206 protein-coding genes, 4 tRNA genes and 1 riboswitch (2 of these 211 running past the window's edge) are annotated in these 230,028 nt (G+C 60.5%); of the genes, 129 read left to right on the forward strand and 81 right to left on the reverse strand.

Annotation, left to right across the window (positions count from 1 at the left end; genetic code table 11):
• On the forward strand, positions 1-886 hold the 3' portion of the coding sequence (locus ACRDT3_RS02370; RefSeq protein WP_431491429.1) for a TIGR01906 family membrane protein. 614 nt of this gene lie to the left of the window's left edge; only the last 886 of its 1,500 coding nucleotides appear in the window; the start codon falls outside the window, past its left edge; its stop codon occupies positions 884-886.
• A 71-nt stretch (positions 887-957) separates the two neighbouring features.
• On the opposite strand, the gene ACRDT3_RS02375 is transcribed toward ACRDT3_RS02370, so the two are convergent.
• Together ACRDT3_RS02375 and ACRDT3_RS02380 are read right to left on the reverse strand one after the other, a co-directional pair.
• A complete protein-coding gene (locus tag ACRDT3_RS02375) occupies positions 958-2,799 on the reverse strand; it encodes an AMP-dependent synthetase/ligase (RefSeq protein WP_431491430.1) in 1,842 nt (613 codons plus the stop codon).
• A gap of 78 nt (positions 2,800-2,877) precedes the next feature.
• The gene (locus tag ACRDT3_RS02380; protein ID WP_431491431.1) at positions 2,878-4,488 is read right to left on the reverse strand and encodes a dolichyl-phosphate-mannose--protein mannosyltransferase; all 1,611 of its coding nucleotides are present in this window, start codon (positions 4,486-4,488) and stop codon (positions 2,878-2,880) included.
• Positions 4,489-4,556: 68 nt separating this feature from the next.
• Between ACRDT3_RS02380 and rsmI the strand changes: the two genes are divergently transcribed.
• Both rsmI and ACRDT3_RS02390 read left to right on the forward strand, forming a co-directional pair.
• Positions 4,557-5,417, forward strand: coding sequence for a 16S rRNA (cytidine(1402)-2'-O)-methyltransferase (gene rsmI / locus ACRDT3_RS02385; RefSeq protein WP_431491432.1), 861 nt, complete (start codon positions 4,557-4,559; stop codon positions 5,415-5,417).
• A 138-nt stretch (positions 5,418-5,555) separates the two neighbouring features.
• Positions 5,556-7,043 carry an NAD-dependent succinate-semialdehyde dehydrogenase gene (locus ACRDT3_RS02390; protein WP_431491433.1) on the forward strand — a complete coding sequence of 496 codons (1,488 nt, stop codon included), beginning with the start codon at positions 5,556-5,558 and terminating at the stop codon, positions 7,041-7,043.
• Between the two features lie 67 nt (positions 7,044-7,110).
• On the opposite strand, the gene ACRDT3_RS02395 is transcribed toward ACRDT3_RS02390, so the two are convergent.
• From ACRDT3_RS02395 to ACRDT3_RS02405, 3 genes are all read right to left on the reverse strand, one after another.
• Entirely contained in the window at positions 7,111-9,402 is a 2,292-nt protein-coding gene (locus ACRDT3_RS02395; RefSeq protein ID WP_431491434.1) for a transglutaminaseTgpA domain-containing protein, read from the reverse strand.
• 134 nt (positions 9,403-9,536) lie between these two features.
• Complete coding sequence (locus ACRDT3_RS02400; protein ID WP_431491435.1) at positions 9,537-10,853, reverse strand: DUF58 domain-containing protein; 1,317 nt, start codon at positions 10,851-10,853, stop codon at positions 9,537-9,539.
• Positions 10,854-10,862: 9 nt separating this feature from the next.
• Positions 10,863-11,825 carry an AAA family ATPase gene (locus ACRDT3_RS02405; RefSeq protein ID WP_431491436.1) on the reverse strand — a complete coding sequence of 321 codons (963 nt, stop codon included), beginning with the start codon at positions 11,823-11,825 and terminating at the stop codon, positions 10,863-10,865.
• Positions 11,826-12,088: 263 nt separating this feature from the next.
• On the opposite strand from ACRDT3_RS02405, the gene ACRDT3_RS02410 reads away from it, so the two are divergent.
• From ACRDT3_RS02410 to ACRDT3_RS02440, 7 genes are all read left to right on the forward strand, one after another.
• Positions 12,089-12,991, forward strand: coding sequence for a TatD family hydrolase (locus tag ACRDT3_RS02410; protein ID WP_431491662.1), 903 nt, complete (start codon positions 12,089-12,091; stop codon positions 12,989-12,991).
• A gap of 259 nt (positions 12,992-13,250) precedes the next feature.
• A complete protein-coding gene (locus ACRDT3_RS02415; RefSeq protein ID WP_431491437.1) occupies positions 13,251-14,417 on the forward strand; it encodes a transglycosylase family protein in 1,167 nt (388 codons plus the stop codon).
• A 99-nt stretch (positions 14,418-14,516) separates the two neighbouring features.
• Positions 14,517-15,401, forward strand: a complete 885-nt coding sequence (rsmA, locus tag ACRDT3_RS02420; protein WP_431491438.1) for a 16S rRNA (adenine(1518)-N(6)/adenine(1519)-N(6))-dimethyltransferase RsmA — start codon at positions 14,517-14,519, stop codon at positions 15,399-15,401.
• Positions 15,402-15,403: 2 nt separating this feature from the next.
• A complete protein-coding gene (locus ACRDT3_RS02425; protein WP_431491439.1) occupies positions 15,404-16,336 on the forward strand; it encodes a 4-(cytidine 5'-diphospho)-2-C-methyl-D-erythritol kinase in 933 nt (310 codons plus the stop codon).
• A 152-nt stretch (positions 16,337-16,488) separates the two neighbouring features.
• Entirely contained in the window at positions 16,489-17,859 is a 1,371-nt protein-coding gene (locus ACRDT3_RS02430) for an NAD(P)/FAD-dependent oxidoreductase (protein ID WP_431491440.1), read from the forward strand.
• Between the two features lie 76 nt (positions 17,860-17,935).
• Complete coding sequence (locus tag ACRDT3_RS02435) at positions 17,936-18,070, forward strand: hypothetical protein (RefSeq protein WP_431491441.1); 135 nt, start codon at positions 17,936-17,938, stop codon at positions 18,068-18,070.
• A 16-nt stretch (positions 18,071-18,086) separates the two neighbouring features.
• Positions 18,087-18,587: an N-acetyltransferase family protein gene (locus ACRDT3_RS02440; RefSeq protein ID WP_431491442.1), complete on the forward strand. Its 501-nt coding sequence runs from the start codon at positions 18,087-18,089 to the stop codon at positions 18,585-18,587.
• On the opposite strand, the gene ACRDT3_RS02445 is transcribed toward ACRDT3_RS02440, so the two are convergent.
• A complete protein-coding gene (locus tag ACRDT3_RS02445; protein WP_431491443.1) occupies positions 18,574-18,852 on the reverse strand; it encodes a putative quinol monooxygenase in 279 nt (92 codons plus the stop codon). The two genes, ACRDT3_RS02440 and ACRDT3_RS02445, sit on opposite strands and share 14 nt — an antisense overlap.
• 110 nt (positions 18,853-18,962) lie before the next feature.
• Positions 18,963-20,753, reverse strand: a complete 1,791-nt coding sequence (locus ACRDT3_RS02450) for an ABC-F family ATP-binding cassette domain-containing protein (protein WP_431491663.1) — start codon at positions 20,751-20,753, stop codon at positions 18,963-18,965.
• 197 nt (positions 20,754-20,950) lie between these two features.
• On the opposite strand from ACRDT3_RS02450, the gene ACRDT3_RS02455 reads away from it, so the two are divergent.
• From ACRDT3_RS02455 to ACRDT3_RS02465, 3 genes are all read left to right on the forward strand, one after another.
• Positions 20,951-21,025, forward strand: a tRNA-Gln gene (locus ACRDT3_RS02455).
• 132 nt (positions 21,026-21,157) lie between these two features.
• Complete coding sequence (glmU, locus tag ACRDT3_RS02460; protein ID WP_431491444.1) at positions 21,158-22,609, forward strand: bifunctional UDP-N-acetylglucosamine diphosphorylase/glucosamine-1-phosphate N-acetyltransferase GlmU; 1,452 nt, start codon at positions 21,158-21,160, stop codon at positions 22,607-22,609.
• Positions 22,610-22,681: 72 nt separating this feature from the next.
• Positions 22,682-23,662, forward strand: a complete 981-nt coding sequence (locus ACRDT3_RS02465; RefSeq protein ID WP_431491445.1) for a ribose-phosphate diphosphokinase — start codon at positions 22,682-22,684, stop codon at positions 23,660-23,662.
• A gap of 156 nt (positions 23,663-23,818) precedes the next feature.
• Here the strand turns inward: ACRDT3_RS02465 and ACRDT3_RS02470 are convergent, their stop codons facing one another.
• A complete protein-coding gene (locus ACRDT3_RS02470) occupies positions 23,819-24,817 on the reverse strand; it encodes a zinc-binding dehydrogenase (RefSeq protein ID WP_431491446.1) in 999 nt (332 codons plus the stop codon).
• Between the two features lie 234 nt (positions 24,818-25,051).
• Here ACRDT3_RS02470 and ACRDT3_RS02475 point away from each other — a divergent pair, with 234 nt between their 5' ends.
• The 4 genes from ACRDT3_RS02475 (at position 25,052) to sufU (ending at position 27,952) form a co-directional block, all read left to right on the forward strand.
• Positions 25,052-25,336, forward strand: a complete 285-nt coding sequence (locus tag ACRDT3_RS02475; protein ID WP_431491447.1) for a 50S ribosomal protein L25 — start codon at positions 25,052-25,054, stop codon at positions 25,334-25,336.
• A gap of 30 nt (positions 25,337-25,366) precedes the next feature.
• Entirely contained in the window at positions 25,367-25,948 is a 582-nt protein-coding gene (pth, locus tag ACRDT3_RS02480; RefSeq protein WP_431491448.1) for an aminoacyl-tRNA hydrolase, read from the forward strand.
• Positions 25,949-26,206: 258 nt separating this feature from the next.
• Entirely contained in the window at positions 26,207-27,499 is a 1,293-nt protein-coding gene (locus tag ACRDT3_RS02485) for a SufS family cysteine desulfurase (protein WP_431491664.1), read from the forward strand.
• Positions 27,500-27,952 carry a Fe-S cluster assembly sulfur transfer protein SufU gene (gene sufU, locus ACRDT3_RS02490; protein WP_431491449.1) on the forward strand — a complete coding sequence of 151 codons (453 nt, stop codon included), beginning with the start codon at positions 27,500-27,502 and terminating at the stop codon, positions 27,950-27,952. It abuts the gene before it with no gap.
• An 80-nt stretch (positions 27,953-28,032) separates the two neighbouring features.
• Here the strand turns inward: sufU and nhaA are convergent, their stop codons facing one another.
• Both nhaA and ACRDT3_RS02500 read right to left on the reverse strand, forming a co-directional pair.
• Positions 28,033-29,382, reverse strand: a complete 1,350-nt coding sequence (gene nhaA / locus ACRDT3_RS02495) for a Na+/H+ antiporter NhaA (RefSeq protein WP_431491450.1) — start codon at positions 29,380-29,382, stop codon at positions 28,033-28,035.
• 170 nt (positions 29,383-29,552) lie between these two features.
• On the reverse strand, positions 29,553-30,047 hold the full coding sequence (locus tag ACRDT3_RS02500) for a DUF2505 domain-containing protein (RefSeq protein ID WP_431491451.1): 495 nt from the start codon (positions 30,045-30,047) through the stop codon (positions 29,553-29,555).
• Between the two features lie 241 nt (positions 30,048-30,288).
• Between ACRDT3_RS02500 and mfd the strand changes: the two genes are divergently transcribed.
• Positions 30,289-33,903, forward strand: coding sequence for a transcription-repair coupling factor (gene mfd, locus ACRDT3_RS02505; protein WP_431491452.1), 3,615 nt, complete (start codon positions 30,289-30,291; stop codon positions 33,901-33,903).
• Positions 33,904-33,969: 66 nt separating this feature from the next.
• Here mfd and ACRDT3_RS02510 read toward each other — a convergent pair whose 3' ends face one another.
• From ACRDT3_RS02510 to ACRDT3_RS02530, 5 genes are all read right to left on the reverse strand, one after another.
• A complete protein-coding gene (locus tag ACRDT3_RS02510) occupies positions 33,970-34,464 on the reverse strand; it encodes a tetratricopeptide repeat protein (RefSeq protein ID WP_431491453.1) in 495 nt (164 codons plus the stop codon).
• 84 nt (positions 34,465-34,548) lie between these two features.
• Positions 34,549-34,806 (reverse strand): hypothetical protein, encoded by a 258-nt coding sequence (locus tag ACRDT3_RS02515; protein WP_431491454.1) that lies wholly within the window; start codon positions 34,804-34,806, stop codon positions 34,549-34,551.
• Positions 34,807-34,841: 35 nt separating this feature from the next.
• Positions 34,842-35,528 (reverse strand): deoxyribose-phosphate aldolase, encoded by a 687-nt coding sequence (gene deoC, locus ACRDT3_RS02520; RefSeq protein WP_073706649.1) that lies wholly within the window; start codon positions 35,526-35,528, stop codon positions 34,842-34,844.
• 59 nt (positions 35,529-35,587) lie between these two features.
• Positions 35,588-37,318: a phospho-sugar mutase gene (locus tag ACRDT3_RS02525; protein ID WP_431491455.1), complete on the reverse strand. Its 1,731-nt coding sequence runs from the start codon at positions 37,316-37,318 to the stop codon at positions 35,588-35,590.
• 52 nt (positions 37,319-37,370) lie between these two features.
• Entirely contained in the window at positions 37,371-38,171 is an 801-nt protein-coding gene (locus ACRDT3_RS02530) for a purine-nucleoside phosphorylase (RefSeq protein ID WP_431491665.1), read from the reverse strand.
• 126 nt (positions 38,172-38,297) lie between these two features.
• Between ACRDT3_RS02530 and ACRDT3_RS02535 the strand changes: the two genes are divergently transcribed.
• The 4 genes from ACRDT3_RS02535 (at position 38,298) to ACRDT3_RS02550 (ending at position 42,913) form a co-directional block, all read left to right on the forward strand.
• The gene (locus tag ACRDT3_RS02535) at positions 38,298-39,707 is read left to right on the forward strand and encodes an NAD(P)H-quinone dehydrogenase (RefSeq protein WP_181148819.1); all 1,410 of its coding nucleotides are present in this window, start codon (positions 38,298-38,300) and stop codon (positions 39,705-39,707) included.
• Between the two features lie 335 nt (positions 39,708-40,042).
• A complete protein-coding gene (locus ACRDT3_RS02540; RefSeq protein WP_431491456.1) occupies positions 40,043-41,431 on the forward strand; it encodes an MFS transporter in 1,389 nt (462 codons plus the stop codon).
• Positions 41,432-41,614: 183 nt separating this feature from the next.
• Entirely contained in the window at positions 41,615-42,355 is a 741-nt protein-coding gene (locus tag ACRDT3_RS02545) for an SDR family oxidoreductase (RefSeq protein ID WP_431491457.1), read from the forward strand.
• Between the two features lie 102 nt (positions 42,356-42,457).
• Entirely contained in the window at positions 42,458-42,913 is a 456-nt protein-coding gene (locus ACRDT3_RS02550; RefSeq protein ID WP_431491458.1) for a DUF6176 family protein, read from the forward strand.
• Between the two features lie 71 nt (positions 42,914-42,984).
• Here the strand turns inward: ACRDT3_RS02550 and ACRDT3_RS02555 are convergent, their stop codons facing one another.
• The gene (locus tag ACRDT3_RS02555; RefSeq protein WP_431491666.1) at positions 42,985-44,766 is read right to left on the reverse strand and encodes an acetyl/propionyl/methylcrotonyl-CoA carboxylase subunit alpha; all 1,782 of its coding nucleotides are present in this window, start codon (positions 44,764-44,766) and stop codon (positions 42,985-42,987) included.
• 281 nt (positions 44,767-45,047) lie between these two features.
• Between ACRDT3_RS02555 and ACRDT3_RS02560 the strand changes: the two genes are divergently transcribed.
• On the forward strand, positions 45,048-45,491 hold the full coding sequence (locus ACRDT3_RS02560) for a hypothetical protein (protein ID WP_431491459.1): 444 nt from the start codon (positions 45,048-45,050) through the stop codon (positions 45,489-45,491).
• Between the two features lie 54 nt (positions 45,492-45,545).
• Here the strand turns inward: ACRDT3_RS02560 and ACRDT3_RS02565 are convergent, their stop codons facing one another.
• The 7 genes from ACRDT3_RS02565 to ACRDT3_RS02595 all read right to left on the reverse strand — a co-directional run bounded on the left by ACRDT3_RS02565 (position 45,546) and on the right by ACRDT3_RS02595 (position 54,016).
• On the reverse strand, positions 45,546-46,112 hold the full coding sequence (locus ACRDT3_RS02565; protein ID WP_431491460.1) for a GNAT family N-acetyltransferase: 567 nt from the start codon (positions 46,110-46,112) through the stop codon (positions 45,546-45,548).
• Between the two features lie 82 nt (positions 46,113-46,194).
• Positions 46,195-46,713, reverse strand: coding sequence for a CGNR zinc finger domain-containing protein (locus tag ACRDT3_RS02570; protein ID WP_431491461.1), 519 nt, complete (start codon positions 46,711-46,713; stop codon positions 46,195-46,197).
• A 283-nt stretch (positions 46,714-46,996) separates the two neighbouring features.
• Positions 46,997-47,638: a Maf family protein gene (locus ACRDT3_RS02575; RefSeq protein WP_431491462.1), complete on the reverse strand. Its 642-nt coding sequence runs from the start codon at positions 47,636-47,638 to the stop codon at positions 46,997-46,999.
• On the reverse strand, positions 47,635-51,138 hold the full coding sequence (locus tag ACRDT3_RS02580; protein WP_431491463.1) for an MMPL family transporter: 3,504 nt from the start codon (positions 51,136-51,138) through the stop codon (positions 47,635-47,637). Before ACRDT3_RS02580 ends, ACRDT3_RS02575 begins: the two co-directional genes overlap by 4 nt.
• Before the next feature lie 4 nt (positions 51,139-51,142).
• Positions 51,143-51,925, reverse strand: coding sequence for a TetR family transcriptional regulator (locus ACRDT3_RS02585; RefSeq protein ID WP_431491464.1), 783 nt, complete (start codon positions 51,923-51,925; stop codon positions 51,143-51,145).
• Between the two features lie 3 nt (positions 51,926-51,928).
• Positions 51,929-53,305, reverse strand: coding sequence for a dicarboxylate/amino acid:cation symporter (locus ACRDT3_RS02590; RefSeq protein ID WP_431491465.1), 1,377 nt, complete (start codon positions 53,303-53,305; stop codon positions 51,929-51,931).
• A 246-nt stretch (positions 53,306-53,551) separates the two neighbouring features.
• Complete coding sequence (locus ACRDT3_RS02595; RefSeq protein WP_431491466.1) at positions 53,552-54,016, reverse strand: DUF2975 domain-containing protein; 465 nt, start codon at positions 54,014-54,016, stop codon at positions 53,552-53,554.
• Positions 54,017-54,206: 190 nt separating this feature from the next.
• Between ACRDT3_RS02595 and ACRDT3_RS02600 the strand changes: the two genes are divergently transcribed.
• Positions 54,207-54,596, forward strand: a complete 390-nt coding sequence (locus tag ACRDT3_RS02600) for a VOC family protein (protein WP_431491467.1) — start codon at positions 54,207-54,209, stop codon at positions 54,594-54,596.
• Positions 54,597-54,648: 52 nt separating this feature from the next.
• Here the strand turns inward: ACRDT3_RS02600 and ACRDT3_RS02605 are convergent, their stop codons facing one another.
• On the reverse strand, positions 54,649-56,316 hold the full coding sequence (locus ACRDT3_RS02605) for a DUF885 domain-containing protein (protein ID WP_431491468.1): 1,668 nt from the start codon (positions 56,314-56,316) through the stop codon (positions 54,649-54,651).
• 353 nt (positions 56,317-56,669) lie between these two features.
• Here ACRDT3_RS02605 and ACRDT3_RS02610 point away from each other — a divergent pair, with 353 nt between their 5' ends.
• The 9 genes from ACRDT3_RS02610 to ACRDT3_RS02650 are packed head-to-tail and all read left to right on the forward strand — an operon-like array spanning position 56,670 to position 73,833.
• Entirely contained in the window at positions 56,670-62,870 is a 6,201-nt protein-coding gene (locus tag ACRDT3_RS02610) for an Ig-like domain-containing protein (protein ID WP_431491469.1), read from the forward strand.
• Between the two features lie 52 nt (positions 62,871-62,922).
• Positions 62,923-63,933, forward strand: a complete 1,011-nt coding sequence (locus ACRDT3_RS02615) for an AAA family ATPase (protein WP_431491470.1) — start codon at positions 62,923-62,925, stop codon at positions 63,931-63,933.
• Positions 63,933-65,252, forward strand: coding sequence for a DUF58 domain-containing protein (locus tag ACRDT3_RS02620; RefSeq protein WP_431491471.1), 1,320 nt, complete (start codon positions 63,933-63,935; stop codon positions 65,250-65,252). Before ACRDT3_RS02615 ends, ACRDT3_RS02620 begins: the two co-directional genes overlap by 1 nt.
• Positions 65,249-67,603 carry a DUF4129 domain-containing transglutaminase family protein gene (locus tag ACRDT3_RS02625; protein WP_431491472.1) on the forward strand — a complete coding sequence of 785 codons (2,355 nt, stop codon included), beginning with the start codon at positions 65,249-65,251 and terminating at the stop codon, positions 67,601-67,603. Before ACRDT3_RS02620 ends, ACRDT3_RS02625 begins: the two co-directional genes overlap by 4 nt.
• Positions 67,594-68,691: an RDD family protein gene (locus ACRDT3_RS02630; protein WP_431491473.1), complete on the forward strand. Its 1,098-nt coding sequence runs from the start codon at positions 67,594-67,596 to the stop codon at positions 68,689-68,691. The genes ACRDT3_RS02625 and ACRDT3_RS02630 overlap by 10 nt, the downstream gene beginning before the upstream one ends.
• The gene (locus tag ACRDT3_RS02635) at positions 68,688-69,512 is read left to right on the forward strand and encodes a PP2C family protein-serine/threonine phosphatase (protein ID WP_431491474.1); all 825 of its coding nucleotides are present in this window, start codon (positions 68,688-68,690) and stop codon (positions 69,510-69,512) included. The genes ACRDT3_RS02630 and ACRDT3_RS02635 overlap by 4 nt, the downstream gene beginning before the upstream one ends.
• On the forward strand, positions 69,509-71,566 hold the full coding sequence (locus ACRDT3_RS02640) for an FHA domain-containing protein (protein ID WP_431491475.1): 2,058 nt from the start codon (positions 69,509-69,511) through the stop codon (positions 71,564-71,566). Before ACRDT3_RS02635 ends, ACRDT3_RS02640 begins: the two co-directional genes overlap by 4 nt.
• A complete protein-coding gene (locus tag ACRDT3_RS02645; RefSeq protein WP_431491476.1) occupies positions 71,563-73,122 on the forward strand; it encodes a serine/threonine-protein kinase in 1,560 nt (519 codons plus the stop codon). The genes ACRDT3_RS02640 and ACRDT3_RS02645 overlap by 4 nt, the downstream gene beginning before the upstream one ends.
• 9 nt (positions 73,123-73,131) lie before the next feature.
• A complete protein-coding gene (locus tag ACRDT3_RS02650; protein ID WP_431491477.1) occupies positions 73,132-73,833 on the forward strand; it encodes a hypothetical protein in 702 nt (233 codons plus the stop codon).
• Between the two features lie 79 nt (positions 73,834-73,912).
• Here the strand turns inward: ACRDT3_RS02650 and ACRDT3_RS02655 are convergent, their stop codons facing one another.
• Together ACRDT3_RS02655 and ACRDT3_RS02660 are read right to left on the reverse strand one after the other, a co-directional pair.
• Positions 73,913-74,131, reverse strand: a complete 219-nt coding sequence (locus ACRDT3_RS02655; RefSeq protein WP_431491478.1) for an acyl-CoA carboxylase subunit epsilon — start codon at positions 74,129-74,131, stop codon at positions 73,913-73,915.
• 52 nt (positions 74,132-74,183) lie between these two features.
• Positions 74,184-75,794 (reverse strand): acyl-CoA carboxylase subunit beta, encoded by a 1,611-nt coding sequence (locus tag ACRDT3_RS02660; RefSeq protein ID WP_431491479.1) that lies wholly within the window; start codon positions 75,792-75,794, stop codon positions 74,184-74,186.
• Positions 75,795-75,989: 195 nt separating this feature from the next.
• Here ACRDT3_RS02660 and ACRDT3_RS02665 point away from each other — a divergent pair, with 195 nt between their 5' ends.
• The 7 genes from ACRDT3_RS02665 to ACRDT3_RS02695 all read left to right on the forward strand — a co-directional run bounded on the left by ACRDT3_RS02665 (position 75,990) and on the right by ACRDT3_RS02695 (position 83,697).
• On the forward strand, positions 75,990-76,847 hold the full coding sequence (locus tag ACRDT3_RS02665) for an SDR family oxidoreductase (protein ID WP_431491480.1): 858 nt from the start codon (positions 75,990-75,992) through the stop codon (positions 76,845-76,847).
• 57 nt (positions 76,848-76,904) lie between these two features.
• On the forward strand, positions 76,905-77,771 hold the full coding sequence (locus tag ACRDT3_RS02670; RefSeq protein ID WP_431491481.1) for a biotin--[acetyl-CoA-carboxylase] ligase: 867 nt from the start codon (positions 76,905-76,907) through the stop codon (positions 77,769-77,771).
• 86 nt (positions 77,772-77,857) lie between these two features.
• Entirely contained in the window at positions 77,858-78,406 is a 549-nt protein-coding gene (locus ACRDT3_RS02675) for a hypothetical protein (RefSeq protein ID WP_431491482.1), read from the forward strand.
• A complete protein-coding gene (locus ACRDT3_RS02680; RefSeq protein WP_431491483.1) occupies positions 78,403-79,614 on the forward strand; it encodes an adenylate/guanylate cyclase domain-containing protein in 1,212 nt (403 codons plus the stop codon). Before ACRDT3_RS02675 ends, ACRDT3_RS02680 begins: the two co-directional genes overlap by 4 nt.
• Complete coding sequence (locus ACRDT3_RS02685) at positions 79,614-80,570, forward strand: PP2C family protein-serine/threonine phosphatase (protein WP_431491484.1); 957 nt, start codon at positions 79,614-79,616, stop codon at positions 80,568-80,570. The genes ACRDT3_RS02680 and ACRDT3_RS02685 overlap by 1 nt, the downstream gene beginning before the upstream one ends.
• Positions 80,571-80,617: 47 nt before the next feature.
• A complete protein-coding gene (gene ligA / locus ACRDT3_RS02690; RefSeq protein WP_431491485.1) occupies positions 80,618-82,894 on the forward strand; it encodes an NAD-dependent DNA ligase LigA in 2,277 nt (758 codons plus the stop codon).
• 2 nt (positions 82,895-82,896) lie between these two features.
• Positions 82,897-83,697 (forward strand): inositol monophosphatase family protein, encoded by an 801-nt coding sequence (locus ACRDT3_RS02695; RefSeq protein ID WP_431491486.1) that lies wholly within the window; start codon positions 82,897-82,899, stop codon positions 83,695-83,697.
• Here the strand turns inward: ACRDT3_RS02695 and ACRDT3_RS02700 are convergent.
• Positions 83,694-84,305, reverse strand: coding sequence for a hypothetical protein (locus tag ACRDT3_RS02700; RefSeq protein ID WP_431491487.1), 612 nt, complete (start codon positions 84,303-84,305; stop codon positions 83,694-83,696). The two genes, ACRDT3_RS02695 and ACRDT3_RS02700, sit on opposite strands and share 4 nt — an antisense overlap.
• 257 nt (positions 84,306-84,562) lie before the next feature.
• Positions 84,563-84,754, reverse strand: a complete 192-nt coding sequence (locus ACRDT3_RS02705; RefSeq protein WP_431491488.1) for a hypothetical protein — start codon at positions 84,752-84,754, stop codon at positions 84,563-84,565.
• Between the two features lie 72 nt (positions 84,755-84,826).
• On the opposite strand from ACRDT3_RS02705, the gene ACRDT3_RS02710 reads away from it, so the two are divergent.
• Positions 84,827-85,288, forward strand: coding sequence for a hypothetical protein (locus ACRDT3_RS02710; RefSeq protein WP_431491489.1), 462 nt, complete (start codon positions 84,827-84,829; stop codon positions 85,286-85,288).
• 9 nt (positions 85,289-85,297) lie between these two features.
• Here the strand turns inward: ACRDT3_RS02710 and ACRDT3_RS02715 are convergent, their stop codons facing one another.
• The 7 genes from ACRDT3_RS02715 to ACRDT3_RS02745 all read right to left on the reverse strand — a co-directional run bounded on the left by ACRDT3_RS02715 (position 85,298) and on the right by ACRDT3_RS02745 (position 92,473).
• The gene (locus ACRDT3_RS02715; RefSeq protein ID WP_431491490.1) at positions 85,298-85,747 is read right to left on the reverse strand and encodes an SRPBCC family protein; all 450 of its coding nucleotides are present in this window, start codon (positions 85,745-85,747) and stop codon (positions 85,298-85,300) included.
• A 28-nt stretch (positions 85,748-85,775) separates the two neighbouring features.
• Positions 85,776-86,582, reverse strand: a complete 807-nt coding sequence (gene nagB, locus ACRDT3_RS02720) for a glucosamine-6-phosphate deaminase (RefSeq protein ID WP_431491491.1) — start codon at positions 86,580-86,582, stop codon at positions 85,776-85,778.
• Positions 86,583-86,692: 110 nt separating this feature from the next.
• On the reverse strand, positions 86,693-88,117 hold the full coding sequence (locus ACRDT3_RS02725) for a glycoside hydrolase family 3 protein (protein ID WP_431491492.1): 1,425 nt from the start codon (positions 88,115-88,117) through the stop codon (positions 86,693-86,695).
• Between the two features lie 3 nt (positions 88,118-88,120).
• Positions 88,121-88,957: a carbohydrate ABC transporter permease gene (locus ACRDT3_RS02730; protein WP_431491493.1), complete on the reverse strand. Its 837-nt coding sequence runs from the start codon at positions 88,955-88,957 to the stop codon at positions 88,121-88,123.
• A complete protein-coding gene (locus tag ACRDT3_RS02735; protein WP_431491494.1) occupies positions 88,957-89,907 on the reverse strand; it encodes a carbohydrate ABC transporter permease in 951 nt (316 codons plus the stop codon). Before ACRDT3_RS02735 ends, ACRDT3_RS02730 begins: the two co-directional genes overlap by 1 nt.
• Before the next feature lie 94 nt (positions 89,908-90,001).
• The gene (locus tag ACRDT3_RS02740) at positions 90,002-91,363 is read right to left on the reverse strand and encodes an extracellular solute-binding protein (protein ID WP_431491495.1); all 1,362 of its coding nucleotides are present in this window, start codon (positions 91,361-91,363) and stop codon (positions 90,002-90,004) included.
• 75 nt (positions 91,364-91,438) lie between these two features.
• Positions 91,439-92,473, reverse strand: a complete 1,035-nt coding sequence (locus tag ACRDT3_RS02745) for an ROK family transcriptional regulator (RefSeq protein WP_431491496.1) — start codon at positions 92,471-92,473, stop codon at positions 91,439-91,441.
• A 365-nt stretch (positions 92,474-92,838) separates the two neighbouring features.
• Here ACRDT3_RS02745 and ACRDT3_RS02750 point away from each other — a divergent pair, with 365 nt between their 5' ends.
• Together ACRDT3_RS02750 and ACRDT3_RS02755 are read left to right on the forward strand one after the other, a co-directional pair.
• Complete coding sequence (locus tag ACRDT3_RS02750; RefSeq protein WP_431491497.1) at positions 92,839-93,378, forward strand: GNAT family N-acetyltransferase; 540 nt, start codon at positions 92,839-92,841, stop codon at positions 93,376-93,378.
• A gap of 83 nt (positions 93,379-93,461) precedes the next feature.
• On the forward strand, positions 93,462-95,375 hold the full coding sequence (locus tag ACRDT3_RS02755) for a penicillin-binding transpeptidase domain-containing protein (protein ID WP_431491498.1): 1,914 nt from the start codon (positions 93,462-93,464) through the stop codon (positions 95,373-95,375).
• A gap of 16 nt (positions 95,376-95,391) precedes the next feature.
• Here ACRDT3_RS02755 and ACRDT3_RS02760 read toward each other — a convergent pair whose 3' ends face one another.
• Entirely contained in the window at positions 95,392-95,991 is a 600-nt protein-coding gene (locus ACRDT3_RS02760) for a GNAT family N-acetyltransferase (protein ID WP_431491499.1), read from the reverse strand.
• A gap of 79 nt (positions 95,992-96,070) precedes the next feature.
• On the opposite strand from ACRDT3_RS02760, the gene ACRDT3_RS02765 reads away from it, so the two are divergent.
• From ACRDT3_RS02765 to ACRDT3_RS02795, 7 genes are all read left to right on the forward strand, one after another.
• On the forward strand, positions 96,071-96,628 hold the full coding sequence (locus tag ACRDT3_RS02765) for a maltokinase N-terminal cap-like domain-containing protein (RefSeq protein ID WP_431491500.1): 558 nt from the start codon (positions 96,071-96,073) through the stop codon (positions 96,626-96,628).
• An 84-nt stretch (positions 96,629-96,712) separates the two neighbouring features.
• Positions 96,713-97,009, forward strand: coding sequence for an Asp-tRNA(Asn)/Glu-tRNA(Gln) amidotransferase subunit GatC (gatC, locus tag ACRDT3_RS02770; RefSeq protein WP_038989805.1), 297 nt, complete (start codon positions 96,713-96,715; stop codon positions 97,007-97,009).
• Positions 97,010-97,014: 5 nt separating this feature from the next.
• Complete coding sequence (gene gatA / locus ACRDT3_RS02775) at positions 97,015-98,553, forward strand: Asp-tRNA(Asn)/Glu-tRNA(Gln) amidotransferase subunit GatA (protein ID WP_431491501.1); 1,539 nt, start codon at positions 97,015-97,017, stop codon at positions 98,551-98,553.
• Between the two features lie 5 nt (positions 98,554-98,558).
• A complete protein-coding gene (gene gatB / locus ACRDT3_RS02780) occupies positions 98,559-100,067 on the forward strand; it encodes an Asp-tRNA(Asn)/Glu-tRNA(Gln) amidotransferase subunit GatB (RefSeq protein ID WP_431491502.1) in 1,509 nt (502 codons plus the stop codon).
• 43 nt (positions 100,068-100,110) lie between these two features.
• Positions 100,111-100,353: a hypothetical protein gene (locus tag ACRDT3_RS02785; protein ID WP_431491503.1), complete on the forward strand. Its 243-nt coding sequence runs from the start codon at positions 100,111-100,113 to the stop codon at positions 100,351-100,353.
• Positions 100,354-100,405: 52 nt separating this feature from the next.
• The gene (locus ACRDT3_RS02790; RefSeq protein WP_431491504.1) at positions 100,406-101,143 is read left to right on the forward strand and encodes a hypothetical protein; all 738 of its coding nucleotides are present in this window, start codon (positions 100,406-100,408) and stop codon (positions 101,141-101,143) included.
• 64 nt (positions 101,144-101,207) lie between these two features.
• Positions 101,208-101,750 carry a GrpB family protein gene (locus tag ACRDT3_RS02795; protein ID WP_431491505.1) on the forward strand — a complete coding sequence of 181 codons (543 nt, stop codon included), beginning with the start codon at positions 101,208-101,210 and terminating at the stop codon, positions 101,748-101,750.
• Here the strand turns inward: ACRDT3_RS02795 and ACRDT3_RS02800 are convergent.
• Complete coding sequence (locus ACRDT3_RS02800; RefSeq protein ID WP_431491506.1) at positions 101,704-102,651, reverse strand: GlxA family transcriptional regulator; 948 nt, start codon at positions 102,649-102,651, stop codon at positions 101,704-101,706. The genes ACRDT3_RS02795 and ACRDT3_RS02800 overlap by 47 nt on opposite strands.
• Positions 102,652-102,721: 70 nt before the next feature.
• Between ACRDT3_RS02800 and ACRDT3_RS02805 the strand changes: the two genes are divergently transcribed.
• From ACRDT3_RS02805 to ACRDT3_RS02815, 3 genes are all read left to right on the forward strand, one after another.
• Complete coding sequence (locus ACRDT3_RS02805) at positions 102,722-103,297, forward strand: cysteine hydrolase family protein (protein ID WP_431491507.1); 576 nt, start codon at positions 102,722-102,724, stop codon at positions 103,295-103,297.
• A gap of 110 nt (positions 103,298-103,407) precedes the next feature.
• Complete coding sequence (locus tag ACRDT3_RS02810) at positions 103,408-103,926, forward strand: GNAT family N-acetyltransferase (RefSeq protein WP_431491667.1); 519 nt, start codon at positions 103,408-103,410, stop codon at positions 103,924-103,926.
• Between the two features lie 119 nt (positions 103,927-104,045).
• Positions 104,046-104,219 (forward strand): hypothetical protein, encoded by a 174-nt coding sequence (locus ACRDT3_RS02815; protein ID WP_431491508.1) that lies wholly within the window; start codon positions 104,046-104,048, stop codon positions 104,217-104,219.
• Positions 104,220-104,245: 26 nt separating this feature from the next.
• On the opposite strand, the gene ACRDT3_RS02820 is transcribed toward ACRDT3_RS02815, so the two are convergent.
• On the reverse strand, positions 104,246-104,719 hold the full coding sequence (locus ACRDT3_RS02820; RefSeq protein WP_431491509.1) for a DUF664 domain-containing protein: 474 nt from the start codon (positions 104,717-104,719) through the stop codon (positions 104,246-104,248).
• Positions 104,720-104,782: 63 nt separating this feature from the next.
• Between ACRDT3_RS02820 and ACRDT3_RS02825 the strand changes: the two genes are divergently transcribed.
• Positions 104,783-105,718: an aminoglycoside phosphotransferase family protein gene (locus tag ACRDT3_RS02825; protein ID WP_431491510.1), complete on the forward strand. Its 936-nt coding sequence runs from the start codon at positions 104,783-104,785 to the stop codon at positions 105,716-105,718.
• 1,359 nt (positions 105,719-107,077) lie between these two features.
• Here ACRDT3_RS02825 and ACRDT3_RS02830 read toward each other — a convergent pair.
• Positions 107,078-107,326 (reverse strand): hypothetical protein, encoded by a 249-nt coding sequence (locus tag ACRDT3_RS02830; protein ID WP_431491511.1) that lies wholly within the window; start codon positions 107,324-107,326, stop codon positions 107,078-107,080.
• 101 nt (positions 107,327-107,427) lie between these two features.
• Here ACRDT3_RS02830 and ACRDT3_RS02835 point away from each other — a divergent pair, with 101 nt between their 5' ends.
• The 7 genes from ACRDT3_RS02835 to ACRDT3_RS02865 all read left to right on the forward strand — a co-directional run bounded on the left by ACRDT3_RS02835 (position 107,428) and on the right by ACRDT3_RS02865 (position 115,478).
• Complete coding sequence (locus tag ACRDT3_RS02835; RefSeq protein ID WP_431491512.1) at positions 107,428-108,615, forward strand: ROK family protein; 1,188 nt, start codon at positions 107,428-107,430, stop codon at positions 108,613-108,615.
• Positions 108,616-108,735: 120 nt separating this feature from the next.
• Positions 108,736-110,337 (forward strand): peptide ABC transporter substrate-binding protein, encoded by a 1,602-nt coding sequence (locus ACRDT3_RS02840; RefSeq protein WP_431491513.1) that lies wholly within the window; start codon positions 108,736-108,738, stop codon positions 110,335-110,337.
• Positions 110,338-110,421: 84 nt separating this feature from the next.
• Complete coding sequence (locus ACRDT3_RS02845) at positions 110,422-111,345, forward strand: ABC transporter permease (protein ID WP_431491514.1); 924 nt, start codon at positions 110,422-110,424, stop codon at positions 111,343-111,345.
• An 8-nt stretch (positions 111,346-111,353) separates the two neighbouring features.
• Complete coding sequence (locus tag ACRDT3_RS02850) at positions 111,354-112,250, forward strand: ABC transporter permease (protein WP_431491515.1); 897 nt, start codon at positions 111,354-111,356, stop codon at positions 112,248-112,250.
• Positions 112,250-113,254 carry an ABC transporter ATP-binding protein gene (locus ACRDT3_RS02855; protein ID WP_431491516.1) on the forward strand — a complete coding sequence of 335 codons (1,005 nt, stop codon included), beginning with the start codon at positions 112,250-112,252 and terminating at the stop codon, positions 113,252-113,254. Before ACRDT3_RS02850 ends, ACRDT3_RS02855 begins: the two co-directional genes overlap by 1 nt.
• On the forward strand, positions 113,247-114,293 hold the full coding sequence (locus ACRDT3_RS02860; protein ID WP_431491517.1) for an ABC transporter ATP-binding protein: 1,047 nt from the start codon (positions 113,247-113,249) through the stop codon (positions 114,291-114,293). The genes ACRDT3_RS02855 and ACRDT3_RS02860 overlap by 8 nt, the downstream gene beginning before the upstream one ends.
• 3 nt (positions 114,294-114,296) lie before the next feature.
• Positions 114,297-115,478, forward strand: a complete 1,182-nt coding sequence (locus ACRDT3_RS02865; RefSeq protein ID WP_431491518.1) for a Gfo/Idh/MocA family protein — start codon at positions 114,297-114,299, stop codon at positions 115,476-115,478.
• Between the two features lie 108 nt (positions 115,479-115,586).
• Here ACRDT3_RS02865 and ACRDT3_RS02870 read toward each other — a convergent pair whose 3' ends face one another.
• From ACRDT3_RS02870 to ACRDT3_RS02880, 3 genes are read right to left on the reverse strand one after another with little or no spacing between them, the layout of a single operon-like run.
• Positions 115,587-115,814, reverse strand: a complete 228-nt coding sequence (locus tag ACRDT3_RS02870) for a hypothetical protein (protein ID WP_431491519.1) — start codon at positions 115,812-115,814, stop codon at positions 115,587-115,589.
• Positions 115,777-116,265: an HAD family hydrolase gene (locus ACRDT3_RS02875; protein WP_431491520.1), complete on the reverse strand. Its 489-nt coding sequence runs from the start codon at positions 116,263-116,265 to the stop codon at positions 115,777-115,779. Before ACRDT3_RS02875 ends, ACRDT3_RS02870 begins: the two co-directional genes overlap by 38 nt.
• Before the next feature lie 31 nt (positions 116,266-116,296).
• Positions 116,297-116,743: a MarR family winged helix-turn-helix transcriptional regulator gene (locus ACRDT3_RS02880; RefSeq protein ID WP_431491521.1), complete on the reverse strand. Its 447-nt coding sequence runs from the start codon at positions 116,741-116,743 to the stop codon at positions 116,297-116,299.
• Between the two features lie 114 nt (positions 116,744-116,857).
• Here ACRDT3_RS02880 and ACRDT3_RS02885 point away from each other — a divergent pair, with 114 nt between their 5' ends.
• Together ACRDT3_RS02885 and ACRDT3_RS02890 are read left to right on the forward strand one after the other, a co-directional pair.
• Positions 116,858-118,036, forward strand: coding sequence for an MFS transporter (locus tag ACRDT3_RS02885; protein ID WP_431491522.1), 1,179 nt, complete (start codon positions 116,858-116,860; stop codon positions 118,034-118,036).
• A 44-nt stretch (positions 118,037-118,080) separates the two neighbouring features.
• Complete coding sequence (locus tag ACRDT3_RS02890) at positions 118,081-118,911, forward strand: aldo/keto reductase (RefSeq protein ID WP_431491523.1); 831 nt, start codon at positions 118,081-118,083, stop codon at positions 118,909-118,911.
• 203 nt (positions 118,912-119,114) lie between these two features.
• Here the strand turns inward: ACRDT3_RS02890 and ACRDT3_RS02895 are convergent, their stop codons facing one another.
• Entirely contained in the window at positions 119,115-120,020 is a 906-nt protein-coding gene (locus tag ACRDT3_RS02895) for a LysR family transcriptional regulator (RefSeq protein WP_431491524.1), read from the reverse strand.
• A 135-nt stretch (positions 120,021-120,155) separates the two neighbouring features.
• On the opposite strand from ACRDT3_RS02895, the gene tdh reads away from it, so the two are divergent.
• The 7 genes from tdh (at position 120,156) to hutI (ending at position 128,494) form a co-directional block, all read left to right on the forward strand.
• Positions 120,156-121,208, forward strand: coding sequence for an L-threonine 3-dehydrogenase (gene tdh, locus ACRDT3_RS02900; RefSeq protein WP_431491525.1), 1,053 nt, complete (start codon positions 120,156-120,158; stop codon positions 121,206-121,208).
• 31 nt (positions 121,209-121,239) lie between these two features.
• Positions 121,240-122,439: a glycine C-acetyltransferase gene (locus ACRDT3_RS02905; RefSeq protein ID WP_431491526.1), complete on the forward strand. Its 1,200-nt coding sequence runs from the start codon at positions 121,240-121,242 to the stop codon at positions 122,437-122,439.
• Positions 122,440-122,509: 70 nt separating this feature from the next.
• Positions 122,510-123,526 (forward strand): LacI family DNA-binding transcriptional regulator, encoded by a 1,017-nt coding sequence (locus ACRDT3_RS02910; RefSeq protein ID WP_431491527.1) that lies wholly within the window; start codon positions 122,510-122,512, stop codon positions 123,524-123,526.
• A 134-nt stretch (positions 123,527-123,660) separates the two neighbouring features.
• Positions 123,661-125,019, forward strand: a complete 1,359-nt coding sequence (locus ACRDT3_RS02915; protein WP_431491528.1) for an ABC transporter substrate-binding protein — start codon at positions 123,661-123,663, stop codon at positions 125,017-125,019.
• Between the two features lie 68 nt (positions 125,020-125,087).
• Entirely contained in the window at positions 125,088-126,227 is a 1,140-nt protein-coding gene (locus ACRDT3_RS02920; protein WP_431491529.1) for a carbohydrate ABC transporter permease, read from the forward strand.
• A complete protein-coding gene (locus tag ACRDT3_RS02925; protein ID WP_431491530.1) occupies positions 126,224-127,171 on the forward strand; it encodes a carbohydrate ABC transporter permease in 948 nt (315 codons plus the stop codon). Before ACRDT3_RS02920 ends, ACRDT3_RS02925 begins: the two co-directional genes overlap by 4 nt.
• Positions 127,172-127,306: 135 nt before the next feature.
• Positions 127,307-128,494, forward strand: coding sequence for an imidazolonepropionase (gene hutI, locus ACRDT3_RS02930; protein WP_431491531.1), 1,188 nt, complete (start codon positions 127,307-127,309; stop codon positions 128,492-128,494).
• Between the two features lie 894 nt (positions 128,495-129,388).
• Here the strand turns inward: hutI and ACRDT3_RS02935 are convergent.
• Positions 129,389-129,982: a class I SAM-dependent methyltransferase gene (locus ACRDT3_RS02935; RefSeq protein WP_431491532.1), complete on the reverse strand. Its 594-nt coding sequence runs from the start codon at positions 129,980-129,982 to the stop codon at positions 129,389-129,391.
• A 131-nt stretch (positions 129,983-130,113) separates the two neighbouring features.
• On the opposite strand from ACRDT3_RS02935, the gene tpx reads away from it, so the two are divergent.
• The 10 genes from tpx to ACRDT3_RS02985 all read left to right on the forward strand — a co-directional run bounded on the left by tpx (position 130,114) and on the right by ACRDT3_RS02985 (position 139,613).
• The gene (gene tpx / locus ACRDT3_RS02940; protein ID WP_431491533.1) at positions 130,114-130,611 is read left to right on the forward strand and encodes a thiol peroxidase; all 498 of its coding nucleotides are present in this window, start codon (positions 130,114-130,116) and stop codon (positions 130,609-130,611) included.
• Between the two features lie 456 nt (positions 130,612-131,067).
• Positions 131,068-131,970, forward strand: coding sequence for an SIS domain-containing protein (locus ACRDT3_RS02945; protein ID WP_431491534.1), 903 nt, complete (start codon positions 131,068-131,070; stop codon positions 131,968-131,970).
• Positions 131,971-131,979: 9 nt separating this feature from the next.
• The gene (locus ACRDT3_RS02950; RefSeq protein ID WP_431491535.1) at positions 131,980-132,918 is read left to right on the forward strand and encodes an ROK family protein; all 939 of its coding nucleotides are present in this window, start codon (positions 131,980-131,982) and stop codon (positions 132,916-132,918) included.
• Complete coding sequence (locus tag ACRDT3_RS02955) at positions 132,915-133,847, forward strand: 1-phosphofructokinase family hexose kinase (protein WP_431491536.1); 933 nt, start codon at positions 132,915-132,917, stop codon at positions 133,845-133,847. Before ACRDT3_RS02950 ends, ACRDT3_RS02955 begins: the two co-directional genes overlap by 4 nt.
• An 11-nt stretch (positions 133,848-133,858) precedes the next feature.
• Positions 133,859-134,701 (forward strand): class II fructose-bisphosphate aldolase, encoded by an 843-nt coding sequence (locus ACRDT3_RS02960; RefSeq protein ID WP_431491537.1) that lies wholly within the window; start codon positions 133,859-133,861, stop codon positions 134,699-134,701.
• A gap of 207 nt (positions 134,702-134,908) precedes the next feature.
• The gene (locus ACRDT3_RS02965) at positions 134,909-136,162 is read left to right on the forward strand and encodes an extracellular solute-binding protein (RefSeq protein ID WP_431491538.1); all 1,254 of its coding nucleotides are present in this window, start codon (positions 134,909-134,911) and stop codon (positions 136,160-136,162) included.
• Positions 136,163-136,285: 123 nt separating this feature from the next.
• Positions 136,286-137,215: a carbohydrate ABC transporter permease gene (locus ACRDT3_RS02970; protein ID WP_431491539.1), complete on the forward strand. Its 930-nt coding sequence runs from the start codon at positions 136,286-136,288 to the stop codon at positions 137,213-137,215.
• 2 nt (positions 137,216-137,217) lie between these two features.
• Positions 137,218-138,075, forward strand: a complete 858-nt coding sequence (locus tag ACRDT3_RS02975; protein ID WP_388024032.1) for a carbohydrate ABC transporter permease — start codon at positions 137,218-137,220, stop codon at positions 138,073-138,075.
• Positions 138,076-138,077: 2 nt separating this feature from the next.
• Positions 138,078-138,788: a copper homeostasis protein CutC gene (locus tag ACRDT3_RS02980; RefSeq protein ID WP_431491540.1), complete on the forward strand. Its 711-nt coding sequence runs from the start codon at positions 138,078-138,080 to the stop codon at positions 138,786-138,788.
• A 12-nt stretch (positions 138,789-138,800) separates the two neighbouring features.
• Positions 138,801-139,613: a DeoR/GlpR family DNA-binding transcription regulator gene (locus ACRDT3_RS02985; protein ID WP_431491541.1), complete on the forward strand. Its 813-nt coding sequence runs from the start codon at positions 138,801-138,803 to the stop codon at positions 139,611-139,613.
• Positions 139,614-139,755: 142 nt separating this feature from the next.
• On the opposite strand, the gene ACRDT3_RS02990 is transcribed toward ACRDT3_RS02985, so the two are convergent.
• Positions 139,756-140,664: a hypothetical protein gene (locus ACRDT3_RS02990; protein ID WP_431491542.1), complete on the reverse strand. Its 909-nt coding sequence runs from the start codon at positions 140,662-140,664 to the stop codon at positions 139,756-139,758.
• A complete protein-coding gene (locus ACRDT3_RS02995) occupies positions 140,657-141,502 on the reverse strand; it encodes a phosphotransferase family protein (RefSeq protein WP_431491543.1) in 846 nt (281 codons plus the stop codon). Before ACRDT3_RS02995 ends, ACRDT3_RS02990 begins: the two co-directional genes overlap by 8 nt.
• A gap of 96 nt (positions 141,503-141,598) precedes the next feature.
• Here ACRDT3_RS02995 and ACRDT3_RS03000 point away from each other — a divergent pair, with 96 nt between their 5' ends.
• Both ACRDT3_RS03000 and ACRDT3_RS03005 read left to right on the forward strand, forming a co-directional pair.
• Positions 141,599-142,381: a CPBP family intramembrane glutamic endopeptidase gene (locus ACRDT3_RS03000; RefSeq protein WP_431491544.1), complete on the forward strand. Its 783-nt coding sequence runs from the start codon at positions 141,599-141,601 to the stop codon at positions 142,379-142,381.
• Between the two features lie 18 nt (positions 142,382-142,399).
• A complete protein-coding gene (locus ACRDT3_RS03005) occupies positions 142,400-142,816 on the forward strand; it encodes a GNAT family acetyltransferase (protein WP_431491545.1) in 417 nt (138 codons plus the stop codon).
• 61 nt (positions 142,817-142,877) lie between these two features.
• Here ACRDT3_RS03005 and ACRDT3_RS03010 read toward each other — a convergent pair whose 3' ends face one another.
• Positions 142,878-143,522: a VOC family protein gene (locus ACRDT3_RS03010; RefSeq protein WP_332498748.1), complete on the reverse strand. Its 645-nt coding sequence runs from the start codon at positions 143,520-143,522 to the stop codon at positions 142,878-142,880.
• A gap of 172 nt (positions 143,523-143,694) precedes the next feature.
• Positions 143,695-143,814, forward strand: a riboswitch (SAM riboswitch).
• Positions 143,815-143,906: 92 nt separating this feature from the next.
• On the opposite strand from ACRDT3_RS03010, the gene ACRDT3_RS03015 reads away from it, so the two are divergent.
• On the forward strand, positions 143,907-145,250 hold the full coding sequence (locus ACRDT3_RS03015; protein WP_431491546.1) for a bifunctional o-acetylhomoserine/o-acetylserine sulfhydrylase: 1,344 nt from the start codon (positions 143,907-143,909) through the stop codon (positions 145,248-145,250).
• 2 nt (positions 145,251-145,252) lie between these two features.
• Positions 145,253-146,398: a homoserine O-acetyltransferase MetX gene (metX, locus tag ACRDT3_RS03020; RefSeq protein WP_431491547.1), complete on the forward strand. Its 1,146-nt coding sequence runs from the start codon at positions 145,253-145,255 to the stop codon at positions 146,396-146,398.
• Between the two features lie 82 nt (positions 146,399-146,480).
• Here metX and ACRDT3_RS03025 read toward each other — a convergent pair whose 3' ends face one another.
• On the reverse strand, positions 146,481-147,338 hold the full coding sequence (locus tag ACRDT3_RS03025) for an SGNH/GDSL hydrolase family protein (RefSeq protein ID WP_431491548.1): 858 nt from the start codon (positions 147,336-147,338) through the stop codon (positions 146,481-146,483).
• 68 nt (positions 147,339-147,406) lie between these two features.
• Positions 147,407-147,805: an SHOCT domain-containing protein gene (locus ACRDT3_RS03030; RefSeq protein ID WP_431491549.1), complete on the reverse strand. Its 399-nt coding sequence runs from the start codon at positions 147,803-147,805 to the stop codon at positions 147,407-147,409.
• A gap of 329 nt (positions 147,806-148,134) precedes the next feature.
• On the opposite strand from ACRDT3_RS03030, the gene ACRDT3_RS03035 reads away from it, so the two are divergent.
• The gene (locus ACRDT3_RS03035; RefSeq protein ID WP_431491550.1) at positions 148,135-148,785 is read left to right on the forward strand and encodes an alpha/beta hydrolase; all 651 of its coding nucleotides are present in this window, start codon (positions 148,135-148,137) and stop codon (positions 148,783-148,785) included.
• Here ACRDT3_RS03035 and ACRDT3_RS03040 read toward each other — a convergent pair whose 3' ends face one another.
• Positions 148,786-149,016, reverse strand: a complete 231-nt coding sequence (locus tag ACRDT3_RS03040) for an RNA-binding S4 domain-containing protein (protein ID WP_431491551.1) — start codon at positions 149,014-149,016, stop codon at positions 148,786-148,788.
• A 180-nt stretch (positions 149,017-149,196) separates the two neighbouring features.
• Here ACRDT3_RS03040 and ACRDT3_RS03045 point away from each other — a divergent pair, with 180 nt between their 5' ends.
• From ACRDT3_RS03045 to chrA, 4 genes are all read left to right on the forward strand, one after another.
• A complete protein-coding gene (locus ACRDT3_RS03045) occupies positions 149,197-150,582 on the forward strand; it encodes a glycine--tRNA ligase (protein ID WP_431491552.1) in 1,386 nt (461 codons plus the stop codon).
• 6 nt (positions 150,583-150,588) lie between these two features.
• Entirely contained in the window at positions 150,589-151,518 is a 930-nt protein-coding gene (locus ACRDT3_RS03050) for a GNAT family N-acetyltransferase (RefSeq protein WP_431491553.1), read from the forward strand.
• Between the two features lie 79 nt (positions 151,519-151,597).
• Positions 151,598-152,611: a DMT family transporter gene (locus tag ACRDT3_RS03055; RefSeq protein ID WP_431491554.1), complete on the forward strand. Its 1,014-nt coding sequence runs from the start codon at positions 151,598-151,600 to the stop codon at positions 152,609-152,611.
• Between the two features lie 72 nt (positions 152,612-152,683).
• Positions 152,684-153,874 carry a chromate efflux transporter gene (gene chrA / locus ACRDT3_RS03060; protein WP_431491555.1) on the forward strand — a complete coding sequence of 397 codons (1,191 nt, stop codon included), beginning with the start codon at positions 152,684-152,686 and terminating at the stop codon, positions 153,872-153,874.
• A 77-nt stretch (positions 153,875-153,951) separates the two neighbouring features.
• On the opposite strand, the gene ACRDT3_RS03065 is transcribed toward chrA, so the two are convergent.
• The 6 genes from ACRDT3_RS03065 to ACRDT3_RS03090 all read right to left on the reverse strand — a co-directional run bounded on the left by ACRDT3_RS03065 (position 153,952) and on the right by ACRDT3_RS03090 (position 160,096).
• Positions 153,952-154,920 (reverse strand): ABC transporter substrate-binding protein, encoded by a 969-nt coding sequence (locus tag ACRDT3_RS03065; RefSeq protein ID WP_431491556.1) that lies wholly within the window; start codon positions 154,918-154,920, stop codon positions 153,952-153,954.
• Positions 154,921-154,933: 13 nt separating this feature from the next.
• Positions 154,934-155,734, reverse strand: a complete 801-nt coding sequence (locus tag ACRDT3_RS03070) for an ABC transporter ATP-binding protein (RefSeq protein WP_431491557.1) — start codon at positions 155,732-155,734, stop codon at positions 154,934-154,936.
• Positions 155,731-156,777, reverse strand: coding sequence for a FecCD family ABC transporter permease (locus tag ACRDT3_RS03075; protein WP_431491558.1), 1,047 nt, complete (start codon positions 156,775-156,777; stop codon positions 155,731-155,733). Before ACRDT3_RS03075 ends, ACRDT3_RS03070 begins: the two co-directional genes overlap by 4 nt.
• A complete protein-coding gene (locus ACRDT3_RS03080) occupies positions 156,774-157,850 on the reverse strand; it encodes a FecCD family ABC transporter permease (RefSeq protein WP_431491559.1) in 1,077 nt (358 codons plus the stop codon). Before ACRDT3_RS03080 ends, ACRDT3_RS03075 begins: the two co-directional genes overlap by 4 nt.
• A gap of 135 nt (positions 157,851-157,985) precedes the next feature.
• Entirely contained in the window at positions 157,986-159,632 is a 1,647-nt protein-coding gene (locus tag ACRDT3_RS03085; RefSeq protein WP_431491560.1) for a DUF5671 domain-containing protein, read from the reverse strand.
• The gene (locus tag ACRDT3_RS03090; RefSeq protein WP_431491561.1) at positions 159,632-160,096 is read right to left on the reverse strand and encodes a hypothetical protein; all 465 of its coding nucleotides are present in this window, start codon (positions 160,094-160,096) and stop codon (positions 159,632-159,634) included. The genes ACRDT3_RS03085 and ACRDT3_RS03090 overlap by 1 nt, the downstream gene beginning before the upstream one ends.
• Before the next feature lie 85 nt (positions 160,097-160,181).
• Between ACRDT3_RS03090 and dusB the strand changes: the two genes are divergently transcribed.
• From dusB to ACRDT3_RS03110, 4 genes are all read left to right on the forward strand, one after another.
• On the forward strand, positions 160,182-161,384 hold the full coding sequence (gene dusB / locus ACRDT3_RS03095) for a tRNA dihydrouridine synthase DusB (protein ID WP_431491562.1): 1,203 nt from the start codon (positions 160,182-160,184) through the stop codon (positions 161,382-161,384).
• Between the two features lie 77 nt (positions 161,385-161,461).
• Positions 161,462-162,745, forward strand: a complete 1,284-nt coding sequence (locus ACRDT3_RS03100) for a deoxyguanosinetriphosphate triphosphohydrolase (protein ID WP_431491563.1) — start codon at positions 161,462-161,464, stop codon at positions 162,743-162,745.
• A gap of 9 nt (positions 162,746-162,754) precedes the next feature.
• A complete protein-coding gene (gene dnaG / locus ACRDT3_RS03105) occupies positions 162,755-164,638 on the forward strand; it encodes a DNA primase (protein ID WP_431491564.1) in 1,884 nt (627 codons plus the stop codon).
• Positions 164,639-164,691: 53 nt separating this feature from the next.
• Positions 164,692-164,764, forward strand: a tRNA-Asn gene (locus ACRDT3_RS03110).
• Between the two features lie 161 nt (positions 164,765-164,925).
• Here the strand turns inward: ACRDT3_RS03110 and ACRDT3_RS03115 are convergent.
• The gene (locus ACRDT3_RS03115) at positions 164,926-165,753 is read right to left on the reverse strand and encodes a hypothetical protein (RefSeq protein WP_431491565.1); all 828 of its coding nucleotides are present in this window, start codon (positions 165,751-165,753) and stop codon (positions 164,926-164,928) included.
• A 336-nt stretch (positions 165,754-166,089) separates the two neighbouring features.
• On the opposite strand from ACRDT3_RS03115, the gene ACRDT3_RS03120 reads away from it, so the two are divergent.
• The 5 genes from ACRDT3_RS03120 (at position 166,090) to ACRDT3_RS03140 (ending at position 171,779) form a co-directional block, all read left to right on the forward strand.
• A complete protein-coding gene (locus ACRDT3_RS03120; protein WP_431491566.1) occupies positions 166,090-166,899 on the forward strand; it encodes a DUF4352 domain-containing protein in 810 nt (269 codons plus the stop codon).
• Between the two features lie 334 nt (positions 166,900-167,233).
• Complete coding sequence (locus ACRDT3_RS03125) at positions 167,234-167,425, forward strand: hypothetical protein (protein ID WP_431491567.1); 192 nt, start codon at positions 167,234-167,236, stop codon at positions 167,423-167,425.
• Positions 167,418-168,938 (forward strand): ATP-binding protein, encoded by a 1,521-nt coding sequence (locus ACRDT3_RS03130; RefSeq protein ID WP_431491568.1) that lies wholly within the window; start codon positions 167,418-167,420, stop codon positions 168,936-168,938. The genes ACRDT3_RS03125 and ACRDT3_RS03130 overlap by 8 nt, the downstream gene beginning before the upstream one ends.
• Complete coding sequence (locus ACRDT3_RS03135) at positions 168,935-170,494, forward strand: SLC13 family permease (protein ID WP_431491569.1); 1,560 nt, start codon at positions 168,935-168,937, stop codon at positions 170,492-170,494. The genes ACRDT3_RS03130 and ACRDT3_RS03135 overlap by 4 nt, the downstream gene beginning before the upstream one ends.
• 58 nt (positions 170,495-170,552) lie before the next feature.
• Positions 170,553-171,779 (forward strand): glycerate kinase family protein, encoded by a 1,227-nt coding sequence (locus tag ACRDT3_RS03140; protein ID WP_431491570.1) that lies wholly within the window; start codon positions 170,553-170,555, stop codon positions 171,777-171,779.
• 92 nt (positions 171,780-171,871) lie between these two features.
• Here ACRDT3_RS03140 and ACRDT3_RS03145 read toward each other — a convergent pair whose 3' ends face one another.
• From ACRDT3_RS03145 to ACRDT3_RS03155, 3 genes are all read right to left on the reverse strand, one after another.
• Positions 171,872-172,309, reverse strand: a complete 438-nt coding sequence (locus ACRDT3_RS03145) for a 6,7-dimethyl-8-ribityllumazine synthase (RefSeq protein WP_431491571.1) — start codon at positions 172,307-172,309, stop codon at positions 171,872-171,874.
• A gap of 110 nt (positions 172,310-172,419) precedes the next feature.
• Positions 172,420-173,442, reverse strand: a complete 1,023-nt coding sequence (locus tag ACRDT3_RS03150; protein ID WP_431491572.1) for an LLM class flavin-dependent oxidoreductase — start codon at positions 173,440-173,442, stop codon at positions 172,420-172,422.
• Between the two features lie 90 nt (positions 173,443-173,532).
• Positions 173,533-173,826: a helix-turn-helix domain-containing protein gene (locus tag ACRDT3_RS03155; protein WP_431491573.1), complete on the reverse strand. Its 294-nt coding sequence runs from the start codon at positions 173,824-173,826 to the stop codon at positions 173,533-173,535.
• Between the two features lie 46 nt (positions 173,827-173,872).
• Here ACRDT3_RS03155 and map point away from each other — a divergent pair, with 46 nt between their 5' ends.
• Positions 173,873-174,646, forward strand: a complete 774-nt coding sequence (map, locus tag ACRDT3_RS03160; protein WP_431491574.1) for a type I methionyl aminopeptidase — start codon at positions 173,873-173,875, stop codon at positions 174,644-174,646.
• Here map and bioD read toward each other — a convergent pair.
• The 9 genes from bioD to ACRDT3_RS03205 all read right to left on the reverse strand — a co-directional run bounded on the left by bioD (position 174,627) and on the right by ACRDT3_RS03205 (position 182,737).
• A complete protein-coding gene (bioD, locus tag ACRDT3_RS03165; RefSeq protein WP_431491575.1) occupies positions 174,627-175,358 on the reverse strand; it encodes a dethiobiotin synthase in 732 nt (243 codons plus the stop codon). The genes map and bioD overlap by 20 nt on opposite strands.
• Complete coding sequence (locus ACRDT3_RS03170; RefSeq protein ID WP_431491576.1) at positions 175,355-176,533, reverse strand: cytochrome P450; 1,179 nt, start codon at positions 176,531-176,533, stop codon at positions 175,355-175,357. Before ACRDT3_RS03170 ends, bioD begins: the two co-directional genes overlap by 4 nt.
• Positions 176,530-177,699, reverse strand: a complete 1,170-nt coding sequence (locus ACRDT3_RS03175; RefSeq protein ID WP_431491577.1) for an aminotransferase class I/II-fold pyridoxal phosphate-dependent enzyme — start codon at positions 177,697-177,699, stop codon at positions 176,530-176,532. The genes ACRDT3_RS03170 and ACRDT3_RS03175 overlap by 4 nt, the downstream gene beginning before the upstream one ends.
• On the reverse strand, positions 177,692-179,053 hold the full coding sequence (bioA, locus tag ACRDT3_RS03180; RefSeq protein WP_431491578.1) for an adenosylmethionine--8-amino-7-oxononanoate transaminase: 1,362 nt from the start codon (positions 179,051-179,053) through the stop codon (positions 177,692-177,694). Before bioA ends, ACRDT3_RS03175 begins: the two co-directional genes overlap by 8 nt.
• Complete coding sequence (gene bioB, locus ACRDT3_RS03185) at positions 179,050-180,282, reverse strand: biotin synthase BioB (RefSeq protein ID WP_431491579.1); 1,233 nt, start codon at positions 180,280-180,282, stop codon at positions 179,050-179,052. Before bioB ends, bioA begins: the two co-directional genes overlap by 4 nt.
• 179 nt (positions 180,283-180,461) lie before the next feature.
• Positions 180,462-181,229: an ABC transporter permease gene (locus tag ACRDT3_RS03190; RefSeq protein ID WP_431491580.1), complete on the reverse strand. Its 768-nt coding sequence runs from the start codon at positions 181,227-181,229 to the stop codon at positions 180,462-180,464.
• The gene (locus ACRDT3_RS03195; RefSeq protein ID WP_431491581.1) at positions 181,226-182,017 is read right to left on the reverse strand and encodes an ABC transporter ATP-binding protein; all 792 of its coding nucleotides are present in this window, start codon (positions 182,015-182,017) and stop codon (positions 181,226-181,228) included. Before ACRDT3_RS03195 ends, ACRDT3_RS03190 begins: the two co-directional genes overlap by 4 nt.
• 1 nt (position 182,018) lies before the next feature.
• The gene (locus ACRDT3_RS03200) at positions 182,019-182,390 is read right to left on the reverse strand and encodes a DUF1048 domain-containing protein (protein WP_431491582.1); all 372 of its coding nucleotides are present in this window, start codon (positions 182,388-182,390) and stop codon (positions 182,019-182,021) included.
• A 2-nt stretch (positions 182,391-182,392) separates the two neighbouring features.
• Positions 182,393-182,737: a PadR family transcriptional regulator gene (locus tag ACRDT3_RS03205; RefSeq protein WP_431491583.1), complete on the reverse strand. Its 345-nt coding sequence runs from the start codon at positions 182,735-182,737 to the stop codon at positions 182,393-182,395.
• 209 nt (positions 182,738-182,946) lie between these two features.
• On the opposite strand from ACRDT3_RS03205, the gene ACRDT3_RS03210 reads away from it, so the two are divergent.
• Positions 182,947-183,594, forward strand: a complete 648-nt coding sequence (locus ACRDT3_RS03210) for a maleylpyruvate isomerase family mycothiol-dependent enzyme (protein WP_431491584.1) — start codon at positions 182,947-182,949, stop codon at positions 183,592-183,594.
• A 54-nt stretch (positions 183,595-183,648) separates the two neighbouring features.
• Here ACRDT3_RS03210 and ACRDT3_RS03215 read toward each other — a convergent pair whose 3' ends face one another.
• The 3 genes from ACRDT3_RS03215 to ACRDT3_RS03225 are packed head-to-tail and all read right to left on the reverse strand — an operon-like array spanning position 183,649 to position 188,877.
• Entirely contained in the window at positions 183,649-185,997 is a 2,349-nt protein-coding gene (locus ACRDT3_RS03215) for a GNAT family N-acetyltransferase (protein ID WP_431491585.1), read from the reverse strand.
• A 10-nt stretch (positions 185,998-186,007) separates the two neighbouring features.
• Positions 186,008-187,354 carry a lysine N(6)-hydroxylase/L-ornithine N(5)-oxygenase family protein gene (locus tag ACRDT3_RS03220; RefSeq protein ID WP_431491586.1) on the reverse strand — a complete coding sequence of 449 codons (1,347 nt, stop codon included), beginning with the start codon at positions 187,352-187,354 and terminating at the stop codon, positions 186,008-186,010.
• The gene (locus ACRDT3_RS03225) at positions 187,351-188,877 is read right to left on the reverse strand and encodes a pyridoxal phosphate-dependent decarboxylase family protein (RefSeq protein ID WP_431491587.1); all 1,527 of its coding nucleotides are present in this window, start codon (positions 188,875-188,877) and stop codon (positions 187,351-187,353) included. Before ACRDT3_RS03225 ends, ACRDT3_RS03220 begins: the two co-directional genes overlap by 4 nt.
• A gap of 319 nt (positions 188,878-189,196) precedes the next feature.
• Here ACRDT3_RS03225 and ACRDT3_RS03230 point away from each other — a divergent pair, with 319 nt between their 5' ends.
• The 7 genes from ACRDT3_RS03230 to ACRDT3_RS03260 all read left to right on the forward strand — a co-directional run bounded on the left by ACRDT3_RS03230 (position 189,197) and on the right by ACRDT3_RS03260 (position 195,315).
• On the forward strand, positions 189,197-190,450 hold the full coding sequence (locus ACRDT3_RS03230) for an MFS transporter (protein WP_431491588.1): 1,254 nt from the start codon (positions 189,197-189,199) through the stop codon (positions 190,448-190,450).
• 42 nt (positions 190,451-190,492) lie between these two features.
• The gene (locus ACRDT3_RS03235) at positions 190,493-191,566 is read left to right on the forward strand and encodes a glycosyltransferase family 4 protein (RefSeq protein WP_431491589.1); all 1,074 of its coding nucleotides are present in this window, start codon (positions 190,493-190,495) and stop codon (positions 191,564-191,566) included.
• A 139-nt stretch (positions 191,567-191,705) separates the two neighbouring features.
• Positions 191,706-191,781: transfer RNA gene (locus tag ACRDT3_RS03240), tRNA-Asn, on the forward strand.
• 273 nt (positions 191,782-192,054) lie between these two features.
• The gene (locus tag ACRDT3_RS03245; RefSeq protein ID WP_431491590.1) at positions 192,055-192,900 is read left to right on the forward strand and encodes a phage holin family protein; all 846 of its coding nucleotides are present in this window, start codon (positions 192,055-192,057) and stop codon (positions 192,898-192,900) included.
• Between the two features lie 87 nt (positions 192,901-192,987).
• Positions 192,988-193,899 carry a DMT family transporter gene (locus ACRDT3_RS03250; RefSeq protein ID WP_431491591.1) on the forward strand — a complete coding sequence of 304 codons (912 nt, stop codon included), beginning with the start codon at positions 192,988-192,990 and terminating at the stop codon, positions 193,897-193,899.
• Between the two features lie 52 nt (positions 193,900-193,951).
• On the forward strand, positions 193,952-195,139 hold the full coding sequence (locus ACRDT3_RS03255) for a glycosyltransferase (RefSeq protein ID WP_431491592.1): 1,188 nt from the start codon (positions 193,952-193,954) through the stop codon (positions 195,137-195,139).
• A gap of 99 nt (positions 195,140-195,238) precedes the next feature.
• Positions 195,239-195,315, forward strand: a tRNA-Ile gene (locus tag ACRDT3_RS03260).
• A 324-nt stretch (positions 195,316-195,639) separates the two neighbouring features.
• Here ACRDT3_RS03260 and ACRDT3_RS03265 read toward each other — a convergent pair.
• On the reverse strand, positions 195,640-196,173 hold the full coding sequence (locus ACRDT3_RS03265) for a M23 family metallopeptidase (RefSeq protein ID WP_431491593.1): 534 nt from the start codon (positions 196,171-196,173) through the stop codon (positions 195,640-195,642).
• 396 nt (positions 196,174-196,569) lie between these two features.
• Here ACRDT3_RS03265 and rpsB point away from each other — a divergent pair, with 396 nt between their 5' ends.
• The 6 genes from rpsB to ACRDT3_RS03295 all read left to right on the forward strand — a co-directional run bounded on the left by rpsB (position 196,570) and on the right by ACRDT3_RS03295 (position 202,305).
• Positions 196,570-197,448, forward strand: a complete 879-nt coding sequence (gene rpsB, locus ACRDT3_RS03270) for a 30S ribosomal protein S2 (protein WP_431491594.1) — start codon at positions 196,570-196,572, stop codon at positions 197,446-197,448.
• Between the two features lie 145 nt (positions 197,449-197,593).
• Positions 197,594-198,430, forward strand: a complete 837-nt coding sequence (tsf, locus tag ACRDT3_RS03275; protein ID WP_431491595.1) for a translation elongation factor Ts — start codon at positions 197,594-197,596, stop codon at positions 198,428-198,430.
• A 204-nt stretch (positions 198,431-198,634) separates the two neighbouring features.
• A complete protein-coding gene (gene pyrH, locus ACRDT3_RS03280) occupies positions 198,635-199,357 on the forward strand; it encodes a UMP kinase (RefSeq protein ID WP_431491596.1) in 723 nt (240 codons plus the stop codon).
• A 78-nt stretch (positions 199,358-199,435) separates the two neighbouring features.
• On the forward strand, positions 199,436-199,993 hold the full coding sequence (gene frr / locus ACRDT3_RS03285; protein WP_431491597.1) for a ribosome recycling factor: 558 nt from the start codon (positions 199,436-199,438) through the stop codon (positions 199,991-199,993).
• A complete protein-coding gene (locus ACRDT3_RS03290) occupies positions 199,993-201,573 on the forward strand; it encodes a phosphatidate cytidylyltransferase (protein ID WP_431491598.1) in 1,581 nt (526 codons plus the stop codon). The genes frr and ACRDT3_RS03290 overlap by 1 nt, the downstream gene beginning before the upstream one ends.
• A gap of 159 nt (positions 201,574-201,732) precedes the next feature.
• On the forward strand, positions 201,733-202,305 hold the full coding sequence (locus tag ACRDT3_RS03295) for a DivIVA domain-containing protein (RefSeq protein WP_105657242.1): 573 nt from the start codon (positions 201,733-201,735) through the stop codon (positions 202,303-202,305).
• Between the two features lie 102 nt (positions 202,306-202,407).
• Here the strand turns inward: ACRDT3_RS03295 and ACRDT3_RS03300 are convergent, their stop codons facing one another.
• On the reverse strand, positions 202,408-202,911 hold the full coding sequence (locus ACRDT3_RS03300) for a MarR family winged helix-turn-helix transcriptional regulator (RefSeq protein ID WP_431491599.1): 504 nt from the start codon (positions 202,909-202,911) through the stop codon (positions 202,408-202,410).
• A 39-nt stretch (positions 202,912-202,950) separates the two neighbouring features.
• Between ACRDT3_RS03300 and ACRDT3_RS03305 the strand changes: the two genes are divergently transcribed.
• A complete protein-coding gene (locus tag ACRDT3_RS03305) occupies positions 202,951-203,901 on the forward strand; it encodes a DMT family transporter (protein ID WP_431491600.1) in 951 nt (316 codons plus the stop codon).
• Here ACRDT3_RS03305 and ACRDT3_RS03310 read toward each other — a convergent pair.
• From ACRDT3_RS03310 to ACRDT3_RS03325, 4 genes are read right to left on the reverse strand one after another with little or no spacing between them, the layout of a single operon-like run.
• Positions 203,898-205,373 carry a cation acetate symporter gene (locus tag ACRDT3_RS03310; RefSeq protein WP_431491601.1) on the reverse strand — a complete coding sequence of 492 codons (1,476 nt, stop codon included), beginning with the start codon at positions 205,371-205,373 and terminating at the stop codon, positions 203,898-203,900. The two genes, ACRDT3_RS03305 and ACRDT3_RS03310, sit on opposite strands and share 4 nt — an antisense overlap.
• A complete protein-coding gene (locus tag ACRDT3_RS03315) occupies positions 205,366-205,731 on the reverse strand; it encodes a hypothetical protein (protein WP_431491602.1) in 366 nt (121 codons plus the stop codon). The genes ACRDT3_RS03310 and ACRDT3_RS03315 overlap by 8 nt, the downstream gene beginning before the upstream one ends.
• A 59-nt stretch (positions 205,732-205,790) precedes the next feature.
• Positions 205,791-206,507, reverse strand: a complete 717-nt coding sequence (locus ACRDT3_RS03320) for a LytR/AlgR family response regulator transcription factor (RefSeq protein ID WP_431491603.1) — start codon at positions 206,505-206,507, stop codon at positions 205,791-205,793.
• Between the two features lie 29 nt (positions 206,508-206,536).
• Positions 206,537-207,718 (reverse strand): sensor histidine kinase, encoded by a 1,182-nt coding sequence (locus ACRDT3_RS03325; protein WP_431491604.1) that lies wholly within the window; start codon positions 207,716-207,718, stop codon positions 206,537-206,539.
• A 197-nt stretch (positions 207,719-207,915) separates the two neighbouring features.
• Between ACRDT3_RS03325 and ACRDT3_RS03330 the strand changes: the two genes are divergently transcribed.
• Both ACRDT3_RS03330 and ACRDT3_RS03335 read left to right on the forward strand, forming a co-directional pair.
• Positions 207,916-208,260 carry a DUF485 domain-containing protein gene (locus ACRDT3_RS03330; RefSeq protein WP_431491605.1) on the forward strand — a complete coding sequence of 115 codons (345 nt, stop codon included), beginning with the start codon at positions 207,916-207,918 and terminating at the stop codon, positions 208,258-208,260.
• A complete protein-coding gene (locus ACRDT3_RS03335) occupies positions 208,261-209,886 on the forward strand; it encodes a solute symporter family protein (RefSeq protein ID WP_431491606.1) in 1,626 nt (541 codons plus the stop codon).
• 85 nt (positions 209,887-209,971) lie between these two features.
• On the opposite strand, the gene ACRDT3_RS03340 is transcribed toward ACRDT3_RS03335, so the two are convergent.
• On the reverse strand, positions 209,972-210,445 hold the full coding sequence (locus ACRDT3_RS03340; RefSeq protein ID WP_431491607.1) for an Lrp/AsnC family transcriptional regulator: 474 nt from the start codon (positions 210,443-210,445) through the stop codon (positions 209,972-209,974).
• 150 nt (positions 210,446-210,595) lie between these two features.
• On the opposite strand from ACRDT3_RS03340, the gene pdhA reads away from it, so the two are divergent.
• The 11 genes from pdhA to ACRDT3_RS03395 all read left to right on the forward strand — a co-directional run bounded on the left by pdhA (position 210,596) and on the right by ACRDT3_RS03395 (position 226,392).
• Positions 210,596-211,711: a pyruvate dehydrogenase (acetyl-transferring) E1 component subunit alpha gene (pdhA, locus tag ACRDT3_RS03345; protein ID WP_431491608.1), complete on the forward strand. Its 1,116-nt coding sequence runs from the start codon at positions 210,596-210,598 to the stop codon at positions 211,709-211,711.
• 14 nt (positions 211,712-211,725) lie between these two features.
• Complete coding sequence (locus ACRDT3_RS03350) at positions 211,726-212,715, forward strand: alpha-ketoacid dehydrogenase subunit beta (protein ID WP_431491668.1); 990 nt, start codon at positions 211,726-211,728, stop codon at positions 212,713-212,715.
• Positions 212,715-214,064: a dihydrolipoamide acetyltransferase family protein gene (locus tag ACRDT3_RS03355; protein ID WP_431491609.1), complete on the forward strand. Its 1,350-nt coding sequence runs from the start codon at positions 212,715-212,717 to the stop codon at positions 214,062-214,064. The genes ACRDT3_RS03350 and ACRDT3_RS03355 overlap by 1 nt, the downstream gene beginning before the upstream one ends.
• Before the next feature lie 196 nt (positions 214,065-214,260).
• Positions 214,261-215,892, forward strand: a complete 1,632-nt coding sequence (locus tag ACRDT3_RS03360) for a peptide ABC transporter substrate-binding protein (RefSeq protein ID WP_431491610.1) — start codon at positions 214,261-214,263, stop codon at positions 215,890-215,892.
• Positions 215,893-216,082: 190 nt separating this feature from the next.
• A complete protein-coding gene (locus tag ACRDT3_RS03365) occupies positions 216,083-217,009 on the forward strand; it encodes an ABC transporter permease (RefSeq protein WP_431491611.1) in 927 nt (308 codons plus the stop codon).
• Positions 217,002-218,024: an ABC transporter permease gene (locus tag ACRDT3_RS03370; protein WP_431491612.1), complete on the forward strand. Its 1,023-nt coding sequence runs from the start codon at positions 217,002-217,004 to the stop codon at positions 218,022-218,024. The genes ACRDT3_RS03365 and ACRDT3_RS03370 overlap by 8 nt, the downstream gene beginning before the upstream one ends.
• Positions 218,025-218,027: 3 nt before the next feature.
• Positions 218,028-219,671 (forward strand): ABC transporter ATP-binding protein, encoded by a 1,644-nt coding sequence (locus ACRDT3_RS03375; protein WP_431491613.1) that lies wholly within the window; start codon positions 218,028-218,030, stop codon positions 219,669-219,671.
• Between the two features lie 437 nt (positions 219,672-220,108).
• On the forward strand, positions 220,109-221,917 hold the full coding sequence (locus tag ACRDT3_RS03380; protein ID WP_431491614.1) for an ABC transporter family substrate-binding protein: 1,809 nt from the start codon (positions 220,109-220,111) through the stop codon (positions 221,915-221,917).
• A 141-nt stretch (positions 221,918-222,058) separates the two neighbouring features.
• The gene (locus ACRDT3_RS03385; RefSeq protein WP_431491615.1) at positions 222,059-223,576 is read left to right on the forward strand and encodes an ABC transporter permease subunit; all 1,518 of its coding nucleotides are present in this window, start codon (positions 222,059-222,061) and stop codon (positions 223,574-223,576) included.
• 51 nt (positions 223,577-223,627) lie between these two features.
• Positions 223,628-224,698, forward strand: coding sequence for an ABC transporter permease (locus tag ACRDT3_RS03390; protein WP_431491616.1), 1,071 nt, complete (start codon positions 223,628-223,630; stop codon positions 224,696-224,698).
• The gene (locus ACRDT3_RS03395) at positions 224,695-226,392 is read left to right on the forward strand and encodes an ABC transporter ATP-binding protein (protein WP_431491617.1); all 1,698 of its coding nucleotides are present in this window, start codon (positions 224,695-224,697) and stop codon (positions 226,390-226,392) included. The genes ACRDT3_RS03390 and ACRDT3_RS03395 overlap by 4 nt, the downstream gene beginning before the upstream one ends.
• A gap of 231 nt (positions 226,393-226,623) precedes the next feature.
• On the opposite strand, the gene ACRDT3_RS03400 is transcribed toward ACRDT3_RS03395, so the two are convergent.
• Together ACRDT3_RS03400 and ACRDT3_RS03405 are read right to left on the reverse strand one after the other, a co-directional pair.
• The gene (locus tag ACRDT3_RS03400) at positions 226,624-227,085 is read right to left on the reverse strand and encodes a GNAT family N-acetyltransferase (RefSeq protein WP_431491618.1); all 462 of its coding nucleotides are present in this window, start codon (positions 227,083-227,085) and stop codon (positions 226,624-226,626) included.
• A 69-nt stretch (positions 227,086-227,154) separates the two neighbouring features.
• Complete coding sequence (locus tag ACRDT3_RS03405; protein ID WP_431491619.1) at positions 227,155-227,778, reverse strand: TetR/AcrR family transcriptional regulator; 624 nt, start codon at positions 227,776-227,778, stop codon at positions 227,155-227,157.
• Between the two features lie 234 nt (positions 227,779-228,012).
• Between ACRDT3_RS03405 and ACRDT3_RS03410 the strand changes: the two genes are divergently transcribed.
• Together ACRDT3_RS03410 and dxr are read left to right on the forward strand one after the other, a co-directional pair.
• Positions 228,013-229,167: an acyl-CoA dehydrogenase family protein gene (locus ACRDT3_RS03410; RefSeq protein ID WP_431491620.1), complete on the forward strand. Its 1,155-nt coding sequence runs from the start codon at positions 228,013-228,015 to the stop codon at positions 229,165-229,167.
• A gap of 76 nt (positions 229,168-229,243) precedes the next feature.
• Positions 229,244-230,028: the 5' portion of a 1-deoxy-D-xylulose-5-phosphate reductoisomerase gene (gene dxr / locus ACRDT3_RS03415; RefSeq protein WP_431491621.1), read on the forward strand. Its footprint extends 439 nt past the window's final position; only the first 785 of its 1,224 coding nucleotides appear in the window; it begins with the start codon at positions 229,244-229,246; its stop codon lies off the right edge, out of view.

Consider the following 230,028-nt stretch of genomic DNA (forward strand, 5'->3'; position numbering starts at 1 on the left):
CACCGCGCAAAGCGTGCCACCGGTGTCTGCCGCTCCGAAGACCGGATCCCTGCCAACTACCAAGGCTGCCGTCGCCCAGGCGCGCAACCGCGTCTTTGGCAGCTACGCGCCAGAACCGGAGCCTTCTGTAGCAGCCGTGAAGCGCCGGGTTGCGCGTGAACGGGCGCTGAACTCGAAGCCGGCCCTGGGCCGTACGGCCCAGGTGATCGTGGCTCTGGTCTTCCCGTTGCTGACCCTGATCGCTGCGATCCGTTTGGTCGCCACGCCAGCTTTCCTGGCCCTGTCCTACGGCCGCCCGGGATTCCCGAGCGATTCCTTCGGTTTCACCGATGCGGAACGACTGACCTACGGCAGCTACGGAGTGGATTACCTGAACAACTTTGCCGGCCCGGAATACCTGGCCGGCCTGAAGCTTTCCACCGGTTCAAGCATGTTTACCGAGGGGGAAGTCCAGCACATGGTGGACGTGAAGAACCTCATCGGGTTCGCCTATATCCTCGGAGCGGTTCTCGCGGTCATCCTGATCATCGGGGTTTGGTACCTCGCCAAGCGCTATGCAGGCGGCGTACGGCGTGCATTATTCTCCGGGGCAATCTTGGCCTTGGCAGGCATTGCTGCGCTGGCCATCACAGCGATTATGGGATGGGATAACTTCTTCACCCAGTTCCACGCACTGTTCTTCTCCGATGGCACCTGGACCTTCAACGCCAGCGATACGCTGATCCGCCTGTACCCAGAGCAGTACTGGCTGGATAGTGCGATTGGCATTGCCGTGCTGGTGCTGGCCACCATTGTCGCAGTGATGATCAGTTGCTGGCCTACCGGCCGCCGCCGTGAGGCAGCACGGCTGCGCCAAGAGGCCCGCGCGTTCGGCATTGGCAACTAGCTAGCACAGGGTTTAAAGCATGGGGGAGCAGTTCACGATGAACTGCTCCCTATTGCTTTATTCAGCGAGAGTTACTTGCGGTAGAGAGCTTCCAACCGGCCCTCGAATTCCTCAAGAACGCTCTGGCGCTTGAGCTTCAACGAGTTGGTCAGGTGCCCGGAAGCTTCCGTGAATTCCTCTTCCAGGACCACGAACTTGCGAATGGACTCAGCCTTGGAAACGGTCAAGTTGGCGGTATCCACGTAGATCTGGACCTCGGCGATCACTGCTGGGTTGATCGCCGCCTCAGCCAGGGTCATTGCTCCAAGTCCCTTGGCCTTGGCCCACAACACCAGTTCTTCGGGATCGAGGGTCATCATGGCGGTAATAAATGGACGCTGTTCGCCCGCCAGCACGCACTGGGCCACAATGCGTCCGGCGCGGACCATCTCCTCCAAGGGGCCGGGCGAGACGTTCTTCCCACCGGCGGTCACGATCAGTTCCTTTTTGCGGCCAGTCACCTGCAGGAATCCATCATCATCCAAGACACCGGTATCACCGGTCTTGAAATAGCCATCTTCATCGAAGACTTCAGCCGTGGCGGCAGGGTTATTGTGATAGCTCGCAAAAACCCCAATTCCCTTGACCAGGATTTCACCGTCACCAGCGATCTTGATGGAGGTGCCGGGAAGCGGACGACCCACGGTGCCCACGCGGTTTCGCGATGCTTGATTCACGGTGGCCGGCGCGGTGGTTTCGGTCAGGCCATAGCCCTCCAGCAGCTGAATGCCAGCGCCGCGGAAAAAATGCGCCAAGTCCTGGTTCAACGCGCTGGCTCCGGAGATCGCGTAACCGCATTGGCCGCCAAAGACGGCCTGCAGCTTCGGGTAGAGCACCTTGCTGAACAAGGCATGGCGGGCACGCAGGCCCAGGGGCATACGAGCCTTGAGACCACGCGAACGCGCGTCACGGATCTTGGAAACCTCGATGGCTGCCTGTTCGGCCTTGAGGAAGAGCTCGGCCTTGCCGCCACGTTCGGCCGTGGCCAAAGCGGTGGTGCGAATTTTCTCGAAGACTCGCGGCACGGCCAGCAGGAAGCCAGGCTTGACCGCGGACATATCCTCGACCAGATTGGCCATGGAACTGGAATGCGCGATCACCGACCCGCCGTGGATGCAGGTCTGCTGGACGGCACGAGCCAATACGTGGGCCAGCGGCAGGAACATCAGCGTTCGGCGCTCTTCTCCGAGCACTTCGAGCATATGCCCGGCCAGGTTGTCTGCCACCATGGCGAAGTTCGAGTGGGTCATATTGCAGCCCTTGGGACGTCCGGTGGTACCCGAGGTGTAAACCATCGTGGCCACATCCTCAAGGGCCATGGAAGCACGGCGGGATTCGACCAGCTGCTCATCGATCTGCGTGGCAGGAACCATCAACTGGTGCAGGCCGGCGGAGGGGATGAGCGTCTTGTCCGCTGCATCGGAGCCTTCAAAGATGTGGGTGCGCACCGATTCGCCGAGCTGAGCCGCCGCCTGGCGGACGTTAGCGCGTAGCTCGTGGTTTTCCGCGAAAACCACGCGCGCACCGGAGTCGCGGAGGATCCATTCGATCTGGAAGGCGCTGGAGGTTTCGTAGATAGGCACCGTCACGCCTCCGGCGAACCAAACCGCTTCCTCTGCCAGGGCCCACTCATAGCGGGTGCGGGAAATAATGGCGACCTTGTCACCGGGCTGCAGCCCATCATTGATCAGCGTCATTGCCAGGCGCTTGACGTCAATGAGGAAATCACTGGCACTGAGATCATGCCAGGTGCCGTCGCGCTGCACGCTGAACAGTGGGCGTTGCGCACCACGCGCTACGCGGTCAAGGAGTAGGCTCGTCGTGTTTACCTCTGGTGCTAGATCAGTGAGTAGCTCGACGGTTACTTCTTGCATTGAAGGATTGTCCTTTGAAAATCGTTGGTCGTCTTAGTGGCCTATTTCATGGAAATAGGTGGCCAAGCCACAGGTAGCCTAGCCCCAGCTAGGGAGCCACACATGCAAGCGCCAGTAGTCATCCGCGATCATTTCTCCACTCCATATCGGCCAGAAAAAGGCTGATGTGACTAGGAGCAACGCCATGAATATGGTGAGTGCGATGACGCGTGAGCGGTGCGCGACACTGGAATTAGGGTCGCGTGGAATGAACCTGCCAATCATATACGTCAACGCGAGCACCATGAACGGGACCAGCGGCAGGGTGTAGAAGAAGAACATGGTGCGTTCCGGGTACATCAGCCACGGCAGGAACCCGGCGGCCACCGATGAGAGGATCGCGCCGGCGCGCCAGTCTCGTGCGCCAATCCACCAAAGTATCAGCAAGAACATGCTGATGGTGCAGGCCCACCACATCAAGGGGTTAGGCAGGTCGGTGATGACCTCGGTGCAACGCTCCAGCTCGCAGCCGTTGACCCCCTTGTCGTAGCCTTCGAAGTAGAACAGCACTGGACGCCCGGCGAAGGGCCACGTCCACGGTGAGGATTGCCAGCCATGCTCGGAGTCAAGCCCGGTGTGGAATTCGTAGCCGGCCTGGTGATAGTGCCATAAGGAACGCAGCGGCGAGGGTAGCCAGCTGATGCCTTCACCGGGATTCTCCTCGGCCCAGTGGCGGTATCGGCCGCCCTGGGTGACCAGCCATCCGGTCCATGTGGACAAATAGGTCAGCAGCACCAGCGGCATCATGGTGAAGAAGGAATGCATTCCGTCGCGGATAAATGCCGCCGATTGCCACTTGTGAATGCCTGCGGTGCGCCGAGCACCAAAGTCCCAAAGCACCGCCATGAGGCAGAAGACAGCCACGAAGGAAAGTGCCGACCACTTAATGCCAACTGCGCCGCCGAGCATGACCGCCGCGATCAGCCGCCATGGACGCCACCAGAGCATGGGGCCATGAACGAGCAAGAAGTCGTCCGGGCGGTTGCCCTCGGGCACTGAAAGTTTCCGGGCAAGCACGGTTCTGCCATGTATCCGGTCTTTGAGCAGGGCATAGAAGGCGGCAAGTACAAAGAACATCAAGAAGATGTCCAGCAACGCGGTGCGCGACATGACAATGGAATGGCCATCGATGGCCATGAGCAAACCGGCGATGCCGGCAAGGATGTGGGAACCGAACAGCAAGCGGGCGCACAGGGTGACCAGCAGGACTGAGAGGGTGCCGACGAGCGCCGTGGAAAATCGCCAGCCGAAGCCGTTGAACTCTCCGAAGAGGAGCATGCCCGCGCCGATCATCCACTTGCCCAGCGGCGGATGGACGACAAAGGAGGATTCATCTTCCAGCTGCGGGTGACCTGCGATGAACTTTTCATCGCTGTCGTCAGCCCATTCGCGCTCATATCCGCTTTGCAGCATCGCGAATGCGTCTTTGACGTAATAGGTTTCGTCAAAGATCAGCAAGTGCGGGTGCGCTAGATTGACGAGGCGCAATAGGCCGGCAATGAGTGTCACGACCAGCGGTATGATCCACATCAGCGGGCCGCTAGGAGCGACCACTGGCAGGAGCCGTTGTTTCAGGCTCTCGAAAGTGAAGGCCTGTCGCGCCGAGCGTACGTGGCCGGTGTCCGGAGTGTCTAAAACGGAGGTGCCCATCACCAATTCATGCTACCGGTGGAAAGTCCAGAAAGTGGGCTTTTCCCGCGTCGCGTAGGCTTAAGGATGTGCAGAACTCAGATAATGAGGGCGTAATCGTCCTGGGCGCCACCCCGATTGGCAATTTGTCCGACGCTTCCCCGCGTCTGCGCGAGATGATGGCCAGTGCCGATATCATCGCCGCGGAGGACACCAGAAACTTCCACCACCTCGCCCATGCCTTGGGCATCAAGATCACCGCGAAGGTGATGAGCCTGCACGAGCACAACGAGGCTCACAAGCTGTCCGAGGTGATCGACCTGGCCGCCGAGGGCGCCACCGTGCTGGTGGTTTCCGATGCAGGCATGCCAGCGGTTTCGGATCCTGGCTACCCATTGGTGGCTGCTGCCTTGAGCGCTGGCATCCGTGTCACCGCGGTACCAGGTCCTTCTGCGGTGCTCACCGCGCTGGCTTTGTCCGGGTTGCCAACTGGCCGTTTCACCTTTGAAGGCTTCCTGCCGCGCAAGGCGGGGGAACGCCGTAAGCGCCTGGATTCCTTGCTCACCGAAGATCGCACCATGGTGTTCTTCGAGGCCCCTCACCGGCTGAGCGATTTCCTAGATGCTGCTATCGAAGCCTTTGGCCAAGACCGACAGGCGGCCGTAGCCCGCGAGCTGACCAAGAAGTTTGAAGAGGTCCGTCGAGATTCACTGGCAGCACTGCGCGCCTGGGCAGAGGATGGCGTACGCGGAGAAATTGTAGTGGTTGTCCACGGCGCCCCAGAAGCCGAGGCTGCTTCCATCGAGGATTTGCTGCCCAAGGTTGCAACCTTGGTGGACGAAGGCATGCGCATGAAGCAAGCCGTGGCTGAAGTGGCAGAAAAATTCGGCGTGAAGAAACGCGAGCTCTACGAAGCTGTTCTGGCAGCACGTCACGAAGCGGAAAAATAGCCGAAGTCGCATAGGCTAAATGCACAATGAATGCTCGCGTTTATCGTGCAGACGGCAATTTACAGCCGCCACCTGCCAGGAATAGCGTAGACATCAAAGACGATTAGTTTTCATTATTTTCTATCAGGAGATGCTCGTATGTCGATTACTGCCCAGCGCGAAGCAGAGCTGCTTGCCAAGGTGCCAACCGGCCTATTGATTAATGGCGAATGGAGAGATGCCTCCGACGGCGGCACCTTCGATGTGCTTGACCCAGCTACCGGCGAGAAGCTGCTGACACTGGCCAGTGCTACGAGCGAAGACGCAATGGCTGCACTGGATGCAGCTGACGCAGTCCAGGCCGAATGGGCGCTGACCGCACCACGCGAACGCGCTGAGATCCTGCGCCGTGCTTTTGACCTGGTCACCGAGCGCAAGGATGACTTTGCGCTGCTGATGAGCCTGGAAATGGGCAAACCGCTGGCTGAGGCCTATGGCGAAGTGACCTACGGCGCCGAATTCTTGCGCTGGTTCTCCGAAGAGGCCGTACGCCACTACGGCCGCTACCTCACCACCCCTGAGGGCAAGAACAAGGTTCTGGTCCAGCACAAGCCGGTTGGCCCTTGCCTGCTGATCACCCCTTGGAACTTCCCACTGGCCATGGCTACCCGCAAGGTCGGCCCAGCAGTAGCGGCAGGCTGCACCATGGTGCTCAAGCCAGCCAAGTTGACCCCGCTGACATCCCAACTTTTCGCAGCCACGATGATGGAAGCAGGCCTTCCAGCTGGTGTGCTGAACGTGGTTTCGGGCGCTTCGGCCTCGAAGATCTCCGGCCCGCTGATGCAAGATGACCGTCTGCGCAAAGTTTCCTTCACCGGCTCGACCCCTGTGGGCAAGCAGCTGATGAAGGACGCAGCAGACAAGGTTCTGCGCACCTCGATGGAGTTGGGTGGCAACGCGCCATTCATCGTCTTCGAAGATGCCGATCTGGACGCTGCTGTCGAGGGCGCCATGGCCGCCAAGATGCGCAACATGGGCGAAGCTTGCACCGCAGCTAACCGCTTCTTGGTCCACGAGGACGTTGCCGAGGAATTCACCGCCAAGTTCGCTGCAGCGATGAAGGCCCTGAAGCCAGGACGCGGCACCGAAGCTGACACCACCGTAGGCCCGCTAGTCGAAGAAAAGGCCCGCGACGAGGTTCACTCGCTGGTTCAGGCCGCTGTCGCCGCCGGCGCGACTGCCATCACCGGCGGTGCGCCAGTTGACGGTCCGGGCTACTTCTACCAGCCAACCGTGCTGGCTAATGTTGCCAACGACGCCAAGATCCTTAGCCAGGAAATCTTCGGCCCCGTGGCACCAGTGACCACCTTCAAGGATGAAGCTCAGGCAATCAAGCTGGCTAACTCCACCGAATACGGTTTGGCTTCCTACATTTACTCGCAGGACTTCAACCGAATGTTCCGTGTTTCAGAGCAGATCGAATTCGGCCTGGTTGGTTTCAACGCGGGCGTTATCTCCAACGCTGCGGCACCATTCGGCGGCGTGAAGCAGTCGGGCCTGGGCCGTGAAGGCGGCGCCGAGGGCCTGGAGGAATACACCACCGTGCAGTACATCGGCATTGCCGATCCCTACGCAGCCAAGAAGTAAATTCTTCAACTCGTGCCAAGGCCCAACAGGAATCTTCCTGTTGGGCCTTGGCCGGTTAACCCGATTGCTACATATCGATTCGCGTGTACTTTCCCGAGCGGGAATGACGCGGGTGCACCGAGGCCGGGAACAAGAACGCCATGATTCGCTGGATCAAGGTCAGCTCGCCGCGCAAATTGCCCTGGATCGCATGCAAGGCGTCAAGCAGCGTGGCAGCGTCATCAGCGCTCAGATGCCTGTTGGCGTAGAAGCTTTCTTGGATGACAGTTTTCAATGACTGCAATTCCCTGGTGATCTGCGGATGGTCTTCGCCCAGACGGGTGGTGTAGTCACCGGCCGACTCATGGCTGCCGGCTGCTTCCCGGTAATCGGCGCCAATAGCCTGCAGCTCGGCAAGCAGCGCTGGTGCGGCGTCATCGCCGCCAGAACGCACGCGCCCTAGCCGTTCCTCACGTAGGCGATGACGGCGCCACGGGGCGATACCCAGCGCCAGGAAAACCAACAACAAGACAGCCGGCAACAGCCACATTGCCGTTGCACCCGGGGTCCCGGAATCTCCGGGCTGTGCCTGAGCAGAGGGGGAGGCGCTGGCCGGGAGGCTCGGGTTGCCGCGCTCGGTGGGGACTTGCGGTGCTGTGCTTTCTTGCGGGTTCGGAGCACGAGTCGGTTCCGGCGCGTAACTTGGCGAGTAACCGCGTCCCGGTGTGGGCTCAAATGGAATCCAACCCAGCCCGTTCAGATACAGTTCTGGCCACGCGTGGGACTGCTTTCCACTGACGGTATAGCCGGTGAGTTCGGTACCGTCTGCCAAGCGCCGTTCCAGCATGCTCTGCGCAGTACCCTCGGTCATTTCGATATTTTCTCCGCTGGCTTCACCCGGGGCATAACCCACGGCAATGCGCGAAGGGATTCCGGCTTCACGAGCCAGCAGGGCCATGGCCGAGGCGAAGTGGACGCAATACCCCTGGCGCCGGGACAGGAATGCTTCAACGACTCGACGATTTGCCCCGTCGTAGCCTTCGCGCAGGGGGGTGCGTTCGGAGTACACGAAATTTCCGGAACGGAAGAAATGCTGCAAAGCCACGGCGGTATCAATGTCGTTGGCAGGCTTCCCCCTCTTGCCGAAGGCTTCATCCAGGGTTTGCTGCAACAATGGTTCCAAGCCGTTGTCTGGATCTTGCGGAAGACGCAAGTATTCTTCGGGCAGCTGGTCACTGGTATCGATTCCCATATGCCCGACATTGCGGACCATTTGCGTGCTGATGGCCAAATCCGCGTAGGCCACCGAAATGTCGTTGGTGGATGCCATGGCGTCGCCAGTGAGCCTGGCCACCGAGGTCTCGTAGGTCCAGTTCCAATCGCCGACGATGCCCTGCACAAAATAGGATTGGTTGGGCAACGGTAGTACGGGACTGCTGATGCCATCAGGCCAAGTCATTCGCAATACTTCGTTGGTGCTGTTGAACGTGCTGAAATTCCTTGAAACGGCGGAAGTGCCATCAAGGGTGTGCTGCATAGCGTTTTCGCTGGGCTCCCAGCGGTCTGCGGAAAGATCCTTGATCACCTGAGTGCGCAGGTAGGGTGCTTCTTCAGCGGTTGTGTAGTAGTCCAAGATGGGTACCCCGCTGTTCGAGCGGAGGTCTCTTCCGAGGTTGATCAGGGGATCGACATTGCTGGCCAACAGATCACCGGAAGGGCGTTGCCCCTCGGGGAACATGCCGCTGCGGAAACCGGGCATCCACAAGCTGGCCGCCAAGAGGACACCGACACAGGCCATCACGCTGATTCCTAGGATTCCCAGCGTCCTGGGCGTAGGAAGCTTTACTTGGGAATGCTTGGAAGGTGCAGGGGCAAAGAGGTACGGGATCAGTGCTATATAGCCGAGAACTGCCAACAATAGCAGCGCAAGATAACCGATCCCGGCGCCTTCCTGCTTGAACAGCGACGCGATGATGGGTGCCAGGGACAGTGGAATGATGATCAGCATGGCCATGCGCCGCGAGCTAGCCAGCATTTCTACGATCAGGCTGATCGCCAAGGTGAAGCACAATACGCTGAAGGCCACGTATAGGGAATTGGCTACCGGTGGAACCTGGGTAGCGAGTTGCATGCCCGCTTCAGTAAGCGCAGCCCAGATCCATTGGGCGAAAGGCAAACCGTAGATGTTGATTTCCCTGGCATTGCTCAACGCAATGGATGCCGCAGCGACGACTACGGCAGCAGGAAAGGCAACCCAGCGCAAGCGGCGGACTGCGCGTAGCAGACCAGCGCACAGGTGCAAGGAGAAGACCGGGACGAGCAAGGCCGGGAACCAGCTGGCGCCTTCAATCACCCCGGACAGCGAGGCTGTGCCGGCCAATACGGCGACTGCAAGGCAGCAAGCTGCAGCAACCCGCACGAGCAAGAGCCGCATCGCGGGCGCAGGTCCAGTGCTCGGAGCCGGAATTTCAGTTGTCAGGGCTTGATTGAATGCCCCCGCAAGGCCAGCGCTCATCATCCCCACATCTCGTCTATCGGCATATTGCCGGGAAGGATATGGACCTTCCAGCTGGTCCGAGCTAATTCATGTTGTATCGGCAGATAGCGTTCGGGGTGGCTGACCAGCAGGAAAATCTCGACATGGCGCACGGTGCGCGAGAGGGTAGCCAGCCAAGCTGCCTGTGGCGGATCGAGCTCACCGAGGATCATGATGACCGGTTCTTCGCGGAACCCCAGAAGCTCCTTGCGCAAGGTACTGCCGAGAATCTCGGAACCGTTGGCTTCGAATGTGCCATTGACCAAGGCCATATCCGAGGTTGCGGCATGGAAATCTTCAAAACTGTTCAGTGCGCCGAGCTCGGAGATGCTTTGCGGGTCTTTTTGCGTCAAGGAGGCCCCGGTGAGGTCGCGGAAGGCGAGCTGATAGCCGCTATTGGCGTACCTCAGTCCGATGCTGCTGGCCAACGACAGCGCATTTTCGAAGCGGCGGCTACTGGTGAGTGCTTCTGCGTGGGCCTGCGGCAATGAGATCCTCAGATCCGATCCGCTGTGATTCCAATGCTCAAAGGAGGTATCCAGGACCAAGAGGGCTTGGGCGGTTGCCACGTGGTTTTCCTGGCGGACCATGAGTTTGCCGTGGCGGGCGCTGGCTTTCCAATGCACCTGGCGGATGGAGTCGCCTTGCTGGTAGTCGCGTGTCGCGACATCGTAGTAGTCGGTGGTGGTGCTCCTGGATAATTTCGCATCGCCAGTAAGCGTTCGTTCTCCGAGCGAGCCGAAACGATCCAGTTCGTGCAATTGTGAACGCACGGGAACCTGCAGGGTCGGGCCGGTGCGTACCATTCCCTGTATCAGTCCCAGAGGGTCACCGACTATTTGCTGGGCTGGGCCCATAAGGTGGATCCCGCGTGTGCGGAACACCAATTCGTATTCGATTGAACCGGGAGCCTGGAATCGTGGGCCGGGACCAAAATCTTCCGGCAATTGTTCTTGGATGATGGATCGTTCGGCACACGACAAACGGAACTTGCTTACCTCGCCAACGCTGGGAACCACCGAGCGCAGCTCGCGGTGAACATTCGTGCGACCGCGCAGGCGCAACGCCAAACCCCAGCTCGCCAAAGCCAACGCCAGCAGGGCCAGGCCCAAAGCCATCATTTCGTGCCGGCCCAGGAGATAGGCCACGAATACCAGCAGCCCGCCAGCGCCGGCAGTGCACCAACCGCGCACGGTGAACAGGTCGAGGTGCCAACGGCGCAAGGCCGTTGCCGAATTCTCGGTGCGCGTCCAGGAGAGGGCGTCGCGCGAATCGTAGCGGGGAATCTTGTCCATGACTACCCGTTAGCTCACGGGGGTGCTGGCGACAAGCTCTTGAATCACGGCACGGGCATCCAAGCCGTCCGCAACTGCTCTCCTGGTCAGGATCAACCGGTGGTTCAGCACCATCTGGGCCACGCTGCGAACGTCTTCTGGCAAAACATGGTCGCGACCATGAATCGCGGCATGGGCTTTGGCCGCGCGGACCCACTGAATCAGCGCACGCGGCGAGGCCCCCAGCGCCACCTGCGGATGCTCACGTGTGGCTCGACCCAGATCCACAACGTAGGCGCCCAGCCGTTCGGTGACTGTGACCGCTTTGACCTGCTCAATCATGTGTCCCAGATCAGTCAGCTGCACCACGGCTTGCAGCGCTTCCAATGGGTCGTATTGGTGTCGGCCGGTGAGCATGGTGATTTCGGCATCGCGTTGTGGGTAACCCAGCGAAAGCCGAGCCATGAATCGGTCACGCTGCGCCTCGGGCAAGGCGAAGGTGCCCTCGGACTCCACCGGGTTCTGCGTGGCCACAACCATGAATGGCTGCTCCAGCCGGTGGGTGATGGAATCGACGGTGACTTGTTTTTCTTCCATGCATTCCAGCAATGCCGACTGGGTCTTGGCGTTCGCACGGTTGATCTCATCGGCGATGACAATATTGGCGAAGACCGGTCCGGGATGGAAGGTGAATTCGTGAGTCTGCGGGGAGTACACCGAGACACCGGTGACATCACTGGGCAATAGGTCCGGGGTGAACTGGATGCGGTGAACCGAACCGTTGACGCTGCGCGCCAATGACTTGGCAAGCATGGTTTTACCGACTCCGGGAACGTCTTCCAATAACAGGTGGCCCTGTGCCAGCAGGACCGTCATCGCGCTGGTCACCGCCTCTGGCTTACCGGTGATGACGCTTTGGACAGCGTCGAAAATGCGCTGGCAATTGGACTGGAATGTCGAATCAAGCGACGGCACTGTTCGGTTCGCACTCATGCGCGGTTCCTCCTGAAGAATGAATCAGTGGCAAGATCGATCGCCTCTGACTGCATTCAATTGGGTCTTGCATCACATCATATGGGGTTCTTTTGTCCAGTAACAGAGTCTAACTACCGGGAGTTGAGGACCTGATTGTCGCCAATACACCTAGTGGTGCCACAATTAAACACAGATTTGATCTCAGTACTCACGCGCAAAGGATTACCGTGTCCAAGAAGAAGCACACTGATCTCACCTTGGTTCCCGAGGCTTACCGCCCGATGGAGCAAGCCACTGCACCAGAGCAAGGGGAGCGGGCGCGCGCTACTGATAATGAGAAAGGCGGAAGCCAGCGCAACCTGCATTACCCGGAAGCGCCCGAAGCGCTTCCAGTGCCCGTGGTTGATAACCATACGCACCTGGATTTCCTTGATGGAACTGTGAAGGTCACTGCTGCCGATGCCCTGGAAGCTGCAGCAGCTGTTGGTGTCAAAGGGCTGATCCAGGTTGGCTGCGACGTGGAATCATCGGAATATGCGGTTCAGGTCGCTAACGAATACTCGAATATCCTGGCAGCGGTAGCCATCCACCCCAACGATGCCGCGCGTCTGGCGCAACGCGGGGAGCTCGAAGGGGCGATCGCGCGGATCGAAGAACTTGCCTCGGATCCGCGGGTGCGTGCAATAGGTGAAACCGGGTTGGACTACTTCCGCACCGGCGAAGAAGGACGGGGAGCCCAGGAGCATTCCTTCCGGGAGCATCTGCGCATTGCGGTGGAGAAGGGCAAGGCCCTGCAGATCCATGACCGTGATGCCCATGAGGACGTGGTTCGGGTGCTCAATGATGCGCAATTGCCTGAGAAAGTGGTCTTCCATTGCTTTTCGGGAGACGCGGCCTTGGCCCGGATCTGCAACGACAACGGCTGGTACATGTCGTTCTCGGGAACCGTGACATTCAAGAATTCGCATGATCTTCGCGAGGCTTTGGCGCTGGCGGATCCCGAACTGCTTCTCGTGGAAACCGATGCACCGTTCTTGACGCCGCACCCCTTTCGGGGCCGGCCGAACGCCAGCTACATGATTCCGTACACGACTAGATTCATGGCGGAAAACAAGGGAATCGATCTGGCCGAATTCTGCACTCGGATTGATGCGAATACCCGCGAAGTGTACGGAGAATTCTAGACCCAGGGCATGTGTGACTCGTTACAGGACACTTGCCACAAATATAACAATTCGGTTACGGTGGATGAGATGTCCGGTACCGCCCCCGCCTAATTTCGGCAAGGCGTGTTCAGGACAGCCTGATCCTCACGCCTTGCAGCAAGTGGAAACACGGCGCAACTTTGATTGAAGGACAGGCAGTGAACACTGCCGGGCCCAACCGATGATTCTGGACAGAATTTCGGGAGCTGGGTCTACAAACGATGGGGATCTCATTACCGTGACTCACTTGCTCAAGAAGACCTGGGTGAAATACCTGGCTCAGGCGCTCGCCGTAGCCGTGGTTATCGCCGGCGCTGTTTTTTATATTTCTGGCCAGAAATCGGTCGTCATGTCAGTTGACGGCCAGCGCCAAGAAATCACCACCCGTGCTGCCACCGTTGGCGCACTGCTGGAACAGCAGGACGTCACCCTGGCTGAGCGCGACGAGATCTCCGCAGCGCTGGATTCTGATCTTGCCGATCAGCAGCTTGTTGATATCAAGCGCAACAAGTCGATTGAAGTAACCGTGGATGGCACCGAGCGCGTTGTGCACACCACCGGTATGACAGTTGCCGACGTTGTCGCACAGCTTGATCTGGAAAAGGGTTCTGAGGTTTCCCTCGATGAGGACATGCAGCTTGCGGCCTTGAGTGATGAATTGGAAGTCATCACGCCCAAGGAGATGACCCTGGTCGTCATGGACAAGAAGAAGAAGGTCGCAACGACCGCTTTGACTGTCAAGGAACTGCTTGCCGACGAGAAGATCAAGGTCGACGGCAACGACGAAATCAACGTCAAGATCAAGGATGAAACCGACAAGGATGTCAAGGACAGCGTCAAGCTGGCAGCTGGCATCACTGTCGAGGTGATCGACGTGACGGTCAAGACCTGGGACGAAACCCGCGACATCGACTTCGAGACCAAGAAGGTCAAGGACAGCTCGATGGATAAGGGCGACACCGAGGTCAAGACCGAAGGCAAGAAGGGCGAGCGTGCGCTGACCCTGCGCCAGGAATCCCGCAACGGCAAGAAGGGCGAGGAAGAAGTCCTCAAGTCCAAGGTCACCAAGAAGCCAGTTGCCGAAGAAATCCGTGTTGGCACCAAGGAAGAGAAGAAGGAAACCTCATCTTCCAAGAACACTCCAACCCCGAGCAGCATTTCCGCGACCTGGGCTGCACTGGCCAAGTGCGAATCCGGTGGTAACTGGTCGATCAACACCGGCAACGGCTACTACGGCGGACTGCAGTTCTCCGCTTCATCGTGGCGCAACGTAGGCGGCACCAAGTACGCACCGCTGCCACACCAGGCAACTCCGCAGGAGCAGATCGCCGCAGCTGAAGTGCTGCGTCGTTCCGGTGGCTGGGGCCACTGGCCATCGTGCTCGTCGAAGCTGGGCCTGCGCTAAAAGCAAAAGCTAAATAACAACGCGACGCGTCCACCATCACGGTGGATGCGTCGCGTTGTTATGTTTGGATCAATCTAGCTGAACTAGAATTGGATTGTGATGTCTAAGGAATCTTTGCCGCTGCTTGGGGCCACCGAAATCCGTCGTCTGGCCGAAGAGCTGGGAATCCGCCCTACCAAGACGCTGGGGCAGAACTTTGTGATCGATGGGAACACCATCCGTCGCATTGTCGCCGCCGCCAAAGTCGACCCATCCGAAACGGTGCTGGAAGTAGGCCCGGGCCTAGGTTCCCTGACCCTGGGCATTATGGATGCCGCCGCCAAGGTTGTGGCTGTGGAGATCGATCCACCGCTGGCAAAGCGCCTTCCGCAGACCATGGCCGAGTTCCGCCCGGGCCGTGAAGGCGATCTGACCGTGATCCTTTCCGATGCCATGAAGGTCACCGAACTTCCCGGCGAGCCAACCTCGCTGGTCGCCAACCTTCCATACAACGTTGCCGTCCCGGTAGTGCTGCACCTGCTGGAGCATTTCCCCTCCATCCGCAATGGCTTGGTCATGGTGCAGGACGAAGTTGCCGACCGGATGGCCGCCACTCCGGGCAATAAGATCTATGGCGTCCCGTCGGTGAAGGGCGCCTGGTACGGAACCATGCGCAAAGCCGGCGTGATCGGCATGAACGTCTTCTGGCCAGCTCCGAAGATCCACTCCGGCCTAGTGGGCTTCACCCGCGACAAGGACCGCAGCGATGCCCCGGATCGCAAGGAAGTCTTTGCCATCATCGATGCAGCTTTCGCCCAGCGTCGCAAGACTTTGCGCGCCGCCCTCTCCGGCTGGGCGGGCTCCGGTGCTCGTGCCGAACAGATCCTGGTTGCAGCGGGCATTGATCCGAAGGAACGCGGCGAGAAGCTGGATATTGACCAGTACATCGACATTGCTCGTGCCGCACAGAATGTTCCGGCCGAAGCTCCAGCTAGCGAGGCATAAGCATGCCAAAGCAGCGTGTCGTTGCGACCGCACCGGGCAAAGTCAACTGCTACTTCAAGGTCGGTCCTCCTCGCGAAGACGGATACCACGAAGTGGCGAGCCTCTACGTCGCGGTCTCCTTGACTGAGCAGATTGAAGCGACGCTGCGCACCGACGGGGAATTGCAGCTGAGCCTGGAACCGAATTCCCCCGTGGTCTCCGAGCCAGAGAGCTTCCCCCTGGGCGCAGGCAACCTGGTGCATCAAGCAGCTCAGCTGCTTCGCGAGCACACAGGCTGCAGCCTTGGAGCGAACCTGCACATCACCAAGCGCGTTCCGATCGCCGGTGGCATGGGTGGAGGCTCCGCAGACGCGGCAGCCACCCTGGTTGCCTGCAACGAGTTGTGGGGAACCGGGCTGGACCGAGAAGAACTCGGCCGTTTGGGCGCACGCCTGGGAGCTGACGTGCCGTTTGCACTGATGGGCGGGGCCGCCATCGGCCTGGGCATCGGCGACAAGCTTGCCCCGTTGCTGACCCGCGCCAAGACCCACTGGGTGCTGATCCCGGCCAGCTACGGCCTGTCGACTCCGCGGGTTTATGGCATGCTCGATCGCTTGCGTTCCGGCACACAGATTGAAGTCCCGCAGGAAATTGATCCAGCGGTCATCGAAGCACTGATGGCTTCGGACGCGCCCGCGTTATCCCGGGTGCTGGCCAATGACCTGACCCAGGCTTCCTTGGCGCTTGCCCCGGAACTAGGCACCATGCGCGATATGGCAGAAGGCGCCGGTGCACTGCGTGCCATGGTTTCCGGTTCGGGACCAACCTTGGCCCTGCTGGTCAAGGACGCCGAACATGCTGAAGAGGTCATGGCCCAGTTGGTCGATGAGGTGGGCGTCGCGACCATCCCGGTTACCGCTCCAGCGCCCGGAGCGCACATCACCGTTTCCGAATAATTTTCCGGAAGTCCCTGCCTGGCCTTGAGCCGGGCAGGGATTTCTTGCATCATTTTCCGCACCCCTCTTGTTGCGCCTATGGCCTGCCCCTAGGCTGATTCCCAAAGCAATTATTGAGAGCCATTCATTTTGAATCTGGGGCGGAACACAACATGCTCAACGGACGAGTCTCGCACTGGTGGGAAGAGATCGGCCTGCCAGAGCCACGCCAGCAACTACGCGGTCATGGCACCGCAGATATCGCCATAATCGGTGCCGGATTCACTGGGCTGTGGACCGCCTATTACTTGGCCAAGGCCAACCCGGACCTCAGCATCGCCGTCCTTGAAGCCCGGCATGCGGGCTACGGCGCGTCGGGGCGCAATGGGGGATGGCTCACCAACACCATCACGGCTGGCCGCGAACGCTACCTGAAATCCCACGGCAGGCAAGCGGTCAACGACTTCCAACTGGCCATGAACCGGACCGTCACCGAAGTCATCGAGGTTTGCGCCGCCGAGGGGATCGACGCAGATATCCGGCAAGGCGGAGAAGTTGAAGTTGCCTACACCCCTGCCCAGGAAAAGCGTCTGCGCGCCGATGCGATGGCCGACGCGAAATGGGAACACTCGCACACAGAACTGCTAGAAGCCGAGGCAATGCAGCGCAAGATCAACGTCGCCCATGCCCGGGTCGGATTGTGGCATCCGCATGCGGCTAGAATCCACCCTGCAAAACTGGTCCGCGGACTCGCCGAAGCGGTGGAGCGGCTCGGCGTAAGGATCTATGAGAACACCCGCGCCACCTCACTGCGCGCACGCCAAGTCGAATTCGACGGTGGCACGCTTAACGCCGAGTTCATCATCCGTGCCACCGAAGGATTTACTGCCGGGCTAGCGGGCCACAAGCGCTTGTGGCTCCCAATGAATTCGTCATTGATTGCTACCGAACCGCTGGCTCCATCCATTTGGGATGAACTGGCTTGGAATAACGGCGAGGTGCTGGGGGACTACGCCCACGTTTACATGTATGCCCAGCGCACCGCGGATAATCGCATTGCCATTGGAGGCCGGGGAGTGCCTTATAAATATGGTTCGCGCACCGATGCCGATGGCAAGACTCCGCAAAGCACTGTGGAGGGACTGCAGGAAATCTTGCACCGCTTGTTCCCGCAAACCCGGGGTTCGAGAATCGATCATGCATGGTCCGGGGTACTGGGAGTGCCGCGCGACTGGGTAGCTACCGTCGGACTGGACCCGGCGACCGGACTTGGCTGGGCCGGCGGCTATGTCGGCACCGGGGTCTGCGCAGCGAACCTGGCCGGACGAACCTTGCGCGACTTGATCCTCGGGGAAGGCACTGAATTGACCAATCTGCCGTGGGTCAACCATCAAGTGCGCAAATGGGAGCCGGAACCACTGCGCTGGCTGGCAACTAAGGGGCTCTATGCAGCCTATGGTGCCGCAGATCGAAGCGAGCTGAAGGGGCGAGGGAGCTCATCGCCACTAGCCGTACTGGCCGATAGAATCACCGGAAAGCCTTGAATGCTCGCCATCCAGGGCATACGCTGTGGCCATGAGACTGGATAAACGTGGAATCCATTTATTCGCATTAGCACTAGTGCTCATTATTTCTGGAGCCTTGATGATCACGCTGCTGCAAGCCGGAATTGTTGGCTGGTCGTTGCAAGCGGCCGGCATCATCGTCATGGGCATTTCGGTTGGTGCAGGGCGTGCGCCCAAGTCCCATGCCTGAGGTATGCGAGGACCCCATGTTCACCGGGAACTTGTCGGCACGCGGCCAGAACTACCTCCTGCGCGAAGCGCAAGCAGCGGATCTTGAACAGATCATTGCCTTGATGGCAGACGATGAAATACGTCGTGCAGAGTATGCGGGCGCTGGGGACGAGGGGGAACACTATCTGGAGGCTTTCAACGAGATTGATGCGGACCCAGCGCATACGCTGATCGTGGTGGAAGGCAATGACGGAACAATTGTCGGCACGATGCAGCTGACCACCTTGCCGGGTCTTGCACGCAGGGGAGCGAAGCGGATGCAGATCGAGGCAGTTCGCGTGGCCAGTGGGTTGCGTGGCGGGGGACTGGGAACGGAAATGATCCGATGGGCCATTGCCGAAGCAGAAAACAAGAAAATTTCGCTGATCCAGCTGACCAGCGACGCGCAGCGCCTGGACGCGCACCGCTTTTACGAGGGGCTAGGTTTCACCGCGTCGCATGTGGGCTTCAAAATGCGCATAGCTATAAGCCCTTGATCCTGTAAATTCGTTGCAAGCCGGAGGTAGCCTGGCCCCACTTGCTCTTCGCTGCCCGCTGCTGGTGGGCTTCAAAGGCGGCACTGCCGTCGAATTCCTCGTGCACCAGCCAAACCCAGGGATCCTCGGTCTGCGTGACAGAGAAAGAAATGCAGCCACGTTCTGCCTTGGTGAGGCGTATATGCTTCGGCAGCAATTTCTCCACTAATTCAGCCTCAGCCGCGTCCTTGCACAGCAGCCGGCCCTCCAGGATCACAATTCCCATGTTCGCCAGTCTGCCACGATCTTTGGCCGATGGGGCAAAAACTCATAGATAAGTGCAGGGCTCGGAAACTAAATTTCCCGAGCCCTGCACTTGCGCCAAAGGCAGAAGCGCTATCCGAGCAGCTCGGACAGTTCCAGCCAGCGTTCTTCCAACTCGTCAATCTGCGACTGGTACTCGTTGATCTCAGCGGTGAATTTGCCCAGGCCTTCATAGTCGCTCTGATCGTGATCGGCCATCTTGGCGTGGACCTGGGCGATCTTTTCCTCTAGCTGGCCGACCTTGCGTTCATTGGCATTCAGTTCCTTCTGCGCAGCACGCAGCTCAGCGCCCGAAGGGCCAGCAGGCTTAGCGGCAGCTTCTGAAGAAGCCTGCGAAGGATTCGAACCGCCAGTGGAGCCTTCGGCAGCTCTCAGCTTCAGGTACTCATCCACGCCGCCTGGCACGTGGCGGAAGTTGCCGTTCAGGATCGCGTACTGCTGGTCGGTGACGCGTTCGAGCAGGTAGCGGTCGTGGGAAACCACGATCAAGGTGCCAGGCCAGGAATCCAGCAGGTCTTCCAGAGCGGCCAGCATGTCGGTATCGACATCGTTGGTCGGCTCATCGAGGATCATCACGTTGGGCTCGTCCATCAGGATCATCAGCAGCTGCAGGCGGCGGCGCTGGCCGCCGGAGAGTTCAGCAACCTTGGTGGACAGGTGTGCCGAGGAGAAGCCCAAGCGCTCCAGCAGCTGGGCCGGGGTCAGGTCCTTGCCATCCACGTTGAAAGTGGTGCGGTAGCGGGCAAGGACTTCGCGGACCTTGTCCTGGCCGATCTGCTCCAGTTCGCGGAACTGCTGGTCCAGCACGGCCAGCTTCACGGTTTGGCCTCGCTTGATCTTGCCGCCGGTTGGCTCCACGGTCCCGGCGATCAGGCCCAGCAGGGTGGACTTGCCGGCGCCATTGGCGCCGAGCAGTCCGGTGCGTTCGCCCGGACCGATGCGCCAGGTAAATGGCTTGAGTACTTGCTTGGCGCCGAAGGAGACCTCGGTGTCCAGCAGGTCGATGACGTCCTTGCCCAGGCGGCTGGTGGCCATCTTCTGCAATTCCAGCGGGTTGCGTGCCGGCGGGACATCGGCGATCAGCTGGTTGGCTGCCTCAATGCGGAATTTCGGCTTGGAGGTACGGGCAGGGGCGCCGCGGCGCAGCCAGGCCAGTTCCTTCTTCATCATGTTCTGGCGCTTGTTTTCGGTGACCGCGGCGATTCGGTCGCGTTCCACACGCTGCAGCACGTAGGCGGCGTAGCCGCCTTCGAACGGCTCGACCAGGCGGTCGTGCACTTCCCAAGTGGTGGTGCAGACCGCGTCGAGGAACCAGCGGTCGTGGGTGACGACCATCAGGCCACCGGAGTTCTTGGACCAGCGGTTGTTGATGTGCTCGGCGAGCCAGGAGATTCCTTCAACGTCCAAGTGGTTGGTCGGTTCGTCCAGGACGATGACATCCCAATCCTGCACCAGCAGCGCGGCCAGGGCCACGCGGCGGCGCTGGCCGCCGGAGAGGGTGCCGATCTTCGCTTCCCAGTCCAGGTCTGCGACCAGCCCGGAGATGATGTCGCGGATGCGCGCTTCGCCGGCCCACTCGTGGTCGTCCATCTCGCCCACCACGCAGAAGTGCACGGTCGCTTCGGGATCCAGGGTGTCCGACTGGTCCAGCACGCCCACGCGCAGGCCATTGCGCTTGGTAACACGCCCGGAGTTGGGCTCAATCCTGTCAGAGAGCATGCCGAGCAGCGAGGACTTGCCTTCGCCGTTGCGACCCACCAAGCCGATGCGGTCACCATCGGAAATGCCGATGGTTACCGAGTCGAAAACGACATGGGTGGGATATTCCAGATGTAGGGCTTCGCCCCCGAGTAAATGAGCCACAATTCCCATTTTACGTTCCGGGGGCAAATCGAGGTCTTGGCGTGATCAGCTGCGCGTGTGCCGTACCAGGCGGCTTGGGCAGTTTAAAGCAGAGAACAAAAGTGAGTTTAGCTACGGTGTTTTGCGATTTCGCACATTGGGCTGATCATGGCAGAATAATTAGCGTGCTTGTTGGGCATGACCTGCGCAAGCCGTTTTCCGCCCTGGTGTAATGGCAACACGCCAGCCTTTGGAGCTGTGCATTCTAGGTTCGAATCCTAGGGGCGGAACCAATGATGAAGCGTCACGTAAGTGGCGCTTTTATTTTTTAACCAGTTCAGCACACCCCGGAGCTCGCGATAGACTTGCTTTGAGGTTTTACTTCTCTGCCCAAAACCTTGAATCCAATTTGCAGGAGAATGCACTTGAGTGATCAGGTCAACGCACCAGTAGCTGTCATCGTCCTAGCCGCCGGCGCTGGCACTCGCATGAAGTCGGCGAAGCCGAAAATCATGCATGAAATCGCAGGTCGGTCCATGATTGGCCACGCACTTCACGCGGCTTCCGCGTTGCAGCCGCAGAACCTGGTAGCGGTGGTCCGCCACCAGCGCGATCTGGTCGCAGAGCACATTCTGGGACAGTTCCCTTCCATCACCATTGCCGACCAGGATGAAATCCCGGGTACCGGCCGCGCCGTGCAGCAGGGCTTGGAAGTTGTGGACCCGTCGCTTGAAGGCACCGTGGTGGTGACCTATGGCGATGTGCCGTTGCTCACCAGCGAAGTTCTCCAGGAACTGGTTGCTACTCACGAGTCGAACCGCAACTCCGTAACCGTGCTGACCACCGAATTGGACGACCCTAACGGCTACGGCCGCATCCTGCGCGATGAACAGGGCGAGGTTGCAGGAATCCGCGAGCAGAAAGACGCTTCGGCAGAAGAACTGCTGATCAAGGAAATCAACTCAGGCATCTACGCTTTCGATGCCAAGATCCTGCGTTCGGCGCTGACCGAGGTCACCACCGAAAATGCGCAGGGCGAAATGTACCTGACCGATGTGCTGGCAATCGCCCGCGCACGCGGTGGCCGCGTCGCTTCCTCGCAGATCGCTGACCGCTGGCAGATCGAAGGCGCTAACGACCGCGTCCAGGTTTCCAACCTGGCTCGCATCTACAACGAGCGCAAGACCGAATTCTGGATGCGCCAGGGCGTGACCATCGTTGATCCGGCGACGACTTGGATCGACGCTGACGTCATGATCGGCCAGGACGCCACGCTCAAGCCAGGTACCCAGCTGCACGGCGAGACCATCATCGGCGCTCATGCCACCGTTGGCCCAGACAGCACCTTGACCAACGTGGTTGTCGGCCAGCGCGCTACCGTCAAGCGCACCGACGCCACCGACTCGCGCATCGCTGATGGCGCCTCGGTCGGCCCGTTCGCCTACCTGCGTCCCGGCACCGACCTCGGTGCGGATGGCAAGATCGGCGCCTTCTACGAAACCAAGAACGTCACGATTGGCCGTGGCTCCAAGCTCTCGCACCTCGGCTACGCCGGAGATGCTGAAATCGGTGAATTCACCAACATCGGCTGCGGCAACATCACCGCAAACTACGATGGCGAAAAGAAGCACCGCACCAAGATCGGTTCGCATGTGCGCACCAGCTCCAACACCGTATTCGTTGCCCCGGTTGAAATCGGGGACGGCGCATACACCGGAGCCGGAGCCATCGTCCGCAAGAACGTCCCGGCCGGTGCCTTGGCACTGTCTGTGGCACCGCAGCGCAACTCCGAGGGGTGGACGCTGGAAAAGCGCCCAGGCACCTCCTCGGCTGACGCAGCGTTCAAGTCCTCGCTGAACTCTTCGGCTTCCGAGTAATTCAGTTACAGACTTCATTTCCTCGACAACAACCTCATACGTGATAGCGAAGCGAGCGAGAAAGCAAACCCCATGAGTGAAATCAGCCATAACGTCGACAAGAAGCTGGTGCTGGCCACCGGTCGTGCGCACCCTGAGCTGGCCGCAGAAGTAGCCAAGGAACTCGACACCGAACTGCTGCCTTTGAACGCCTACGACTTCGCCAACGGCGAGATCTACGTGCGTTCGGACGAGTCGGTTCGCGGCAAGGACGTTTTCCTGCTGCAGTCCTACCCGGCACCGCTGAATAACTGGCTGATGGAACAGCTGATCATGATTGACTCGATGAAGCGTGCTTCGGCTCGCCGCATCACTGTCGTGGCGCCGTTCTACCCATATGCACGCCAGGACAAGAAGGGCCGTGGCCGCGAGCCTATCTCGGCCCGCCTGGTTGCCGACCTGTTCAAGACCGCCGGTGCTGACCGCGTGATCTCCTGCGATCTGCACACCGCGCAGATCCAGGGCTTCTTCGACGGCCCAGTGGACCACCTGTTCGGCTTCCCGCTGCTGGCTGACTACATCAAGTCCAAGGTCGATGTAAATGAAGTCACCGTGGTTTCCCCTGACACCGGCCGCGTTCGCGTTGCCGAGCAGTGGGCGGATCGCCTGGGCGGTACCCCGCTGGCCTTCGTCCATAAGTCCCGCGATCTGACCGTGCCTAACCAGGCCGAGTCCAAGACCGTGGTTGGCCAGGTCGAGGGCCGCACCGCGATCCTGATCGACGACATGATTGACACCGGTGGAACCATCGCAGGCGCCGTGCGCGTGCTGAAGGAAGCCGGAGCCAAGGACGTCATCATCGCGGCTACCCACGCAGTGTTCTCGGATCCAGCCGCACAGCGCCTGGCAGAGTGCGGCGCTCGCGAGGTTGTTGTCACCAACACCCTGCCAATCCCGGAAGAGAAGCGCTTCGAAAACCTGACCGTGCTCTCGATCGCCCCGACGATCGCCCGCGCGATCTCCGAGGTGTTCCACGACGGTTCGGTCACGAACCTGTTTGACGGCCGCGCCTAGCAGCCCTCGTTTCGCAGTGCCTCTGGCCGGTACCCGTTGGGTGCCGGCCAGAGGCCTTTTAATCTCCATAAGCCGGTGAACGCGGCGGCGTTGGGAAGGCCGGGTTGGCGCGCTCGGGCGCAGGCTGCATGGTTCGCTGCCAGCCCCGGACGCGAACTAGCCAGCGGCACCGCCGGCTTCGACGAGCGCGGAAGCGTCCATGACGATTTTGCCCTGGGTATGGCCCTCGCGGATTTCGACGATGGAACGCTCAAGGTCCTGGGGAGCGATGATCGCGCTCAAGCAGGGATCCAAAGTGCCCTCTGCAACCATGGCGAGCAGTTCACCGAGCATGATTGAAAGATCTCGCCGGTGCCGCGGAAGTCCGTTGCTGTAGGCGGCTCCGAGCGCAATCTCGTGGACCGACGGGGCAATCCCGAAGGCAGGCAGCGATTCCAGATCGGCTCGCCCAGCGATGCAGGCGATGCCGCCGCCATGAGCCAGCAAGGACAGGTTGGCGGTCGCATTCTCGGCGCTGACGGTATCGACGATGGCCGAGATGCCCTCTGGGGCCGCCTGCAGGATCTGCTCGCGGGCGTCTGGGTCATGGTAATCGACCACGCTCTGCGCGCCGAGGTCCCTGGCCCGCTGGTGATTGGCGGAGGCCAGCGCAATCACATGCGCCCCAGCACGGTGCGCCAGCTGGACGGCGAAGCCGCCTACACCGCCGTTGGCACCGGTGACCACCACATGCTGGCCGGGTTGGACATGCAGCCTCCGATGGATGGCCTGGTAGGCGGTCATTGCCGCACAGGGCAGCGCTGCCGCTTGCGCGGCGCTCACCGAGGCGGGTATTGCGGCTAGTGCCTCGGCATCGTAAATCGCATACTGGGCCGCTGCCCCGGAACCGCGCAGGTCTCCATGCCCGACCACCCGATCGCCCGGCGAGCATGAGCTGACGCCGGGGCCGAGCTTGTCGACGGTTCCGGCGGCGTCCAGCATGGGAACATGGGGCCAGGCCCACTGCTCGTTGCCGTGCTGCACCAGCCCTGCATCAACCGGGTTCAACCCGACCGCTTCAACCTTGATGCGAACCTGCCCCGGTCCAGGCTCGGGCAGATCGATTTCTGCGATGGATAGGGGACTGCCGGCGGATGATTGAACTAATGCACGCATGGATTCATCGTATTCCCATGTTCAGTAGCGCAATTGCGTTTCGGGGCCAGGCGATTTCGTGGCATTGCCGAAAACTGGTAGAATTGCTGACTGTGCCCAGGCGAGGGAAACACCAGAAATGGTGTGACCGTTATCGACAAGGCCGGAAAAGCTCTTTCATCTCCAAGATGTTGGTTGCTTCCCGAGTCCACGCAAGGGCCTAAACGAAGCAATTATTTCCTTAGGAGAATCATCATGGCATCTGTCAACCTTGACGCCGTTGTACGCACCGATTTCGGTAAGGGCGCTGCCCGCCAGGCTCGCCGCGCCGGCCAGATCCCAGCAGTAGTTTACGGTGCAGGCTCCGAGCCACAGCACGTTCTGATTCCAGCACGCGAAACCACCCTGGCCGTTCGCGACCGCGGTGTTGAGCTGGTTCTGAACATCGAAGGCAAGACCGTAAAGACCACCATCAAGGACATCCAGATCCACGCGCTGAACCGCACCGTTGATCACCTGGACCTGATCATCGCTGCCTAATTCCAGCGAACTAGGTTTTAGCTGAGCATCATGAGTGATGGCACTTGGCTCGTAGCCGGACTCGGGAACCCCGGGTCCGGCTACGCTGGCAATAGACACAATATCGGGCAGATGGTGCTCGATGAGTTGGCTAATCGAGTCGGCTCGAAATTCAAGACCCACTCCTCGCGTTCCCAGGTTGTTGAAGGGCGCATGGGGGTTGGCGGTCCACGCATCGTGCTGGCCAAGCCGATGGTTTTCATGAACCTTTCGGGCGGGCCGGTAGCTAACGCGGCGAAGTTCTTCGGCATCGATGTCGACCGCCTGATCGTCGTGCACGACGAGATCGATATTCCCTTCGATACCATCAAGCTCAAGCGCGGTGGCGGTGAAGGCGGGCATAACGGCCTGCGAGATATCTCAAAGGCCATGGGCTCCAAGGACTACCTGCGCGTGCGCGCAGGCGTTGGGCGTCCTCCGGGCCGCATGGATACTGCCAAATGGGTTTTGCAGGACTTCTCCAAAACCGAGAAGGCGGATCTTCCGTTTCTGATCGACAATTGCGCTGACGCAGTGGAATTGCTGATGAACTCGGGCTTGGAAGCGGCTCAGGCAAAATTCCATATCAGCTGATCGCTGCTGCCCCATCGGGGCGCGGTGAGGCCAAGCGGGGGCCGCTGGGAACTGGAACGGTTCGCAGCGGTCCTCGACTTTTAAAATTAGGAAAGCTATGGACCGAGGCGTTCCTTACTAAGGCCTAACTTAGATGTGCTTCGAGGCCTAGAGTGGAATAATTACCTAATGTACCCCTTGCCTAATAGGCCTGTGACTATTCGTTGCCACGGCCTGCCAGGCATCCATGACAATTATTCGGAGGACCACGTGCACACGATGACCGGTCAGCCAGAAGCCCTTGAGGCGTTGACTGCTGGAGAAGTTGAGCGCATCAAGGCCGACTTTGAAATTCTGGAGCACCAAGTCAACGGCGTTGACGTTGTGTACCTGGACTCCGGCGCCACCAGCCAGAAGCCGCGTTGCGTCTATGAAGCCGAGCAGCACTACTACGAGAACGCCAACGCCGCGGTACACCGCGGTGCGCATTCCTTGGCAGTTGAAGCTACCGAGATCTATGAGGAAGCACGCGAGAAGGTAGCCAAGTTCATCGGTGCACGCACCAACGAACTGGTCTGGACCGCGAATGCCACCGAAGCGCTGAACCTGATCAGCTACTCGATGTCCAATGCCTCTCTGGGCCGAGGGGGAGACGCCGCGGCTCGCTTCCGCCTGGGCCCGGGCGATGAAATCCTCACCACCGAACTGGAACACCACGCGAACCTCATCCCATGGCAGGAACTGGCTTTCCGCACCGGTGCTACGCTGCGTTACGTGCCAGTCACCGAAGACGGCGCACTGCGCTACGACCTGCTCGATGAACTGGTTACCGAGAACACCAAGCTCGTTGCCTTCACCCACGTCTCCAATGTGCTGGGAACCATCACCGATACCCAAAAGTTCGTTGACGCTGCCCGCAAGGTCGGCGCCCTGACTGTGTTGGACGGATGCCAGTCCGTGCCCCACCTGCCGGTCGACGTGAAAGCCCTGGACGTGGACTTCATGGCCTTCTCCGGCCACAAGATGCTCGGACCAACCGGCATTGGCGCACTCTACGGGCGCGAAGAACTGCTGAACGCAATGCCACCATTCCTCACGGGTGGATCGATGATCACCGTGGTGGATATGGAACACGCAGAGTACATGCCATCGCCGCAGCGCTTTGAGGCCGGTACCCAGCGCATTGCCCAGACGCACGGCCTGGCCACCGCAGTCGGTTACCTGGATGAAATCGGCATGGGCCGTATCGCGGCCTGGGAAGAGCACCTCGGAGCGATGCTCTATGAGGGCATCTCGAAAATCGAAGGCGTGCGCGTCTTCGGTCCGGCCGACGCCCGGCGTATCGGTACCGTCCCGTTTGAAGTGATCGGCGTGCACCCTCACGATGTCGGCCAGTACCTGGACTCGCGCGGCATTGCGGTGCGCGTTGGCCACCACTGCGCTCAGCCGCTGCACCGCGCCCTGGGCGTGAATTCCACGACCCGCGCCAGCACCTATCTGTACAACACGGAAGAAGACATCAAGGCCCTGCTTGAGGCCTTGAGCTCCGTGCGCGAATACTTTGGAGTCTAAATGAACGAATTAGATCAGCTATACCAACAGGTCATCTTGGACCACTCGAAGCGTCGCATCGGTTCGCCGCTGGTTGAGAACACCGAAGGGCTGCTGCACGGCGAATCCCACCAGCACAACCCGATCTGCGGCGACCAGATCCGTGTCCGTGTCGAGCTGGATGACCAGTACCATTTCACCTCGATGAGCTGGGAAGGCGATGGCTGCTCCATCTCCATGGCCTCTGCTTCGGTGCTGGCCGAGATGATGCCTGAACTGACCAAGGAAGAATTTCTTGGAAAGCGGGATTACTTCCGCGAAATGATGCGCTCCAAGGGAAATTTCGAGCCAGATGAAGAGGTGCTGGAAGACGCTGCGGCCTTTGTCGGTGTCTCCAAGTTCCCCGCACGCGTCAAGTGCGCAATGCTCGCTTGGGTGGCCGCCGAGGTCGCCATGCACGAAGCCCGCAAGTAGAAGCAAAACCAAATAGCTCGGGCGCCGGCCTTCACATGTGAAAGCCGGCGCCCGAGCTATATCTCCAGGATTCCAGAGGGCTAATTTGCCTCGTCGTCCTGCTGGTACACGTCAGGGATGCCATCCTTATCGGCATCGCGGGTCTCGCGCTCCTGGAGGACCTTGTACCGACGGTTGCGTGGAATCAGCCACAAGGCACCGAGGATCGCGGCAAGGAATGAGCCGGAGAGGATCGCTACCTTGGCGTGCTCATAGTGCGCGGACTCCAGTCCGAAGGACAATTCGGAAACCAGCAGGGACACGGTGAAACCGATACCTGCCAGCAACGTGACACCCAAGAGATCGCCCCAGCGCGCGTCCTTGTCCAGCGAGGCCTTGGTGAACCGGGTCAGCACCCAGGTCGAGCCCATGATGCCGATCGGCTTGCCAAGCACCAGACCCAGCACGATGCCCCAGAACACCGGATCGGTGAGCAGGCCGCCGCTGCCCTTGTCAGGGGAAATCACGGTCACGCCAGCGGCGAAGAATGCGAAGATGGGGATGCAGAAGCCTGAGGACAGCGGGCGGAAACGGTGCTCGAATTGTTCAGCCAGGCCGATGCCTTCACGGCCATCGGTGCGCTTGACGGGGACGCAGAAGCCCAAGACCACACCGGCGATGGTGGCGTGGATGCCGGAGCCGAAGACGAAGATCCAGGTGATGACACCCAATGGCAGCAAGATCACCCAAGCAGCCCAAGCGCGCTTGGCGAAGAACTTGCCAAGGGAACGGGCAAGCACCGTGAAGAGGATGATGGGGACCAGTGACAGGCCCAGGTAGGACAGCTTCAGATCATCGGTGAACACGACGGCGATAATGACAATAGCAATCAGGTCATCGACTACGGCCAAAGTCAGCAGGAAGATGCGCAGCGATGCGGGAAGCGCCGAACCAATCACCGCGAGGACAGCCACGGCGAACGCAATGTCTGTTGCGGTCGGGATGGCCCAACCACGCAGCAGCTCACCGCCTCCGGACATGGAAGCGATAGCGACAAAGATCAACGCCGGTACCAGCACGCCGCCAAAAGCGGCTGCGACCGGAACAGCTGCCGTTTTCGCATTGCGCAGATCGCCAATGACGAATTCTTTTTTCAGCTCCAAGCCGGTGAGGAAGAAGAACACCGCCAGCAGCGCATCGGCAGCCCAGTGGCCGATGGAAAGGTTAAGGTCCACGCCGAAAAGGATAGGTCCGAAGTGGAAGTCACGCAGTGCGAAGTAGGATTCGCGCAGCGGGGTGTTCGCCCAGATCAAGGCCAGCAAAGCGCCGGCGATGAGAACCATGCCACCGACGGTTTCCTTGCGCAGGATGTCGCCGATACGGACCGATTCTTTGTAGCTGGGGCGCGAAAACAGGTTCTTGCTGGAACCCGAAGACGGAGTTTGGGTCATACGTTTAACTCGCTTACTTCGTTAAATGAATATTTTTCGCCGACCAGACTTCCCGGCACACCTGTATTCAACCCTAACGCGAACAGTGCTTCAGAGCACAAATCCCCGGACGCTTTGCGAGAAATCGCACGTCCGGGGACTGAGAGGGAAACGTAACTATTCGGAATGACTTATTTCGAAAGCCAGGCATTGACCTGAGCTGCCTGCAAGTTCAGTGCCTTGCCCAGGTAAGGCTCCGCAGCCGAAGCCAGCTTGCCACCGATGAATGGAATCGATGAGGAAACCTTGGCATCAATGGAGAATTCGGAAGTTTCTCCCTGGGCCTTCAGCTGCTCGGCGCCGCTGACGGTCACGGGAACACCTGCAACGGAGATCTTTACGGTTGCCGAACGGTTGCCGGCAGCGTCTGGGGCGGTCCACTGATCCACCTGCGTGATCTCGATGGTCGCGCCAACGAACTTCCGGGCGATATCTGGAACGCGATCGGTGGGGACCGAACGAACGGTGGTCACAGTGAAGGCACCTGCGGTCTCACCGTTCACGGTGAAATCGGTCAAGGAACCGTTGGCTACCTTGGTCAGATGCTCGGCAAAGCCGCGATCGCTAAGGGTAGCGATGACCTGGTCTGCTGGGTGGGCGATCTGAGTGCTTGCGTTCAATGCCATGAAAGCTAATCCCAATCTGGAAATCTAAGTGGCCGGGCAACAAAATTGCAGGCCCGGCGACGGACAGTATTAACACTATCTGCAAAGCCGCATTGGGTAGGCTAGGACTGCACCCAAAACAACATATTGACGTTTCCGGCCGTGGAAAATCATTTACGGTCGGCGTTCGTGGTGTCGTTTCGACGTAATGACAGCACGAATGCACCCAGCCAAGCGTCTGCATGAGAGGACCCGAAACCCCATGAGCCTAAGCGGACTTCATGATTTCTTGCGCGAGGAACCTTCCTTCAGGCGTATTGGGCAAAGCGCGGCTCACGACTACCCGACGCGCAGTGAAGAACTGGAAATCGCGGCCCCACAGGGCATGCGACCTATCCTCTCGGCGCATATCAGCCAGGCACTGCGTGAAAGCAAGCATCCGGGGGTGACACTGATCGTGACCGCGACCGGGCGCGAAGCAGAGGAAGTCTCCAACTCACTGGGTGCCTACCTCCCGGCAGGCCAGATGGCCGAGTTCCCTTCTTGGGAAACCTTGCCCCATGAACGCTTGTCGCCACGAAGCGATACCGTAGGCCGCCGACTGGAAGTTCTGCGCCGCCTGCACGACCGGGATGAGAGCCTGGACATCATCATTGCGCCAATTCGTGCCGTGCTGCAGCCCTTGGTTGCCGGCCTTGGCGAATTGCGCCCGGTAATCCTGGAACTGGATGCCGAGCCGGGCTTCGATAAAGTCATCAAGGATCTGGCAGCGGCCGCCTATGCCCGAGTGGACATGGTGACGCACCGCGGTGAATTTGCGGTGCGCGGTGGCATCATTGATGTTTTCCCACCGACATTGGACCATCCAGTACGCATTGATTTCTTCGGGGACCAGATTGACTCGATGCGATTCTTCGCCATCGCCGATCAGCGTTCCACCGATGACCCCGGACCAACCAAGATCATTGCCACGCCCTGCCGTGAAATGCTCATCACTCCGCAGGTGATGAGCCGGGCCGCGAACCTGAAGAACCATTTCCCGGCTGCCCAGGAAATGCTCACCAAGATCGCCGGTGGCATCGCTGTTGAAGGCATGGAATCCCTGGCTCCGCTGCTGGTGGACAACATGGTTCCGCTGCTGTCATTGCTGCCGGAATCATCCATCGCGCTGGTGATGGAGCCAGAGCGCGTGCGTGCCCGCGCGCATGATCTGAACGCGACCAATGCCGAGTTCCTCGCCGCCGCGTGGGCCTCGGCCTCGGATGGGGCCAGCGCTCCGCTGGATCTGACTACCGCCGATTCCGAACGAAAGCTGGCTACCGGTGATTTTGCCTCGCTGGCAGAAACAGTAGAACATGCACAGGCCGCCAAGGTCTCCTGGTGGGCTATTACCTCCCTGGGTGCCGATGACGAACTTGACCTCGGCGCGGCCACCATCCGTGTTCCGGCCCGTGAACCGCATGGCTACCAAGGCGACATCGAGGCGATGATGGAATTCATCGCCGGTCGCGTCAAGGACCAATGGCGTTTTGTCGTGGCTACCGAGGGTCCCGGCCCGGCAGCCCGGCTCTCTGAGCTCTTTGCCGAGTTCAAGATCCCGGCACATCGGGTGGATGACATGTCCGCAGAACCAACCGCCGGACTGATCGAGATCACCCAGGCTACCGCCGGTCGCGGGTTTGTCTTTGAAGAACTCAAGCTGGGCCTGCTCACCGAAGCCGACCTGCTGGGCCGCTCCAGCGCGTACCCCAACCGCAAGGGCCGCAAGCTTACGGTCAAACGCAAGCGCAATGCGGTTGATCCGCTGAGCCTGCAGGCCGGGGACTTCATCGTCCACGAACAGCACGGCATCGGCAAATTCGTCGAGCTGGTGGCCCGCAAGGTCAATGGCTCGGTCAAGGATGCCAAGCGCGAGTACCTCGTGGCGGAGTACGCCTCTTCCAAACGCGGAGCGCCGGGGGACCGGCTCTTCGTCCCGATGGATCAGCTGCATATGGTCACCCGGTATGTTGGCGGCGAAGCGCCCACCTTGTCCAAGATGGGCGGTTCGGACTGGGCCAGCACCAAGTCCAAGGCTCGCAAGGCCGTCAAGGAAATTGCTGGCGACCTGATCAAGCTCTACTCGGCACGCATGGCCAGCCGTGGCCACGCCTTCGCATCGGACACCCCATGGCAGAACGAGCTGGAGGAAGCGTTCGCGTTCATCGAGACTCCGGACCAGCTCACCGCCATCAACGAGGTGAAGTCCGATATGGAGAAGGAAATCCCGATGGACCGGTTGATTTCCGGTGACGTCGGCTTTGGCAAGACCGAAATCGCCGTTCGCGCCGCCTTCAAAGCCGTCCAGGACTCCAAGCAGGTCGCGGTGCTGGTTCCCACCACCCTGCTGGCTTCCCAGCACCACCAGACCTTCACCGAACGCTATTCGGGCTTCCCGGTACGCGTGAAGACCCTCTCGCGCTTCCAGAGCGCCAAGGAATCGAAGGAAATCCTGGCCGGCCTCAAGGACGGCAGCGTGGACATTGTCATCGGCACCCACCGCCTGCTCTCCAAGAACGTGGAGTTCAAGAACCTGGGCCTGGTCATCATTGACGAGGAACAGCGCTTCGGTGTGGAACACAAGGAAGAGCTCAAGAAGATGCGCACCAACGTGGATGTGCTGGCGATGAGCGCCACCCCGATTCCGCGCACCTTGGAGATGTCGCTGACCGGAATCCGAGAGACCTCCACCCTGGCGACCCCGCCGGAAGAGCGGCATCCGGTGCTGACCTATGTGGGTCCGCGCAGCGACAAGCAGATTTCTGCCGCCATCAAGCGCGAGCTGATGCGCGATGGCCAGGTGTTCTTCGTGCACAACCGGGTCAGCTCCATTGAGCGGGTCGCGGCGGAATTGCGCGAGCTGGCCCCCGAAGCGCGCGTGGAGGTAGCCCATGGCAAGATGAGCGAATCCCGGCTGGAACGGATCATCCAGGACTTCTGGGAGAAGAAATTCGATGTGCTGGTCTCCACCACCATCATTGAAACCGGCCTGGATATTTCCAATGCGAACACGCTGATTGTGGATCGCGCGAACAACTACGGTTTGTCCCAGCTGCACCAGCTGCGCGGGCGCGTTGGACGTGGCCGTGAGCGTGCCTACGCCTACTTCCTGTGGGATGTAGAGAAACCGCTGGGAGAGGTCGCCCTGGAGCGCCTGAAAGCCGTTGCCGCGCACAACGAGCTTGGCTCCGGCTACCAGCTGGCCATGAAGGACTTGGAACTGCGTGGAGCCGGTAATCTGCTGGGCGGCGAGCAGTCCGGGCATATCGCCGGCGTGGGCTTCGACTTGTACCTGCGCCTGGTGGGCGAGGCCGTGGCCGATTACAAGGGCGAAGGCGAGGAAGAAGCCACCGAGATGAAGATCGACCTGCCGGTCAATGCCCACCTGCCGCACGACTACGTGCCTGGTGAACGGCTGCGTTTGGAAGCCTATCGCAACATCGCCCAGGCCGAGACCGACGAGGCGCTCGCCGAAGTCCGCGATGAGCTGGTGGATCGCTATGGCAAGCTTCCAACTCCGGTGGAGAACCTCATGCGAGTGGCAGCGCTGCGCATTCGTGCGCGTGCTGCGGGGCTGCATGATATCCAGCAGATCGGCAACCACATCAAGCTGGCCCCGGCAAGAATTGAGGACCTTCCAGCCTCGCGCCAAGTGCGTTTGGAACGCCTGTACCCAGGAGCGGCGAACAAGCCGGCGCTGAATTCGATCTTCATCCCGAAGCCAAAGACCTCGCCTGTTGGCGGACGGGATTTGGCCGATGGGGAGATCCTGGAGTGGGCGGAGAAGCTGCTCTACGCCATTTTCGAGCCGGCTCCGGCACCGGCAGCGAAGGCCTGAATAGGCTTGGGCTGAACTCGTGGGCCAGCTGCCCGCCGTTTGCGGCGGGCAGCTGGGCCGCGCTTGCTAACGCTGGTTGGAGGCAGCAGGCGAGGCCAGTTCTCCGGCGTAGTCATTGATGGCCCGGGCGTAGAGCGAGGCATGGCGAGCTAGTGCGCCGACCGCTAGCTGGACCGCTTCGGTGGATTGCCCGGCATCGTGCAGTGCCAGAACCAAGAAGGCCTGGGCATCGGTGTGGATCGGCGAATCGGAAGCGATCTGCTGCAGCAGCTCGATGGACTGGGCGTACTGCCCGAGATTGCGCAGGGTGCTGGCTAGTTGGAGCAGGGCTTCATCGTGCCTTGGTGCTTCCAGCCCGGCTTCCAACGCTGCCCGGTAGGGACCGACCGCTTGTTCTTCTTCCCCCAAGTAGTCGTGCAGGGACGCGATCTCAAAGAGCACCCGTGGGTCCTGCGGATCTTTGCCCTGCACCAGGCTGGCCAGCTCGGTGCGCAGCTGTTCCGGGCGTTTGCCGCTGGCCGAGTTCCAGAACTCTTCAATGCGCTGATCCCACGTTTTCATAGGACCAGTCTATGCGGGGCAGCCCAGCTTAAACGCAAGAGAGGGAAACCCGGATACGGGTTTCCCTCTCTTGGAAAGTTCTAGTTAATTCTGGTGAGCGTTCGCTGCGGCAACCAGATCCTCAGCCTTGTCCGCGCGACCCATCAGGTGCATCGGGATAGCGAAAGCCAAGAACATCAGAGCGAAGCCGACCAGGGTTGGCCACCAAGCAACCTCAAGGGTCCAGTAGCCCAAGGTGTAGACGCCAGCTGCGAACATCACGAAGAAGATCACGAGGTTGACGATGTTGCCGACAAGGCGGCCTTCACCGGAATGGGCAGTGTTCTTGCCGTTCGAGTACACTTTTTCTCCTTGGGGAAACAGATTGGTGCGATTTCCTAGTAGCTGGAACCGCTTTGCTCTCCTTCTAGGATAGCAACTCCTGAGCTAGAACCTAGCCGGGTTGCGCCGGCCGCAATCATGGCACGCGCGGTTTCAACACTGCGAACGCCGCCCGAGGCCTTGACGCCCATTTCCGGGCCGACGGTCTTGCGCATCAGTGCAACGTCTTCAACGGTTGCGCCACCGGTGGAGAAACCGGTGGAAGTCTTGACGAAATCAGCGCCGGCGGCCTTTGCGGCCTCGCAGGCCAGGACCTTGGCTTCCTCGGTGAGCAGGCAGGTTTCGATGATGACCTTCAAGATGGCTCCACCTTCATGCGCAGCTTGCGCAATGGCGAAGATCTCGTTGACCAAGGCATCCCGATCGCCACGCAGCGCGGCGGCAACATCGATCACCATGTCGATTTCGTTGGCGCCGTCAGCAACAGCGTGCTTGGTTTCGAATACCTTGGTGTCGGTGGCCGAGGCACCCAGCGGGAAACCGATGACTGAGCAGGTCAGTACGTCCGAGCCTTCCAGCTCACGCGAGACGGTGGAAACCCACAAAGGGTTGACGCAGACCGACTTGAATCCGTACTTCTTGGCTTCGTCGCAGATCTGCACGACTTGTTCGCGGGAAGCATTCTGAGCCAACAGGGTGTGATCGATGTAGCTTGCGATCTCGCGGGCGCTTAGTTCAGTCATCATTTCCTCTAACAATAAAGATTTCAATCATTTCAAATGAAGGTCTCGAAGGGGTAAGCCTAGTTGGCATTCAGGTAAGCTGCCAATTCATCCTTGATGGCCAAGACCTGTGCGGTAGCGCGTTTGCGGGCTTCAGGGACCTCGGCCAGATCATCGACCGGCTCAATAGTTTCCAGGTAGCACTTGAGTTTCGGTTCCGTTCCCGACGGTCGAACGATCACGCGGGCGCCGGAGAACGTATGCAAAACCATGGCATTGGTCGCAGGGAGCTTCTCGGTGCCCTGGGACAGGTCGGTGACCTCGGAAACCTCGGAGCCTCCCAGTGACGCCGGCGCGCTTTTGCGGATCTTTTCCATGAGTACCGGGATTTGCGCCAGGTCGGTGAAGCGCAGGGACAGCTGGTCGGTCACGTGCACCCCGTGCTTGGCGGCCAGCTCATCGAGACGGCCCGAGATGCTGCTGCCCGCTGCCTTCAACTGCGCCGCAAGATCAGCCAAGACGATCCCGGCGGAGATCCCGTCTTTGTCACGCACCAGTTCCGGGGCTACGCAGTAGCCCAAGGCTTCTTCGTAGCCGTACCCCAGGTCCTCAACGCGGGAGATCCACTTGAAGCCGGTCAAGGTTTCCTCGTGCTCGCGTCCGGCATCCTTGGCAATGGCTGCCAGCATGCGCGAGGACACGATGGAGTTGGCCAATTTCTTGCCCTCTGGCAAGGTCTTGGAAACCTGGTCCCCGAGCAGCCAACCGACCTCATCGCCGCGCAGCATCCTCCAGCTGCCCCCATCGAGGATGGCTGCGGCGCAACGGTCTGCATCAGGGTCATTGGCTATGACCAGATCAGCACCTACCTTGCGGGCCAGATCCAGGGACAGGTCGATTGCCCCTGGCTCTTCAGGGTTGGGGAACTTCACGGTAGGGAAGAGCGGATCCGGGTGTTCCTGCTCAGCGACCATGTGCACGTCATTGAAACCAGCGTTCAGCAGGGCCTGGCGCATGGTGTGGCCACCCACGCCGTGCATTGCCGACACCACAATCCGCAGATCCTTGCGCACCGAATCCCTAGGCTGGTCCGCTTCGATAATCGGGTGGATGGAAGCGAGGTACGCTGCTTCGATATCGCCTTCAGCCCCTGCTGCCGGGAGCACTTCCCAACCGGCCTGGGCCAGCGGGATCTGAGCCACTGGCTGCTCATGGTCAATCAGGGAGGCGATCTGCGCATCGATCGGGGAGACGATCTGCGCACCTCGGCCCGACGCATCGGTGATCCTGCCGCCAACGTATACCTTGTAGCCGTTGTCCCGTGGGGGGTTGTGGCTGGCCGTCACCATGACGCCGGCTTCTGCGCTGAATTCACGCACGGCCCAAGCCAAAACCGGGGTAGGCAGTGCCGATGGCATCAACAGCACCTCAAAACCGGCCGCCGCGAAGACGCCGGCTGAATCCTTGGCAAAGACATCCGAGTTGAAACGGGCATCAAATCCAATGACGACCTTCGGGGAATAATCGCCCTTGGCCTTCTCGCTCAGGAAACGAGCGATACCCGCAGCGGTGCGCATGACCACCACACGGTTCATGCGCATTGGGCCGGCGCCCAACTCGGCACGCAGGCCTGCGGTGCCGAATTCCAGGACGCCGCTGAAGCGGTCGGCGATGTCATCGAAGGCCAGCGCGTCGCCATCGCTGACGCGCTGGATCAGTAATTGCAGTTCTTCCTGCGTTTGCGGATCGGGATCCTGGGCTGCCCATTTGCCCGCCGCGTCAAGCAACTGGATTTTCTGCGTGTGATTCACTGATTTCCCTTCGAAGGACACTAACTGCTTCTTTGCGCCGATATCGCGAAGCTTAGAGCTTCGCGATGATCTGTGCCAACAACTTGGAGATGCGCGGACCAGCGGCCTGCCCGGCTTCGATAACTTCCCCGTGGCTCAGGGGAACCGGGCTGATTCCGGCGGCCAGGTTGGTCACCAGGGAGATGCCGAAGATCTCCATGCCTGCGTGGCGGGCGGCAATTGCTTCCAGCGCGGTGGACATGCCGACCAAATCGGCACCGATCACCTTGGCGTACTGGACTTCGGCCGGGGTTTCGTAGTGCGGGCCGGTGAACTGCGCGTACACGCCCTGATCCAGGGTCGGATCAACTGTGAGGGCAATTTCGCGCAGGCGCGAAGAGTACAGGTCTGTCAGGTCAACGAAGGTCGCGCCCTCCAAAGGGGAGGCGGCAGTCAAGTTGATGTGATCCGAGATCATGACCGGGGTGCCTGGGGTCCAGTCCGGATTCAGGCCGCCGCAACCGTTGGTGAGCACCAGCTGCTCGCAGCCGGCAGCTGCCGCGGTGCGAATAGGGTGGACTACCGCGCGCACGCCGCGCCCTTCGTAGTAGTGGGTGCGGGCACCCAGAACCAGGACTCGCTTGCCAGTGGAAGTCAGGATCGAGGAGATGCTGCCCTTATGGCCGGGTACGGCCGGGGCATGGAAGCCTGGAATGGCGGTGGCATCCAGGGTGTGGGTGGTTTCACCGATGAGTTCGGCGGCCTGGCCCCAACCGGAGCCCAGGACCAGCGCGATGTCGTGTTTTTCGACGCCGGTCTGTTCGGCGATTGCCTGGGCAGCCTGTGCTGCCAGGACCTGTGGGTCATTTTGCATATCAGTCACGGGAAATACGCTACCGGTAGCGGGGCGCTTTGTCAGGTGAAACTAGTGCTTCAGATTCAAAATCACGTTCCGGGATTGCGCTTCGATGTGCGCAATCACCCTGCATGGTGAACAATAGTGAATGTGAGCGCAGATCGTAGGAATGAAGCAACCCGTTTAGTTATTCTCGGCGGAGGACCTGGCGGTTACGAAGCTGCCATGGGTGCAGCCCAATTGGGTGCCAATGTCACCGTCGTAGAACGTGCAGGCATGGGCGGTTCGGCGGTGTTGACCGACGTCGTGCCTTCCAAGACCCTGATTGCTACGGCGGACGCAGTGCGCCGTGTGAAGCACGCCGAGACCTTTGGAGTCCACGTTGACGGCCTGGACTCGGCCGTCACTGACTTCTCGGTGGTGAACCACCGTCTGTTGGACCTTGCCAAGGAGCAGTCCTCGGACATCCGCACCACTCTAGAACGCGCTGGCGTGCGCATCGTGATCGGTGAGGGTCGTCTGCTTGACGACCACACGGTTGCCGTATCGCACCCGGATGGTTCCGAACAGGAAATCGAAGCGGACGCCATGCTGATTGCCGTGGGGGCCCACCCGCGCGAACTGCCTACCGCCAAGCCCGATGGCGAGCGAATCTTCAACTGGACCCAGATCTACAACATGAACGAGGTCCCTGAGCACCTGATCGTTGTTGGCTCCGGTGTTACCGGTGCCGAGTTCGCATCGGCTTACAACTTGCTCGGTGCCAAGGTCACCCTGGTTTCCTCGCGCGACCGGGTGCTGCCAGGCGAGGATGCTGACGCAGCGGGCGTGCTGGAAGACGCCTTCAAGGACAACGGCGTCAATGTTGTTTCCCAGGCACGCGCCGAGGGCGTGGAGCGCCAGGGCGACAGGGTGCTGGTCACCTTGGCCGATGGCCGTGTGCTCGAAGGCAGCCACTGCCTGGTTGCAGTTGGCGGCATCCCCAACACCGCCAACATGGGTCTAGAAGAAGCAGGCGTGCAGCTGACCGACTCCGGGCACATCAAGGTAGATGGCGTTTCGCGCACTACCGCGACCAACATCTACGCTACCGGTGACTGCACCGGCGTCTTCGCCCTGGCCTCGGTAGCAGCGATGCAGGGCCGCATAGCAGTGGCCCACCTGCTCGGTGACTCGGTGAAGCCATTGAACCTGGATCTAGTGGCATCCAACGTATTCACTTCCCCAGAAATCGCTACCGTGGGTGTTACCCAGCGTGCGGTTGCCGAGGGCAAATACCAGGCCAACATCATCAAGGTTGATCTGAACACCAACGCTCGCGCCAAGATGATGAACGTGGACCAGGGCTTCGTGAAGATCGTTTCCCGCAAGGGCTCGGGCACCGTTATCGGCGGTGTTGTGGTTGCTCCGCGCGCGAGTGAGCTGATCTTCTCGCTGGCACTGGCAGTCCAGAACAGCCTGCATGTTGATGACGTGGCTGAAACCTTCACCGTCTACCCGTCGCTGTCCGGTTCGCTGGCTGAAGCAGCACGTCGCCTGCACCGCCATCGCTAGGTTCTGAAGAACTTTTCCAGGGCGGCATTTCCCTTCCAACGAGGGTGATGCCGCCCTTGGCGCATTAACGGCGTAATACAAGAACTTGTGACACCATTCACTTTGGCCAGCGACTCTGATATAAGTGTAAAAACTGTTTTCTCAAGTCACGTCTCAATATGTGGAAACGCATATACCTGCTAGTAGGCCCGTGATTTGCCGTCCCCTGTTCAATTTCTTGCAACCTGCTGTCCAAATACTGGACATCAATATCCGAATACTGGTCACCGAGGTTTACGATTGTGACAACGTAAATGAACATCTGACTCGTACTTTCACTCTAAGGAGCAGCCTCCATGTCGCAGGCTAACCAGGCAGTGGCGCCGAAGGAAAACACCCGCGGTCGCGTGCTGTTTGCCAGCATGATTGGCACCACCGTCGAATTCTTCGACTTCTACGCCTACGCCACCGCGTCGGTTCTCGTTTTCCCGGCCTTGTTCTTCCCCAACGCCTCCACCATCAACGCGATCCTTTCCTCGTTCGCGATCTTCGGTGTGGCTTTCGTGGCTCGTCCACTGGGCTCGATCATCTTCGGCCACTACGGCGACAAGCTGGGCCGCAAGGGCACTCTGGTAGCTTCGCTGCTGCTGATGGGCATCGCTACCTTCCTGATCGGCTTCCTGCCACCGGCCGCAGGCAGCTGGACGATTCTGGCACCGACCGCGCTGGTGCTGCTGCGCTTCGCCCAGGGCCTGGCATTGGGTGGCGAATGGTCCGGTGCGGCGCTGCTGGCGACCGAGAATGCGCCGAAGAACAAGCGTGCCATCTACGGCACCTTCCCTCAGCTGGGCGCGCCAATCGGCTTCATCATCGCGAACCTGATGTTCGTGGGACTGCAGACCTTCAGCACCGCAGAGCAATTCATGGCATGGGGCTGGCGCGTTCCGTTCTACTTCTCCGCAGTCATGGTGATCATCGGCCTCTGGGTACGACTGAAGCTGGTTGAATCAGCATCCTTCAAGAAGGTCCTGGACCAGAAGAAGGTCGTGAAGTCGCCGTTCGCGGTGACCATGAAGAAGCACTGGCGCCCGACCTTGGCCGGTACTTTCATCATGCTGGCAACCTACGTGCTGTTCTACCTGATGACCTCCTTCACCCTGACCTACGGCACCCAGCCATCAAGCGTCGAGCAGGCGACTGCTGCCGCTGAAGCCAAGGGCAAGGCCTTCGACGCCGCAGGCTTCGTTCCGGGCTTGGGCATTGAACGCCCAACCTTCTTGACCATGCTGATCATCGGTGTTGTCTTCTTCGGCATCTTCACCGTGGTTTCAGGCCCATTGGCCGAGAAGTTCGGCCGCCGCAAGTTCCTGATCTGGGTTACCGCAGGCATCTTCGTCTTCGGACTGTCATGGACGCTGTTCTTCGGCCCAGGCCAAGGCGCTGCCATGGCCGGGCTGATCATCGGGTTCACCCTGATGGGTCTGACTTTCGGTCCAATGGCTGCCTACCTGCCCGAGCTGTTCCCCTCCAATGTCCGCTACACCGGCTCGGCTGTTGCCTACAACATGTCTTCGGTGATCGGCGCGGCTCCTGCATCCTTCGTGGCTGTGGCCCTGTGGAAGGCTGGTGCGGGCAACACCATGGGCGTTGGCCTGTACCTGGCGCTCGGTGCAGTGCTGACCCTGGTCGCGCTGTTCATGACCCGCGATACTTCGGACATGGACATGGAAGAGTGGGTCGAGTAGTTCGACAGCTTTGCTCAGCGAACGGCTCGGCGAATCATCAAGCAATGATGATTCGCCGGGCCGTTTCTCGTTTCCGCCTTGCATAGATGAATACGAGCTGAAAAGGGTTATCAGCCCCTTACAACTTGATGCCCGGCATGGAAGCATGGGATGCGAAATGTTCAATACCGAAGGGGAATGCACATGCGTATTGCAGTTGCGGGAGGAACCGGCGCTATCGGCAAGCTGGTGGTCGAAAACCTCAAGAACGCAGGCCACGAACCGGTGGTGCTAGCTCGGTCCATGGGATGCGACCTGACGAACCGCAACGCGGTAAAGCAGTGGCTGGTTGACTGCCAGTCGGTCATCGATGTCTCCGGAGTTGCCACCACCAGTTCTGCCGCCTCCATGCGGTATTTCACCCAATCGACGGCCAACCTCGTAAGCATCGGGCGCGAGTCCGGGGTGCATAACCACGTGGCGCTTTCGATCATTGGTGCGGCCAAGGCGGATTCCAGCTACTACGCGGGCAAAGCCGCGCAAGAGCGGATGCTGCAAATGCTTCCCGGCGGCTACACCCTGCTGCGCACGACCCAATTCCACGAATTCATTGGGCAGAATATCAACCGTCTGGGCGCGGGGCCGGTGCAGATGGCTCCGAAAATGCGGATGCAGCCCATCGCGGGCATCGAGGTGGCCGCAGCACTAGTAGATCTTGCTGAGGGGCCGGCGCAGGGCGTGGTGCAAGACCTTGCTGGGCCGCAAGAAGAATACGCCCCTGACCTGTTCGCCAAGTACCTGCAATCCCAGGGCAAGTCTCCTAAAATTGTGGAAATTCCGTTCCCCGGGGCCATGGGCAAAGTCATGCGCGATGGAGGGATCCTGCCAAGTGCTTCCGCGAGGCTGGGCCACGAAACCTTCGATGCGTGGCTGGCTCGGCAATAGTCCGGATCAGCCAAATGGTTCGATATCCATTGGCTGTCCTACGGGAATTTCCGTCATCGAATTAGCCGTGACAGGACTCGCGGATTCTGGAAGCATCAAGCTATGGATGATAAAGAACCATATGTTCCGTATAGCCCCACGCCTCGAGACTTTCCCGGCTTTGCGATGCCGGCTTCAGTGCCCCGGGGCATGCGGCTGGAGCTGAGCCGTTCAAGGATAAAGGATGGGCAGGACGAGAATTTTGGCGCCTGGATGGATACGCTCAATGAGCGCTACGAGGAATGCGAGGCATCCTTATCGGCGCAGCGGGCCGCACTGGAAGCAACTTTCAGGCATGTGGAAGCCGACGGTTCAATATGGATCTACCACCTGAGCCTGGTGGGTGAGGAAGGCAGCGGGCTCGATACGCAACAAGACATCGATGCGACCCACGAAGCAGCTAGCCGCCAAGTGAAAATGCCTGGTTGGGAAGAACTTGAACCGAAGTTCCTGCTCATGCCTGATCATCTCAGGACATCCATGGTGCACTGGGCAGATCATGGACAGGTGCCACAGTAGAAGATTCCGGCTATGGAACGCCGGAGGGCCTGGACATATTTGTCCAGGCCCTCCGGCGTTCCCAGCGAATGCTACTTGGCTTCTTCGATCGAAGCGATGACGGCGCCCGAGGACAGGGTCTCGCCCGGGGCAACCTCCAGTCCGCTGACCACACCATCACGGTGCGCGGTAATCGGCTGCTCCATCTTCATCGCTTCAAGCACGACAATCAGATCACCCTGGGCAACGGCTTCGCCATTCTCAACGGCAACCTTCACGATGGTGCCCTGCATCGGCGAACGCAGCTCTGCGCTGTTCGCGCCAGCGGCGCTGGCTGACTTGCGGCCCGGCTTGCGCTTCTTCTTGCCTGCGGCCTTCTCGGCACCGTTGGAGGAAACCGAGCCCAGCGACGAAGGAAGGGTGACTTCCAAGCGCTTGCCGCCAACCTCAACGGTCACGCTGGTGCGCTCGTCCTCGGCTGCGTCCTCGCCACCCATTGGCATCGGGTGAGGCTCGATGACGGTATCGAATTCGGTTTCGATCCAGCGGGTGTGGACCTTGAACGGTCCCTCGGCCGGAACGAACGATGGGTCGCTCATCACTGCACGGTGGAATGGCAGCACGGTAGCCATGCCCTCGATCTGGAATTCCTCCAGCGCGCGGCGAGCACGAGCCGCAGCCACTTCACGGGTGCTGCCGGTGACGATCAGCTTGGAGATCATCGAGTCGAAGTTGCCCGAAACGCTTTCGCCCTGCTCGATGCCCGAGTCAACGCGAACGCCTGGCCCCGATGGCAGGTTCATCTTGGAAATGGTGCCTGGGGTCGGCATGAAGTTGCGGCCGGCATCTTCGCCGTTGATGCGGAACTCGAAGGAGTGGCCACGGACCTCGGGGTCAGTGTAGCCCAGCTCTTCGCCGCGGGCGATCCGGAACTGCTCGCGAACCAAATCCAGGCCGGTGACCTCTTCAGAGACCGGGTGCTCAACCTGCAGGCGGGTGTTGACCTCGAGGAAGGAAATAACGCCGTCCTGGCCCACCAGGAATTCGCAAGTGCCTGCGCCGTTGTACTTTGCTTCGCGCAAGATGGCCTTGGAAGCTTCATACAGCCGGGTGGTCTGCTCTTCGCTCAAGAACGGGGCCGGCGCTTCTTCAACCAGCTTCTGGTTGCGGCGCTGCAGCGAGCAGTCGCGGGTGGAGACGACAACCACGTTGCCGTGGATATCGGCCAGGCACTGGGTCTCCACGTGGCGCGGTGCATCCAGGAAGCGCTCGATGAAGCATTCGCCGCGGCCAAAAGCTGCTACAGCTTCACGGACTGCCGAGTCGTACATCTCGCCGATTTCTTCGCGGTTGCGGACAACCTTGATACCGCGTCCGCCACCACCGTAAGCAGCCTTGATGGCCAGTGGAAGTCCGTGCTCGTCGGCGAAGTCGTACACCTCGTCGGCCGAAGCCACCGGATCCTTGGTGCCGGGAACCAGTGGAGCGCCCACCTTCTCGGCGATGTGGCGGGCCTTGACCTTGTCGCCGAGCTTGTCGATGGACTCTGGCGATGGGCCAATCCAGGTCAAGCCCGCGTCGATAACAGCCTGGGCGAACTCGGCGTTCTCCGAGAGGAAGCCGTAGCCCGGGTGGATCGCGTCGGCGCCGGAGCGCTCAGCTGCGTCCAGGATCTTCTCAATGCGAAGGTACGATTCAGCGGCGGTGGTACCGCCCAGTGCGTAGGCTTCATCGGCCAGACGCACATGCAGGGCATCGCGATCCGAGTCAGCATAGACCGCAACAGACTCGATTCCTTCATCGCGTGCGGCACGGATAATACGCACTGCAATCTCGCCACGGTTGGCGATAAGCACCTTCGTCAATGGATTCATCATGAACCTTGTCTTTAAAAAATAGGGTTTCTCAGCTACGAGCCTATCGTTTTTGTGGGAACTATATGTAGTTATCGCCTAAAACGAGGGTGTTAGGGTGAATTTTTTGGAGGAATCCTACAAATGATCTTCCTGCGGGCCTTCATGGAACCTGCCCGGCGAGACTACCGGCGTGCTGGCGCCTGCAGGGCCTGGAAGGGGCACCGCTCTCCGCTTGTGTGCCGGCAGTGCGGGCATTTGCCCTATTCTTCCAGCGCGGGGCGAACTAGGCTATCGCCAAGATGGAAAACCAGGAGGCCACCGTGCGATATCGAAACAAGGCGCTTTGTGCGCTGCTGGCTGTTGGGATGCTCGCCCTGGCCGGTTGCTCCAGCGGGACCGGCATTCCAGCATTGGACCGCGATCTGGCTGAAACCGACAAGTGGCCGGGGGATAAGAGCCAGTTGGAGGACCTTGACATGCAATCCGTGCGTTTCCTGGTCACGCACGACAATGCCGACTACTTCGCCGCCGCATCTGCAGATGAGCAAACGGCTTGCCTGTTCAAATTCGTCCAGGGCGAGGCCTCCGCGGCTGGAGGATGCGGCGGGGCAGGTGGCGCGGATGCCATCGTTGAGGTGCGCACCCCTGGAACGAAGATGATGCTGGTCCGGGCCGGATCTGAAACCTCGGACCTGGAAGATGCGGGCTGGGCCAGGATCCACGAGAACATTCTGGTGTTCTAGCTGGCCGGCAGCCAAGGGATTCCTGAAGGGCCGCTTGATGCCTGCAGGATTGCGCTATCTGAGGTCGGCGCCCATGGTGTACACCACTGGCCCCTCTGCTATCTCGGTGCGATGCAAAACGGCAAGGCCGTGCCGCTGGTAGAGGCGGACATTTCTCTCTGTGGAGGTTTCCAGGGACACGTACGGATAGTCCGACGCGGCAATATGGTTCAGGCACCGGCTGATCAGTGCCGAACCTAGGCCGCGCCCAGCGCTGGATCCAGCTACCCCAAGCGTGGCGAAATCCCAGGCGTTCTCAGGCCCCTGCGGCAGGTCGACTCCGTAGGCAATCTCCAGGCGCTCGCCCATCAGCTGCGAAATCTCTTCCTGCATGCTTGGACCAGGCTCTGGGCAACTCGGCGGCAGGAGCGCTGCGGCACCGTCGAGGTCCTCGCTGACCAGGACGACTCCATGCTCCAGCGCGTAGGAAAGGTAGAGGGCTTGAAGGTGTTCCAAGCGCTCCAGATAGCGATCGGCTGGAATGCTCCACCGTGTCCAGGGATAGGATGCGAACGCCTGGGCCAAAGTGGAGGAAACTCTGGGAATATCCGCGCGGTGCGCGGAACGGATAGCTGAAGTCACCTCCATATCCTAGCTAAGCCAACCCGGCCTCCCGCCGAGCGTGGGGGCGCCGCGATCTCGGTGTGGCGGGAATCAGCCTCGGCTACGCCTGCCGTTTGCGGTGGCGCCTCACGGCCGCGCGATTGGCGCAACGCACCGAGCAGTACCGCTGGCGCCCGTTGCGCGTCACGTCCACGACCACTTTGCTGCACGGCTCGGCCTCGCAGCGCCGCAGCCGGTGCATGCCCCGGGTGGTCAAGTGCAATGCCGTGCCCACGCTGAAGACCGAGCGCAGCACCTGGGGCATGCTCTGGCCGTCATCGCGATAGTGCAGGTGCCATCCCTCCCCATCGTGGTCCACCAGGCGCGGATACGCCGAAGCGCTGGCCGTCTGCAGATTGAGCAGCAGTGCCCGCTCGGGATCCGAAGGGGCGTCGACGATGTCCAGCCAGTCGTCCACCACCGAGCGGGTTTCGCCATGATCCGAGGCAAGCCGCGGAAAGGGCATGGTCATGCCGATCTCCCGGGTGCGTTGCTCGATGCCGTCGCGGTCTGCTGGCCAGTCATTGGCCAGGGATGCGGCGAGGAGCACCGCATATTCTCCGTAAGGGTTGAGTTGCATAATGACATTACATCATGCTGGAGCCATGACTACGACACAGCACAGCCAAGCCACTGATTCCCGACAGGAAACCGATGCCCATGAGCACTGCTGGGAGATCGGATCCAGCCATCGAACTTCCGCCGGGATTGTTGAATACTTCTATTGCCGCCGCTGCCGGCGCCACATTATGCGCCAGCGTGGGTTCGGGTATGAACAGATGCTGCTGAGCCGGGAACTGCAGGCATGAAAATGGTGCCTTCCGCAATGCAGCGGAAGGCACCATCTACCGGCAGGAACCGGTTTATTTCCAGAGATCCACGATGCTTATCCCGGCCTGGGCCAGCAAGCCGCGCAGCACGAAGACATCCAATCCCACGACGTTCTGGAAGTTGCCTTCGATGGACTCGATGAAAGCCGCCGCCAGCCCGTCAATGGTAAAGGCGCCGGCGCAGGGCAGTGGTTCCCCGCTGGCTACGTAGGCTTCGATCTCGGCGTCGCCCACGGTGGAGAAATGCACCACGGTGGAAGAAACCTGGCCGCGAGCCTGTTCCGGATTGGCCGGATCAATCAGCCAATGACCTGAGTGCAGGATTCCGGTGGCACCGCTCAGTTGCAGCCAGCGCTCGCGGGCTACCTCCTTGGTATGCGGCTTTCCGTAGGCCACGCCATCAAGTTCGAAGACCGAATCGCAGCCCAGCACCACGGTGCCTGCCAGATGCCCTGCTTGCGCCACGTTCTCGGCCTTGGCCCGAGCCAGCAGCAATGCGGTCTGCGCTGGACTCTGCTCGCCGTTCCGGGCCACTGCAGCTGCCAGCACCGCATCTTCATCCACCTCGGAAACCTGGGTAGTGAAGCTGATGCCAGCATCGGCCAGAACCTTCTTGCGTCCCCACGAAGCGGAAGCCAGCAGCAACCGGGTTTCTGTCTTCATCTGTTCGCTCATACTGCGGCGTTCTCCTTGGCCTGGTCCTGGTTGAAGCCGTCATTGGAGGTGTTTTCCCCGGAATCCAGCATATCGTTGAGTTTCGACCCTTCCACATCAACATCCGGCAGGATCTTGTCCAGCCATTTAGGCAGGTACCAGGCCTTGTCGCCCAGCAGGTGCATCACTGCCGGAATGAAGGTCATGCGGATGATGAACGCATCGAAGAGCACCCCGAAGGCCAGCGCGAAACCGAGCGGGCGGATCATTGCCAAGTGCGAGAACACGAAGCCGGCGAAGACCGAGATCATGATCAGCGCAGCGGCGGTGACTACCGGCGCGGCCATCGAGAAGCCGGAACGGACCGCTTCCTTGGCAGGCTCGCCGTGAGCGTAGCGTTCGCGCATCGCCGAGACCAGGAAGACCTGGTAGTCCATGGCCAGCCCGAACAGGATGCCGGTGAGCAGGATCGGCAAGAAGCTGAGCAGCGGACCGGGGACGTTGACATCGAAGAGGCCGGAGAACCACCCGAACTGGTAAACCATGACGCTGGCGCCGAAGGCGGCAGCCAGCGAGAGCAGGAAGCCACCGGTGGCCAGCAGCGGAACCACGACCGAGCGGAAGACCAGCAGCAGCAGGATCAGCGAGAGCCCAACCACAATGCTCAGGTACGGGACCAAGGCGGCGGTGACCTTCTCGGAGACGTCAATCTGCGCGGCGACCTGGCCGGTCACGGCAATCTCGACCCCCGTGGCCTCGGAGAACTTCGAGTAGTCCGCACGTAGCTGGTGCACCAGCGCTTCGGTGGCTTCCGAAGAAGGGCCATCGGTAGGGATTACCTGAATGGCTGCCAGGGACCGGTCTTCGGTCATGGTGACAGGAATTGCGGCCACCACGCCGTTGTATTCGCGCAGTTTTTCTGCCACGTCCAGGCTTTTTTCCTCAGCTTCGCGCTCGGTCAGCCCGGCAGGCAGATCAGCCAGGACCAGCAACGGACCGTTGTAGCCGGAGCCGAACTTGTCGCTGGTCTGTTCGTAGGCCTGGAAGGCCTGCGAATCAGCAGGTTCTGCACTGCCATCGGGCAAAGCGGTCCGCATCTGCGTGGCCGGCAGTGCGATAGCGCCCAGGACCACGACCACCAACAGGGTCACTGGAACAGCGATCTTGGTGACCAAGCGGACCCAGCGAATGGAGAACGATTCCTTGATCTTGGGATTCTCGGCATCTGCAGCTGCCTTCTTGCGGGCCCGCTTGGAAACCAGTTTGGTGCCAGCCAGGGACAGCAGTGCGGGCAGCAAAGTGATGTTCAGCAGCACCGAGCAGAACACGGTGAACGCGGCCGACAGTCCCAAGACGGTCAGGAATGGGAGTCCCGGAACGGCCAAGGCCGCCAGCGCGATGATCACGGTCAGGCCGGCGAAGACCACAGCATTGCCGCTGGTGCCCACGGCGCGTGCAATCGAGTCTCCGACTTCCATGCCGGAGAGCAGCTGCGAACGGTGGCGGTGAATAATGAACAGCGCGTAGTCGATGCCCACCGCAAGGCCCAGCATGAGAGCCAGGGCAGGGGTAATCGAGGCCATGTCAATCAGCGAGGAGAACGCCATCGTAGTGCCCACGCCAGCGCCCACACCGAGGATCGCCAGCAACAGCGGCAGGCCGGCGGCGACCAAGGTTCCGAGCATGGCAATCAGGACGATGGCAGCGATGACCACACCAATGATTTCCGAGGCTCCGAAGACCTGGGACATGTCCTGCATGATCTCCTTGGAGAACAGCACCTCCACGCCATTAGCCTGTGGACCTGCGGCGATAGCCTTGATCTGCTCGCGGTCATCGGGAGTCAGCGCATCGGTCTGGACCTTGAAAGTCACCTGCGAGACCGCGGTACTTCCGTCTTCGGAAACGAAACGCATATCGGAGCTTGCGCCCACCTGGCGGGAAGCGAATTCCAGTTCAGCTCGGCCGGATTCCAGATCCTTCAGGCCTTGCTCTATGTCCTTCTCTCCCTGCTCAAGCTCGGCGGTTTTTTCCTTGATGGTCTCTTCGCCGACTTCAAGCTCCTTCTTGGCTTCTAGCAGCTGGGCTTTGCCTGCAAGGAACTGCGCCTTCTTGGCATCGAATTCACGTTGCCCGGCCTCCAGCTTGGCCTTGCCGGCATCGAGCTCGGCCTGGCCCTCGCTCAGCTTCACCTTATTGCTAGCGATTTCATTTTTCGCCGCATCCAGCTGTGCCCTGGCTTCGTCCAGCTGGGTTTTGGCGGCGCCAAGCTGGCTGCGGTTGGCATCCAGTTCTTCGTGGCCTGCCTTGGCCTGGGCCTGGCCAGCGTCGAGTTCCTTGCGGGCGGCATCAAGTTGCTGCAAGCCGGCTTCGGCCCTGGCGATCTGCTCAAGTGCGGCGGTGGCCTGCTGCTTGCCGGCAGTTGCCTCGGCGATGCCAGATTCAGCCGAGGTTTTGCCGGCTTCGGCTTCGGCTAGACCGTCCTGCAGGGCATTCAACGCGGCGGTGTATTCGGAGATTTTCTCTTCGTCACCAGCTTCTTCAGCGGCATCAAGCTGCTGTTGCACGCCAGCAATCCGGATCATCAGATCATCGATAGCGGCTTCAGCCTCGGCCAGTCCCGCCTGTGCGGCAGACAGGCCCTTTTCAGCGGACTTCAGGCCCGTGGTGGCTTCTTCCTTGCCGGCAGACAGGGTTGCGTCGAATTCTTCACGGGAAGAGTCGCCTAGCAGCTGGTCCACGCCGGCCTGATATTCTTCTTCCCCGTCGGCGAGCTTGGCGTCAGCGGCATCGAGCTTCTGCTCTCCAGCTTCGAACTTTGCGCGGCCAGCGTCGTATTCGGACTTTCCGTCCTTGTACTCTGCTAATCCTGCGTTGTACTTCGCCTCGCCGGCTTCCAGCTGGGCACGACCCGAGGTCAGCTCACGCTGGCCGGCTTCCAGCTGTGCGCGGCTATCGGCGAGCTGTTTTTCGGCGGCGGCAATCTGCGGCTCGGCAGCCTGGATTTCCTTCTGGCCGTCAAAGTACTGTGCCCAGCCATCGGTGAGTTCGTCGCGGCCTTCCTTGAGCTGCACCTTGCCGTCGGCAATCTGCTGCTTGGCATCGTCAAGCTTTTCCTGGCCGTCAACAAGCTCCTGCTGCGCTTTCTCCAGCTCTGGCTGTGCCTTATCGAGCTGTTCCTGCAATTCGAAGGGGCTCATGGCTTCGACAACCTGGGTCTGCAGGGCCAGCTGTTCCAAGGACTCGGCGATGGCCTGCTTCTGGGTTTCGTTCAGCGGCCGGTCCGAGCTTTCACGGAACACAATGGAGCCAGAGCCGCCGGAGAGATCCGGGAGTTCTTCTTTCATGCGGTCCAGGGTGCGCTGAGTTTCAGTTCCAGGCAGAGTGAAGGTATTGGATAACTGGCCCATGAACAAGCTGGCGCACAGGCCGATGAAGATGAAGGCCGCCAGCCACATCGAAATGACGCGGTAGCGGTGCAGGTGTGCCCATCGCGCGAGGCGGTAGAGGAGGGAAGCCATGAGCTTAGATGTCCTTCAAGGTGCTAGTGCTGGTCAGCGGCAAGGCGGTAAAACCCTGGTCAAGGGTTTTCATGGCCTGGGTAATCAAAGTATGGAAGACGGAGATGAGTTCGGGGGAGATATCCAGACCGTGGGTTTCGGTAGCTGGAAGACGCTCGATCCACTCATCAAATGCTGCTTGGCCTGCGCCGAGCAGAGCATGGGTAAAGACTCTGATGGAGAAACTGTCGGCCTGCGGATAGCGGCGGGCGACTTTTTCGATAACTTCCGTGGTGGCTTTCCGCCATTCGTTCATCGTGGCGGGGAAGCCGCAGCTGGCTTCTTCCGTTCGCAAGAACGCACCAAACTGGGCCACTTGCCCGAGCATCCGTGACACGTCATCGGATTTGAGCGATTCAATGATCGCTTCGACCAGGGGCATGGAGTCGGTCAGGTCGCTGATGGAATCCACCATGGTACCCAGAACCTGGTGCAGGGGATAGGAGAAGACCGCATCTACTGACGGGAAGTAGTTGAAGAGCGTGCGGCGCGAAATGCCGGCCGCTTCAGCGATCTGGGTAGCGGTAAGCGCCGCGCCAGAGCCTTTGCGGAGCAGGTCCGCGACGGCTTCAACGATGGCCTGTTTCGTAGCTCGTTTGTTTGGTTCGCGGCGGGTGCCGGTACTCGGGGAAGTCACATAACTTACACTACGTGCAAAGTTGCACCCTGTGCAAAGAAAATCCGTGTGACCTTTAACTGGAAATCGGCGCACGAGCAATAGTGCCCGTGCGCCGATTTCCTTCAGCAATGCCTACTTGGCTGCAGCTGCCTCAGCATCTGCCGCTGAGATGCTTTCGTCAGCGAAAGGGTTGCCATTGCGTGGCGCGTTGTACATGTCAATGTCCAAGATGCCCTCGCGCTTGGCGACAATGGTGGGAACCAGCGCCTGGCCGGCAACGTTCACCGCGGTGCGGCCCATGTCGATGATCGGGTCAACGGCCATCAGGAGGCCAACGCCTGCCAGCGGGAGGCCCAGGGTGGATAGGGTCAGCGTCAGCATGACAATAGCACCGGTAGTACCTGCGGTTGCCGCCGAGCCCAATACGGAAACCAGCGCAATCAAGAAGTAATCGGTGAGGGACAGCTCAATACCGAAGAACTGGGCAACGAAGATTGCTGCGATGGCCGGATAGATGGCAGCGCAGCCGTCCATCTTGGTGGTGGCACCCAGCGGCACTGCGAATGAAGCGTAGCCCGAAGGTACGCCGAGGTTGCGTTCGGTCACGCGCTGGGTCAATGGCAGGGTGCCAATCGATGAGCGCGAAACGAAGGCCAACTGCACTGCTGGCCATACGCCCGAGAAGTACTGCTTGATTGACAGGCCATGTGCGCGGACCAGTACCGGGTACAGCGCGAATAGCACCAGTGCCAAGCCAACGTAGATCGCAACGGTGAACTTGCCTAGCGCGCCAATGGTGTCCCAGCCATAGGTGGCAACAGCGTTGCCGATCAGGCCAACCGTGCCGATCGGTGCGATGCGGATGATCCACCAAAGGACCTTCTGGATGATTGCCAGAATAGAGGCGGAGAACGCCAGGAATGGTTCGGCTGCCTTGCCGACCTTGAGGGCAGCGACGCCCACGGCGATAGCAATGACCAATATCTGCAGGACGTTGAAGCTGATCGAGGTAGAAGCAGTTGCGTCATCGACCAGCTTGGTGCTGGCGCCCAGACCCAGGAAGTTGGCTGGGACTAGGCCAGTGAGGAAGCCGAGCCAGTCACCGGTCTTGCCGGAATAGTCATCGGGCATGCCCTGGCCGGTGTTCGCTCCGGGGCGGAAAACGGTGCCAAGAACCATGCCGATGATTACCGAGATCAAGGCAGTGATGGCAAACCAGAGCAGGGTTTGCCACGCAAGGCGTGCTGCGTTGGTGACCTTGGCCAAGTTGGCAATCGAAGCGACAACCGCAAAGAAGATCAGTGGGATAACTGCAGTGCGTAGCAACGCTACGTAGCTGGAGCCAATGATCGACAGGGCCTCACCCAATCCGTTGGGTTCCTCGGCGGTGCTGCCGGTGTACTTGGCCACGAGACCCAATAGAAGACCGACTATCAGTGCCGCAATGATCTGCGGGCCGAAATTGGTCATCCAGCGGGGAAGCTTAGATGCAGTTGCGATATTAGACATGCGTACAAGATTAGGGCGAGATTCTCCGCCGGAGGCAGTTAATGTTACTGAACATGACAATATTTCATCGTTTGTGTTTTATTGCACTGAAATGCGGTGTCTAGGGTCACTGGACCGGCGAAATTACGCACGAATCGCAAGGAGCCCCAGGCGTGGCGACACGGATCTTCACATGGGAATATTTGGCTCGCTGCCATTGTTGCTGGATTAATCGCCGTGACTGTGCTTGGTGAAGCATTGGTCACTTCACGCAGTTAGCTTTCGTATCCTGGACGCGAGTATGCCGCGCATTGCGACCAGCAGGCAAGTGGCAGTTGCTCCGAGTGTCGCCGCGCCGGCAACGGCAAGGGCGACGCCGGGACCGCCAGCGCCGACTAACCCCAAGAGATGAATTCCCAGTCCCAGGACCAGCAGGGTTGCTGTAGCGGCTGCGCAAATGGCGATGCTGACCCAGCGCAGTGAGCTGATCTGGTAGAAGGTTCGGCGCCGAAGCTTCGATATGAGGATCCAAAAACAAATCAGGGCAATCTGCAGGCAAATAAGTCCGGCCGTCACTGCGCACCGGTACGGGGTGGCCAGATGGGCCACTTCGGGATGAATATAGGTGGCCTCTTCGATGAACATCGGCAAAATCAGCACTTGGCCAAGGATTGCACCGAGGAAAATTGCGATAAGTGCGGTTCGGGCGGATATAACTGCGAGGCTGGCCATCTAATGATTGTCAGCTATTATCTATCGTTAATCAATAGGGTGGCGTCATTCTTTCCCCGAAAGTTGAATCCAGGTTTTTCATTGTTGCTTCCATGATCTTGACCTGTCGGAGCCATATGGAAAGGTAGAAGCCAGCAAGGCGTGGGGAATCTGTGGTTGCTGTATTTGCCGAAACTGAAAGAAGGAAAAGATGCGGGTCTACATCACAAGTGTTTTCGTGGACGATCAGGTGAAAGCCAAAGCATTCTATACCGAGGTGCTGGGCTTCAAGGTCAAGCACGAAATTCCCATGGGGGAGTACAGCTGGCTGACCCTTGTCGCTGCCGACCAACAGCAGGGCCCTGAGGTTCTTCTGGAACCGTCAGACCATCCCGCCGTTGGGCCATATCGTTCGGCGCTGAAAGCTGATGGCATTCCTGCAACCTCCTTTGCTGTTGATGATGTCCAAGCGGAATTTGAGCGCCTGGGCGCGTTGGGCGTGAGCTTCACCCAGGAGCCGATGGATGCGGGACCTGTGGTGGTTGCGACCTTTGATGACACCTGCGGCAATTTGATTCAGATTTCCAGCTACAAGGGCTAAGGCAAAGGCGGCCCTGCCAAATTGCAGGACCGCCAAATTGCACTGTCGAAATCTACTTCACGAGTGCGCGCTTCAAGGTATCCAGGCCAACTGAACCGAGCTTCAAGGCCGCTGTGTGGAAGTCCTTGAGCGAGAAGTCCTGTCCCTCGGCTGCTGCGAGGTCATCGCGGATCTGCTCCCAGAGGCGCTGGCCAATCTTGTAGGATGGCGCCTGGCCTGGCCATCCGAGATAGCGGTTGTACTCGAAATCCAGCTGCCCCTTGGACATGTCCAGATTCTTCTCCAAGAACTCATAACCGTTTTCGGCATTCCAGGTGCCGGTGCCCCACTGCGCAGGAACTTCCAAGCCCAGGTGAACTCCTATATCAAAGACCACTCGCGCGGCTCGAATGCGCTGGGCATCGAGCATGCCCATGTAATCGCCCGGGTCATCGAGGTAGCCCAGCTGGTGCATGAGGCGCTCGGAGTACAGCGCCCAGCCTTCGCCCTGGCCGGAAACCCAGCACATCAATCGGCGCCAGCTGTTGAGCGTAGCGGCCTGCATTTGCGCTGTACCGATCTGCAGGTGATGGCCTGGAACACCTTCGTGATAGACGGTGGTGAGCTCGGCCCAAGTGGTGAATTCATCTTCTCCAGGCGGAACCGACCACCACATCCGGCCGGGACGGCTGAAGTCCTCTGACGGGCCCGTGTAGTACACGCCGCCATCCTGGGTCGGAGCGATCATGCATTCGATGCGGTCCATTGGCGCCGGGATGTCAAAGTGCTTGCCCGACAAGTCTGCCATGGCCTGATCTGCCTTGCCCTGCATCCAGTCCCGCAATGCGTCGGTGCCTGACAGCTTGCGCGCCGGATCCTCGTTGAGGATCTTCTTGGCTTCCTCGATCGTGGAGCCCGGCTTGATCTGCTGGGCTACACGCCGCTGCTCGGCGATGATGGCATCGAGTTCGCCGACGCCCCAGGCGTAGGTCTCTTCCAAATCCACTGTGGCGCCCAGGAAGCGGCGGGACATCAGTGAGTAGTACTCTCGGCCCACCGCGTCTTCGGCGGGTGCCTGTGCCAGGAGTTCGTCTTGCAAGTACGCGGTGAGTTTGCGGTAGGCCTTCTTCGCGGCTTCGGCTCCGGTCTCCAGCTGTGCTTGCAAAGCGGCCTCCGCCTTGGTGCCGGAGGCGGCCAACTGGTCGAAGAATCCGCCATCCTTGGCGTAATCGGTGGTTTGCGTGATCACTATGGACACTTGACGCTGCGCCGCAACCAAGTCATTTGATGCAGAATCGCGCAAGGAAGCGATGTAGCCGTCGATAGCCGCAGGAATGTTGGACATTCGCTGGGCGATGAAAGCATAGTCTTCGGAAGACTCCTGCGGCATTAAATCGATGATTGAGCGGATTTCCTGCGCCGCGCTGGCGATATTGTTCAGCTCGGTGCGCCCGGTGAACAAGATTTCCATCTCGAGGCTCAACCGCTCGGTCATCGCATCAAGCGAAACTTCATCAATTGCGTCGACCGGAGTGGCATTGGCCAATGCGCCCAGGGTCTCTCGCAGCAAACTGATCTGCTGGGTGGTGCCAGCGGGGGAGTAGTCGCCATAGGTCGTTTCGTAGCCTGGCATGCCAAGGGAAACTCCCCACTCCGGGGTCAGTTCAAGGGACTTGGCGAAGAAGGCTTCGGCGATCTGGTCGATCGCCGAAGGCTCGCGGTGCGGTGCAGGGGATGTCATGTAGCTAACAGTAGTTGATATGAAAGATTTGTTGAAGAGTTTGCCGCAGGTTCGTTCTGTACTACTTTTTCGCGGTCGTCCGGCCGGTGCTCCCGGGTGCTGGCTGCGTCGCTGGCCCTGTTGACAATGGATCAGTGGGCAATTGCGGTCGAATTAGCGGTTCTCTCCTATCCAAAAGAGGCGTGAGAACTGTATTGCGTTGATGAACCGCCTAGTCAATGCCTATGGGGAGAACTCTCCATGGCGGAGGTTTTGTCAGTTCGTTAGAATTGGAGGGCGTTGAATCTGACTATGGGGAATAGAGGCGGATTTTGACGCGCACTCGTACCAGCAAACCAAGGACTGACCTCTAAATGGCCAAAGCCGCTTCGACCGGATGGACCGGACTGCTCAAAAGCACCGGGTTCAAGGTGACTGCTATCCCAGTCGTGGCGGCGCTTGCCGTCACCGGCGCCATTATCTATCCGGGCTTCGAAACCGCTGACGTGGAACTGAATGACGGTGGCGTCTGGGTAGTCAATCAGTCCGAAGGCAAGATCGGGCATGTCAATTACCAGTCGCGCACCCTTGACGGTGGCGTTGCCACCCCGCTGGCCAACTATGACCTGGTACAGCATGAAGAAAGCGTGCTGGTACGCAACCTTGAACAAGCCTCGCTGACCACTATTGACCCCGCAATGGTGCAATTCGCTGGCGATAACAACCTGCCAGCGAACTCGTCCTTCTCCTTCGGTGCGTCCGTTGTGGCCGTCACCGACGCTGAACACGGAACCGTCCAGGCCAGCAACCTCGAACAGATCGCCGACTTCAAAGGTGAAGGCGCCGAACCGCTGATCGAATCCAAGGGCGAAGTCGCCGCCGTGGTTGGCGCCGACGACACCATCTGGGCCGCAGACCTCGGCGCAGGAACCCTTTCCAGCTTCACCCTGGACGACGAGGGCAAAGCAGAACTCGCCCAGGAATTCGAAATTCCCGAACTGGCCGAAATGAAGGAGCCGCAGCTCTCGGCCGTCGGCAAGGTCGGCGTGGTCTTCGACGAAGCCACCGGCGAACTGGTCACCTCGGAAGGCACCTCCGCTACTCTCGAGAATCCGGCCAATGCCCGGATCCAGTCTCCGGGCCCGGAAGCCGAGAACATTGCTGTGGCACTGGACCAGTCGCTGGCAACTGTGAGCCTGTCCGGCAAGGACACCAACTATGAGCAGCTGGAAACCGCTGGCACCCCAATCCAGCCGGTACGCGTAGGAACATGCACCTACGCGGCCTGGCAGACCAGTGGCGAGTACCTGCGCTTCTGCGATGACCCGGCAAATAACCAGAGCACCAGAATTCCAGAAATGTCAGAAGGGGCTGAACTGGCGTTCCGGGTCAACCGAGACGTGGTCGTGCTGAACGACGTGCATTCGGGGCAAGTCTGGTTGGCCAATGAAGGCATGGAAATCGTCAGCAACTGGAGCGATCTGGAACCGCCTGCTGGCAAGGGTGAAGCCAAGGAAGAAGAAACCAAGGAAATCACCGACGCCATCGAGCTGCCTAACCGCACCGAAGAAAACAAGAAGCCGATCGCCGAGGACGACAGCTATTCGGTACGCCCCGGCCGCACCACCTTGCTGCCGGTGCTCTATAACGACGTGGATCCAGATGGCGATTTGCTGACCGCGAACCTGGAAGGCGCTGCGCCCTCGGTAGGGGCCGTGCAGCCGGTCCACGACGGCACCGGATTCCAGATTGTGGTTCCCGAAGATGCCACGGGCGGCGCGAGTTTTTCCTACACCACCAAAGACGGCCGAGGGGGACAGGACACCGCGACCGTCAAGCTGAACGTGGTGGACGATGAAACCAACAAGGCTCCAGAACAAAAGCGCACCACCGTGCTGCGCGTGCAGCAAGGCGAGTCAGTCAGCCACAACGTGCTCGCTGACTGGACCGACGCGGAAGGCGATGACCTGCGTTTGCTCGGTGGCACCTCCGATGGCGATGACGTGATCCGCGTCCAACCCGATGGCACCTTGACCTTCCAGGATGACGGAAAGAAGCTGGGGCAAAAGGAATTGGCCATTCAGGTTTCCGACGGCCAGGAAGGCACCAAGGGCCGGGTCCTGATTGAGGTCTTGGCCGACGCCACCGTCAAACCGGTTACCGCAACCGATCATGTGGTTGCCAATATCAATGAATCCGCCAGTTTCTCCCCGCTGGAAAATGACACTGATCCCACCGGAGACGGACTGCGGCTGGCCGGGGTGGATGATGTTCCCGGGTTGGAAATCAAAACCAATGCACAGACCGGAACCGTGACCGCACGGGCCGAACGCGCCGGAACCTACTACGTTGAATACATGGCCACCAACGGCCCGGCCAGCGCCCCGGGGTTGGCTCGCATCGATATCAAGAAGCCCCAGGAAAATGCCGAGGACCCGATCGCGGTACGCGATGTGGCATTGCTGCCGGCTGGCCAGGATGTACTGGTCAACGTGCTGGGCAACGACACCGACCCGGCAGGTGGCGTACTGGTAGTAACCGGCGTGCAGACCGCCAGCGACAAGCCGTTCTCCACCTCCGTAGAACGCAATACCTTTGTTCGAATCACCGACGTGCGTGGCCTCACCGACCCCACCACCATCAGCTACACCGTCTCCAACGGCTCTCGCGAAGCAACCGGTTCCATCCGCGTGATTCCGATTCCGGCACCACCACGCATGGATCCGCCGCAGGCCAACCCGGACACCGTCACCGTCCGCGAAAACGACGTGGCCACCGTCAAGGTTCTGGAAAACGACATCCACCCGAACGGCGGAGAGCTGCTTTTGCGGCCAGAACTGGAAGAAGCTGATGATCTGGGAGAAGGCTCCCTGATCTCGGTTGCCGACGAAACGATACGTTTCCGCGCCGGCGACTTTGGCGGCAAGGCCAAGCAGGTTTCCGCGGTCTACACCGTGGCAGGACCTGATGGCCAGGAAACCAGCGCCAGCGTCACCTTCAACGTCCTGCCAGAGGCAGAAGCCAATGACCTGGAAAAGAACAGCCCACCGAACCCGGAACCAGTCACCGGGCGAGTATTCGCCGGCTCCAGCACCAACGTGCTGATCCCGATTGACGCCATTGACCCCGATGGCGACTCGGTTTCCCTCGTGCAATTCGGTGATTCACCGCGCATGGGCACCGCGAAGATCCGCGGGGCCTCCATCGACTACACGGCCAACCCCGATGCATCGGGCACCGATGAATTCAGCTACGTGGTGGAAGACCGTTTGGGTGCCCGCGCCACCGGCACGATCAAGATCGGCGTGGCGCCACTTGCCGAATCCAATAATTCCCCGGTTGCAGTCAACGACTTCTTGACCGTGCGACCAAACCGCCCGGTGGCGGTGGACGTGATGGACAATGACACCGACCCAGATGGCGACCCGATCGCCTTGATGAGCGAAGTCTCCACCGAATCCAGCACGGAGGTGGAAGTCATTGACGGCCGCGTCACCCTGACCTCGCCCCCGGAGGACGGCAACGTTTCGGTGCGCTACATGATTTCCGATGGCCGCGGTGGCACGGCGGCGGGCACGCTGAGCATCAAGTCTGACCCAGAGGCCCAGCTGCTGGCGCCCATTGCCCGTGATGACCGTGTTTCCCTGGAAGAAGTCATCGGCGATGAACAAGTGACCGTAGATATCCTGCGCAATGACGAAGACCCGGATGGCAGCTCCAGCGAATTGGAGATCAGCTTGCCGGATAACCCGCCCACCGCCCAGGTGACCGAAGATGGCCTGGCGGTCACCGCCACCGAGGACGCGCAGATCATTGCCTACACCCTGACCGACCCCGACGAACTGACATCTACGGCCTTCGTCCATGTGCCCGGCACCGCCGGAGCGCGGCCAATCCTGCGCAGCGGGCTGAACCTGCAGGTCGAGGCGGGACAGGTCCTGCCACTGAACCTGGATGACTTGGTGCTTGTCCGTGAAGGGCGCACCCCGCGCCTGACCACCGAAGAGTCGGTGACCTCGATGCCGCAAAACGACGGCGAACTGGTCAAGTCCGCCACCGAGCTTTCCTTCCGTGCACCAGTTGATTTCGACGGCTCGGCTACCGTCAGCTTTGAAGTCACCGATGGCACTGGCCCCGACGATGAAAAGGGCCTGAAGTCCAAGCTGACCCTGCCAATCAATGTCACCCCGGCTCCACGCCAGGAAGACCCCGACGAGCGCCAGAACCAGAACGAAGAAGGCCAGCCGGAGGAAGAAGAGCCTGAAGAAGAGGAAGAAGAGGAAGAAGAGCAGCCGGAGGAGGAGAACTTCGCTCCGACCCTGCAGGCCAATGCCTTGGCCGTAGGCCAGGGCGAGGAGCCAGCCTTCCTGGACCTGCGCATGGCCGCAAACGATGCCAATGAAGACGACGTTCCGAAGCTGAAGTTCGCCATCGCTTCGGTGGACATCCAAGGTGTCCAGGCCGAACTGGTTGAAGGGCACAACCTGAGGGTCAGTGCCGAAGCTTCCACCCCGAAGGGCACCACCGGTACCGTGACCGTCACGGTCAGCGACGGTGTGAACCCGCCGGTTCCGGCCGCCATGAACATCACCGTTACCGGCTCGGTCCGCGAGCTGCCGGTGGCTGTGGCCGATAACGTGGCCGAGGCGGCCCAGGGCAAGACCGAAGTGGTCGATGTGCTGGCCAACGACCACAACCCGTATGCGGATGAAGGCCCGCTGCGCCTGATCAACGCCCGTGCCCTGGAGGACACCGGCGAAGTGAAAAAGAGCGGCGACAAGGTAGCCATCACCCCGAACGATGACTTCGTGGGCACCATGCGGGTGGAATACACCATTGGCGATGTCACCGAAGACGTGGCACGCAACGTCATCGGTACCGTGACGCTGAACGTCAAGGGGGCCCCGGAAGCCCCGGGCCTGCCACGCGTCCAGTCCACCGGGGATGAGAAGGTTGTGCTGCAGTGGGATCCGCCGGCCAATAATGGCTCGCAAATCACCCACTACACCGTGACCGGCGGCGGGCACACCCAGCGGTGCGCCACCACCACCTGCACCATCACGCCGCTGGCCAACGACACCGTGTACAACTTCACGGTGACCGCCACCAACGAGATTGGCCAGTCCCCGGCCTCGGCGCCGTCAGCCGATGCCCGACCGGACGTGGAACCCGAACAGCCGGCCGCCCCAACCGGCACCGACGGCGACCAGCAAGCGGCCTTCAAATGGACCGCCCCGGTCAGCCGGGGTTCGGCCATCCAGAGCTACACCTTGGAGATCTCCCCGGCACCGGCCAACGGCGTCACCCAGGTCACCGGCATCACCGGCACTTCCTACACCTGGAAGGGCCTGAAAAATGGTACCGATTACCAGGTGCGCGTGCGCGCGGTGAACAAGGCATCCAAGCCATCGGCCTTCAGCGCCTACTCGGCAGCCGTGACCCCGGCTGGCAAGCCGTTCAAGCCGTCCGCTCCAACCGCAGCCCGCAAGGAATCTGCGGTGGATGGCGGCGTGGTCAACGTCGCTTGGAACGCACCGGGCACCAATGGCGCACCGATCACCGGCTACACCCTGCGTGTCTACAAGTCCGGCACCCTTGAGAAGACCATTGGCTCCATTGCGGCCAACCAGACCAGCCAGTCGGTCACCGGCCTGAGCACCTCGGGTTCGTACACCTTCACCATTGCGGCAACCAACCGCAAGGGCAGCTCGGAACAGAGCTCGAAGTCGGTTGCGGTGACCCCTTACGGGCGTCCGAAGGCCGTCTCCAGCGTGAGCGCCAAGGCCACCGGCGCCAACCGCATGGTGAAACTGAGCTTCCAGGCCCCTGCGGCCAACGGCTCGAAGATCACCGGATACCAGTACTCTGCCGATGGTGGAGGCTGGCAGTCCTTCGGCGGGCCCGGCTCGGTTATTGACACCGGTTCCAACGGCACCGCGCATACCTGGCGCGTGCGTGCATTGAATGCCGCCGGCGCGGGCGATGCCAGCCCGGCCAGCAACAAGACCAGCGCTTACGGTCCGCTGCGCGACAACGCGAAGATTTCCTCTTCGCATGGCGATAACTGGATTTCCTTCAGCTGGAATACGGCCGCCGGCGAATCCAACGGACGCAAGGTCACCCAGACGGTGAAGATCGGCGGAGAGAACACCAAGAACGATGGCTCGCAGAAGGTCACCGGCCTGGGCTACTCCACCAGCCGCACCATCAAGATCGTGTCCACGGATACCGAAGGCCAGAGCAAGTCCTGGTCCAAAACGGATCAGACCAACCCCAAGCCTGCGCGTTCCATCACCCTGAGCAAGGGCCCGAACTACAACGGGTACTCCAACTCGACCTGCGACCCGAACTGCTACAAGTACCACGTGGAGCTGTACAACTTCGCCCCGGGCAACTACACCTATCTGGCCAAGTGCTACCACTCGGGCGGCATGTTCTCGGATAACTATGTCAACTTCTCGATCAACGGCGACGGACGGGCTTCCAAGGACCTGCCATGCGTGATCGAGCCGGGATATGCCGAACCGTACTATGCGGTGATCGACGGAACGCAATCCAACAAGACCACCTTCTAGCCAGCCACACAGCCTTTTGCGCATCGCAACGCACAGAAAGAACAACAAAACCATGACCATGAGCACCGAGCAGGCCAACTGGTTCTGCGATACCTTCGCCAAATTGGTGTCCAATGTCGGCCTGTCCGTGCTGGGCAAGGACCAGACCATCAAGCTGGTGCTAACTGCCATGCTCACCGAAGGGCATGTGCTGCTCGAAGATGCACCGGGCACCGGCAAGACCATGCTGGCCCGTTCGCTGGCCGCCACGGTGCGGGGCAGCAACTCGCGCATCCAGTTCACCCCGGACCTGTTGCCTTCGGACGTCACCGGCATCACCATCTACGACCAGCGCAGCGGGCAGTTCGACTTCCACCATGGACCGATCTTCGCCAACCTCGTGCTGGCCGATGAAATCAACCGCGCTTCTCCAAAGACCCAGTCGGCGTTGCTGGAAGTCATGGAAGAAGGGCGGGTCACCGTCGATGGCACCACCTACCCGCAAGCTCGCCCGTTCATGGTGATCGCCACCCAGAACCCGATCGAGCAGGCCGGTACCTACCGTCTGCCTGAAGCGCAGCTGGACCGCTTCCTGATCAAGACCTCCATCGGCTATCCAGACCGCGAAGCCACCGTGGCGCTGCTCTCGGGCAGCACCCAGCGTGACCGCTCGGCCGCGCTGAACGCCATCATCACCACCGAGGCAGTGGTGGAAATGGCCGAGCTGGCAACCACTGTGCATGTGGACACCGCCGTGCTGGAGTACGTCGCAGCCCTGTGCGAAGCGACCCGCGAAGTCCCGGAAACACGTTTGGGCGTCTCGGTCCGTGGTGCCCTGGCGATGGTGCGCGCGGCCAAGGTATGGGCCGCCAGCCAGGGCCGGAACTACGTGCTGCCAGATGACATCAAGGAATTGGCGCCGTACATCTTCACCCATCGCTTGGTACTGGACCCGGAAGCGGAATTCACCGGCACCACCTCCACGCAGGTCATCACCTCGGTGCTGCGCAAGGTCCCAGCCCCAACCCGCCGTGGCAACGAAGACTCCGCCCCGGCCGCAGGCAAGGACCAGGACGAGCATTAATGAGCCGACGAGCTAAGCGTTCTGCGCGGAGCACCAAGTTGAATCGCAGGGCCGAAAAGTCGCTGACCATGGCCAGCGAAGCGATGCAGGTGCTGCGCGAATACCTGCGCCCTGCCACAGCGCGGGTCAAAGAATTCAGCGCCCGTTTCCTTGCCCCGATCACCTCGGTCATCTCCCCGCTGGGCTTCGTGCTGCTGGGTACGGCGATTCTCCTGTGGATTCTTGGCACCAATTTCGGCTGGCAGGAGGCCCTGTTGGGTGCCTTCATGGCCACCTTGCTGTTGCTGGCTTCCGTGGGATTCGTCTTGGGGCGCAATGATTTCAGTGTTGACCTCGATCTGCACCGCACCCGAGTGGCTGTGGGTGACCGCGCCGTTGGCGCCCTGCAGGTGACCAACAAGGCCTCGCGCAGCGCAGCGCCGGTGATGATGGAACTTCCGGTAGGCCATGGTGCCGCCCAGTTCCGGATCCCGCGCCTGGAGCCGCAAGGAACGCACGAAGACCTGTTCACCATCCCAACCCAGCGCCGCCAGGTGCTGGAGGTGGGGCCGGTCCGCTCGGTCCGCCAGGATCCCTTCGCAATTCTGCGCCGGCAGGTGAAATGGACCGACCGCTACGAGCTGTTCATCCATCCGCGCACCACCGCGCTAGATGGTTCCTCTGCTGGTTTCATCCGCGACCTCGAAGGCATGCCCACTTCCGACCTCTCGAACTCCGATGTGTCTTTCCACGCCCTGCGCGAATACCAGTCCGGAGACGACCGCCGCCATATCCACTGGAAGTCGACGGCGCGTACCGGTGAGCTGATGGTCCGCCAGTTCGAGGAGACCCGGCGTTCGCACCTGGCACTGAGCCTGAGCACCAATCTGGACGAGTACAGCGAGGCGCACGCCGAGGAAGATTTCGAACTCGCCATTTCGGTCGCTGCCTCCATCGGCCAGCAGGCCGTAGCTGAACAGCGCAAGCTGGCCATCTTGACCCAGCAGGGTCCGGTGCGCACCGACAGCGGCCGCATGATGATGGACGGGCTGACCCGCGTCGAAGCAGCCGCCGGCCAGCGCGAAAACCTGGTGGAGGTGGTTCGCCACACCGCCGATGCCGTGCCCGGCGCTTCGGTGATTTTCTTGCTCTCCGGCACCAAAACCAGCGCCAAGTCGCTGCGTGAAGCCTGGATGCATGTGCCTGCCGGCGTGCGCGCCATCGCTATCCGGTGCGAGACAGGCGTGGAACCGACGCGCTCGAACATTGGCGAGCTGACGGTACTGAGCCTGGGCAAGCTGGAAGAACTCGGCTTGATGCTGCGAAAGGCCGTGGCATGAAACGGACTTTGCCCCTATGGCGATTCGGCGTTGACGCGGCCTGCCTGGGATTGGCCCTGGTTCTTGGCGCACTGGGCCTTCTGGAAGCCTACGGCGCGAGCCTGAACTTCATCCTCGCTGCCGTTGGCGGAATTGTTGCCGGTCTTGCCTTGGCCTGGGCCAACGTGTACTTCAAGCTGGGCACCTGGCGAACCATGGGCCTGTTCGCATTGCTGTACCTCTTGCTTGGCACGCCGTTGGCGACTCCACGCGAGGCTGCCTTCGGAATCCTGCCCACCGGGCAATCCCTGCGTACCTTGCTGACCGGTTTGGTCTTCAGCTGGAAAGACATGCTCACCGTGGCGCCACCAGTAGGTTCCTACGGGGGCGTACTGATCGTGGCCTTCCTTTCCGCGCTGCTCACCGCACTGCTGGCCGGCTTGGCCGCCTGGCATTTGCGCTCGCCGTATTGGACCCTGCTGCCGCTGCTGGCGATGTTCGTGCTGGGTATTGTTTTTGGCACCCGCGACGTGCCGATGCCAATCGCCCGTGGCGTCGCCTTTATTGCGGTGTTGGTCGGTTGGCTTGCCTGGCGACGCTTTATCGATACGCGCATTTCCGGCGGATTCAGCTCGCTGAACCACGAGCAGCTTGATTCCCATGGCGGACAGCAGATGTTGCTGCGCCGCATCATCGCCGGAGCCCTGGTGCTGGCCGGTGCCGGCGTAGCGACCGCGGCGGCCACTCCGCTGCTGGCCCCGGAAACCCCGCGCCAGGTGTTGCGCGATGCGTTGGAACCGCCGGTGGATCTCTACGATTATCCAAGCCCGCTGACGCGTTTCCGCAAATATGTGAAAACGATGGCTGACGACACCCTGTTGACCGTCAAGGGCCTGCCCAAGGATGAGCGCATTCGCCTGGCCGCATTGGATTCATACAACGGCATGGTCATCAATGTGGATCCTTCCGCTGGTGGCAGTTTTGCTCCAGTGGGTGATGCCAGCGATATTCGTTCTGCCGAGACGATGGAAGGCCGCGAAGCGGCTGAACTTGAAATCTCAATCCAGGACTATGAAGGCGTGTGGGTTCCGTCCGGCGGCAAGCTCATGGGCTTGGACCTGACCGGTGGGCGTGAAGATGAACTGGCCCGTTCCCTGTTCTACAGCGACACCTCTGAAAGTGCCCTGAGCTCCATTGGCCTAGCGAAGGGCGATACCTACACGGCTAAGGTGCTCTTCCCCTCCAAGCCAAGCGATGACCAGCTCAATGAACTGGACTTGGCGCAGTTCCGCATGCCAGAGCTGGCCAACGTGCCAGCCACGGCGGGAGCCAAAGCCGCCGAATTCACCGGTTCGGCACGCGGCGACCTGCAGCGCGTGCGGAGCATTGAAGCCATGCTCTCCGGAACCGGGTTCTTCTCGAACGGCACCGAGGGCCAGGTTCCCTCGCTCTCCGGGCACGGAGCAGGGCGTATCACCAGCCTGCTCGATGCCGAACAGATGATTGGCGATGACGAGCAGTATGCTGTCGCGATGGCGCTGATGGCTCGCGAACAGGGGATTCCTGCGCGCGTAGTCATGGGTTTCTACCCCGAGGAATACGCCCCGGGGAAGGCCATTGAGATCAAGGGGTCCGATGTTCATGCCTGGGTGGAGATCGCTTTTGAAGAAGTAGGCTGGGTTGCTTTCAACCCGACCCCGAATGAAGACGAGCAGCCTACGCCTCCAGAACAGGAACCCAAGGCTGTGCCGCAGCCGCAGGTGCTGCAACCACCACCACCGGTGCAGGAAGAAGCGGACTTGCCTCCGCAAACTGCACCGGAGCCGCAGGAAGTTGAAGAGGAACCGAAAACCTTCTGGGAACGCTGGGGCCAGGTCATCATTGTCGTCGGTATTTCGCTGGGTTCGGTGCTGCTTCTGCTCTCGCCGCTGCTGCTGGTTGCCTTGCTGAAGCTGCGCCGTCGCGAGAAGCGTTCGAAGACCGGCAGCACCGGGGATCGCATGAGCGGTGGCTGGCAGGAATTGCTCAGCCATGCCACGGATCACCGAATCGCTACGGCCAACGGTGCGACCCGGCGAGAAAGTGCTACCGTGCTGGCTGACGGATTCCCAGCGCTGTCCAGCCCGGTGCAGTCCCTGGCGCAGCGTGCGGATGCGGCGAACTTCTCGCATGAAGAACCGACCGAAGAACAAGTGCGCAAGTACTGGGAGGATGTCATTGCGCATACCCAGAAGATGCAAGAACCGCTAGGCTTCTTCGGCAAGATGCGCGTGAAATACTCTCCACGCTCTCTGATACACGAGTTGGCAGCCAAGACAGTCAAGACGGCACGAACATTGCAACGGAAAAACAGGAGCAAGCCATGGCAGTAAAAATGGACCTGGTAGATGCCCGAACAACGCAGCGGCTGCTCTCGTGGTTCGTCGACTTCCTGCCAGTACTGGTCCTCTCGGTTATTTTCCTGCCGATGATCGCATCCAAGATGGTGAACTCGCTGAATGCTCCGCAGATCATGGGCGAGATCGCCGGAACGTACATCCTGTACAGCGTCCTCGCTCTGGCTTACACGGTTCTCTTGTGGTGGTGGGAAGCTACTGCAGGCAAGACCCTTGGCAATGTGCTCCTCGGGCTGCGCACCGCTTCCGTTTCAGGCCAGCGCCCGGGTTGGGGCAAAACCATTATTCGCCGCTTGCTGATAGCCGTCGCAGGTATCGTTCCGATCCTAGGATCGGTGCTGATGGTGATCTCCAATCAATTCGACGCGAATGGCAAGAAGCAGGGCTGGCACGACAAAGCGGCCGGGACGCTGGTACTCGATATCAAGGCTGGACGGGATCCGCTGACTACCGGTGGTACCGGGGGACCGCGGTCTTTCGCGCCTCAGCAGCAGTATGCTCCGGGCCGTCGCTTCGTGGGCGAGCCAGAAGAAGTACCCGGCAGGTCCTCGGGAGTCATTGATTCGGTGCCAGGTGCCGTGCGCTCCAATGCGCCTGAGGCGCAGAAAGCGGCTCGTCCCCGTCCTGCCGCGCAGCCAAAGCCGGAGGCGAAGATCGTTGAGCTTCCGTCGTCCAAGGCCGATGCGGATCCGGATGCAGATCTTGGGCATACGCAGATTCGTTCGCAATCTCCTGATGCCTTGCATCTGCTCTTTGACGACAGCCGGTGCCTTGACCTTGCCGGCAGCATCTTGATCGGACGCAACCCCTCCTACGCAGAAGGCGATGTAGGCGTTCACCTGGTTGCGGTGGATGATCCGGGACGCACGGTCTCCAAAACGCATCTGCTGATCCAGCCAGGGGTTGGCAGTGTCTGGGTTACGGACCGCGATTCGGGCAATGGCTCTTCCATTGTTGATGGAGACGGAAACGTGCGCGAACTTGTTCCGGGCAAGCCGGAGCAGGCAATGATTGGCCACACGGTGTACTTCGGTGACCGCTACTTCCAGGTGGAACGTCCATGACAGGCCTCAACCCCGGAGTCAGCCTCAGATTCAGCCACGGCCAGGCAACTGACCGTGGACTGCGCCGTGCCCTGAACGAGGACAGCTTGCTGGCCTCGGAACGGTTGCTGGCTATTGCCGATGGCATGGGCGGGCATGAGGCCGGTGAAATAGCTAGCGCCCTGTGCCTCAAGATCCTGGGTGAAGGATTCCAAGACGCCGGCGCCAATCTCGACCCGGAAACCCTGGACACGCTGTTGAATGAAGCTGATCGCAGCATCGTTGAGGCAGGCTCCGGTCGAGCCGGAACCACACTCACCGGGGCCGTGCTGATTGATGCAAGGACCTCCAGCGGGCAGGCAGAACAACCCCAACTGCTGGTGTTCAACGTGGGCGACTCGCGCACATACCTGTGGGCCCAGGGCTTGCTGCAACAGGTCAGCGTCGATCACTCCGAAGTGCAGGAACTGATGGACATCGGCCAGTTGGACGCCGCGCAAGCAGCCACCCATCCACGCCGACACGTCATCACCCGCGCATTGGGGATCAACGCCAATAGCCAACCCGATTACTGGCTGGTTCCGCTGGCAGGGTGCGAACGCATTCTGGTCTGTTCAGATGGGCTGAGCAGCGAAGTCGGCGATGCTGCAATCCAGGAGATCCTCACGCGTTTCCCGGATCCGCAGCAGGCTTCCGAGGAACTAGTCCAAGCGGCCCTGGACGCCGGGGGACGCGATAATATCAGCGTGATCGTCGCCGACGTGCAGTATGGACACCCCGATGATGCTGGCATCACAATCCCACGCATATCGACTACGAGCCACCAAGAGGAGAAATCATGAACAGCCTGCGTTACATTCCCGGAGACTGGTACGCCCTGGTAAATGACCAGCACATCGTCCTCCTTCCGGCAAGCGCCAGCGCCGAACAGGTCAACGGTTTGTGGGCCAACCTTGCTGGAAAGAAGACGGTGGAGGCGCTGCTCTCAGAGTTGTTGCCGCTTTACCAGATGAACATTGCCGAGCTGCCAAACTTCGCTTTGGTATCCCGTGACAGCGCACCACATCTGGTCTTGCGTGGCGCCCCAGAATTTACCGCCCGGACAGCGGCCGGTGACGAGTCGGTTAGCGGTGCCGGTATCGCGACCTGGGCCGAACGCAGACTTGGCGAGTCAAAGTCATGGACTTTGAGCACTGGTTCTGCGAATCCGGAAGCCGCGTTCGCGCTGCCAATTGGCGAAGGCATCGTTCGAGTATCCAGCCTGGAATGGAGCGCCGAAGGGGACACCGCTGCTGGTGCGCCTGCCGCTGCCGCAACCAAATCACCTGCCACGCCTGCTGCTCCTGCCAAAGAGGCTCCAAGCGTGGCGGCGCCTGCTGCTGCGGCAAAGGCCCCAGCAGCGAAAGATCCAGCAACAGCTGCCGCAAAACCTGCTACTGCACCGGCAAAGGTGCCAGCTGCGGCTAAGCCTGCTGCTGCGCCCGCTGTTGCCAAGCCGGAGGTTGCTCCGGCACAGGCTCCAGCGGCAGCGAAAGATCCAGCGCCAGCGGCGGCTAAGCCTGCTGCTGCGCCCGCTGTTGCCAAGCCGGCCGTTGCTCCGGCACAGGCTCCAGCGGCAGCGAAAGATCCTGCGCCAGCGAAAGATCCAGCGCCAGCGGCGGCTAAGCCTGCTGCTGCGCCCGCTGTTGCCAAGCCGGAGGTTGCTCCGGCACAGGCTCCAGCGGCAGCGAAAGATCCTGCGCCAGCGAAAGATCCAGCGCCAGCGAAAGATCCAGCGCCAGCGGCGGCTAAGCCTGCTGCTGCGCCCGCTGTTGCCAAGCCGGCCGTTGCTCCGGCACAGGTTCCAGCGGCAGCGAAAGATCCAGCGCCAGCGGTGGCTAAGCCTGTTGCTGCGCCCGCTGTTGCCAAGCCGGCAGTTGCTCCGGCACAGGCTCCAGCTTCCGCCAAGCCAGCATCTGCACCGGGCACCGCCGCGCCGGCCAAAGAAGCTGGCGATCCCAAGGGCCCCGCAGATGTGCTGGCACGGGCAGCCAAGGCAGCCGACGCGGCCAAGGCATCAGCACAGGATGCCGAGGTTGAGCTGTCCGATGACTCGGCAACGAGTTATGCCTTGCCTCGGACCGAAGCTTCAGAAGTAACTCAGGATCCAGCGCAATACGAGCAGGAAGCCTACTCGGAGGAACTATCGCTGGCCGGGCAGCTGCTCGGCGCCAGAGGTGCAGCAGAGACCGCCTACGATACCGGCCAGGGCGATGATCTGGACACGATTATCAAGCCGCGCCCGGGAGGTCCTGCCGCTTCGGCGCGGCCGGTTGAACCGGCTGACGACGAGCACACGATCATCCGCGGCTCCAGCGTGCCAAAATCCAGAGTCTCTTCAGGTTTGGATGCCAAGGACGGTACTGAAAATTCGGTGTCCCTGAATGAATTCATCTTGGCCCGCTCTTGCTCCAAGCGGCACCCCAACCCTCCAACTGCCTCGACTTGCCGGGAATGCGGCGAGCGCCTAAGCGGCCAAGCGCAGCAAGTTCGCAAACCGGCCATGGGCCGCATGATTGTCAGCGATCACGGCGGCGCCCGCGAATACGCCCATGAACTGAACCGTTCGGTGATCCTCGGGCGCCAGCCAAGCGCGGCAGCCATCAAATCCGATACCGAACCCCGCTTGCTGAAGGTGGAAAGCCCAAGCGGTGACATCTCCCGTTCGCACCTGCATGTGCGTGTGGAAGGATGGCATGTGCAGCTGGTTGACCTTGGCGCGACCAACGGCACAGTGCTCTTGCGCGAAGGGCAGCGGCCACGGCGCCTGTCCCGGCACCAGGAGATCATGCTGATCAACGGCGATGTCGCTGATCTAGGCGATGGCGTGAGCATACGCTTCGAGGATCTGCCGTGACCCTACGGCGCCCGCCGGCTCCGGCACCGCAGATCCCGGGATTCACCTACGTCAAGCCGCTGGGCACTGGCGGATTTTCCGATGTCTATCTGTACGAACAGCACCGGCCCAACCGCAAGGTGGCGGTCAAGGTGCTGCTGGCAGATGTCAGCGATGAGGAAGCTCGCCGGCGATTCGAGGCTGAAGCCAACTTGATGGCCCAGCTGTCCACCCATCCGTATATTGTCACGATCTACCAGGCGGAGATCACCGAAGACGGACGGTCCTATTTGGCCATGGAGTATTGTTCCCGGCCTTCCTTGGACGCCCGCTACCGTCGCGGCGTCCTGAGCATTGATGAAACGCTGTCCCTGGCAATCCAGTTGTGTTCAGCGGTGCATACCGCGCATCTTGCAGGCATTGTGCATCGCGATATCAAGCCGGGAAACGTGCTGACCACCGACTACAACAGGCCGGCGCTGACCGACTTCGGCATCTCCGGAACTATCGGTTCACACACCGCTGGGCTTTCGGTGCCATGGTCCGCACCGGAAGCCTTCGGCGACGGCATGCCTCCGGGTGTACGCATGGATGTGTACTCGCTCGGTGCCACGATCTATACGATCTTGGCCGGGCATTCGCCATTCGTCCGTCCTGGACAGGATAATTCGCAGGCAGTACTCATCGAGCGGATCTGCAATTCGCCGTTGAAGCCGTTGGAGCGGCTTGACGTTCCTGAATCACTGAGCCAGGCGCTGGCGGTAGCGATGGCGAAGAACCCGGCTTCGCGATTCGGCTCGGCTGCCGAACTGGCCCGCTCGATGCAACGAATCCAGATCGAGCTGGGCTTCTCGGTCACGCCCTTTGAAGTACTTGAAGAACCTGCAGAAGCGGTTGACGAAGAGAACGGCGAAAGCACTCGCGTTCGCAATGTTACTTCGATTAGCGACGCGCAGCGTCCGCTGCCTTCCACGCCGATGATTTCCTCTGTTCCCGGGCAGCGGCCGCGGCGGGCAGGACCGTCAGTTCCAATACCGCGGCTGGAAATGCCGAAGGATTCCATTTCGGCTCCGCGCCAGGAAAGTGGTGCTCGCGATGAATCAGGAGCGCCGGTGGACGCGCCGGCAGAACCGAAGCCGCGCCAAGGCCTGCCGAAGGTCTTCATCGCGGTGGGCATTGTGCTATTTCTCCTGGTTGGCGGCGCTGTCTTTGCCAACATGTTCTTGCCGGAGCAAGATACCGCGCAGCGTTCTGGCCCGCCTATTACGGCAACGGACGGTCCCAAGGATGCCTTGGTTGGCGGCAACGTGCCGAAGGTGGATAATTTTGCGTACTCCACGGTCGGAGAAACGGTAACTTTCCGTTGGTCCAACCCGGAACCGAATAAGTCAGACCATTACCGGTGGGCTCCAATTACCGCCACGGAAACGGGAGAATATAGGCAGACGACATCTGCAAGTGCCACAACCGAGATCGGGAAAGGCGGACAAACCTGTATCGAGGTCAAGCTCGTGCGCGATGATGGACGTATCTCAGATGGAGCACGGTTCTGCACCGCTTCGGGTTCAGGAAAGTAGGCAAGGACGATGAGTGAAGTAACTATCGAGTACTGCGGACAGTACTATCCTGTCCTAGACGCCAAGCCCTTCACCATCGGCCGAGAAGGCGACCTCGCCATCGACGACAATCCTTACTTGCACCGGCACTTCTTGACGGTTACCAAGCAAAGCGGGCTGTGGTGGCTTAATAACGTCGGTAGCCGGCTGACCGCGACGATTGCTGACCGAACTGGTGGCCTGCAAGCCTGGCTATCGCCAGAATCGAGCCTGCCCCTGGTGCTCAATCGGGTGGGCGTTGTTTTCACCGCCGGTCCCACCACCTACGAGCTATCGATTCTTGTTGCCCAGCCAGCATTCCGGCAGGCCTACATGGATTACGATGCTTCGGGCGAAACCACCATTGGCCCGGTGCTGCTGACCAGTGCCCAGCGGGCCTTGGTCGTTGTTTTGGCTGAACCGATGTTGCGCCGTGAAGGCACCGGCTTGAGTTCAATTCCCACGAGCGCCGCTGCCGCTGCCCGGTTGGGGTGGGGAATAACAAAGTTCAATCGCAAACTCGATAACGTCTGCGACAAGTTGGACAAGGCCGGCGTTGCTGGGCTGCGTGGGGGACCCGGAAAATTGGCCACGAACCGCAGGGCTCGGCTGGTGGAACATGCGGTGAGTTCGCATTTGGTGACTCGCGCAGACCTGACGATCTTGGACTTCGAAGTTCCCGACGAAGACTAGGCTGCCAGCCGCACGGCAAAGAGCAATGGCCCGGAAAGTCCCTCTAGGGAACTTTCCGGGCCATCGCTCTCAGGAAGCCTTAGCGCCGGCCAATAGTCCAGCCCAAACGCGGGGCCAGCGCTCGGCGTCGGCGGATCCGGGCCACACGTTTCGTGGGCTCTGCGGCCTCTGGCGCAGGAGCCGGAGTGTTACCCATGGCAGCGAGCAACGCGGTGACCACCGCCAATTCCTCGTCATTGGGGTTTCCCTTGGTGACGCGAATCTGCGGGGCAACAGTCGGCGCAGTGTTCTGTTCCATCGGAGTGCTCCTTTTTGGTTTTAGCTGGTACTAGGCGGGCAGGAACTGCTGCTTACAGCGGGATGTTGCCGTGCTTCTTTGGAGGCAGGGTGGCGTGCTTCTCGCGCAGTGCGCGCAGGCCGCGAACCAGCTGGAAGCGGGTCTCGCTCGGGGCGATGACCGCATCCACGTAGCCCAGCTCCGCCGCCTGGTAAGGGTTAAGCAGTTCGGCCTCGTAGTCGTCGATGATCTGCTTGCGGCGGGCCTCGACGTCTCCGCCTTCGGCTTCCACGGCGGCCAGGTCGCGGCGGTAGAGGATGTTCACAGCGCCCTGGGCACCCATCACGCCGATCTGCGCGGTAGGCCAAGCCAGGTTCAAGTCCGCGCCCAGCTTCTTCGAACCCATCACGATGTACGCTCCGCCGTAGGCCTTGCGGGTGATCACGGTCAGTTTCGGCACCGTGGCCTCGGCGTAGGCATAGAGCAGCTTCGCGCCGCGGCGGATGATGCCCTGGAATTCCTGGTCCTTGCCCGGCAGGAAGCCTGGCACGTCCACGAAGGTGAGGATCGGGATGTTGAAGGCGTCGCAATTGCGCACGAAGCGGGCAGCTTTTTCCGAGGCGGCGATATCCAAGGTGCCAGCGAACTGCATTGGCTGGTTGGCGACGATACCCACGGTGCGTCCTTCGATGCGGGCGTAGCCAATCATCACGTTCGGTGCGTACAGCGACTGCATTTCAAAGAAATGCTCGTCGTCGACAACCGACTCGATGACAGTGCGCATGTCATAAGGCTGGTTGGCAGAATCCGGGATGAGCGTATCGAGCTCCAGGTCCTCGGCGGTGACATCCAGCTCTTCATCGAATTCAGCAATCAGCGGATCCGAGAGATTGGAAGATGGGAGGAAATCGAGCAGTTCCTTGCAGAACTCCACGGCGTCTTCTTCATCGGAAGCAAGATAGGTGGCGGTACCGGTATTGGCGTTGTGCTGGCGGGCGCCGCCCAGGGTTTCCATGTCAATTTCCTCGCCGGTAACCGTCTTGATGACGTCCGGACCGGTGATGAACATGTGGCTGGTCTTGTCGACCATGATCACGTAGTCGGTCAGTGCAGGGGAGTACGCTGCACCACCGGCCGATGGGCCCATGATCAGCGAGATCTGCGGGACAACGCCCGAGGCATGGACATTGTTGCGGAAGATGTCAGCGAACATGGCCAGGGAAGCGACGCCTTCCTGGATGCGGGCACCGCCGCCATCCAGGATGCCGACAACTGGGCAGCCGTTGCGCAGCGCGAATTCCTGGACCTTGACGATTTTCTCGCCATTGACCTGGGACAGGGAGCCGCCATAGACGGTGAAGTCCTGGGAGTAGACGGCCACCAGGCGGCCATCGACGGTGCCGTAGCCGGAGACCAGGCCATCGCCCAATGGCTTCTTCTTCTCCATGCCGAAGGCGGTGGAGCGGTGGACTGCGAGGGCATCAAACTCAACGAAGGAGTCCTCGTCCATGAGCATTTCAATGCGTTCGCGGGCAGTGTGCTTGCCGCGGGAGTGCTGCTTTTCAATCGCGGCTTCGCCACTTGGCGCTTCAGCGAGCTTCTGGCGGCGGCGGAACTCAGCAAGCTTTCCGGCGGTGGTGGACAGGTCGATTGACTCGGCTGCCTCGGTTCTGCCCTGCGTCATGCCTTCGACTCCCTCGAGTTGTCTTCAATGTGTAGGAATGGCACAAGAAAAATGCCAACTAAGCCAGTCTAGCTGGGCAAACAGCTCATTTGTTTGTAGGAACCTTACAAAATGGCCCGATATCTGGTGCGTGGCACGCCAGAATAAGTTACTGAACAGTAGCTTAGTAGCGGATCATCGCGTAATCTATATCACATGACTAGTGAATCGCGCACTCTTATCGCACCTGTTCCCGGGAACCTGAAAAACCGCACCATCTTGATGAGCGGCGGTAGCCGCGGCATCGGCCTGGCCATCGCCTTGGCCGCAGCCAAGCAGGGGGCCAATGTCGTCCTGCTGTCCAAGACCGATACGCCGCATCCGACCCTGGAAGGGACCATCCACACCGCCGTTTCGCAGATCGATGAAGCAGGCGGCAAGGGCCTGGCCGTAGTTGGCGATGTCCGCGTGGACGCCGATGTGCAGCGCGCAGTGGAAGAAGCAGTTGCAAAGTTCGGCGGTATCGACATCGTGGTCAACAACGCCTCGGCCATCAACCTGGCCAAGACCGATCAGCTTGATATGAAGCGCTACGACCTGATGCAGGACATCAACGTCCGCGGCACCTTCCTGCTGTCCAAGTCCGCGCTCCCGTACCTGCGCGCATCCGAGCATGCCCATATACTCACCCTTTCCCCTCCGCTGAACCTGGATCCGAAGTGGGCTGGACAGCACTTGGCCTACACCATGGCCAAATACGGCATGTCGCTGACCACCCTTGGGCTAGCTGAAGAGCTGAAGGAAGATGGCGTCGGCGTGAACTCGCTCTGGCCGGAAACCTTGATCGATACCGCAGCCATCCGAAACCTGCCGGGCGGACAGAAAATGGTTCAGGGAGCGCGCGACGCTTCGGTGGTGGCAGATGCCGCCATGGCCATTCTTGCCAGCTCGCCAGCCGGAGTCAGCGGAAACTTCTTCACCGACGGCCAGGTGCTGACACTGGCTGGCGAGACGGACCTGGGGAAGTACACCTTGAACCCAGAGATCCCGCTGGTTGAAGACATCTTCCTCTAGGCGGACGAGGAGTTAAGACTAGGCGTAATAATCGGCCGGTGCCATAGGGTTGGACGTATGGAAAACCCGCATGGCACCGACCGCGCAGCTCTCGATTCCCGGATCTTCAACGAGCTCACCGCCCAGTTGGGATTGGGGCTGGTCAATCTCAAGCCAATCTCCGGTTCAACCAATACCGAGCTGGCGCAACTGGCTAGCAATGGCGAAGCCGGCCACCTCAGCGTGTACTTCACGGAGCACCAGCAGGCCGGCAAGGGGCGCTTGGGCCGTGAATGGGTAACCCCGGCAGGATCCTCCCTCACCGTCAGCGTCTTGGCGGTGCCCGGTCCAAGCTTCCCTGCCGAAGCCCTGTCCTGGTACACCATGCTTGCGGCCTTGGCCTGGAGCCGAGCAGCCGAGAAGATCGGCGGCGTTCCATTGGGTATCAAATGGCCCAACGATTTGCTGGCCGGCGAGCAGAAAGTCTGCGGCATACTGGCGCAAATGATTCCAACTGGCAACGGCTACGGGGTAGTGGTAGGAACCGGAATCAATGTGAACCAGAACCGGGACGAGCTTCCGGTGCCTACCGCGACTTCCCTGCGTTTGGCCGGCGCCCAGAACCTTAGCCGCACCGAATTGCTGGCTGAATACCTGAAGCAATTCGCAGCCTTGGATCAGAGTTTCCGCCAGGTCGGCGGCTTTGCCCAGATGCCGTTGCCGGGAAATAATGGAAAATCCTTGCGCCAGCTAGTCAGCGGCAAGCTGGCCACCCTGGGACATGAGGTGCGTGTGGAATTCCCCGACGGATCCACGTTAGTTGGCAACGCGGTCGAGTTGGGCGCAGATGGCTCATTGGTTCTGGAATATGGATCCGGGCAGCGCAAGCACGTGATGGCAGGCGACGTGCACCACGTACGGCGCGCCGACGGAAAGTATGCCTAACCAGACTTGGGTATTGGCCCGGGACTATTATTGGAAATGATGACCGAAGCACGGAGTCGAGAACAGGAGGGGCGAGGAACAACACGATGAAGTTGCCGCTGCATGAAAGGGAACGAGTGATTATCAAAACTCGTGAACATTCCCGAGTGCTGCGACAGCCCGTGGGAGCCTTCCTCGTATTGACTGCCCTGTGTACCTTCTCGTTGGGTTATCTTTCCCGGGACGATCTCTCGGACTGGCTAGCTGACAATGCGAATGTGTGGATGATCGTTTCGGTGGTCCTGTGGGCCGCATTGGTGCTCATCTGGAGCGTGATTCCATGGGCCCGGTGGTTACGCAGCCAAATCGTCTTGACCACCGAGCGGATCATGTTCCGACCCACATACAACGATGGCAAGCTGCAATCTGTAGGATTATTTACAGTTCGCGACCTAGTCGCGCACGGCAAGGCGAAAAACGCCATGACGCGTGCGGGAACCTTGGATATCGTGCTGAACCAGGGATACGTGAGACTCTCACATGTCCCCTCGGTACCGTATTTCCGTTCTCTGGCAATGGAGGCGATGGCGAACCTGCGCAGCAACCAGAATGTGGCGCACACCGAAACGACGAACAGTGAGGGCATGGGGGCATGAGCACCGAGCACACCAACACACCCCGAGCAGACTCTCCGCAGTCCGCCGCTGAGGCTGTCCGCGGCGCCCGCCAGCACCCTCCTGTGGCCACCCCTGCCGAGTCGGATCCAATTCTCGAACTTGCTGAGGCCATGGAAGGCCCCCTGCGCATTCCGGCCCACACCCCAGACGCTGTCCGCGACACCGTCGCCTCGCTGGAAAGGCGGCTAATCGGCGGCCAACGCGAATTCCGACGTCGAGAGGTCGCCTCCGAGGCTGGTGTTTCCCTGCACTCGGCGCGCAAGCTCTGGCGTGCCATCGGCTTCCCTGAACTCAGCGACGATGAAGTATTCTTCACCCAGGCCGACAAGGAAGCCCTGGGCACCATGGTGGGCATGGTCCGCGAAGGCAAGCTGACCGAAGAAACCGCCATTTCCCTGATGCGTTCGGTCGGCCAGATGACTGACCGCATGGTGGTTTGGCAGATCGAAGCCCTGGTTGAGGACATGATCGCCAACCAGAACTTGTCGGACCGCCAGGCCCGCCGCCAGCTTTTCAGCCTGCTGCCCGAAATCATTCCCGCCATTGAGGACTTGCTGCTCTACTCGTGGCGCCGCCAATTGAACTCCGCCGTGCACCGCATGGCATTGCGGGTGGAAACCGGTGTGGCTGCCTACAACCAAGACCGTGGCGACGCAGATGGCGGCACCCCGCTGCCACTGGCTCGTGCGGTGGGCTTTGCCGACCTGGTCTCCTACACTTCGCTTTCGCGCCGCATGAACGAGCGCACCCTGGCCCAGCTGGTGCAGCGCTTCGAAGCCAAATGCGCCGAAGTCATCTCCGTGGGCGGTGGCCGCCTGGTCAAGACCATCGGCGATGAAGTGCTCTACGTGGCCGAAACCCCGCAGGCCGGCGCCGAGATTGCGTTGTCCTTGTCGCGCGAGCTGGCCAAGGATGAGCTTTTCCCGCAAACCCGCGGTGCGGTGGTCTGGGGACGGTTGCTTTCGCGCCTGGGTGATATCTACGGTCCTACGGTGAACATGGCAGCTCGGCTGACCTCGCTGGCGGAACCAGGCACCGTGCTGACCGACGCGATTACCGCAAATACCCTGCGCAATGACGCCCGCTTCGTGCTCACCGCCCAGGAAATTACCGCGGTGCGTGGCTTTGGAGACATTCAACCCTATGAGCTCTCCGCAGGCGAGGGAGCAGGACTGGTGATTGACTAATGGCTAAAGAACCAGCACCGGTTCCGTTCATCCTTGCCGCGGCAGGGTTGACGGACGTGGGCCGGAAACGAACGCAAAACCAGGACCGCATCCTGATGCACGACATCGTGTACGCGGTAGCCGACGGCATGGGCGGTCACGAAGCTGGCGAGGTGGCCAGCCAGCTAGCGGTAGAAACCATGCAGGAAATCTGCACCTTCGCCAATAAGACTTCGGTTCGGAAACTGCCATCCGTGCCAGATGTCCAGCGCCAGGTGCAGCTGGCTGACGACCGCATTCGCGAAGCACTTGAATCGCGTGGCGGCACTACCTTGTGCGCATTAGTGCAGATCAAGACCCCGGGCAAAGGCCGGGACAACGTGACAGCTCCGCTTGCCGCCGTGCCACCGTGGACCTCAAGCTTCGCGATGACGCAGAACACTGACGTCATCTCCAAGATCACTCCGCAAATGCTGGAGAACCACCGCGCCAGTTTGGCTCCAGCTACCGAGCCGATCCCGTTGGTCACCGAAGAGATCCCGAGCCTATTGCTGGTCAATGTGGGAGACTCGCGCGGCTACCGGCTACGTGACGGCGCCCTGCAACAGCTGACCCGTGATCACTCGGCCGTGCAGGAAATGGTGGATGCCGGGCAGATCACCGAGCTGGAAGCCCGCAATCATCCGCACCGGAATCTGATTACCCGTGCTCTTGGCGCAGGCGCCGAAAGCCAGCCGGATCTCACCGTCTTGCAGCCACGCATCGGCGACCGCTACATGCTGTGCAGCGACGGGCTCTCGGGCGAACTGACCGAAGACATCTTGCAGACCTTGCTGGTGAACTACAAGGACCGCACCGAAGCGGCCAGAATTCTCACCGGGGCCGCGCTGGAAGCTGGCGGCCGGGACAACGTCGCGGTGATTGTCCTTGACGTGCTGGCAGCTGAGCCCGCGCAACCTGACGCACCTGGGAACTAGGGCTCCAAGCCAGCTAAACTGTCCGCCGGTGGGGCACAATTGAATACGTGAGTGAAAAAGACGTAACACCAGTTGAGGCCACCAACGTTCCGCCAGAAGCTGACAAGTCCCGCTATGAACAGCTGGTCGAGCAGATCCGTGCCCACCGCGAGGCGTATTACCAAAACGATGCTCCGTTGGTCTCCGACGTGGAATACGATGCGTTGTTCCATGAGCTTCAGCTGCTTGAGGCAACCTATCCCATCCTGGCTGGACAGGACTCGCCCACGCAGGAAGTCGGCGGCGAAGTTTCCGCCGCCTTCGCATCGGTCACCCACGCAAGCCGCATGTACTCGCTGGAAGACGTTTTCTCACTCGATGAGCTCGAAGCGTGGCTCGAACGTGCCCAGATCAATGCCGAACGCTTGCACCCGCAGACCCCGGTCAAGTGGTTGTGCGAAGTCAAAATCGATGGCCTGGCCCTGAACCTGACCTACCGTGAGGGCAAGCTGGTTCGCGCGGCTACCCGCGGCGACGGCACCACCGGTGAAGATGTTACCCACAATGCTCTGACCATCGGCGATATCCCGCAGGAGCTGTCCGGCTCCGGCTGGCCTGAAGAATTCGAAGTCCGTGGCGAAGTCTTCATTGCCACCGATGACTTCAACAAGTTCAACGAAGCATTGATTACGCAGGGCAAGGCGCCTCTGGCCAACCCGCGCAACGCGGCCGCCGGGTCCTTGCGCCAGAAGGACCCGGAACAGACTGCCAAGCGTCCGCTGCGCATGTTCGTGCACGGCCTTGGCCGCAGCCGCGATTTCAACCTGGCTGAACAGTCCCAGGCATATGAGCTGATGCGCAACTGGGGTCTTCCGGTTTCGCCCTACGGCCGCGTTGTCGGCAGCCGTCAGGAAGCCAAGGACTACATTGCCGAGCACGGCGAGAAGCGCCACGATTTGATCCATGACATCGATGGCATCGTAATCAAGGTCGATGACCTGGCCACCCAGGAACAGCTGGGCTACACCTCGCGTGTTCCACGCTGGGCCGTAGCCTACAAGTACCCGCCAGAAGAAGTGCACACCAAGCTGCTGGACATCCAGGTCCAGGTGGGGCGCACCGGCCGCGTGACGCCTTTCGGCGTGATGGAACCGGTCCTCGTCGCTGGCTCCACCGTTGCGCGCGCGACCCTGCATAACCAGGAAGTCGTCAAGGCTAAGAACGTCAAAATTGGCGACACCATCATCCTGCGCAAGGCTGGAGACGTCATCCCGGAAATCGTTGGCCCGGTGCTTCCATTGCGTGAAGGCAACGATGACCTGCGTGATTTCGTCATGCCTACCGAATGCCCTTCCTGCGGGCAGCCACTGGCGCCGGCCAAGGAAGGCGATGTGGACATTCGTTGCCTCAACGCTGAATCCTGCCCGGCCCAGCTCACCGAACGCGTGGCCTACCTCGGCGGACGCAGCGCACTGGATATTGAAGCACTTGGCTACGAAGCAGCAGCGGCCCTGACCAGCGGTCCGGGTGAGGATCCTGCAACCCAGGGCGGCATCATTTTGCCTGCTGGCCCCGGCCCGCTGAAAAATGAAGCTGAACTGTTCAATCTCAAGGACATGCTCGATGAGCTTGGCGAGGTCAAGGTATGGCGGGAAAAGCGTTCCAAGGGGGAAGGCACCGGCAAATTCGAGCTGGTCCCGTACTTCTACTCCAAGGCCACCGCCAAGAAGCCGTCGGTACCAACCAAAAGCACCATGAAGCTGCTGGATGAGCTGGAAAAGGCCAAGGGCAACCCACTGTGGCGCGTGCTGGTGGCATTGTCCATCCGTCACGTTGGCCCGAACGCTTCGCGGGCCATTGCCACCCGCTATGGTTCCATGGATGCCCTGCTTGGAGTACTGGACTCGGGCAACGCCGAGGCTGAACTGAGCGAAATCGATTCCGTCGGTTCGATCATTGCCGAAGCACTGGTGGACTGGTTCAAGGTGGATTGGCACCGCGAAATTGTCGCCTCCTGGCAGGCCGCCGGGGTGAAGATGGAAGACGAGCAAGATGCGAACATCACCAAGAACCTCGAAGGCTTGGCCATTGTTGTGACCGGTACCTTGGACAACTATTCTCGCGATACCGCCAAGGAATCGATCATTGTCCGCGGCGGCAAGGCGACCGGCAGCGTCTCGAAGAAGACGGACTTCCTGGTGGCCGGCGAAGCCGCAGGTTCAAAGCTGGACAAGGCCCAGTCCCTGGGTGTTCCGGTACTGGACGAAGCCGGATTCGGCGTCCTGCTTGAACAAGGCCCAGACGCAGCGCGCGAGGTAGCCCTCGCCGCACCAACGGAAGGTTAGAAATGGACCGTGCAGTAACTCATGATCCGCTGGTAATGGTGGCCCGCCGGGCTGCCGCCGCCGGCGCTGAAGTACTCAGCCGCCGCGATGAATCCCAGTTCAATCTCACCGACAAGTCGGCGGCCGGGGACTGGGTGACCGACTTCGACCGCGCCGCCGAGGAAGCGATTCGCGCGGCCATCCTGACTTCCCGGCCCAACGACGAGTTGACCGGCGAGGAATATCCTAGTGCCAAGCCTGCGAACCCTAGCGGCTTGCGCTGGAGCATTGATCCGCTGGATGGCACCACGAACTTCGTGCGCAACATTGCCTATTACTGCTCCTCGGTGGGCGTCTGCCAACGCAATGATGATGGCAGCGAGACCTGGGTAGCTGCGGCCATTGTCGCCCCTGCATTGCAGGTGGAATACTTCGCCGGCAAGTCATTGGGCGCCTGGAAGCTTGACCTGCGTTCCGGAAAGCTCACCGGGCTCACCGGGCCGGCAGAATCTGAGACCAAGATCCTGGCAACTGGCTTTGGTTATGATTCCCAGCGCCGCCAGTTCCAAGCCCAGGTACTTGGGCAAATGCTCCAAGACTACGTAAATGTGCGTCGCCTCGGCTCGGCCGCGCTGGACCTGTGCCTGGTGGCTGAGGGGTCTTTGGACGCCTACGCCGAATATGGCACCCAGGAATACGACTGGGCTGCCGGCGCGCTGATTGCCGAAGAAGCCGGATGCCAGGTAGGCCGGCCCAGCAGCAACCCGGGCTGGCAGTACGCTGGACTGGTAGATCCAGCCAAGCTCGCGGAGCCGAACGCTTAAAGAAGCAATGCTGCCATCCACTGATGCGCATAATGGATGGCGATGCCCACGGCTACACCGCCGCACACCTGTGTGGCGGTGTGCTGGTAGCTGCGGATGCGGGCCCAGGAAAGCACCGCTAGGAAGAACACCACTAGCGGCATCATTTCGATCTGCTGTCCCGCCACCTGCAAAACAACGTAGGTGCCCACAGCCAGGTGCACCGAGACCTTCCACCAAAAATTGATCACGGCAACAAACGCCAATCCCAGCAGGATACTGAGCACTTCGAGGAAGATCCCGGTAGTGGCATCCATGATCAGCAGCACGAGCAGGCCGCACAAGATCAATCCTGCGGTGTAGGCGTAAATCCCATGCCGCTGGTGCCGCACGGTCACGTGCATATCGGTGACCTTGCCCCGCAGTTTAGCTCCGGCCAGGATCAGCCACGGAATAATCGTGGTGAACAGGGCAGCAACAAGCGACTCGATCCAGCGCACCGAAGAATCCCGCAATGGCGTTGCCAGCAGCAGCACGGTCGCCAAGATGATGGGGGAGAGCAGGTGCGAAACCACTAAGGCGATTTTTCGCACCGCAATTGGGTAGCTGGCTGGCGAGGTCTGCTGCATCGGGGTCATTGGCCTTGATATGGGTAGCGGTTTACTGCCGTCTAAGCGACTAATCCACTGTACATGCAGTTCCGGCGCCAAGTGCCTCCGGCGGACGCCGATCAGTCCTCGGATCCAACTTCCAATCCAGCACCGCTCATGGTGCCGCGCGTGCCGGTAAGCGTTGCAAGCGCAGCTTCCCGTTCGGACATCGCGCAGGGAGCCTCGTCGGTGAATCCGCGAGGCCTGCGAATCCCGTTCAAGAATCCAATGTCCTGCTAGGTGACGCCCCATTTGATGGTGGATCGTCCAGTCTCCTCGAAATCGGGCTTGCCAATGAAGATTCCCCAAGGAGTCAGATGGGTCTGGAAACCAAGTTCTCCAACCAAGTGGTCAACGACTTCTTGGCGCTGGACTTCTGCATGGGCGTTGGCTGGCATCGGCAGCGGGTCCAGGGTGGCAACCGGCATCTTCCATTGCTGGCCAAGCAAATATAGGCTCAACTGGACGACCAGAATACAAGCCACGGGGATGGGGCCGGCATGCTCAGGATTTCGACGCTCATCATGAAAGTCAGCGTGATTTCAGCGGTGCTCATTGCCGTGGCCACTGCTGGAATCCTGTTCGCCGTAGCCAATCCGAATAGCGTGGCAGACAAATATTGCGAAGCTGAAGGTCCGCAGCTGATTTATGATGAGGGAGAACAGGAAACGACAGTCATTGTGGCGGCCTCCGCCCCTGCCTGCCACCTGGGCTTGCCGGCCGGAACCGAATACTCCGTAACCTTGGAGCGAGGCGAAGCCAAATCGGATCAAGGTCCGGATCTGAAGATCCCGGTTAATGCCGATGGTTCATTCAGCCACGAACTTCCGGTGGATGCCAGTGAATTACCCAGTCCGATGACCGCCATAGTCGAGGCGCAGCCGCAGACCGCAGAATGCGAAGAGGCCAATTCCTGCGCGGTGCGCCAATGGAGTGTGGTTATCGAGCCACGAGGCCGGTAGCAAGCAGGCTCAACCTTGCGCCTTGACCAGATAGTCGTTGCGGATCCGGATCAGCTTGGGCAGGTACCAGCCAAGCACGAGCCGTTCGGCTAGCCATCCCAAGGGACCGAACGGAGCACTGAAGCGGATCTTGTCGACCATCAACGTCCCGTGAGCCGACTCATGGAATTCATGGACATGGTGGAAGGACTTGAAAGGACCTCGCACCTGCTGGTCGGTGAAGGTGCGCGGGGCGTCCAACTCGGAAATCCTGGACGTCATCCGGAAGGGAATCCCGAAATGCTTGGCACGCCAGGTAACTTGCTCTCCCAGGCCGATAGTTCCGCTGGTAACTCCAGCCACTGCCTTTTCCTGCGAGTCGGCCATTGATCCGGTATGCGCGTCGATGCTCAACGACTTTTCGAAGAGCTCGGCACGGCTAACGCTGGCTTGCGTAACGCATTCAAAGTAGACGGCCATAGCTAAAGTATGCCACTGGCTGGGAGTTCTAGCGGACGGCTAGGTCTACAACGGTTAATTCTTCGGCCGCATCATCGTAGTAATCACGCAGCTTCAGCCCCTTGGCTGCCGCTTCATCAACTACTACCACGGCATCCTGATGCAGCTGCAGGACAGATGCCGGGCAGGAAGCTGACAGTGGCCCCTCTACGGCAGCCGCAATGGCTTCGGCCTTGCCCGCACCCACGGCCACCAGGACCAAGCGGCCGGCGTCAAGAATAGTGCCTAGGCCCTGGGTGACGCAGTGGGTAGGAACGTGCTCAATGCCGTCGAAGAAACGGGCATTGTCTTCACGGGTGTTCGCCGCGAGGCGCTTGATGCGAGTGCGGCTTCGCAGCGCGCTGCCTGGTTCGTTGAAGCCCAGATGCCCATTGGATCCGATGCCCAGAATCTGTACGTGGATGCCACCGGCCTGGGCGATGGAGGCATCGTACGCCCGGGCCGCCGCCTCGATGGCTTCCACGGATGCGGCCATGCCCTGCGGTACATGCAGGGAGTGCGCAGGCAAGCCGATGACATTGCAGACCTCGTTGATCAGCGTCTGGCGGTAGGACTGCTCGTGGGTGTCCGGGATCCCGATGTACTCATCCAGCGCGAACCCCTGGGCATCGGTGAAGTCAGCGCGTCCTTCTTGCACGGCCCGGGCCAGCTCGCGGTACAAGCCCAAGGGCGATGATCCGGTCGCCAGTCCCAGCATGGAAGGAGCTCCAGCACTGTGGTGGGCGAGGCCTGCCAGGACGTTGTCGGCCGCGATTTTGGCGACTTCTCCGGGGGACGAACCAATCAGAACGCGCATGAAACTACAGTCCAATCATTAGTAATTCAGGAGGCCGGCTTGCTCTGCACGGCTTGGATGCAGCAGCATCGCATGCCGGCACTGATCCATTTTTGCAGTTTATTGCCGTGCTAGCACTTTTGCGACTCAAAGACCTGCAACATCTCAAGCACGGTGCGTGCCAGCACCGGAGAAGCGCCGTAGGTGGTGATATCCGCTCCCGCGGCCGGCCAGCCGAAATTGACGATGAGTACCTGCGCTCCGGCCTCGCGCAGTGACTCGGCCACTTCATGCGCCTCATGGGACGGGGATAATCCCCGGGCTGCAAGAAGCACCTTGCTCCCACGGGCAACGGCGCTCGGCGGTACGGTGTGCGCAACGCTGGATAGCCCCCACGGAACGTGCCCCACCGCCATGTTGCTTTCGGAGTCCAGCTGTACCAGTTGGGCCGGAGCCGGGCTCATTTTCCATGAGGCTACTGCGCTGGAGAGTTCGAAGGCCTGTGCCCAATCACCTGTTGGCAGGTCGACCGGTGGCGCGGCGGCATCCCCGACCCGGTAGTGCCGGGCGAGCGTGGAAGTGCGTTCTGCCGCCTCGCGCAACCGAACCAGGCTCAGCGTCCCATCTTCGGCGGCCTGGATTATGGCGTCGATGACCTCTTCGTATGCTTTTTGGCTCATGTCGGTGCCCAGGCACAGCAGGTCGGCTCCGGCACGCAGGGACCGGACCGCTGCCACCGGGATGCCGGTCTGCGCGCTGGCGCCGGCCATGTCCAGCGCATCGGTGACCACTACGCCGTCGAAGCCCATCTTGCCGCGCAGCAGGTCTTGGAGAATGGCCTCGGAGAATGTGGCCGGGTTGTGCGCGTCCAGGGCCGGAACCATGATGTGGCTGGTCATGATCGCTGCTATGCCGATGGCGATGGCGGCGTTGAAGGGAGCGAGCTCGCGCTCGGCGAGCAGTTCGGGTCCTGCCATGACAACGGGCAAGGAGAGATGCGAATCGGTAGCGGTATCACCGTGGCCCGGGAAATGCTTGGCGCAGGCAGCTACCATCTCTCCTTGCAACCCCACGGTGAAGGCCGCGGCATGTGCCGCTACCTTGTGCGGGCTGCTGCCGAAGGAACGTACACCGATCACCGGGTTCTGCGCGTTGCTGTTCACATCGGCATCCGGTGCCAGGTTGAGGTTGAATCCGTAATCGCGCATTTCTCGGGCTATGGCCCGGGCACTGGCCCGGGTGAGGTGCAGATCGTTTATCCGGCCCAGCACCGCATTACCGGGATGGCTGGAACCTGTACGGTAGTGCAGCCTGGTGACGTCTCCGCCTTCTTCGTCCAGGGCAACAATGGCCTCGGGCGCAATCCGCCGGATATGCCCCATCAGGGAAGACAGCTGTTCCTTGCCTTGTATGTTCCCGCCGTAGATGCACAGCGAGCCCAAACCGGATGCCAATTCTTCGGCGACCCATGATGGCAGGGTGGTGCCCGAGAAGCCTGGCATGAGCACTGCCCGGGCCAGATCGCGCAAAGTCGGGTTTCCGTGGTAGTTTTCCATGCTTTATCCCTTGACAGCCCCGCCGACCAGGCCCGATGACATCCGGGACTGGACCAGCAGGAAGAAAATAATGACGGGCACCGCAACCAGGGTCGAGGCAGCCATGACCATGCCCCAATCGGTTTCCCTGGTTGCTGATGCCTGGATGAAAGACCGCAGCCACAAGGGCAGCGTCTTGGCCTGGTCCTCGGTCATGGCTACCAGCGCCACGGTGAATTCATTCCATGCCTGCAAGAAGGCGTAGACACCGGAAGCTACCAGGCCCGGGGCCAGCAGCGGGAAGGTGATCTTCAAGAAGGCCTTGGTGCGGGACAAGCCGTCGACCATGGCCGCTTCTTCCAGTTCCACGGGAACCCCCGCGACGAATCCACGCAGCATCCAGATGGTGAAAGGCACGACTGCCGCGGCGTAGAGGACCGTCAATCCTAGGACGGAATTGAGCATATTGACACTGGACATCATCTTGTATTGCGCAATGAACATGCCTTCTGCGGGAAGCATCTGGATCAGCAGCAGCGCAAGGATGAACGATTTGCGTCCGCGGAAGCGGAATCGGCTGATAGCCAGGGCACCGAGGAATGCCACAAACAGGCAGACCAGCACCGTGCAAAGAGTCACTGCCAGTGAAACGCCCAGGGCTTGTAGGAAGCCGCCATCGGAGAGCACCGCGGCGAAGTTGTCGAAGGAACCGCCCAAGGGCAGGAAGGCAGGGGTGCTGGATTGCAACGCGGTGTTGGAGAGCATCGAGGAGTTGAGCATCCAGTAAACCGGGAAGGCCCAGATGAAGGCCGCGATCAGGGCCAGCGCAGCGGCAAGGCCTCCTGCAAGCTTGGTGCGCATCAGTTTTCTTCCTTCATCAGCGAGCGGACGTAGTACCAGCTGATTCCGACGGTGATCAGCAGCATCAAGATGGAAACCGCACTGGCGACGCCGAAAGATCCCGAACCGACACCGGCCTGGTAGATGTAGGTACCCAGCAAATGCGTTTCGTTGGCGACACCGCCGGCATCCTGCAGCAGCTTGATCTGCGTGAACACCCGGAGGTCCCAGATCAGCTGGAGCAGCATGACGATGGAAAGCACCGGTGCGATGACCGGCATGATGATCAGCCTGGTCTGCTGCCATCCGGTGGCGCCATCCATGGCGGCAGCTTCGAGCATTTCCTCGGAAATCTGCGTCAACCCGGCATAAATGCTCAAAGCGACAAAAGGCACCGAGGACCAGATGACGATGACCAGCGCGGTGATGAAGAATGTCGTGGGCTCGGCCAGCCAGTTGTGCCCCTGGGCATCGGCACCGAGCTTGACCAGCACCCAGTTCAACAGCCCGTTTCTCCAATCGACAATCCAGACCCAAACTGTCATGGAAGCCACGATCGGCATGGCCCAGGCCAGCAGCAGTGCAACCTGCAAGATCAGGCGGAATGCCGTATGCAGTTGCTTCATCAGCAGGGCCAGCAAGAACCCCGTGGCAACCGTGAGGCCTGCGGCCAGGAAGCAGAACAGCAGGGAACGGCCGAGCACAATCCAGAAATTCGCGTCGCTGAGCAGCTGGATGTAGTTCTTCAATCCGACCATTTCTGGCGGTTGGCCGAACTGCTGCTTCAACCCGAATTCCTGGAAACTGGTCACCAGCTGCCAGCCCACCGGGTAGCCAAGGGCAAGAGCGAGCAGGATGATCGCGGGAAGTATCAGCAACCAGGCACGTGATCGCGGGGCCTTGTTGGCCGCCACTTGGGCGGCAGGGGGCCGGTCCGAGGCCGTATCGGGCACGGTGAGCTGGGAAGTCATGGGTAGAGATCCTCGATAGACGGTGGAGGGAGGGAAGGGATCTTCCGGTGCCGCTGGCGGCCGAGCGCCGCCAGCGGCGCCCGGCAACCTGCTGCTATTCGAGGTTCAGCATCGGGGTGATCTTGGCGTCGTATTCTTCAGCCAGGGACTTCAGATCCGTTGCCGTGGCGATCTTGCCGAAGAATTCCTCGAGTACCTGGTTGGTTTCCACGGCTGCCCAGCCCGGCGCCGCGGGGGTCAGCTTGGAGTTCTTCATGGCTTCCACCGCGGTGGTGGCGAAGGCATCATCGCCCAGTGAGGCGGAGTACTCGAGGTTTCCCGGGCCCAGACCATTTTCGCCCAGCATCGTCTGGTAGTCCTCGGAGAAGATGATGCGCAGCAATTCCTTGGAGAGTTCCGGGTTCTGGCTCTTGGCCGAGATGCCGATATTCGAGCCGCCGGCCAGAACCGGCGCCGGGTTGCCGTCGTTGCCAGGCAACGCGAAGATGCCGAACTTGTCCTCGTTCCATTTGCGGGCTTCCTTGCCATCGGCCTTGGCCAAATCTCCGATGGACCAGCGGGCCCAGTTAGGCGCCATGATGGTGGCCGCGTTCAGCTCGGTTTTTCCGGTGGGCTTGCCAGCTTCGTCCAGGATCTGGTCGGCATCATTGATGTACAGCCACGGGGATACGTCCTTGGCATCTGCTGGCGCGTGGGAAGCATCCTGGTAGATGGCCTGCAGCTGTTCCAAGCCCTTGAGCGTATTGGCATCGGCAAGGGTGGAGACCCATTTATCGCCGTCCTTCCGGGCCAGGTCCCCGCCATTGGCGAAGATCCAGGACACGGCATTGCGCCAATCCTGCCCGCCGAGGAAGAAGCCCGAGAAATTCTTGATGCCACGTGGATTCTGCGAGGCAATGGACTTGGCCGCGGCGTTGAATTCATCCAAGGTCGTTGGAGCCTTCACTCCGGCTTCCTCCCACAGGTCCTTGCGGTAGAACATGAATCGCGAACCCGCATAGTAGGGAAGCGTGTATTTGGTCCCGTCAACGCTGCCGGCTTCGACGAAGGACGGGATCAGGTTCGATCCGCCCAGGTCCTCGTACATCTCGCTGAGATCGAGGAACGCGCCGATCGAGGTGAACGTCGGTGATTGGGTGTTGCCCATCTCGACGACATCCGGAGTGTTATTGGCATCCGGAAGGGCGGTGGTCATTTTCGTGACCAGATCTCCCCAGCCCTGCTCCTCGATCTTCAGCGAAGCCCCGGTCCGTTCCTTGAAGGTGTCCTTCAGATAGGCGCGGAGGTCATCCGGGGTGTCTGCGCCGGCCAGCCACAGGGTGATGGACTTGTCGGCATTTGCCTCCTTGTCCATTTGAATCGCGGGCGCGGCGGTATCGCCGCCAGTTCCGCCGCAGGCGGTCAGCCCCATGACTGCGGCTAGGGCCGCGGCTAGGGACAGCATCGTCTTCTTCACGTCAATGGTTCCTCTCGATAAAAGTGTTGCGAGTGAATTCGGAAAATCAGGTTGGCATTGCACAGGTGCGATAGGCTAGGCCACCCCCAATTCGTTGAACAGCACGTTCGCTGCCGCGCCACGCAGGACGATATCGTCCGGATGGGTGGAGAGGTGGACCGAGAAGAGGCCGCGTTGCGCGGAGTTGGTGCGTGCCGCGATGGTTTCGCGAACTGCATCGAGCAGCTCGGAATCGACAAAGCGGGCAGGTCCGGCGAGCACCAGCTCCTGCAGATCCAGTACCGAGACAATCGGGGCGAGAACGATGCCAAGGCGCTCGCCCGCCTCGGCCAAGACGGCGCTTCGGTGGGCGCCTTCCGCTACATCTTCCGGGCGCTGGTCCAGCGCGCGGCGAATAGCCGGTATGGAAGCCCAGGTTTCGACGCAGCCGTGCTTGCCGCAGACGCATTCCGGTCCCTGGTCGGTACCGACCACGACGTGGCCGATTTCGCCCGATGCGGCATTCGCGCCGCGGACCCTGGAGCCGTTGGCAATGGTTCCGCAACCGACACCGCGCCCCAGCTTGACCAGCATCATGTGGGGGCTGTCGTTGCCGGCGGTGTGCTCACCCATGACGGCGCCGTCCGCGTCATTGAGTACATGGGTGGGAAGCCCGAAATGCCCGGAAAGGATTTCCTGTAAATCCAGATCGGTCCATCCGAAATTCGGTGCGGTGAGCACAAGTCCCCGGTCTGTGACGATTCCGGGGGTTCCGACGCCGATGCCAATGACATGCTCGGTGGCAGCGGCAACCGCGCGAGCGGTGAGCGCAACCACCTGTTGGGTGGCCGCGTCGCCCTTCTCGTCGTTGGTTTCCAGCTCAACCCGGGTCAGCACGTTTCCGTCCACGTCCATGACGGCCGCGCGCATGACAGCCGAATCCGCCAGATCGACAGCGATGATCTGCAGCCCTTGGCGATTGACATCCAGCAGAATGCCGGGCTTGCCTGGCCGGCTGCCGCTAGAGGTTCCCACCTCAACCACGTGGCCGCGGGAGAGGAGCTCGGAAACGAGATCCGAGATCGTGACCCGGGTAAGCCCGATGGCACGGGAAAGGTCTGCCCTGCTCATCGGACCCTGCGCGTGGAGGTGCTGGAGCAACAGCGCAAGATTGCGTTCCCGCCCGTGGGACGGGAGCGATGCGGTGCGCCGGGCCATGGTTCGTAGGCTGCCATCGGATGGATTCATAAGTGTTAGTTAACTTTACTAACAAACTTTTGACAAGAGATTTTTGAAATAAATTCACGGAGGCCCATCTCCGCCAATCCGTAGAGCTGCGGTGAACCTGCAAGCAACTGCGTCCCGCTTGCGATGAACGGAAGCTGTCAAAGTGCTGGCCTGCATCCCGGAAGGCCCGCACTGCGGGCAGGTTACCGGAGCCCGTGGAATGCGCAGCGGTTCAAGGACCAGGCGCAAGGTGGCACACTTTAATCACTATGACTTTGAATGAGGATTTTCGAGCAATCGACGGGGAGCTCACCGTCGAGCGCGCCACGCCTGCCGATTACCAGTGTGTGGGGGAGCTGACCGCCGAGTCCTACTTTGCCGCTGGGCATTTCAGCAGCCCGGAGGACGAGTACCTGAACTTTGTTCGCAAGGTGGCCCAGCGTGCAGCGCAGAGCGAAATCTATGTGGTGCGCCGAGCCGGTGTGATTATCGGTTCCATGACCTTGATCCGCGCGGGCAGCGACTATGCGGACATCGCCCGAGCAGACGAACTGGAAATCCGCATGCTCAGCGTTGATCCCGCCGCGCAGCGCAGCGGTGTTGGCCGGACCATGGTGGTGGCCGCCATCGAACGGGCACGGCTCCTTCCTGGAATCAACGCCGTCTCCCTGACTACCGGCAGCAGCTGGGTTTCTGCCCGGAGCCTGTATGAATCCCTCGGATTCGTCCACTATCCCGAACGCGACTGGGTTGTGCCGGACACCGATATCGAATTGGTTGTCTACGCCTACAGCCTGCGGCCAAGATAGATCAGCCAAGAACCAGGTGAACCGCCCATGACTTCGGCTGGCACACGTTGTGGTCTGTCTGAGCGCGTGAATAGAATGGCGCCATGAGTGCTATTCGCCGAAGTGTTGCCGCCCTGTCCGTTGCGTCTCTAGCCATGGGCGCACTAAGTGCCTGCAGCGCCGGCGCCCCAGACCCAGCGCCTTCGGCCGATGCGCTGGTATCCGCCATGAATAGCGGCGATTTCGGCGGCGTGCAATTCGCTGGATTCAGCCCAGAAGACGCCACTAAAGCCCAGGAAACGGCTTTTGGCACCATGGGCGAAATCAAGCACGAGAGCACCGTTCGTTCGGTGGCCGAAGACGAAGAAGAGCAAGATGGGGTCAAGACAGCTACCGCGAGTATCACCACGGTGTGGGATGTCGACAAGTCAGACAAGGATCTGAGCTATGACACCCGGGCTGTATGGGAATTCGACAAGGAATCCGATTCCTGGAAACTGCGCTTTGACCCGTCAATTCTCGCCCCTGAATTTGAAACCGGCGACTACCTCAAAGCGGCTTTCGACCCTGCAGCACGTGGCAACATCACGGATGCAGAAGGTGAAAGCATTGTCTCCAACCGGCCGGTGATCCGTGTCGGCATGGATAAGACCCATGCCGAAAAGGAGAACTGGGAAAGCTCAGCGAAGAAGCTGGCCAAGCTGGTGGATATCGACGAAGAAGCCTACGTGCAACGCGTGATGGCCGCTGGCGACAAAGCGTGGGTGGAAGCAATTGTCTTGCGCGATGACGCAACGCGGGAAGTTACCGACGAGGAAATCAAGGGCATCCCGGGTGCCAACTTCCACAACGACGAGCTGCCGTTGGCGCCCACCCGGTCCTTCGCCCGTCCACTGCTGGGCAGCGTTGGAAAGGCCACCGCCGAGAATATCGAGAAGTCCGAAGGCAAGGTCAAGGCCGGTGACCAGGTAGGCCAGTCGGGATTGCAGGCCGCCTACAATGACACTCTCTCGGGAACCGCCGGAGTTTCAGTGTCGCAGTACAACGCTGAACATGAAGCGGTAGCGGAACTGTTCACCACCGCCCCGGCAGCTGGCAAGGATCTGAAGACCACGTTGGACACCGGTATGCAGGAATCCGCGGATGAACTGCTGGCCGAGGCTGAATCGAACTCGGCCATTGTGGTCATTCGTCCCTCTGACGGCAGCGTCCTCGCTGCCTCCTCGGGTCCGGTTTCTTCCGGAATGAACACCTCCTTGCAAGCCTCGTATGCACCGGGTTCTTCCTTCAAGGTCGTTAGCGCCTTGGCAATGCTGCGTGAAGGAGCAACACCGGGCACCGAGGTCAAGTGCCCGGCAACCACGGTGGTGGATGGCAAGAGCTTCAAGAACTATGACGGCTACCCTGCTTCCGCGGTAGGCACCATCCCGCTTTCCGAGGCTATCGCCCAGTCCTGCAATACGGTCTTTGTGGATCAGGGAAAGGAAATTGGCGGCAAGAACCTGGCTGACGCCGCAGCGGCCCTCGGCTTGCTGGCAGAAGACGGGACCGGTGCCGGTGCAGTTTTCGGTTCGGTGCCCGAAGATTCCGAAGGCACCACCCAGGCCGCGAACATGATCGGCCAGGGCGTGGTGGAAGCATCGCCACTGGGCATGGCCACAGTGATGGCGTCGATCCAGGCGAAGTCCACCGTGCAACCCAAGCTGGTACTGGCGCCAGAACCCCAGGCCCCTGCCAAGCCGGCCTCCACGCTGAGCGAAGAGGAAGCCGAGCAGCTGTCCACCATGATGGCCGAGGTCGTGGACCATGGAACCTTGAAGGATCTGAAGGCAGTGGGCAGCGGCAAGATCATCGGCAAGAGCGGCACCGCCGAATACGACAGCGAAAAGAACGCCCACGCCTGGGCCATCGCCGCCCAAGGCGATCTGGCGGTTGCCGCGTTCGTCGAGGATGGAGATGGCGGAGCCCAGTCGGCCGGACCGCTGGTGAAGTCAATGCTGGAGGAAGCCGCGAAGTAGCGCCGCGAGGCGCTGGTCAGCCCCGCTGGGCGAAGTATTCGTGGGAGAGTAGGCTCAGCTGCACTTGGTCGTGGAATTCTCCGTTATGGAAGTACACCTCCCGTTGGCGTCCCTCCTGGGTATACCCGGCTTTTTCATATGCCCGAATGGCCCTCTGGTTGAAGGCCGCAACGCACAGGCTGATCCGGTGCAGCCCCAACTCGCGGAAACCGTAGCCGGACATCAACGCAGTGGCGCGGGTGCCGAAACCCTGGCCGACGAAGTCCGGGCCAAGCATCACCGCCAGCTGCGCGGCACGATGCGGCAACTGGCCGCCATGGAGCGTGATGTGCCCGATGAAGGTACCGGTGCCGCGCTCGAATATGCTGAAGCCGGCATCGCCGGAAGAGGGCTTGTTGTCGCTCCACTGGGCGAACATTTCCACGAGCGGAGTCCCGGGACGCGGTTTGATGGTTCGTTGCTGGAGCACCGCCCAGGTCGGGTCGTTCCACCACCCGGCCATGACCGAGAAGTCCTCGTGCTCAGACTCGCGCAGTTCAATGGCGGCATCTTGCAGCAGGCTCTGGCCGTACTGCTGCGCCTGCTCGACTTCATTCCACGGCTCATGTGTGTGCATGAAACCATCGTAGGAGCTATCAGCTGGCCAAAGAACCATTGCGCCAGCACTTGTGCCTAATCCAAGCAATTGACAGACTATGCTCATGGGAATCGTCTACAACACCACTATGTCTCCAACCAAGACCGAGTTGGTGGCAGCCTGGCTGGCCAAGCAGGAGTTCTACACCGGTCAGAGTGCTCCGAAACTTGAAAGTGTCGGCGGATTCCGCCTGGAAGACCCGCAGGGTGAAGTCGGTATCGAGTTGAGCTTCTACGCTGACCACTCCGATACCTCTGACGTGATTTACCACGTTCCGCTGACCTATCGGGACGCCCCGGTTGATGGCGCTGAACGGTACCTTGTGGGAACGAGCGAGCACGCGATTCTGGGCCCTCGCTATGTCTATGACGCCGCCGGCGACCCCATCTTCATCGCCCAGGCCCGGGAACTTTTGGCCGGGAAAGCCACTCCGCAGCACCGGTACGAGTCCTTTACCGAGGATCCGCGGATCCTCGTCTGCGGAGAGTCCCAGGGCAAAGACGCGGTGATCATCCGCAAACCGGCAGCCGGTGATCCAACCGAAGCCGGTGTTATCGGGATCTGGCAGAACGCCCTCGGGCAGGATCTGAGCGGTTTGGTATTGCGCACAGCATAACTAATGCCCCGCATATAGGCTTTGGGGCGGGCGCGTAAGGGATAGACTTGTCTATGAAACCCAACCGCCATTCTAGGGAGATATATGTCTGCCATCAGCCGTGAGGACGTTGTGCATCTGGCACACCTTGCCCACATCGAGATGAGCGACGCAGAGCTGGACAAAATGACCGGTGAACTCGACGCTATCGTCGGTGCCATCGCGTCCGTCAGCGAAGTCGCCGCCTCCGACGTCCCAGCCACCAGCCACCCGATCCCGCTGACCAACGTGTTGCGCGAAGATACGGTGGGGCAGACGCTGAGCATTGAAGAAGTTCTGCTCAACGCGCCGGATTCGGACTCGGACCGCTTCAAGGTCCCGGCTATCCTGGATGGTGAATAATCCAAGTGAATGAACTGATTAAGCTTTCCGCCACCGAGCTGGCCGCCAAGCTGCGCGCAGGCGAAGCGACCTCTGTCCAGGCTGTCCAGGCCCATCTGGACCGCATCGCCGAAGTCGATGGCACCCTGAATGCCTTCCTGCATGTGAACGCCGAAGAAGCGCTCGCCGTCGCCGCCGAGGTTGACGCGATCCGCGCCGCTGGCGGTGCCGAGGCGGAAGCGCTCCACCCGCTGGCCGGCGTGCCCATCGCCGTCAAGGACCTGATCGTCACCAAGGGGCAGCCGACCACCGCGGCCTCGAAGATGCTCGAAGGCTGGATGAGCCCCTACGACGCGACCGTGATCGAGAAGATCCGCGCTGCCAAGCTGCCAATGCTGGGCAAGACCAACCTGGATGAATTCGCCATGGGTTCCTCCACCGAGCACTCCGCCTACGGCGTGACCCGCAACCCGTGGGACCTGGACCGCATTCCTGGCGGCTCCGGTGGCGGCTCGGCCGCAGCCGTGGCCTCCTTCGAAGCTCCGCTGGCACTGGGCACCGACACCGGCGGCTCCATCCGCCAGCCAGGTGCTGTCACCGGTACCGTCGGCGTGAAGCCGACCTACGGTGCCGTGTCGCGCTACGGCGCAATCGCCATGGCTTCCTCGCTGGACCAGATCGGCCCGGTCTCCCGTACCGTGCTGGACTCGGCCTACCTGCAGGAACTGATCGGCGGGCACGATCCCAAGGATTCCACCTCGCTGCCGAACCCGCTTGAAGGTCTGGTTGCCGCCGCTGAATCCGGCGCCACCGGCGATGTCAAGGGCTTGCGCATTGGCGTCATCAAGGAGCTGACCGGCGAGGGCTACCAGGACGGCGTGCAGGCACGCTTCAACGAGTCCCTGGAACTGCTCAAGGCTGCCGGGGCGGAAATCGTCGAGGTTTCCTGCCCGAACTTCAAGTACGCACTGGGTGCCTACTACCTGATCATGCCTTCGGAAGTTTCCTCCAACCTGGCCAAGTTCGACGGGGTGCGCTACGGCCACCGCGTGCTGCCCGAAGACGGCCCGATGACCATCGAGCGCGTCATGGGCTCCACCCGTGCCGCAGGCTTCGGCGACGAAGTCAAGCGCCGTATCATCCTGGGCACCTACGCGCTGTCCGCGGGATACTACGACGCGTACTACGGCTCGGCCCAGAAGGTCCGCACGCTGATCCAGCGTGACTTCGAGGCCGCTTTCGAGCAGGCTGACGTACTGGTTTCGCCTACCGCGCCAACCGTGGCTTTCGAGCTGGGCGCGAATGACAACGACCCGCTGGCCATGTACCTCAATGACGTGGCCACCATCCCGGCCAACCTCGCCGGCGTTCCGGGCATCACCGTCCCGGGCGGCCTGTCCGAGAACCTGCCGGTGGGCATCCAGTTCCTGGCCCCGGCCTACGAGGACGCCCGCTTGTACCGTGCCGGCGCAGCACTGGAAACCCTGCTCGAGAAGCAGTGGGGCCACTCGCTGATCTCGCAGGCACCAGCTATTGACACCGCTTCGATCGCGCAGGAGGCCTAGGCACCATGAGCAACTACACCGATGAACTGGTTGACTTCGACGAGGCACTGGATCGCTACGACCCGGTACTGGGCTTCGAGGTCCACGTCGAGCTGAACACCAAGACCAAGATGTTCTCCGATGCGCCGAACGCCTTCGGCGACGACCCGAACACCAACGTCACCCCGGTAGACCTGGGCCTGCCCGGCGTGCTGCCGGTGGTCAACAAGACCGCCGTGGAGTACTCCATCCTGATCGGCCTGGCACTGAACTGCCAGATCGCCGAGAGGTGCGGCTTCGCCCGCAAGAACTACTTCTACCCGGACACCCCGAAGAACTTCCAGACCTCCCAGTACGATGATCCGATTGCCTTCGACGGCTACCTGGACATCGAGCTGGAAGACGGAGAAGTCTTCCGCGTCGAGATCGAACGCGCCCACATGGAAGAAGACGCTGGCAAGCTGACCCACATGGGTGGCGCTGCCGGGCGCATCCAGGGTGCGGACTACTCGCTGGTTGACTACAACCGCGCCGGCGTTCCGCTGGTGGAAATCGTGACCAAGCCAATTACGGGTGCCGGCAAGCGCGCTCCCGAGCTGGCCAAGGCCTACGTGGCCGCCGTGCGCGAAATCGTGAAGAACCTGGGCGTTTCGGATGCCAAGATGGAACGCGGCAACGTGCGTTGCGATGCCAACGTTTCGCTGATGCCCAAGGGCGCGGACAAGTTCGGTACCCGTACCGAAACCAAGAACGTGAATAGCTTGCGCGCCGTGGAGCACGCCGTGCACTTCGAGATCGAGCGCCACGCCGCGGTGCTGGACTCCGGTGCGAAGATCGTCCAGGAAACCCGCCACTGGCATGAGGACACCCGTTCGACCACCTCGGGCCGCCCGAAGTCGGATGCCGATGACTACCGCTACTTCCCGGAGCCGGATCTGGTGCCTATCGTCACCACCGCAGAATGGGTAGAGGAACTTCGCGGCCGTTTGCCAGAACCACCAGCCGAGCGTCGCAAGCGCTTGAAGGCCGAGTGGGGCTACGCGGACAAGGAATTCCGCGACGTGGTCAATGCCGGCGTGCTCGACGAGATCGAGCAGACCATTGCCGCTGGCGCGACGGCCGCCGTGGCCCGCAAGTGGTGGATGGGCGAGATCGCCCGCCTGGCCAAGGCCGCGGACAAGGACATCGCTGATCTGGGCGTAACTCCTGCGACCATCGTTGAGCTGAACTCGCTGATCGAAGCGAAGAAGATCAATGACAAGATCGCACGCCAGGTCCTGGAGTTCGCCATCGCTGGCGAAGGCACCCCAAGCGAGATCGTCGAGAAGCGCAGCTTGGCTGTTGTGAATGACGACGATGCATTGGGCAAGGCCGTGGATGATGCCATGGCTGCCATGCCTGATGTGGTCGAGAAGATCAAGGGCGGCAAGATGCAGGCCATCGGCGCGCTGATGGGCCCTGTCATGAAGGCTACCCGCGGACAGGCCGATGCCGGCCGCGTGCGCGAGATCGTGATGGAGAAGCTGGGACTGTAGTCCTCAGACTCCGGGCATTTACACCAGCCTCGGGTTTCCTATAATGGAACCCGAGGCTGGCGTTTTTAAAGCCGGTTACGAAGGAATCGTCTTGATGGCACAAGTTTTTATGAGTCGTTTTTATATTCAGTTATCATCTGAACATGATCAACGCATCTCGTGGAGTGAAAATTTTCAGCATGGTTGCCACGGTTGGGCTACTGCTTACTGGATGCAGCGAACCGAAGTCGGAGCTGAAATCCTCAACGCCAACGGTAGTTCCTTCGCCAAGCAAAGAAGAGCCTGAGATCGAATCCCTGCGAGATGCGGATCTTGGAAACGCAACCTGGATGGATCCCATGGCACTCGATGGCAAACCCTCGAAGATCCGTCTTGAGAATTCGAAAGCCAGCGATGAATTCAACAGCTATGAGTTGGGCAAAATCGTCTACGCGGATCTGGACGGCGACGGTGTAGACGATGCCGTCGCATCGTTCAGCAGCACTTCCGGCAATGCTTATTGGGAGCACTTTGTTGCCTGGATTGCGACGGAGGAGGGGCCAGTTCAGGTTCCTGGCGAGATCGCTTATTCGCATAATTGCGGATCCACCGTTGAGAGCGTGGTGCCAGCCAATCAGGGCGTCAAGGTCACTGAGTACCTCCGCAGCGACTTCCAGAATACTGCCTGCTCGGAAAATGGCCCGCTGAAACAGGTTCGAACGGTAGGCGTAGAACGGTACTCCGGCGATGACCAGTACTACCTCGTGCGCACGGACGGCCTTGGAGGCTACGGTGGATACTGCCACCCGGAGGCAAAGGGGGACACCATTTCCGTGTCGATACCCGTCTATTCTGCCCCGGACTCCAAGAGCAAGATGCCTTTGGAAGAACAAGAAATGATGGGCTACCTAGCCGGACCGGATGTCATTGGGGAAGTCACCGAAGACGGACAGTGGATGCTGGGCGCGGTGCTGATCAGGGATGGGCAAGCGGAGTCGGGCATGCAGACGCGTTGCGCATGGATGCCGACGATGAAAAACCCGCTGCATACCGACGGAGAAGCGGTGCTAGGTGAAAACGGTGAGCCGGTTGGATAGGGCAAATGGGGAACCTGCCCGGAATCGCACTTTCCGGCTTCTATCACCGATGCATACTGAGTAGATGAATAGCGAATGGTTCGATAGGCCAGGCGGTGAGCCTGTCCGTCTTGTTGAACATGATCCGTCGTGGGCCGTCCAAGCCGCTGATTGGATGCTGCGCATCAAGATAGCCATTGGTTCTGCTGCGGCATCTGCAGAGCATATCGGATCGACTGCAGTTCCGGGCCTCATCGCCAAACCAGTTCTCGACCTCCAAATAGCTGTTCCAGATATTTCAGAAGAGTCCGCGTACCGTAGCGGCCTCGAAGCCCTGGGGCTTGTGCTGCGGCAACGAGAGACCGACCATCTCTTCTTTCGTCCTCCCGCGGGAAAACCCCGAATAGTGCATGTTCACGTGTGCGAACTCGGTTCGGTCTGGGAACGAGAGCATGTGGTGTTCCGCGATCGACTGAGGGAAGACGCCAATGCGGCTACCGCATATGCCGATCTGAAACAGGACTTGGCCAAAAGAGTCGGGAACGACAGATTCGCCTATGCAAGAGGCAAAGCCCAATTCATCAAGGACGTTGTCGACGGAAAGCCGCTGCATGGCCGGTCGGCGTAATCCGCAATCGCGACGTGAAATGCTTTCGCAGCAGATCATCCGAAGCGAAGCCGACCTCGCGAGCCACGGAGCCGACCGGCATATCGGTTTGTTCCAGGAGACGCTGCGCTTCACGTACCCGTAGATCGTTGAGCCATGTCAGTGGCGTTGTTCCGAGATTGGCAGAGAACCAACGGTGAAAAGTGCGCGGTGACATCGCACAGGACGCTGCCAGTTCTTTGATGCTCCACTGCCGTTGAAGATCCTGGCTGACTGCCAAATGCAGTTGTTCAACGGATGGTGATGAATTCCTTGGAATACTGGTATCCGCATACTGGGATTGAGTTCCCGGTCTGAAAACAGGGGTGACCATAGCCTTTGCTACTGTTTCCGCGGCACTGGCTCCCCAGTCCAGACGGACTAAATGGAGTAAAAGATCAACTCCTGCGGTGACACCAGCCGAGGTCCATATTTTGTCCTTGCCACAATACAGATCCCTCGATTGGACGTTGATGTCTGGATAGCGCCGGGCCAGTTCATCGGCAAAGCGCCAGTGGGTCGTCGCGTTACGCCCATCGAGCAGCCCTCCAGCAGCTAGCGTGAATGCCCCGGTGCACAATGAGGCGACCAGGACTCCGGCAGATGCTGCTCGTGCGACAGCTGCAACTTCCCGGGAATGAGGTTCCGCGAGTGGGTCCTGGCTTCCCGGCACCACGAGGATGTCGAGCTCCGTCACCGTCTCCAGAGCATGGGTGCGCCGTATTGAGTGGAGCGGATCAAGATCCGTGATGGTCCTGGCTGCGAGGATTCGCACCGTTGGCCGGGGGAGCCCCCGATCCGAACGGTCGTCGTACACCTCGCGCGCAACCTCGATATCAAACGCACGGCGTCCCGGGCCTGCAAGAATTCCCACGATCGTCATGGCGTAATCTTATCGAACCATGTCATTCATGCCACTGGTTGCGTTCTTCTGTTCCTGATGAACTAGAGGCATGATGATAAATAGCAAGACGGCATTGATCTTGGTCGACATGCAGCAGGGCTTTTACGACACTTCGTGGGGGCCGACGGCCAATTACCCTGAATGCGAGAATAACGTTGATCGGCTCTTATCGGAATGGTCCGCAAGGGATATGCCGATAGTGGTCGTCAGGCACGATAGCCGGAATCCGAAGTCGCCATTGTTCGCGCAAGGACCCGGCAATCTTCTCCATGAATCGGTGCAAGCAGTCGCCCCTGATCTGTTGGTAACTAAAACAGTGAACTCGTCCTTTTATGGTTCGCCGGATTTGGGCCAGTGGCTAAGGGGCAGGCAGATCAATCAGATCGTGGTTTGCGGAATCCAAACCAACTTGTGTGTTGAAACGACCGCGCGCATGGGAGGCAATCTTGGGTTCGATGTCATTGTGCCTCTGGATGCCACACGAACCTTCGATCTGGCAGGTCCCGACGGCATCGTCATTCGGGCGGCCACCCTGATGCAGGTGACAGCGACAAATCTTCACGGAGATGGCTTTGCGCTGGTGGTTTCGACTCGAGACGTTCTGGATTCATTGAAAGAGGCCTGACATGGCAGCAGATATTTGACCGGGTGCTGTCGCCGCCGGATTCATGTCAACGCTGACTGGATCCGGCATGTCTTCTATAGGCTTGCCCCATGAATATCTCGTTCGCATCGATGGCACCGGAAGACAGCAGCGCCATCGTGGCGTTTCTATCAAGCAACACCTTCCCATTCCACGTCCGTCGGGACTGGGCAGAGCCGGAGCTACGAGGGCTAGTCGTTAGCGGAAGATATTGGAACAGCGAGAGCCAAGGATTCTGGATTACTGGCGACGAAGAATGTTTGGGAATGGCAGTACTCGAAGATCTGGAAGACGACATCCCAATGCTCGACCTTCGCTTGGCGGAAAAGCACCGGGGATCAGGCCTGGGGACCCTCATACTGAGGGAATTGACCGCCAAGGTATTCACTGATTACCCCGACACCCTGCGCTTCGAGGGCCAAACCAGGGAAGATAACATCGCGATGCGCAAGACTTTTCTCCGCGCCGGTTTCCTCAAGGAGGCGCATTACCGGATGGCGTGGCCCACCGGCGACGGGCGCCATCTTGCCTCGGTTGCCTACGCGATCCTGCGCCAGGATTGGGAATCCGGAACCACTACCCGTTTCGATTGGGAAGACCTGGACCTGTGAGCAGCGCGCGGTCCTGCGGCATTAAATTTTATGCCTCTAGTAAATACATGCTGATCTTGCTAGGGTTTTCACACCATTGAACTGCCGCCGAGCGGTAGAAGACTGCTAGGAGGGTAGCCATGGCTGCATGGCCCAGGATCGCGGCGCTGGCAATGCTGCTGGCCGCCATGGTGGCGCTGATGGCATTCCAGTGGCTTCCAGCGCTCATGTTCCTGCCGGTAGCGGCAGGCTTGCTCGTCTGGGACGACTCCGCGGGCGGAGAATCTTCAGGCCACGGGAAAGGCCATTGGTAGGCCAGCGGTGACCTGCCGGATGCCTTTCACGACGCATCCCGGGCCAAGCAATCCCGGGTGATTTCCAGATGCCCCAAGTGCTGGCAGAGCTCTTCGAGCACATGCAGCAGCACGCCCTGGCAGGTGGCCAGCCAGTATTCGCCATCCCTGCCTGGCGGGGCCGCAACGGGAGCGGCATGCATGGCAGTGAGCGCCAGATCGTTGGCGAACCCCTTCCTGGCATCGCGCGCCAGCTGCAGGGCAGCCTCCTTGTCCATCACCGTGGTGAACTCGGCGTCCCGATCGCGGGGGACTTCGATGCCGAGATTGACCGTGGAGGACCAACGGCGCATCATCCCGCAGCAATGCAGCACCAGCTGCACCGGCGAATTGCTGCCGCCCACGGGCAGGACGCTATTGGCCAGTTCCTGCGGAATACTCGCGAAGGCTTCGGTAAGCTGGTCGAATTTCTCTAGCAAGAGCGTGGCGAGGATCTGCTCGCTGGGTGCAGGTGAGTCCATGCACCGATTCTAGAATGGTTCGCCCGGAAAGCTGAGGAAATTCGGGTGCACTAGCATTGAGCAATGACCACTTCTCCCTCCACCAGCACGGGAATGCCACCTGCCGAAGTCGAAATTGACGCGGAGCTGGTCAAGCAGTTGCTGGCCAGCCAAGCGCCGCACTGGGCGAATCAGGAAATTGCCTATCTGGCCACCGGGTGGGATAACGAGGTGTACCGGCTGGGAGCTGAGCTGGTGGTGCGCTTGCCGCGCCGGGAACTAGGCGAGGCCATTGGGCACAAGGAACGGCGCTGGCTGCCGCAATTGGTCGCCGAGACCGGTCTGCCCATTGCCTTGCCGGTCTTCGTTGGCCAGCCCGTGCCGCAATACCCATTCACGTTCTCGATCTGCCCCTATGTCCCGGGCCGCAGCGCCGCGACGGTGGACCGCGCAATGCGCGATGGCTACGCCGCGGAATTCGCGCAGTTCCTGCACCGGCTGCACCAACCGGCCGGAGCGTCCGGACCGCACAGTGAATTCCGAGGGGTGCCGCTGGCCGCGCTCGACAAGAAAACCCGCACCCAGATTTCGGCGCTGGACCCCACATTGCACGAACCGGCCCTTGCACTCTGGGAAGACGCAGTGGCCGCGGCACCGCATGAAGGCGCACCACTTTGGTTGCATGGTGATCCGCATCCGCACAACACGATTGTCAACGACTCAGCCAACGACGATGCCACGGTTTCGTTGGTTGATTTCGGAGATCTCTGCATTGGTGATCCGGCCAGCGACCTTGGCATGTTCTGGATGCATTTCAGCCCTGAAACAATTTCGGAGGCATTCGACCAGTACGGGGCAGAACCCCGAAGCTCGTTATGGCGACGTATTCGAGGCTGGGGTCTGAGATATGCAATGTTGACCGCAGGCCTTGGCCCTGATGACCTTTTGGGCGTCATTGGCCGTGAAACATTGGGAATCCTGCTTACCGATTCCGATTCAGCGGCGATTGACGGTAGCTGAAACGATGGGCGGGTCCGTAGCATAATGCGCCATGGGAATGAGTTTCGGATACCTTTTAGGTGGTCAGCTCGGCCTTCAGCCTGTTTTCTCTACTTTAAGATTCCACCACTGTCGTCTAGATGATTTGCGGGTGAAGAGTTACGGAAGCGCGTCGAACTGAGAGATGTCGCCCAGGTCAATATTCATCTGAGGGTACGGTATCTGAAGGGTTGATGGGGTAAGCATCAAGAAGAGGATCCTGGAGGATCTTTTGCGCGGTCCCGTTGCTCACATCCGACTAAGAGACTTCTCGCGTAGATGTCCTGACCGACGAACCAGCGAAGACTCGAGGGCCACCAGTACATCGGCACACGCTCCGTTGACGTCGTGGACAAGAGGGAAGCTCTGCGCTGATCAGTCAATTTTCCGGAGTAGAGCAGCATTTCGCTTTGATACGGAGAAAACATCGTGGTTTGTTCATGAAATTCCATGGCATACCCGGCCCAGGAAGCGAAAGAGTGGGTGCTCGGATCTGGATCGAGGGTTTCGGTCAGTTGCCTTGCAAAACGGGCGGGTGGATTTCCCTGGCGGGTACCCGCCAGTAACCCTCCGGTTACTTGGCATCTTTTTCACTGCGAGCTCGGGCCACTGGATCTATGCCCGAGGCTGACTCCGTTCCTGCTCATGACATCCGTCCAGAGGATAGTTGAACCGTCTCGAAGTTCGATCGGATTGAGGACCCGCACATACGATTCGTAGCAAGAGGGAATCACTGAGGTCACAGTGTTTCCCGTTTCGTCCAGCAGCCTGGCGACAGCTTCTGCTGGACGCATATCGACTTCATAGCGCAAGGTTTGCATCGACGTAGACTACCCGGGCTCGATGGCCGAATCCAGTGAAGCCCGATTCGCTTGATATGGTTCCAGACGGGAGGAGTAAAGGCCAAATTGAACTTGGTTGAGCCTTCCCGCAACCATGCTTTGCAGCCACGCCGATTCAGCAAAGACGGACGTATTTCTTAGCTGGAAAAGTGTGCTTCAAGTTGCTCGGTTCGAGGGTTGATGAAGGCGACTTGCTGGCCTCTTACAGCCACGGCGATAGAAGAACGCTCTACGCGACAGCACCAGAAATGTCGAATGCGGGGGACTGAGCTCCTTGAACAGCAGCACCGTCCAGCAGGGCTATGGCCTGGCAGATGGTGTTGTGGATCGGCAGCAGGGTGATCCCATATCGCCGGGGCAAGCACACGGGGCACAACATTGCTTTTCAAGTTCCGAAGCGCGCTGTTTCCCACGGTCCGCCCTACTTTAGCCACCAGCTTCGTGGCTTCCCACACGGGATCTTCTGCCGCTGAAAGTGCGCGCGTTGGAAAGGGCACGATCAACCGGTTTCCCGTCCAAAGAAACCCGCTGCGCCGAACGAAGCGAAATGCGAGAGTCCTTGCACCACATGTTGTTGATGGCGTACTTGCGGCTTGACGGGGAATTTGCCGCAGCCAGCGAACGGGGCAGCGAAATGCGGTCCAAAAGGGTGCTGCGGCCCCAGAAAATGACGAACCAGCCAGAACGAACCGGTCCGCTTCGTTCCTGGTGTAATAGCTGGTTGGCCTGCGTAATTCTGCTTAATCATGGCCTCTGAATGCCACCTGTGTTCTCGAAGTCGACCCGCACAGTGACACAATAAGCCAAGTAGCCCCTTAAGGTTGCTGTCATGGAAAGGACCTTCTCCGCATGTCCCGCAAGTCCGACCCGGCCCGGGTGCGCAACTACTCGATGGTGCTCCAGGAGATTTTCTCTTCGCCCGGCGGCTCCCGCAAGGATGTCGCCGATGCCCTGGGCATCAGCGCCGCATCGGTTACCGGCATTGCGGCGAGCTTGCTGGAAAGCTCATTGATCAGCGAAGCCGAACCAATGGCTGTGGGGCAGGGGCGGCCCAGGGTCCCATTGCACGTTGATACCAAGTCCAATCTGGTGATGGGCATCCACTTGGGACCGCGAGTCACCGGCGTGGTGCTTACTGGGCTGGATGGGGTGGCCAAGGCCTCGGTTCTCGTGCCGCATGATGGCTTGGGTGCCCAAGAGTCCTTCAAGCTGGTCATTGACCAAGCGAAACAACTGGTGGACGAGCATGCCAAGGGGAGGCCAATCTTGGGGACCGGGGTAGCCACCGGCGGCATTGTCGACCGGATCAACGGGCGGATCGTGGAGAATCGCGGTGCACGATGGCAACAGGTTCCCGCTGTGCAAATGCTCGAAGAATTGCCCCAGCCGATGATTCTGGACAACAATGCGCGCGCAGCGGCGCAGTCCGAGCTGTTCTATGGGCATGGCGCCACGGAGCGCGATTTCCTGCTCATGGTGATCACCTCGGATTTGGGCGCGGTTTTAGTCAGTGACGGGCGGATCCGCGCCGGCTGGTCGCAGCATGCCGGGAACATTGCCCATCTGCAAGTCAGCGACCAGGGGTTCCCTTGCGATTGCGGACGCAGTGGCTGCCTGCAAGTCATGGCAACTGACGAAGCTACCGTGCGCCGGGCGCATGAGGCCGGTCGCTTTGATGTGATTCATTATGGCGATATTGATCGGCTTTATGACGCCGGTGATGAACAGATCCGTGCCCTGGTCGCTGATCGCGACACCTTTGTCGCCCGGGCCGCTGCGATGCTCTTCGATCTGCTGGACCCGGGGCTGCTGGTAATCGCCGGGACCCCGGCCGAACGCCCCGAAACCCAGAGCCTGGTCCAATCGGTGGTCGCGGAGAATTCCCTGCAGGGCGCCCAAGCTTCAAGCCGCGTAGTCTACTCCAGCGACCATTCGCTGTCGCTGTCGATCTTCGCAGCCAGCCTGATGGTGAATGAAGTGCTGGCCAATCCGCTGGCTTTCATTGACCGGCTGCATGCGGAGACAGAGGCAGAATAATCCCCGGAAAGTGTTGACAGTCACACCTTCTGCAATGTTTACTTTATTTCATAAAATAAATAAAGTGACAGCGGCCACGAGCCCGGCGCAGGTGCCGGTAGCCGCCCAGGGAGGAACAAGATGAAACGGCAGAAGAAAACTGCGCTCGTTGCCGGTGTCGTATCGCTGATGCTCGCCGCAACCGGCTGCTCGTCAGCCAGCAGCCAAGCGGAGCAAGGCGGTGATGGATCCGGCGAGGCGACCTTGTCATTCATGACCAGCGAGCCAAAGAGCATCATGCCGCAGAAGGATCCCGGAAGCCAGATCGGCATGGCGCTGTGCGCGAACCTGATGGAAGTGAATTCCGAAACCCAGAAGCTGGAGCCGCTGGCCGCCAAATCGGTGACCAGCGATGATGCCAAGGTCTGGGATATCGAGCTGCAGGACGGATGGACCTTCCACGATGGCACCCCGGTAACGGCACAATCCTTCGCCGATGCCTGGAACGCCACCGCCACCGGATCCAACGCCTGGCAGGGCAACGGCACCTTCGTCTCCTTCGAAGGCTATGACCAGATGAACCCGCTGGATGGAGGCAAGGCCAAGGCCAGCAAGCTCTCCGGAGTCAAGGTTGTGGACGACACCCACATGGAAGTTACTCTGAAGGCGCCGAACCGCGACTTCCCGGCAATCCTGAGCACCAACCCGACCTGCCCGATGCCGCAAAGCGCATTCGATGACGAGACCGCTTACGACCAGGCACCAGTTTCCAACGGACCATACAAGTTCGAATCCTGGGATCACAACCAGCAGGTAGTGATGGAGAAATGGGACGGTTTCAAGGGTGCCGACGGCTTCAGCGGCGGAGCCGAGAAACTGATTGGCAAGATCTACACTTCCGTGGATCCGGCCTACACCGACATGACCGCAGGCAACCTGGACATGATCCGCAACGTGCCGGCCACCATGGTGGACAAGGCTTCCAGCCAGCTGGGCGAAGAAGCGCTGTACAAAGTCGCAATCGGCTCCAAGCAGCAGACCCTGCAGATCCCTGCCTACGTCGATGAACTGACTTCCCCGGCCCTGCGCCAGGCGATCTCCATGTCCATTGACCGCGAAGCGATCGCCACCTCGCTGCTCAAGGGCCACGCCGAGCCATCTGACTCATTGGTCCCGCCATCGCTGGAATCCTACGTTCCCGGATCCTGCGAAGCATGCACCTTCGACCCCAAGGAAGCCAAGAAGATCCTGGCTGATGACGGCGGCTTTGAAGGCACGCTGATTATCGAAAGCAACTCCAACTCCGACCAGCAGCTGGTGCAGGCTATTGCCAAGCAGATCCAGGACAACCTGGGCATCAAGGTGCAGATGAAGCCGATGCTGGGCACCGAGCTGTCCGAGCGCCGCAACAACCAGAAGCTCGAAGGCGCAGCATTCGGCCTGTGGGGCTGGTCATACATGTCTCCTGACCAGTACCTGAGCCAGTATGAGACCGGCGGCGACGGCAACCTGGCCACCGGCTACTCCAATCCAGAAGTGGACAAGCTGCTGCGCGAGGCCCGCGCCGAGATGGATGATGGGAAGTCCACCGAGCTGTTCAAGCAGGCCGAGGCGAAGATCATCAAGGATCTGCCAGCCATCCCGCTGTTCATCCCGACCGACTACGGCCTGCAGTCCAAGTGCGCCGTGCTCAACGACGTGCACGGCGACCTGCAGTACTACCGCGCCGGCTACGGCTGCTAGCACCGCCAGTCTCCGGCGGGCGGACCATGAAGCGAGTCATGGGTCCGCCCGCCGGTACACACTATTCTTCTTAAGGGGTAACCAATGCTGGGTTATACCGTGCGGCGCATCTTGCAGATGATCCCGGTGCTACTGGGCGCCACCTTCATCATCTACGCGCTGACCTTTCTGATGCCGGGCGACCCGATCTCGGCGCTCACCGGCGAACGCCCGCTGCCCGAGGCCACCGTGACGCAGATCCGCCAGGCCTACCATTTGGATGACCCGTTTTTCGTCCAGTACGGCAATTACATCCTCGGGGTCTTCCGCGGGGACTTCGGCATCGACTTCTTCGGCCGCCCGGTACTGGATTTGATCCTCGAGCGCTTGCCGGTGACTTTCGCGCTGGCGCTGACTGCCTGGGTGCTCAAGCTGTTCATTGGCCTGGTTATCGGCGTCTACGGAGGGCTGCGCCGCGGACAGTCGGGGGACCACTTCGCACTGGTTTTCACGGTGCTGTTCATGGGCGTACCCGGCTTCGTGATCGCCCTGGGCGCACAGACCTACTTCGGCGTGCACTTGGGCTGGGTGGACCCGGCCGGCATCCGCGCCGGCTGGCCCATGGCCTTCATTCTGCCTGCCTTGGTCATGGCCTTCGAGGCCGCCGCCGGGCTGGCCCGGCTAACCCGCACCTCGCTGGTGGATGTGCTGCGCGCTGAATACCTGCGCACCGCCAAGGCCAAGGGCCTGTCCCCGCAGCGGATCATCTGGGGCCACGCACTGCGCAACGCCATGATCCCGGTGGTGACCTACCTGGGCCTGAGTCTAGCCGGCATGCTCGGCGGCGCGGTCATCATCGAGGCCATCTTCAACATCCCGGGCATTGGGGGACTGATGGTCAGCTCCATCAACAACAAGGAAGGCACAATCGTGGTTGGCATCGCCACCTTGCTGGTGCTGGTGTACTTGGTCTTCAACCTGCTGGTAGACCTGACCTACGGCCTGATCGATCCACGGGTGAGAATATGAGTTCGAGCATGACCACAGTCAATCCCGCCGACGGTGCCCAGGCGGTGGACCGCTCCCCGCAGAAGGCGCGCGGCGCGCACCGGCGCTGGTGGCTGAAACCGCGCTTCGCGATCTCCGGGTCCATTGTGCTGATGATGATCCTGATGGCCGCGTTCCCTCAGCTGTTTACCGGCTTTGGTCCCGGGCCCACGGAGAGCTGCGACATCCTCAAATCCAACCAGCCGCCTAGCGCCGCGCACCTGTTCGGCATCGATATCCAGGGCTGCGACTACTATACCAATGTCATATATGGGGCGCGCGCCTCGATCCTGGTGGGCATCGTGGTCTCGGCCATCGCCTTCGGCATCGCCGCGCTGGTCGGGGCCGTCGCCGGATATTTCGGCGGCTGGGTGGACGCAGTGATTTCCCGGGTGTGCGATATGGCCTTCGGCCTGCCATTCATCCTGGCCGCGATCGTGGTGCTGCAGCTGTTCAGCGAGCGCAACGTGTGGACCGTGATCTTCGCGCTGTCCCTGTTCGCATGGCCCGGGGGCGTCCGCTTCATGCGCTCTTCGGTGCTGGAAGTGCGCAACCGCGAGTATGTGCAGGCCTCCCGGCTGCTGGGCGCCAGCAATGGGCGGATCATCGCAAAGCACATCGTGCCCAATGCAATCACCCCGCTGCTCGTGCTGCAGACCCTGGGTGTGGGCGGGATGATCTCTGCCGAGGCCGGCCTGACCTTCATCGGCATCGGGCTCACCCCGCCGTCGGTGTCCTGGGGCCTGCAGCTGGCAGCGGCCCGCGACTATATTGATGCCGCCCCGCACCTGCTGCTGTTCCCAGCCGTATTCCTGACCATTACCGTGCTCGGCTTCGTCCTGTTCGGCGAAGCCATGCGCGACGAGTTCGACCCGAAGGGCAAGTGATGAGCACTGCGCACGAAGCAGCAAAGCCGCTGCTGGAGATCAAGGACCTGCGCGTTGAGTTCGCCACCCGGCAGGGAGTTGCCACCGCGATCAACGGCGTGGATCTCTCGCTGCAGCGCGGCCGTGCCTTGGGCATCCTGGGCGAATCGGGCTCAGGGAAGTCCGTGACCGCGCGAACCATCATGGGCCTGCTGGACACCCCGCCGGCGAAAGTCACCGGTGGGCAGATCCTGCTGGACGGAGAAGACCTACTCTCCGTGACCCCCAAGCGCCGCCGGGAGCTGAACTCGGCCAGCGTGGCCATGGTGTTCCAAGACGCGCTCAGCGCCTTGAACCCCGTGCACCCGGTGGGCCGCCAGATCGGCGAGCTGTACCGCGTGCACCGCGGCTACAGCCCGGCAGAGGCCAAGAAAGCGGCCATCCAGATGATGGATCGGGTGCGCATCCCAGTTGCAGCCAGCCGGGTGAACGACTACCCTCACCAGTTCTCCGGGGGCATGCGCCAGCGCATCGTGATCGCGATGGCCCTGGCCCTGGACCCGCAGCTGCTGATCGCCGACGAGCCGACCACCGCGCTGGATGTCACCGTCCAGGCCCAGATCCTGGAGCTGCTGACCGAGCAGCAGGTGGAGAACAACATGGGCTTGATCCTGATCACCCACGACATCTCGGTGGTCCGGGAGGTCACCGACCAGGTGGCTGTGATGTATGCCGGGCGGATCGTGGAGAACGGGCCCACCGCCCAGGTCCTCTCCGAACCGGCCCACCCCTACACCCGCGGCCTGGCCTCATCGGTGGCCAGCGAGGAGCTCAAGGGCCAGCTGCTTCCAGCAATCCCGGGCAGCCCGCCGGACCTGCTGAACCTGCCGGCTGGCTGCGCCTTCGCCGGGCGTTGCCCTCTGGCCAACCAGCAGTGCGCCACCGAAGTCCCGGAACTAGACGAAATCGCCGCGCAGCGCCACACGGCCTGCTTCAACTCCCAGGAGGTGCTGGCCCATGCTTAGCCCGCAGACCCTGCCAGAGACCGCGACACCGGATGCCGCCCCGCTGATGGAAATGCGCGGGGTTACCCGCCACTACCCGGTGGCCCGTCCGCTGCCCATCGGGCCGCGCAAAGTAGTCAAGGCCCTGGACGGGGTGGACCTGCAGGTGCAACAGGGAAAGACCCTGGGAATCATCGGGGAAAGCGGCTGCGGAAAGTCCACCATGGCCCGCGTGCTCAGCGGGCTGGAAAAGCCCACTGCTGGCCAGGTGCTGTTCGAGGGCCAGGACATCAATGCGCTGCGCGGAGCGGAGCGGGCGCAGATGCGCCGGAATATCCAGCTGATTTTCCAAGACCCCTACGCGTCGCTGAACCCGCGCATGACCATTGAGCAGATCCTCTCCGAGCCCTTCGAAATCCACCCGGACATCGCCAAGCGCGGCTCCCGCCGAGCTAATCTGGGCGAGATGATGGAATTGGTCGGGCTGAACCCCGATCATTTGGGACGCTATCCGCACAACTTCTCCGGAGGCCAGCAGCAGCGCATCGGCATCGCCCGCGGCATCGCGCTGAATCCGAAGGTGCTGATCTGCGACGAAGCGGTCTCGGCCCTGGACGTCTCGGTGCGCGCCCAAGTGGTGAACCTGCTCGATTCGCTGCAGCGCGAACTGGGTCTGAGCTACGTGTTCATCGCCCACGACTTGCAGATCGTGCGGCATATTTCCGACTCCGTGGCCACCATGTACCTGGGACGGGTGATCGAGACCGGCTCCTACGCCCAGGTCTATGACGCCAGCGCCCATCCCTATACCCAAGCATTGCTATCGGCAGCACCGGAACTGCGCCAGGATCCGGCGCATGCGCGCCAGTTGATCATGCTGCAAGGCGACCCGCCCTCGCCGATCGACCCGCCCTCCGGCTGCCGCTTCCACACCCGCTGCCCGGTCGCCCGGGCGGACTGTGCAACTAGCGAGCCGGAGCTGGATCCGGTGGCCGATGGCCACCGCGCCCGCTGCTTCTATCCGGGCCCCATCAGCACAGAACTATCCCAAGGAGACTGAAACATGGATTTGAAAGTTGGCATTATCGGCTTCGGGCTGCGCGCTTCCTTGCACCGCTACCTGCAGCGCCCAAACGAAGGCAGCGTCGTGTCCATTGTTTGCGACACCAGCGAACGCGGCCGTCAGGATGCCGCTGAGGCGCTTCCTGATGCGGTAGTCACCGGGGATTTGCAGGAATTGCTGGACTTCGAGCTGGACGCAGTGCTGGTGCTCACCCCCGACTACACGCACCGGGACGTGGTGGTGCGCACCTTGAAAGCCGGTATTCCGACCTTCGTGGAGAAGCCGCTGGATATCACTTTGGAAGCGGCCGACGAGATCCTGGATACCGCTCGGCGCACAGGCACCCGGCTGTATGTTGGACACAATATGCGCCATATGCCGGTGATCCGGCAGATGAAGCAGCTCATCGACTCCGGGACCATCGGCGAGGTCAAAGCCGTCTGGTGCCGCCACTTCGTAGGCAACGGCGGAGATTACTACTTCAAGGACTGGCATGCCCAGCAGCGCTACGCGAATACGCTGCTGCTGCAAAAGGGAGCCCATGACATTGACGTTATTCACTGGCTGGCCGGAGGCTACAGCACCCAGGTTTCAGGCGTTGGCGCGCTGGCCGTCTACGGGGACGTCACCGATCGGCGGGACAACTCGGATTTGCGCATGCGCGACTGGTTCTCGCTGTCGAACTGGCCCCCGGCCAAACAGACGCAGCTGAACCCTGAACTGGACGTGGAAGACCTGTCAATGGTGCAGATGAAGCTGGATAACGGGGTGCTGGCTTCCTACCAGCAGTGCCATTTCACCCCTGACTATTGGCGCAACTACACAGTGATCGGCAGCGCCGGGCGGTTGGAGAATTTCGGCGACGGTCCCGGGGACTTCATTCACGTGTGGAACACCCGCAGCACCCATGGATTCGCCGAACCGGATTTGAAGGTCGAAGTCAATGGCGATGATGAAGGCCATGGCGGCGCAGATCCGAATTTGATCGCAGAGTTCCTGCGTTTTGCCCGCGAAGGGGGAGCGACCGATACTTCCCCGGTTGCCGCTCGCGCGGCAGTGGCCGTGGGCGACTACGGCGCCCGCTCGATGCGCGCGGAGGGCGAGGCCCTGCAAATTCCAGCGCTCGATGGACAGCTCGCCGAGTATTTCGCTGCCAACCAGCAGGCGGCGGCCGTTAGCTGACCTCGATGGGGCTGGCATTTTTGGTGCAGCTGGGCGGTCGCTTCAACGTTCTGAGCAGGCAGAGCCTGCCAAGATTAGGCGAACCGGCCAGCTCCCCGGGGCTCTGGCCTATTGCTTGGATGCCAAAGCTGGCAGCTTATCCATGGAGGTGAACACCTGAGTTGCGCCAGCTGCGAGCAGCAACTCGGGCACGGTGCTGGTAGGGCCGCCGTTGGAATATCCGTACACCGTCGCACCTGCGGCGATCCCGGCGGCCACCCCGGTGGCGGTGTCCTCGACGACCAGTGTGCCACTTGCATCAATGCCCCAGTGACGCGGCCGCGGCCAGGTAGACATCCGGTGCCGGTTTGCTGCGCGGGCATTCCATGCCGCTGAAGACCCGGTCTCCGAAGTGCTCGGCGAAGCCGGCCAGGGCCAGCTGCATTTCGACCTTGGCCCGGTCTGCGCCGGTGGCGCAGGCAATGTTCCGGCCATAGATCGCTGAAATCTGCTTGACTGCGTCCAGCGCGGCGGGGATCGGCTGCAGCCGCGAGCGCAGCGCTTCGTCGCGGCGTGCGCGGAACTGGCCAATCCACTGGTCGTCGATGCGGAATCCGGTCTGGGCGTGGATTGGTTCCCACTGGTCCATGAGCGCCTTGCCGATGAAGATCTCGATGCATTGCTCGGGACTGATATCCCAGCCCAGCTCGATGAGCATCTGGCGAAGCACGGAATTGGTGATGGACTCGGAATCCACTAGGACGCCATCGCAATCGAAAAGCACGGCGGAGAATTTTGGATTCAGCAAGAACGGCCCCTTCGGCTAATTCGGATATCGGCTACGCGGCGGAGAACTGATGCAGGAGGCGGGCCAATGGCGCCAACTCGGGTTGTTCCTCGGCTTCTTTCAGCACTCGTTCCAGCGTTGCATCGTGGATGGGCTTGGCCTTCCGATAGAGCTCGTGGCCACTGGCGGTCAGCTCGGTGTAGATGCCGCGGCGATCATCGGCGCACAGCACACGCGAGAGCAGGTTGCGATCTTCGAGCCTGGTGACCAATCGCGTCGTGGCGCTGGGGCTCAGTGCGGTGGCGCGCGCCAGCTGCGCCATGCGCATATGCCAGCCGTCCTGCCGGTTCAAGGCATCGAGAAGTGTGTACTCGACCACAGAAAGCCCGACCTGGGCAGTCAGGTCTTTTTCAAGTGCGGCATCGATTATTCCGTGCAATGACGCCAATGTGCGCCATCCACGAGCACGGATTTCGACAGCGTCATCTGCGATTCCCATGGGTCCCTCCAAAAATACTTGCTTGCGCTGGTTAGTTGCGCGTGCAACGATAGTATCCATCGCGCAATAACAAGCGTGCGCAACTAATTTATCTAGTCTATCAGGAGTAACGCTATGCCGCTCGGTCTTATTGCGTTGGCCATCGGTGCTTTTGGCATCGGGCTCACCGAATTTGTCATCATGGGCCTGTTGCCAGACGTGGCAACCGACTTCGGCGTCAGCGAGGCAGCTGCGGGTTGGCTTATTTCCGGGTATGCGCTCAGCGTCGTGGTCGGCGCGCTCGGCCTCACCGCAGCCACCGTCCGCCTGCCACGCAAGCCAGTGCTCGTTGGTTTGCTGGTGCTCTTCATTCTCGGCAACTCGCTCACCGCCATGGCCTCGACTTACGAGGTGGCCATGATTGGCCGCGTTATTGCCGCCCTGTGCCACGGCGCCTTCTTCGGCATCGGCGCGGTCGTGGCAGCTGACTTGGTTCCAGCCAACAAGAAGGCCGGCGCCATCGCGATCATGTTCACTGGCCTGACCGCCGCCAACGTTCTGGGTGTTCCCTTTGGAACCCTGCTGGGTCAGCACTCCGGCTGGCGCTCGACCTTCTGGGCCATCTCCGGCATTGGCGTTCTCGCACTGATTGGCATCCTCGTGCTGGTTCCAGTCATCAAGCACGCAGCCGAAGGCATCTCGCTGCGCAAAGAACTGGGCGCCTTTACCTCCCTGCAGGTTTGGCTCTCCTTGGCGATTACCGTCCTCGGCTACGGCGGAATGTTCGGTGCCTTCACCTACATCGCCTACACCCTGACCGAGGTCACCGGATTCAACGAGACCAGCGTTCCATGGTTGCTGATGCTCTTCGGCGTGGGCCTGTTCGTAGGCAACTGGATCGGTGGGCGCATGGCTGACAAGAGCATCGACCGCACCTTGCTGTTCTTCATCGCCGCCTTGCTCGTGGTACTGATCGCCTTCGCTGCATTGGCAAGCAACCCGGTGGCCACCGTGGTGGCCCTGTTCCTGATGGGCGGCTTCGGCTTCGGCACCGTTCCAGGACTGCAAAGCCGCATCATGCAGTTCGCTGGATCTGCCCCAACATTGGCATCAGGTGCCAATATTGGCGCCTTCAACCTCGGCAACGCACTCGGCGCGTGGGCTGGTGGCTTGGGCATCGCCGCAGGGTTGGGCTACACCTCGCCAATCTGGATCGGTGCCGCCATTACCGTCGTGGCACTGCTCGTGGTTTTGGTTGCCATGTCATTGGCCAAGAAGACCGCCAAGGCACACGAACTGGTTCCCGCCAGCTAGGCTCAATGATTTTTCACACCGTCAACAATTTCAAGGAGTTAGATATGACTACCGCCATCCCAACCATCACCCTGAACAATGGCGTCGAAATGCCCCAGGTTGGCTTCGGAGTCTTCCAGGTGCCCAACGAGGAAACCACTGCAGCAGTGAGTGCAGCACTCAAGGCAGGGTACCGCAGCGTCGATACCGCCGCGATTTACGGCAACGAGGAAGGCGTGGGCAAGGCGCTCGCGCAGTCCGGCATTGCCCGCGAGGACCTGTTCATCACCTCCAAGGTATGGATCTCGGATATGGGTTTCGAGCAGACCTTGGAAGCTTTCGACGCGAGCCTTCAGCGTTTGGGCCTGGAGTACCTGGACCTGTTCCTGATCCACTGGCCGGCCCCGGAAAAGGGCCTCTACGTGGATACCTGGAAGGCCTTGGAGCAGCTGTACGCTGACAAGAAGATCCGGGCCATCGGCGTTTCGAACTTCCAGCCTGAGCACCTGCAGAAGCTGGTCGCCGAAGGGAGCATCGTTCCGGCCGTGAACCAAGTCGAGCTACACCCCGCTTTGCAGAACCGCGAAGTCGCTGCGGCCAATGCCGAGCACGGGATTGCCACCGAGGCTTGGAGCCCGCTGGCCCAGGGTGCGTTGTTGGCCGATGCGTCGATTCTGGCCATTGCCGAAGCGCATCGAGTGACCGCAGCACAGGTGATCCTGCGCTGGCACCTGCAGCAGGGCCGCGTGATCATCCCGAAGTCGGTCACCGAATCACGCATCATCGCCAACCTGGACCTGTTCGGATTCGAGCTGAGCAGCGACGAATTGGCCAGCATTGATGCACTTGACGGCGATGGCCGCACCGGGCCGGACCCGGACACCTTCAACGGCTAGAAGATGGACTAGCCAGCTGACCCACCTTCAATGAAGGTGGGTCAGCTGTTTAATCCGCAGGCTTTGCCCTGGGGCCAAACCGAAATTCCGAGCCTGAATGAAGCGCAATCAATGCCTTTGATGGGAGATTGCGTTCTCGTCAACGTGCTCGGCACCGCTGTTGCCAGCGAAGCGTTATTCTGCAAGCGGGTGCAGGGTCGCGATTAGCTGATGACCAGCCGCTGGACGGTACTGCGAATCGCCTTGATAACCTCGTTCACGGTACTCCGGTGAAGATGCTCGGCCCTGAGCAGGAGGTCGATTTGTCTCCCTGAATCCAGTCCCTTAATTGGTCGTAAAGTCACCGTTTCATCCAGAGTCTTTCGTGCAGTGAAGCGCGGAAGAATTCCCAGGCAGTCACTGGCTTCAACCAACGCGCCGGCGGTGGCATAATCATTGACCCGGTGCTCGATCCGCGGGGCTTTGCCTGCCAGGGCGGCGATGGTTTCCAAAACGTCGGCCGGTGAGTACCCGGAGCGGGAAACGACCCAGGGCTCGTCGATCACCTGCTCGGGGGAGAGCTCCTCGAATTTGGCCAGCGGATGGTCCCGGTGGACCGCTACGTCCAGCGGTTCGAAGGCCAGCGGAATAACGTTTATCCGGTCTTCGGGCCAAGGGGCCGTATGCGGCATCCGGTGCGCCAGCACCAGATCGTACGTCGAGGTCAGAGCGGGGAAATCCTGCTGCGAGACATCCTCGTCGGAAAAGCGCAGCGGGGGCAGTTGGCCTTCCGGGTAAGTTAGCAACGGGGCGAAGATGGTCTGCCCAATGGAGTGGAATCCGGCGATGCGAATGGCAGTGTCCCGCTCTTGCTCCTGGGTGCGGATCTTCGCTGATACCTCGGCCAGGGTCGAGGCGACTGACGCTGCGGCGGAGGCCAGCAGTTTTCCCTCGGTGGTCAGGACCAGCCTGCGTCCGTCCTTCTGGGTTAGCGGCGCAGGGAAGTTGCGTTGCAACTGCGCCAAATGCTGCGAGACCGCCGAGGGCGAGACGAAAAGGGCCTTGGCTACCGCATTCACGCTGCCCAAATCCGCGAGTTCACGCAGGATCCTCAACTGATGTAATTCCATGAAGTAAATACTAAATCGTTGGATCAGTAAATCAGTGATCTTCTAAGGTGTTGTCCCATGCTGTCGGGTGCGACACTTGAAGCGACCCCATGTCTGTCTTGCGCGCACCCAGGTGCCCAATCCTAAGGATCCAGCATGAAAGCACTGTACAAGTCCGGCCCGCACGCAGGACTGGAACTCGTTGATCGCCCAGAACCGGAGACCGGCGCCCACGAAGTGAAGATCCGCGTCATGACCGCCGGCATCTGCGGCACCGACCTGCACATCGAAGCCTACGACGATGCGGCCAAGTCCATGATCAACACCCCGCTGGTTCCCGGGCACGAATTCTATGGCGAAGTCGTTGAAGTGGGTGGATTCGTCCATGGCGTCAAGGTTGGCGACCGCGTTTCCGGCGAAGGGCATGTCGTGTGCGGCCTCTGCCGCAACTGCCGCGCGGGCCGCAAGCAGATGTGCATCAACGTCGACTCCGTAGGCGTGCAGCGCGACGGCGCATTTGCCGAATACGTGGTGATCCCCGAAAGCAACGTCTACATCCACCGCGATGAGCGCATCACCCCGCTGCTCGGTGCCATCTTCGACCCATTCGGCAATGCCGTGCACACGGCACTGCAGTTCCCGATGGTCGGCGAAGATGTGCTGATCACCGGCGCCGGACCCATCGGCCTGATGGCCGCGGCAGTGGCCCGCCACGTAGGTGCCCGCAACATCGCCATCACCGATGTCTCCGAGCAGCGCCTGGAACTGGCCCAGTCCATGGGCATCGACCTGGCCGTGAATGTCGCGACCACCCGCATCAAGGAAGCGCAGCAGAAACTGGGCATGGTCGAAGGCTTCGACTACGGCATGGAAATGTCCGGGCACAAGACTGCCCTGCCGGAAATGATCGAGAACATGAACCACGGCGGCAAGATCTGCATGCTCGGCTTGCCCAGCACCTCGATCGATATCAACTGGGGCAAGGTTGTCACCCACATGCTGACCCTGCGCGGCATCTACGGCCGCGAAATGTTCGAGACCTGGTACGCCATGAGCGCTATGCTCACCTCCTCGGAGGTGATGCGCGAGCGCATTGCCTCGGTGGTTACCGACTTCCTGCCGGCCACCGAATGGCAGCAGGGCTTCGAAGCTGCTCGCAGCGGGCACGGCGGCAAGGTCGTGCTCGACTGGACCGTTTTCTCAGGCTAAGAATTTCTCGCATCAACAAGGAGCATTTGCAATGTACACGGATCTCAAAGACCAGCTTGCCGCCGAACTGGACGAGCTGAAGTCCTCCGGCCTGTTCAAGGCAGAACGCCACATCGACTCGGCCCAGTCCGCCTCCATCATGGCCGGCTCGCTGGGAGACGATGCACTTAAGGTGCTGAATTTCTGCGCCAACAACTACCTGGGACTGGCCGATAACCAGCAGATCATCGACGCGGCCAAGACCGCCATGGATGAGCGCGGCTTCGGCATGGCCTCGGTCCGCTTCATCTGCGGCACCCAGGACCTGCACCTGGAACTGGAAGCCAAGCTCTCGAAGTTCCTGGGTACCGAGGACACGATCCTCTTCTCCAGTTGCTTCGATGCCAACGGCGGCGTGTTCGAATCGCTGTTCGGCAAGGAAGACGCGATCATCTCCGATGCGCTGAACCATGCCTCGATCATTGACGGCATCCGGCTGTCAAAGGCCGCGCGCTTCCGCTATGCCAACCAGGACATGGCTGACCTGGAAACCCAGCTGCAGGCTGCCGCGCAGCTCAACGGCGGCAAGGGAGCACGACGCACCATCATCGTCACCGACGGCGTCTTCTCCATGGACGGCTACCTGGCTCCCTTGGAAGCCATCTGCGATCTGGCTGACAAGTACAACGCGCTGGTCATGGTCGATGACTCCCACGCCGTGGGCTTCATGGGCTCCACCGGGGCGGGCACCCCGGAACATGCAGGAGTCTCGGACCGCGTGGACATCTACACCGGCACCTTCGGCAAGGCCCTGGGCGGAGCCTCGGGCGGCTACGTGTCCGGCCGCGGCGAGATTGTCGCGATGCTGCGCCAGAAGGCCCGCCCATACTTGTTCTCCAACTCGCTGGCCCCATCGATTGTCGCGGCGACCCTCAAGGCGCTGGACCTGGTGGCGGATTCCGGGGACCTGCGCGAGAAGCTCTTCGAGAACGCTGCGCACTTCCGCCGCCGCATGACCGAAGAGGGTTTCGAATTGCTCGACGGCGAGCACGCCATCATCCCGGTGATGTTCGGCGACGCAGTCAAGGCCGCAGAGGTCGCAGGCAAGATGCTGGAGCAAGGCGTCTTCGTGACGGCCTTCAGCTTCCCGGTAGTGCCAAAGGGTGCCGCGCGCATCCGCGTCCAGCTCTCTGCTGCGCATTCGGCTGAGGATATCGAGGCCTGCGTGCAGGCATTCGTCGCCAGCCGCTGACCAGTGGGGTTTGCCCGACGCCGTGTTTCAATAGGGATTACGAGTTGGAAGAACCAAAGGCGGAGGGCTCATGGCTACCAGGGATGACGTGGCGCGCTTGGCCGGCGTATCTCCTAGTACCGTGTCCTACGTGATCAGCGGCCGGCGCACCATTTCCGAGGCGACCAAGGCCAGGGTCCTGGCGGCGATGCGGGAGTTGAACTACACCCCGGATGCATTTGCCCAGGGCCTGGCCGGATCGCGCCGGGGGATCCTTGCCCTGCACTTTCCCACCAGCGTGGACGGCTATTCTTCCACCGAGTTCGAGTACGTCACCGCCGCCATGGAGCGGGCCCGCGCGCTGGGCTACCATATGCTGCTGTGGTCCAACCCGATGACCGACGTCATGGGTTTGGAAAGCCTGGTCGGGCAGAAGCTGGTGGCCGGGGTGCTGCTGATGGAAGTGTCGATCAATGACCCGCGCTTCGATGTCTTGCGGCGCGCAGGCATTGCCTTCGCTTCCATCGGCCGTCCCGATGACAGTGCTGACCTGTCTTATGTCGATAATGATTTCGCCGAGGCCGGGCGCATCGCGGTGGACTATCTGGCGGGCCTCGGCCATCAATCCATCATGTACATCAACGTTTCCGTTGAAGACCAGGAAGCCGGCAACGGACCGGCCATCCGCACGGCCCGGGCCATCTCGGATGCCGTGCGCGTCCGCGGCATGTCGATGCAGGAAGTGCCGGTGGAGAACAACGCGCGCGGCGGCCGTGCGGCGCTGGATGCCTACCTGGATCTGAACCCGCGCCCCACCGCAGTGCTGGCGCTCAAGGAATTCGCTACCGCCGGTTTTGTCAACGCCGCGGGCATGGCATCGTTGCGCATCCCCGAAGACCTCTCGGTGATTGCACTGGGTGTCGGCGATCGATCGGCCGAAATGGTTGCCCCGGCACTGACCACGGTCGCCCCGCCGGGGGAGGGCATCTCCCATGCAGCGGTGGACGCACTGGTGCAGAAAATCGAGGGCCGTTCCCAGGGTGCCGTGCAGCAGCTGATCGCGCCGCTGATGACGGTCCGTGACAGTACGGGCGCGGCACCGCGCTGACAGTTCCGCGCCAATTTCTCCACGGTGTTCACCCATAACTGTTGACGCGCGTCGATGACCTGCGTCACTATTGAGGGGATCACTCGTGCCAGGCCGCCTCATCCGGCAGGGCATTACCCAACGTGGAGGGCATCATGACTAAAGCAAAACGTGGGCTGAAGTTCGCGCCGGTTATCTCGGTGGCAGCAATCGGCCTGCTCCTGGCCGGTTGCTCGGGCGGAGCAGACCCCAATGACCCCAACGCCTCCGGCGGCGGCGAAGCCCAAGTGGGCCAAGTCGACGGAGTCGTCGATATCTACGGTCCGGTCACCGGCATTGAAGCCGAACTGCTGGAAGAATCCTGGGCCAAGTGGTCCGAGGAGAACGGCATCAAGATCCGCTACACCGGCGACAAGAACTTCGAATCCCAGATCGGAATCAAGGTCCAGGGCGGCGACACCCCGGACCTGGCCGTCTTCCCGCAGCCCGGCCTGCTGCAGGCCACCGTGGCCCAGGGCAAGGTGCAGCAACTTCCCGAAGCAGTGCAGGCCCAGCTGCAGAGCAACTGGTCTGAAGACTGGCAGAACTACGGCAAGGTCGATGGTGTGCAGTACGGCGTGCCGCTGATGGCCAGCGTCAAGGGCTACATCTGGTATTCGCCCAAGCAGTTCGAGCAGTGGGGCGTGAGCGTGCCGAAGACCTGGGATGAAATGACCACCCTGGGTACCGAAATCTCGAAGCAGACCAATGAGCCGGCCTGGTGTGCCGGATTCGCTTCGGGCGAGGCGTCGGGATGGCCGGGCACCGACTGGATTGAAGACGCGGTCCTGCGCCAGTCCGGAACCGAGGCCTACGACAAGTGGGTTTCCGGTGATCTGGAATTCACCTCGCCTGAAATTACCAGCGCCTTCGAGTCCGTTGGAAAAATCCTGCTCGACCCCGACCAGGTCAACGCCGGATATGGCGATGTGAAGTCGATCAACGCCACAGCCTTCGGCGATGTTGGAACGGCCGTGGCCAAGGGAACCTGCCCCCTGACCCACCAGGCGTCCTTCCTGGAAGGATATGTCCTCGATTCCAAGAACGCCGATGGCAAGAAGGCTACCGTGGCGCCTGACGGAGATGTCTGGGCCTTCGTCGCCCCTCCAGCCAAAGCCGATGACCCCGTATCCGTCGTAGGCGGCGGCGAATTCGTTGCCGCCTTCTCCAACGATGAAGAAACCGCCAAGGTCCAGGAATACTTGGCCAGCGCGGATTGGGCCAATAGCCGTGTTGGACTCGGCGGCGTGATCTCGGCCAACTCCGGGCTTGATCCAGAAAACGCCAGCAGCGACCTGTTGCGCTCCGCTGTTGAACTGCTGCAGGATCCAAGCACCACCTTCCGCTTTGACGGGTCTGATCTGATGCCCAAGAGCGTCGGCTCCGATTCCTTCTGGAAGGGCCTGGTGGACTGGATCGATGGCAAGCCGACCAAGGAAGTGCTCGAAAATATCCAATCCGGTTATGACTCCTAGTCACCACCTTGTAAGCCGCCAACGGCCGGGGTTCCCGGCCGTTGGCGAGATTGTAGGAGCCTGAGACCATGTCCGAATTCTTCCAGTGGCTTGCTGGCGTGCCGCCGCTCGTCCAAGTGCCGGTGGTGCTGATTGCCTTCGCGATCTTGATCGCAGCGATCCTCGCCTTTGTCGAGGTAGCGACCAAGGGCGGACGGGTATTTGCCGTGGTGCGTTTTGCTGCCGCGGTCATTGTCCCGGTAGCGATCCTGCTGGTCCTGGGCCTGTACAACTCGGTGATGTGGGTGGCCGCGCTGGCCGCGGTGCTCGGCGCGGTGCTGTTCTACGTGGACCGGCGCTCGCGATCCGGCGCCGGCTCGCTGCTGCAGCTTTCCGGTTTCCTGGCTCCTGCCATGCTGCTGCTCGCGATCGGCTTGATCTACCCCACGGCCCGCACCGCCATCAGCGCCTTCATGGCCAATGACGGATCAGGCTTCGTCGGCCTGGGGAATTTCCGCTGGGTGTTCACCAGCCCCGATGGGCTGACCGCCCTGCTCAATACCTTGGTCTGGGTCCTGGTGGCACCTGTGGTCTCCACCATTATCGGCTTGGCCTATGCGGTCTTCATCGACAAGAGCCGCGGCGAGAAGTTCTTCAAGCTGCTGGTGTTCATGCCCATGGCGATTTCCTTCGTGGGCGCATCAATCATCTTCAAGTTCTTCTACGACACCCGCCAAGGCGAGCAAATAGGCGTGCTCAACGCGATCATCACGGCATTTGGCGCCAAGCCGGTCGACTGGCTCGGGCTCGAACCGTGGAACACGTTATTCCTGGTGATCATCCTGATCTGGACACAGGCGGGATTCGCCATGGTCATCTTGTCCGCGGCTATCAAGGGCGTGCCCGCAGAGCAATTGGAAGCCGCGTCCCTCGACGGGGCCAGCCCATGGCAGCGCTTCGCCAATGTCACCCTGCCGGGGATTCGCTCCTCGGTGATCGTCGTATTGACCACCATTTCCATTGCCTCGCTCAAGGTCTTCGACATCGTCTCATCGATGACCGGCGGCCGCTCGGATACGACGGTCCTGGCGTTCGAAATGGTGCGCCAGTTCCAGCTCGGGGCACGCACGGGCTACAGCTCGGCCCTGGCGGTCATCCTGTTCATCCTGGTGCTGCCGATCATCATCTACAATGTCCGGCAGCACAAGAAGCAAGGGGGAATCCGATGAGCACCGTTAGCGATTCCACTCGGCGCCTCTTGGCAGCCACCGAGAAAACCAGCGGGAAACTGCGCAAAGCCACCACCTCCCGCGGTGCCACCATTGCGGCGTTCATCATTGCCGCAGTGTGGACCATCCCCACCTTCGGCCTCTTTGTCTCCTCCTTCAGGCAAGCTGACGACATCAAGACCACGGGCTGGTGGACGGCCCTGTCTAATCCTTCTTTCACGCTGGATAACTATGCGCAGGCCTTTGCCTCCGGCGATAGCCTTCCGCTATCCAAGGCATTCCTGAATTCGCTGGTCATCACCATTCCGGCGGCGATTGTGCCGATTATTATCGCCAGCATGGCTGCCTACGCCTTCGCCTGGATCAACTTCAAGGGGCGAAATACGCTGTTCGTGCTCGTCTTCGCCCTGCAGATTGTTCCGATCCAGATGGCGCTGGTTCCGTTGCTCCAGCTCTTCTCGGACGGCCTGAAAATTGGCGGGCTGTACATCCTGCCGGGCTTGGGAGTCAACGGATTGGATGGCGCCTACGCCAAGGTCTGGATTGCCCACACGATCTTCGCCTTGCCGTTGGCGATCTTCATGCTGCACAACTTCATTTCGGAGATCCCGGACGAGGTCATCGAGGCTGCTCGCGTTGACGGAGCCGGGCACGGGAAGATCTTCTCGAAAATCGTACTGCCCTTGTCGATGCCGGCTATTGCTTCCTTCGGAATCTTCCAGTTCCTCTGGGTGTGGAATGACCTGCTGGTGGCAACGGTCTTCACCTCGGGCGGAGGATTGCCGATTACGAAGGCGCTCCAGGACCTCTCGGGTACCTACGGGCAATCCTGGGAGCTGCTCACCGCAGGCGCTTTCATCTCGATGATCATTCCGCTGACGGTCTTCTTCGCCCTGCAACGGTTCTTCGTGCGCGGATTGCTGGCAGGTGCCACCAAGGGGTAATCCTGCCTTGCATGAGAGCAATAGGGTGCCAGTCTGAAATCTCAGACGGGCACCCTATTGTTCTGCTCCATAGGCAACAAGCCATAGGTAGGCTCTTGCCTAAAGGATCGGAAATACCACAAAGGCGGAGCGCTCATGGCAACCTTGTTGCTTACCAATATTGGACAGCTGACCACGGTTGACGCGAAGGGCCGCGTGCTGGAAGACGCGGCGGTGCTGATCGAGGATGGACTGGTTGCATGGATCGGCAACATGGCGCATGCACCAGCTGCAGCGCACGAGATCGATTTGGGTGGCCGTGCGGTGTTGCCCGGTTGGGTTGATTCCCACAGCCATCTGATTTTCGGCGGCGACCGTGCCGAAGAGTTCGTGGCCCGCATGGCAGGCCAGTCCTATGCCGCTGGCGGCATCGCGGTCACCACATCGGCCACCGGGCAGCTCTCGGACAAGGAGCTGGCCGACGTCGTGGCTGGTCGCCGCCGTGAAGCACTTGCCATGGGCACCACCTGGATGGAAACCAAGACCGGCTACGGCCTGACACTGGATGAAGAGACCCGGCATTCCGTGCTGGGCAAGCCTCTGGTCGATTCCCTGACCTTCCTTGGCGCGCACCTGGTTCCTGCGGGATGGGATACCGATGAATACACGGATTTGGTAGCCGGTCCAATGCTTGATGCCGTGGCAGATAACGTTGAATTCGTCGATGTCTTCTGTGAACGCGGAGCCTTTACCGAAGAACAATCACGCCGGGTCCTGGCAGCCGCAAGGGGCAAGGGACTGGCGACTAAGGTCCACGGAAACCAGCTGGGTCCAGGCCCAGGGGTGAAGCTGGCCGTAGAATTTGGCAGTCATTCCGTAGACCACGTGAATTACCTGGATGACCAAGACATCCAGGCGCTCGCCGGAAGCTGGGCTGATTGGGACGCGGCTACTCGCACCGGTGCTCCGGGTACCGTCGCCACCTGTTTGCCAGCGTGCGACTTGTCCACGCGGCAACCGCTGGCACCGGGCCGGAAATTGCTTGATGCAGGCGTGCGAATCGCACTGGCCAGCAACTGCAATCCGGGTACCAGCTACACGAGCAACATGAACTTCTGCGTGGCTACCGCAGTGCTCCAAATGAACCTGTCCCTGGCTGAAGCCATCGAGGCGGCAACCTACGGAGGGGCACTCGCGCTAGGGGTTGCCGACCAAGTGGGATCTATTGAGATCGGCAAGCGTGCGGATCTGCATGTTCTTGACGCTCCGGTTGCTGCACATCTGGCGTACCGTCCCGGGATGAACCTGACCCACAGCGTGTATCGGGCCGGCAAAGCGATCTAGAGCTTTGCAGGAGCCCATCGAAAATCTGCTTGGATCGCGAACCCTGCTCAGCCCAGTTGCTATGGCGAGGAAGGCAGCGAATGCAACGGCGAAATGGGCATGCGCACCGCGCAGCAGTCGGAGCGAATCGTTGCAATTTCCATCAGCTGGGCCTCGTGCCCAGGGAAGGCGATAGGGACGGCAGGAATCAGGCCGTAAGGATTCCTCGGCCCCGAGCCGTGCCGCGGTTTGAATCCGCCTATGCCGTGAGCAAAATTGAGACGCTGTATTCTGTCCGACTGCTCGATGGAACCGATGAGAAGCCTTCAATACCTGCCCCTGCCGGCCACGCAGGTTAGGCACCCCCATTTCCCAACGACTGGTGGCGGCTTTTGGCAAGATTGAGGCAAGCCCTCGTGCCTTCCCTGACCGATTTCCTATTATTGTTTCCACTAGGTCAAGGAATCGGTGAACGTGCCCGCAGACATTGGAATTCTGGAGCTTCGCGGTTTTAAGCGGAAACGTTGAGGATGAATAGTGGATCCCAGGTGCCTTCAGGAAAAATCGGTCCATGGAATTGAACAACGTTGACACCTACCGACTAAGGTCACTGGGCGCTCTCGTGACCCGGGCCGGTGGCTTCCTATCGCAGGGAAATCAGCGTCTCGTGCCCGGAGCCACGGGCAATTCTCCCCGCTTGGCTTATCACGGTTCTGCATGGGGATGCCGACCGTCCCAATTTCACTGGAGAACAAAAGAGGCTTGCCGGAGGCGCGAGGAAACCGATGAAACGGTAGCTTCCATTGCGAATTCAGTTGGCTACGAAACACCGGTCGCATTCAAGCAGCGATTCCAGGCCCCGAAAATCTTGACGCCTGTTCGATACCGGGCGTCGTTTCGCAAATAGCCACGAGGCTAGGAAGGCAGAATGAATATTCCGTCTGGGCTCTCGAACCCTGAACGCTGCCCGGTGCGCGCGTACACGCTCACAGACCATTGGGAGCCAGAACGGTAGGGAGCTAAATGCCAGTCGGCGAATCGCTGCACGAGCTGTAGCGAAGTCCCTTCGCGAAGTTCGCCCTGGTCTTCTGGCCCACCTTTGGCGTTGCTGGTGGTTCCGATGACGAGTACACCCGAAGCGCGAATCACCTGATCGGCTAAGTTGAATATGCGCCTCAGCTCATCGAGAGAAATGAATGCCGGCACATTACCGGTCAACAATATGGCATCGTATGTCCCTGGCAAGGCATGATCGTTGAATGAGCTCATGATCAACTGGTTGGCTGATAGCTGTCTAAACCAGCTTCCATCGAATAATTCTCCAGCTACATCCAGCACTTGGGGCGTGGGATCTATGCCGTAGGCATCGTGTCCTAAGCGACGCAACGCATTGACGGTGTTGCCAACCCCGCAACCGATATCGAGTATTCGTGAATTGCGGCGGCAGAGCATGTCGGTGAAACGGGCGACTACTTCCAAATCAGTGCCGTCAAGGGTCTGAGCACGCATCTTCGCTGCATATGAATCGTAGTCGGAGACCATGTCCACAGTTTTGCATAGGAACGGGAGATGAGCGACTTGTTTGCGCTAGTAGGCTGAAAATATAGCTCAGGATTAGGCATTCGTGATAGACAAGACCTATGGCTAATACTGCTTTCAAGGGAACCCCTGTACAGACTATTGGTGATCTGCCGGCCGTTGGCTCGCAGGCTCCAGCTTTCACTCTCACCGACACCGGCCTTGCAGATGTCACCAGCGATTCGCTGGCTGGCCGTCGCGTTGTCCTGAACATCTTCCCGTCGGTTGATACCGGCGTTTGCGCTGCCAGCGTGCGTCGCTTCAACGAATTGGCTGCCGGCCTGGATAACACCACCGTGGTGTGCGTTTCTGCTGACTTGCCATTCGCACTGGGTCGCTTCTGCGGTGCCGAAGGCATCGAGAACGTTACCGCTGCTTCCGTCTTCCGTTCCGACTTCGGCTCAGACTACGGCGTCACCCAGATCGATGGTCCGCTGGCAGGCCTGCTGGCCCGTTCGGTTGTTGTCTTGGACGAAAGCGGCAAGGTTGTTTACAACCAGGTCGTCCCTGAGATCACCACCGAGCCAGACTACGATGCAGCCATCGCGACCCTGAACTAAAGATCAAATGCAGCGGTGACGATGCTTGGCAGCCCGTCAGAACTTCAGAGTTCAGGCGGGCTTTTTCGTGTCCAAAACAACTATCTCATCCGTTGGCAAAGCAATGTTGTCCTTCGGTGCTCTGGCCAGTGGGAGAGTCATGGACTATGAAGGGGACTCTGACCAATGCGATTCATAAGCGGTGAATTGGCAATCGACCAGATAGAGGGATCACGTGTAGAGCGATTTGATACTACGTTGTCTGAGCAGAGAGCTCTCCGTATCAGTGAACTGCTGCGATGCATTTGCACAAGTTGTGTAACGAGCGGCCACCAAAGGATTTCTTGGCAGGCATTCTCAAGACTCGATTCAAGCCCTATACTAATTTTAGATTGTTTCTGATTTTTATGATCCTAAAGTGATCATAAAACATCATCAAGTGCTTATAGGGCACGATCAACCCAAGGGAGTGAAGGCATGAGTGAGCAAATAGTGTTGGGCGCACATATGGAAGAAGAACTGGTTTCGCAACCTGAAATGTGGCGTCGCGCAATTGCACAGCAACAGGGTGAAGATCTGTTGCCGGCCAAGGGTGCGAAGGTTGCCGTAGTTGGGTGTGGCACCTCGTGGTTCATGGCCGAAGCATATGCCGTTGCCAGAGAAGCAGCAGGCTACGGCGTTACCGATGCCTTCGCAGCATCCGAAGCGCGAATCGTTACCCGCGATTATGATGCGGTAGTTGCGATTACTCGTTCGGGCACCACATCGGAAGTGCTGCAGCTGTTGGAAGAGCTCGATGGAAATATCCGCACTGTGGGCATCATCGGAGATGTGGACTCGCCAATTGTGGGCAAGCTCGATGCCGTAGTTCAGCTGCCTTATGCCGATGAGCAGTCCGTGGTCCAGACGCGTTTCGCCACCACCGCATTGGCTTACTTGCTCTCCAGCGTAGGGGAGGACCTGGAACACGCAATCACCCAAGCTGAAACCCTGGTGAATGCAGCAACTCCCCAAGAGCTTGTAGATGCGGAACAATTCACTTTCCTTGGACGGGGATTCGCTGTGGGCCTTGCCCACGAAGCCGCCTTGAAAATGCGAGAAGCTGTCCAGGGGTGGACCGAAGCCTACCCCGCCATGGATTACCGCCACGGACCGATTTCTATTGCTGCGCCCAACCGCGTGACGTGGATGCTCGGCGAGCAGCCCGAAGAACTGGACACCCAAGTGCGTAGCGCCGGGGCCATCTATATCAATGAGGATCGCCACCCGCTGGCCGAACTTGCCTACATTCACCGTGTCACCTTGGACCGCGCCCGTGCCCGCAGGATGGATCCGGACCATCCTCGTAACCTAACGCGCTCGGTGATCCTGGAAGGCTAGTACCCACTCATGTCCCAGCGCTATCTGCTCTTCGATGTGGGCGGCACCGATATTAAAGCCGGGCTGGCCACAGAAGAAGGTGAAATTCTCCGGGTATTGCGCGAGCCAACGCGAAAGGCTGCTCCGCAGTTGGCGGCGCAAGCTGTCATTGAGCAGCTTCGCGGACTTGCCTCACGGCTCAACGAAGCCAATGACCCGCTACCAATAGCAGCGGGGCTAGTGGTCTGCGGGCTGGTGGACCCTGCAACAGGGAGGGCGCTGTACTCGGCGAACCTCGGCTGGCGCGGCGTTCCGATGGGGCGCCTGGCATCCGAAGCACTTGAGCTGCCTGTGGGGTTCGGGCACGATGTAGCAGCAGCCGCACGCGCAGAACTGGAACTGGGAATAGGCGCCCATGACGAAGCTTTGCGGCGCAATAGCGCCATCCTGATCATTGGAACGGGCATCGCCTCGGCCCTGGTTGTCGATGGCCATCTGCTCAGCGCTGGTGGGCATGCCGGGGAACTGGGGCATGCTCCGGTGCCCGGAGGACTTGCTTGTGCTTGCGGTGCCACCGGTTGCCTGGAAACTCTTGCTTCCGCCGGTGCCATCGCCCGCCACTATGAGCAGGCCACGGGAATATCGGCTGGAGCCAAAGAAGTCTTCGCGGCCCGCGCTGCCGGAAGTGAAACGGCAACGGCCATTATCGCCGAAGCTATCGAAGCCCTGAGCTTCGCGTTGGCTCAACTCTGCTCATCAATTGCTCCCGAAGGGATCATCCTTGGCGGGGGATTGGCCCAAGCTGGGGCACCCTTCCTTGCTGAACTGGAACAATCACTGGAAAGGCGACTGTCCTTCCAACGCCGGCCGCGGATAGTCCATGCACAGCTCGGAGCGGAAGCGGGGCTGCAAGGTGCCTTGCTGCTTGCACGTCAGGCAGCGTTGAGCGGGGTAGGAAAAGGCGCATGATCCTTAGCTTCACGCCGAATCCTGCCATGGATGAAACCTATCTGACTTCTCAACTGAAGTTGGACGCCAGCCACAGGGTCACGCTGCAGCACCGCCAAGCAGGAGGCAAAGGAATCAATGTCGCCAAAGTGCTGCATTCCCAGAGCATCGACGTCGAAGCCCTATGCCCACTTGGCGGCAGCCTTGGCGAAGAATTCGCTCAGGAGCTGAAACATCGGGGCATCGCCCTGACACCGATTCGCACTTCGGTTCCCACCCGCCGCTCTATGGCCTTCCATGATGCTCAGGAGAATATCACGAGTATTTTCAATGAAGCTGGCACCGCGTTGGAAGCTGAGGACTGGGCGGGTGTAGAAAAAGAATATGAAGCCTTGCTTCCGAAAGTTCGAGGGGTGGCCATCTGCGGTTCCTGGCCACCGGGAACTGCGAAAGAAACAATCAGCAGGCTGATCAAGGCCGCAACCGGCCGCGAAATATGGACAATCGTGGATACCAGTGGGCCGAACCTCTTGCTCGCTGCAGGCTGCGGAGCGGTGCTTAAGCCCAATGATCATGAGCTGCGCGAAGCCACAGGCTGCGCCAGCTTGAGCGAGGGAGCACGAGAGCTGCTGCGCCTGGGCGCCCCTGAAGTCTATGTCAGCGCCGGCGCCCAAGGGCTGTACCACTTCACTAGCAAAACACCCGAGGTAGCCCACGCCAAGCTCAACAGAACGCTTTCGGGGAACCCTACCGGGGCAGGTGATTCTGCGGTGGCCGCCATTGCCTCCAGAGTGGAGCATCAGCTGAACCGAGAAGCGGTGCTGCGCCGGGCTGTGGCTTGGTCTGCGGCCACGGTGCTCATGCCCAACGCAGGAGTGTTGTCGCCTCGGCATCTTGAGCTGCTCGGCAACACCTCCTACCGCATTATTCCAGCATCTCAACAACTCTAAGGAGAACGACTATGCCGTTGGTTCCCACCAGCCAAATCATGAATCAGGCAGTAGAACAACGCCGCGGACAAGGAGCTTTCAACGTTATCCACCTGGAGACCGCCCAAGCCATAATCGGTGGAGCTGAGCGGGTCGGTCTGCCCGTGATCTTGCAGATAAGCGAGAATTGCGTGAAGTACCACGGTGGGCTCCACGCGATTGCCGCTGCGACGCTGGCCCTGGCCGAAACTGCAGAAGTGCCGGTGGCTGTGCATCTAGATCACGCAGAGGAAGAATCACTGGTGTACCAGGCGATGGATTTGGGATTTGGGTCGGTCATGTTCGATGGCGCCAAACTCCCCTTCGAACAGAACGTTGCGGCCACCGTACGAGTAGTGGAGGCTGCCCATCGCCAAGGGGTCTACGTTGAGGCTGAACTCGGTGAAATTGGCGGAAAGAACGGAGCCCACGCTCCTGGGGTACGCACCGACCCTGTTGAAGCAGGACTTTTTCAATCTCTGACGGGGGTTGATGCCCTGGCCGTGGCCGTAGGTTCCTCGCACGCCATGCTTGAGCGATCTGCCAGCTTGGACTTGCCACTGATTGAGCAGCTTTCATCAACGCTGGCCGTACCCATGGTGCTCCACGGGTCATCCGGCGTACCCGACACGATGCTGGTCAAGGCGATTCACTCCGGCATGCGCAAGATTAATGTTTCCACGCACCTGAATGGATTCTTTACCCGCGCCGTGCGTGATTGGCTCGAATCCAATCCGGATGCTGTTGACTCACGCAAATATATCGGCACTGGGCGCGCGGCCTTGGCCTCGGAAGCGGCGCGCCTGCTCCGCCTCTTTGCCTTGCTTGAGCACTGAACTGGCAAAGAAGCATGCATTAATGATTATTTATGAGGTTTTTAGAGCAAGTTAAATCTATAAATATCAAAATTTCCCTTGACCTGTGATCTGCAGCACTTCATACTTTTAGTGAATCTGACTTTTCTTGATTGATATTGCCAAGAGAGGTCACGAATTATTCACACTTGCATCGATGCAAAAGCATCACAGCGATGAGGAGCAACCATGAAACGTACGACGCGAACCGGGGTTCTCGCCCTTTCAGCAGCGGCGGCATTGCTACTGACCAGTTGCGGATTTTCTGATAATGGCGACGGATCCGCGGATGCTTCAGGTGGCAATACGACCTTGAACATGCTCGTACCGACCTACTCGGATGGCACCAAGGGCCTCTGGGAGGGCGTCATCGCCGACTTCGAAGCCGAGCACGAGAACATCGACGTTAACCTCGAAGTCCAGTCCTGGGAAAATATCGAGGGCGTGCTGAAAACCAAGTTGCAGGGTGGACAAGCTCCCGATATCTACAACGGTGGAGCCTTCGCGGAGTTCGCTGCCGAGGGACTGCTTGCACCGGCAAGCGACATCGCCTCGCAGGAAACCATCGATGATTTCCAAACGACTTTTGCGGACGCGGAGAAATTTGAGGACATCCAATATGGCTTGCCACTGATCGCTTCGGCCCGCGCTCTGTTCTACAACAAGGCCCTGATGGACGAAGCCGGCGTTGACGCCGTTCCTACCACCTGGGAAGAACTCCATGACGCATCGAAGCTGATCAGCGAGAAAACCAAGGCCGATGGTTACGGGATGCCTCTGGGCAGTGAGGAAGCCCAGGGCGAATCGCTGATTTGGTTCGCCGGAAACGGTGGCAGCTTCGGAGATTCGCAAAAGATCTCGGTGAATACGCCGCAAAACCTTGAAGCGGCCGAGTTCATGAAGAAGATGATAGACGACGGGGTCACCCAGAATGATCCAGGTGCCACGCAGCGTACGCCGATGCTCAACACGTTCGTCCAAGGCAAGCTCGGCTTCGCCTATGCGCTGCCGCAGACAGTCGGGCAGATTGAGGACGAAAACCCGAAGCTGGACTACGGTGTGGCTGCCGTGCCGACTAAATCCGGTGACCCTGCAACGCTGGGCGTTGCCGATCGCTTGATGTCCTTCAAGAATGACGGCAGCAAGTCTGCAGCCGTCAAGGAATTCATGGACTACTTCTTCTCCGCTGATGTCTACACCGATTGGGTGAGCACCGAAGGATTCTTGCCAACGACGAAGTCCGGCTCCGAGAAGATGGCTGGAGACGAAACACTCAAGCCATTCCTCGACATGTTGCCTAACGCCGTTTTCTACCCGACGACGAACCCGGCATGGAACGCCACCGATGGTGCTTTCAAGTCACTGATGGGTGAATTGGGGACCGGCAAGTCTGCCCAAGAAGTACTCGAGAGCATCCAAGCCAAGGCCGACGCCGCAAGCTAGGAACTGCTACCGGAAGCATTCCACGGCAGGCCCGGCGTCACAGCGCCGGGCCTGCCGTGCCGGAAAACCGAGAATCTCCGGTCCTAGGGTTACCTGGCCGAACGCAACGAAAGCGAGCCGACTATGAGCTCCGTACTGCCAGCCACGAGCCGTGCCCGGCGCACCCGCCGACGGGGCACGGATTCCCAGACATTTCTGTCCTCCCTGCCATGGATCGGACCGGCGCTCTTGCTGATCTTGGCCATCGTGGTGTTCCCCGCCGGCTACATGATCTACAACTCGACCAGGAAGATCTCTTCGGTGGGTACCGATCTTGAATCGGCAGGCCTGGAGAACTTCGTGACCATCTTCCAAGACCCGGTCTTGCCTCGTGTTTTGCTCAACACCGTTCTCTGGGTGGTGTCGGTGGTGGTCGTTACCGTGCTGCTGTCACTGGCACTGGCCCAGTTCTTGAACAAACCCTTCCCTGGGCGCACCATCGTCCGCATGGCGGTTATCGTCCCATGGGCCGCCTCAGTGGTCATGACCACCACAGTTTTCTACTACGGGCTGGATCCTAACTACGGCATCTTCAACCACTTCTTTGTTCAACTCGGCTTGATGGATGAAGGCTACGGATGGACCAAGAACGCCGTTCCCGCCATTGCCGTTTCGGTAGTCGTGGCCATCTTCGTCTCCATCCCTTTTACGACCTACACCCTGCTGGCCGGGTTGCAAGCAATCCCGCAAGAAACTCTGGAAGCAGCCCGCGTAGATGGAGCCGGCAAATGGAAAACCTACCTGCTGGTGATCATTCCCCAGCTGCGATCCGCGCTGGCCGTCTCGGTGCTGATCAACATCATCAACGTCTTCAATAACCTGCCGATTTTGAAAGTGATGACCGGATCCATCCCGGGCAACAGCGCAGACACGCTGATGACCTACATCTTCAAGGTGCTGCAATTCGACCGCCGGCTGGATTTGTCCTCGGCACTTTCGGTTGTGAACTTCGCAATCGTGCTGGTGATTGTGGCGATCTACGTGAAAACCGTCAAACCCATGCAGGAGATTTAGCCGTGGCATTTTTGGTAACCGAAGATCGAGCCGCGAAGAAGACTGTCATCGGCCGGATGGTTGTCGGCTTCGCGGTAGTCATTATCTTCCTCATTCCCTACGGCACGATGCTGATCGGGTCGCTGAAAACCCAATCCGAAATCCTGGCCATCCCGCCCAAATACCTGCCGCAGGATGGTGCACAGTTTTCCAACTACATCACCATGTGGGACACCCCGGAAACTCCGGTGCCCTACAACTTGATCTCCACCATAGTGATCGCGGTTTTCGCCACCTTGCTGGTGCTGCTGGTCGCGACCCCGGCCGCCTACTACACCGCCCGATTCAAGTTCCCGGGCAAGATGGTGTTCATGTTTTTGGTGATTGTCACGCAGATGCTGCAGCCTGCCGTGCTCACCGCAGGTTTGTTCAAGCAGATGCTGGCTTGGAATCTCAACGACACTTGGTTGGCAATGATCCTGATCAACGCCGCCTTCAACCTCGCTTTCGCGGTGTGGATTATGCACTCTTTCTTCGCAGGGGTGCCGCGCAGCATCGATGAAGCCGCGCAGATTGACGGGGCCGGAAAGCTGCGGGTGCTGTTCACCATCAACCTTCCACTGGTTTGGCCGGGTATCGTCACGGCGGTGATCTTCACCTTTGTTTCCTGCTGGAATGAATTCGCTGCCTCGCTGGTGATCCTCTCCACCGCTGAGAACCAGCCGTTGAGCGTCGCGTTGACCAAGTTCGTTGGCCAGTACTCCACTGCGTGGCAATACGTTTTCGGCGTATCCATTGTGGCCATCGTTCCGGTGATCGTGCTCTTCGCATTGATCGAGAAGCGACTGATCGGCGGCCTGGCTGCCGGTGCGGTGAAATAGCTGTGGGCACGGCGTTGCCGGCGCTGGAAATCGTGGCCACGTCGGGTGCATGCGCCCAACGAGCAACACGGGCCGGAGCCGATCGGCTCGAGGCCTGCCAAGCGCTGGAACTGGGCGGACTCACACCGAGCCCGGAAGCGCTCGAGCAGATCCTTGAACATCGGCCTCGACGAGGTGTGCACGCACTGCTGCGTAGCCGTCCGGGAAACTTCCACTACACCACCGAGGAAGCTGCGGTCATGGAAAGGCAAGCTGCACGCCTTGCCGCGGCGGGAGCCGACGGGATAGTGCTCGGGGCGCTGGATCCACGCGGGGTACTGGACTTGGCTATGATGCGGCACTGGGCCGACGCCGCCCTGGCAGAGAACCAGAGGCTGGAAATCACGGTGCACCGGGCCATCGATGCCAGCCAAGACCCAATCGGGGAACTTGCCAGGCTTCTGGATTTCCCGGCGCACCGAGTGCTCAGCAGCGGCGGGAAACGAACAGTCGGCCAGGGCATGGCCACGATCGAGGCCATGGTTCAAGCCGCCGGTGGCCAGATCGAGATCATGTGCGGTGGCGGGCTGCAGGCAACAGATATTGAAACCGTGCACAGCCTGGGGGCGTCAGCCGTTCATTTTTCTGCCAAGACCCGCTATGCCGATACTATCGAAGTATCTGAGCAACAGGTGCGCCAACTGCGCTGCACCCTTGATGAGCTGGACAATTAAGGAGCGCGCACGATGAAACGCGAGGAACGGCAGAACCAGATCCTCGATCTGCTGGCCAGCCGTGGCCAGATCGATGTAGATGAGGTCGTCAAGCAACTGGGTACCAGCCCGGCCACGGCACGCCGAGACCTGGATGCCTTGGCCGCCGCGTCACTGCTCACCCGCACTCACGGAGGCGCGGTCTCCAACTCGGTGGCTTACGACCTGCCTTCCCGCTACCAGCGCGATAGCAACGACCGCGCGAAGGCGCAGATCGCCAAGCTGGCCGCCGACATGGTCTCGCAGAATATGGTCATAGGCCTATCCGGCGGAACTACCACCAAGGCGATCGCCAGCGAGTTGAGCCTGCGCCAGGACCTGGTAGGTGAACCCGGCCGGGTCACGTTGACCGTGGTCACCAACGCCGTGAACATTGCCTCGATGCTGGCCGTCCGCCCGCATATCCGCGTAATGGTTACTGGCGGCGTGCTCAACGACCGATCCTACGAGCTGGTTGGTCCAATGGCGCAGTCCTCACTGGCAAAGATCACCATTGACTTGGCTTTTGTCGGAATCAACGGGTTAGACCCCGAAGTCGGTCCGATGGTCAGCGATGAAATGGAAGCGGCAGTCAATGAGCAAATGATCAGGCAGTCGAGCAGCAGCTACCTGGTGGCCGATTCATCGAAGATCGGCAGGCGCTCATTTGTCATCTTGGATCGTGAGAACTTGACCGGCATCATCACGGACAGCGAGGCCACAAGCGAGCAACTGGGAGCCTTGGCCAAGGCCGGCATGCGTGCAGCCATGGATGTGGCGACATACCAGCCCGAGGAAAAATCCTAGCTGCATTGAGACCGCCCACCGAGCCGCTGGTCTGGTCGGCGTTTCTGCTTACGGAACCAGCGGATGCCAAGCGCTATCGTCTCCGATGATCTGCGGAGGTCGCTTCTTAGCAGCGCGCGCGACGAACCGGGCCAGCCACAGGTCAAAGCGAGGATCCCAGGCTTTCAAGCAATGCTCGGCTTCGGGCGAGGAAGTGCTGTTCAAGGTTTCTATTGGGAGCCACCGAGTTGAATACCCCGGCGAGCATCACCGCGGCATCTAATCTCAGCACAGTCCACGCTGCCGAGGTGTCGTCGAATCTGCCGCCATTTCCGGTGTATGCAGTACGCAGCCGCTCATTGTCCAATCCGTTTTCGGCAATGGCAGCGTATTCCTCAATACGTGCCAGCTCCATCTCCGGGGCAGCGCAGAGGGCGTTACTCCAATCGAATATGGCCAGAGGCATTCCAGCCCGTACACGAACGTTTTGCCTACGGATATCCAGATGCAACAGGCTGCGCCGGTGCAAGGATCTTTCTAGAAGAGCGCGCAGCACGCAGGCCGATGGCAAGGCTGGCATCGAATGCTGGTGGGCAAGCCTTGCGTAGCGGTCAGCGATGCGCTGGGCAACCGTCGCATAGATTGTGCCGGCCTGGCTGTCTTTCTCGTCGAAAGCGAGCGGCGGAAGTTCGTGCAAAGAAGCCAGCCAGGAGCCCAATGCGTGAGCGTCCACGGGCGAGCCGTCATCTTCGATGACTTCGGTGATCAATACCGGGTACCCATCTTGATTTACGAGATCAATTGCCCGTGCGCTGGGCAACCCATGTTTTTGAGCCCAGACGCTGCAATTCAATTCCTTGAGCTGAAGGCTGCTGGCCGAAATCTGCGGATTGTTGCTGGTGTTGTAGACCGGCATTCGAGGGATGCGGTAGCCCTCGCTTTGGGTCCCGCGCAGCGAGCTGTAAAAAAGGAATTCGGTGCCTTCACCGGTTAGCGCTAGCTCGCTTGCGCCGCGGCGGGCGGCCAGCCTGGCAGCGACCTGATGGGGCTGGACAATTTGCTTCCTAGCCATTGATTGATTGCGCAGCGGTGAGGATGCGCGGACCAATCTTGCGCATGAGCTTGCCCATCTTCGGGTTGTCGGTGCGTGAGAGCGTATCCGATAGCCGTTCAAGACTCATTAGGCCCAACCAGATTTTGGCTCGGTGTGCTTCCTCAGCGCTTGGAGCGATCAAATCCACCATCTCCAAACCGTGCCACAGGCTCAGGTAAGCGGTGTTCAAAGCCGGGTCCCACGCAGCGGCGAGGTCCCAATCCAAGATGCCAACCAGTTTCTCGCCGATCCAGTGCATGTTGTGGCCGGCCAAGTCGCCATGAACCAAGCCCGCAGGAACCTGCGCCAGGATATCGAGCTGGGCCCAGAGCTGAGTAGCAGGCCCTCGCAGTTCCTCGGGCAGCGCATCGAAGCAATGCCGCTGCCGGGCTTGGGTCCATTCGCCACGGAATGAAAACGGCTTGGCCAGATGATTGCTGATCGGTTCCAGCGGAACTTCGGCCAAATCCTTGACGAGCTGTCCTAGCACCTTCGGATCCCCGTAATGCGGTTCATGCGCGCTGCCAGGGATAAAAGACATGGCCACGGAGCTGAGCCCGTCGACATGCAGGATCTCGGAAGCCGCCACCGGGATCCGGTAGTTGAGCCGACCTTCCAGCAAAGACAGCAGCTTGACGGAACGCGGCATCTGTTCCGTGGCCGCTGGCGTGCGCGCCATGCGAATCACCGCCTGCGGATTGCCAATCACCACCTTGTGGAATTGGCCGCCTTCGTTCACCGCCGCGTCTTCCCACGAAAGATCGGGACAGAGCCGACGGGCAATCTGCAGTTCTCCAATGGTGGCAGGACGGCTCACTCGCACTCTTCTCGTTCAGCTCGCTGGTGGTCTCAACCTCAGGCTATCGCAGGTTCGCCACGTGGCTGCTCAGTACGCGCACAGCCAGATCAGCCTATGATCGGAAACGTGAACGCTGAACAAATTGAGCAGTCGGCAACCCGCAAGACCCTCAGGCTCGAGATCGTCTTGGTTCTTGCCCTGTCTTTGGGGCAAAGCGCGGTCTACTCGCTGCTGAGCTTTGCCGATAAAGTCACCCGGGCACCGCTGCGCGAGCAGACTACATCGCTGAATAACCCGCTGAGCACCCGCGAATTCTTTGATTTCTCCTACCAGCTGCTGGACATCTTCTTTGCCTTGGTGCCCGTCGTGCTGGCGCTCTATCTGATGAAGCGCACGACCGGACGAACCATCCGGGACATCGGCTTCGACATGCGCAATCCGGGCAAGGACGCATTGCTCGGGGCGGGGATGTTCCTGGCCATGGGCCTGGGGACGCTGGGCGTCTATGCCGCCGGACGGGCACTGGGTGTCACCACAGCACTGTCAGCAGCGAATCTGGGCGATTATTGGTGGAGCGTCCCCGTGCTGCTGCTGTCGGCTGTGCGCCATGCAGTGCTCGAAGAAGTGCTGATGCTTGGATTCCTGTTCACCTATGCCAGGAAACTGCAGTTGGGCCTGTGGAGCACCATTATTGGTTCCGCCATGATCCGAGGCAGCTACCACCTCTACCAGGGCGTGGGGCCGATGATCGGCAATATGCTCATGGGCATCGTCTTCGGCTGGGTGTACCAGAAATACGGGCGGGTGATGCCGCTGGTCATCGCGCACTTCCTGCTCGACGCCATCGGCTTCGTCGGATACGCCCTGGTCGGGCCCGCCATCGGAATCGGCCAGTAACGCCGATAGGCTGAGCCAATGCAGATTACCGTGCTGAGCGAGAAGTACCTCCGCCAAGCAGTTGAATTGTGGGAAGCCACTGGGCTGACCCGTCCGTGGAACGATGCGCTCGCCGACGCCCGTCGGGCTTTGGCCGAGCCTACTTCTACGGTGCTGGCCATCGTTGAGAACGATCGGCTCGTGGCTACTGCGATGGCTGGCCATGACGGGCACCGGGGCTGGCTCTACTATGTTGCGGTGGATCCATGCAGGCAGGGCAGCGGTCTGGGAAGGGCCCTGGTGGAGGCTGCGGTCATGTGGCTGCGGGATCGTGGCGTGCCCAAGGTGCAGCTCATGGTCCGCGGGGAAAACTCTGCCGTCATCGACTTCTATGAACGCCTGGGTTTCGAAGACCAGCAGGTCGTGGTCCTGGGAAAACGCTTGGACCGGTCTTAACGAAAAGAAAGTAGGTGGGGACGCCATTGTCCCCGCCTACTTGCATTCGCTCCAGAACGTCCTACAGCACCACGGTGCCGGACTCGGTTTCAAAGGTTACCGACATGATGCCCGGAGTGCCATTCGGCGCTTCATATTGCATGGTGACAGCGCCCAAATTGACGTTCTGCGGTTGGCCCAGCCAATCCAGCACCCGTTCACGCGAGCCGGCGATGGCGATCTGGCTGATGGCGCCGGCAGGTTCCAGCGCCTTGGAAGGATGCAGCTCCTCGGATCCTTCATCCCAGGAAATCAGGTACGGGCACTGTGGATCGGCGATCAGGCCCTTGATGCCAATTTGCTGCCAGGTCAGTTCGCGGCCATCAGGGAACTTTCGGTTGCCCGGCACTGACTTGCGGCCCAAGCGATCTTCGGCACTGGACAGATCCTCCACCGAGACGCACCAGCCCATCCAGCCGCCACCGAGCTCCGAACGGGCGCGAACTGCCTGCCCGAAGGGCGCCTTGTCGCTGGCCGGGTGGTTCAGGACTTCAACCACCTCAAGGTACTGGCCGTGCTTGAGCGGGAAGATGACATTGCGTGTTCCGAATCGTGGATGCACGCCTCCCTTGACGAATTCCAGTCCCAAGGACTCGGAGATTCTTTCAGCGGTTGGCAACAGCCCGTCCGGGCCGCATGCATAACTTACGTGATCTAGCCTCATCATGTGCCCATCATGGCAACATGTGATGCGAGTCTCTACTTAGGGTTGCCTAAGTGGACGGATGCTATCGAATACTCTGCGATGAACCTGCAGTATTCGCGAAATATGACCGATTGAGTCCACTGTCCGGCCCTGGCGTTGCAAAGATCTTCGGTTTTCGGGCAAACTGGTAGCAGGTCATGAGTCCCAGTAACAAGCCCCGGCTTACTGGGCGGCAACCCTCCAACCGCGGTGGGGTGCCCCGGGTGAAGACCTGGCCCTTGAATGCACAAGGCATCAAGGACAAGCGCGGGTTACCCCCTGGAAGTCGTCACGATACGGTGCTTCCTGTCGGTGTCTTTTCAGCGGCGTACCCCCATAGTCATGAAACGCTATTTGGAGGAAACCATGAGCAACAACTGGTCATTTGAAACCCGTCAGATCCACTCCGGCCAGACCCCGGATCCGACTACCGGAGCACGTGCTCTCCCGATTTTCCAAACCACTTCCTTCGTCTTCCCAAGCGCCCAGAGCGCTGCTGCACGTTTCGCGCTGCAGGAACTGGAACCGATCTACACCCGTATCGGCAACCCCACCACCGACGCGGTGGAAACCCGCATCGCTGACCTGGAAGGCGGCGTAGGCGCACTGCTGCTCTCTTCGGGACAGGCTGCCACCACCCTGGCCATCCTGAACTTGGCGGAAGCCGGCGACCACCTGGTTGCCAGCCCGAGCCTGTATGGCGGAACCCAGAACCTGCTCAAGCACACGCTGAAGCGCCTGGGCATTGAGGTCAGCTTCGTCTCCGACCCGGATAACCTGGACGATTGGCGTGCCGCGGTTCGCCCGAACACCAAGGCCTTCTTCGGCGAAAGCATCTCCAACCCGCGACAGGATGTCCTGAATATCGAGGGCATTTCGGAGATCGCCCACGAAGCCGGTGTGCCGCTGCTGGTGGACAACACCCTGGCCACGCCGTACCTGATCCGCCCAATCGAGTGGGGCGCGGATATCGTGATCCACTCGGCCACCAAGTTCCTTGGCGGCCACGGCAATGCCATTGCCGGTGTCATCGTGGACTCGGGCAACTTCGACTTCGCCCAGGACGCCGCACGCTTCCCGGGCTTCAACACCCCGGACGAGTCCTACAACGGCCTGGTCTTCGCCCGCGACCTGGGTGTCAACGGCATCCTAGGCGCCAATCTTGCCTACATCCTCAAGGCCCGCGTGCAGTTGCTGCGCGATTTGGGTTCCTCGGTTGCGCCATTCAACGCGTTCTTGATCGCGCAGGGTCTGGAAACCTTGTCGCTGCGCATTGAGCGCCACGGTCAGAATGCCGTTGAAGTTGCCAACTGGCTCGAAGCCCGCGAGGAAGTGCAGAAGGTCGCTTACGCAGGCCTGAAGTCTTCGCCTTGGCATGAGCGTGCGCAGAAGTACAGCGATCAGGGCGCTGGCTCGATCATCGCCTTCGAACTGGCCGGCGGCTCGGAAGCCGGCCAGGCCTTCGTGGACGCACTGGTATTGCACTCCAATGTCGCGAACATTGGCGACGTGCGCTCGCTGGTCATCCACCCGGCCTCCACCACCCACGCCCAGCTCTCCGAAGCGGAGCAGGTTGCGGCCGGCGTGAGCCCGGGACTGGTGCGGCTGAGCGTCGGACTGGAGAACATCAAGGACATTCTGGCCGATCTGGAACTGGGCTTCCAAGCTGTTGGTGCCCTTGGGAACAAGGAACTGCAGGAAACCCTCTAGGCATGGCATCCATTGTGACTACCGAAGATACTCTGCGCGCCGAAGAGCTCGCCGGCGGGCAAGACGGCATTTTGCGTCGTAGTTCCGTGGGGGAGCACCGCTTTGAATTTGGCGGATTCCTTCCAGACGTGGTGCTGGCCTATGAAACATGGGGGACGCTGGCAGCTGATGGCTCCAACGCGGTGCTGGTGATGCATGCGCTCACCGGTGACGCCCACGTTGCGCAAGGCGATTCGCAAAGCGCCGGCTGGTGGGAAGAATTTGTTGGCCCCGGCGCCACGGTTGACACCAATGAGTACTTTGTCGTGTCCATCAACATGGTGGGTGGTTGCAATGGATCCACCGGCCCCTCGTCCTTGGACGACCAGGGCCTGCCCTATGGTTCGAGCTTCCCTTTTGTCACCATCAAGGACTCGGTGCGCCTTGAAGCGCGACTGGCCAAGAAATTGGGAATTGATTCTTGGCATGCGGTCATTGGCGGTTCGATGGGCGGCGCTCGCGCGCTGGAATACGCCGTCGAGTTCCCCGACCAGGTCAAGAACCTTGTAGTGATGGCTTCGAGCGCGCAGGCGACTGCCGAGCAAATCGCCTTTGCACAGGTGCAGACCCAATCCATCCGCTTGGATCCGCACTTCTGCAATGGCGATTACTACGCTAACGATGCGCGCCCGGACGCCGGTCTCGGCTTGGCTCGCCGCCTGGCCCACATCACCTATCGTTCCGAAGCCGAGCTTGAGACCCGTTTCTCGCGCAATCCGCAGGATGGCGAGAACCCAACGCGTCAGCTCGACGGGCCGCGCGGGCGGTACCAGGTGGAAAGCTATCTGGATCATCAGGCCAGCAAGTTGGTGAATCGCTTTGATGCCAACAGCTACCTGGTGCTCACCGAGGCGCTGATGAGCCACGACGTGGCTCGCGGCCATGAATCCCTGGAAGCCGCCTTGGCGCGCCTGGCGAAGGTCAACGTGGTGGTTGCCGCGGTAACCACTGACCGCTTGTACTTCCCTGAGCAGTCGGTGAAGCTGGCCTCGTCGCTGGCCAAGCCAAAACCGGTGCACTACATTGATTCGCCGATTGGCCACGATGGATTCCTGACCGACGCCAAGCAGCTCGATGGCGTGCTTCGGACCTTGGTGTTCGGGGACTGAGCCCCGGAACAGGGTTGGCAAGGATTTAAAGCCTGAAGCAGTTCCGCCAGTAATCGGTGGAACTGCTTCAGGCTTTTCTTGCTTACTTGGCGCTGTCGCCGGCGCCGAGCGAGTCGTTTGGCTTGGTATCCGCAAACGGCGTAGCCGAAGGGCGTTTCGGAGTGATGCCGTCGCCGGAGGACTGGTGGCGCAAGCGGCGCAATACCCAGGGTGCAAGATGCTCGCGCGCCCACTGCAGATCCTCCTTGCGGGCTTCTCGCCAGCTGCGTTCATCCACGACCGGAACGATTTCGGTATCCAGCGGATGCGGAACGTTCAGCGAGTCCAGTGCCATGGCGGCAATGCGCTGGTGGCCGACGGGGGAGAAGTGCAGGCGGTCCGGTGCCCACATCTGGGATTGGTGGAGCTCCTGCAAGGCCCACATGTCCGCAACGATGGCGTCATGGCGGGCGGCTACGGTGCGTACGTTTTCGTTGTAGATCGCCACCTTGCCTCGGATGCTTCCCAAAACCGGGGTATCGCGGATATCGGGCCCGGTGAAGAGCAGGAGCGTGGCTCCGGTAGCGGTGAGCTTAGCTACCGCATTGTCGAGGATATCTGCAATCTTGTCTGGATCGCCGCCCGGTCGCAGGACATCGTTGCCGCCGGCGCAGAGCGAGATCAGGTCCGGCTTCAGATCAATGCAGGGATCGAGCTGTTCGGAAACGATCTGGCCAATTAGCCGGCCGCGAATGGCGAGATTGGCGTACGAGAAGTCCGGGACGGTGCGGCTGAGCTCATGGGCCAAGCGGTCGGCCCAGCCAAGGTGCCGTCCGGTGCTCGACGGGTCGGGATCGCCGATGCCCTCGGTGAACGAGTCCCCGATGGCGACATAGCGGCGCCACGGATGCAGTGGGGCATTGGCGGGAGTTGATGGTTCAGAAGCAAAATCGTTTGGCACGAATCTATTGTTACCAAAGGGTAACTTCTAGTCAATCATTCCCGAGGATGATTCTATGAGATGCCGTTCTACTCGCTCAATGCATCCCGGCGCGCCTGCAAGAACTCGTCGCGGGTAATGATTCCGCGCGAGTGCAGGGAATCGAGTTCGGAAAGCTTATCTTCAAGGGATTTTTTCGGCGCCAGCATAGCTGAATTAGCGGCCCTTGCCATCAGATCGGTTTCCAGGGTCAGCGGATCAAAACCGGCGCTCTTGGCTTTGCGGTGGTTGCGCACAACTACGAAGATGATGAATCCGACACCTGCGATAAAGAGTATGGCGAACAGGGGGATGCCGACTGAAAATACCGTGTCGACAGTATCGAAGACCGACGAGGAGCTTCCGAGGTCCGGCTCGATGTATCCGAAACCATCGAGATCCTCTGGGGTAAGCCCAGAAATATCCTCGCTGTATTCAATCTCGCCCATGGCACCTATTCCTTTGTCAGTCGCTGTCTCGTCCGGTGAGAGCCGCGTTTCGAACGGCTGCGAGGCCGTGGGAACAGTCAAGCACGAAATGCCTGAAATGCTAGGCAATTTTTGAAGATTTATTATTTTGTAACATGTCATCAGGTTTTCTAAGGCTTAGAAAACCAAGCACCTAGAATATTTCGGGCAACCGCCATCGGTACTTTCGACGGCATGTATTGGACGTTCCGCTGCGCCCGGGGTTGCAATCGCCATGGCCGGGGAAACGATGGAATCGCACCGCATGACCGCTGATTTAGCGAGCAGCTGTTCGATAGTCTTGGGGAACTATGACTAACCAAGATCAGGCTCCGGTGGCCATCATTTCCCGCAACGACGAATCCCGCCTTGGAACTCCGCTGCTGGTGTTCTTGCACGGCTACGGTTCTAACGAACAAGACCTCATGGGGCTCTCGCAGCATCTGCCCGAAGAATTCACTTACCTCTCGGTGCGTGCACCGCTGCAAGCGGGGCCGGGGTACAGCTGGTTCCCGCTGACCCAAGAAATCGACTACACCATCGAGTCGGTGGCACGCAGCGTGGAAGCGCTATGGGCATTGCTGGAACCGCTGGGCAAGCAGCACTCATCGATCACCCTGCTCGGCTTCTCCCAGGGCATGGCCATGGCCACTTCATTGGCACGCTACCAGCGCGATTCCATTGAAGCCGTCGTCGGGCTCTCCGGCTTTGCCGTGGATCCGGAGCCCCTGGAAATATTTGATGACGCGAAGCTGGCGGATAGGCCGCTGCCGATGTTCTGGGGCCGCGACCTGGCTGACCCCGTGATCACCCGGGAGAAGATCGAATACACCCTGGGCTGGGTCCCGGAACACACCGAATTGACCAGCGAAACCTATCCGCGGATTGGCCACTCGGTGTGCATGGAGGAAATGCAGGACGTTGCCGACTTCCTCAACAGGGTCGTCCTGAAGAAGAACTAGCTACTGCTGAGCGGTGACGCGTACGCATTCACCGTTCACGCACACCACGTCGCCGGGGCGGATCTGCGCCCCGCGCCGGGTGTCGACCTCGCCGTTGACGGTGACGATTCCGTCGGAAATCATTTCCTTGGCGTGGATGCCATCCTCGGCCAGGGAGGCAAGCTTGAGCAACTGGCCCAAGCGAATGGACTCGTCACGGATTTCTAGGTCAAAAGCATCATTGGCACTCATGGCTTCCATTCTTCCCTAAATAAGTGCGCTGCATCGCGAATATCGGCCAAAGGCGTGGAAGTTCACGTCAGCGTTACCTGATTTGGCTTCGTCTGCAGGCCACGGAAACGATACCCTTGGAAGGTATGTATTTTTCTACGGACCGCAACCAGCGGCCTCGTAATTCCCATTGGAGTTGATATGGCGCCACAGTCCAAGCTAGATCAGGTTATTTCCCTCGCAAAGCGTCGAGGATTCGTTTTCCAGGCTGGTGAAATCTACGGTGGTTCCCGTTCCGCATGGGATTACGGCCCCCTGGGCACCGAGCTGAAGGAAAACATCAAGCGCGAGTGGTGGCAGAACTTCGTTCGCGGCCGCGAGGACATGGTTGGCCTGGACTCGTCGATCATCTTGCCCAAGGCTGTCTGGGAAGCATCGGGCCACGTTGCTACCTTCACCGACCCCCTGGTCGAATGCATCCAGTGCCACAAGCGCCACCGCCAGGACCACCTGATCGAGGCTTTCGAGGCCAAGAAGGGCCGTGCAGCCAAGGACGGCATGAGCGAGATCGCCTGCCCTGACTGCGGCACCAAGGGCCAGTTCACCGAGCCCCAGATGTTCTCCGGCCTGATGAAGACCTTCCTGGGCCCAGTGGATACCGAAGCCGGCCTGGCGTACATGCGTCCGGAGACCGCCCAGGGCATCTTCGTGAACTTCGCCAACGTGCTCACCGCCTCGCGCAAGAAGCCGCCATTTGGCATCGGCCAGATCGGCAAGGCTTTCCGCAACGAAATCACCCCGGGCAACTTCATCTTCCGCACCCGCGAGTTCGAGCAGATGGAAATCGAGTTCTTCACCGCTCCAGAAGATGCACCCGCCTTCTTCGACCAGTGGGTCAAGGATTGCTGGGCATGGTTCCTGGACCTGGGCATCAAGGAAGAGAACCTGCGCCAGTTCGATGTGCCAGAAGACGAGCGCGCGCACTACTCGGCCGGCACCATCGACTTCGAATACCGCTTCGGCTTCCAGGGCTCGGAGTGGGGCGAGCTCATGGGCGTTGCAAACCGCACCGACTACGACCTGTCCAGCCATGCGAAGGCTTCGGGCTCCGAGCTGTCCTACTTCAACCAGGCCACCGGCGAACGCTACACCCCATACGTGATCGAGCCTTCCTTCGGCCTGACCCGTTCCATGATGGCCTTCCTGGTTGATGCCTACACCGAGGACGAGGCACCGAACACCAAGGGCGGGGTGGACAAGCGCACCGTGCTCAAGCTCGACCCGCGCCTGGCTCCGGTCAAGGCCGCGGTGCTGCCGCTGAGCCGCAATGAGAACCTCTCCCCGAAGGCCAAGGACCTGGCTGCCGAGCTGCGCAAGCGCTGGAACATCGACTTCGATGATGCCGGTGCCATTGGCCGCCGCTACCGCCGCCAAGATGAGATCGGCACCCCGTTCTGCATCACCGTGGACTTCGACACCCTCGAGGACCAGGCCGTGACCATCCGCGAACGCGACTCCATGTCCCAGGAACGTGTATCCCTGGACCAGGTCACCGCTTACCTTTCCGAGCGCCTGAACGGAGCCTAGAGCCCGATGAACGAACTGGAATTCCGCCTATGGCGCTCCGGGGACGACCTTCAGCTGCTGCAGATCTTCGGTGACCCGCGCTCCCCGCAGGCCCACCAGGATCGCACCATGCTGCGCGAAAACAGCGATGCACCGTTCTCCCGCACGCTGGTAGCCACCGTTGACAAGGTGGCTATCGGCGCCGGCGTGGTGTTCGCTTCCTCGCTGCATCCGCAGCGCCTGTGGCTCTATGTCGAGGTGGCTGCCGAGCAGCGCCGGTCCGGCGTGGGCACCGCCCTGGTGGAACAGCTGCGCAAGCAGATCCCGGCCGACCAGGCGCAGGAGCTCAAGGCCCGCTACACGGTGACCGCCGGCGATCCTGCCAGCGCGGCAGCTGGCTTCTGCCAGTCGCTGGGCCTGGGCGAAATCCAGGTCTCGCGCGATGTCATCCTGGAACCGGGCGCGCTGGCTGAACCGGTCTTCGACACCAATGACCGGGTGATCGAGGACCTGTCCACCGGCAGCGTCGAGCTGACCCAGCTGGTGATGGATTTCTACAACACGGTGCATACCGATTGGGATCCAGCCCAGATGACCGTGGGCTCGGCGCAGCGCATGCTGCTCGACGAGCACACCGGCGCGCAGGGCGCCCTGGTGCTGCGCGACAAGCCGAAGCGCGAGGGCGGCGTTCCGCTGGCCTTCGCGGTGAGCTACGTGCCCGCCCGCGAGAACGCCCCGACCGACGTGCTGGTAGGCCACAACCCTGCCTTCAGCGATGACGAAGTGGCAGAAGCGGTGCGCGACATGGTCGCCATGCTGATCCACCAGTACCCGGTGAAGCTGGAAGTCGACTCGTCGATGTTCATCCTCTCCTCGCTGATTGATGCGTTGGCCGTGGTTGACCAGGCCACCGTCATTTCCACGACGCATATCCTCGCCAGCGACGCGGCGAAGTAGTGCCAGCAAGAACGGGACCCGCTTGGCGGGTCCCGTTTTTTCCGTTCTGAATCAGCCTTCACTTCTTGAAAGAACTCCGTTGACCACCAGCACCACCATGACCGCGCAGGTCCGCTCCGGCGGAAAGATCCTGTTCATCCTGCTTGCCATCGCTTCGGGCTTGCTGCTTTGCGTGCAGTCGCGCATCAACGGGGCGCTGGGTGCGAAGCTGGGGGACGCCATCGCGGCATCAACCATCAGCTTTGGTGTTGGCTTGGCGGCATTGATCCTATTGGCCATCTTTGTTCCTCCGGTGCGCAGCTCGGTGGGGCAAGTGCCGCGCGCGTTGGCCCAAGGCCGTTTCCCGCGCTGGTACCTGGTGGCCGGCGCGGTAGGTGCCCTGATTGTCTTCAGCCAGGCCGCAGCGGTGCCGCTCATTGGCGTGGCGCTGTTCACCGTCTGCCTGGTGACCGGCCAGGCTTTCGGTTCCATGTTCATGGACCGGGTGGGCTTTGGCGGGGCCGCACCGCGCAAGATCAATGCCTTGCGCATACTCGGCGTGCTGCTGACCATTATCGGAGTGATTTGGGCGGTCAGCCCGCGCGGAGCCGAGGCGGACCTTTCCGCCTTGCTCCTGCCGATGGCGCTTTCGACAGCGGTCGGCATGCTCATGGGCTTCCAGGCAGCCGCCAACGGCGTGCAAGCGGCAGCTTATGGTGGAGCGAGCGCGGCGACCTTGGTGAACTTTGCCGTCGGGTTCGTGGTCCTGGTGATGGTGATGCTGGTGCGGTTGCCTGCCGGCGTTGAACTGAACCCGCTGCCAGGCAACTGGTGGTACTACATCGGCGGACTGCTCGGTTGCCTGTTCGTAGGCATTACCGCCCTGGTGGTCAAGCGGCTCGGCGTGCTGGTTACCAGCCTCGCGGCCGTTGGCGGCCAGCTGGTGGGCTCGCTGCTCTTGGACGCATTCTTCCCGGCCCCGGGTTCGTCCGTCACCGCCGCAACTGTCATGGGCACCTTGCTGACGCTGCTTGCCGTTGGCCTGGCCTCGATCTCCGGGGCGCGAAACGCGAAGAGTTCCAGTACCCGAAGCCCAGTGGCATCACGCGATTAGCGTGCCGCGCTTGCGCCGTTTACCTTCCGTTTTCTTCCACGACTTATGCTGGAATTCATGGAATCACAGCAAATGGCGAGGGGCTCGGCCAGCGAAGTCTTCAAGGTCTTCCTCAAGCTCGGCTTGACCTCTTTTGGCGGTCCCATCGCCCACCTGGGATACTTCCGCACCGAACTGGTTGATCGCCGCCGCTGGCTTGATGACCAGCAGTACGCCCAGCTGGTCGCACTGGGCCAGTTCCTGCCGGGCCCGGCATCCAGCCAGGTCGGTTTTGGCCTCGGCCTGCACCGGGCCGGAATGCGCGGTGCCCTGGCGGCATTCCTGGCTTTCACCCTGCCCTCCGCGGTGGCATTGGCGGTTTTCGCCTTCGGCGCTTCGCTGTTTGCCGGTCCTGTCGGAACCGGGCTACTGACCGGCTTGAAGGTCGTAGCGGTCGCCATCGTCGCCCAAGCGGTGCTGGGCATGGCTGGGAATCTGGCTCCGGATCGGACTCGTGCAGCCATCGCTGTCGTGGCTGCCGGATCTGCACTGCTTTTGGCCGGATCCTCTGGGCAGATCCTGGCCATTGCCCTCGGCGCATTGGCAGGATACTTCTGGTGCCGTGGCACGGACGCCGGAGCAGCGACGGCTATGCAGTTCCCGGTATCAAGGGCCTTGGGCATTAGCTGCCTGTCGCTGTTCGCCATCCTGCTTTTCGGATTACCGCTAGCAGCCTTGGCAACCGGCTGGGATCTCGTAGCCTTCATCGATGCCTTCTACCGCTCCGGTGCTCTGGTCTTTGGCGGCGGCCACGTTGTCCTGCCGCTGCTCCAAAGTGCAGTCGTGGATCCAGGGCTGATTAGTTCCCAAGAATTCCTCGCCGGTTACGGTGCGGCTCAGGCCGTGCCCGGGCCGTTGTTCACCTTCGCCGCGTTTCTTGGCGTCCTCGTTGAATCAGGTCCAGGTGGCGTGCTCGGCTCACTCATTGCCTTGCTCGCCGTCTTCCTTCCTGGTTTCCTTCTGCTGCTTGGCGTGCTGCCATTTTGGAACCTCGTGAGCCACTGGCCAGCAGCACGTGCCATCATGCGCGGCGCAAACGCAGCAGTGGTCGGGGTGCTGGCTGCCGCCCTTTACAACCCGGTCTTTACCTCAGCGATTACTTCCGCTCCCGCATTCGTGCTGGCTTTGCTCTGCTTGGTTCTGCTGACCGCCTGGAAGATGGCGCCATGGATCGTCGTAGCCATCGGTGCGCTCGGGGGAGTGCTGCTGGGCGTGCTGGCATAGGCCAGCCCTGTGAACCGCTGGGGCCGGCACCCCGGTGCGCGTCGTGGCGCAGGGTACCGGACCTCGGCGCAATTACCCTAGCCCAGGCTCCTGGCTGTGTTGAGCACGGCGATCAGCTCGTCGAACCATTGCGCATAGCTGCTGTAGGTGAACGGACGCTTATCATCCCATTCGACCACCTGGCTGGCCTCTACCGCCGGCAAAGACGCGAAGACGGGATGGTTCTTGACCTGCTGCGCGGTGCCGGAATAGCTCAGCACCACGTCGGCAGGGTAGTCGGCAACCTTCTCCCAGCTCATTGAAGCCCAGCCGCTGTCCTGGGTCTGGCCGACAATATCGAATCCGAGTTCGTCCAGCAGGGCCAGCTGGCCCAGTGATTTCTGGCCTACGTACAGGTCGTCATACCCATTTAGCGCGATGATCCGCAACGGCTGCTCCTTGGCCAGGGAACGCAACTGCTCAAGTTTGGCTTGGTAATCGGCCTTGGCGGCGGACTGCGACGCAATATCCCCGCCCAATGACTTCGCCAATGATTCATAGTCCTCGATAACCTCCAGGACAGGCCGGTTGCCAAATTTGATGCCTAAAAATGGTGCAGTGGCAGTGGCCTCTGCCTGGACCTTGTCATCCCACCAGGTCCAGCCCGTGCCTTCGGCATTGCCGAAGCCCACGATCAGATCCGGGTCGAGGCCAAGCAACTTCTCCAAGCTGAACTCTCCGTCCTGGCCGATGATGGTCATCTCTGCTCGATCCGCACTGCCAAGGGCCAGGCTGCCCGGCTCGTCCAGACCATATCCGAAGACGCCCGAGGGACGGATGCCGTAGTCCCAGAGCGCCGCAGCCGAATAGGAATCGGTGACCAGCGTTTGCGGTACGGCATCCATGGAGATGGTTTTTCCATAGCCGGAATCGGTGAAGCTCCACGCTGCGCTGGCTTCGCCGCTTGAAGGGGAAGCGGCCTGGGTGCTCGGGCTGCAGGCGGCCAGGGCCAGTGCTGCGGCCAGCGAAGCTGCGCCGAAAAAGACGCGTCGGGTCATTGGTTGCATGTTCTTTTCCTTCTTAGTTGGCCTCGTGGCCCAGCGGGATCACGAGTGGTGTGTGCGAGACGGGATCCTGGATTATGGTGCAGGGCAAGGCGAAGACCTCGCGGATCAGTTTCTCGGTGACAATCTGCGACGGAGGTCCTGCGGCGACGATCTCACCGGATTTCATCGCGATCAGGTGCGTGGCGTAGCGGCACGCTTGGTTCAAGTCATGGAGCACCGCAACCACCGTATTGCCCTGTTGCTCGTTGAGCCTGCGGCACAGTTCCATGATTTCGATCTGGTGGGAGATGTCCAAGAAGGTGGTCGGTTCATCGAGCAGCAGCAAGGGAGTCTGCTGGGCCAGTACCATGGCGATCCAGACGCGTTGGCGCTGCCCGCCGGATAGTTCGTCGACCAGCCGCCGGGAGAGCCCGGTGGTGCCTGTGGCGTGCATGGCACTGAGCACGGCTTGCTCGTCCGCAGCAGACCATTGGGAGAACAAGCCTTGGTGCGGGTGGCGGCCGCGGGCGATCAGATCGGCAACGGTGATGCCATCCGGGGCGATGGAGGACTGCGGCAGCAGCCCCAGCCGCTGGGCCACCTGCTTGGCTGGCAGGGACAGGATCGGTTTGCCATCCAGGATGACCTGGCCCGAGGACGGCTTCAGCACCCTGGACAGGGCGCGCAGCAACGTCGATTTGCCACAGGCGTTGGGTCCAACGACGACCGTAAACGAACCTGGGGGGATGGATAGCGAGAGGTTTTCGGAGATGGCCGATGGCCCGTAGCCCAAGGTGAGCCGGTCGGCGGATAGCTGTGGATGGGTCATGCTCATTGGCGTCGTGCCTCACGAAGTAGTAGCCAGATCAGGTAGACCCCGCCGATGCTGACGGTGACTACGCCAACCGGCAGGGAAGTGTTATCCAAAACGCGCTGAGCCAGCACATCGCTGGCCAGCAGCAGCACGGCGCCGAGCAATGCCGAGTAAGCCAACGACACGCCTGCGCTGCCCATGAGCCGGCGGGCGATTTGCGGGGCAGCTAGCGAGATGAAGGCTATGGGGCCTGCCGCCGCGGTGGCCAAGGCAGTCAACGCCACCCCGATCACCAGCAAGGACAGCTTGCTGGATTCGGTTTTGACGCCTAGGGCTACAGCTGCGTCATCGCCCAGTTCCAGCAGACGCATCCTGCGCGTGCAGGCCATGGCGCCCAGCGCGAGAGGCAGCGCGACCACCGCGGCCGGTATGGCCTGGTCCCAGCCGATGGCATTCAGCGAGCCGGCACCCCAGATGGCCGCCGACATGGCGTCCTCCAACTCGCTGCGCAAGATCAGCCAGGTGTTGGCGGAAGCGAGGATCGCGCTGACCGCGATCCCGACGATGATCAGCCGGAATCCCTCAGAGCCATTCCTGTAGGACAAGGCATACACCATGGCCGCGGTGGCCAAGCCACCCGCCAATGCACCGAGCGCCACCTGGAAATACCCGCCGCCGAAGACCAGCATGACGGCCAGCGCGCCAGTATAGGCACCGGTATTAAATCCGATAATGTCTGGAGAACCCAGGGGATTGCAGGTCATGGATTGGAAAATTGCCCCGCTAGCGCCTAGCGCTGCGCCCAATAACAGGGCCATCAGAACGCGGGGCAGCCGCCATTGCAGCACCACCCGCTGGCTGCTGGCCTCCCCGGCTCCAGCCAAGGTTTTGAGCACTTCGCCCAAGCCCAGCGTGAAGTCGCCAGTGGCCAACGCGTAAAGGCCCAGGGCGGCAGCCAGCGCTGAGAGCACTGCGGCGAGAAGCAGCTGACGCTGTTGTACACGCAAACAGATGCGTCCAACGCGCAGTACCCGGTGGCCCGGGCCAAAATCCACAGCACTCATAGTCCGCTAGCCTGCTTCCGCCGAACGAGCCAAATCAGCACCGGAGCACCGAGCAAGGCGGTGATGACCCCCACCTGCATCTCACCGGGCGGGACAACGATGCGCCCGAGCACATCGGAAACGAGCAACAACACCGGGCCAAGGATCATCGAAAAACACAGGATCCATCGCTGATCCGGCCCGACGATCCAACGGCTGATGTGCGGGATCATCAAGCCCACGAAGCCGATCGGACCGGCGGCGGCGGTCGCTGCGCCGCAGAGCAGGGTGACCGCCACGATCACCAATCCACGGGTCAGGCCGATATTGATACCCAGCGCGAGGCTGGCCTCATCCCCCAAGGCCAGTGCGTTGAGCGAGCGGGTGCACAGCACCGCCAAGAGCAACCCCAGGACAACGAAAGGAGCGATGACGCCCACCATGGGCATGGTGCGGTTGTTCAAGGTCCCCGCGCCCCAATAGCGCATGCGGTCAAAAGCCTCGGGGTTTAGCAGGGTCATCCCGTTGGAAATTCCTCCCAGTACGGCGCCCAGTGCGACGCCGGACAGGGTCAGCCTGGCCGGCGTCGCGCCGCCGCGGCCACGCGATCCAATGAGGTATACCGCGAGGGTGGCTAGCACGGCCCCGGCGAAGGCGAACCAGATGTATTGGGAAATGTGAGTGATGCCCAGGAATGCCACTGCGAGTACGACAGCGAATCCGGCGCCCGCGTTGACCCCGAGGATACCGGGATCTGCCAGCGGATTGCGGGTCAGCGCCTGAATCAATGCTCCGCCAACAGCCAGGGAAATTCCTGCCAGGAGCCCAATCGCGGTGCGCGGTAGACGCAGCTCGTTGATGATCACCAGTGTTTCGGGTGTGCCAATTCCCAATAGCGCCTGCCCGGCAGCCAAAGGCGCAATAGCCTTTGCTCCAATGCCCAAAGACGCGAAGAGGGCGACTGCGAGCAAGCCGAGGCATAGGGCTAAGGCCGCTGACTTCCAAGCGTTGCTGGCGGCCAATCCTGCTGATCCATGGGCGGCTTTGGTTTGATCGGAGTTGTTGGTGGGCTGATGCGGCGCAAGGAGGGTCATGCGACTTTCCGTAATTAGGGAACACTCACTGAATTGCGAGCACAAAAAGTCACACTACCATGATGTTTTTAGGATAGGCTAAATTAAGCCATAATAGACGCACCTATTTATGAAATGGTGCTGAATGAGCCCCGACTAGGCTAGATTGATAAAACGCACCGCCCCATCAGGTTCGGCAAGGACCATGAAGGAATCAGGATGAGTCGCCAGATACTCATCGATTCGTGCCAGCACCGATACCTCGGCCCGGTCGTCTAGAGCAGGGCCGGAGGAAGCAATCCACGTCACCGCTAGCTCCGGACGTGCTTTGAGCTGCGCCGCCATCGGCTCGGAGGCCGCCGGGCCGACGATGACCACTGCTCGACGCGTTATCGAACCCTGAGCGGCAACGGATTTTCCGGAAGACCCGCCTCTGGAATCCTTGTCCGAACGCCACAGCGCAAAGTGGTAGCCGGCCACGGCAGCGGTCGCTACCAGCCAGCCCAGCGGGGCGCGAACGGTGTCCAGGAGGGAATCAAGACGAGAATCGGGTTCCAGGTAGAACTCGAAAATTCGGTACCCGAAGACCAGCAATGAAACCAGCGCGACAACGGAACTGGCTCCGAAGAACAAGACCAAATAGGCGCTGCGTGAATCTGCCAGGGAGGGTTTCCAAGGCTTGAAATACCAGAGCCAGGTGGCGGCTCCGAAGGCGAGCAAGCCGAGGCCGTGGCCCAGCAGGTCCGCCGAGTAGCCCACCGAGACGCTGGATGCGATAGCTGCGCAGAGCGCATTGACCACCATGCCTAATCCGGTAGCCAGCACGGCCAAGCCGACACCACCCAGCGCCAGCTGCGCCGCGCTGACCACGGCGGCAGGGTGCAGCCCGGAAAGCAGCTGGGACTGGTGATAGATCCAGAGAACCGCGGCCGCCACAAGTATGGCCAGCAGGCTGGGACCGCCGGCGAGGAAAAGCTCGGTGCGTTCTTGCAGGGTCCAAGCTTGGGGCCACACCCAGGAAAGCAGCTCGGCGATCGTCAGCAAGAATGCTATTGCCGGTCCGGCCAAGCCCAGCACAACCAGCAGGATATCGTTGAAGAGATTGCCCATCTTCTGGACTCGGCGCAGTTTCCAATGCCAGAACCACAGGGCCGAGGAGCCTGCCAGCCAGATCAGCGCCATCAGCAGATTCTGCATGACGGTAGAACCCACCAATGCGTTGTCCGGACGGATCAGAATTTCCAACGAGACCTTCAGCATGGCAACCAGTGAAAGCGCAAAGAGCACCATGCTGAAGTAATTTCCCAAGGTAGCCGCCAGATGGGCGAAATGCCGTGGTGCAGTACGCGCAGAGGTGATTTGGCGGTGCTGCCAGAGGCACACCGCGCCCCAGCCCAGGGCCACCGCCAACGATGACTGCCATGCACCGTCTGGGGAAACGGAAACAAGTCCCGCCAGCAATCCCAATGCGGCGCAGCTGCTGGCAGCCAGGGTGAGAAGATAAACGGCCGAGGCCTGCAAGGACCAGATCGCCGAATCGAACGCCGACGGGCGAGCCAAGCGCTTGCGGATGGTGCGCCACAGCAGCCAGGCCAAGGGGATCCCGACCAAGCTGAAAGTGAAAGCCATCGCCAGCTGCTCGGTGCTGACCGACGCGGAATTGAACCCATGGAATATCGCGGTAAAAAGGGTTGCCAGACCCGTGGCCACGACCATCAATAAGATGAACAGCAGGCCGTGGAGGATCACCGGACGCAGCACGCTGCTGCTTGGCGACTGGAGCGCTGGGGTATTGGCGATCATCAGTAACCCATCTCCTCGGCGGAACACAAGCCGACCTGCCACGGCATGCGGTCAATCAACCAGGTCCCATCGACCTTGCGCAGCTCGAAGGCATCTTCATAAGAGGACAGGTTCGGCAAAGGCAGGAATTGGCTATCCCCGGCATTGAACCTGGTGTGGACAGTAGCGTTGGCAGTCCCAACGGTGCTCCTGAGCAGCTGCACATCAAGTGGCTCAGTGGCGTAGGGTTCTGGATTGCACAGCGTCTTTGACTGGCCCTCGAGAGTGAAACCCTGCATGGCGGGCAAATCCTCGGCTTCAAAGGCCATCAGATATCGCTGCACGACCCCTTCAGGGGTGTTCTCCCCGTGGGCCTCTGGTGCGGAACGCAGCGAAACCACGAGTAGCGCGGCTATAACCAATGCCACAATGGCGGCGGCAAGGGCCAGCAAAACCACCCGCGTCGCCGAAAATTTACTTGTCATTGCACCATTTTGGTCCACATCAGGGCAATAATCCAGCGCCTTGGCATCAAGGTTTGATGAAGATCTCAGTTACTGATTTGCGATCATGCGAGATAATAGATGGGTGACGACCCTGACTGATGCGCCAACCAACACCCCGACCCTCAAGCTGCCGCCGTTGCAGCTGGGCAAGCTGACCATTGATACCCCGGTGGTTCTTGCTCCGATGGCCGGAGTAACTAACCGCGCCTTCCGCCGCCTCTGCCGTGAATACGGTGGCGGGCTGTACGTGACCGAAATGGTTACCGCCCGCGCGTTGGTGGAACGCAACCCTGAATCCTTGCGCATCATTTCGCACGATCCCGATGAAGAGATCCGCTCCATCCAGATCTACGGTGTAGATCCTGGAACCGTGCGTGCTGCGGTGCGCATGGTGGTTGACGAAAACCTGGCGGACCACGTCGACCTGAACTTCGGCTGCCCAGTCCCAAAGGTCACCCGCAAGGGTGGCGGCTCGGCCCTGCCCTGGAAGTCGGACCTCTACACCTCCATCATCGAAGCCGCGACTTCGGAGGCCGCCAAGGGCGACATCCCACTGACCGTGAAGATGCGCATCGGCATCGACAAGGACCACCGGACCTATCTGGAGTCTGCCAAGATTGCCCGTGACCACGGGGCCGCCGCAGTCACCTTGCATGCCCGCACGGCCGGCCAGTACTATGCAGGCCACTCCGACTGGGATGCCATCACCACCTTGCGCGAGGCCATGGACGACATGCCAGTGCTGGGCAACGGCGATATCTTCAGCGCCGAGGACGCCATCGAAATGGTGGAGCAGACCGGTGCCGCCGGCATCATGGTGGGCCGTGGCTGCCAGGGCCGTCCATGGATCTTCGGCGATCTGCAGGCTGCCTTTGAAGGCCGGGAAGATCGTTTCCGTCCCGGGGTACGCAAGGTCGCTGACACCGTGTACCGCCACGGTGAACTGCTCACCGAATTCTTTGAAGATGAAGGCAAGGGCATGCGCGATATCCGCAAGCACATTGCCTGGTACTTCAAGGGCTACCCGGTAGGCGGGGAAATCCGCTCGCAGTTGGCCCAGGTGCCATCCCTGGCTCGCCTGCGCGAACTGCTGGACCAGCTGGATCTGGACCTTCCATACCCGGGTGAAGGCGCGGAAGGCACCCGTGGACGTGCCGGCCACCCGAAGAAGACCCACGTGCCTGACGGCTGGCTGGATAACCGCGTGATGAGCGATGCCCACCGCGAAATGATCAAGGCCGCCGAACTGGATATCTCCGGCGGCTAAGCAGCGTTGGCTAACCACGGCTACGCCACTAGTGGATAACTCCGAAATGCAGGCAAAGAGTTACTAGACTGGGAACTATGACTCAGATCCCCGGATATACCGAAGCCGACCAGCATCGGTGGGTGCCTGAACCAGCAAAGAAGTCCTACCGTACCGCGTTCGAGCGAGACCGCGCCCGTGTGCTGCACTCCTCTGCATTGCGTCGTTTGAGCGCCAAGACCCAGGTCGTGGCACCGAATCAGAATGACTTCGTGCGCAATCGGCTCACTCACTCCTTGGAAGTGGCCCAAGTGGGCCGCGAGCTCGGTGCAGCCCTCGGCTGTGATCCGGATGTCGTTGATACCGCGTGTTTGGCCCACGACCTGGGGCATCCGCCCTTCGGGCACAACGGGGAGAAAGCCCTGGACAAGGTCGCCAAGGACATTGGCGGGTTTGAGGGCAATGCGCAGACGCTGCGCTTGCTGACCCGTTTGGAAACCAAGACCTTTCGGCACAACGGGCATTCTGCTGGACTGAATCTTTCGCGGGCCTCGCTGGATGCAGCCTGCAAGTACCCGTGGCTGAAAGCCGATGCCCCAGAGGTCAACGGCAAGAAAACCAGGAAATTCGGTGTGTATGAAGATGACGCGACGATTTTCGAGTGGCTGCGCAATGTTCCAGAGGCCAGCGCGGGAGTAGTCTGCATGGAAGGCCAGGTCATGGACTTGGCTGATGACATTTCCTACTCGGTTCATGACGTGGAAGACGCAATCGTTGGCGGCAAGCTGCAGCTGCGTTGGCTCAAGCAGGATCTGCAGCGCGAGCGTGCGTTGCAGGTGACCAAGGACTGGTACTTGCCGACCACCGATGAGGCCGACATCGATGCAGCGTTGCGCCGCCTGGAAATCAGCGATGAGTGGGTCTCGCACTTTGACGGCTCACGGCGTTCCATGGCCGCGCTGAAGGACATGACCAGCCAGTTCATTGGCCGCTTCGCCGCCGCTGCAATGGATGCCACCCGGGCCCGCTTCGGGGAAGGCAAGCTCACCCGCTATAACGCGAGCCTGATTGTGCCCGAGGAAACCGAACACGAGATTGCCGTGATGAAGGGCATCGCGGCCAGCTACGTGATGGCTTCGGAAGTGCGCCAACCGCTCTACCTGGATCAGCGCACGCTGCTGACCGACCTGGTTGACCTGCTCTTTGAAACGGGCCGTGACAATCTGGAGCCAATCTTCGCAGCTGACTGGGAAGACGCCGCTGATGAAGCAGCCCAACTGCGTGTGGTGATTGACCAGGTCGCCTCGCTCACTGACGTTTCAGCCACCGAGTGGCACTCGTATCTGGTCAAGGGCGAAGCCCCTGACGCAAAGTTGTTCTAGAAGGGAATCATGGCAGGGCTGATCAAGCGTGAAGATATCGACGAGGTGCGTAACCGCACCGACCTCCGTGAGGTCGTCGAATCCTATGTCACGCTCAAATCCGCGGGCATTGGCTCGTATAAGGGCCTGTGCCCTTTTCACGACGAGCGCAGTCCGTCCTTCCATATTCGCCCGCAGCTAGGAACCTTCCATTGCTTTGGCTGTGGCGAGTCCGGCGACGTGATCGCCTTCATACAGAAAATGGACCACTCCTCGTTCACCGAAACCGTGGAACTTCTGGCTGCCCGGATCAATTACGAGCTTCGCTATGAAGACGGGGGACCAGGACCGCGCCGCGAAGACTACGGCAAGCGCCAGCGCCTGGTCGACGCGCATAAGGTAGCCGAGGAATTCTTCCGCGCGCAGCTGGCTACCGACGAAGGAGCCGCGGGCCGCGAGTTCCTTGCCGGTCGCGGTTTTGACGAGGAAGTAACAGCTCAATTCTCGGTGGGCTATGCGCCCAAGGGCTGGGATGCCCTGCTCAAGCACCTGCGCTCGAAGGGTTTCGTAGACGATGAGCTGAAGCTGACCGGCATGTTTTCTGAGGGCAACCGCGGAATCTATGACCGATTCCGTGGACGCGTCATGTGGCCGATCCGCGACCTGTCTGGTGCCACCATTGGCTTCGGTGCACGCAAGCTTTACGAGGATGACCAGGGCCCAAAGTATCTGAACACCCCGGAGACCCAGCTCTATAAGAAGTCCCAGGTGCTCTACGGCTTGGACTTGGCCAAGAAGCAAATTTCCAAGAGCCGGCAAATCGTCGTGGTGGAAGGCTACACCGACGTGATGGCCTGTCATCTGGCTGGCATCACTACCGCGGTGGCCACCTGCGGTACCGCTTTCGGCACGGACCACATCAAGATTGCCCGTCGCCTGCTGCAGGATGACGGTACCGGTGGCGAAGTTGTCTTTACCTTTGATGGTGACGCCGCAGGCCAGAAGGCCGCATTGCGCGCCTTCGAAGAAGATCAGCGGTTTATCGCCCAGACATACGTTTGTGTTGAACCAACCGGTGCTGACCCTTGCGACTTGCGTTTGCACCGCGGGGATGAAGCGGTACGCGAGCTCATTGAGCTCAAGCGTCCGCTGTTTGAATTCGCCATCCGTGCAGAACTGAAGAAATTCAATCTGAACACCGTTGAGGGTCGTGTCCAGGCCTTGCGCCAGACCGCTCCGATCGTTGCGCAGATCCGCGACTCTGCTATTCGTCCGGCGTATGCCCGTGAGCTTGCTGGTTGGCTGGGAATGAATAATGAGGACGTTAACCGCTCGGTGGGCGCCTCCATCAAACGCGCCCGGTTGCCCAAGAACGCCGACCTGCAGGCACCACGCCCGCAACCAGGCGAAGCTGAACAGGCAATCCCTGCTGTGCCGGCCTTTGAACGCCCGGATCACCGTGACCCGGTGATGCGCCTTGAACGCCAGGCCCTGGAAGTCGTGATCCAGCAGCCGCAGCGGTTGAAGGACGAGCAATGGCAGGCGTTCTACGAGGCTCGTTTCCTGGCCCCGGCGCACTCGGCTGTCCATGATGGCGTCGTTGCCGCGTCCAGTGCAGGCGCGTCGGCGACCTCCTGGGTTGAAGTCATTCGCGACGAGGTCCCCGAGCAGTTGCGCAGCTTCGTTTCAGAACTCGCAGTGACCAGCATTCCAGCATCTGACGAACACAGCCTGAACCGCTACTGCGCTGACATCATCAACGGCTTGATTGAGCTTCAAATCACACACCGCAAGGCTGAGCTCATTGGCCGGTTGCAACGTGCTGAAATGGAACCCGAGGGGGAAGAATATGCCCAGATCAACCGGGAACTGATGGAACTGGAAATGCGCCGGAGGATCCTGCGCGGAACCTAGGAACCCGATTTTGCATTCGCGGGATTCTTGGGTAAAGTTATATCTCGTTGCAATCCTCCATAGCTCAATTGGCAGAGCATTCGACTGTTAATCGAAGGGTTACTGGTTCAAGTCCAGTTGGAGGAGCTTACAAAAAGGTTCCGGCTCGCATTCGCGAGTCGGAACCTTTTATTTTCGCCTGAAACCCGATTTTGGCACCTAACCCTGACTAGCCTCGCCAGGAAAAACCCGAGTTAGATAGCAGGGGCCAGTTGCCGGACCAGAGTCGGGTATTTTTCCTAGCGGATTCAGGCAGCCGGGTTCCACAAGCGCCGGGATTCCAGGTACCAGAAATACGAGAAAAGGCTGATCTCGAACCATTCGACAATGAATAGCGCTTCTTCGACGCCCGCAGCCAGCAAAATCGGCCAGGCAATCAGCCCGAGAAGCATCAGCACCAAGACGATTGCATAGTGGATCTTCTTGCCTCCGCTGGTATCCATCCCGCACAGCGGCTTATGGTCCAGATGGCTGGCAATGGCGATGCCCATGGAAAAAATCAGCAGGAATGCTGCGCTGGCATGCACGCCGGCGAACTGCTTGCCTTCCAGGGTCCGCCAAAGCAGCAGCAGGACGAAAGCGATCAGGAGCAGGGTGCTGAGCAATCCCAGCATTCTGGTCAAGGTGCTGTGGAACAGCGCGCGGTGCGGAGCGCGGCTAGTCCTGATTCCCAACCAGATGAAAACCAGGCTAACGACGAGTACCGCAATGACCGATACCTGCACGGAGAAGATGAGCCGCTTCTGCTCGCCGATTTGCAGCTCTGCCAGCGTTTCTCCCAGCTTGGTGGGAACCAAAGCTACGAACATGGCGTAGAAGCCGGCCAAATTCAGTGCATAGTCTTCCAGCTCGTCTCCGGTATAAACCACGAGCAGTACCCCGGTGGTCACCAGCATGGCGACAAACAAGTCTCGTGCCGGGCCCAGGTAATAGGAGCTCAATGAGTCTTCGATGCGCTGGTTGGCTATGCCATAGATGACGATGGCAACGACAAGGAGCAAGGGCACCGTGAGCAGCATCAGGCGCACATAGCGCAATGTACTGCGGCCCGGGGAACGTTCAATGGAAGTGGCCATAACTGCATTCTGTAATGAATCGCCCGGGTTTTGCGAACGGCCCGCCAAGCGCAGGAAAATTCCCGGAAGAATCGCAGGGATCCAACCTTGGACCAGGTGCACCTGCTGGAAAAGGTGCAGGGCGCCCATCAGCCGCCTGCAATTGGCTTCCGGAAAGTGCAGTTGCCGTGGGCAGTTCAGCTGGAGTCGAACCCGAGGAGGCTAAATTGTCGGTACGCACTGACATGATCATTGAAGAGTCAACAAAGGCTCCGTTTCAGCCGAAGCCCTCATCCGCTTGGGCTGATAGCCAACTCGGCGCCAGCTTGGCGCCGTCTTCACTCGAAGGAAGCTTTCATGTCTGTACAAAATCCGGTCGACCCGAACGTGGTGCCACCTGCGCCGCATGCAAAGACCACAGCTGGCAAGGGCCTGGGCATCGCCGCCCTGGTCGTGGGCATCGTTGCATTGGCCCTGTGCTGGGTGCCGATCGTCAACAACTTTGCCGCAGTGCTCGGTTTCATTGCTTTGGTGCTCGGCATCATCTCGCTCATCTCCGCCTCCAAGCGCCGTGGCAGCAAGGTCCTGGGTATCGCATCGAGCATCATTGCCATCGTAGCCATCGTCCTTGTGTTTGCCACCCAGGCAGCCTATGTGAAGGCGATCGACGAGGTTGCCAACGGCATTGCCGACGCTTCGGACGGCGAGGTGGCAGCACCGGCTGAGATCATCGAGCAAGCCGAAGACGAATCACAGGTATTGGCCTTGGGACAGGCCGCTGCTGTTGGCGCGTATTCGGTCAACGTCAGTGCGGTGAACCTGGATGCCGGCGCACAGATCGCCAAGGCAAATGAATTCAACCAGGAGGCCGAAGGCCAGTATGTCCTCGTGGACCTCTCTGTTGTCTACAACGGAGAAGAAGAAGGCGACGCATGGCTGGACCTGAATCCAGAACTGGTGGGATCGGATGCGAGCATCTACAGCACCAGCAGCGCGACTGCGATCACCGCCAAGCCGGGCATGGACGTTCCTACCTTGGCCAAGGGCGGCAAGGGAAGCTACCAGGTGGTCTTCGACGTGCCTGCCGCGGCCGTGGCAGATGCGAAAATCCGCATGAGCGAAACGCTCTCGTTCACTGACGACTCGGTGCTCTGGGCTACGAAGTAGCTCGCATTCGCAGAGGTTCCGCTATCCAATCAAGGGTGGCGGAACCTCTTTTCTTTTGCCTGGACGGCGCCGGAGCCCGAAGCCCGCGGATTTTGCCGATGCCCTCCAACCCTTCGGCGTGTTCGAAGGGCCGCTGGCGATTGTGACAACAATAAGAACATCGAAAACGGGAAGAACGGGAAAATTTTCATGGAATTCTCCGCGATCCCGGACCTTGGGAAAACGCGAGAACCCGGGGCAATTCGCTCGCTCTCATTTACTTCTCATGGACGCGCCATGGTCCTCTCACCAACACCTAATGCGCTCCTCACAAGGGTTTTTTAATGTTCAAAGCATGAATCGTCGCGTACTTCTCATCCTCATGGTGTTGGCCGTGCCAGCGGGACTGGCCGGCGCCAGCCAGGCACTTGCCGACAAGGCCAATCCGCCCATCCCGCATCAGCAGCCAATCATTGTCCAGCTCTCGCCGGCCCCCGCGCCAACTGCGCCAAAAGCGCCGGCTCAGGAGCGAGGCGACAATGACTGACATCCATGAACACCAGGGATCCACGGTGTCGGCACGGCTGCGCATTGTCGGCTGGATCGTGCTGACTACTGCACTGGCTCTGTTGGCCGTAACGGTTTCGATGCGTTCAATCATGTCCGGCCAGGTAGCCGAGGCTGCCAATGTGGGCATCGCACAGGAAATCGAAGAGTTCCGGACCTTCGCCGCCGAGGGGCTGGACCCGAAGACGGCTCGCCCGTTTTCCTCAATCGGTGAACTGATGGAACGCTATCTGGCCCGCCAGCAGCCGATGGCCGGCGAAGCGATCATCGCGCAGGCCAATGGACGGGTGCTCACGGCAGGCACTGCGGCCAACCAGGCCGGGACCTGGCTGGCTGATGACCCAGTGCTCCTGGGCCGTATTCTCGACGACGCGAGAACCTCCGGAATCCTGGAGAGCAACCACGGGACGGTTCGCTGGGCCAAAGCCGAGGCCAAGGATGCCTCCGGAGCCAGCGGGGCTGGACACCAAGCCCATCTGGTCGTCGCGCACTTCATTGGCGGGGCCCAGGAAGAAGCCAACCGGCAGGCAACCATGCTCTTTGGCGTGGCCGCCGGGGGACTGGCCTTGACCGCGGGGATCGCGTGGTTGGCAGCTGGCCAGATCATGCGTCCCATCCGCACCATGAGCGAAACCGCCGCTTCGATTAGCGCCAATGACCTTTCAGCCCGCGTCCCGGTCGAAGGACGCGACGACCTGGCGCAGTTGGCCAGGACACTGAATGCGATGCTTGACCGGGTTGAAGCTTCGCATCTGGCCCAACGCCACTTCATCGCCGAAGCACGCGAGCACCTGGGTAGCCCGCAACGCCAGATGGCGGCCGCTTTGCAGAAGCTCAACGGGGAAGACCTGCCCCGGAAGCAACGCAGCAGAATCATCAGCACCGCGCAGGCGCATATTTCGCTGATGGGGCAGACACTTGCCGACCTGGAATTGCTGGCGCAAAGCTCCGACCCGGACTTCATCCAGCGCCGAATGGTGCCCGTCGGCGAAGTCACGGCGGACGTTGCCGCGGCGGCCGCCCGCCCGGGTGCCTACCCGGACCGCCGATTCAGGATAGCCGAGTCTGCCAAGGCCCAGGCTTGGCTGGATCCGCTGCGCGTTTCCCAGGCCATGCACCAACTGATCCAAAACGCCGTCGCGCATACCGAGGATGGAGAAAGCATCCGGATCGGTTCTGCAGCAGCCGAGGGCATGGCCAGCTTCTGGGTTGCCAACGATGGACCAGCCTTGGACCCGGAGCAGGCCCGTGCCCTGCTGGAAAACTACCGCAGCGCACCGGGAACCGGCCAGCAGCGACCCGGCATGGGCTTGGGCCTGGCCGTGGTGAAAGCGGTCGCGCAAGCCCACGGCGGCACGGCCTGGGTGGAATCCGGAAACGGCAACGGGACCAGTTTCGGATTTTCCCTCCCGCAAGCTGATGCCGGCCAAGGCATCCGCTGCGAAGAAGAGTTCGCCGACTCGATGGCCAGCAGCCTGGGCGGTGAATCATGAGCATCAAGCCAACCGCGCCACGCTCGGGATTCCGCTACACCGCCCAGCGGTCCATGGACCAGGTCACGGAACCGGGCAATGCCGGTGCGGCGCGAAGCCGGTGGAGCAAGCAGAACGCAGCGCGAATCATCGCCGCACTGATCTTGCTGGGCTTTCTTGCCTGGTGCGCCTACGGCGCCTTCGGCCCGGAGGCGGGGACAGCGCAGGCTTTGCCGGCACAAGGGGCCTTGACCCTGGCAGTCTTCGCCTTGGCCATCTGGCTCTGGGTCTTCACGCCAATAGGCGATACCTTTATCGCCTTGGGCGCAGCAGTGGTGCTGGTGCTCATGGGCGTGCTGCCCGAAGCCGAACTGTTCTCCTCGCTGGGAGAAGACACCATCTGGCTCCTGCTGGCGGCCTTCGTGATCGCGGCGGGGATCACCGCCACGGGACTGGCTACCCGTGCCGCGGCATGGATAGCCGCAGGCGCGAATACTCCGCGGCAGCTGATCCACCTGACCACCGGCGTGCTGGTCGCTACCGCATTCGCGGTGCCGTCCACTTCCGGTCGAGCGGCCCTGGCCATTCCGGTCTTCATTGCCCTGGCCAAGGCCCTGGCGGATCGCCGCCGCATCGTCCTGGCCCTGTCCCTGGTCTTTCCCTCGGTCATCCTGCTTTCGGCGGTGGCATCCTACCTGGGCGCCGGAGCGCACCTGATCACCAGCCAGATCCTCGCCACCTCGGGCCATGAAGGATTCTCCTTCGCAGGCTGGCTGGTATACGGATTGCCGTTGGCTTTCGTTTCCTCGCACCTGTGCGCCGAGCTGGTGCTGTGGATGTTCACCCTCAAGGAGGACCGCGCAGAGCCGCTGGCCGTGGGCATCGATCGGCTGCAGCAGTATTCGCCAGTGCCGCTCTCGGGCCCGCTCACGGTAGGGCAATCCAGGGCAGCGCTGCTGGTTGCGGCTGTGGTGGTGCTCTGGTGCACCGAGCCCCTGCACCAGCTCCATCCCGCCATCGTGGCCCTGCTTGGTTCATTGCTGGTAGCCAGCCCGGGATATGGCTCGGTCGGCCTGGCCAAGGCATTGAAGGCGGTGCCGTGGTCGATGCTCATCTTCATGGCCGCGACCCTCACCCTGGGTACCGCGCTCGCCGGAACCGGGGCCGCCGAATGGCTGGCCCGCAGGGTGCTTGGCCCCGTAGAGCAGCTCGGAGCTGCCACGCCCTGGATCTTCACCGTCCTCGTGGTGGTGATCTCTGCCGCGGCGCACCTGGTCATCCAGTCCCGTTCGGCGCGCTCAGCGGTGCTGATTCCGCTGGTGGTCTCGCTGGCCCCGGGCATCGGGGTCAACGCGGTCGCCATTGCCTTGGCGTCCACCGCCGCCGCCGGTTTCTGCCACACCCTGACCAGCAGCGCGAAACCGGTGAACCTGTTCTCCGAGATCGAGGGCATCGAAACCTATAGGCCGGCAGATCTGCTGCGGCTGAGCGCGGTGCTCGGGCCGCTCATGGTCCTGCTGGTCCTGGTCTTCGCCTTCTGGATCTGGCCGGCCATGGGACTGCCGCTGTTCCTCTGAATCACCTCATAGCTTCATCTCTCATCGCATTCATCCTCACTGAAAAGGACAACGAATCATGGCACACGCACTTCCACAACGCATCCTGGTCGCCCCATCCGGCTTCAAGGAATCCCTCGACGCGGCGGCAGTCGCGGCGGCCATCGGCGCCGGAGTCCGCCGGGCATTGCCCGGGGCCACCGTCAAGGCAGTGCCAATCGCCGATGGCGGCGAAGGCACCGCCGAAACCCTGGCCTGCGCTACCGGCGGCCATCTGGTGCCGATGGCGGTCACCGGTCCGGTCGGCCAGCAAGTCGAGTCCCACTACGCCATGCTCGGCGGCGAGGCGGCCGGAACGGCAGTTGTCGAAATGGCCGCCGCTGCGGGCCTGCGGCTGGTTCCCCGCGACCAGCGGGACCCGGGAACCACCACCAGCTACGGTGTGGGCGAGCTGATCGCGGCCGCCATTGATGCCGGGGCCTCCAAGATCCTGGTGGGCTGCGGCGACTCGGGCACCTCGGATGGCGGAATGGGCGCATTGCAGGCACTGGGTGCACGAATCCTCGATGCCAAGGGCCATGAGGTCAAGGCCGGCGGCAACTACCTCGGACGGGTGGACCGGTTGGATCTGTCCGCTCTGCACCCGGCCTTGGCTGCCGGGAATGTCCAGATCACTATGGCGCTGAACCCGCACAATGTGCTGACCGGCCCGCGCGGCGTGGCCCGCGTTTTCGGTCCGCAGAAGGGGGCCACAGCGGACCAGGTCGAAGCCATGTCGGCAGGCTTCGAGCGCTGGGCATCGATCCTGCGCCGCGATGCGCTGGAGTCCTCGCGCTCCATAGATTTCGCCTTGGCCCCTGGGACCGGTGCTTCGGGCGGCCTGGGCGCCGGATTGGCCGCGGTGGGCGCGGTGCTCTTGCCTCGCTTCGAGGCGATCCTGGATTCGGGCTTGGCCGGCATCGATCTGGACTCGATGCTGCGCGGAGCGGATCTGGTCATCACCGCAGAAGGCGCCATCGACTTCCAGACGCCCAAGGGCAAGGTGCCTGCGGAAGTAGCGCGGCGCGCCTCGCTGCATGGGGTGCCGGTAGTGGCCCTGGCAGGGACGCTGGGCCGCGGCTGCCGAGACGTGCACGATATCGGAATTGACGCCATTGCATCGATCATGCCAATTCCAATGACCCTGCAAGAAGCGGTGGATGACGGGGAGCGCCTGTTGATCGAAGCGGCCGAACGCTTCATGCGCACCATCATCCTGGGCGCGTCAATGGCGGCGGCCCGGCTCAGCCCGCGCGAGGCCTGGTAGGATCCACCGTTTGCGCCCTGAATTGCAGCAGGTGTGCTGCCTTGGCCTTTGGAACTGCGTTCAAGGCAGCACGCCTGCTTTTCGCGAATTCGCTAGAGCTCGATAGCTGCCACGGCCCGCACTGCGCGGGCCGCCTCGGCGCCCTTCTTCAGGAAATGCTCGAAGTAGAAGGCCTGGTGCTCATCGTTCGAATGGAAGTGGTGCGGGGTCAGGCTGACCGAGAAGGTCGGCACATCGGTATCCAGCTGGACCCGCATCAAGCCGTCCACCACGGCCTGGGCAACGAAGTCGTGGCGGTAGATGCCGCCGTCAACCACGAGGGCCGCGGCCACCACGGCATCGTACTTCCCGGTCTTCGCCAGGCGCTGGGCCTGCAGCGGCATTTCATAGGCGCCGGGTACGGTGACGACATCGATGTCGTATTCCTGTCCGGAAGCTTCCATCTCGGCCTTGAACCCGGTCAGCGCTTGGCCAACGATATCTGCATGCCAGCTGGCCTTGATGAAGGCGACGTTCAATGGCTTGCTCATGAGTTACTCCCTGAATCTGCGTGCAAGTTTCTTGGTCTTGTGATCCACCCTAGTGGCGTGGGTATCAATGGAATAAATGGGGAAGGAATCCGCGTAACGATTGAGCCGGTTCAGCGCCAGCCCAATAGCGGGGCCACGTGCTTGAGCACCGAATCGATGACATGCGCGTTATAGTCCACGCCGAGCTGATTCGGGACGGTCAGCAGCAAGGTATCCGCCGCGGCAATGGCCTCATCTTCGGCCAGCTTCTTGGCCAGTTCATCTGGCTCCCCGGCATAGGACTTGCCGAAGACCGCACGGGTTTTCGCATCGATGTTGCCGATCTGGTCCGAGCTGTAGCGGTCGCGGCCGAAGTACTGCCAGTCCCGCTCATCGGTCAGCGCGAAGATGCTGCGGCTGACCGAAACCCGCGGCTCGCGTGCATGGCCTGCGTCCTTCCAGGCCTGGCGGTAGAGCGCGATCTGCTCGGCCTGCTGGACGTGGAAGGGCTTGCCGGATTCGTCGTCCTTCAGCGTGGAGCTCTGCAGGTTCATGCCCAGCTGCGCAGCCCACACGGCCGTGGCATTGGACCCGGAACCCCACCAGATGCGTTCGCGCAGGGTGTCCGAATGCGGCTCGATGCGCAGCAGCCCCGGGGGATTGGGGAACATCGGCTTGGGGCTGGGCTCGGCGAAGCCTTCGCCGGAAAGCACTTCGAGCAGCCGCTCGGTATGCCGCCGGCCCATGTCGGCATCCGATTCGCCCTCGCGCGGCTCGAAGCCGAAGTGCCGCCATCCGTCGATGACCTGCTCGGGCGAGCCGCGGCTGATGCCCAGCTGCAGGCGGCGGTTGGAAATCAGGTCGGCGGAGCCGGCGTCCTCGGCCATGTACAGCGGGTTCTCATAGCGCATGTCGATCACGCCGGTGCCGATTTCAATGCGCTTGGTGCGCGCGCCGATGGCGGCCAGCAGCGGGAACGGGGAGGCGTATTGCTGGGCGAAGTGGTGCACGCGGAAATAGGCGCTGTCCGCGCCCAGCTCCTCGGCGGCGACTGCCAGGTCGATGGCCTGCAGCAGGGCATCCGAAGCGCTGCGCGTGCCCGATTGCGGGTGGTCGGTCCAGTGGCCGAAGGACAGGAATCCGATGTTCTTCATGCTTGAGCCAACAAGTATTTCCGGGGGCTTATTCCGGCCAGGCGGTTGCCGATGAATTCCGCACTTGCCGCGGCATCCCGTTGCCTGGTGCTAGCGCTGGGCGAATTGCCCCGCTGGCATGCCGCTGGGCGTCCCGGCTTCGGGATCGTTCAGGGCGGACCAGATGGCATCGAGTGACAGATCGAGTACCGCGGCCAGGGCCGCCACCGTCGGAAATGCCGGCGTTGCCACGCGCCCGGTCTCGATTTTCCGCAGGGTCTCGGGGGACAGGCCCGCCTGAAGCGCGACCTCGAGGATTGTCCGCTCTGCGCGTGCTCGCCGCAATAGCGCGCCGAGGTTCTTGCCCAGTTCAATTTCGCGGGCGGTGAGCGGAAGTCTAACCATAATAAAATTATAGTACCGGTACTATATGACCGGTATAGTTATTGGGATGATAGAGATTCTCACTCCCAGCGAAGTGGACCGAGCCCGCCGCACCGGACGCCTGGTTGGCAATATTCTCAATACGCTCAAGGGCCGTGTCCAGGTCGGCACGAATCTGCTGGAGATCGATGCCTGGACCAAGGCCATGATCCTGGAAGCCGGGGCAGAGTCCTGCTATGTCGACTACGCGCCGTCCTTCGGCAGCGGGCCTTTCGGCCACTACATCTGCACCGGGGTCAACGACGCGGTGCTGCACGGGCTGCCGCGCGACTACAAGCTGGCTGACGGAGACCTGCTCACCTTGGACCTGGCTGTCAAGCTCGGCGGCGTCGCCGCCGATGCCGCCATCAGCTTCATCGTCGGCAAGGCCAGCAGCCAGCAAGACCTGGACCTGATCGAAACCACCGAGCGCGCGCTGGCCGCAGGAATTGCCGCGGCAGGCCCCGGCGCCCGGATCGGCGATTTGTCCCACGCCATCGGCTCGGTGCTCACCGCCGACGGGTACAAGATCAACATGGAATTCGGCGGCCACGGCATCGGCACCACCATGCACCAGGACCCCCACGTGTCCAACGACGGCCGTCCCGGCCGGGGCTACAAGCTGCGCCCGGGACTGCTGCTGGCCCTGGAACCCTGGATCATGGCGGACACCAGCAAGCTGGTCACCGACAAGGACGGCTGGACGCTGCGCAGCGCCACCGGTTGCCGCACCGCGCATACCGAGCACACCATTGCGATTACCGAGACCGGAGCCGAAATCCTCACCCTGCCTGGCTCCTAGCTGGCAGCTGGGCAGGCCAAGCCAGGGATCCGGCCGCCTCATGCAGCGCGGCGCGGCACCGGGCCGGATCGCGGACCAGCCCTGCTGGCAGCGCACCGGCGAAGTCCCAGCCGCGACCGGCGGCAAGGTGCTGGAGATTCACCAGATTGCGTTCATGCAACGGCCCGGGAAGTTCCGGGTAGCTGCCCAGCAGCAGCGTGCCCCGGGTGAAGCCGCGGGCCGCGCAGGCTTCCAGGGTCAATGCCGTATGGTTCAGCGTCCCCAGATCCGGGCGCGCTGCCACCACCAGGCTGGCATCCACCGCTGCGGCCACATCGGCGATGGTTTCCCCGGCAGCGGTCAGCTCGACAAGCAAACCGCCGGACCCCTCGATGAGCACCACCTCATGCGCGGAGGCCAGCTCGCCGATCCGCTGCGCGTGCTGGGCCAAGGTGGGCAGGGCAGCAACTGGATCCAGGCCGGCGCACAGCGCGGCATCCACCGGTGCCATCGGGTGGCGCAGGCGCACCCCCTCGAAGACCGAGAGCTGCCGGGGATTGCCCAGCCAGCGTGCCACGTCTTGCGCGTCCCCGGGGCCAGTCCCGCCGATCCCGGTCTGCGCCAGCTTGTAGAGAGCGACGCTGTGCCCGCTGGCCAGTGCGCTGGCGGCCAGCACCGCGGTAGCCACGGTCTTGCCGACCTCGGTATCGGTTCCGGTCATTGCATGGATCAAGGCAGCATCCTCTTTGCAGTGTATTTAATGGGCACGGCGGTTGGCGCCTGGAAGGACAATAGGTGGGCGAAGGGCGCCGGCGGCCCATCCGGGACGGCTAGCGGCAGGCAGCGCGCGGCTTCGGCGAGCACCAGCTCGGTTTCCATCCTGGCCAGGGATGCGCCCAGGCACCGGTGGATCCCGTAGCCGAAGGCCAGCGAATCATCCCCGGCCGCGCCGAGCTTGCCGCCGGACAAACGCAGCACCAGCTGCTGCCCGGCGGCGAACTCCAGCTGCCCGATCCGCGCATCGCTGGCGGCAACACGCCGCCAGGTCGGGACCGAAGAGGCCCGGCCCAGCACCTCGCGCACCAGCCCCCGTGCCGCGGTTGCCGCCGTATCCGCACGGGCCAGGGCGCCCCACTGGTGATCATGCAATGCCGCATGCAGCGCGGTCTGGATGAGCATCGAGGTGGTTTCCTGCCCGGCAATGCCCAGGAAATAGGCCAGCGAGCGGATCTGGCGCTCGGAGACCCCGGCTTGGTGCAGCGTGGCGTAGAGATTCCCGTCATCACGCTGCACGCCCTGGTGCACCGAGGCATCCAGCCAGCTGTAGTATTGTGCCGCACTCCGGGCCAGCACCAGCTGCCGCTGCGCATCGGGCCAACCCCAGAACAGCTCCAGCGAGTCCTGGCTCCAGGCCTTGAGCCTTCCCGGTTCGGGCGCCGGCAGGCCGGTCAGCCGCGACATGGCTTCCGCCGGGATCACCGCAGCCAATTCCACGGCCAAATCCACCGATTCTCCGTTGCGCAGCCTCGGCTCCAGGCCCGAGCAGATCCCGCGCACCCGGGCCAGGATCGGCTCGCGCTGGGCGCGGACCTTGGCAGGGCTGAAGAATCCGGCCACGATCCGGCGCACGGCCAGATGCGCTGGCCCCGAAGCGCTGGCCAGCACCTCGGGTAGGGCGAAGCGTGCCCGGGCCAGAATCCGCAGCGCGGCAGGTTCCGGTTCCACCGCCGTGGACAGGGCATTGGCCGGCGAAAACACGTCGGGCCTGGACAGGATGGCGCGGACGGTATCCGGATCCTCGATGCTCCGGTAGCGCGCGTTGACGGCTTCCGGGTAGGCCCCGGGCAGCGGTCCGGCTAGCGGTGCCTGGTCCAAGGCGCTCCCCGTCGCGGCGAAAGGGCAGGTCACGAATCCTCCTGGATGATGGTGCGGGCTACCGCCTGGATGGCCGCGGATAATTCCGGGCGCCGGTGGTGGGCATGGGCGGTGAGCCGGATGCGGGAGATGCCATCGGGCACGCTGGGCGGGCGGAAGCAGGCCACAGCGATTCCCTGGCTGGCCAGAGCGGCGGCAGTCCGGGCGGCCGCGCCAGCCGTGGGCATCTTCACCGAAAGCACGGCTCCGGCCCCGGCCTCCACCCGGCCGGCCAGGGCCAGATGGCCTTGCAGCTGATCGCGGATCAGCCGGGCATTGTGCGCCAGGGCCCCAATCCGTTGCGGCCCGGCCAGATCCAGGGCCGCCAGCGCCCCGGCAGCTGCCGCGGGGGACAGCGCGGTATCGAAGATGAAGGTGCGGGCGGTGTTGACCAGGTGCTCGCGCAGCGCCGGTGCCCCCTGCCCGCCCAGCAGCACCGCGCCGCCCTGGGAACCCAGCGCCTTGGACAAGGTAGCGGTGGACAAAACCTGCCGCTGGTCGGCCAAGCCGGCCGCGAGCACTGCGGAACCTTGGCTGGTGGCGGCCAGCGAGTGCGCCTCGTCCACCAGCAGCAGGGCGCCGAACTGCGTGCACAGCGCGGCCAGCCGGGACAGCGGGGCGGCATCGCCGAACACCGAGTAGACGGATTCGACCACCAGCAGTACCCGGGGCTTGGGGTGCTTGCTGCTGCGGTTGGCTTCCAGCAGCCGGGTGAAATCCTCCAGGTCGTTATGCGCGGCGGTGGCGAGGGCGGCGCCCGAGAGCCGGGCTCCGTCGATCAGGCTGGCGTGGGCATGGGCGTCGAGAATGAACAGGCTGCCCGGCCCGCCCAAGGCGGCCAGCACCCCGAGGTTGGCGGTGTAGCCGCTGGAGAACACCAGGGCCGCCTGGCGCTGGGCATACCGGCAGAGCCCGGCTTCCAGTTCGCGATGCACCGCCAGGGTTCCGGCGGCCACCCGGCTGGCGGAGGCTCCGGCGCCGTGGCGCAGGGCGGCATCCGCGGCAGCCTCCCGGACCAAGCGGTGCCCGGACAGTCCCAGATAGTCGTTGGAAGACAGGTCGAAGAGCCCCGCCGCGGACGTATCCGTGCGCTGCAGTCCCCGGCGCAGGCGCACCGTGGCGCGCGTGGCCAACCAGGAGTCCCAGGCCGGTTCAGCCATGGACCTGCTCCACGGCGCCCACCACGCCGCGGCCCAGGGCCGCGAGCTGTTCGGGGGTGCTGATATAGGGCGGCATCACGTAGACCAGGTTCCGGAAGGGGCGGACCCAGGATCCGCGCTGAACGGCCGCTTCGGTCACCGCGGCCACCTGGACCGGGGACGCGAGCTGGATGACGCCCACCCCGCCCAGTACCCGCACGTCCTGCACCTGGGCCAGTTCCGCTGCCGGTGCCAGATGCGTGCGCAACCCGGATTCCACGGTGGCGACCTGGTGCCGCCATGGAGCGCGATTGGGCGCGGTGCCCGGGGCCCCGGCGAGCAGATCCAGCGAAGCGCAGGCCACCGCGCAGGCCAGCGGGTTGCCCATGAACGTCGGGCCGTGCAGCAGCGCGGAGCCGGCCGATTCCCCGGTCCCGGCCAGCGCGGAGGCGATCCGGGAAGAGCACAGCATCGCCGCCAGGGTCAGGTAGCCGCCGGTCAGCGCCTTGCCCACGCACATGATGTCCGGTTCGATGCCCGCATGCTGCACCGCGAACAGCTGCCCGGTGCGCCCGAATCCGGTGGCGATCTCGTCGGCGATCAGCACCAGGCCGTACTGGTCGGCCAGCTCGCGCAGGATGCCCAGCACCGCAGGGGGATAGATGTGCATCCCGCCGGCGCCCTGCAGCACCGGTTCGCACACGATCCCGGCCAGTTGCGCGGCGTGGGCCGCGATCAGCTCGCGCGTTTCCTGCTCCCATTGCGCCAATCCAGCGGCGGAGTATTCCCAGCCGCCCGATGCATTGCGGCGCGCCGCCGGGGGCTTGGGCAGGAACAGCTCGCCGGCCGAACGCGGAGCGAACGCGGCGTGCATCCCGTCCACGGGATCGCAGATGCCCATGGCGGCGAAGGTGTCCCCGTGGTAGCCGCCGCGCAGCGCGGCAAAGCGGTGCCGGCCGGTGCGGCCCTTGGCATCCTGGTATTGCAGGGCGAGCTTCAGCGCCACCTCGACGCTGATGGATCCGGAATCGGCCAGGAACACGTGGCGCAACCCTTCCGGGGCCATGGCGACCAGGCGTTCGGCCAGCTCGATGGCCGGTTCGTGGGTCAATCCGCCGAACATCACGTGGCTGAAGCGCTCCAGCTGGCTGCGGGCCGCGGCATCCAGCGCCGGATGGCGATAGCCGTGCACCGCGGACCACCACGAGGACATCCCGTCGAGCACCTCTGTGCGGTTGCCTGCGGCATCTTCCAGGACCAGCCCGGCCCCGTGCGCCTCGAGCACCGCATAGTGCGCCCCGGCGTCCAAGGATGCATAGGGGTGCCAGAGCAGTCCGGCATCCCGGGAGAGCAGGTTCGTGCCGGTGGCGATCATGCGTTCGGATCCTGTGCGGTCCCGGCGCCGCGGCGGCGGAGCACCGGTTCGGCCGTGCCGGTGCCGCAGCCCGAGGGGGCGCTGCCGCATGCCGGGGAGGCAGCGGACGAGCAGCAGGAACCGGCGCAGCCCGGTGACCCCGCATTGCCTGCATCAAAGGGCTGGCGGGCGGCATGGCCGGCGGCTTCGCGCAGCGCCCTGGCCAGCTGCGCCGGGTCCTGGCCAGCCTGCCCGAGCACCACGAACCCGGCGTCGGCAATCATCGCCAGGTCTGCTTTCGCGTCCTGGCCTTCGCTGGTCAGGTAGTCGCCGAGGAACAGCGAATTGGCCACTTCCAGGGCGTTGGCCTGCAATGACCGCAGGTGCATTTCGCGTCCGCCGGCCATCCGCACTTCCTTGTCAGGGCAGGCCATGCGCACCACGGCCAGGATGCGCAGGCAGGCCAGCGGGGTCAGGTTCCAGGTGCCCTCCAGCGGGGTGCCGTCGAAAGGCATCAGGAAGTTCACCGGAATGGAATCGGCATCCAGCGCGCGCAAGGCGAAGATCGCCTCGACCAGCTGCTCAGGTGTTTCGCCCAGTCCAACGATGAGCCCGGAGCAGGGGGAGAGGCCAGCGGACCTGGACTGCTGGACGGTGGAGACGCGCTCGGCGAAGCTGTGGGTGCTGCAGATTTCCGGGTAGAGGGATTCGGCAGTATTCAGGTTGTGGTTGTAGGCGTCGGCGCCGGCCTCCTTGAGCCGCTGGGCCTGCCCCTGCTTCAGGATGCCGATGCAGGCGCAGACCTCGACCTGCGGATGCTCTTCCTTCAGCGCGCCGATCATTGCCGCGACGCGTTCCACGTCGCGGTCCGTGGGGCCCTTGCCGGAGGCGACCATGCAGACCCGCGAGGCGCCCCCGGCGATGCCCAGGCCGGCCTGGTGCACCGCTTCGCCGGGCTTGAGCCAGGTGTATTTCAGGATTTCCGCCTTGGAACCCAGGCGCTGCGAGCAGTAGGTGCAGTCCTCGGGGCACAATCCGGACTTCAGGTTGACCAGGTAGTTGACCTTCACGGTGTTGCCGAAATGCTTGCGCCGCAGCATCCCGGCCGCGCTGACCAGCCGCGAAGTCTGCGCGTCGCCGGCGGCCAGCAACCCGAGGGCCTGTGCTGCGGTGAGCTGGTGGCCAGCGGCGATGCGTGTAGCCAACTCGGTGAAATCTGCGGTGTCGATGCGCTGCGCGGGGATGCTCATGGGTTCCTTCGCCTGTTTGGGTGGCTGCCTGCCACGGAGCAGGCAAGCTTGAACGGTGTTCAATTGCTGGCACCAATGTACACGAAAAGCCCCCGACTTGAACAATGTTCAAGTCGGGGGCTTGCGCTGCTTTTCGCGGCAGCTGCAGGGGCGCAGGGCCCGTGCGGCGCACCGGCCGCTCAGCTCGTGGTCTTGTTCCGGTAGATCCACGTGGCCAGCGCCCAGGCCAGGATCATGATGCCCGCCAGCCAGGCCAGGGCGACCCACAGCTCGGAACCCACGGGCGCTTGCGAAAGCAGGGCGCGCAGCGAATCGACGATGGCCGTGATTGGCTGGTGCTCGGCGAACCAGGCCACCGGGCCGGGCATTGACGCGGTGGGAACGAACGCCGAGGAAATGAAGGGCAGGAAGATCAGCGGGTAGCTGAAGGCGCTGGCGCCGTCCACCGATTTCGCGCTCAACCCGGCAAGCACGGCTACCCAGGTCAGGCTCAGGGTCACCAGGCACAGCAGCGCGAGCACGGCGATCCACGCTGCTATGGAGGCGGAGGAGCGGAAGCCCATGGCCAGGGCGACTCCCAGCACCAGCGCCAGGGAGAGGAAGTTCGTTGCCAGCGACGTCGCCACATGGCTCCAGAGCACGCTGGAGCGGGAGATCGGCATGGAGCGCAGGCGCTGCACCAGCCCATCGCGCAGGTCCAGGAACAGCCGGTAGGAGGTGTAAGCGACTCCGGAAGCGATGGTGATGACCAGGATGCCGGGCAGCAGGTAGTTGATATACGGCCCGGTGGTGCTGGTGCCGATGGCCCCGCCGAAGACATAGGTGAACAGCAGCATCATGGCCACCGGGGTAATGGCCGTGGTGATGATCGTGTCGGGGCTGCGCACCACGTGGCGCATCGAGCGCCCGGTGAGGATTCGCGTTTCACGCAGTGCTGCGATGCTCATGGCTTGCTCCCTTCGGTTCGCTGGTTGTGGCCGATCAGTTCCAGGAAGATCTCCTCGAGGCTCGGCCGCTTGGTCACCAGTTCGGTGGTGGCCGGCGGCAGCAGGGCCTGGAGCTCGGCCAGCGTACCCTGCTGGATGATGGTGCCCTCGTGGAGGATTGCGATTTGGTCGGCCAGGTGCTCTGCTTCATCCAGGTACTGCGTGGTGAGCAGGATCGTGGTGCCGGACTCGGCCAAGGCGCGGATCACCTGCCAGGTCTCGCGGCGCGATTGGGGATCCAGTCCCGTGGTCGGCTCATCGAGCAGGAGCACCGGCGGGTTGCCGGCCAGGCCCATGGCGATATCCAGGCGCCTGCGCATCCCGCCGGAATAGGTTCCTGCGGGCCGGTCCGCCGCATCGGACAGGCTGAAGCGCTCCAGCAAGCCGCTGGCGATGGCCCGAGGATTCTCCAGGCAGAGCAGCCGCGCGATCAGCAGCAGGTTTTCGCGCCCGGTCAGGACCTCGTCCACTGCGGCGAATTGCCCGGTCAGCCCCAGTGATCTGCGGACCTGGGCCGGGTTCTCGTGCACTGCGGCTCCGCAGACCCGGGCGCTTCCCGCATCGGCGGGAAGGAGGGTGGCCAGGATCCGCACGAGCGTCGTCTTGCCGGCGCCATTGGAACCGAGCAAGGCGAAGATGCTGCCAGGCTGCACGGCGAAGTCCAGGCCGCGCAGCACGGGCAGCTTCTTGAATGACTTGGCCAGCCCGGTGACCTCGATGGCCGGTTCCGGGGCCAATGCGGTGCTCATGTCATTGCTCCTTTGATTCGTTTTCTGCTTCGGAAATGGTGTCGGCCAGGCGGGTTCGCTCCTTGTCTGTCCAGCGCTTGCCCCCGTAGGCCTGGGCGAAGTCATCGGCGAATTCCGCCGGGTCCTGGCCCAGCAGTTCGCGCAGCGCGGTGCCGTTGGCGGCTGCTCCTTCGAAGAGGTCGGCCAGATCCGAAAACATGGAGATCATCGTCTCGGCGTCGGTGATCCCGCTCTGGTTCAGCAGGTAGCGATGCAATCCTGCGGCGGCCTTGGCATAGGGCTGGGGCAGGGCCTTGAGGCGTGCCACGCTCTGCTTGTACTGCTTTTTCTGCTCCAGCGAGCCGGTGAAAGTTTCAATCCATTTGGCGACCATGATCAGTGCCCTTTCTGCGGGGTAGTCGGGTGGGGGAGGTTATTGATGCGGGAGACGAGCAGGTTCCAGGTGGCCCAGAATTCGTCGAGCTGCTGCTTGCCGCTGGGGTTGAGGGTGAAGACCTTGCGGGGAGGCCCTTTTTCGGACGGGACTTTCTCCACCGAGACGAGACCCTTCTGCTCGATGCGCACCAGCAGCGCGTAGATGGTCCCCTCGGCCAGATCGGTGAAGCCCCGTTCGCGCAGTTCCGTGGTGATTTCATATCCGTAGGCCGGGCGTTCGGCCAGGAACGCCAGGACGATCCCCTCCAAGGTGCCTTTGAGCATCTCGGTCATCTGTGAGGCCATGGTGCACCCCTCTCTACTTAGTGTTATTGAGTACAAGTAGATAGTAGAACTAAGTAGCGGTATTTAGCAACACTTAGTACCAAGATTTTTCAGGCATTTTTCGGGGGTTTCGGAGAAGTGCCAGTTGACTAGCGGCAAGATAGCGCGACCAGGAATCGGGTATGCTCCTGGAAGCTGAGCCGGAACTACACCTATTGGGAAGAGGCGCCATGAAAGATGCGAGATGGCATTGGGAGCTGGTCCATGCCGAGCGCGCACGGCTGGCAGAATTGCTGGGCAGCTTGGCGCCGGAGCAGTGGATCGCGCCATCGCTGTGCGCGAACTGGCAGATCCGCGATGTGGCAGCGCACCTGGCGGCCGCCGGATCCACCACGACCGCCCGCTGGCTGGTGAATATGGCTCGCTCCGGATTCAATGCCGACCGGCACAACGAACGGTTGCTGCGCAAGCAGCTCGGGAACAGCCCCCGGCAATCGTTGGAGAATTTCAACCGTTCTGCCATCAAATCCATTGCCCCGCTGAACTCGGTGACCGGGTTGCTGGGCGAAGTCGTGGTGCATGGACAGGACATCGCCGAGGCGCTCGATCTGCCGCTGGCTCCGGAAAGACCGGCCCTGCGCGCGGTGGCAGGATTCTTCGCCTCCAGGGACTTCGCGGTCAATAGCAAAACCTTGGTCAAGGGCTTGCGGATGTCGGCGGCGGACGACGCCTTCAGCTACGGGGACGGTCCCGAGGTGCGTGGCGAATTGCTGGATCTGGTCCTGGCGATGGCCGGAAGGGAACAGGTGCTCCCGCGGCTCCAGGGCGAAGGAGTCGGCGAACTCGCACGCAGGATCACAGCACAGGCGCGGAAATAGCAAGCATCGCGCCGCACGATGACTGTACGGCGCGATGCTTGGGAAGCTGGAAAATCAGCTAGCAGGAATGAGAGCGGTTGCCAGCGGGTTCTCCAGATCCCCTGCGTAGAGCAGGCCTCCGGACTGATCGGTGAGATCGAGCATCTGCTGGTTGTTGCGCAACTGCAGGCGGTTCAAGCAAGATAGCGGGAAACTCTGCGCAAAAAGTCCCAGCTGATCAAAGCGTTCAGCGAACTGCGGATGCTGCCCACGGTAATCCAGCAGCCGTTCAACTACGGTCTTCCAGAACTCTGCTTCGGAAATCAGCCCTTCGGCGTCCAGCAACGGCGCGAGGAAGCGGAAGAACGAATCGAAGACATCCGTGAAGACTGACAAAACCGGATCGCCACCGGTGCGTACCCGGCGAATTTCCTCCGGGAGCTCCACCCGGTCCGAGAGCACGGCAATCTCTTCGCCCAGATCCTTGAGCAGGACCTTCTTCACGGCACCGTTCTCAAGCACCATGATCACGTTTTCGCCATGCGGCATGAACACCAAATCGTAGGCGGCCAGGCAATGCACCAACGGAATCAGATAGGCATCGAGGTAACGGCTAAGCCAGTCGGCCGGAGCTAGCCCGCTGCGGCGAATGAGGGCACCGGCAAAGGACATGCCTGAAGCATCGACATGCAATAAGCTGGCCATCGTGGCCAACTTTTCGTCCGAGCCGAGCAGGCTGATCGGGGACTCCCGCCAAAGGGCAGCTAGCATCTTCCGCTGCGGGGCGCTCTTGTCGGTGGCTGCTTCGAACTGCGGGTTGCGGTAGCCTACGGCCGCAATTTCACGCAGCAGCGCGACCGGCTGGGTCGAGAGCACCGGGTCATTTGCAAACAGCTCGCCCAACCACTGGTTGATGGCGGGAGTCACCTTCATGTATTCGGCACTGAGACCGCGCATGAAGCCCATATTCAAGATCGACATCGCCGTCTTGACGTAGTGGCGACTCGGATTGGACAGGTTGAAGAAGGTACGGATCGACTGTTGCGCTTGATACTCGTCAACGCTGCTGCCCAGCCAGATCAAGTGCTTGCGGGCAATATCATTGGCGAACGTGATCGATAGGCGGTTCTCCCACTGCCAAGGGTGTACCGGCATGAAGATGTAGTCCCCGGCTGCATAGCCGGTGCCGAACAAGGCAGCCTCCAGGGCCGAATCCAGGCGCTGGCGCTCGGTGGGATCCAGCTCGGTGGCCAGCAGCCCTTCGTAATCCAGCGAATCGACGGCATCGAATTGTGCTCGGGACTTGTGGGCGGCAGCCCAGCCAAGGTGCAGGGCGGAACCGGTTTCGGGAGCGTACCTCAGGTAGTCGGTGCGCCCGATACCCATGCGTCCGTTGTTGGCTACGAAGCATGGGTGGCCCTCGGTCATGGAAGATTCGATGAGCTGGAAGGACTGAGCAGCGCTTCCGTCGAACCGGGCCAGCTGAGCTGAATTGTGGGTTGCATGAACCTGCTTGTAGCAGTGGCTGGTCAACGTGGAGGAGAGCTCCTCCAGGTACGTCGGCAGCTGCACCGGGGATAGCGTGAGTTCCTGGCAGAAGAGGGTGATGAATTCAATGGCATCCACCTCTGCCTGCTGCCAGCTGCCCTCGACGAAGTGGTGGTGTTCCACGGACTGCGGCGAAATCATCCAGTGGTTCAGCTGATACCGCTGGGCATTGAAGCTGTAGCGGTGTGCGTCCTTCTGAATTGAATAGCGGTTTTCTCCATGCCCGGCAGGTTCCAGAAGGCGCTCATGCGAAAATTCGCCCAGGGCCTTCGCCAAGACATGTCGGTTGGCAATTTCCCAACGTGCAGGGGAGAGGAACGAAGATTCCAAGCTGCGGCCGGTAGCGGTCTCGAAGTCCTGGCGAGTGCAGACGGAAAGGAGAGCCTGCTTGATTGAGCCGTCTGCCTCGGAGAGCTCCACCGGACGTACCGGGCGGAATCCAACCCGGGCATTCAGGGCATTGATGGCTTTGTTGCCAAGGTCTGGTTCGACGATGATTCGTTCAGTTCCAGGCCGGGCGAAAGCCTGGACCATGGCCGAGGCTAGCGCTTCAAGGGTGAACCCAGGCAGCGGCTCCGTGGCTGCCGGAGCCAGGAAATGCAATCCCCGGTCGCCGCGCACGTAGTTGTACGCATCGGCCAGTGGTGACGTTGCTGGGTCATAGAGCTCGACAAGGAATTTCTCGTCACCTGATGCGTCGATGCCGAAGAGGACTTCGTAGCCGACGGTACCCAGCAATTTGCGGTATTCCGCTTCGATTTCCTTTTCGGTTGCGCTTGCCATGCCCCAGAACGAAGCATGCTCGGTGGCAATCCACGAATGGAGCAGCGCAGTATCTTCGGGCACTTTAACGGAACGGAAGGTGTAGTTGGTCATCGAAATTTCCTTAGGCTCGTGCGCTGGCATTGGCGGAAGTAGGCAAGTTGCTGAGTTCAGCGGCGCCGAATCGCTGGAAGGCGATCTGTCGTTCGACCGGGTAGACCTCGCGTCCAGCTAAGCGGTTGATAATTACTGAATTGCGGTAGGCGCCCATGCCAAGATCCGGAGCGGTGAAGCCGTGGGTGTGCAGTTCAGCGTTCTGCACGAAGATGTCTTGGTTCAACCCGATGGAATATTCGCGGTCTACATTGAAGCGGCCATCGGAGAGGTAGTCGACGCGCTGGCTGATGCCCTGCAAGAAGTCAGGAGTGCCTGCGCGGTAGCCGGTTGCCATGATTAGGTTGTCGGCGAGGAATTCCAGGTCCTCTTCGGTGCGTTCGTGGCGCAAGCTGATGGCCAGGTAATCCGTGTCCGTGCCGATGCTCGTGGCAGCGCAGCCGGTACGCAGGTGCACATTCGCTGCACCGTTGACGCTTCGCTGGTAGAGCTCTTCATGGATTTCATTGATCAAATCTGCGTTGATGCCCTTGTAGAGTCCCTTTTGCTCTGCCGAAAGCACATCCCGCTTATCCATGGGCAGGGCATGGAAGTGGTCAATGTATTCCGGAGAAGTCATTTCCAGGGTGAGTTTGGTGTATTCCAGCGGGAAATAGCGTTCTGAACGGGTTGCCCAAACCAGATGATCCTCTTCTGGCAAGCTGCGCAGAAGATCCAAGAAGATTTCTGCGGCACTCTGACCGCTGCCTAGTACGGCAGTTACCTGCGGACCCGAACCTTCAGCCCGGGGCGACAGGAGCTGCTCGCGGCGGAAAGCGTAGTCGCTTGAGTGCACCACATTGCCGGTGGCTTGTGCTTCCGGGGTGATTACAGGCGGCATATAAGGCTGGGACCCGGTGCCCAAAACCAATTTGTCTGCGGTGAAGCGGGTCAATCCGGCGGTAGTGAGCACCGACAACTGATAGATCCCGTCGCGGTAGTCGGCTTCGAGCACCCGGTGCCCGAAGCGTACGCTTTGAATATTTTCCGCTGCCCAAGCCAGGTAGTTGGAATACTCCTCACGCAAGGCGTAGAAGTCTTCACGGATATAGAACGGGTAAAGCCGCTGTTTTTCCTTGAGATAGTTCAAGAACGAATGCTTGCTGGTCGGATTTGCCATGGTCACCAGATCTGCCATGAAGGGAACCTGGAGATGGGTTCCAGGAAGCATCATGCCAGGGTGCCAGGCGAACTTCTCTCCGGCTTCCAGCACTGCAACGTCCAGATCGTCCAATCCATCGGTCAAGGCAGCAAAACCCAGATTGAAAGGGCCAGCTCCAATAGCGATGACATCAAAGTGTTCGGTAGGTTGAATCATTTCTTCTCTCCAAGGGCGCGTTCGGCCAAGATTCCGGAACCGATTCGGCAGATAGCGTCGAGGATCCCGCTGATGTCGGTCAGGGTTGTATTGGGATTGAGCAGCGTGAGTTTCAGCAGGCGTTTGCCTTTGACCGTGGTGGCGGCGATCATCGCTTCGCCGCTGGCATAGAGGCGCTGGCGGATCTGGTTGGCCAAGGCATTGTGCTCGGCTAGTTCCAATGGGTGATCTGGATCTTCAAAGGAGAAGACCAGCGTGCTCAGTTGCACGTCGGCTGCCATTTGCAGTTGGGCGCGCATGGCAACTTCCTGTTGAGCGTCCTCTGCCAAAGCGATGACCTGGTCGAACATGGAGCCCAAGCGGTTAGCCCCCAAGGAGCGCAACGTTACCCAAAGCTTGAGCGCATCGAAGCGCCGTGTGGTCTGCAGGGACTTCGCCACCTGGTTAGGGGTGGCCTCCGCCTCCGCACGCGGGTTCAGGTACTCGGCATAGTGGGCGATGGATTCCAGGGAAGCTGCTGAGCGAACCACCAAGGCGCTGGAACCGATGGGCTGGAAGAAGGACTTGTGGTAGTCGACGGTAACCGAGTCGGCCAATTCAATTCCGTCCAACCGGTGGCGGTGGGAATTGGAGACGAGCAGGCCGCAACCGTATGCGGCATCGACGTGGAACCATGCCCCTACTTCTGTAGCGATAGCACGCAGCTGGGGCAACGGATCGATGGCCCCGAAATCGGTATTGCCGCTGGTGGCGGAGATGGCCATTGGCACCAAACCGGCGGCAACGTCTGCCTCAAGTTGTGCGCGCAATGCTTGCGCATCCATGCGGTGCTGGGCGTCTGTAGGGATCGCCACGGCTGCGTCGTATCCCAAGCCGAGGAGCATCGCGGCGTTGCGAATTGAGAAGTGCGCATCTTCCGAGCAGTAGATCCGCAGATTAGCCAGCCGTTCAGGCAAGGTGCCCCGCAGCTTTGCGGTTGCGGTGTTTCGTGCGATCAGCATGGCTTGAAGGTTGGATTGCGTTCCGCCAGAGGTAAAGATTCCGTCGGCCTGCTCGGTCCCGAAGCCGATCAGTTCGGCAGTGAATTCGATGAGTTTGCGTTCAATCAGTGTGGCGCCAGCGCTCTGGTCAAATGTGTCCATCGAGGTGTTGATGCTCGTGACGAAGTTTTCGGCGACAACCGCAGGGATCACGACGGGGCAGTTCAAATGCGCGGCGTATTTCGGGTCGTGGAAGTAGGCCGCGTCGTTGAAATACAGCTCATTCAGCTCGGTGAACGAGTCTTGGGTTGAACCCAATGGACTATGCAGGTCGACAAGGTCGATGCGTTCTTTCAACTGCCGCGGGGTCGGTCCGGTCGTTGGCGCGTTGACCGATGCGAATTGGTTGGCCACGCGTGAAATGGCTGCACGCGACTCATTTTCGTAGACGTGGGCGGTGTCTGCGCAGAGCAATGCATCATCGTAGATCGGCAGCGGTAGATCGGGCAATTGCAGGGTAGGTAGTGAGGCACCCAAGAGCATGCTCCTCAGATAGAGACAATCAATAGTTGGTCAGGCTCACCTAACAAGAATCTATTAACAACACACTTCAATTAGTTAATGCAAGCCGGGTAATTCCATCGCTCTTCCAGGGGAAAAGATTCTCAATTTTCCTGCGGGCGGCGCCTGGTTGTGGTAAGTTACCCGCTGACCTGTGTTTCGGCGGGGTGGAAACTGGGTCCTCTTGGGTTGAAGTGGAGAAAACGCCTCGACTTCTAATGCCCTGGAATTATCACTAATCGTTTGATTGTGTTTTCGGTCTAAAAATGTATGATCAAACAGTTAGAGCAAGGGAGGGCAAGTGGCCACGGTAAGCCCAGGAAAAGTCCAGCGATCCCAGCGTCTCCTCCTCGGATCGAACGCCACGGATGCGGCGGGACGTACGCTTTCTGATATCACGATTGACCTGCTGTTCGTTGGCACCCTTGGTGCAACGGCCATGCAGATGGGAGTGCTCAATGCGCTTGGCTCGCTTGCCTTCGTTCTCGCGAGTATTCCCGCAGGCCATTGGGTCGACAAATATTCCGCGTTGCGCGTCCTGCGTATTGGTCTCGGATCCAAGCTTTTCCTGCTGGGGTGCTTAGCGGCACTGTCCTTCGCCGAGGCGCTATCGATCCCGCTGGGAATGCTGCTGTGCGCATTACTCGGCTTCTGCAATGTCTTTTCCGAGACTTCCCAAACCACTGCCGTTCCGCAGCTCATCGGAGATGCGCCAGAAGTTCGAACGGCGAGCATTAGCAAGCTGGTCGCCTCGCTCGGTGCGGCCGACCAGTCAATGACCGTAATTGTCCCAGCGCTAGCGGGAACCGGCTTCGCAATGTGGGGCGCGCCGGCGCTGCTGAGCATCTCGGCTGCACTTGGCCTGCTGGCATTGCTGATGGCGGTGCAGGTGCGTTCCTATCGCGCGGAGGAAGGGCTTGGCGGCCGGCAAACGCCATCGACCGAACAGGGCGGCATTCTGGCTGGCCTCAGGTATCTGGCCCGGCACCGCCTGCTCCTGGCAATTACCGTTGCCGTGACGTTCTCCAACTTGGGCCTGGCCATCGGGTCTTCGGTGGAAGCGATCTTCATTATCAACGAACTCGGTTTTGGCGAATTCGGGTACGGCCTATTCGCCTCGATTGGCGGCGTCGGCGGTCTAATTGGAGCTGCCATCGCAGGAAAGCTGGCTGGAAAATTCGCTCCGGCAACCTTATTGGTCTACACCGGTTCAATGCAGGCGGTATTGGCTGGCTGCGTTCTGGCCGCTGCCTTTACAGCTGAAATGTGGTCCATGGTGCTGCTGGGCATTTTCTCGCTGGGATGGGGAATCGTTGTGCTGCTCTTCAACATTGCTGCCTCGTCCTGGGTCGTGCAGATCGTTCCGGAGCACCTGTTGGGCCGAGTCCTGAGCGCACGACGGTTATTCACCTTTGGAGTAGTTCCCGTTGGCGGTTTGGCCGGTGGCGCATTGGCAAGCGCGTGGGGGATTGCCGCAGGACTGCTTGGCTGGGTCGTTGCCGCGACCCTCGCAGTTATCAGCTACTTAGCGATGCGTGGCCCAGCAACCCGTTAGGCTGGAACGCGTAAGCACCACGAACTAAAGGCAACTGCGCACGTGAAACTCGTTATCGACGCTCGATACACCCGCATCACCCACCATGATGGCATTAGCCGTTATACCGCTGGATTGATCGAGGCCGCCAGTAAACTTGCCGACGTCACGATGCTGGTCAACGACACCAGGCAGCTGGCAATGCTCCCCGATGTTCCGTATCTGAAGATTTCCGGGCCCACGAGCGTGCTCGAGCCATTCGTTGCCCTGCAGATCAACAAGCTCAACCCTGATGTCGTGTTCTCGCCCATGCAGACCATCGGAACCTTGGGGCGAAAGTATCCTTTGATCCTGACCTTGCATGATTTGATCTACTACTCGCATCCGCATGCACCGAAATTCCTGCCTGTGCCGATTCGTGCCGGCTGGTTCCTGTTCCACCAGGTCTACTGGCCGCAGAGGATGCTTCTGAATCGTGCCGACGCAGTGGCTACCGTTTCAAACACCACTGCTAACCTGATGCGCAAGCATCGACTGACCAGGAAGCATATTGGACTGGTATCCAACGCTCCAACCGGAAACTTTGCACGTCGAGACCAAGCGAAGCAGCCAAAGAAGACCCTGGTCTACATGGGTTCCTTCATGGAATACAAGAACGTTGAGACACTCATCCGCGGTATGGAGCACCTGCCGGATTATGAGCTGCACCTGCTTAGCGGGATCAACGAACAACGTCATGCCGAATTATCCAAGCTCATCCCTTCGCAAGCCACAGTGGTATTCCATCGAGGCGTAAGTGACGAGGAGTATGAGCAGTTGCTCAGCGAGTGCACCGCGCTGGTAACCCTCTCACGAGAAGAAGGGTACGGCCTTCCCCTAGTTGAAGCGATGAGCATGGGAACTCCGGTGATTGCCACCGATATGCCAATCTTCAAAGAGGTCGCCGAAGACGCCGCGCTGTATGTATCGGCAGATGATGCACAAGGCTTCGCGGACCAGGTACGCACTTTGGATGAGCAGGGTACTTGGAAGCAGTATTCGCAACGCGCCGTGGAACGAGCCGGTCACTACTCATGGGAGCAATCGGCGCAGCAGCTGCTGGACTTGGCCAGATATGCGGCAGATCACAGAAAGTAGTTTGCTGCAGCGTCGAGGGTGAACCCCCGGTCTCGCCTGAAAAATGGCGGAAAATCAAGGTAGGGAACTCATGCTCCTTTATGGGAGCCCTCGATTTGAAAACCGGACTTGGCCAGTGCTAAAGTATTACTCGTTGCATTCCTCCATAGCTCAATTGGCAGAGCATTCGACTGTTAATCGAAGGGTTACTGGTTCAAGTCCAGTTGGAGGAGCCAAAGGAACCTCCCAGCTACGCAAGTAGCTGGGAGGTTTTGCTTTACCCAAAAAGCGGCCGTTGCTATGCGCAAAATTGAAGTGAAAACTCGGCAACGCCCGAATCTCCTATAACCACAGGTGATTAGACGATAGACTTTCGAATCGTTAACAGTTACACCCACGGCATGAGATAGGGCAGTGGGTTTTACGCCTGAAGACTGAGTCGTATGCGGCAACCGGAGTGTTAGCGTTTGATGTACCGGTTGCTGAGCGATCGAGAATATGGAGAAACCATGTCTGAAGCTGAATCGACGCAAGCTGACGAAAGCCTTAAGTCGAGTGTCAAGAGTGCTAAGGCGCAGGTTGATGGACTCAAGGAGCTTGTTCCACAACAGCTCTCGGACGAGATCAAACTCGCGACTACGGTGCTCAAAGGCAAGGGAATCAGCATTGGCATGGCAGCGGCACTCGCCGGTGCCGCACTGCTCGTAGTGTTGCTCTTCGTCATTGCCGTTGTAGTTACATTGGTAAATGTGTTGGCTCTCTGGTTGCCCGGTTGGGCAGCCGCATTGATCGTTGCAGGATTCTTCTTGCTGATTGCTGCCATCTTGGGATTGGTCGGATACGCCAAGGTCAAGAAGGCGCTGCCGCTGAAACCGGAAGCAGCTATTCGCGGACTCCGCCACGACTTGGGCGTGCTCAAGGATGGCAGTGCCTTCGATGTCAGCACTCTTGATGAGCCGCTGAAGAAGAAGTCGGCTGAGGATGATGAGAAGGCTGAAAAGAAGAAGGAACCGAAGCCGCCGGCACCAAGTGCTGATGAGCTGGTCCTTCGCACCAAGCGTCGTCGCCGCCAGATCCAGGCGCTGCGTGACAACCTGGGCGAGAGCGTGCAGGCACCGCTGGCCAAGATCGACAAGATTCGTTCCTTCACCCACGGAGCTGGAGAGAAGTTCTCCGGAGCAGCTGCCAAGGCCAAGGGATTTGTTCGCCCGTCCTCGTCTTCGTCTTCCGAAGACCAATCGGAGGCGGACAGAGCCGGCTCAAACCGCTTAGAACAGGCACGTCCGTATATCGTGATGGCGGGCTCCGGGTTGGCACTGGTGGCTGTTGTCCGCGCATTGTTCAAGCGCTCCTAGGTCTTTCGCCGACGGGGCCGTGCACTGGTCGTGGCCAAGCATGCACCTGCCCCGTCGTATGAAAACTTAGGCTAGAAAGGCACTGACATGGTTTGGATCGCTATTGCAGCGGCACTATGCAGTGCCTTTTGTCTTGCCTTTGGCGCGCACTTCCAATCGCAGGCAGTACGCAGTGCAGTCGGCGGACTGGACCTGACACTTAAAAATGTCGGGAAGCTGGCCAGCAATAAACGCTGGATGAGCGGTCTGGGGCTTATGGCCCTTGGCATGGCCTTGAACGTTTTCGCCCTGGCTAGCGCACCGCTGACGGTGGTGCAGCCAATCGGTGCCATTGCGTTGGTGATCACCGCGATGGTCAATGCCAAGGAAACGGACCTCTCGATGAATCGCCCCACCGTTTTGGCGATCATCAGCTGCATGGTGGGTTCGGTTGGGTTTGTGCTTTTGGCCGTCACGGCCACTAGCAGCAACCAGGAGGTTACTGATTCCGAAGCCCACCTGATTGAAATGATCTTGGCGGTAGTCGTCGCCTTCGTGGGATTGGCCACCATCTTCTTCCACAAGAAGCTTGGTGCGTTCTTCTTCATCCTCGGTGCTGGCGTCCTTTTCGGATTCGTCGCCGTACTAGTTCGAACGATTGCAATCGCTGTATTGAATATCGGCGACAGCAGCTTTATCCAGCTGCCTTGGCTGGCTGGACTAGCAGTTGTTGTAGCCGGCCTGCTCGGCTCGTATTTTGTGCAAAAGGCCTACTCAAAGGGTCCTCCCGACCTTGTTATCGCAGGGTTGACGGTGATCGATCCGATAATTGGCATTGCCATTGGAATCGGCATCCTCGGAGAGCTGCGTCCCGACGTTCCGGTACTGGTCACCGTGCTGATGCTGGTGGCTGCTGGTTTGGCTATCGTCGGCGTGACCGCACTGTCCAGGCATCACCCTGACGTTATCGAACGTCGGAACCAGACTGACTCTGAGAAATCCATGCCTGATTCCAAATAGACTGAAGCTGCAGATTTTTTATCACAACTACAACGCGTGTGAACGCCGAAGGATGCTCGTGGCCAAGGAAAAACCGCTGACCATCGTCATTGCTGCTGACACTTATCCGCCAGACGTCAACGGTGCAGCGATGTTTTGCTACCGGTTGGCTACTGCGATGCACGCACGTGGCCACCGCGTGCATGTGCTGGCAGCCCGTGGAGATAAGGGCAAGACCTACACCGAGATCCGTGATGAAGCAATTGTGCATCGCCTGGAATCGCACTCGGTACCTACCCACGAATACTTCCGCATCGTGTTCCCATGGGAAGTCAATAAGCAGATCAACAAGCTGCTCTCGGATATCAAACCTGATGTAGTCCACGCCCAGAGCCACTATATGATTGGCCAGCGCACTATCGGGTGGGCTCGCAAGAACAAGGTTCGTTCCATCGCCACGAACCACTTCATGCCGGAAAACCTTGACCCATTCCTGCCTTTCCCGCAGTGGTTCAAGCGAATTGTCGCGCAGAATTCGTGGAGAGACATGGGGAAGATCTTTGGACGTGCAGACGCCGTCACGACGCCAACTCCACTGGCGGCAAAGGCAATGCGAGAGCGTGCCAAGCTGAACCAGGTGCTTCCGCTGTCTAACGGGATTGAGATCGGCAACTACGAGCTGGCGGAGGGGGAAGAAATCACTAAAAATGAGTTCCCTACGATCTTGTTTGCGGGCCGTCTTGCCGTAGAAAAGAACATCAACGAACTCATCGAGGCATTGCCTTTAATGAGCAAGGTCCCTGACGCCATCATTGAAATTGTCGGCGGGGGAGAGCAACGCGCTCACCTGGAGAAGATCGCTGACGAATTGCAGATGCGGGACCGTGTCCGTTTCCTAGGGCATGTAAGTGATGAGCAGCTGCGCCAGGCCTACCTGCGTTGCGATGTGTTCTGCCAACCAGGCACCGCCGAACTGCAGTCATTGGTAACCCTAGAAGCACTATCGGCTTCCAAGCCCGTCGTTCTGGCCAACGCGATGGCCCTGCCGCACCTGGTTGACGAAGGCGTCAATGGTTACATGTTCACGCCGGGAGACCGACAGGATCTGGCCAACAAGCTGGACCAGGTTCTGGCCCTGGATGAGCAGCGCCGCGCCAAGATGGGTGAAGCCGGGCACGAAAAGGTGAAGAACCACGCGCAGGAAAAGACGATGAATTCCTTCGAAGCCCTTTACCGAGGCCAAGAAGTTTCCACCCACTGATCGGTTCGTCATCATTGGGTGCGTCAAATCGGTGTTTCGGCTAGTGATGCCCTAGAATATTTCGAGTGTGGTTACACCGCTTTAGCGATGGGCCCATGTGGGGAGTTAGCTCAGTTGGTTAGAGCAGGGGACTCATAATCCCTTGGTCATGGGTTCAAGTCCCATACTCCCTACCAAATAAGATCGTCCAGTAGCTTATGCAAATAAGTTGCTGGACGATTTTTTGTTCCAGGTCCTGGAAACTGGAAGAAGTGAATTCCCGGACTGTCGCGCGGTGCCAAATTTCAACTCAAATGACAGGCCTAAAAGGCTTTAGCCGATGGATTTGGCGCGATCTCGCCAGGCGCAAGAACACGGAGAGAATCAGAGCTGCAAGAAAAGCAACGGTGATCAGTGCTCTTCATAGTGCACCCTGCCTGAAGTTTCTTGCGCTGGCGCCAGGCGAATTGAATTCTTGGGGGCCGATGACCCGGTATGCGGAACCCTGGGAGCTTTCAAGGTCATTCGTGCAGTGGCAGGAGAATTGATGGACGCATGTCGCGGATCAACAACACCGGGTCAATATATTCGCCATTGAGTCGCACGCCCCAGTGAATGCATCGGCCCGAGCAATGCGCCCCGGTTGCTACCTGGCCCACCTTTGCACCAGCTTCGACCCAATCGCCCACCGAAACTCCGGCGATTACCGGTTCGATGCTGGTCTTGAATCCGGAACCGTGATCGATGACCAGCACAGGTCGATCCACGATCACTGAAGCGAAGGCGACTTGACCGCGCTGCGGCGCGAAGACCGTATCTCCGGAGCTGGCAGCCAAGTCCACACCACGATGCCCGGGAAGCCAATTTTTCTCCGGCTTATCGAAGGGCTCCAGAATTGCCGGTTCGCCAGCTAGCGGCCAGCGCCAGCCATTGCCGGTGGTGAGTGCCGCTTGTAGTTGAACTTGTTGTGGCTCCGCAGTCGCGGGCGCGGCCGGAGGAAAACTGAAGGCCAGCAGCAAAACCTGCAACCCTGCGACTAGATACTTGGTATTCATCCTTTCATGCTGAGCCCAGTCGCCGGATCCCGAGCAGTCCGAAGAGCGAACTGTGGGCAAGGCAATGGGCTGCAGATCACCGATATCGCCGTGTAAGGCGTTGAATTCTCTGTAGTACACTTGAAACAGCAGTGTCCTGTCACAGGTGTGTCCAAAATTGGGTGCATCAGGCAGGGGATTGACTTCGCGTATGAGTATTCACAGCTAAATCGGCTGTGGCCTGAGGTTCCAGTGGTCCGAGAGAATCGGTGGACCGAAGACGAGATGCCAAGCATCTATCGGTATTCATACTAGGGCGGATATCCACAATGGCTATCTGCATCAACCCGAACAACCAAGAGCAGTTACCGCGGGCGCATGCGCGCCCGGTCCGCCACTGCTGAAAGGAGTTGCGACATGCCAGTCGTAACCATGCGAGAGCTGCTTGACAGCGGCGTCCACTTCGGCCACCAGACCCGTCGCTGGAACCCAAAGATGAAGCGCTTCATTTTCACCGAGCGCAACGGCATCTACATCATCGACCTGCAGCAGTCGCTGTCGTTCATCGACCGCGCTTACGAGTTCGTGAAGCAGACCGTTGCCCACGGCGGCACCGTACTGTTCGTTGGTACCAAGAAGCAGGCTCAGGAATCCATTGCTGAGCAGGCTAACCGCGTAGGCCAGCCATACGTTAACCAGCGCTGGCTCGGCGGTATGCTGACCAACTTCCAGACCGTCTCCAAGCGCGTTCAGCGCATGAAGGAACTGGAAGAGATCAACTTCGAGGACGTTGCTGGCTCCGGTCACACCAAGAAGGAACTGCTGCTGCTGAAGCGCGAGCTGACCAAGCTGCAGAACAACCTCGGTGGTATCCGTAACCTGACCCGCACCCCATCCGCTATCTGGATCGTTGACACCAAGAAGGAACACTTGGCTATCGACGAAGCTCAGAAGCTGGGCATCCCAGTTGTGGCCATCCTGGACACCAACTGCGATCCAGACGAAGTTACCTACCCAATCCCAGGCAACGACGACGCAATCCGCTCCGTCAACCTGCTGACCCGTGTTGTTGCTGACGCTGTGGCCGAAGGCCTCATCGCCAAGAACAACAAGGCTGCCGGCAAGACCGAGGGTGCTGCTGAGCCAATGGCTGAGTGGGAGCGCGAGCTGCTTGAGGGCGAGAAGGCCAAGGCCGAAGCTCCAGCTGCTGACGCTGCAACTGAAGCTCCAGCAGCAGACGCTGCAACTGAAGCACCAGCTGCAGACGATGCAACTGAGGCACCAGAAGCCAAGTAGTCACCTCAGTGACTCCAGAAGTTTGCCTGGACGCACTAGCGTGTAGCTCGAGGTGAACTTCACCAAGTCTTGTGGGACGGGCCGGAAATCCGACCCGTCCCATAAGCAAAATAAACTTGAAACTCCTAGCTGAATGGGATTGCACGTGGCAAACTACACCGCTGCTGATATCAAGGCACTGCGCGAGCGCACTGGCGCCGGCATGATGGACGTTAAGAAGGCACTGGACGAGGCTAACGGCGACGCCGAGAAGGCCATCGAGATCATCCGCGTCAAGGGCCTGAAGGGCGCTACCAAGCGCGAAGGCCGTTCGACCGCTGAAGGCCTGGTTGCTGCCAAGGTTGAAGGCAACGTCGGCGTCATGATCGAGATCAACTGCGAGACCGACTTCGTTGCCAAGAACGAGAAGTTCATCGCACTGGCCAACAAGGTCCTGGATGCCGCTGTGGCTTCCGGCGCTGCAGATGCAGAAGCACTGCTGGCTTACGAGCTGGACGGCAAGACCGTTAGCGACACCGTCATCGAAGAGGGCGCAATCCTCGGCGAGAAGGTTGTCGTACGCCGTGTTGCACGCATCGAGGGTGCCAAGGTTGCTTCGTACCTGCACAAGACCAGCAAGGACCTGCCAGCCCAGGTTGGCGTTCTGATGGCTGTTGACGCTGACAGCGAAGCTGCCGCAACCGTCGCACACGACGTTGCTGTTCACACCGCTGCAATGGCTCCTACCTTCCTGTCCCGCGAAGAGGTTCCAGCTGACAAGGTTGCCGACGAGCGCCGCATCGCTGACGAAACCGCTCGCGCTGAAGGCAAGCCAGAAGCTGCCCTCACCAAGATCGTGGAAGGCCGCCTGACCGGTTTCTTCAAGGAAATCGTTCTGGTTGACCAGGCTTTCGCCAAGGACGCAAAGAAGACCGTAGGCAAGGTCTTCGAAGAAGCTGGCACCAAGCCAGTTGCCTTCGCACGCTTCCGCGTTGGTGCCTAAGCTTTTACAGCTCTAAGCATTAGCCGTACGCATTAAGCGAACCGCGTTCAGGGCAACCTGAGTGCACAAGATCAAAGGGAGGTGAGCACCGAGAGAAAACTCGGTGGCTCGCCTCCCTTTTCTTGAGCCCGGATCTCACGATAACTTGGGATCTGGGAAGTAGTACCCCCAGCTTGATTCCGACCTCCAGGAGTAAGACACCTCATGCCAAGCACCCCAGAAACCAAACGACGCCGCGTACTGCTCAAGCTCTCCGGTGAAGTATTCGGCGGCGGCAAGATCGGCGTTGACCCAGATACTGTTCGCGGCATCGCCAAGCAGATCGCTGAAACCGTTGGCGAAGTAGAGGTCGCAATCGTGGTCGGCGGCGGCAATTTCTTCCGCGGAGCAGAACTCTCGGCATCCGGCATGGACCGCTCGCGCGCAGACTACATGGGCATGCTTGGCACTGTCATGAACTGCCTGGCACTGCAGGACTTCCTGGAACAGTGCGGCGTTGAAACCCGCGTCCAGTCGGCCATCGCCATGGCCCAGGTCGCAGAAAACTACATCCCACGCCGTGCCATCCGCCACATGGAAAAGGACCGCGTAGTCATCTTCGGCGCAGGCGCAGGCCTGCCCTACTTCTCCACCGACACCGTGGCCGCGCAGCGTGCCCTGGAAGTCGCTGCTGACGAAGTCCTGATGGCAAAGTCGGGGGTAGATGGCGTGTACACCGCGGATCCAAAGAAGGACCCGACCGCCAAGAAGCTGGAAACCCTGACCTACAGCGACGCGCTGGTCAACGACATCCGCGTGATGGACCAGACCGCCATGACCATGTGCCAGGACAACAAGCTGAACATGCTGGTCTTCGGCATGGAAGGCGAAGGAAACGTGGCCGCGGCAATTCGCGGCGAGCGGATCGGAACCACCGTCACCGTCTAATCGGTGATCGTGGCTTAGGATTGAACTAGATTTAATTTCCCGTAGCGGAAACACAGATGAAGTACTTGAGGAGTACCGGTGATTGACGAAACGCTGGCGGAAACCGCCGAAAAGATGGAACGCACCATTGAGGCCGCCAAGGAGGACTTCGCGACGATCCGTACCGGTCGCGCCCACCCAGGCATGTACTCGAAGGTCATGGTGGACTACTACGGTTCCCCAACCCCACTGCAGCAGTTGGCTTCCTTCGCAGTGCCAGAAGCACGCACCATCACCATCACCCCATTCGATGTAACCGCAATGCGCGAAATCGAAAAGGCTCTGGGCGATCCAGAAGTCGGGGCAAACCCGTCTTCGGACGGCAAGATGATCCGCGTTGTCCTTCCAGTACTGACCGAAGAACGCCGCAAGGAATACGTCAAGCTGGCCAAGGCCAAGGGTGAGGATGCTCGCGTTGCGCTGCGCAATCACCGCCGCAAGGCCAAGGATTCCATCGACAAGTTCGTCAAGGATGGCGAAATTGGCGAGGACGAGGGCACTCGTGCAGAAAAGGACCTCGACGCGCTGACCAAGAAGCACGTTGACGCAGTTGACGAGATCTTGAAGAAAAAAGAAGCAGAGCTGCTGGAAGTCTAATGCCAGGCTCGACAGACAACACTGAGGGCAACGCTTCGGCGGTGCCCTCAGTGGCATCCGGAGAATCCCAGCCCCTGACCCGGCGTGAAGCTCGTGCCCAGCGCGAAGCTGCCGCCAAGGGGAAAAAACGCGGTTTCATGAAGAACCGCGGGACCAAGGAAACTTCAGAACCTGCCACTGGAATCCAAGAACCGGTCAAGAGCGAACCAGCTAGCCCCGTAGCTGCTCCAACGGCAAAGCCAACTCCGGCACCAGCCGTGGAGCAAGCTGCCGGCACAGATGGTGCTTTGCCGACTCCTCAGCCAGAAGCGGACGCCATCCCGGCAACCGACGCTTACCCCAGCAAGGATGCAACTGCCAAGGCTGATACCGAGCAAGCCAAAGAGCGTGCCAAGGCAGCCTTCAAGGCTGATGCGTCCAAGCCAGTGACTGCTTCGGAGCCGGTAGCTGCCAACCAGCCCGAACCAGCCAAGGACCCGTCGCCAGCTGCTGCCAAGGAACCGGCTCAGCCCGCAAAATTGGCTGCGCCCGGTACGGCCAAGAATGGCCAAGCCCCAGCTGCCCAGGGCGGCATGCCAGCGAAGGGCGAAGCAGCCACGCCGGAAGACAAATCCGCGGCGCAGAAGCCGGCGACTGCCGAAGGCAAGATGCCAGCTCCGCCGGTTTCCGACTCCACGGACCTGGCCGAGACCGGCCAGCCCGACGCGGCAGAAGCAGACATCCCTGCCGAGCTGTTGGTAGGAACCCCGGAGCCGAAGAAATCGCGCGCAGGACGTAACTTGCCAGCGGCAATCGGAGTCGGGTTGCTGATGCTCGGCGTTGTGCTCGTTGGCCTGCTGTGGTCGCAGCCGTTGCTGGTATTCGCGCTGATAGCGCTCAGCGGCATCGGTTGCTGGGAAGTGGCGAGAGCTACTACCCACGCCAAAACCGCGGTGCCTCAATTGCCGTTGTACCTGTCCTCGGTCTTGCTGCCGGTCAGTGCCATTTGGGGTGGGGTAGAAGCCCTCGGATTCAGCTATATTGCCTGCATCCTAATCGCTTTGCTCTTCCGGCTTATGGAAGGACTCAAGGGTGCAGTGGCCTCGGTGATGAGCAGTGTGTTCATCATCAGCTGGGTGCCGCTGCTGCTTTCCTTTGCCCTGCTGATTCTCGATTCTGAGAATGGCCAGTGGCTCATTGCCACGCTTTTGCTGCTCGCGGTCGCCAACGACACCTTCGGCTATATCGTGGGTGTGCTGATTGGCAAGCATCCGATGGCGCCAAAGATCTCCCCGAAGAAGTCCTGGGAGGGCTTCGCCGGATCAATGGTTGGTTCCATGGCTATTGGTGCTTGCGCAATGCACTTCTGGCTGGAGATGCCATGGTGGACGGGCGTCATCTTGGCGTTCTTCACCACCATTGCAGCGACCACCGGTGACTTCGCGGAATCCATGGTCAAGCGTGAACTGGGCATCAAGGACATGAGCAACCTGCTTCCGGGCCATGGTGGAATTATGGATCGATTGGACTCGATTTTGTTTGTCATTCCGCTGGGCTACGTGATTTCGCATGTGTTGGCCTGGAGCGTCGCAGTCTTCTGACCGTGCCCCGGCCAACACATCAGCGGGTGTGATCCTTTACCGGAATACACTCGCTGGTGTGGCCATTAAGCCAACTTTTGGCCCAAGCCAATAGAATATGAGGGGTATCGCCTAACCGCGGTCCCCAACTGATATCTCTCTAGAGAAAAAGGAACTGTCGTGTCGCAGCAGCAAGATGCTCCGTTTTCCCGCGTACCGGACTCGGAATTCGGCTACAACGCAAAGCAAGTTGATGCGTTCCTGAGCCGTGCCCGAGCCACCTTCAATGGTGGAGGAAACGACGACAGTGTGGTCACCAGCCACCTGATCCGCCGCACCACTTTTGCTCCGCAGAAGGGCGGGTACCAGGCCCGCGAAGTCGATGGCGCGCTGGACCGCTTGGAAGATGTCTTTGCCAAGCGCGAGCGCGACGACTTGATTGCTCATCAGGGCGAGGAGGTCTGGCTGCAGCAGGTAGGCCGCCTGGCCGCGATCCTGCGTGGCCGCCTGCACCGTGCCAAGGGCGAGCGTTTCCGTCGCCCGTCGCGTTCCAACGCGTCGAGCTACAACATTGAAGACGTCGATCGCCTTTGCGATCAGCTCATCGACTATTTCGAGAACGACGTGCCCATGGCCGTTGATACCGTACGCCGCGTGGAATTCCGTTCTTCGCAGGGGACCGATGGCTATGAAGAGTCGCAGGTCGATGCATTCCTTGACCGCGTCGTCGAGCTGATGGCTTCGATCGACTAGCAGCTGCCGCTGGCAAATGCTTTGCCGCGGAGGGCGGTGGGAGATTCTTCCCGCTGCCCTCCGCGGCTTTTTGTCTTTCTGGAGAAGGACTAGCCGGTAAGGTCAGGGCCCTGCTTGCTCATAGTGGGCCAGCCAGTTTCGCAGCATTTCTTCTAGCACAGGACGGTCAGCGGGGGAGAGCTGGGCCACGAGGCGCTTTTCATTGCGCATGTGGGCGGTAAACGCTTCGTCGATTTTCTCCTTGCCGCTAGCAGTCAGGGAGATACGGCGCCCACGCCGGTCTTCACCGCACTGCGCGCGGGTGACCCAGCCGTTGTTGACCAGCTTGTCGAGCCGCTTGGTCATGGCTCCGGTGGTCACCATAGTCTGCAGCGCGAGATCACCTGGGGCGAGCGAGAACGGTTCTCCTGCCCGTCGCAAGGTTGCCAGCACATCGAATTCGGCTTCGGTCAGCCCGTGCTCTGCATAAATTGTGCACAGCTCCTCGGTCAGGTAATTTGCCAACCGATGCAGACGGCCGATGATTCCTTGGGGAGCTGGGTCCAGGTCCGGACGTTGTTCTGCCCACTGCTGTTGAATGCGCGCTACATGGTCTTTCTGCTCCATGCCTTTATTATATCTTCCAAGGAAGCTAAAGTATCTTCCATGGAAGATAGTTTAAGTTCAGCCGGGCTCCGGCTTCGAACGCTGGGGTGGGTCGCACTGACCGCGATAGCCCCGATCGCTTGGGGGTCCAACTACTACGTCACCAAGGAATTCCTCCCCGATGGCTCCGCCCTCTGGGGTGCAGTGATCCGGGCCTTGCCGGCGGGCCTGGTCTTGCTGGGGATATCCAGAACACTGCCGCACGGCAGCTGGTGGTGGAAATCCGCGGTTCTGGGCGTCCTGAATATCGGAGCCTTCTTTGCGTTGATCTACGTGGTGGCGCAACTGCTGCCATCGGGTGTCGCTGCTACGACCATGGCTGTTTCAGCCGGTGTGCTCATGCTGTTCGCATGGCTATTGCTCGGTGAGCGTCCTGCGCGTTGGCCTCTGGTTGGGGCCCTCTTGGGATTCATGGGCGTGGCCATCATGGTATTCGATGCACAGGGCGGAATCGATATCTTGGGGATCGTTTTGTCGCTGGTGGCGATGGTCTTGTCCAGTGCCGGATTCATCCTGACCAAACGATGGTCTGACGGGCTGCCAATTATTTGCGTCACCGCCTGGCAGCTGGTCGCCGGAGGGGCAGTACTGGTCCCCTGCGCGCTGCTCGTGCATGGGGCACCACCGGAGCTTGGCCTGGAGGCGGTGGCGGGCTTCGGGTATGTCAGCCTCATTGCCACCGCGGCTGCCTATCTCGCCTGGTTCACCGGGTTGCGTCATCTTCCCGCGTCGTCAGTTGGCCTCATCGGACTGCTCAATCCAGTGACCGGGGTCCTGCTCGGAACGTTATTGGCAGCGGAAAGCCTTGGACTCCAAAGCCTCATCGGAATGAGCTTGGTTCTCGGTGGAGTCCTGCTGGGGCTCGCCAAGGGCTCCCGGCGCAGATCGGCTTCGTCTCTCGAAGCAGCTGGCCGCGACGCGCCTACCGGAGAATCCGTGAAGACCTGCTAGAACTTCGCTCGCCAGTCCGGGACATGGAGCAATGCCATGACGCGTTCAACGTTGGCTGGCACGCTGCGCTTGGTGCTCCGCGATACGAAGATCATCACCATGAAGGCCAAGGGAACGCTCCACGCCGCGGGCTGGCGCAAGAGGTGGATCCAGATCTCATCTTCTTGGGGCAAGAAGGTGCCGATCATCAGGGCGAGCCCGCATGAGATGCCACCAGCCAGCAGGCCGGCAACAGCACCTCGTGCGGTCAGTGAACGCCACCAGATGCCCAAGAGCAGCAGCGGGCAGATAGTCGATGCAGTGAAGGCGAAGACGTTGCCAATCGCGCCCGCTAAGGCCAGGGAATTGGTCACCACCGCAATCAACACCGGCAGGGCGGTGGCCAGCACGGTAGAGATCCTGAAGCCCCGCACGGTTCCCGAGAAGAATTCCTGGGATAGGGCTCCAGCTAAGGACACCACCAAACCGGAGGTGGTGGAGAGGAATGCTGCGAATGCGCCACCGACCACGATTGCGGTCAAGGCGTCGCCCAGGAATCCGTCGAAGAGGCGTCCGGGCAAGAGCAGGATGGTGGCATCGGTTTCGTTGGTGGCACCGAGCTCGGGGGTGTACAGCAAGCCCAGGACGCCCAAGGTCGTCGGCAGGAGGTAGAACGCAGAGAGCAGGCACAGCACAATCACCGTGGTGGTACGCGCTGCCTGGCCGGTGGGGTTCGTGTAGAAGCGCACCAGTACATGCGGCAGCCCCAGGGTGCCAAAGAGCAATGCCAAGATGATGGAAACCGTCTCGTAGAGGTTCATCGTATTCACGGTCTCCAGCTGCGCGTACAGGGCCTGGGCATGCCCGGATGCCGAATGCTCGGGGATGGCACGCCCCAGCAAGAAGATCGTGGGGATAACCAACGCTGCCAGCTTGAACCAGTACTGGAAGGCCTGGACAAAGGTCACCGAGCGCATCCCACCAGAAAGCACCGTCACGCAGACAACTGCGGCAACAATGACCGGACCGACCCAACTAGGGAATCCGGTAGCAATGGACAGCGTCAAGGCGGCGCCATGCATCTGCGGAACGATATACAGCCAACAGATCACCACCACCAGGTAGGTGGTGATTTTTCGCAGCATCGGGGAGCTTTCAAAGCGGATCTGCGCAAAATCGGGAATCGTGTATGCCCGGGAGCGGCGCAGGGGAGCGGCAACGAACAGGAGCAGCATCAGGTAGCCTGCGGTGTAGCCGATGGGGAACCACAAACCTGATTGTCCCGAGAGCACAATCAGCCCGGCAACGCCCAAGAAGGAAGCAGCCGACAGGTATTCGCCGCCAATCGCAGAGGCATTCCACCACGGGCGTACGGTGCGCGAAGCGACGTAGAAGTCGGAAGTGGTCCGGGACAGGCGCAAGCCGTGGAAGGCAATCAGCATCGTCGTCAGGCAAACGATCACCAGGGATGAAACAGAAAGCAAGCTAGCCACGGCTGATGCTCCGATACCGTTCTTCATTGCGTTCCGCAGCCCTGTTGTAGAGCATTCCAGCCACGATGATCAGCGGATACATGCCTATGCCCAAAACCCACCACGGCAAGGGCAGGCCGAGTAAATGGATGTCCTCGAAGACCGGCCAAAAGACGAGTAGCGCACTGATGCCCACCAGCAGCGCCAGCAGGCCCGCAGCCACGGCACAGGCCAGGCGCAGCTGGGAACGGATCAGCTGGCGAACATAGAATTCTTCTGCTGTGTGCTCGGGGCGGTGAGGAGAGACAGTCAAGGATGCATCTTGCGGAGCCTGGACACGCACTCGTTTCGGACGCTGCTCAGCGAATCGTCCGGGCATGAGGGACTCTTGCCGGCTGTTGTCTTGAGGAAATTGCTCCACGGAAGGCCAGCAGCTTCCTACAGCGGGCGGACGCGGTTGGCAGCCAGGCGCTCACGCAGGTATGGCAACGCCCGACGAGAAATTGGAAGTTCGGTGCTGTTGACCACCACAGCGGCCTTGCCGGTCTGCAAGCGAACGGTCTCGATCTTATCCATGCAAACCAGGTAAGAGCGGTGGATCCGAACGAAACCGGACTCGCCCCACTGCTGTTCCAAATCGTTGAGCGGAACCCGGATGAGATAGCTCGAATCCTTGGTGTGCAGCCGGGCATAGTCTCCCTGGGCCTGCACGTAGGCGATATCTGCCCGAGGGATCAACTTGGTGATACCACCCTGGTCCACCGTGATCATTTCCGGCTTGGCAGGGGTCTCCTCGACCAATTCGCAGATGCGGCGCACGGATTCCGCCAGCCGCTGTGGGCGAATGGGCTTGAGCACGTAGTCGATGGCGGCCAATTCGAAGGCCTGCAGCGCTTGATCTTCATCGGCGGTGACAAAAACAATCAATGGGGGATTGGTGAAGCGGGAGATGACGCGGGCGATGTCCAAACCTGACAAAGCCGGCATGTGGATATCCAGGAAAAGCGCGTCGACTGTATTTTCCTCCAGCGCCTTCAGCGCCGCGGCACCAGAGGTGGCGCGGTGAATTTTCCCGATGCGGGAATCCTGGCTGAGCAGAAAAGCGATTTCTTCTACCGCTGGAAGTTCATCATCGGCGACCACCACGTTAATCATGCGAAAATTCTACCGTTTATTGGGCTTTTCTAAACATCCGAGGTGATCGTGTTGGGCGGACGGAACTTCGGGACGCGCAAAGTGATCAGCGTTCCGGCCCCCGGCGCGGTCTCCACTACCAGTCCATTGGAATTGCCGTAGAGCTGGCGCATGCGCAGGTCGACGTTGCGCAGGCCCACGTGCATATTCGGGGTATCGCCAGCTAGCACACTGGCCAGCTGCTCGGGATCCATGCCCATGCCGTCATCTTCCACGCTGATTACTGCGTGCATCCCGTCTTCGGTGGCCGTGATGGAGATGACCCCGCCATCTGGCCGGGCCTCGAGCCCATGGCGTACCGCATTTTCAACCAGCGGCTGCAAGGCAAGGAAGGGAATCTGCGTGGGAAGCACCTCGGGAGCGATCTGCAAGGAGACCTTGATGCGCTCACCGAAGCGGGCCTTTTCCAGCAACAGGTAGCGGTCAATGGCTTCCAGCTCTTCGGCCAGGGTGGTGAATTCACCGCGGCGGCGGAATGAGTACCGGGTGAAGTCGGCGAACTCAATGACCAGCTCACGCGCCCGAGCGGGATCCGTATTGATGAACGAGGCGATCGCATTCAGCGAGTTGTAGATGAAGTGCGGGGAGATCTGAGCGCGCAAGGCACGCATCTGCGCTTCAAGCAGCATGGCCTTGGATTCATCCAGCTGTGCAGTGGAAACCTGCGCGGAAACAAAGACTGCTACCTCGGAGACTGCCCGCACGAAGCTGGCCCCGGCCCTGCGCGAGAGTGCGGTCACCGTGCCAACGCTTTGGTCGCCCACGGTGATCGGCGCGGATACGAAGTCCATGCCAGAAGAGCGCTCCACCTGGGTTTTGCCGGTTGCCAGCGCGCTTTTGGAAACCTTGGAGGCTTCTTCTTCGAGTTCTGCGGTGAAATCGGCCCCGGCATCGGTCGCCAGCACATGGGTGGTGTCGCTGATCAGCAATACCTGGCAGTTCAAGAGCCGGCGCAGCGCCTTAGCGCTTTTCGCCGCACCGTCCTCGGTCAGGCCGCGCTCCAAATGGGGAACCGCAACGGACATGTGGTGCAGCGTCTTGTAGGTGGCTTCCTCGACGTCGGTACCCATTTCCTTAGTGGAGCGGGAAATCCTGAAACCGAAGTAGCCGACAAGAGCGATTCCGATCATCACGATGGCGACGATCAGGGTGACTTGCAGCGCTGGAGACATGTATCCCATCTTAGGGCCCTGAAAAATCCGCCTACCGTTCAGCGTGCCATGTTGCGCCGTTGGGCGCAGAAAGCAGTCCGTTGAGCCACGAGCGGTTCAGGCCCCCTAGTCGCCAAGGAGTTTATCGCCAATAGTGAACTTAGTCACAAAACCGATGTGCGCTCAGTCACATCAACAACTCGCTCAAGGAGGGCATCATGAGTGCCAACCCGGAACACGGCGTCGCTGCTGACGTTGATTTCGTCAAGGAGAGCCAATCCGAGGAATTCCAGGAACTGCGCAAGACCCACCGCAGCTTCGTTTTCCCGATGGCAATCTTCTTCCTCGTCTGGTATTTCGCCTACGTGCTGCTAGCCGATTACTTCCACGACTTCATGTCCATCAAGGTTCTCGGCAATATCAACATGGGTATTGTTCTCGGGTTGCTGCAGTTCGTGTCAACCTTCGCGATCACCGCGGCCTACGTCAGTTTTTCAAATAAGAAGCTCGACCCCAAGGCGACCAAGATCCGTGAACGCCTAGAGCGCGAGGGAGTGAACTAGATGAACCAGCTCAGTATCCTGGCCCAGGCCGCGGGCGAGTCGACCCAAGTCGGCAACCCCCTGGTCAATATCGCCATCTTCGTGGCCTTCGTGGGCGTCACCATGGTGATCGTGCTCCGCGCATCCAAGAACAACAAGACCGCCGCGGATTACTACGCGGGCGGCCGTTCCTTCACCGGAACGCAGAACGGTACCGCTATTGCCGGCGACTACCTCTCGGCCGCGTCCTTCCTGGGTATCGTTGGCGCCATCGCCATCCAGGGCTACGATGGCTTCCTCTACTCGATCGGCTTCCTGGTCGCCTGGCTGGTTGCCTTGCTGCTGGTCGCAGAGCTGCTGCGCAATACCGGCAAGTTCACCATGGCCGATGTGCTTTCCTTCCGCCTCAAGCAGCGCCCGGTGCGCATCGCTGCTGCAATCTCCACTCTCGCAGTGTGCGTCTTCTACCTGTTGGCACAGATGGCCGGCGCCGGTGCGCTGGTTTCCCTGCTGCTGGGTATCGACGAGAAGCTGGGCCAGTCGCTGGTGATCGTAATCGTCGGCGCGTTGATGATCCTCTACGTACTGGTTGGCGGCATGAAGGGCACCACCTGGGTGCAGATCATCAAGGCCTGCCTGCTGATCGCCGGCGCGCTGATCATGACCGTGTGGACGCTGGCGTTGTTCGGCTTCAACTTCTCCGAGCTGCTGGGCAAGGCAGCTGAAGTGGCTGGCAACCCGGAGATCCTGAACCCGGGCATGAAGTACGGTGCTTCGGATACCTCCAAGCTGGACTTCATCTCGCTGGCCCTGGCCTTGGTGCTTGGCACCGCAGGCCTGCCGCACGTGCTGATGCGCTTCTACACCGTTCCTACCGCCAAGGAAGCCCGCAAGTCCGTAGTCTGGGCTATCTGGCTGATCGGCGCTTTCTACCTGTTCACCCTGGTGCTGGGCTTCGGCGCCGGTGCCCTGATTGGACCGGACCGGATCAAGGCCGCTCCAGGCGGCGTGAACTCTGCGGCACCGCTGCTGGCCTACGAACTGGGCGGCACTGTCCTGCTGGGCCTGATCTCGGCCGTGGCCTTCGCGACCATCCTTGCTGTGGTGGCTGGCTTGACCATCACCGCGGCGGCATCCTTCGCGCATGATGTGTACTCATCGGTGATTGCCAAGGGCAAGTCCACTCCCGAGAAGGAAATGAAGGTGGCTCGCCGTACCGTATTGGTTATCGGTGTATTCGCTATCGCCGGCGGCATCGGTGCCCAGGGGCAGAACGTGGCCTTCCTGGTGGCATTGGCCTTCGCAGTTGCCGCTTCGGCTAACTTGCCAACCATCTTGTACTCGTTGTTCTGGAAGGGCTTCAAGACCCGCGGCGCAGTTTGGTCCATGTATGGCGGCCTGGGTTCGGCCCTGCTGCTGATCATCTTCTCGCCGGTGTTCTCGGGCTCGGAAACTGCAATGATTCCAAGCATCGATATGGTGATCTTCCCGCTGGCCAACCCGGGTATCGTCTCTATTCCACTGGCCTTCTTCCTGGGTTGGTTGGGCTCGGTTACCGATAAGGGAGTCGAGGACATTACCAAGCAGGCGGAAATGGAAGTTCGTTCGCTGACCGGCGTCGGTGCCGAGAAGGCAGTCGACCACTAAACGGAAGACCCAAGATAGCTAAATAGCAAAGTTCCGGGAACCAGCCTGCAGGTTGGTTCCCGGAACTTTTTTGCTGCCCAGGGCGCTACGCGTTATTGGCTAATGAATGCTGGAGCAAGGCGGTGGTGCGATAGGGGACGAGCTCGGCCATGGACAGTGCCGAGTCCGCACGATTGACTCCATCTATATGCAGCAGCTGCCCGTGTACCCGGAACAGCTCCTCGGCGTCTTTGGCAGCTACGCGCACCAGGATGTCGGCAGAGCCGGTGAGTCCGTGCGCTTCAAGCACCTCGGGGATGGTTTCAAGTTTGGCGGCAATGTCCTCCAGGTAGCGTTGCTCAACATGCAACTCGACAAAGGACAGCAGTCCGTAGCCCAGCACTTCGGGTGGGATGCGGCGGTCGACGGAATCAAGAACTTCGTTCTCCAGGCGGGTCATCCGCGTCTGCACGGTATTGCGCCCGATGTTCAGCGCCGTGGCGATAGCTGAACCGGTGCGCTTGGCTGCGGTGGAGAGGGCAAGTAGGATGCGCCGGTCGGTAGTGTCCAAGAGTTGCATAATGTGCACGTTAGCACTGGTTGGGTCACGGAAACAGTGCGTTTTGCTCTAATTTTAAAAACACCATTGTGCATCCTGCTTTGCGTGAGTAGCATCACATTGAGCGGAGTTTGTGAGTAAAAACCCGCAACCGACTACGTGAGAGTAAGGATGCCGATCGTGTCCACACAGCACATTGACGTAGCCGCCGGATGCCTACCCACGCATCAGCTGCTGAACGTCGACGGGAAACGAATCCCGGACGAAGAACTTGACCACTATCTCAAGGACCTCAAAGAAGCGGACCTTGCAGATTTCCTTCGCGACATGGTTGTCCTGCGCCGCATGGACAATGAAGCCACCGCTTTGCAGCGCCAGGGCCAGCTAGGACTCTGGGCGCCCCTGCTCGGCCAGGAGGCCGCGCAAATTGGCTCGGTCCGCGCAACCGAAGCGGATGACTTCATTTTCCCTTCCTACCGCGAGCATGGTGTTGCTTGGGCCAGGGGAGTGAAAGCAGAGGATCTGCTCAGCGTTTGGCGCGGAGCCCAGGCCAGTGGCTGGGATCCGAATGAAGTCAATATTGCTTGCCAGCAGATTGTCATTGGCTCCCAGGCCCTGCACGCAGCCGGCTACGGCATGGGAATCAAATTCGATGGAGGCAAGCAAGTCTCCGTGGCCTACTTTGGCGATGGCGCCACCAGCCAGGGCGACGTGAGCGAAGCCATGGTTTTCGCCGCCAGCTACCAGGCGCCAGTGCTGTTCTTCTGCCAGAACAACCAATGGGCAATCTCCGAACCAGTCCACCTGCAAAGCCGCACCCAGATCGCCGACCGAGCCCACGGCTTCGGGCTGAAGACTTGGCGGGTGGACGGCAATGACATTCTTGCGGTCTACGCAGCCACCAAGGCCGCGCTGAACCACGCCCGCAACGGCCTGGGTCCAACCTTTATTGAAGCGGTCACCTATCGCATGGGGTCGCACACCACCGCTGATGATCCAACCCGCTACCGCAAGAGCGATCAGCTCGAAGAGTGGAAGGCCAAGGATCCTATCGACCGTCTGGTGAAGTACCTGCATGAGATGGGCGCCGATGTTCAGTCCTACGAGCAGCGTGCCCAGAACGCAGCCGATGATCTAGCCGCGAAGCTTCGCGCCGCGATCACCACCATGGAAGATCCCAAGGTGGAAGAGCTGTTCACCAATGTATATGCCGAGAAGCATGAACCAACCGAACGCGCAGCCAAAAACTACTTGGACTACTTGGCAGATTTTGAAGGTGGAGAGTAACTGTGGCAACCACCATGCTCAAGGCGCTGAATAAGTCGCTGCACGATGCCCTGGATGAGGACGAGAAAGTCATCCTGCTCGGTGAAGACATCGGCACCCTCGGTGGCGTCTTCCGGGTCACCGATGGCCTGAAGTCCAAATTCGGCGAACACCGCGTCGTCGATACCCCGCTGGCAGAATCCGGCATTGTCGGCAGCGCCATTGGCCTGGCTTATCGAGGCTATCGCCCGGTGGTGGAGATCCAGTTTGACGGCTTCACCTACCCGGCCTTTGACCAGCTGGTTTCCCAGCTGGCTAAATTGCATTACCGTTCCCGCGGACGGGTGAAGATGCCGGTAACCGTTCGAATTCCCTATGGCGGAGGAATTGGTTCACCGGAGCACCACTCCGAATCACCGGAAGCCTATTTCGCCCATACCGCCGGTCTGCGTGTCTTTGCGCCTTCGAGTGTCGAAGACGCCTATAGCATGTTGCGCCAGGCCATCGATTGCGATGATCCGGTGATCTTCTTTGAACCGAAGCGCCGCTACCACGAGAAGACCACTGCTGAACTTCTCGCGCCAACGCCGGATGGATCGCCCAAGGCCAAGATCGTTCGCCCCGGTGAAGATGTCACCGTGGTCGGCTATGGCCCGACCACCTACACCCTGGTGGATGCTGCCAAGGCCGCAGAAGATGAAGGCACCAGCCTGGAGGTCATCGACCTGCGCACTTTGGATCCCCTGGATATCGACACTGTGGCCGAGTCCGTCAAGCGCACCGGCAAGCTGGTTGTGGTTCATGAAGCCAGCCGCACCAGCGGTATCGGTGCAGAAATCTGTGCCGAAATCACCGAGCGCTGCTTCGACTATCTGGAGCACGCCCCATTGCGCGTCACCGGATTCGATATTCCGTATCCGCCATCGCGGCTCGAAAGCCACCACCTACCCGATTTGGATCGAGTGATGCACGCGGTCGACACCGTGATGCGCCACCACGAGGCAACCGAAGGAGCTGCCAAGTGATGACCGCCCACACATTCAAACTCCCGGACCTCGGCGAGGGGCTCACCGAGTCTGAGGTGCTGAATTGGAAAATCAAGGTTGGCGAGCATGTTGCGCTCAACCAGATCATTGCCGAGGTTGAAACCGCCAAGGCCGTGGTTGAACTGCCGTCTCCGTATGCCGGCTTCGTTCAGGCCCTGCATGCTACCGAAGGCGAAACCGTGCAGGTTGGCGGTCCGCTGGTCACTTTTGACCAGGAGCCAGGCAATTCTGGCGGGCAACCGCCAGCAGCAGATCCGGCAAATCAGGAGGAAAGCGCGTCCGTCGAGCGCACCCCCACGCTGGTGGGCTATGGTGCACCGGCAGATACCGGCAATCGTCCAACGCGCAAAGCTCGTGGCTCCCGTGGCGGGGGAGCAGCGCCATCGGCTGCACCAGCTGTATCCGTACCAGTGGCTGCGCCTGCCAGCCATGAACGCGAACAGCATGCGGTGGTTCGATGCACGCCGCCAGTACGCAAACTGGCCCGGGATCATGGTGTCGATATTTCGGCGCTCGCCGGCAGCGGCGAGGGGGGATTGGTGCTGCGACGGGATGTCCAGCAGGCCATCGAATCCGTCGGTGCCAGCACTCCGCCAGCCAGGGGAAGCGAGCCGATATCCTCGCAGGATACGGATCGCCATGTGAAGATCACCGCCGTCCGCAGGGCCACGGCCAAGGCCATGGTGCAGTCGGCGTTTACTGCCCCGCATGCCACCGAGTTCCTCACCATCGACGTCACCGAATCCATGGCGTTGGTGGAACGAATGCGTTCGCATCGCTTGCTGAAGGACCTGAAACTCAACATCACAACGCTGGCAGCGCTCGTGGTGACGAGATTGTTGAAGACTTATCCCGCGCTGAACTCGACGTGGGATGAAAAGGCTGACGAAATTATTGAATTTGGGTCAGTGAATCTGGGCATGGCTGTGGCAAGTGACCGCGGTTTGCTGGTTCCGGTGCTGAAAAATGCCCAAGCTAAGACGTTGCCAGTACTGGCAACTGAACTCAGCGAGATTATTCTCCAGGGCCGCGAAGGAACGTTGTCACCAGCCCAATTGACCGGTGGCACATTCTCCATTACCAATGTGGGGGTTTTCGGCGTAGATGCCGGCACCCCAATTCTTCCTCCGGGCCAGGCTGGAATCTTGGCATTAGGCCAAGTGAAACGCAGGCCTTGGGAATATCAAGACCAAGTTGCCCTTCGCCATACCATGACTTTGGCATTGTCCTTCGATCACAGAGTGGTTGACGGCAAGGAAGCAAGCGAGTTCCTCGCAGGTGTCGGCTCAGTATTAGAGGACCCCGGAATGATGAATATTTTTATTTGAACCAAAATAAAAACTGACCCGGCTGAAGTTATTTCAGCCGGATGAGTAACCAGATTTCAAGCATTGCTTTCATGACTATTCATTGGTTGTTTCGCAATGTTTGATGTAATCTCATTCACTACGTGCTATAGCTCACGCTTGCCTGCACGGCTCTGCGAAATGCAGAAGCAGCAACGATCTGTTGAGGAGAAATAGGATGCGATACTCGCACGCATCTAAGGCTGTCGTTTTATCTGCAGCCTTGGCGCTGACCCTGTCCGCTTGTGGCGGCGGTTCCAATGAAACCGCCGGTGGCGAAGGCGACGGCTCGTATGTCGTAACCGCAAACACCACCGAACCGCAGAATGGCCTTCTACCGGCTAACACCAACGAAGTTGGCGGCGGTCGCGTAATGGACCTGATTTTCACCGGTTTGGTCAGCTATGACGCAAAGGGCGCTCCGGTCAATGAACTCGCTGAGTCCATCGAAACCGAAGACTCCCAGAACTACACCATCAAGCTGAAGGCCGGTCAGACCTTCTCCGATGGTTCCCCAGTAACTGCTGCTTCATTCGTGGATGCCTGGAACTTCGGTGCCGCGGCCAAGAACGCACAGTTGAACTCATACTTCTTCGAATCCATCAAGGGCTTCGATGAGGTCAACAAGGAAGGCTCCGAAAAGGAAGAGATGGAAGGCCTGAAGGTAGTGGATGACACCACCTTCACCGTCGAGCTGTCCCAGCCTGAGTCCGACTTCCCGCTGCGCCTGGGCTACACCGCCTTCATGCCGTTGCCTGAAGCAGCTTTCGAAGATCCAAAGGCGTTTGGCGAAAAGCCAGTCGGCAACGGCCCGTACACGTTGACCGAGTGGAACCACGACGTCAACCTGAAGCTGGACGTCAACGAGAGCTATGAGGGACCTCGCAAGGCGGCCAACGGCGGCATCGACTTCAAGGTCTACCAGTCCACCGATTCGGCGTACAGCGATCTGCAGTCCAACAACTTGGACGTGCTGGATCAGATCCCGCCAAGCTCGCTGGCTTCCTACGAGACTGACCTGGGCGACCGCTCGATCAACTCGCCATACGCTGGCAACGCAACCATCACCATTCCGGGCTACCTGGACCATTTCAAGCAGGGTGAAGAGGGCAACCTCCGCCGCGCAGCGATCTCCCGCGCCATTGACCGCCAGTTGATTATCGACAAGGTATACAACGGAGGCAAGATCAAGGCTGACGACTTCACTGCACCAGTGCTTGAAGGCTACAACGCAGAGGTTCCAGGCAGCGAAGTTCTGGACTTCGACGCGGCTGAAGCCAAGAAACTCTGGGAGCAAGCTGACGGGATCAGCAAGTGGGAGTCCGGCGACGAATTCTCCGTCGGCTACAACGTTGATGGCGCCGGCAACAAGGAATACGTCGAAGCTGTCGTCAACCAGCTGAAGAGTAACCTGGGCATCAACGCCGTGGCCAAGCCATTCAGCTCCTTCAAGGAACTGCGCGAGAAGGTAACCAGCTACAAGATGACCGGTGCATTCCGTACCGGTTGGCAGGCCGACTACCCATCGCTGTACAACTTCCTGGGTCCACTATTCGGCACCGGCGCCGGTTCTAACGATGGCAAGTACGCCAGCGAGGAATTCGACTCGAAGCTGACCGAAGGCCTGTCCGCGACGGATCCTGTTGAAGGCGCAAAGATCTTCAATGAAGCACAGGAAATCCTGTTCAAGGATCTGCCGGCTATCCCGCTGTGGTACCAGGCAGTTCAGGGTGGTTGGAGCGAAAACGTGGATAACGTTGAGTTCGGCTGGAACGGCGTCCCGATGTACCAGCAAATCACTGGCAAGTAAGTTTCCTTCAGCATTCTGCCTAACCAGGCCGGATAAAGGCTGAAAACTCGTCAAGGGAGACCCGAGTAGCTCAGGGTCTCCCTTTGGCGTGTCTGTCCTGCCTCGCAAAAATAAACGTCGATTACTTATTCGACGGAAAGAGGATAAAAATGGCCTTGTGCCCTCATGTGTCTCGAGGTGAGATGCAAGCATGTTAAGTTTCACACTGAAGAGAATCGCGCAGCTGATCCCGGTCTTTATCGGTGCTACTCTGCTGGTGTACTTCTTGGTTTTCGCCACTCCCGGTGACCCAATCGCGGCACTCTCCGGCGGCAAGCCAATGAGTGATGCCACCAAAGCGGCCCTGACTGCGCAATACAACTTGGATAAGCCTTTCTGGGTCCAATATGGCCTGTACCTGAAAAATCTGGTGACCTTGGACCTGGGAAGCGCGTTCTCGGGCCAGGAAGTCAAGGAAATGCTCGCACGAGCATTCCCAGTCACTGCCCGCCTGGCGATATTGGCGTTGTTGATCGAATCCGTCTTCGGCATCATCTTCGGTGTCATCGCGGGCATGCGCAAGGGCAAGTTGTTCGATTCCACCGTCCTGATTGCATCGCTGCTGGTCATCGCAGTTCCAACCTTCGTTCTGGGCTTCTTGCTGCAGTACGTGGTCGGCGTCAAGCTCGAATGGGCAAAGCCAACCGTCTCCGGTTCGGCAACCTGGGGCGAACTGATACTGCCCGCACTGGTCCTCGGATTGGTATCGCTGGCTTATGTTTTGCGCCTGACGCGTACCTCCGTCATTGAGAACAAGACCGCTGACTACGTGCGCACCGCAACCGCGAAGGGCTTGAGCCGCAACCGCGTTGTCACCGTGCACATCTTGCGCAACTCGCTGATCCCCGTGGTGACCTACCTAGGCGCCGACTTGGGCGCACTCATGGGCGGCGCCATTGTTACCGAGGGTATTTTCAATGTCCCCGGTGTCGGCCACTTGCTCTACCAAGCGATCCAGAAGGGCGAAACCCCGACGGTGGTTGCAGTCGTAGGCGTCCTGGTGATCGTCTTCGTGCTCGCCAACTTGATCGTGGATATGCTGTACGCACTGCTTGACCCAAGGATCCGTTATGCCTGAGAACCAGAACTTTAATCCCGAAGACGGCCTTCCCATCCGCAACAACCGTGCCGGCAAGGTTTCCAAGTACAAGATCGAGCACTATGTTGCTCCGCTGGACGAAACCCCGCTGCAGGCGGTGGACTCGGTTAAGGAAACCGGCAAGCCATTGTCCATGTGGGCCGAAGCATGGCGTTCGCTGCGCAAGCAGCCGCTGTTCATCATCTCCACGCTTCTGATCATCGCAGTCGTGGTTGTAGCTGCCTTCCCGCAGCTGTTCACGTCCATTGACCCGAATGGCAACCAGGCATGCCTGCTGGAAAATTCCAATGAGCCAGGACGCCCTGGACATATCATGGGCTTCAACCTGCAGGGCTGCGATATTTATGCCCGTACGATCTACGGCACGCGTGCCTCGCTGCTCGTAGGCGTATTCACTACCCTCATCGTCGTGCTGCTCGGCGGCGCCATTGGCGCACTGGCAGGCTACTACGGTGGCTGGATCGACATCATCCTGGCTCGCCTGGGCGATATCTTCTTCGCCCTGCCGCTGATCCTGGGTGCCATCATCGTGATGCAGCTTCCTGCATTCCGAGAGAACCGAAGCGTCTGGACGGTAATCATCACCCTTGCGATCTTCGGATGGCCGCAGCTGGCGCGCATTACCCGCGGCGCAGTAATCGAAGCACGCAATGCTGACTTCGTGAAGGCCTCGCGCGCGTTGGGTCTGTCCAAATTCAGCGCGTTGGTAAAGCACGTTATCCCGAACTCTCTGGCACCGATCATTGTTGTTGCCACTGTGAACTTGGGCGTGTACATCGTGGCTGAAGCCACGCTGTCCTTCCTGGGCGTCGGGCTTCCGCCAGACGTCATGAGCTGGGGCAACGATATTTCCTCCGCACGTACCCAGTTGCGCAACAACCCGACCATGCTGATGTGGCCAGCACTGTTCCTTTCGGTGACGGTCTTGAGCTTCATCATGCTCGGCGATGCAGTGCGCGACGCACTGGATCCGAAGGCCCGGAAGGGAGCCTAAGCAATGACACAGAGTGCAACTCCCAAGCCACTGCTGGAAGTCAAGGATCTGGCGATCACCTTCTCCACTCCTGACGGTCCAGTGCACGCAGTGCGCGACGCCAACTTCACCGTGATGCCCGGCGAAACCGTGGCTATCGTGGGCGAGTCCGGTTCCGGCAAGTCAACCTCGGCACTGGCTGCCATCGGCCTGCTGGCCGGCAACGGCAAGGTTTCCTCCGGCCAGATTCTTTTTGACGGAGAAGACATCGCCCAAGCCAGCGAAAAGCGTTTCGTCGAGCTGCGCGGCAACCACATCGGCATGGTTCCGCAGGACCCGATGTCCAACCTGAACCCGGTCTGGAAGATTGGATTCCAGGTCAAGGAAACCCTGAAGGCCAACGGCTTGGCGGGGGATAACCCTAACAAGCGTGTAGCCCAGGTCTTGGCCGATGCTGGTCTGCCCGACCCGGAGACCCGCGCGAGGCAGTATCCGCACGAATTCTCCGGTGGCATGCGCCAGCGTGCGCTGATCGCCATTGGCCTGGCCTGCCGCCCGCGCCTGCTGATTGCCGACGAGCCAACCAGCGCGTTGGACGTCACCGTGCAGCAGCAGATCCTGGATCACCTGGACACCATGACCAGTGAACTGGGCACCGCCGTGCTGCTGATTACCCACGACCTGGGCCTGGCAGCAGAGCGTGCCGAGAAGGTCGTCGTGATGTACAAGGGGCGCGTCGTTGAATACGGCCCAGCGCTGGAGATTCTGCGCAACCCCAAGCACCCGTATACCCAGCGCTTGATCAACTCGGCTCCATCGTTGTCTGCGCAGCGTGGCGACAAGCACGACGCGATTGTTGATGAGGTAATTCCGGGCAAGGCCGAGCCATTGCTGAAGATCAGCAACCTGACGAAGGTCTTCGATATCCGCAAGGGGTTCGGCAAGAAGGAGAAGTTCACCGCGGTGGACAATGTTTCCTTCGAGATCCCCAAGGGCACCACCACAGCCGTGGTCGGCGAGTCCGGTTCCGGCAAGTCCACCATCGCCCAGATGGTGCTGAACCTGCTGGACAAGACCGAGGGCGAGATCATCTTTGACGGCGAACAGATCGGCAACTTGAGCGAGAAGCACTTGTTCAAGTACCGCCGACGTGTGCAGCCGATCTTCCAGGACCCATACGGTTCCTTGGATCCGATGTACTCGATTTTCCGAACCATTGAAGAGCCGCTGCGCATTCACGGTATTGGTAATGCGCAATCGCGGGAGAGGAAGGTCAAGGAACTGCTGGATCAGGTTTCCATGCCAGCATCCACCATGCACCGCTTCCCTAACGAACTCTCCGGTGGGCAGCGCCAGCGCATCGCAATCGCGCGTGCCCTGGCCCTGCAGCCAGAAATGATCGTGTGCGATGAGGCTGTTTCCGCGTTGGACGTGCTGGTCCAGGCCCAGGTGCTGGAACTGCTCGATGAGCTGCAGCGTGAAATGGGCTTGACCTACCTGTTCATCACCCACGACCTGGCTGTGGTCCGCCAGATCGCAGACAACGTCTGCGTGATGGAACACGGCAAGATCGTCGAGCAGGGAACAACGGATGAGATTTTCGATGCGCCAAAGAGTGCATATACCCGCAACCTGCTGGCTGCAATCCCCGGTGCTTCGCTGATCTAGCAGCTCCGGATTCTGCTAAATGGGCCGGTGAAACCGCAAGGTTTCACCGGCCCATTTAGCGCTTAACCTAAGCTCAAGCAACGTAATATTCAACGAATATTTCAGATTTAATCAATCTGAAACAAACGTTGCAAAAATGTTATAAATCACTCCGCGAGTCAATATGCGTGAAACGGTTACCCGATTGATTTTTCCCAATCTGAAAGAAATCCTTGAAATCTCGGGGATGTGAGGTGGGTCTCGTTAACTCGTGGGTAACAAGCGCGTTGCGAATGACTCTCAGGGGGCGTCACGCAGCAATATCTGAAGCGCTTCTTTCTATATCCAAGCCAGAAAATTCGGGTTAGTCTATTGCTCAATGGATTGATCATGTGATCTGATCCACATTGGATCCACCGATCCAGCACTCGTATCGTTCAAGAACTCAAGGAGGCGAAATGCGGTTTCAGCGCGTTTCGAAAGCAGTAGCTGTAGGCGCTGCACTGGCCCTGGCCCTTTCGGCTTGTGCACCAGGCGGCGGAGACACAGGCGCCGACGCATCGAAGGATGCTGGCGCAGGCGGCGGCAACGGTTCGGCAGAAGCAGCAAACAGCGGCAAAGCCGATCTGGGTGATATCAAGACTGCCGAAGACAACATCAACGTCACCGTAGGTGCCCCGGAATTCATCAGCTACAACGGCTTCACTCCGAACACCTATTCCACCTACAACTCGGCCATCGTGGACCGGATGTTTGCCGGATTCAGTTACTTCGGCACTGACGGCACCCTGTACCCCAATGAGGCCTTGGGCAGCTACGAGAAGGTAAGCGACGATCCGCTCACCATCAAGTACACCATCAACGAAGAAGCCAAGTGGTCCGATGGAACGCCGATCACCGTAGCCGACTCCGTACTGGCGTGGGGGGTGCAGAACCTGAACCTCAATGAAGGTTCCAAGGACAAGCCGCTGTTCAACTCGGTCTCGGTTGATCTCGGCGACACCGTTCCCGCCGGCCCGCAGGGCGACTGGGACGGCAAGGAATTCACTGTCGAATTCGCAGAGCCTGACCCGGACTGGGCCATCCAGTCCTGGATGCTCCACCCGGCACACGTCGTGGCCGAAGAAGCAGGCATGAGCACCGAAGAGCTCGTCAACGCCATTCTCGCTGGCGAATCCGACAAGCTGAAGAAGGCCGCCGATTTCTGGAACGAAGGCTGGATGACCGATCCGGGCAAGCTGCCAGATGAGAAGATCGCACCGGTGTCCGGCCCCTACAAGCTGGGCAGCTGGAAAGCCGGCGAATCCGTAACCCTGGTTGCCAACGAGAATTACTACGGTCCGGCACCTGCAACCAAGGAGCTGACCTTCCGCTTCCTCGAAGATGCAAGCATGGTGCAGGCGCTGCAGAATAAAGACGTTGACGTCATTAACCCGCAGCCGACCGTGGATACCCTCGCACAGCTGGAGAACCTTGGTGACGCTGTAGCTATCCAGAAAGGCGACACCCTGACCTGGGAGCACCTGGACTTCAACTTCGCCAAGGGCAACGCCATGACCAACCTGGAACTTCGCAAGGCCTTTGCCATGTGCGTTCCTCGCCAGCAGATTGTTGACAACCTGATCAAGCCGCTGAACCCCGAGGCTATCGTGATGAACGCACGCGAAGTCTTCCCGTTCCAGGATAACTACCAGGAAGTAGTCGACGCATCCTATGACGGACGCTATGACCAGGTGGATATCGAAGGCGCCAAGAAGATCCTCGAAGAGCAGGACGCTGTTGGCACCGAAGTGCGTATCGGCTACTCGGCACCAAATGAACGCCGTGCCAATGAGGTCTCGGCCATCAAGTCCTCCTGCGATGAAGCTGGTTTCAAGATCAAGGACGAGGGTTCCGCTGACTTCTTCTCGCCAAATGGCGCCCAGGATCGAGGCGACTACGAGGTAGCACTGTTCGCTTGGGCAGGTTCCGGCCAGATCAGTTCCGGCCAGAACATCTACGGCACCGGCAAGCCGCAGAACTTCGGGCAGTACTCGAACGCCGAAGTCGATGCCGCTTGGGCGACCTTGGCAGGTTCGCTGGACCCAGCAGTCCATGCCGAGCAGACCAAGAAGATCGAGAAGCTGTTGTGGGATGACTTGTTCGGCATCCCGGTATTCGCCCACCCAGGCTTGAGCGCCTCGGGTTCGGATATCCAAAATGTCCGTCACACCGCAACGCAGGACCAGATCGTCTGGAACGCCGAGCAGTGGGTACGTGCTGAGTAGTTGCCCCTAGGCAACGTACTTGCACAATGTGAGTGAGCACATGTGGGGCCCGATCAAAAATCGGGCCCCGCAGTGTGTTCTAAGGTCCCCAACCCCAGGGACCGGCTCACTTCCGTGAGATGAAAGTAGGACATTAGAACCGTGTGGAAATTTATCGCCAAGAGACTAGGCTCAGCGCTTGCCGTGCTGTTGGCCGCATCGCTGTTGCTCTACGTGCTGGTTATCAATTCAGGCGACCCGCTCAAGGACCTCCGTGAAAGCAACGCGGATAACCGCGAGTACTTGATGGCCCAGCGTGTGGAATACATGAACCTGGATGCACCCTGGTATGGACGCTATTGGGACTGGCTGACCGGTGCCAGCAAATGCCTAATTGGGCAATGCGATCTGGGACAGAATATCAACGGCGTAGAGGTCTCCGGCTTGCTGGCCAACGCTGCATCGTCCACCTTGCGATTGGTTGTGCTCGCTACGGTGATCGCAGCGGTTCTGGGTATCGCCATTGGCGTTTTGACTGCAATCCGCCAGTACTCTGGCCTGGATTACATCGTTACCTTCATGACTTTCCTCTTCTTCTCGCTTCCTGTCTTCTGGGCAGCTGTGCTGCTCAAGGAGTATCTGGCGATTAGCTACAATGACTGGCTAGCCGATCCGCAGATATCCCTGGGGTCGTCAATAGCCATAGGCATCGTTGTAGGCCTCGTCTTGCAGATGTTCCTCGGTGGCTCACTCAAGCGCCGTGGCATCACCTTCATAGCTGCCGCTGTTTTCGTCCCTCTGGTGCTGCAGTACAGCATTTGGCTGAATTTCTACCGCTACCCGCAAATGGGCCCGGCAATCATCATCGTGCTGTCGGCACTCGTGGCCTTGAGCGCCACCGCCATGAGCGTTGGCCTGAAGGAAAAGCGCGTGCTGTACCCGGCACTGATTACCGTGGTGCTGGTCTTGGCCATGTACTACGCGACCTTCTACATGCTTTTGGAACCAAACGCCTGGATCCTTTTGTTCGGACTGATCCTGGCGGTAGTTATTCCGGCGGTAATTGCGCGCTTCATGGGCGGCCGCTTGCGCAAGGCAGCCATGTCCGTTTCCATCGCCACCGGTGTTGTCGGTGCAGGATTGACCATTGTCGATCACATGTTCCGCGCCTGGCCTGGTTTCCTGGACGTCAAGGGGCGTCCAATCGCGACCATCGGGTCTTCCACTGCTAACCTCGAAGGCGGCTTCTGGGATCACTTCCTGGATAACGGCACCCAGTTGCTGATGCCAACCATCCTGCTTGCCGTGATCTCTTTGGCTAGTTACTCGCGCTACACGCGTTCCTCCATGCTCGAAGTGCAGCGCCAGGACTACATCCGCACCGCCCGCTCCAAGGGATTGAGCGAACGCACCGTGATCTTCCGGCATGCATTCCGCAACGCGATGATCCCTATCGCTACCATCGCCGCCTTCGACTTCGCCGGACTGATCGGCGGTGCCGTGATCACCGAGCGCGTCTTCGGCTGGAAAGGCATGGGCGAAATGTTCGCAACCGGCCTGGATCATGTCGACCCGGCACCCGTGATGGCTTTCTTCCTGGTTACCGGTACCGCCGCAATCATCTTCAACTTGCTGGCGGATATCGTCTACGCCCTGCTTGACCCACGAATCCGAGTCTAGGAGGCATGGACCAATGAACATCCTTCATGCCTGCAACCCTAAGGACCAGCGATGAGCACCCCGAACAAGAACTTGAACGAGCACGAGCCGCAGAACCTGACTTCCGTGGCCGAGGTGGAAGACGCCAAGCTTGCCCAAATCCACGAAAAGCCGAAGAGCCAGGGACGCATTGTTTTCGAGCGCTTCGTCAGCCACAAGCCGGCGATGATTTCCACGGTCATCCTGGTCGTCATCACCGTTTTCGCTTTCAGCTCCATCGGCTGGGGGCCATTGCCCGGCTGGTGGGGACAGAACTTCTACCACGCCGGAGCCGTTGTGGATGGCGGCAAGCCGACCTTGAGCCTGGTTCCTACCTGGCTCGGCGGTGAAGGCATCCGCATTGGCGAGCACCCCTTCGGGCAGGACTCGGTCGGCAAGGACTACTTCGCCCTGGTCATGAATGGAACGCAGAAGTCCATCATTATCGGCGTTGTGGTAGGCTTGGTCGCCACCTTCCTGGGAACCGTTATCGGTGCTGTCGCCGGTTACTTCCGCGGTTGGGTCGACGAAATCCTGATGCGCATCACTGACCTGTTCATCGTGATCCCGCTGCTGGTCCTGGCCGCTGTTCTTGGCAAGATGGCTGGTGCTTCCACCGGCTCCATCATCATCCTGGCCCTGGTGCTCGGCTTGGTGACCTGGACCGGCTTGGCCCGACTGGTTCGCGGCGAAATCCTTTCGCTTCGCGAACGCGAATACGTTGCTGCAGCCCAGGCCATGGGCTCGAAGACCAGCCGCGTGATCTTCAAGCACCTGATCCCGAACACCATGGGCGTGATCATCGTGAACGCTACCTTCGCGATCGCTGGCGCGATCCTGCTGGAGTCCTCGCTGTCCTACCTGGGCTTCGGCGTGAAGGCTCCGGAATCCTCGCTGGGCCTGCTGATCAGCCAGTACCAGAATGCCTTCACCACCCGACCGTATTTGTTCTGGTGGCCAGGCATGATCATCGTTACCATCGCCCTGTCGGTGAACTTCTTGGGTGACGGTTTGCGCGATGCGTTTGACCCGCGCCAAATCGGAAAGAAACGACGCCGCCGCGCAGGGCTGTTTGCCCTTCCAACTCGCAAGGAGAAGCCATGAGCCATGCAGCACCGATGAACGAACAAGGCTCAGAAGGCTTCGCGCTGAGCTTCACCGACCTCGATGTCGTCTTTGCAACCTCTGGTGCAGACGTCCACGCGGTCAAGGGATTGTCCCTGACCGTACGCCCGGGGCAAGTCGTGGCACTGGTCGGCGAGTCCGGTTCCGGCAAGTCCGTCACCTCGACTGCGGCGATGGGCCTGCTGCCAGAGAACGCCAACGTCTCAGGCGTCGCCAAGGTAGGCAACGTCAACGTGGTTGGCCTGGATGAAGGCAAGCTCCGCAAGATGCGCGCCACCGACATCGCGATGGTCTTCCAGGAGCCAATGACCGCGCTGAACCCGGTGCTGACCATTGAGCGCCAGTTGACTGAGGCGCTGGAACTGCACGACATTGCCCACGGCAAGGAAGCAACTGATCGCGCCATCGAGCTGCTGGACATGGTGGGCATCCCGGACCCGGCCAAGCGCATCAAGCAGTACCCGCACCAGTTCTCCGGCGGCCAGCGCCAGCGTATCGTCATTGCCATGGCGATATCCTGCGATCCAAAGGTGATCATCGCCGATGAGCCAACCACCGCACTGGATGTGACGGTGCAGGCTGAAATCCTCGATCTGTTGCGCGAGTTGAAGGATCGGCTGAACACCGGCATCTTGCTGATCACCCACAACATGGGTGTTGTTGCGGATATGGCCGATGAAGTGGCCGTGATGTTCCAGGGCAACCTCGTCGAGACCGGCACCGTGGAGCAGGTTCTGCTGCGCCCAGAACATCCATACACCCAGCGCCTGCTGGCAGCGGTGCCGCGCTTGTCTGCTCCAGTTGTTACCACCGTGGCCGCCCCGCACAGCTCCGCAACTGCCCCTCCAGGACGGGAACTGGTGCTGGAAGCCAAGGACCTCGTGCTGGAATACGACATGCGAGGAAAGATCTTCCGCGCCGTGGAAAACGTGAGCTTTGATGTTGCCAAGGGCGAAGTTCTAGGCATTGTGGGCGAATCCGGCTCTGGCAAATCCACCATCGCCAAGGCTGTGCTCGGTCTATTGCCCGTGGCTAGCGGAACCTTGTCGGTCAAGGGCCACGACCTGCCGAAGCTTTCCCCGAAGGAAGCCCGCAAGGTTCGCAAGGAAATCGGCGTTATCTTCCAGGACCCGGCCGCATCCTTGAACCCGCGTTTCCCTATCGGAGATTGCATCACCGAACCCATGGTGGTTCACAAGGTTGGCAGCAAAGCCGAGCGCATCAAGCGAGCTGAAGAACTGCTCGACGCGGTGAAGCTGCCGCGCAACGTGATCAACCGATACCCCCACGAGCTCTCGGGCGGCCAGCGTCAACGTGTTTGCATTGCTCGTGCGCTGACCTTGAACCCAGAGCTGCTGATTGCCGATGAGCCAACTAGCGCTTTGGACGTTTCGGTTCAGGCAGTCGTATTGGAAATGCTTCAGGATCTGCAACGGGACTTCAACTTCGCATGCCTCTTCGTCAGCCATGACCTGGCTGTGGTGGACATGCTCGCTGACGCGGTCGTTGTGATGCAGTCCGGCAGGGCAGTTGAGCAGGGCATGGTGGACACCGTGCTGCATGCCCCGACCCACGATTACACCAAGCGCCTATTGGCCGCGGCACCGGTTCCGGATCCGCATGAGCAGGCAGTACGCCGTGAGGCCTGGCGCTTGTTGAACAGCACGAAGTAAGTATTGAGCTGAACAGCGAGCAAAGGGGCGCGTTTCCAAATCTGACATTGGAAGCGTGCCCCTTTCGGCTACCCAGGACAGGTGGCCAGGGTGGAAGAAAGCTCTCTGAATCCGCACGGAAAGATACTCATCGAGGAAAGCGTCAACGCTGACCTCGAAGGTTGTGATCCGTTAAGTAAGCAAGAGCTGGCTCTCTATTGAGAGCCAGCTCTTGCTTATTGCCTATGGGAACTAGTCCAGCTGCATGACGTTTTCGGTGACGACCTCAGCACGGGCGTTGGAGAAAATCTGCTCGGTGCCAACGGTCTTGAATCCGCGACGTTCCAAGACCTTGATGGAACCTAGATTGTCCTGGACCACGTGCGCGGTCAATGGGCGCTTGGTGTATTCAGCGAGGAATGCGTCTACCGCGCTGGTGGTCAGTCCCTTGCCCCAGTACTTGGTCGAAGTCCAGAAATTGATCTCTGGTACTTCGCCGTCGAAGACCAGGATGGATCCAACGACTTCGCCCTCATGCTCGATGGTGCGAACCAGAACATTCGGATCGTTCAAAATCGAGTTCCAGTGGTGGTCGAATACCGCGCGGTCGGCTGGGTTACGCGCCTGATAAGCGGCCATGAGGTTCGCCTCGGGTTCTTGCTGGTGAGCGAAGAATGCGTCCAAGTCGGAAGGGCGGACTTCACGTAGCTGCACGATAAAGGCCTTTCAATCGTATGGGTCAGCGTGCCGGTATTGGCACGCCAGTGAACAATGGCTTGAAACCTACACTACCGGGGAAGTGAGTGCGGCGAGTGCCATATTGGACAATAACGGCTTCAGGCCGGACTTTTTAGTCCTCGGCGAGTGGGCGGAATGAGCAGTCGAGTTCAGCAAGCCGAAGACGGCGTGCGCGCGGAATCGGTGCGACTGCTTGCTTCCGGTGGGATGCAACTTGGCCAGTTCGGTAGTCCAGAGCCCGATATAGGAGTTCTGGAGTTTACGGACTAATGCCAGTTCGGTCTTCGGAAGCGATTTCAAATCACGGTCTTGGACCTGCAAAATGTCCGGGCGGGACAGCGAGAAATCAGTGTGGAAATCAACCAGACGCGAAAGCACCTCCAGGGCAGTGCCACCGGCTTCCGTAGCCGCGCAACCCCCGGCATAGATGTCTTTGGACATATCTACTAGCAGAGCGATGAGCACTGCCTGCTTGCCGGCGAAATGGCGGTACACGGCCGGACCGGAGATGCCGCAGGCAGCGCCGAGATCTTCCAGGGAAACGCCCGCGTAGCCATTCAAGGCGAACAGCCGGGTGGCTTCGCGTAAGAGTGCTTCACGTCGTTCAGCTTTGGCGCGCTCACGATCTGTTGGTTCATTGAGCGATTGATATTTGCTCGCCAACACCATCAACTCCTTACGTTTGCCAAGCCTCGGTCTGGACAAGTGTGACGGCTGCCACTACTGTCAAAAATGTAGCTGTTTACCCACCCGTAGGCAGTAACCAGTTAATAAATATTAACCATACGCGTCGCGGCGTGTGCTTCCAAGAAACTCACGCACCAAGCGCAGAACATGACCGCCACCGGTTAATGCACACCCCGCAGCCGGTGCCGGTTCGTCCCTCAACGAAGAGAGAGCCTGATGATTGACCTCGAACTCGACGATCAGTATCAAGACCTGGTCGACATGGTCCGCGAATTCGCCCAAGAAGTCGTTGCCCCGCAGAGCGCGCAGAACGATGCCAACCATGCATTCCCCTATGACATCGTCAAGCAAATGGGGCAGATGGGTCTCTTTGGGCTGCCAGTCTCCGAAGAATACGGTGGTTCCGGCGGCGACTACTTCCACCTCGCGCTGGCGCTCGAAGAGCTGGGCAAGGTAGACCAGTCGGTAGCCATCACTCTCGAAGCCGGCGTCTCCCTGGGCGCGATGCCGATTTACCGCTTTGGCAGCGAGGAACAGAAGCAGAAATGGCTGCCTGCCCTGGCCGCCGGCGAACGCTTGGCCGGTTTTGGCCTGACCGAACCCGGCTCCGGCTCCGACGCCTCAGCTTCCTTGACCAAGGCGAAACTGGAAAATGGCCAATGGGTCATTGATGGCGCCAAGGAATTCATAACCAACTCCGGTACCGACATCACCTCCCTTGTCACAGCCACCGCCGTCACCGGCGTCGATGAAGCAACCGGCAAGAAGGAAATCTCGGCAATCATAGTGCCGACAGGCACCGAGGGATTCACCGCGGAGAAGGCATATGACAAGGTGGGTTGGCGTGCCAGTGACACCCATCCGCTGAGCTTCAGCGGCGTGCGAGTTCCAGAGGAGAACCTGCTTGGCGAGCGCGGACGCGGATACGCCTACTTCTTGGAAATCCTCGACGAAGGACGTATCGCCATCGCCGCGCTGGCCACCGGAGCTGCCCAGGGCTGCCTCGACGAGGCGGTGAAATATGCCAAGACCCGTACTTCCTTCGGCCAGGCCATCGGCCAGTATCAGGGCATCTCCTTCATGATCGCCCGCATGGCTTCGCGCGCCCACACAGCCCGCTTGGCCTACTACGCGGCAGCGGCGAAGATGCTCGCCGGCAAGGACTTCAAGATTGAAGCCGCGCACGCCAAGCTGATTGCCAGCGAAGCGGCGATGGACAACGCCCGTGATGCTACCCAGATCTTTGGCGGCTACGGATTCATGAATGAGTCATTGGTGGCACGCCACTACCGTGATTCGAAGATCCTGGAAATTGGTGAAGGAACCACGCAGGTCCAGCAGATGCTCATTGCCCGCAGCTTAGGTCTCTGATTCTTGCAACAGGGGGCGCTGCATCCTGATTTCGGGGTGTGGCGCTCTTTGGGCGCTCACAGTAAAACGAACCATAATGGGTAAGGTGAGCTCCCAGAAAACTTTCATTCCAGCCGGACATCCCCGTCGAGTCAGCCTGATCGGTTCCACTGGTTCCATCGGTACCCAGGGACTGGACGTCATCGAAAACGCATCCGGGCAATTCTCCGTGGCAGCCCTGTCCGGTGGGTACAACCTTGAATTACTGGCTCGCCAAGCGATTAAGCACCGTCCTGCGATGGTTGGCAGCGCCGTGGAATCCAAGGAAGAGCTTGCCTCGGCCATCAAGCGAGCCGCAGACGATGCATCGGTTACCGGATACAATCCCGAGCTGGTGGCCGGCGCGCATGCGGCAACCGAGGTTGCCGCTTTCGCCGAGGCTGACGTAGTCCTCAATGGCATAACCGGTGCCATTGGCCTAGCTCCGACCATTGCTGCCTTGGAAGCCGGCCACCTGCTGGCACTGGCCAACAAGGAATCGCTGATTATCGGAGGCCAGGTAGTCAAGCGGATCGCGGCACCAGGCCAGATCTCGCCCGTTGACTCCGAGCACTCCGCCCTCGCCCAGGCCCTGCGCTCTGGCGCCCCCGAGGAAGTGGCTAAGCTGCTGGTGACTGCCTCTGGCGGCCCATTCTTCGGCCACAGCTACGAGCAGCTGCGTGATGTCACCCCCGCCCAGGCGCTAGCTCACCCAACCTGGGACATGGGGCGCATGGTCACTACCAACTCGGCCACCATGGTCAATAAGGCTTTGGAAGTCATCGAAGCCCACCTGCTTTTCGACGTACCACTGGAAAAGATCGAGCCTGTGGTGCATCGCCA

The sequence above is a fragment of the Glutamicibacter sp. genome (assembly GCF_050701915.1).
GTDB lineage: Bacteria > Actinomycetota > Actinomycetes > Actinomycetales > Micrococcaceae > Glutamicibacter.

Coding starts and splice junctions, on each gene's coding strand:
- ACRDT3_RS02375 (WP_431491430.1), bottom strand. CDS start 2,799: ATGCAAGAAGTAACCGTCGAGCTACTCACTGATCTAGCACCAGAGGTA.
- ACRDT3_RS02380 (WP_431491431.1), bottom strand. CDS start 4,488: ATGGGCACCTCCGTTTTAGACACTCCGGACACCGGCCACGTACGCTCG.
- ACRDT3_RS02390 (WP_431491433.1), top strand. CDS start 5,556: ATGTCGATTACTGCCCAGCGCGAAGCAGAGCTGCTTGCCAAGGTGCCA.
- ACRDT3_RS02400 (WP_431491435.1), bottom strand. CDS start 10,853: ATGGACAAGATTCCCCGCTACGATTCGCGCGACGCCCTCTCCTGGACG.
- ACRDT3_RS02405 (WP_431491436.1), bottom strand. CDS start 11,825: ATGAGTGCGAACCGAACAGTGCCGTCGCTTGATTCGACATTCCAGTCC.
- ACRDT3_RS02410 (WP_431491662.1), top strand. CDS start 12,089: ATGGAGCAAGCCACTGCACCAGAGCAAGGGGAGCGGGCGCGCGCTACT.
- rsmA (WP_431491438.1), top strand. CDS start 14,517: ATGTCTAAGGAATCTTTGCCGCTGCTTGGGGCCACCGAAATCCGTCGT.
- ACRDT3_RS02425 (WP_431491439.1), top strand. CDS start 15,404: ATGCCAAAGCAGCGTGTCGTTGCGACCGCACCGGGCAAAGTCAACTGC.
- ACRDT3_RS02430 (WP_431491440.1), top strand. CDS start 16,489: ATGCTCAACGGACGAGTCTCGCACTGGTGGGAAGAGATCGGCCTGCCA.
- ACRDT3_RS02440 (WP_431491442.1), top strand. CDS start 18,087: ATGTTCACCGGGAACTTGTCGGCACGCGGCCAGAACTACCTCCTGCGC.
- ACRDT3_RS02445 (WP_431491443.1), bottom strand. CDS start 18,852: ATGGGAATTGTGATCCTGGAGGGCCGGCTGCTGTGCAAGGACGCGGCT.
- ACRDT3_RS02465 (WP_431491445.1), top strand. CDS start 22,682: ATGAGTGAAATCAGCCATAACGTCGACAAGAAGCTGGTGCTGGCCACC.
- ACRDT3_RS02470 (WP_431491446.1), bottom strand. CDS start 24,817: ATGCGTGCATTAGTTCAATCATCCGCCGGCAGTCCCCTATCCATCGCA.
- ACRDT3_RS02475 (WP_431491447.1), top strand. CDS start 25,052: ATGGCATCTGTCAACCTTGACGCCGTTGTACGCACCGATTTCGGTAAG.
- pth (WP_431491448.1), top strand. CDS start 25,367: ATGAGTGATGGCACTTGGCTCGTAGCCGGACTCGGGAACCCCGGGTCC.
- ACRDT3_RS02485 (WP_431491664.1), top strand. CDS start 26,207: ATGACCGGTCAGCCAGAAGCCCTTGAGGCGTTGACTGCTGGAGAAGTT.
- sufU (WP_431491449.1), top strand. CDS start 27,500: ATGAACGAATTAGATCAGCTATACCAACAGGTCATCTTGGACCACTCG.
- nhaA (WP_431491450.1), bottom strand. CDS start 29,382: ATGACCCAAACTCCGTCTTCGGGTTCCAGCAAGAACCTGTTTTCGCGC.
- ACRDT3_RS02500 (WP_431491451.1), bottom strand. CDS start 30,047: ATGGCATTGAACGCAAGCACTCAGATCGCCCACCCAGCAGACCAGGTC.
- mfd (WP_431491452.1), top strand. CDS start 30,289: ATGAGCCTAAGCGGACTTCATGATTTCTTGCGCGAGGAACCTTCCTTC.
- ACRDT3_RS02510 (WP_431491453.1), bottom strand. CDS start 34,464: ATGAAAACGTGGGATCAGCGCATTGAAGAGTTCTGGAACTCGGCCAGC.
- deoC (WP_073706649.1), bottom strand. CDS start 35,528: ATGACTGAACTAAGCGCCCGCGAGATCGCAAGCTACATCGATCACACC.
- ACRDT3_RS02530 (WP_431491665.1), bottom strand. CDS start 38,171: ATGCAAAATGACCCACAGGTCCTGGCAGCACAGGCTGCCCAGGCAATC.
- ACRDT3_RS02540 (WP_431491456.1), top strand. CDS start 40,043: ATGTCGCAGGCTAACCAGGCAGTGGCGCCGAAGGAAAACACCCGCGGT.
- ACRDT3_RS02545 (WP_431491457.1), top strand. CDS start 41,615: ATGCGTATTGCAGTTGCGGGAGGAACCGGCGCTATCGGCAAGCTGGTG.
- ACRDT3_RS02550 (WP_431491458.1), top strand. CDS start 42,458: ATGGATGATAAAGAACCATATGTTCCGTATAGCCCCACGCCTCGAGAC.
- ACRDT3_RS02555 (WP_431491666.1), bottom strand. CDS start 44,766: ATGAATCCATTGACGAAGGTGCTTATCGCCAACCGTGGCGAGATTGCA.
- ACRDT3_RS02560 (WP_431491459.1), top strand. CDS start 45,048: ATGGAAAACCAGGAGGCCACCGTGCGATATCGAAACAAGGCGCTTTGT.
- ACRDT3_RS02570 (WP_431491461.1), bottom strand. CDS start 46,713: ATGCAACTCAACCCTTACGGAGAATATGCGGTGCTCCTCGCCGCATCC.
- ACRDT3_RS02575 (WP_431491462.1), bottom strand. CDS start 47,638: ATGAGCGAACAGATGAAGACAGAAACCCGGTTGCTGCTGGCTTCCGCT.
- ACRDT3_RS02580 (WP_431491463.1), bottom strand. CDS start 51,138: ATGGCTTCCCTCCTCTACCGCCTCGCGCGATGGGCACACCTGCACCGC.
- ACRDT3_RS02590 (WP_431491465.1), bottom strand. CDS start 53,305: ATGTCTAATATCGCAACTGCATCTAAGCTTCCCCGCTGGATGACCAAT.
- ACRDT3_RS02595 (WP_431491466.1), bottom strand. CDS start 54,016: ATGGCCAGCCTCGCAGTTATATCCGCCCGAACCGCACTTATCGCAATT.
- ACRDT3_RS02600 (WP_431491467.1), top strand. CDS start 54,207: ATGCGGGTCTACATCACAAGTGTTTTCGTGGACGATCAGGTGAAAGCC.
- ACRDT3_RS02605 (WP_431491468.1), bottom strand. CDS start 56,316: ATGACATCCCCTGCACCGCACCGCGAGCCTTCGGCGATCGACCAGATC.
- ACRDT3_RS02610 (WP_431491469.1), top strand. CDS start 56,670: ATGGCCAAAGCCGCTTCGACCGGATGGACCGGACTGCTCAAAAGCACC.
- ACRDT3_RS02615 (WP_431491470.1), top strand. CDS start 62,923: ATGACCATGAGCACCGAGCAGGCCAACTGGTTCTGCGATACCTTCGCC.
- ACRDT3_RS02620 (WP_431491471.1), top strand. CDS start 63,933: ATGAGCCGACGAGCTAAGCGTTCTGCGCGGAGCACCAAGTTGAATCGC.
- ACRDT3_RS02625 (WP_431491472.1), top strand. CDS start 65,249: ATGAAACGGACTTTGCCCCTATGGCGATTCGGCGTTGACGCGGCCTGC.
- ACRDT3_RS02630 (WP_431491473.1), top strand. CDS start 67,594: ATGGCAGTAAAAATGGACCTGGTAGATGCCCGAACAACGCAGCGGCTG.
- ACRDT3_RS02635 (WP_431491474.1), top strand. CDS start 68,688: ATGACAGGCCTCAACCCCGGAGTCAGCCTCAGATTCAGCCACGGCCAG.
- ACRDT3_RS02640 (WP_431491475.1), top strand. CDS start 69,509: ATGAACAGCCTGCGTTACATTCCCGGAGACTGGTACGCCCTGGTAAAT.
- ACRDT3_RS02650 (WP_431491477.1), top strand. CDS start 73,132: ATGAGTGAAGTAACTATCGAGTACTGCGGACAGTACTATCCTGTCCTA.
- ACRDT3_RS02655 (WP_431491478.1), bottom strand. CDS start 74,131: ATGGAACAGAACACTGCGCCGACTGTTGCCCCGCAGATTCGCGTCACC.
- ACRDT3_RS02660 (WP_431491479.1), bottom strand. CDS start 75,794: ATGACGCAGGGCAGAACCGAGGCAGCCGAGTCAATCGACCTGTCCACC.
- ACRDT3_RS02665 (WP_431491480.1), top strand. CDS start 75,990: ATGACTAGTGAATCGCGCACTCTTATCGCACCTGTTCCCGGGAACCTG.
- ACRDT3_RS02670 (WP_431491481.1), top strand. CDS start 76,905: ATGGAAAACCCGCATGGCACCGACCGCGCAGCTCTCGATTCCCGGATC.
- ACRDT3_RS02675 (WP_431491482.1), top strand. CDS start 77,858: ATGAAGTTGCCGCTGCATGAAAGGGAACGAGTGATTATCAAAACTCGT.
- ACRDT3_RS02680 (WP_431491483.1), top strand. CDS start 78,403: ATGAGCACCGAGCACACCAACACACCCCGAGCAGACTCTCCGCAGTCC.
- ACRDT3_RS02685 (WP_431491484.1), top strand. CDS start 79,614: ATGGCTAAAGAACCAGCACCGGTTCCGTTCATCCTTGCCGCGGCAGGG.
- ACRDT3_RS02695 (WP_431491486.1), top strand. CDS start 82,897: ATGGACCGTGCAGTAACTCATGATCCGCTGGTAATGGTGGCCCGCCGG.
- ACRDT3_RS02700 (WP_431491487.1), bottom strand. CDS start 84,305: ATGCAGCAGACCTCGCCAGCCAGCTACCCAATTGCGGTGCGAAAAATC.
- ACRDT3_RS02705 (WP_431491488.1), bottom strand. CDS start 84,754: ATGCCGGTTGCCACCCTGGACCCGCTGCCGATGCCAGCCAACGCCCAT.
- ACRDT3_RS02710 (WP_431491489.1), top strand. CDS start 84,827: ATGCTCAGGATTTCGACGCTCATCATGAAAGTCAGCGTGATTTCAGCG.
- ACRDT3_RS02715 (WP_431491490.1), bottom strand. CDS start 85,747: ATGGCCGTCTACTTTGAATGCGTTACGCAAGCCAGCGTTAGCCGTGCC.
- nagB (WP_431491491.1), bottom strand. CDS start 86,582: ATGCGCGTTCTGATTGGTTCGTCCCCCGGAGAAGTCGCCAAAATCGCG.
- ACRDT3_RS02725 (WP_431491492.1), bottom strand. CDS start 88,117: ATGGAAAACTACCACGGAAACCCGACTTTGCGCGATCTGGCCCGGGCA.
- ACRDT3_RS02730 (WP_431491493.1), bottom strand. CDS start 88,957: ATGCGCACCAAGCTTGCAGGAGGCCTTGCCGCTGCGCTGGCCCTGATC.
- ACRDT3_RS02735 (WP_431491494.1), bottom strand. CDS start 89,907: ATGACTTCCCAGCTCACCGTGCCCGATACGGCCTCGGACCGGCCCCCT.
- ACRDT3_RS02745 (WP_431491496.1), bottom strand. CDS start 92,473: ATGAGCAGGGCAGACCTTTCCCGTGCCATCGGGCTTACCCGGGTCACG.
- ACRDT3_RS02750 (WP_431491497.1), top strand. CDS start 92,839: ATGACTTTGAATGAGGATTTTCGAGCAATCGACGGGGAGCTCACCGTC.
- ACRDT3_RS02755 (WP_431491498.1), top strand. CDS start 93,462: ATGAGTGCTATTCGCCGAAGTGTTGCCGCCCTGTCCGTTGCGTCTCTA.
- ACRDT3_RS02760 (WP_431491499.1), bottom strand. CDS start 95,991: ATGCACACACATGAGCCGTGGAATGAAGTCGAGCAGGCGCAGCAGTAC.
- ACRDT3_RS02765 (WP_431491500.1), top strand. CDS start 96,071: ATGCTCATGGGAATCGTCTACAACACCACTATGTCTCCAACCAAGACC.
- gatC (WP_038989805.1), top strand. CDS start 96,713: ATGTCTGCCATCAGCCGTGAGGACGTTGTGCATCTGGCACACCTTGCC.
- gatB (WP_431491502.1), top strand. CDS start 98,559: ATGAGCAACTACACCGATGAACTGGTTGACTTCGACGAGGCACTGGAT.
- ACRDT3_RS02785 (WP_431491503.1), top strand. CDS start 100,111: ATGGAACCCGAGGCTGGCGTTTTTAAAGCCGGTTACGAAGGAATCGTC.
- ACRDT3_RS02790 (WP_431491504.1), top strand. CDS start 100,406: ATGGCACTCGATGGCAAACCCTCGAAGATCCGTCTTGAGAATTCGAAA.
- ACRDT3_RS02795 (WP_431491505.1), top strand. CDS start 101,208: ATGAATAGCGAATGGTTCGATAGGCCAGGCGGTGAGCCTGTCCGTCTT.
- ACRDT3_RS02800 (WP_431491506.1), bottom strand. CDS start 102,651: ATGACGATCGTGGGAATTCTTGCAGGCCCGGGACGCCGTGCGTTTGAT.
- ACRDT3_RS02805 (WP_431491507.1), top strand. CDS start 102,722: ATGATGATAAATAGCAAGACGGCATTGATCTTGGTCGACATGCAGCAG.
- ACRDT3_RS02810 (WP_431491667.1), top strand. CDS start 103,408: ATGGCACCGGAAGACAGCAGCGCCATCGTGGCGTTTCTATCAAGCAAC.
- ACRDT3_RS02815 (WP_431491508.1), top strand. CDS start 104,046: ATGGCTGCATGGCCCAGGATCGCGGCGCTGGCAATGCTGCTGGCCGCC.
- ACRDT3_RS02820 (WP_431491509.1), bottom strand. CDS start 104,719: ATGGACTCACCTGCACCCAGCGAGCAGATCCTCGCCACGCTCTTGCTA.
- ACRDT3_RS02825 (WP_431491510.1), top strand. CDS start 104,783: ATGACCACTTCTCCCTCCACCAGCACGGGAATGCCACCTGCCGAAGTC.
- ACRDT3_RS02830 (WP_431491511.1), bottom strand. CDS start 107,326: ATGATTAAGCAGAATTACGCAGGCCAACCAGCTATTACACCAGGAACG.
- ACRDT3_RS02835 (WP_431491512.1), top strand. CDS start 107,428: ATGTCCCGCAAGTCCGACCCGGCCCGGGTGCGCAACTACTCGATGGTG.
- ACRDT3_RS02840 (WP_431491513.1), top strand. CDS start 108,736: ATGAAACGGCAGAAGAAAACTGCGCTCGTTGCCGGTGTCGTATCGCTG.
- ACRDT3_RS02845 (WP_431491514.1), top strand. CDS start 110,422: ATGCTGGGTTATACCGTGCGGCGCATCTTGCAGATGATCCCGGTGCTA.
- ACRDT3_RS02850 (WP_431491515.1), top strand. CDS start 111,354: ATGACCACAGTCAATCCCGCCGACGGTGCCCAGGCGGTGGACCGCTCC.
- ACRDT3_RS02855 (WP_431491516.1), top strand. CDS start 112,250: ATGAGCACTGCGCACGAAGCAGCAAAGCCGCTGCTGGAGATCAAGGAC.
- ACRDT3_RS02860 (WP_431491517.1), top strand. CDS start 113,247: ATGCTTAGCCCGCAGACCCTGCCAGAGACCGCGACACCGGATGCCGCC.
- ACRDT3_RS02865 (WP_431491518.1), top strand. CDS start 114,297: ATGGATTTGAAAGTTGGCATTATCGGCTTCGGGCTGCGCGCTTCCTTG.
- ACRDT3_RS02870 (WP_431491519.1), bottom strand. CDS start 115,814: ATGTCTACCTGGCCGCGGCCGCGTCACTGGGGCATTGATGCAAGTGGC.
- ACRDT3_RS02880 (WP_431491521.1), bottom strand. CDS start 116,743: ATGGGAATCGCAGATGACGCTGTCGAAATCCGTGCTCGTGGATGGCGC.
- ACRDT3_RS02885 (WP_431491522.1), top strand. CDS start 116,858: ATGCCGCTCGGTCTTATTGCGTTGGCCATCGGTGCTTTTGGCATCGGG.
- ACRDT3_RS02890 (WP_431491523.1), top strand. CDS start 118,081: ATGACTACCGCCATCCCAACCATCACCCTGAACAATGGCGTCGAAATG.
- ACRDT3_RS02895 (WP_431491524.1), bottom strand. CDS start 120,020: ATGGAATTACATCAGTTGAGGATCCTGCGTGAACTCGCGGATTTGGGC.
- tdh (WP_431491525.1), top strand. CDS start 120,156: ATGAAAGCACTGTACAAGTCCGGCCCGCACGCAGGACTGGAACTCGTT.
- ACRDT3_RS02905 (WP_431491526.1), top strand. CDS start 121,240: ATGTACACGGATCTCAAAGACCAGCTTGCCGCCGAACTGGACGAGCTG.
- ACRDT3_RS02910 (WP_431491527.1), top strand. CDS start 122,510: ATGGCTACCAGGGATGACGTGGCGCGCTTGGCCGGCGTATCTCCTAGT.
- ACRDT3_RS02915 (WP_431491528.1), top strand. CDS start 123,661: ATGACTAAAGCAAAACGTGGGCTGAAGTTCGCGCCGGTTATCTCGGTG.
- ACRDT3_RS02920 (WP_431491529.1), top strand. CDS start 125,088: ATGTCCGAATTCTTCCAGTGGCTTGCTGGCGTGCCGCCGCTCGTCCAA.
- ACRDT3_RS02925 (WP_431491530.1), top strand. CDS start 126,224: ATGAGCACCGTTAGCGATTCCACTCGGCGCCTCTTGGCAGCCACCGAG.
- hutI (WP_431491531.1), top strand. CDS start 127,307: ATGGCAACCTTGTTGCTTACCAATATTGGACAGCTGACCACGGTTGAC.
- ACRDT3_RS02935 (WP_431491532.1), bottom strand. CDS start 129,982: ATGCGTGCTCAGACCCTTGACGGCACTGATTTGGAAGTAGTCGCCCGT.
- tpx (WP_431491533.1), top strand. CDS start 130,114: ATGGCTAATACTGCTTTCAAGGGAACCCCTGTACAGACTATTGGTGAT.
- ACRDT3_RS02945 (WP_431491534.1), top strand. CDS start 131,068: ATGAGTGAGCAAATAGTGTTGGGCGCACATATGGAAGAAGAACTGGTT.
- ACRDT3_RS02950 (WP_431491535.1), top strand. CDS start 131,980: ATGTCCCAGCGCTATCTGCTCTTCGATGTGGGCGGCACCGATATTAAA.
- ACRDT3_RS02955 (WP_431491536.1), top strand. CDS start 132,915: ATGATCCTTAGCTTCACGCCGAATCCTGCCATGGATGAAACCTATCTG.
- ACRDT3_RS02960 (WP_431491537.1), top strand. CDS start 133,859: ATGCCGTTGGTTCCCACCAGCCAAATCATGAATCAGGCAGTAGAACAA.
- ACRDT3_RS02965 (WP_431491538.1), top strand. CDS start 134,909: ATGAAACGTACGACGCGAACCGGGGTTCTCGCCCTTTCAGCAGCGGCG.
- ACRDT3_RS02970 (WP_431491539.1), top strand. CDS start 136,286: ATGAGCTCCGTACTGCCAGCCACGAGCCGTGCCCGGCGCACCCGCCGA.
- ACRDT3_RS02985 (WP_431491541.1), top strand. CDS start 138,801: ATGAAACGCGAGGAACGGCAGAACCAGATCCTCGATCTGCTGGCCAGC.
- ACRDT3_RS02990 (WP_431491542.1), bottom strand. CDS start 140,664: ATGGCTAGGAAGCAAATTGTCCAGCCCCATCAGGTCGCTGCCAGGCTG.
- ACRDT3_RS03000 (WP_431491544.1), top strand. CDS start 141,599: ATGATCGGAAACGTGAACGCTGAACAAATTGAGCAGTCGGCAACCCGC.
- ACRDT3_RS03005 (WP_431491545.1), top strand. CDS start 142,400: ATGCAGATTACCGTGCTGAGCGAGAAGTACCTCCGCCAAGCAGTTGAA.
- ACRDT3_RS03010 (WP_332498748.1), bottom strand. CDS start 143,522: ATGATGAGGCTAGATCACGTAAGTTATGCATGCGGCCCGGACGGGCTG.
- ACRDT3_RS03015 (WP_431491546.1), top strand. CDS start 143,907: ATGAGCAACAACTGGTCATTTGAAACCCGTCAGATCCACTCCGGCCAG.
- metX (WP_431491547.1), top strand. CDS start 145,253: ATGGCATCCATTGTGACTACCGAAGATACTCTGCGCGCCGAAGAGCTC.
- ACRDT3_RS03030 (WP_431491549.1), bottom strand. CDS start 147,805: ATGGGCGAGATTGAATACAGCGAGGATATTTCTGGGCTTACCCCAGAG.
- ACRDT3_RS03035 (WP_431491550.1), top strand. CDS start 148,135: ATGACTAACCAAGATCAGGCTCCGGTGGCCATCATTTCCCGCAACGAC.
- ACRDT3_RS03040 (WP_431491551.1), bottom strand. CDS start 149,016: ATGAGTGCCAATGATGCTTTTGACCTAGAAATCCGTGACGAGTCCATT.
- ACRDT3_RS03045 (WP_431491552.1), top strand. CDS start 149,197: ATGGCGCCACAGTCCAAGCTAGATCAGGTTATTTCCCTCGCAAAGCGT.
- ACRDT3_RS03050 (WP_431491553.1), top strand. CDS start 150,589: ATGAACGAACTGGAATTCCGCCTATGGCGCTCCGGGGACGACCTTCAG.
- chrA (WP_431491555.1), top strand. CDS start 152,684: ATGGCGAGGGGCTCGGCCAGCGAAGTCTTCAAGGTCTTCCTCAAGCTC.
- ACRDT3_RS03065 (WP_431491556.1), bottom strand. CDS start 154,920: ATGCAACCAATGACCCGACGCGTCTTTTTCGGCGCAGCTTCGCTGGCC.
- ACRDT3_RS03070 (WP_431491557.1), bottom strand. CDS start 155,734: ATGAGCATGACCCATCCACAGCTATCCGCCGACCGGCTCACCTTGGGC.
- ACRDT3_RS03075 (WP_431491558.1), bottom strand. CDS start 156,777: ATGAGTGCTGTGGATTTTGGCCCGGGCCACCGGGTACTGCGCGTTGGA.
- ACRDT3_RS03080 (WP_431491559.1), bottom strand. CDS start 157,850: ATGACCCTCCTTGCGCCGCATCAGCCCACCAACAACTCCGATCAAACC.
- ACRDT3_RS03085 (WP_431491560.1), bottom strand. CDS start 159,632: ATGATCGCCAATACCCCAGCGCTCCAGTCGCCAAGCAGCAGCGTGCTG.
- ACRDT3_RS03090 (WP_431491561.1), bottom strand. CDS start 160,096: ATGACAAGTAAATTTTCGGCGACGCGGGTGGTTTTGCTGGCCCTTGCC.
- dusB (WP_431491562.1), top strand. CDS start 160,182: ATGCGAGATAATAGATGGGTGACGACCCTGACTGATGCGCCAACCAAC.
- ACRDT3_RS03100 (WP_431491563.1), top strand. CDS start 161,462: ATGACTCAGATCCCCGGATATACCGAAGCCGACCAGCATCGGTGGGTG.
- dnaG (WP_431491564.1), top strand. CDS start 162,755: ATGGCAGGGCTGATCAAGCGTGAAGATATCGACGAGGTGCGTAACCGC.
- ACRDT3_RS03115 (WP_431491565.1), bottom strand. CDS start 165,753: ATGGCCACTTCCATTGAACGTTCCCCGGGCCGCAGTACATTGCGCTAT.
- ACRDT3_RS03120 (WP_431491566.1), top strand. CDS start 166,090: ATGTCTGTACAAAATCCGGTCGACCCGAACGTGGTGCCACCTGCGCCG.
- ACRDT3_RS03125 (WP_431491567.1), top strand. CDS start 167,234: ATGAATCGTCGCGTACTTCTCATCCTCATGGTGTTGGCCGTGCCAGCG.
- ACRDT3_RS03130 (WP_431491568.1), top strand. CDS start 167,418: ATGACTGACATCCATGAACACCAGGGATCCACGGTGTCGGCACGGCTG.
- ACRDT3_RS03135 (WP_431491569.1), top strand. CDS start 168,935: ATGAGCATCAAGCCAACCGCGCCACGCTCGGGATTCCGCTACACCGCC.
- ACRDT3_RS03140 (WP_431491570.1), top strand. CDS start 170,553: ATGGCACACGCACTTCCACAACGCATCCTGGTCGCCCCATCCGGCTTC.
- ACRDT3_RS03145 (WP_431491571.1), bottom strand. CDS start 172,309: ATGAGCAAGCCATTGAACGTCGCCTTCATCAAGGCCAGCTGGCATGCA.
- ACRDT3_RS03150 (WP_431491572.1), bottom strand. CDS start 173,442: ATGAAGAACATCGGATTCCTGTCCTTCGGCCACTGGACCGACCACCCG.
- ACRDT3_RS03155 (WP_431491573.1), bottom strand. CDS start 173,826: ATGGTTAGACTTCCGCTCACCGCCCGCGAAATTGAACTGGGCAAGAAC.
- map (WP_431491574.1), top strand. CDS start 173,873: ATGATAGAGATTCTCACTCCCAGCGAAGTGGACCGAGCCCGCCGCACC.
- ACRDT3_RS03175 (WP_431491577.1), bottom strand. CDS start 177,699: ATGGCTGAACCGGCCTGGGACTCCTGGTTGGCCACGCGCGCCACGGTG.
- bioA (WP_431491578.1), bottom strand. CDS start 179,053: ATGATCGCCACCGGCACGAACCTGCTCTCCCGGGATGCCGGACTGCTC.
- bioB (WP_431491579.1), bottom strand. CDS start 180,282: ATGAGCATCCCCGCGCAGCGCATCGACACCGCAGATTTCACCGAGTTG.
- ACRDT3_RS03190 (WP_431491580.1), bottom strand. CDS start 181,229: ATGAGCATCGCAGCACTGCGTGAAACGCGAATCCTCACCGGGCGCTCG.
- ACRDT3_RS03195 (WP_431491581.1), bottom strand. CDS start 182,017: ATGAGCACCGCATTGGCCCCGGAACCGGCCATCGAGGTCACCGGGCTG.
- ACRDT3_RS03200 (WP_431491582.1), bottom strand. CDS start 182,390: ATGGTCGCCAAATGGATTGAAACTTTCACCGGCTCGCTGGAGCAGAAA.
- ACRDT3_RS03205 (WP_431491583.1), bottom strand. CDS start 182,737: ATGGCCTCACAGATGACCGAGATGCTCAAAGGCACCTTGGAGGGGATC.
- ACRDT3_RS03210 (WP_431491584.1), top strand. CDS start 182,947: ATGAAAGATGCGAGATGGCATTGGGAGCTGGTCCATGCCGAGCGCGCA.
- ACRDT3_RS03215 (WP_431491585.1), bottom strand. CDS start 185,997: ATGACCAACTACACCTTCCGTTCCGTTAAAGTGCCCGAAGATACTGCG.
- ACRDT3_RS03220 (WP_431491586.1), bottom strand. CDS start 187,354: ATGATTCAACCTACCGAACACTTTGATGTCATCGCTATTGGAGCTGGC.
- ACRDT3_RS03225 (WP_431491587.1), bottom strand. CDS start 188,877: ATGCTCTTGGGTGCCTCACTACCTACCCTGCAATTGCCCGATCTACCG.
- ACRDT3_RS03245 (WP_431491590.1), top strand. CDS start 192,055: ATGTCTGAAGCTGAATCGACGCAAGCTGACGAAAGCCTTAAGTCGAGT.
- ACRDT3_RS03250 (WP_431491591.1), top strand. CDS start 192,988: ATGGTTTGGATCGCTATTGCAGCGGCACTATGCAGTGCCTTTTGTCTT.
- ACRDT3_RS03255 (WP_431491592.1), top strand. CDS start 193,952: ATGCTCGTGGCCAAGGAAAAACCGCTGACCATCGTCATTGCTGCTGAC.
- ACRDT3_RS03265 (WP_431491593.1), bottom strand. CDS start 196,173: ATGAATACCAAGTATCTAGTCGCAGGGTTGCAGGTTTTGCTGCTGGCC.
- rpsB (WP_431491594.1), top strand. CDS start 196,570: ATGCCAGTCGTAACCATGCGAGAGCTGCTTGACAGCGGCGTCCACTTC.
- pyrH (WP_431491596.1), top strand. CDS start 198,635: ATGCCAAGCACCCCAGAAACCAAACGACGCCGCGTACTGCTCAAGCTC.
- ACRDT3_RS03290 (WP_431491598.1), top strand. CDS start 199,993: ATGCCAGGCTCGACAGACAACACTGAGGGCAACGCTTCGGCGGTGCCC.
- ACRDT3_RS03300 (WP_431491599.1), bottom strand. CDS start 202,911: ATGGAGCAGAAAGACCATGTAGCGCGCATTCAACAGCAGTGGGCAGAA.
- ACRDT3_RS03305 (WP_431491600.1), top strand. CDS start 202,951: ATGGAAGATAGTTTAAGTTCAGCCGGGCTCCGGCTTCGAACGCTGGGG.
- ACRDT3_RS03315 (WP_431491602.1), bottom strand. CDS start 205,731: ATGCCCGGACGATTCGCTGAGCAGCGTCCGAAACGAGTGCGTGTCCAG.
- ACRDT3_RS03320 (WP_431491603.1), bottom strand. CDS start 206,507: ATGATTAACGTGGTGGTCGCCGATGATGAACTTCCAGCGGTAGAAGAA.
- ACRDT3_RS03325 (WP_431491604.1), bottom strand. CDS start 207,718: ATGTCTCCAGCGCTGCAAGTCACCCTGATCGTCGCCATCGTGATGATC.
- ACRDT3_RS03330 (WP_431491605.1), top strand. CDS start 207,916: ATGAGTGCCAACCCGGAACACGGCGTCGCTGCTGACGTTGATTTCGTC.
- ACRDT3_RS03335 (WP_431491606.1), top strand. CDS start 208,261: ATGAACCAGCTCAGTATCCTGGCCCAGGCCGCGGGCGAGTCGACCCAA.
- ACRDT3_RS03340 (WP_431491607.1), bottom strand. CDS start 210,445: ATGCAACTCTTGGACACTACCGACCGGCGCATCCTACTTGCCCTCTCC.
- pdhA (WP_431491608.1), top strand. CDS start 210,596: ATGCCGATCGTGTCCACACAGCACATTGACGTAGCCGCCGGATGCCTA.
- ACRDT3_RS03350 (WP_431491668.1), top strand. CDS start 211,726: ATGCTCAAGGCGCTGAATAAGTCGCTGCACGATGCCCTGGATGAGGAC.
- ACRDT3_RS03355 (WP_431491609.1), top strand. CDS start 212,715: ATGACCGCCCACACATTCAAACTCCCGGACCTCGGCGAGGGGCTCACC.
- ACRDT3_RS03360 (WP_431491610.1), top strand. CDS start 214,261: ATGCGATACTCGCACGCATCTAAGGCTGTCGTTTTATCTGCAGCCTTG.
- ACRDT3_RS03365 (WP_431491611.1), top strand. CDS start 216,083: ATGTTAAGTTTCACACTGAAGAGAATCGCGCAGCTGATCCCGGTCTTT.
- ACRDT3_RS03370 (WP_431491612.1), top strand. CDS start 217,002: ATGCCTGAGAACCAGAACTTTAATCCCGAAGACGGCCTTCCCATCCGC.
- ACRDT3_RS03375 (WP_431491613.1), top strand. CDS start 218,028: ATGACACAGAGTGCAACTCCCAAGCCACTGCTGGAAGTCAAGGATCTG.
- ACRDT3_RS03380 (WP_431491614.1), top strand. CDS start 220,109: ATGCGGTTTCAGCGCGTTTCGAAAGCAGTAGCTGTAGGCGCTGCACTG.
- ACRDT3_RS03390 (WP_431491616.1), top strand. CDS start 223,628: ATGAGCACCCCGAACAAGAACTTGAACGAGCACGAGCCGCAGAACCTG.
- ACRDT3_RS03395 (WP_431491617.1), top strand. CDS start 224,695: ATGAGCCATGCAGCACCGATGAACGAACAAGGCTCAGAAGGCTTCGCG.
- ACRDT3_RS03405 (WP_431491619.1), bottom strand. CDS start 227,778: ATGGTGTTGGCGAGCAAATATCAATCGCTCAATGAACCAACAGATCGT.
- ACRDT3_RS03410 (WP_431491620.1), top strand. CDS start 228,013: ATGATTGACCTCGAACTCGACGATCAGTATCAAGACCTGGTCGACATG.